Genomic DNA, 230,686 nt, shown 5'->3' with positions numbered 1-230,686 from the left:
TGTGAAGGCGCTTGCCCCTACGTTTGGTGCGATCAACTTAGAAGATATTTCTGCTCCACGTTGCTTTGAAATCGAAGATCGCCTGCGCCAAGAATGTGATATTCCTGTATTCCATGATGACCAGCACGGCACGGCAATCGTGGTAGGTGCGGGGATGATTAATGCAAATCGTATCGTGAAAAAAGATATTGAAACGATGAAAATTGTTATTAACGGTGCGGGTGCTGCTGGTATTGCGATTTTACGAATTCTTGTGCAAATGGGTTATAAAAACATTTATATGTGCGATACAAAAGGCATCATTTATGAAGGCCGTGCAGAAGGCATGAACCCGATTAAAGAAGCAGTCGCGCATTTAACGAATCCAGAAAAACAACACGGTACACTTGAAGATGCTTTAGTAGGAGCTGATGTCTTTATCGGTGTTTCTGTCGCAAATTTATTGACACAAGCACATATTGAGTCCATGAATGAAGACCCTATTGTTTTTGCTCTAGCAAATCCAAACCCTGAAATTACGTATGAAAATGCGAAGGCATGGGGCGTACGTATTATGGGTACAGGACGTTCTGATTATCCAAACCAAATTAATAATGTGCTTGCTTTCCCAGGTATTTTCCGCGGAGCACTTGATGTACGTGCTACTGATATTAATGAAGCGATGAAATTGGCTGCTGTTGAGGCAATTGCATCACTAGTAAGCGATGAGGAATTATCAGAAGAATTCATCGTGCCAAAATCATTTGATGAACGCGTTGTAGAAATTGTTTCACGTGCAGTTAGTGGTGCGGCGGTTGAGTCTGGCGTATCAGAGCTATTCCAACAAACAACATCTGTTTCGGTTTAATATCTTTCATCGACAAGAAAGCGAGTAGCCAATAACATGCTTGATGTGGAGCATAAAATTTAGAGTCAAATAAAAAACTCCCCTTATTGTGAACTGCACCCCAATTGTTAGACACAATCTAACAATTGGAGGTGCAGTTCATATTGAGAGGGGAGTTTTTTTATAACATACCAATACTAATTAATGTAATAATCATGAATAAAACAACAATAATAGTAATGAAAACAACTAGTAAAATAGAAGGGATAAATACTGTGAAGAATGCTTTCCAATTTGAAATTTGATGAGCTTCAGCTACTGCAGCTACTGTAATTACAAAGGACCAAATACTGATTATAATCGTCGCTAGTGTAGTTAGCCAGAAAATCCACGGTGTTGGCCCTATATAGTCGGCAATTAGTAAGGATTCTGGAGAAACATACAGCCAAATTAAATAAAAAGGAATCAGTGCAATATATGGAATAGCAGTTAAACTCAACGCCTTAAATAATTCAGAGAATGTAGCGGTTCCTTTGAAAAGCTTACCGAACAGCCATGTAGCACATGTGAAAATAGCAGAACCGAATAAACCAGCAATCGGTGCAAGAAAAATACATAATAGAATGATTAACCAAACAGGTAAACCGATTTCCATGACATTAGATAATAATACCCCAATGTTGCTGATTGATAAGATAAGAATTACATAACCTATTGATTTTACATCAATCATGTAACGAGCAGTTTTCTTTGGGTGTAACCAAACCGATGTAAACGGATTTAGTTTAACTGTCTGCTGTTCATCTTTTTGATGCAGATCACTAAAATTGTCCAATAAAAAACCTCCATAAAATAAAATAAGACCATGATGCGTATAATCATTATAACGTATGAAATTTATAAAGTTTCAAAAATAAAAAAGAGCCATATTAATTGGCTCTTTTCAGCTTATTTTAGTCAGCAAGCATGATTTTTTCAAGTTCTAAAGGCTCTATGTACTCGTCACCTTTGTAAGCGCGCATGTTACCACCAGAAATTTCATCGATTAATAAAATTTCGTTTGTTTTTGCATCGCGGCCAAATTCTAACTTAATATCGTATAGTGTTAAACCTTTTTTCGCTAGTTCAGCGCCTACGAATTTAGAAATTTCGATCGTACGTTGTTTTAAGATTGCATATTCTTCATGAGTAAGTAAGTTTAACATGGCTAAAGCATCTTCAGAAATAGGGGGGTCTAGGCGTTCGTCATCTTTAATTGTAACTTCAACGAAAGAATCCAATGCTTGACCTTCTTGTACGTAAGCACCGTAGCGACGTAGGAAAGAACCTACTGCTTTGAAACGGCAAATTACTTCTAAACCTTTACCGAATACAGTAGCGGGTTTGACAGTCATTGTAGCGTCGTCGAAGTTTGCATCTACGTAGTGAGTTGGAACCCCTTGTTCATTTAGTTTTGAGTAGAAATAAGAAGTTAAACGAAGACCTGCAAGTCCAGCGCCGTCGATTGTTAAGCCAACAGTATTAGCACCTGGGTCAAAAACGCCGTTTTCACCAGTAACATCATCTTTGAATTTTAATAAGTAATGTCCATCTTCTAATTTAAATACATCTTTCGTTTTACCTGTATACAATAATTCCACAATTAACCCTCCAATATTTCGAAATACATCAGTATTATAACACGAATGTTTAAAATAATTAATAACTAAAATGTTCGTTTTTAACGAATATATAACGTTTTTTTCTATAAAAAATAGCAAAATTGAAGATGATGACGAATGTTCGCCATCATCTAAGTGGAATTAAGAAATCTATTCTATAAAGGGGATTTTAATATACGCCTTCAGATAGCATACCATTTGCAACTTTTACAAAGCCAGCGATGTTAGCACCAACCACAAGGTTACCCGGGTAGCCATATTTGTCAGCAGCAGCTTTGCTTTCAGAATAAATGTTTTTCATAATTTGGTTTAATTTAGCGTCTACTTCTTCGAATGTCCAATATACACGGCTTGAATTTTGCGCCATTTCAAGAGCAGATACTGCTACACCACCAGCATTAGCAGCTTTACCAGGACCAAATAATATGCCAGCATCTAAGAATTCGTTGATTGCTTCAAGGTCAGATGGCATGTTTGCACCTTCACCGATTGCTTTAACGCCGTTAGCGAGTAAAGTACGAGCAGAATCGCCATCGATTTCATTTTGTGTAGCACATGGAAGTGCGATATCACATGGAATTGTCCAGATTCCTGTGCAACCTTCAGTGAAAGAAGCATTTGGACGATAGTTTAAGTAAGTAGAAATGCGATCGCCTTTAACTTCTTTGATTTCTTTAATCGCATCAAGGTCTAAACCTTCAGCGTCGTAGATATAGCCTGAAGAATCCGAACATGCTACAACTTTTGCACCGTATTGTTGTGCCTTTTCGATAGCGTAAGTTGATACGTTACCAGAGCCAGATACAACCACTGTTTTGCCTTCGAATGAGTCATTTGCGTCTTTTAACATTTCATTTACGAAGTATACAGTACCGTAGCCTGTCGCTTCTTTACGAGCTAATGAACCACCATAAACAGGTTTTTTACCTGTTAATACACCAGCTTCATGTGCTTTTGTTAAACGTTTATATTGTCCCCAAAGATAGCCAATTTCACGTGCCCCAACACCGATGTCGCCAGCAGGAACATCGACATCTGGACCTAGATAGCTGTATAATTCAGTCATGAACGCTTGACAGAAACGCATGATTTCTGCATCTGATTTGCCTTTCGGATCGAAGTTAGAACCACCTTTACCACCACCAATTGGTTGGCCAGTTAAAGCGTTTTTGAAAATTTGTTCGAAACCTAGGAATTTAATGATTGATTCGTTTACTGTAGGATGGAAACGTAGACCACCTTTGTAAGGACCCATTACATTGCTATACTGTACGCGGTATCCACGATTTACTTGTACTTGATTTTGATCATCTTGCCATGCTACACGGAAAGAAATAATGCGGTCTGGCTCAACGATACGTGAAAGGATATTTGCTTTAATATATTCAGGATGTTGTACGAACACAGGCACTAGTGAAAGGAAGATTTCTTCAGCAGCTTGTAAAAATTCTGCTTGGTGACTATTTTGTTTTTTCAGTTGTTCAAATACGCCATCTACGTATTCTTTTGCTAATTGCTCGTTGCTTACAGTTGTTGTTGTCATAATGAAAACCTCCAAATGTTTGATAGGTGTATCGTATATCTATTTTTCTTACTATTCAATAAAATACTTTTTCCAAAGACCGAAAGTTTGTGAAAAATTGAGCAAGAGGAGCATGGAAATTATTATAATGATATAATATGTGGATGTGTGATTGATCTAATTATGAGAAAGGAATGATGCTTTATTGTGAAGGTATTAATAGACGCTGATGCCTGTCCAGTCGTGGATTTGTCGCTATCTGTATCATCTGAGTTTGAGATTGAAACGATCTTGTTTTGCGATACATCACACCGTATTGAACGTGATAATGTAATAACAATTATGGTTCCGAAGGGTCCAGATTCGGTTGATTTCACGCTAGTGAACGCGCTTTCAAAACACGATATTGTCATTACACAGGATTATGGTTTAGCTGCCATGGTTTTGGCGCGTGGAGGGTATCCAATCGATCAAAATGGGCGGGAAATGACACATGAAAACATCGAACGTTTGCTCGATATGAGACATGTTGGACAGAAAATACGGCGTGCAGGTGGACGTACGAAAGGTCCGAAAAAACGAACACAAGAAAACAATATTGCGTTCGAATTGAATTTTCGACAAATTTGTGAACGAGCTATTTTAGCGCAAAAAATGGAGGAATCAACAGATGGAAAATGAACTAAAACACGAACTATTTAAGCTACATCCGATGCTGAAAAAAATAACAAATAAAGATACTATCTTTTGGGAAAATACAAAATGGATGAAAAAGGCGAAAACTGATCTCTTTTCGATGGAAGAAGTAGATGATGCGGAAGAAACGCTTAAACGCTTTTCTTCCTATTTAAAAGTAGCATTTCCAGAACTTGAAGAAAGTGACGGTTTTATAGAATCATCTATTCAAGCGATACCAAATATGAAAGTGGCACTTGAAAAAGAGTTTGGGACATCGATTGCTGGCCAATTCATCTTGAAATGCGATTACGCATTACCAATCTCAGGCTCTATTAAAGCACGAGGCGGCATTTATGAAGTGCTCAAGCATGCGGAACGTCTTGCCATTGCAAATAGTTTGCTCAAAAAAGAGGATGATTATGCTGTTTTAGCAACGGAAAAGTTACGTGCGTTCTTCCAACAGTATACGATTGCCGTAGGTTCTACAGGGAATTTAGGCTTAAGTATCGGCATTATGGGCAAGAAACTCGGCTTTAATGTCGTTGTACATATGTCGAGTGACGCGAAGGAATGGAAAAAAGCACTGCTTCGTGAAAAAGGTGCAACGGTTATTGAATATGAAGCTGATTATAGTGTAGCTGTTGAAAATGGTCGTAAGGAAGCTGAACAAGATCCGATGTGCCATTTTATTGATGATGAGAACTCTAAAGACTTATTTTCGGGTTATGCAGTGGCAGCAAAGCGTTTAAAAGTTCAATTTGAAAAGGCGAACATTCTAGTCGATGAAGCGCATCCATTGTTCGTTTATTTACCATGTGGCGTTGGTGGGGGACCTGGTGGGGTAGCGTATGGTTTACGTGAAATTTTCGGCGAACACGTCCATATTTTCTTTGCCGAACCAGTGGCATCTCCTTGTATGACGATTGGGCTGATGACAGATTTGCATGATGAAATTAGCGTAGAAGATATCGGCTTAGATAATAAAACGGAAGCAGATGGTCTAGCAGTAGGTCGCGCTTCTAAATTCGTTGGGAAAGTTATGGAAACGTACATTAGCGGATGTTATACAGTGAAAGATGAGGAATTATTCACTTCACTAGGATTAGCTATGGAGTCAGAGGGACTATTTTTAGAGCCATCTGCACATGCGGGTATGTTCGGGCCTATTCAATTGATGAAAAATGGTCAAAGTTATTTGGAAAAGCATAACTTAGCGGACAAAATGGAACATGCGACACATCTTATTTGGGCAACAGGTGGGAGTATGGTGCCACAAGAGATGCGAGAGGAGTATTTGAAAAAGGCATGAAGATTGCATTAAATGCTTCCATATAGATAAATTTTGATGATAAAAACCCTTCACTTACCACTAGTGAAAATGAGCGTGCTGCTCTATGACGACTGGTGGAATAGTGGAGGGTATTTTCATGCAGGATTTTTAAATTGAACATCAGTCATTAGTGAAAATAATGACAAAAATACAAGCTGTTTTCTCAAAGGTTATTGTTACATAGGATTTAACTAAAGCGACCAAATTTAAAAGAGTCTTTCGATTAATCTCACTAAATATTGTTGTTACTTATCATCTTCAATTATTGTTGATAATATGAGTTCGCTAAGTGATTCATCTGTTTCAAAACAAATTTTGTGTTGTAGATAGCATTCCTAGAACAAGAATACTTAACTCAAACTTCACACAGTGAAATTAGCAAATAAGCCTTGAAATAATTGGGCAGGTGGCAATCCATTGCTTCGATTCGGTGTTTATAGCCAGAAAAATGATTGTTAGAACACTCACTTTTTGAATGGTATGTGCACTCAAGAACGTAACATTCGGCGCCACGCAAACCTTGAGTGATTGATAATTTTCATAAAAACGCCCTAACTTATTTAGAAACGCCAAACAACCCGTCCATACTTAAGTAACGCTCACCGCTATCAGGAGCAATGCAAAGAACCCGTTTGCCAGGACCTAACTCGCGAGCTTTTTGAATCGCTGTCCATACGGCTGCCCCTGAAGAAGGCCCCACTAAAATCCCTTCTAATCTCGCTAAATCACGTGTTGTTTGCAATGCATTTTCATCTGATACTTGTACAATTTCATCATAAACATCCGTATTTAAAATAGAGGGAATGAATCCTGGACTTGTGCCTACGAGTTTATGTTGGCCCGGTTGTCCGCCTGAGAGGACCGGGGAACCCTTTGGCTCAACAACAATCACTTCTAGATTAGGTAATGCTTCTTTCAATACCTCACCAGTTCCAGTAATTGTACCGCCTGTTCCAGCAGTAGCAACAAAGACATCTAATCGTCCCTCTGTTTGTTTAAGAATTTCTGGCGCAGTTGTTATTCGATGAATTGCTGGATTGGCTGGATTTTCGAATTGTTGCGGAACAAAACTGTTTTCTATTTGATTATGTAATTCAAGCGCTTTTTTTACAGCTCCCGACATTTTTTCGACAGCGGGTGTTAAAATAACTTGAGCACCATAAGCCTTTAATAAGGATATTCGTTCTTGCGTCATATTATCAGGCATAACAAATATCGCTTTATATCCTTTAGCGGCCGCATTCATTGCTAGCCCTATACCTGTATTACCACTAGTGGGCTCAATAATCGTAGCACCTTTTCCGATGAATCCTTGACGCTCAGCTTCTTGTATTAAAGAGTAGGCTGCACGATCTTTTACGCTACCACTTGGATTAAAATACTCCAATTTAACGAGTACTTCTGAATACGTTTCATCTATAAGACGATTTAAGCGAACAACTGGTGTATTTCCAACCAATTCTAGTATTGAATTATACAATTTGTTTTTCATCTAATCACTTCCAATGTATTATTTTACTCAACTAAATGACAACTCTTTCAAGTAAGAATAAAACTATTCTTACTTGTTTACAAAGAATTTGAACTTGTTTGTTAGAATGTTGCATCTATTTCGTTTGTAAATTCGTGAAATAATAAATATCATTTTTTTGTAATATGGTATTATTAGAAAAAAAAACAGATATGAAGGAGATTTTTAAATGGAAAATTTACAATCGATTGAGCAATTTGAAGAACTAAAAAAAGGTGAGCATACGATATTTGTTTTTTCAGCAGATTGGTGTGTAGATTGTCGTGTCATTGATCCTATATTACCGGCAATAGAAGAAAAGTATGCCGATTATCATTTTGTTAAAATTGATCGCGATCAATTCATCGATCTGTGTATCGAGTTAGATGTATATGGTATTCCAAGCTTTCTTGCATATGCAAAAGGTAAAGAAGTTGGCCGATTTGTGAGTAAGGATCGCAAAACTCAGCAAGAAATCGAAGCGTTTATTGATGGATTAAAAGCATGATGTACTGAGGAATTTATTCACAGTGAATATGCTAAAGAGCACTGAAATATTTAACTTCATAAAAAAGGCAATCTCAATATGTTATGACAGGGTGGTTTTATAGATTTTTGCTGAAGTGAAAATATTTAAGGAAGAGCATGCGACTTATAACAAAGATCTATAACAATAACTCATAACACAGTTATAGCCCGGAGTTATAAGTTATTGTTATAAGTTAGAAATTGTTAAAACTCATTTACAGTAATGCTACTGCTTACTTTAATAGCTTTATAGAGTTTCAAGCCGGAATTCATTGGTAGTCGTTTAATATGAACTGGGGGCGCGTATTTTTTAAGTTATGAATCTTATGTAAATAGGGATGATGTATATGAATTTAAATCATGTGCATCAACTCTTATTGGTTTAGTCACGCAACATCAGTATGAAAAGGCGTAAGGTAAATTTTGAATTTACCTTACGCCTTTTGCGCCAGTTTCCCTTAGCCAAAATACCATCTGTTCTTCCCTTAGCGTGACATTTTCTCTCAATAACGATTTCTAGCTAACATTCCTGTTCACTGAGCTCGTCATTTAAACATGTAACACACTCTTTACACGTGCCTTCAATTTTAGCAAAACACTTCAGCTTATGAAGGATATGCTCCTTTTGACTTTCAAAATCATAATTACGAACGGTTGACATACGCATAGCCTCTGGTGAACCACCGCCATGAAGACTTATGACAGAATAGAAGCCACCTTCTTTAGAGGCTGTTAAATCTTCAATAAAGCGTGCCATTTGGATACGTTCATTTGCTGTGACACCGTGCTTACCGCCTAAGTAATGGTTAATTAATTCACCCGACTCTGGTAGCGCCATATCTTCTGCTGTTGGTGCCGTTACGACGATGCCACCACTAATCTCATGTGCGATTCTAAAAATATCATAAATTTGCTCTGCTAGCATCCATTTCCCGATATTAGATTGAACTGCGTTCGGTACATAGTTGCCCGCCACGGTTTGATGACCATAAACCGCTGCGGCTACCCCTGTTGCAAAAAAGCCTTCTGTAATGCGAATGAGTTCGGCCATGCTTCTACGGATGTGACTGACTTCGTTATGAGGAGCACCGTTATACTCGGACATCAAGGCAGAGGCACCAATAATCATATCGCCAAGTCCAGCACGCGCGCCAATACAGGATTGACGATGATGGTTGGCAAAGGCTTCTGCTAATTTACCTGTGTATTCCCATTCACCACATAAGAACACTTTATCCCATGGAATGAAGACATCATTAAAAATCACAAGGGCGGTTGATTGGCCGTAATTGGAGCTAAAAGGAGCTTCTGCGTCATCCGGTCTACCTGCTGGCTTCGCAATCATTCGAAGGCCTGGTGCATCCACACGTACTGCAAAAGATACGGCATAATCCACATCTTCTTGTTGCATGGCACGGGTTGGCAGCACGATCAATTCATGCATATAGGGTGCGCCTGTGATGTTCGCTTTGGCCCCGCGCACGACAATACCTTTCTGATTTTTTTCCACAACACGTACATATAAATCTGGATTCTCTTGTTGGTGAGGTCGTTTGCTGCGATCACCTTTTGGGTCTGTCACAGCCGCACCACAGGTTAAATCATGTTTTTGAACATGGTCGAGATACCCCTTTAATACGGAAAAATGATCGGTGTTCTTTTCAGCATCCATCATCGCTGTAATTTCAGCTAAAGCACCCAGGGCATCATGCATAAGATAACGCTGTCCGCACCCCGTCCATTTACAGATTAAGCGTGTTGCCTCAAGCTTTTTTAACAAATCGTCTTTGCTAAAATCAAGTGCATTCATACGATTGATTTTCGTGCCATCTGGCAAAGTTGCGAGCATGATATCTTTGTGTTTCTCCATATGCGCTAGTTCATACGTGACGGCAACTGCGTTAATTCCTGGTTTAAATAATGGCTCATCCGCAACACTGGTTACCTTTTTCCCCTTCACCTGTATATCAGGGTGATACGCTCTTAAACTCTCAACATACTCCATCCCATTCATGAGTTTCATCTTTAAATTGCTCCTCTCAATTATATTGAAGAATTAAAAACTGACTAGTCAGTCGGTTTTTGGTTGTAAAAGAACCCTTTAGGTAAAAAGAGTTTCTAATAGGTCAATTCTTGTCGCTATATATTGTTCTAGGGTGAATTTTTTGGATAAGGACCATCTTCTGAAGGCCCACATTTGCGATTGGACGAGAATATCTTCTGCTATTAGAGGTACTGATTCCTGTGAAACCTTAAAAACGCCTGAATTGATTCCCCTTTGAATTTGTTTCTCGAGATGATTGCAAAGCCTTTGTTCTCTTTGAAGGAACGACCTTCTTGCCTCTTTATCTAAGGATGCTGTTTCTTGATACATTAAGACAACATTATCTGAAACTTGATCCACAATCTCGAAAAGAGCAGTAATATCTTTCTCGATCGCTTTCATAGGAGTAGAGTTCTCTGATGTAACGGCATATAAAGCTTCTTCAATTAATGAATGAATATGGCAGCACACCAGATACAAAATATCTTGTTTAGTTTTTACATATTGAAACATGGTCCCAACATTCATTCCTGATGCTTCCGCTATTTCCTTTGTTGTTGTTGCATGATAGCCTTTCTCTGAAAAAATCATAACGGCTGCATTGATGATTTCAGCTCTTCTCTCCTCAACCCGTTTCGGATTTTTTACTGAAGTCGCTACGATGTATTCTTCTGTGTGTGTTCCGCTCATTTTAATCCCTCTTTACTGTGAACTGAAGCTTTTTAGAAAAAACTAACTGAATAGTCAGTTTTTAAAATTATATATATAATTTCTGTTTTTGTAAATCTATTAGTGAAATTCATATTATTAACATAGGGTGTGTTCTCAAAGATTGTTGCTCCATAAGATCGTAAATAAAAACAGAGTTTTCTCCTTTTACGAGGTTGGATGCAAATATTATGAAAAAAATGTTTAGTATGAATCGTGATTTCTTCATTCGTACAATCTGTTTAGTAACGACTTTTACATTATTCACTTCCTTAAGCTCAAAGTTAGGCGTATCGGTTTTAGCAGCAAACACAATTCTATTTCAAATGCATCTGATTTTTGCCTATATTTTTGATGGATTAGCGAATGCATCTAGTATTTTAATTGGCAACGCTAAAGGGAAAAAAGATTTGGCGTTATATCAACAAACGATGAAGCTCTCTTTTCATTGGAATTTAGGTATCTCCATCGGACTCGGATTGTTCTTCGTATTGTTTGATGAAAAACTCTTACAATATTTCACGAATATTGATGAGGTATTGGCGCTGGCAATCGATTATAGTATTTGGATTGCCATTTATCCGTTAGTGGGCTTTTGGGGTTTAATTTTAAATGGTGTGTTTACAGGGGCAACGGATTTTGCACCGATTCGCAATTCTTTAGTGTACGCACTGCTCATATTTTTAATCGCAACATGGTTGTTTATTATGGTTAGCATTTACTTTATTTTCTCTAGGCCGTTCTGTTTTCTTAGGGATGTATACAGGAAAACTAAAACGTACTTTTATAGAGTGATAGTCTTAGATTGAAGATGCTTTGTCTCATTTACATCGGATAAAGAAACAAGATCATATAATTTAAAACCTATTCATTTTATTTTGTTTTAATAATATAGACAATCTCTCAAAACATGCTGAGGCTTGGCTTTTACCATTGCGCTACTACATGTGAAAGAGCCTTTATGTACAATATGTTATTATTATTGCTTCTTATCTAGTTAACTTAAAGAACCATATATATTAAGGTGTTAATCAGTTAAATTTATTCTATACTTTTTTTCAATCCTACTTATAAATTGAATTTTTTATAGAAAAAGACCTTTAAGAGGGAGACGGTTTTGTTTAGGAAAAATAATGTATTTTATATTAGTATTGACAAATTAATTTATACATACTATCATTTAGATGTATTGATAATGATTATCAATATCAATACATCGAACACGCAGAATAAAAAGGGATATATACTAATATCCCTTTTTATTTATAAAGTGTTGAGAATGTTTATCAATTAAAAGGGGGTTCTACTATCAAAAAGTTATTTTTAGTTTCAATGTTAGTAGCATTATTATCAATTTTAGTTACACCAAATTTAAACGCTTCTGCTGCACTTGCAGATGGAAAGTACACAATCAATTATCAAGTGAATAAACCAGATTCTTCATCTGCTTCAATGGCAAATGATTATTTTTTGAAACCTGGGACAATTATTGTTAAAAATGGCTCTTCGGTAATACAGCTGAAGCTGAAAAATAGTTCGTGGATGACGAAATTTGAATCTAGCACAGGTGGTAATAAAGTTATTAGTGAAAATAAGGCAGAGGATACACGTATCGTCCAATTTGCACTTCCTACATATACATCACCGACTGCTGTTACTATGAAGGTGGATATTGATGACTTAAATTATCATCATGAATACACAGTAGATTTTGTATGGGATGCGGCGTCATTGAAAAATGAAGATGGTAGTGCAGTTGTAGCTCCAACAGTAAAGAATGATAGTAACACGGATATAGAAACAGATAATACTGGTGAAACAAATACTTCGTCAGTTAAAGAAAAGGTATCAAATCCTCAAACAAATGATACTTTTCCACTTGTTATACTTTTATTATTCTGTGTTAGTGGATTTATATTATTTAATTTTAAAAAACGCATGAAGGAAGAAGAAATCATTTAAAATATTTCGGAAGCACCCACATCTACTTAACTTAGGTAGGAGCAGGGTGTTTTTTAAAAGGAGTGAGCAGACATTAAGAAGATAAAAGATACGAAAATATTTAATAGATTGTTACAGATAGTAGGGCTATGTAGTCTTATTATCATTCTTTCAGCATGCAGTAATTCAATTAGGGAAAATGAAAATAAGGCAGAAGAAAAAAATAATGAAAGCAATACAGCAGTTCAAGATGAAAATCGAATAATTCCAACGACAGTTGCAGTTACTCAAATTTTAGATGCACTGAATTTAGATGCTATTGCTATTCCTACAACTGGATATGATTTACCAGAACGATACAAAAAATTACCTGAAATCGGTAATCCAATGTCTCCGGATATGGAGATTGTAAAATCTCTGAATCCAACAGAGGTTTTATCAGTGACAACATTGGAGGCAGATTTGAAAAAGACATTCGAGGAAGTTGGTATCAATGCTTCATTTGTGAATTTACAAAGTATTGATAATATGAAAGCTGCCATTTTAGAGATAGGTGATAAATACGATCGTACTACGGAGGCAACTAAGCTAGTGTCGGAGCTTGAAGGAAAGATTTCAGCCATCCGATTGAAAGCAGAATCGCATGAATCACCAAAAGTTTTAATTTTACTAGGTATTCCAGGTAGCTATTTGGTGGCAACAGAAAATTCATATATTGGAGACTTAGTGAGAATGGCTGGAGGTCAAAATGTGATGATCGGTCAAGAGCCTGAGTATTTACCGTCTAATACGGAATTTTTACAACAAAGCAATCCAGATATTATTATTCGTTTGTCACATGGTATGCCCGAACAAGTTGTGGAAATGTTTGATGAGGAATTTGTTACAAATGATATTTGGAAGCATTTTGACGCAGTGAAAAATAAACGTGTGTATGATGTGGAGGAACCACTATTTGGAACAACAGCAACGCTTGCTGTTCCTCAAGCACTAGAAGAACTTATTAACATTATGTATCCATAATGAGAAATGTAGAGGACTCAGATGAATAAAAAAGTAAGTAGTTTTTTAGTTGTAAGCATATTACTTTTAGTGGTTATTATATATTCTGCAATTACAGGATCCGTCAAAATGGGGATGATGGAATTTATTAGAGCTTTTTTTGGTGAAGATAATCAAAATTACTCAGTTATTAAAGATTTACGGTTCCCACGGATTATTGTCGCTTTGTTTGCTGGGGCAGCATTATCAGTTGCCGGCGTATTATTACAGGCAGTTATGCGTAATCCATTAGCTGATGCGGGTGTAATTGGTATTTCAGCAGGGGCATCGTTTGTACAATTATTTGTCATTACATTATTTCCAATGATGTTTTTCTTTACACCATTATTAGCTTTTTTTGGAGGAGCAATTGCTTGTTTTTTAGTATTTATGTTGTCATGGAAGTCAGGCTTAAATCCTTTGAAAATTATTTTAGTAGGTATTGCTATTAATGCAATGTTTACGGGTCTAACGGAAGCATTTGTTACGTTATGTAGTTATATGAATGTAATGGTTGGTGGTGTAGGGGGTTCTAATTTGTCGATGCGTACTTGGAGTGATGTACGTTTAATATCATTTTACGGTGTGATTGGTTTACTAGCTTCTCTAATAGTAGCTTCCTGGTGTAATTTATTGACTTTGCAAGACAAAACGGCAAAGAGTTTAGGCTTTAACGTAACACGTGCACGACTGATTATTGCTGCAATAGCGGTATTACTTGCTGCTATTTCAACTGCTACAGCAGGGGTTATTGCATTTGTCGGGTTATTAATTCCGCATATTTCAAGAAGGTTAGTAGGTTCTGATCATAAATGGTTGATTCCATTTACAGCATTAGCAGGCGCCTTGCTGATTTTGACTGCAGATACGTTAGGCAGAATATTAGTTTCACCGTTAGAAATTCCAGCGTCGACAATAATGGCTATAATTGGTGGGCCGTTCTTAATCTTCTTAATTCGAAAAGATAAATAAAGAGAGGTGAGTGCATTGAAGGTTTCTCAAATTGAACTGTCTTATGATCAAAAGAAAAATCATTTAGATGGGGTTACGACAAGTCTTGAAAAGGGGAAAATCACGACGATTATTGGCCCGAATGGTTGTGGTAAATCTACATTACTAAGTGTTATTTCACGTAATAATGCGCCACAACAAGGGTCAGTAACGTTAGAACAGAAGGATATCATGGCATACAAGGCGAAGGAATTTGCGAAAAAACTGGCCATTGTATATCAACAAAATACGGTGCCTCAAGATATCACGATTGAAAAACTAGTTGCTTATGGACGAGTACCACATCAACAATTGATGAAAAAAAATGCTGAAGAAGATGAGGAGGCAGTAAATTGGGCACTTACAGCTACGAATTTAATGCAAAAACGCACATGTAAATTGGAGGCATTATCGGGTGGTGAACGTCAGCGTGTTTGGATTGCCATGGCACTTGCACAAAAATCGTCCATCCTTTGTCTAGATGAGCCTACAACATATTTAGACATTTTTTATCAAATTGAACTGTTGGAGCTAGTGAAGAAATTAAACGAAGAAAACTCTTTGACTATTGTCATGGTGTTGCACGATATTAATCAAGCAATCAAATATAGTGATCATATCATTTTGATGAAAGACGGTAAAATATTATGTGAAGGCTCACCGATAGAAACAGTAACAGTGGACCGTGTGAAAGAAGTGTATGGTGTAGAGGTCATCATTGAAACGCATGAAAGTGCTGGTACGTATATGGTTCCAGTAAGTATTTAGAGATATGACGTATGGAAATAGTAGGGGGGATACCTTGAATTTATTTGAGCTAAACTACTAATAGTATATATACACATTTAGTGACTTTTCGATGTCCATACTTTTGTTTGAGATTATTGACATTAAAAAGAAAATAAAATTAAAAGAACTTTAGAAGGGAATATTCTTTACTAAAGCTCTTTTTTCACATTATAAAATTTTGTCTTTATTGACAATTAAAGTGCGTAGGTTATAATAAATGAGAATGAGAATCATAATCAATTAAAGAGGGAGCTATACTTTGGAACATCCATGTAAGTAATAGATGTTTTATCTTTTATTTTTTAATTGATAATGAGAATCATAATCATTCTAGTTTGGTGCAGTACTAGTATGATTGTTTAATACATAAAGGAAGGAGGTACGTACAGGTTAGGTCAAGATAAGAAAAAACTCAGGAGGTAAGGCAGTGAAGAAATTTTTACAATATGTAGTAATGGTTATGCTAATTTTAGGCACGATTTTACCAAGCCTTGGAATGGAAGTAAAGGCAGCGGAGAATACCGATGCAAGCTGTACAATTGACTATTCAGCAAATATCAAAATTCTAGACGAGTCACAAACAAAAGATTCAATGATGAATACCTATGTAAAAAAGGAAGCTACTGTTAAACAAGAAAATGGTCAATATACAGTAGATATTACAGTACCAAAAGCTAATGCAACTTGGTACCAGGGTTTTCAGGTTGAATCAGATGGCAACTTACAAAATGCTATTAAAATAGTACAAAACGCTGCTGGTGATGATGTTTACACATTTGTAGTCGATCAATATGAGGAAACAATAAAAGCATGGGTTGATGTTTATATTGATTTTATAAATTACGACCATGATTATATTGTTTACCTAGATATTACAGATGTTGTGGAAAATAACCGCGTGTGTGAAGAAGTACCAGAAGTAGAAGTACCAGACGTAGAAGTACCGGAAGTAGAAGTACCAGACGTAGAAGTACCGGAAGTAGAAGTACCAGAAGTAGAAGTGCCAGAACAACCAGCAGAAACAAGCTGTACAATTGACTATTCAGCAAATATCAAAATTCTAGACGAGTCACAAACAAAAGATTCAATGATGAATACCTATGTTCAAAAGGAAGCTACTGTTAAACAAGAAAATGGTCAATATACAGTAGATATTACAGTCCCACAAGCTTATACAACGTGGTACCAAGACTTTAAGGTTGAATCAGGTGGCGAATTAAAAGAAGCTACTAAAAAAACGACAAACGATGCTGGTGATGATATTTACACATTTGTAGTCGATCAATATGAGGAGACAATACAAGCATGGGTTGATGTTTACATTCCATTTATATCATACGACCATGACTATATTGTTTATCTAGATATTACAGATGTTACGGAAACTAATCGTGTGTGTGAAGAAGCATCAGAAGTTCCAGAACAACCAGAAGAAAATACAGATGAAGTTATCACAGAAAATGTTCCTTTCACATTTTTAACAGATAATAAGTCATATGATACGTATTTTAAAAGCTATATTAACTATGCTAATTTAGCCACTGTTGGTGAAGAAAAATATGCATATATTAAACTAACAGGTCACACATATGCATTTACTACACTAAAAGTAGGCAATGAAAACGGAGAAGACGTAAAAATCGTAAGCTCTGAAGGAGAAGGAAATTCATTAGTACGCGTCATAAAAATAAAATTAGACGCTGATTTAAAGGCTACAGTAATTATGTCAGGTGAAAAATATGCAGCAACACCGTTTACATTTGATTTTGCACCGGTAGAGGAAACAGTTGTAAATTCACCTGAGCATTTCAACACAAACAATCAAGTAATTGAGTTCGGACTGACTCCTGTCAATGTTGGTGCACCTGCTCATACAGTAATCGCATCACGTTTAGGACAAGCATATGCAACAAAAACTGCAGACAATAAAATTGCTGTAACAATGAATTTAGTTGTAAATGATTCGATGAAGGGCTTTGCTGTACAACAAGGAAATGTAACAGTTGCAGAATGGACAGCAGGAAGCGCTAGAAGTGTAATTACAGCTAAAAATGTAATTACATTTACAGTAGATTCATTTGAAAATTTAGCTTTCAAATTAACAACTGAACGAAATGGAATTGCTTCAACAATGAGTACGACAGTAGCAAAAGTGCTATTAACAGGCGAAATTGCGAAGCAAGAAGAGAATGGATCAGAAGGAAATACCAACGGCAGTGAATCAGGTTCTGGGGAGAACAATAATAATTCAAATACCGATGGCAATAACAATTCTAACACTGAAAACACAGAACAATCAACTAATGGGCTGCATTCAGTGAACATTTCGTTCTTAAATGAATCTGGTACTGGAATTTCTATGATGAACACGTATGTAAATAGTCAGGCATATGTTGTGAAAAATGGTTCTTCATATCAAGTTCAATTAACACTTAAAAATAGTTCATGGATTACTGGATTTACAGTAAATGGCGCAACACCTAGAACGATAAGTGACAAAAATGATGTGAGAGTAGTTCAATTTACAGTACCGAGTTTAGCTGCGCTTCAAAATGCGTGGGTAAAAGTAGATATTGCGGATATTAATTATCATCATGATTATAATATTCTTTTAAAATTTGATGAAGCTTCACTTTCAAAGATAAGTGATAGTACAACTTTCCCGAGTGCAGATGGTTCAACTAATGGTGGTTCAACGCCATCAACTAATGGATTACATTCAGTGAACATTTCGTTCTTAAATGAATCGGGTACTGGAATTTCTATGATGAACACGTATGTAAATAGTCAGGCATATGTTGTGAAAAATGGCTCATCATATCAAGTTCAATTAACATTAAAAAATAGTTCATGGATTACTGGATTTACAGTGAATGTCGCAACACCAAGTGTAATTAGCGATAAAAATGATGTACGAGTAGTTCAATTTACAGTATCGAGTTTAGCTGCGCTTCAAAACGCGTGGGTAAAAGTAGATATTGCGGATCTTAACTATCATCATGACTATAATATTCTTTTAAAATTTGATGAAGCTTCACTTTCAAAGATAAGTGATAGCACAACGTTCCCGAGTAATGACGGTTCAAATAATAACGGAACAAATATAGAAGGGGTTACAGGAAACTTTAATCAAGAAGGAATAGTTAGATTTGCATTTGCTCAGAATGCAAAAGAAATAGCGGTATTCCTACAAAAGGCAAAAACAGTATTTGAAGGTAACAAATATAAAGTTACTCTTTCATTAAATATTGTAAATAAATTACAAGGATTTATTGTGAAACAGAATGGTAAAGAAATTGCAAAATGGTCTAATAATGTAGCTTCATTAGTACCTGTTGCGAATGGAAAAACAGCAACACTTTCATTTGAAGTTGATACATTAGATAACCTTGTTTTTGAAGCAGTAACGACTGATAAGACAATTTCCACAAATGTAACAGCAACTACGACAAATGTAACAACAACTACGACAAATGAAAAGAATTCACGTCAGTCAATTACGTATAAAATGCAGGCTGATCCAAATGGTCAAATGGCTGAATTTATTACGAACTACTTAGCACCATACTTCACGAAAGCAGAATTAGTTACGATTGACGGTAAACGTTATATCGAAATGACGCTAATTGGTAAAGCTTATGGCTTTGCGACTCTTGCTTACATTGATGGAAATGGTAAGCAACAAAATATTGAAATTATTAGTTCTAAAGGTGAAAAAATGGATCAAGTACGTGTTGTTCGTCTGCCTTTAGTTCAAGATAGCAATGGCGTAACTAAAATCTTCGTAGATTCAGGGGATTTAGGTTATGGGGCGTACACATTATTCTTTACGTTTGATGTGCCTGTTCTAGAGGAAGAAACAAATAAACCTACTAGTCCTACTAAACCTAGTATTATCGATAACCCTTTTACAGATATCGATAATATATTCAGTAAGGATGAAATTTTAGTTTTATACGCTGCTGGGATTACAACAGGTACGACAGCAACAACATTTAGCCCGAATAAAAATATAACTCGTGCACAATTTGCAGTGATGATTGCTCGAGCTCTAAATATTAAAGCAAATAAAGAAACTGCGTTTACGGATGTTAAAGGTAAGTGGTATGAAAATGAAGTACAAGCACTTGCAGAGGTCGGTATTGTAACGGGTGTAAATGCAAAAACATTTAACCCAACGGCAAATATTACACGTCAGCAAGCGGCTGCAATGATAGTACGTATGCTTGAATACAAAGGCTATAAAGTAACAGTTGATGAAAATGCTTTATCATACAAAGATGCAAGCAAAGTATTTGACTATGCAAAGCAAGCAGTATCAGAGTTACAAGCACTAGACATTATGACAGGGTCTAATGGCTATTTAAACCCACAAAATAATTTAACACGTGCACAAATGGCGAAAATTTTAAAACGATCATTAGAATTAGTAGATTTAATCGATTAATAATTAAAGAATAGTAAAAATCGGATGAGGTGACTAAGCTTTCTTGTGTTCCTGTAAGGTATTCAGTTCAAGCTATTCCCACAGGATTCTCGTCGCCTCATCCAATAGAGAAAAATGCAATTCAAGTTTAAATTGAATTGCATTTTTATACTTTTTGAATAGCCCAGTTTTTTTGTGCATTTGGAAAAAAGCCTAGAAAAGTACACTTCTATTTAAGTGTGTACTTTTCTAGGCTAAGTTTATGGAAAGAGCATGTCAGAAATTAATTTATTTTACCTCTGTGAAGAGGAAGCGCTCTGAATTAAAAAAGAAAATTTTAAAAGCGTTCTTAGATGAATCGAGTTAGGTTTTTCGCTTGTAAACTCGATGAAAAATAACGTCTGAGAACGCATAGTTATTATTCTAGTATTATTACTTTTTGTGTAATGAATCCCAAAGATTGATTTAGGGATTGGAACATCTTCCACCTTTTAAGAGATCCATGCTCTTAAATTACTTTACTAAAGTAGCAACAAGTTCAGAAATAACAACTCGGTTACTGATAATTGGAGAAGATCCGCTGTTTTCTTTGTTACCAGCCTCTTCACGGCTGTGTAATTTTTTAAAGTCATCAGATACGCGCCAAGCGTTGAAGTGTTCGATTGTATCCCAGAACATCATAACGTTCATTTCATCGTGATCTTCTGGTTCTGAGCAAACGTTTACTTCAACTTTATTAAATCCTTCCCAGTTCAATAAAGCTTCATCAGAGATGAATAATGGTGCCATTTTTTGACCGAATCCTTTTTTTATTAAAAAACGGTTTGTAACTGTAATCATTTATATTTTCCCCTTTATAATTCAATTTAATTGATATTGATTTTCATTATCAATTAAAACATACATTATTTGGTTATGCAATACAAAATTAATAAGAACGGAAATAAAAACGTTTGTTGACAATCAATCTTATTTAAAATAGAATCATAAACAGCTTCGTGAGAATGATTATCATTTTCAATTTAAATAAAAAAGAAGGTTGGTAGTAAAATGAAAAAGTTTAAGTTTTTATTAGTAGGTGCGTTAGCATTATCATTAGCAGCATGTGGGGAGGAAAGTAAAACTGATGATGCAAATGCTTCAACAGAACAGGTGGAAATAGAACAAAAAGAACAAGCAAAAGTTGAAACAGTGGGTGCGTTAACATTAGTAGATGACCTAGGAAATAAGATTGAGTTTGAGGCAACACCAGGTTCAGTCGCAACGTTAAACCCAGGAATGATGGATATTTTACTTGAGTTAGGCGCAAACGTTACTGGTCGACCTACGATTACATCAGATATGGATGCAGAAGTAGAAGCTATTCAAGAGATCGGTAACCCGCATGAACCATCTTTTGAGCAAATTGCTGCATTAAATGCGGAAATGCTTATTGTACCACCAAGCTTCCAGCGGTTTGCTGCTACCGTAGAAGCAACAGGTACGAAAATAATCTATTCAAACATGAATTCGGTAGATGATATTAAAACAACGATTGAAAAGTATGGAGTGTTATTTAATAACACAGCGACAGCAGAGAAACTAGTTGCGCAAATTGATTCGAAAATTGCAGAAAGTGCAACAGAATCAACGTTAGACGCTTTAATCGTATATGGTGCACCAGGGACATATTTAGCAGCACTTGAAAATTCGTTATACGGAGATATTTTAAATAAAGCAGGTGGTAAAAATATCGCAGCCGATTTGCCAGCGACAGATAAATACCCAACTTATGCGAATTTAAGTGTTGAGAAAATTGTTGAGCGTAACCCAAAAGTAATTATGCTGATTACGCACGCTAACCCTGCTTCGGTAAAAGAAGGGTTTGAAAAACAAATGAAAGAAAATGCTGCTTGGAAAAATTTAGATGCGGTAAAAAATAATCAAATTATTATTTTACCAGCGGATTTGTTTGACAATCCTGGTACGCAAGTAGTAGAAGCAATCGACTATATGCGTGGAGTATTAAAGACAGCTGAAGAAGCAGTTAAATAATTTTTTATAGTGAGGAAGTAGCGATGACAGAAGAAGAGAAAAAATATGCGCACCCTCTTGCTAAAAAACGAAGAATGATCCTAATTGTGTTACCGATACTCTTATTAATTGTAAGTGTCGGTAGCCTTATGATGGGGCAAGTTTCGTTTACAGTAAGTGAAGTGTTTAGTGGGATTTTTAGTACGGAAGATACAATGGCACGACGAATAGTATGGGAAATCCGTATGCCTCGTATAATAACGGGCATCATTGTTGGGGTTTGTTTGGCTATTGCAGGTTCGATTTTACAAGGGGTTATGCAAAATCCATTAGCTGATCCAGGAGTTATTGGGATTACTTCTGGCGCTGGAGTTATGGCCGTAGCAGTTATGGTTGTATTTCCTGGCTATATTTTATATCTACCTATTGCTGCTTTTTTAGGCGCTTTTGTAGCTGCAATGATTGTGTATTCATTATCGGTGAAAAAAGGTGGTACATCCCCAATGCGAATTATTTTAGTAGGGGTAGCCGTCAACGCGATTTGTGGAGCGGGAACAAATGCACTAATGATTCTCTATAGTGATCGTGTACAATCTGTACTGCCATGGTTGTCTGGAGGTTTAACAGGTGTTGGTTGGGTGCAATTTGATATGATTATTTATTATGTCATTATAGCAATTATATTATCGATTTATGCCATCAAACATATTCGTATAATGCGTCTTGGAGATGAAATGGCGAGACTTTTAGGACACAATGTTGAACGCAGCCGATTCTTTTTAATCGTATTAAGCACGTTACTAGCAGGGATTGCAGTAAGTGTTGCTGGTTTAATAGGTTTTGTTGGTTTAGTTGTACCGCATATTTTAAGACTGATTATTGGTGGAGATTATAAGTATTTAATACCAGCTTCGGCCTTGGGTGGGGGCTTGCTTGTTGTGTTTGCTGATGCAATTGCGAGAACTGTATTCGATCCTATTGAGGTTCCTGTCGGGATTTTACTAGCATTTTTTGGAGGACCGTATTTCCTATATTTAATACATAGAAAGGGGAATTCCATTGCTGCGAATTGAGCACATTAATTATCAACATGATTTCACCAATTTCCAGTTAGATGATATTAACTTGGAAATCAATGAGGGAGAAGTTGTTAGTTTAATAGGACCGAATGGCTCAGGTAAATCAACATTATTACGAGTGATTTCACGTCTTGTTAAACCGAATCGTGGGACAGTATATTTAGACGGGCAAAACATTCGTGAGATGAAGTCTAAAGAAGTGGCTAAAACACTAACGATGCTCCCACAAATGAATAATTATCAACTAGATTTAACTGTGCGTGAGCTAGTAGAGTTTGGGCGTCATCCGCATAGCGGTGGAAAAATGGTCCTATCAAAAGAGGATATAGAGATTGTCGATTGGGCAATTGAAGTAACTGGATTAACACACTTGCAAAATCGGGTATTACCTTCGATGTCTGGAGGAGAACGCCAACGTGCCTGGATTGCAATGACTGTAGCACAGCATCCAAAAGTGTTGCTACTAGATGAACCAACAACGTATTTAGATATTGCACACCAATTAGAAGTGATGGAACTCGTAAAAGAGTTAAATCATAAATACAATATGACAGTTATTATGGTGCTACATGATATTAACCAAGCTGCACAAAATAGCGAGCGTCTGATTGTACTAAAGAAAGGAAAAATACATTATGATGGTTTACCACATTGTGTATTATGTAAAGAAATGTTCCAATCAATTTTTGAAATTGATGCTGAAATTTATATGCAAGGCGGATATCCGGTCTTTACTCCGATAAAACTGTGCTCAACGCCATGTAAATGATGATAGTCTCCTCTTGAGAAGGAAGCCTTTGTAATTCATAATAAGAGGTCATTCACTCCACCAATCGGTCTTGACGGTGGTGAAGTTCTTGCTCTAGCTGTTCAGTGAATTGTTCTTCTATTACTTGATAAAATGGTGGAAACTAAGCATCTTGTGTCGGCAACTGGGAGAAGTCCCAACATAAATGCCAACGAGCATAAAAAAACACAAGCAAGCTGAATGAAATCAGCTTGCTTGTGTTTTGACTTTCTAGAAATTCTTATATATTACGGTAAATGTGCACATATTGCCAAGAGTGGCCAAAGTATCGCTGATAACCTCTATCTTAGGAGCAAATTCATTGGTTCAACTTACATCGAATGACCATCATCAATTATTTGCGTTGTGCAGCCAAAAATACTTCATGTGCTGCGCGTACACCTGCACCTGGTTCAAAATTATAAGAGAAGTCTTGCAGACCAGCTTCCATTAATGAAACAGCTTGTAATACGTCGCTTGGGAAGCAATAGCCCATATGGCCAAATCTGAATACTTTCCCTTGTAAATGCCCGAGTGCACCAGCAAAATCTAAATGATACTGCTGTTTTAGATGCGTCAAGAAATCGCCTAGTACAATTCCTTCTGGCGCCATGATGGCTGTAATAGTAGGTGAAGCGTGCTCATCATCTGTCAAAAGTCCGATATTGAGTGCTTTCATCGCACTGCGCACCATGTTTTTCATCAGTTCATGACGTGAAACAGTTTTGGCAAAGCCTCCTTCTTCCTCAATCAGCTTACACACCTCGTTCAGTCCATAAATAAGCGTGATAGCAGGGGTATTTGGAGTCATGCCTTTTTCTGCCCAGCTACGATAGCTTTGTAAGTTTAAGTAATAAGATGGCGCTTTATTTTCTTCAATTACTTTCCACGCTCTGTCACTCACGCTAACAAGAGAAAGGCCAGGAGGAAGCATCATAGCTTTTTGAGAACCAGTAACGAGAATGTCAATTCCCCATGCATCCATTTCAGCAGGTGCACCGCCAATGCAACTTACCCCGTCAACGATCAATAATGCATCTGTTTCGTTACGAACAACTTGTGCTAACTCAGCAATCGGGTTTAAAATCCCTGTTGAAGTTTCACAGTAAGTGACAAAAACAGCTTTAATATTTGTTAATGGCTTTAAAAATTGTTGTAATTCCTCAGCCGTACATGCCTGTCCCCATTCTTTTTCAAGCTTATGTACGTTAAAGCCATATTTTTCACAAATAGAAACAAAGTAATCACCAAACGCCCCAACTGTAATGACTACAACATCTTCACCAGCAGAAACGGTATTAACCGCTGCAGCTTCTAAAGCAGCTGTACCACCAGAAGGGAGCAGTAAAATATCCTGTTTTGTCCCGAAAATAGGTTTCACAAGTTCAGTCGTTTCACGGTATAGCTCAACAAATTCATTGCTTCGATGGCTATAGATATCCTGATTCATAGCAAGCTGAACTTTTTTTGGAATAGGCGTCGGCCCCGGATGTCTTAGAACATTTTCATACATAAATAATCGATCCCCTCTACTTTGAAAGTTATAAATTCTAAATTTTCTAACTATAATATAGCATATTTAGTCATATTTCTTACTTTTTTTTTGAACTATTGTGACTGAGAATACAATTTTTTTCGAAATTTTGATCCGCTTTGGTGAGGAGTAGGCATGCCATCTAACGTTGAGGTAGACATATTTTTAAACTTCTCCATTCCATCTCTCATTTTTCTCTATTAAATTCATAAAATGAAACTTAGATAATTAATTTTTTACTTTGATGGTAGGGAGGATTTACTATTGGATGACAATAAAATAAAAACAACCTCTGATTCACTAGATATTCAAATTGCTAAACTTGCATATATTGGAGCCTCCATCTCTGCACTTGGAGGGGGCATCCAACTGATTGCTGCTGGCCTTGCCATAGATGTGCTAGAGAATTCAAATAAGCAAAGTTCTCAAAGTCAGCATGAGCAATCCAAACAATCAGAAAACATGCAAAAGCAAATAGATAATATCATAAAAGAATTAAAACAAGTGAAAAGGATGATGAGATAAATTTTAGTGGTAATAGGTTTGAAAAGCTAAATATTCCTTAAGTGAATAGCACAATAGGTATTATCCAATTCAAAAGCTGTAGCGTATAAAAACGCTGTGGCTTTTTTATTTGGTCCTAATCACAAACTAAATAATTTAAATTGTTTAATCCTCTCACTTTTCTCTAAAAAAACACATATGATGCAGGTAAGTCAATTTACTTATTACTTTGACAGGAGGATGTAATAATGAATGACAATAAAAGAAATTCAAAACAAACCTCAGATTCACAAGATATTCAAATCGCCAGACTAGCATTTATCGGAGCTACTATTTCTACATTAGGTGATGGTATACAAGCTGTTGCTGCAGGTCTTGCACTAGAAGCTTTAGAAAAATCAAGTAATCAAAGTTCTCAAAGTTCGAATGAACAATCAAAACAGTCAGAAAGCATGCAAAAGCAGATAGACTATATCATAAATGAATTAAAACAAATCAAAAGGATGATGAAATAAAACGCGTTTCTCTAAGCTTGAAAAATCCCTAATCGAAAAATACAAGATATATTATTCGATTGGGAAGCTTCATCTTCTTTTATTTTTTATTTGCTTTTTGCACTTCAAGGAGCTCGGAAATAGTGACAAATTTATATCCCTTCTTTTCGAGCTGTGGTAGGATTTTTTCCAGGGCCTTAATGGTTTGTTCGCGATTTCCACCGCCATCATGAAAAAGAACTATATTTCCTTCCTTTGCACCTTTTAACACAGTATCTACAATTTTATTAGCACCTGGATTTTTCCAATCCATTGTATCTTGATGCCACGACCACATAACGACTTTATATCCTTCTTTTACAATTGCCTCGATCATCCCATCCGTGTATTGCCCTTCTACAGGTCTGAATAAAACGGGAGAATACCCACTAATACCATAAATTGTTTCATGGGTTTGTTTTATTTCCTTCAGTAAATTTGGAACATTAGTTCTTAATGGATGTGTATATGTGTGAATGGCTAATTCGTGACCCTCTTCATACATTCGTAAAACAACTTCGGGATTCTTTTCTGCATTTTCGCCCACGACAAAGAAAGTTGCTTTGGCATTATATTTGGCAAATAAATCTAAAATCTCAGGCGTGTATTTTTTATGAGGGCCATCATCAAACGTCAAAGCAATAATTTTTTCGTTTGTGTCAATCTCCCAAACAATCTGTCCTGCTTCTTCGTAATACTTTCTTCCTTTATCTGCAGAAGTAGTCAATGTAACATAAAATATTGAGATAAAAATAACACATACTGACAACATCAGAAGATGAATACGTTTCAAATTTTCACTCCCCACACACAATTTATTTATATCTTATTGTTTGTGGTTCTAACTAAAAAATGCATTGAATTTGTCATAAATAAAAATTGGCTTTTTTTCTAGTCTCTCAAAATATACAGTATGTCTCAGTCGTTAAATAAAACGATTATTTAATCCAATTGTTTTTTGCGCTGCTAGTTCAGTTGTCTAAGTTTTGTTATGAAGTAATGCAAAATAGATTGGTTGTGTTTTTTCATATTGCTGATTGGCTCATAATAAAAGAGAGCGTTTTTACTGTCTCTTATTAAACTACAGTATCTCGTTACTTTAAGTACATTCCTTAACAAGCTAATATATAAAATTGCTTAATCTGAGCAGAATAATAAAATCGTTTATTTTTTAAAGGCGATAATCTCCCTTTACATTTTGTGACAGAAGCTAATAGTATGATTTATAATTAAGCTATTACAAAAAGGGGAGTGAGTTTATGTATCGCAAAGTAGAAGATTTTTTAACAGATTGGCAAGTGTCTGCAAAGGGGACTACAAAGGCTATTCAAGCAATTTCAAATGATTCGATGGATGTAGCAATTGTAGAAGGACACAATACACTGGGATGGCTTGCTTCGCACTTGGTTGAGGTCGCGATTGATTTCGGTCAATCAGCAGGATTAACTATGCCAGCCTACATACAACAGTATACAAATATTGAAGAAACAGTTGAAGCTTATCAAAAAGTAGCAGTAGCCTATAGTGAACAGGTAGCAACATATACAGATGAGCAACTTTTAGAAGATGTTCCTGCATTTGGTGGCCAAATGCCACGTGGTAAATTATTACGAATTTTAATTAATCATCAAACCCATCATCTTGGGCAAATGACTGTATTATTACGACAATCAGGTTTAAAAGTCCCGCCGGTTATGGGGCCGACAAAAGAGATGCAAACGAAGTAAAAGAAAGCCCTAAGCGAATACTAGCTTAGGGCTTTTCAAATTCGTAGATAGGTAAAATAAAAGGAACTAGTTGGATCTGAAAACTCATTAATCTAAGGTGTTATATGGTTATAGTGTTAAATAAATGGTCAGAGGGAAGTGATAAAGGTGAGGAAAAGGATGGAAAAAAGGCTCGTATACTTATATTCAGGCGAATTAACTTCGGTAATCATGTTTATATTTATGAGTTATGCACTTAATCGTGGATACCCGAATCTCCAGTTATATTCACTTACTTCTTTTTGGGCATCATTTCTTCTATTAGAGATACTTTTATTACAAGGGTCTGTCTACTGGTATTCGAAATTGAAGAGATTAAGAATTGAACATACGTCGGTAACGCCCACTAGGGTTGTTCAACAATTTAAGAGCTTGAGGAAATTGAATCTAGGATTAATTATTGCTCCAATTATGATGTTTATTATTGACTTCATTAAATGGTATCCTGCATTGCCTTTAGCTGGATTAATATTTGTTGGATGTATTTATATATTTGCAATTTTGGAGTATATCAACTATTTCCATGTCCAACTTTCATATGATAATAGCTCTGATTTAAAATATTTACTGAAAACAAAAAAGCTAAAGCAAGCCTGTATCAGTAGAGATTTTGAACGGATTTCAAAAGTGGAAAAACTGAATAATGTGAAACTAACTGAGTAATCTTACTTATGCAAAAAGGAACTTCCAAAGTATACTACCGTTATATTGGAAAAAGGAGGGGGTTTTTATGCAGTTTTCAGAAATCATTGTTATTGGCGTAATCTGGGGAGGGTTAATGTTCTACTTCTTAACGCCATTCAAAAGCAAGTCTATTCAAAGAAACAAGGGTAATTCGTTTAGAGATGACTTTTTGGCAAGTTTACTTGGTGGGATGAAGCACAAAAAGTTCATTCTTGCCCTTGTTATGCTGATCGTTACATTGGTTTGTGTTTGGCTAGGATATTCACAACTTAAATGGCATAACGATAATCATGGTGGCGGCGAAATGACCTTTAATCCAACAATAAAAGCAATTTATTACATGGTAGGCATCACGATATATACGGGGATATTGTATTTGTTATCGGCGTTCAAAATAGCTAAAGCAAGCTCATTACATTCAGTACTCGGGAAGAGATATCAGCGTTCAGAGTGATAATTCAGCACTCGCTATAAAAATATTGAAAATACGGAGTTGATTATTATGAAATTTAAAGCAAATTTTCCATTCATTTATTTTTCGATGGAGCCAAGTATAGTTTTGGTTTATGAAATTGAAGTGCAAAATTATTTAAGTGTATCGAATTTGAGTGAAAGTGATAAATGGGAGACGTTTGAATTGAATCCAGGTGAAGATTTTGAAACGTTTCATCATAAAGAAAGTAAACCACGTGAAGGAAGAAGTTACTGGTTTAGACAAGAGGATATGAACAAAATGGTAGAAGTTATCAATCATCACATTCAACAATATCGTCATTCTCAAACTGCCTCTCAACACCAAGGAGCAACAAGTGCGGTTCATATCGTTTCTTCCGAGTCGGCAGCGGGTTCAGTAAGAGCAGCACTTGCCCCGCCTAAACAGGTGATTGGATTTCCAGACACTTTTTCAATTGGACCATTATGGAAACTGGATGAAAAAATAGGTCAAGCATCCCGCAATGAATGGTTAGTTGAAAATATCAACGACGAGCAGGATGATTATGAATATCAAAATAAATTTGCAAACACATTGCGTGAGATAGAGGATATCTCAGGTGAAGTGCCGATTTACATTTGGTATGGGGATAATGTCGATGAACAAGTAGGCCTTCGTTTTTTCCTATACGTATTGCGTAATAAAGAAAATGACATCTTTTTGGTAAACACTACTGAACTTAGCACTTCGAAAAATGAAGAGCAGCCTATTTTCCATACAAGTCAGATGGAGTCGAAGGATTTAAGATTAGTATTTAACAATGGTTCTAAACCATTAACAGATCAAGAGCGTCTAATTTTTCAGAAGGAATGGGAAACATTGTCGAAAACGGAAGAAGTTCTACGTCTATGGGTGAATGAGGAAATAATAGGAGTTCCAGAAAATCACTATGATACACACATTATCCGTACCGTAGAAAAGTTACATAATGAGCAAATAACCAAAGATTTTATAAAGACTGGAACAGTACTTGGGGAACTAGTAACACAAATGGATGAGATCATTAATATTTGGTTTTTAGAATATAGGGTGAGGCATTTAGTATATAGTGGGGTACTTGAGTTGAAAGGAATACCAAAATCAATGAGGCATTATAGTATCAAACTATTTGAGTGAAGAATGACAAGACACATTCTGCATTTTGGTTAAAATGAAAGTTCTCACACAACCTCAGCGCCAAGTCGCTCAACCTTGGTGCCAAGTCGCTCAACCTTGGTGCCAAGTCGCTCAACCTCGGTGCCAAGTCGCTCAACCTCGGTGCCAAGTCGCTCAACCTCGGCGCCAAGTCGCTCAACCTCAGCGCCAAGTCGCTCAACCTCGGTGCCAAGTCGCTCAACCTCGGCCCCAAGTCGCTCAACCTCATCGTCAAGTCGCTCAACCTCGACCTCAAGTCGCTCAACCACGATGTCAAGTCGCTCAACCTCGGCGCCAAGTCGCTCAACCTCATCGTAAAGTAGCTAATCTGTACACGGAAATGGCCGATAGTTTTCCTCTTGGTAGGTATTTGAAGTGAATTTATGCATTATTATGACATTAGTTATTTTTCCGAGTGACTGAATTTACATATACATATATCCATTCCGATAGAAATAGCAAAAAAGGACAACCATCAGTTCGCGCAAACTGAGAGTTGTCCTTTTTTATTGGAAATAATGTGGTTTAATCTTCTTGCTCTCTGAGGTAGAGTAACAAATTTTCCATCCAGTGAATGTCCTTTTCTAGATAATCCAATATATGATTTGAAATCAATTCAATCGATTTCTTTTTATTTTCTGGGATTAAATGGGCATTACTGATGACCGAATCGTTAGATCTTTTCTTTAACTTCTGAATACATTCTTCAACTAAATAACTAAGCTTTTGTTTGTCTACTACATCTGAAAATAATAAAGATGTGTAGAGAGCAGGTACGCTCGTAAAGTTTTGAAATTCGGCATAAATATCTTCTATCAGTTTATCTCGACCTGCAGCTGTAATACCATAGAGGGTTTTATTCGGGCGATTGTCGCTGTGTACGACCTCTTTTTTTTCAATATATCCTTTTTTACATAGCACATCAAATTGGTAATAAAGCGAACCTTCACTCGCTTTTTCAATTTTGTTATTGAGGACCTCTACAATTTTCTTCTTAACATCGTACGGGCTATGTTCCCCTTCAGTTAAGGCACCGAGAATAAATATTTGGATAGACATTTAGATTTTACCCCTCTCATCAAACAACTTTCATAAAATGACTATATCGTCTATTTTACATGATTTGAGCTGGCTTTGTTACTGGTTTGTAGTGTCTATACTGGTGGATCATCGCATTAATAGCGAGTGCCCCAAGAGCAACGAGCACGAGACCCACTGCATATGAACCTGTAGTCCCACCACCAAAGAATAAATTATAGTCTAGGTGAACCGAATAGAACATAGGTGAAATATGGCTAACGAACTTAAAGACACCAGGCATCATTTCGTATGGGATTGTTGCACCGTTGGCAATCGTTTGTGTAAGAAGCAAAGGAATATTTAGCAACATACCACTTGGGCCAAGTAATAAGCAGGCAATCGTTGTAAATTGAATGGATGCGAATATTTGCAGTGCGTGTACCATCCAAACGCCCAAGAATGTTTCGATTCCATAACCTTGTACAATAAAGTAAATCGACACACCAACAAGTGGTGCAACTATTGCAATGACGATATTCGTTAGCTGTAATGAGAAGAATGCTCTCCATTTACCTACAGATTGGCGTACTTCATTTAATGCTGTTACGCTCATCATTGAATAAATCATTGCCCCAACATACATAGCCATCGTTAGGAACATTGGTGCCATTTGATTATGCATCCCGAGTGGCTGCTTGTTTGTTTTTTCTACATCGACTGAAATTTTCTCCATGATTCCTGTTACCATTTGAGTAGCTTGTTCAGCTGGTACATTCATCGCAGTAAACGCCCCGACAAAGCTTTGCGTCTGTACCTGAGTTGTAATTTGTGCGCCGACTTCAGCTGCAATTGACTGCATCGAGCTTGCCACAAGTGTTGGATTGGATTCGTTTATAAAGAATTCAAGATTTCCTTGTTTCCCATCTTCTTTTATATTTTCCGAAAAATCTGCTGGGATATGAACGACTAAATGAATGTCACGGTTTTCTAAATCAGTTTGTGCTTCACTAAGCGTTAGATTTTTTTTGACGTTAAATGGAAGACCTTGTTCTAATTGTTGAACGAACGAGTCACCCATGACTGTATCTTCATTGACGATCGCAACTGTTAATTCTGTTACATTTTTAGGCACTGCACTATAACCGTACATAAAAATGCCTATCATGACAATCTGGTAAAACACAAGCATGAAAATTCCGCCTGTTATCGTTTTATTTTTTAAAAACATTTTCAAAACAAATTCCACCTTAATTAAATTTAACTACTTTAATTAAAGTACTTTATTTGAAATAATAAGTCAAAGAAACGTACTTTTAAGTGAAGAATTAGTTTTTAACAATCTTTGTATATGGATTTACTGGTAAAATAAGTATGTTTTTAGCAAGTTAAATGCACTTTTCTACTATTTCACCATTACTATTAAAAGTGATTTCCGCTACTGGATGCTCGCTTTCCGTCTAGGGTCTCGGCTGCTTGCATACCAACAGGGAGTTTTGCTCTACAACGAAAGCGAAGCGGCAGGAGTACTCGAGCACCCTCCGCTACAATCAACAAAAAAATGTAGGTACTTATGTTAGTAGTGAATATAAAAATAACCATTTTTTCAGTAAGTAACAATCTACTATTTTCATAATCAACACACCTGTTATTTTATATTAATTCAAGGCTGTTTTCTTAAAGTTTGTTGCTAAATAAAACATTGAAAGACAACAAATTATATGAACAGAGCTAAAAGGGAGTTGTTCTCCTTTATATTCGGTACGACAAGGATTGTTACCGCCTGATTCCGTTGTTATGTGACCTATAGTGTATGAGAGTGAATAAAACTTTTGTTGTTTACACAATGGAGCATATATGATAATTTGGTGTAAATTGTTAATATGGGCGGTGGGAAAAATGAAGTGGACTTATGTTATAGGTGTAGTTGTTTTAACGGCGTTGTTGAGTATAGGTGGTACGTTTTTGATTATGGAAAAGAAATACGGAAAAGAAGTTTCTAAAGTTGCGGAGAATGAAAAAGAAAAGCTTGTATCAGAGGGTACAGACTTATCTTGGGTAGATGCTATTCAGGCCAAGATGATTGACGAATGGAAAAGTGGAGATAGAACGTTTGATGAGAATCTAGTACAAGAAGTGATGCAAAAGATGATACACCAAAAGATCGTTCCTGATATAAAAGAAGGTTCAATTTGGGCAACACCAGAAAGAATCGACATTTTGATACAAATAGTAGAAGAAAATAATGATTATGAATTCGAGCACGATGAAACATATTTAGAGATACTAAAACGTTGGGAAAAAGGTGATTTTTCAACAGTTGATGATGACTATAATACTTTGAAGCGTATTCAAGGGGAAAAAATTTATTTTGTAACGGCAGGCATTGCTTCGGATGAAAAAGAAGAAACTAAAGTCAACAACCCGAAGTTGTGGAAGGACATTTCAACTCCTGAAGGTTTCAACAATTATGGAATCGAACCAACCTTGGAAGCTTGGATTGCCTATCACGCCGAAGATATAGTCAAAACAACCGACGTGAACGAATATTATACAAAGGCAAGCCAATTCGCTTCGGAAATGAAATATTTTCGGATTCAAGGCGGCGACCTTCAAAAGGACATTGATAACTTGCACGGGGTTCGAGCTTGGATGGGACATCTTGAGTATGTTTTATCGAGACAGGACACGCTAGAATCTGATAGAACAAGGTTTAACGACGACTTAAAACAGACTTTCAAGTATTTCACTGAATTACTTCACGATCTCGACATTGTAATAAATTACGATGGGAAGGGCGAAACATTCGGAATCACACGACAATTAGATGGGAACAAGGTTAAAGAATTGGAATCGTACATCTATGGGAATGGTAATCCCTATCAAAATAACGAGTATTGAGGTCACTTCTAAGGGAATGTCATTCATCTCTCTCAGGTATGACTAAGATACTCGCCCTTTATCGCAGTAATCCCACAACTTAATCCAACGATACGCGCCTTCTGGCAAACGGAATGTACATATCTCTAATGGCCGAATAACCTCTTTATCAGATTTGCAGCCGTTCTCGTATGTAGCCGGATGAATCGAAAATGCCCCTAACGCCTCCTGAAAATGCATTATATTCAACCAGAATCAGTATTTTTAAGAGAGCAACAATCTATACGAAAACAGCCTAATTCAATGAGTCAAAAGGGAGAGAGATTTCGGTTATTTTACAATCCTCTGAGAACATCGTACATACACGATTAAAGCGCGCGAAGGAGCAAATAGGTAAGGAATTCGTTGGAGGAGAGGGGGGATTTGTATGAAGAAGCAATTGGAGAAAGAACTTGAGCAACGAGAACCGTATAACCGTGAGCTTAAGGAGCAGATATTAAAAAGTAAGAGAAAGCCGAATCCTTGGAAATGTCGAGCCGTTTTACTCAGCTTTGTGTTAATTCTTACTTGCATCGGTGTATTTGCCCTTACAGAGGACTCGCCCCAAAACGTTGCCTTGGACTCGACGACTGAAGTTGAGTCATTTATGACACAAACAGATGATGGGTATTTGTACGGTAACTCGCTAATGAAAATTACGAAAAATGGGGAGCAAATTGTAACGGAACTACAAATGATTGCCGATTATTATTTAACTGATGGCACGTACGTTCAAACAAAATTGACATCAGGTTATTATAATGTGGTGGGTAATGAGGTAATCGATGATGTACAGAAAATCGTTGTACGAAATGAGCCCTTAACCGTTGTCACTGCAGATGAAATGGCCGGTCAGATTGTGAAAAATAGCGAAGTAAAGGTGAAGAAGCAAATTGCTAAGGTATTTGACAAGTCAGATAAAAAGAAGGATTTGCGTTTTTTAGACGGTGCAATAATCCGAGATGAGGAACGAAGTTTTAAAGCAGCGGATAAATTAGCATTTCAAAGGATATTTGGGCAAGTAGAGTGGCAAGTTGGCGTAAAGAAGGAACAACTAACAGAACCAGATGCTCAGATGACATTATTAATCGACTATGATGAAAATCAACCAGAATATTTATTGAATTATTATTTTTGGCTAGAAAATGGCAAGGTTGAGGTTATAGGAGATGATGGTTATGGAGAGCTTACGGGGGAGAATGAGGAAGTCCTGAAGGCGTACTTACTAACTGATAAAAAAGAAACAACTGATTTATCAAAAGGGAAGCCAAGCCCATTCCTGACAATCACGAACCCTGATGAACTGGCACTGTTGAAAGAACTATTTAAGGATGCTGTGAAGCTCATTGGAATCGCGAACATAGTAGATCCACAATACCGCATCCAATTGGAAAACGACCTCTATTTCTTATGGTTCAATGAAGATGATACAGCAGCGATTATGAATGCTAATGAAACGCATACAATTTACACAATTTCATCTGCAGAAAAAATCAAAGAAATTATTGACCAGGTCAATTAAAAGAAGGTTCTAATGGTACAAATGTTTTACTAGCTTAGTACTATCATGAAAGATTGAAAACACGATGGGTGTTTTCTAAAAGATTGTTCCTATTCAACTAATCAGCTAATAGAATGTTATACTAAAATGCACAACACAAGAAACCTTCCTCATTCAGTGCGGAAGGTTTTTTGTGTTGTTTGAAAATGCTGTTGCTAAATAGTTTCTTGGAACGTTTTTTTTGTTTTTAATAGTGCATAAATTCAGTGTGAAAGCTTATTAACACAAGTTATAATGGCTACTTTATACGACTATCTCGAATCGAACAGCGAACGGCTGTGTAAAGCATGTGACGAATCCTAGTTGAGCCACGTTTGGAAATGTGATTTGTTGTGCTTTTAAAGTGTTCAGATTCAAATTCACTTTATAAGATCTATTGTTACCAAATGGGTTTGAACATCGATGGTAATTTTCCTTCATTTGTTTCATAAACTAATTTTTTTAAATCTTCTTTGAGCATGTGCAGTCGTTCAGCACCTATGTTTTCAATCAAGCGTTGTTCCATCTCAGTTAGGATCTCCTCCTTTGCTTTCACTACTAACCAACCTCGTTCAGTCAAAACAATAATTTTTCCTCTTTTATCAGTGGGGTGAGCTTGTTTCATCACATAACCACTTTTCTCAAGATAATCCACCATTTTACTTACAGCTTGCTTTGTAATTCCTAAGTATTCAGCTATTTCTATACCTGTTGCTCCATTTGGAGTCATGCATTTAAACATAAAACCATGGACAGGTCTAATATCTCCAAATCCCAATTCACTCAATCTGACATGTAGTTCATTAATTGATGCACTAAAGGATAATGATAAAAGTGATGTAAGATCTAATTCATTAAATACACTATGATTCATACATAAAGCCTCCTTAAATAAGGTCAACTTGGTTGACTTTATTCGAATGTTATTCTACTATACGAAATATAGTCAATCAAGTTGACTATATTTTGAGTTTGAAAGAAATCGGCTTCACCGTAACAAATTTAATAAATTTTGGAGGTTTCACATGGTTAACATCGTCAAAATTAGAGGTAGCGTATTTGCACCGTATGCTTGGTTGGAACCTATTAAAGATCCTACAACAGGAAAGCTTTTTGAATATACAGGTGATGCACGAGAATTTACACCATATGCTGTAAACACAATGCGCTCAAGATTAGAGCAAGAAGTGATTATTGATTTTTATAAAAAGGAAATTTTCACATTTGAAAGTGCTTGTATCGTAACTGTAAAAGTTACAAATCCAGATGGTTCTATTGATTATAAAAAAGGGAAAACAAGTACGGAAAATATAGTATGTACCAATGTTGTGTGGGGCACAGATGAAGTTACTTTTGAAATGAGTGCAAGTGCAAACAATCCTTTAAATGCAGCAGCACCTGCGGCTGATTATTTGTTAACTATACATGTTAACAAGAGTGGTGTTGCACAAATCAAAGGTACACATGATGGGTTCCCATGCTATGAATTTTATAAACAAACAGATTTTGGTCCATTTGAATTAATATATACACATGATTTCAGAAAAACTAATGACACTCCAGCAGCACTAGCTGGGGAAATGGAATACAGTTTTAAAACGACAATCTAGATATATATACTAAGTAGCAGTTTACAAGCAGAAAATATTAAAAGTAAAGCTTTATTTATACAAAAGAAATTGCAATCTGTTTTGCTAAATGGATCAATATGATTATCCAAGAAAATATTGAAAATTATAGAGGTGTATCTCATGAATACTATCGTTAAATTTAGAGCAAGTGCATTTATTCCAATGGCATGGACTGAACCGAAGAAAGATACTCAAACAGGAAACATAATCGAATTCGAAGGTGACTCACGTGAATTTACACCATTTGCTGTCAACACTATGCGTTCTAGAATTGAACAAGAAGTCGTTGTAGATTTTTATAAAAAAGAAATTTTCACATATGCGAATACCGGCATAACAACAGAAAGAATCACAACTCCAGATGGGTCTGTTACTAAAAGAACAGGACAAGCTAGTACGGAACGGATTTTGTGTACAGATATTGTATGGGGAGAGGATGACGTCACGTTCCAAATGAGTGCTAGTGCGAGCAACCCACTAAACGTATATGCACCTCCCGCTGATTATCTATTAACTGTACATGTCAAAAAAGATGGTACTGGCGATATTCACGGTACACATGACGGATTCCCTTGTTATGAAATTTATAAGCAAGTAAATTTTGGTCCGTTTGAAGAAATTCATACACATGATTTTAGAAAAACCGGTGATACACCTGCAGCCATGGATGGTGATATGGAGTATAGTTTTAAAAAGAAATTGTAAACATAATAAGAAATCAAAATAACACAACATAAGAGTTAACAACAGGAGGAAAAAAGAATGACAACAGTTTTATTTGTAAAAGCAAACAATCGTCCAGCAGAACAATCAGTGAGTGTGAAACTATATGATGCTTTTTTAGCGAGCTATAAAGAATCACATCCAACTGATAAAATAGTAGAGTTGGATTTGTATAATGAAGAATTGCCTTATGTAGGCGTAGATATGATTAACGGTACATTTAAAGCTAGTAGAGAACTTGATTTAACAGAAGAGGAAGCAAAAGCAGTAGCTGTTGCTGATAAATATCTAGATCAATTCCTTGCAGCTGATAAAGTTGTTTTTGGTTTCCCATTATGGAATTTAACAATCCCAGCTGTCCTACACACATATATTGATTACTTAAATCGTGCGGGCAAAACATTTAAATATACGCCAGAGGGTCCAGTAGGTCTTCTAGGAAATAAGAAAATTGCATTACTAAATGCAAGTGGCGGTGTATATTCTACGGGACCAGCATCTGAAATGGAAATGGCCGTTAAATATGTAGCAAATATGATGGGCTTTTTCGGTATAAAAGATATTGAGAAAGTAGTGATTGAAGGTCACAACCAATTCCCAGATAAAGCAGAAGAAATTATTGCTGCAGGGCTTGAAAAAGCTATTAAGTTAGCAAGTACGTTCTAATTAGCAAAACACTTGTCACTCAATAGAGCAGTACCATCAAAGTTATAGTGGTGGTACTGCTCAGAGTGTCGACAAAAAGGCATCGAGAAGATTATTCTTGATGCCTTTTTATTAATTTTCCCCTCAGAAACTGCTTGCTCTAGTACATAATTTATTTCATTTCGATAGTTAACTTTTGCATAAGTTTTCAAATCATTAAGAACATTGCTTGTATGCTTTATTTCATTAAAGAAAATCCCTCTTTAATAGCAATGGTTAAAATTGTTTAATTAACACATATGAAATCACTCAGAGGAATTTAGATGATGAATTGCTTTTTCAGGAAAAATCTAAATATTTCTACATAGTGTTTACTATTCTCTATTTTATGTGTTAATTTTAATTTGTTGGTATTTTTTACTAGGAGGGGTACGGATGTTAAAAGATAACACTGTTAGTATAACAAGTCGCTCGAATTTGGTTACGGATATTTTGAAAAATCATGCAGTGCAGACACCACAAGCAACGGCACTTGTTTTTGAAGGTATTGAAACAAGCTATGATTCCTTGTATACAAATGTCCAAAAAATTGCAGGGTACTTTCAGCAAAAAGGCTATAAAAAAGGTGATGTCATCGGTTTAATGTTATTAAATTCCGATCTTTTTATGACCGTATATTATGGTGTGCAATTAGCTGGCCTTACTATTCTACCGATTAATACAAAACTAGCACCTCCTGAGTTAGATTATATTTTTAATCATTCAGAAATTAAAGGTTTGATCTATGATGAAAGATTAAGTGAAACGATTGAGCAAATTGATTATGATTTTGAATTGAAATTGAATCGTCAACAGGTTCGAGAAATCATCGATGGACCAAATACGTTTACGCCTATAGAAATTGATTCACAAGATACAGCTTCTATCTTATATACATCAGGAACGACAGGACGGCCTAAGGGAGTTATGTTATCACATGCCAATATTGTAAATGCAGTAGAAATTTGGAGTGAAGCCCTTCAATATCGACCTACAGATCGCGTGTATATCTCCATTCCTTTATTCCATTGTGCAGGTTTACATGTCATTGGTGTCGGGACAATGTGTGGTGGTGCAGCGCTTGTAATTGACGAAGCGTTCTCTCCAGATCGAACATTACAGAACATCACTAAAGAAAGAGTTACAATCTTTACAGGTGTGCCAACAATGTACTCTATCCTTTTAGGGAAAAAGGATATGGCTAATTACCAATTCGAGCATGTGAGAAAGTTTGCGTATGGCTCAGCGCCGATGCCACATGAAGTTATTAAACAATTAAAAGAATCATTTCCAAACATTGAAATTCAAAACCTTTATGGTCAGACAGAAAGTACCCCAGGAGGCACTTCATTAACGGATGATGCAGCTTTAGAACGGGTAGGTTCAGTCGGTAAAGCGTTAGCACGGACACAGATAAAAATAGTAGATATTGAGGGTCAAGAATTACCTTCAAATCAAGTTGGGGAAATTTGTATTAAAGGGCCTCAAATTATGAAGGGTTATTTGAAGAATGAAGAAGAAACGAAAAAAGTAATCATAGATGGCTGGCTATATACGGGGGATTTAGGGCGTTTAGATGACGATGGTTATTTATATATCGTCGATCGAAAAAAGGATATGATTATTCGTGGTGGCGAAAATATTTATCCAATAGAGGTGGAAAATGTACTATATCAAATCCCTCAAGTGTTAGATGCAGCAGTTATTGGTATACCGCATGAAGTATATGGAGAAGTCCCGAAAGCTATTATTGCACTTGTAGATGAGGGGTCAATCACAGAACAAGAAGTGATCGATTTTGCGAAAACTAAATTAGCCAAATATAAGGTGCCTCATATTGTAGAAATCGTAAAAGACTTACCCCGAAATCCGTCTGGGAAAGTATTAAAGCACGTACTACGAGAACAACAAGTGTAATTATTATAGTTTTATAAAAAAGATTGATCATTTATAATAAAGTTTGATTAAAAATCCTATATTGATATTATCTTAGGGTCATAATGCTTTAGTATATGAAAATAAAAGGATTGGAGATATTATACACATCAAATATGTACAGTCCTTTTTGGCTTTGAAAGAAAGTTCTATCATTAATAAAAAAGTATGATTTTTTATAATAAGGTCGGATCAAAAATCTAGTATTGCAAATTTTTTTGTACCACAAAACCAGCTAATAGTTGTCAAGATTTTTCAATAAAAAAATTAAAACCTACATGATATACTAAAAAAGGGTATACCAAATAAGCCTTCCTATAAAATTGGAAGGTTTTATTTAATGTAATTAGTTATTTCTTTTTAATCTGTATTTTGGAAGGTCATCTTCCTTTTAAGTAGGGCATAAATCCAATGTAAAAGCTTATTAGCACAAGCAATTATTGCTACTCTAAAAGGTTTTCCTTCTTCGCGTTTTTTATCGTAGAACTCTCTTAATTTCTTATTTCTAGGGATTATTTCATCACTTGTTTTTTGCTTACGTGCATCTCTTATACCGCATTGTACAGCCATAAACAACGCTTGTCTTAACCTGCTAGAACCTCTTTTGGTTATGCGATTTATTGAAGCAGTAAACCTACCAGAAGAGTAAACGCTAGGATCTATCCCAGCGAATGCTACTAGCTTTTTAGGATGATTAAACCGCTCTATCTCTCCTATTTCGGAGATGATTGTTGCCGCAATCTTTTCTCCAACTCCAGGGATAGACTGGATTATTTCATATTCTTCAATTTCTTTAGCGAGGGCATCTATTTCTGCTGCTAACTTTGATAGATGCTCTTGATATTGAAGAACAATGTTAATAAACATTCTTAGGTTAAAGATATGGCTTTGGTATAAGTTGTTTTGAAATGGATTACGTAATGCAGCTTCTCTCAATTTAATTGCTTTTTCTTTTGCCCATTTTTCTGAACGGGTTGTACATAATTCCGCAATTTTATTAGTAAGATCTAATTCGTTAACACTTAAAACCTCTTTGGAGGTTGGGAAGATTGATAGAATCTGTAACGAGATTTTTGAGTAGAGATTCCCAAAGACACCTCTATATTCAGGAAATACCTGATCTAATATTGATTGTAGCTGTAACTTTGTTTGTGCAGCCGTACTTGATACGGTTTCTTGTTGTCTAGTGAGATTACGAAGATTTAAGAGTTGTATGCCTCTTTTTTTATATGGTTCTAACTCTTCCTTGTAATATAGTTCACATAGATGATAGGCATCAATGGCATCGGTCTTTACTTTGCGTAAATTTGTACTTCTAGCACGATGAGAGATAAGTGGGTTTACAATAATATAGACGTATTGTTGCTCCTCCAAAAATTGAATGATAGGCATATGATATTGACCTGTAGATTCTAAAATAACCGAAGGTTGCTTACCATCAGCCACTTTCTCTATATCCCTTAGAAATCCTAATAAACCATCCAAACCATCAAGAGTATGTTTAATACTAAAGCTCTTACGATATGGTTTGCCTTTATCTAAAAAGGCTTGAACCTGACTTTCTCCTTTTGAAACATCCAGACCTACGACTGGATTCATAATCAAATCTCCTCCTTAAGAAAACTAAATTCGTCGGTAACCCCTAAAGCTGCTTGTAATGTCATAGGTTCGCTTGTTAAACGGGATCCTTGTCCCAACCAGCTCGAAACATGTTTATACAAGTAGGGGGTGAACAGTTTTGCGGACGGGATCAAGTCCCACGGGCCAGACGTTCTACCCCGACTACCGTTATAATAAGACCTAAAAGAAAAAGGTCAACCAGAAAAATCTGGCTAACCTCATATTACGATCGGGCCATTTAACAGAACAAATAGGTAACTTAATTAACCTTTATCCGTCTAACAATCCAAGGAGGGATAACGTGAAAGTGTCAAGATTATTTTTTGGTTTGGTTATTTTCGTTTTATTAACTGCTGTTGGATGTTCTAATTCATCGGATAAAGGTAAAGTAGAGATTTATACACCTGAAAATCCTAATGCGGAAGAGATTTTAAAATTAGATCCTGAAGCCGATATATTTCAGTTCAATGGAGTGATTTATCAGACTGGAATTGATTGGGTTGAAGAAACAACATTAACAAAAGACGAGCAGGTAGGAGAAATAAAAACAAAAAACGATACTGATACAAACTTTGAAGACGAAATGTCGAACAAATTGCCTGTTGGTGCAAAAGTCTTTTCGGTTAAAGAAAAAGAAGAAATTGGAGGACCAATTTTACTCGTAGAATCAGAAGATAAACTTTATAAATACTATGGGCTTGTTGAGGGTTAATCAATTTTCATATATCCGCAAAACGGGCGCGATTCTGTAACAAGAATCAGCGCTCGTTTTCATTATAGGGTCATATTATTGAATAACATTCTTTTATGAAAGGTTACCTTTCAATAATTAAATACCTCCTAAAACCACGCTTAATAGGAGCCAGATCTGTATAATTAACTAACCGTGTTCATACACTCCAAACATTGTGAAGCTGTCGCTTGGTTGAAGTTAGTTTAAAAAGTAAAATAGTTGATTGTCTGAATTGTGTTTGTATCCGGTACAGGTCATTTTCAATATTATTGAAAACATTCCCACACTTCAACACGATTCATTTCCCTCTTTAACTTTAACTTTAACTTTAACTTCAATTTGTACTTTTGCAGATTTGTTTTGCTTCCAGATGAGATTTTGCAGGAATATACCAGCCATACCAATAATGGATAGTGCCAGACCGATTGTTTTAAAGGCGGTTAGTACCCCTAATTGTGTTATTAATAGTCCGCCGAGAAGCGGTCCGGCAATAAAAAGGATACTCATTAAGGAATCTATTATACCGGTAACCCTTCCTATAGCTTCCTTGGGTGGTTCAGTTTGAATAATGTAATTTACGGCAGTAAAAGTTAACCCATTTCCAATCCCGCCAATAATAGAAAGAAAGATTGCAAGTACTATGAAATTGTAGTCCGATAGGAATCCAAAACCTACAGTCATGACACCGATTAGAAGGCTCCCGGTACCGAAAAACCAACCAAATTTTGAGATTTTTTTAAGTTTGTTTAGAAGTATGACCACAAAGAGCGATCCGATGCCAATAGCTGAAATAGCCCAACCGGTAAACCCAGGTTTGTTAGGGAACACTTCACTGAACAAAGTTACAATCTGTGCGTCGATCATTTGTATTGTGAGGACACTGAATATCCCAAATATGATACTTGCCAAAAGAGTTTTGCTATTTAAAACAATCTGCCAACCTTCCTTCCAAGAACTTAGAAACCCTGATTGTGTAGCTTCTATTTCTACACTTGTTTCGATTTCTTGTACCTTGATTCGTGTAAGGAGTATTCCAGAAATCATGAAAGCTATAGCATTTAATGAAATGGAAACATTTGGAGAAAATATTCCTGCCACTGAACCTCCCATTAGCGGGCCAATCACTTTAACCAATTGAAACAGACTTCCATTAATAGTAATTGCTTGCATGATGTTTTTTTCATCAACAATATTTCTCATCAATCCCTGCTGTGCAGGAAGGCTTATCACTCCCGCAGTGTTTCGTAAAAACAGGATTGGCAAAGCAAGCAGGGTGTAGGTGTAAAGACAAGCAATAAAGTTGACACTGCACGAAACCAGTTAGAATAGATAAGGATTTTTCGCTTATTTCTTCGGTCTGCAAATACGCCTGCAAATTGTCCTAAAAGTATACTAGGAATGGCATACATGATAGGGATTAGAGCAATCAGCATCGGGTCAGCCTTCCATGTATACCTGAATAAGATAAGTACCCCAACAAAATCAAACCAGTTTCCTAAGTTGGCTAAAGTATTAGCAGAAAAGAATTTAATAAAATTGCCATTGCGCCATATTGATATTTCTTTATTCATAAATAATCCTCCCACGTTAGTGTCTCTAATAATGAGCATAACGAGTAATTATCAGAGGACTATCAGAGGAAACGGAAATAAAAAAATTTGGAGCAATTATTTTAAGTGATATTTTAACTGAAGTTCGATTTTGCTATGTAATTCATTTAATTTGTACTCTTGTAGATGCTTTTTCTTTAATTCTAGATAGTAAGTTTGTAGTCTTCCATGCAATCCAAACTCGTCTAAGTAAAACAGAATCATATTTATATTCATTAACACCCCAGGTATGAATTTAGCCTTCTGGAGTAGCTGAAATCCTTCATCAAAATGATCTTCAGCTTTAGATTCATTATTTTTAAGAAGGCAATAAATACCTTTAACAATTGAAAAATTCGCATTTTCTCTTAGATAAGGATAATTTACGAGGTATTTTTTCGTTTCTTCCATCCTTACCTCTATCTCTTGAAGGTCCTTTTGAAGTAAGGCAAGATATAGTTCTGAAAGGAAGATCAACGGTATGAATCCTTCGATGTTTTTTTCATCAATCTCTTTTTTAGATTGATGAAGAAGGGTAGCTGCTTCATCGAGCTGTTTTGTGTAAATTAATAATGATAGGCGACTTAACAATTTCATTTCTAATCGTTGATATTCAGGTATTTCTTCGGCAGATAAAGCACACGTAAAGTAATCAAGGCATTTCATCTTATCTAATTCAATAAATGAATAGATGTGTAATAAATAAAAGCATTTTTCCCAAAATGTGATTTCCTGTGCCTCAAGGAACCAGCTGAAATCTCCTTTCATGAAGTGGAGATAAAGGAGGTTAGGCAAATCGATGTGGAAGCCGAATACATTCTGATTTTCTTCTAAAAGCTTTAGGGCATCGCCCTGTCCGTAGAGATGATATTTGTGAAAAAGGCTTTTAACTTGTGTGGATACCTCGTTGTCCTTTAATAATGGACTTTCATGTACCTCTTTCATTGACAGAAGGTATCCTTGACCTCTGATTGTTTCAATTTCAACCACGGATGAAAGGTATTCAATTTTTTTTCTAACTCTATAAATATGGTCATCTACAGTTCTATCGACTGGATCTTCCATTGACCAAACAGCGTCCAAGAGTTCTTCCCTTGAAAAAATTCGGGAGGGATTTTGATATAAAAATTTAAATAATCGATATTCCCTCGGTAAAAAAATTATTTCTTCGGAACGGTATGTTACTTTAAAACCCGTGTTGGAAAACTTGATCTTCTCCATTCTTTCACCTCAACAAAATGGGATAATTTTTTATAGTTCATTTTAACAGATAGTTAATTGGTGCCTCTTTCTCATTAAATATACCTTAAAAGAACGGTGTCGTTAAACGTAAGGGTAGACGACCTTTTTACTTTAAAAATATACGAGTCTGGTACAGCTGGATTAAACTATCAAGATGGAGATTCCTTTGGATTGTATTTAATCCCTCATGATACAGAGGTAACTATAGATATTTTAGAAAATCCTATTATAGGAGTTATACACTCTAATCTTATTATGCATAAATGGGGGAGAAAATAAGGTACTGATTAAGTAACTGTACTAAATTGTCAGGTATTCAACAAATACGAACGCCCCTGTTAACTTAACAAAATTACTTTTTTGTTTTTCTCCAAATCAAGGTTTCAATAAGAAGTACAATACCAACCGATGCCCCTATTTGTTCAATTTTTTCTACACCCTCAATAATTAATTTTAAATCTAAGGACTTTACTAATTTTGATATTAAAATAACTACATCTTTATTAATTGGGTCGGATACAAACAAACGATCTAATTTTCGCTGATATTCATTTTTATCATTTGACTATTTGGCTTATTGATACATAAAAGCAGTTGAAGAGAAATATCAATGTACAAAGTGTAGCTCTCTATAAGCAGAAACAGGCTTTCATTGGGTATATAGATATTGGAGGTGGTTAGATGGATTCGATAATTTTCGGTTTATTTGCGATAGCTTACGTAATTTTACTTTTTTGGGGCTTACGGACACATAGAAGATGGACTTTATCGAGTGTAATCTTTTTTGTAGTAGCAGCACTTATTTACGATAATGCTATTTATGCACTTGGCACTTTTATTGGAGAAGGAACTTTTCTTGAAACCTTAAACTTACTACGTTTTTGGTTCCACGCCCTCTTTACACCGACCCTCATATTATTCTCTATAACGTCTATGGGGGAGGCAAAAATTAAATGGGCCCAACAATCATGGGTTCTATTGATTGGCGTCCTATATACAATTTCCGCTATGATTATTGAATATACGACAGAATTGAACGGACTGGTTTTACAGGCTTCGGAAGAATACGGAGCATTAAGTTATTCCTCGGCCGAAGAAGCAAGCGGTCCTCCGATTATGATTCTTATGGTATTAATGGCCCTATTAATTGTTGGCATTATGCTATGGTGGAAGACAAAATGGCCATGGATGTTCATTGGTACAGTAATCATGACAATTGGCAGTGCTGTTTCATTTGATATTGGAAGTAATGCAATTACAAATGCTTTTGAGTTAATCTTATTATTTACGCTTGTATGGACGAAAAGGCAGCTTGACCTGAATAAATTATATGCGAATTAAATAGAATGCTGGTGTCCAAAGGCAAGAGTTTGAAGAAATAAGAAAAAGTATTGGTATCAAGTGCGGGCTTCCTCAGTCAGGATCCCATTGTAGCCTATTCTGCATACAAATAATGTATTGCCGGTCTGACAAAAAGTATAGCAGCTGAATAAACGTCCACAGAAACGCCTATGGTAAAAGTCTTTTTGAAAGAGATGAATCACCGTTAGTGTGTCATTTGAGCGTTTATATGGTGCGACGGTCTGTTGCTTATGGAAGGGGTATATCTTAGTCGAATAGCACTTGGGTTGATAAGAAAATGTTATAAGTTCGGCGAAAATGCGTAAGATTTTACCGTAACAGTTCGGCTGACGAAAGCCTAGCCTCGTAGGTGATGTAAATCATTATGCTTGAGTTGAAGGAATATGGTGAAGATGTGGAAAGATCCACAAAAAAACTGATACTGGCGAAAAAATTCAAAGGTCTACCTCTCTGTATGACAAGAGATAATTTGTATATTTCAAAAGATACTATCCAAAACTCAATACTTTACTAATCATTCTATATAGTGTAGTGTGCTTTGTAGAACGTTCGGTCTAAAAAGACTGTTAAAGATTTTTTATTCTTTAGGGAGAAGGAATTGAGATGGCTAGAAATAAAGAATTTGATGAAAAAGTAGTTCTAAAAAAAGCGATGGAACTTTTTTGGAAGCAAGGATATGAAAAAACATCGATGCAAGATTTGGTTAACCACATGGGGATCCATCGTAGAAGTATCTATGATACATTTGGTGACAAGCACTCGTTATTCCTAGCTTCTTTAAAATCTTATGAAGTGTTTGTTGCAGAAGAATTAACTAAAATTATAAGCAATTCTTCAACAGTGAAGATAGCTATTAGAAAGATTTTTGAGTATGTAGTCAATTTAGCTGAATTAGAAATCTATCCAGCAGGTTGTTTTGCAGTTAATACGGCTGTAGAGTTGTCTTTGTTAGATAAAGACATACAGCTTTTAACTACTAAAATGTTTAACGATACAGAAGAGATATTCAATAAACTTTTAAAAGAGGGGCAAAATAAAGGCGAATTTAAAAATGATTTTAATACTCAAGTTACTGCTCAATTTCTGCATAATAACCTTATTGGTTTAAGAGTATTAGTTAAAACCAATTATACAAAAAAGGAATTAGAAAGCATTATTGATTTAATTTTGAAAGTGTTAGAATAGCTTTCTTTTTTCTTTCTCCATTCTAGAATGTTCGTTCTAAAAAAGACTTTTTTATAAAAAATAAAAAATTTAAGGAGAATTTATATGACAACATTTACAATTCCAACAGAATCAACATTTATTGAGGCGAATGGAACACGTTTTGCATATAGAAAATTTGGTGCAGAATCAGGTACACCTGTCGTATTCCTTGTTCATTTTAGAGGGACGATGGAAAATTGGGATCCTAGCATGCTTGCTCCAATTGCAAAAGAAAGACCAGTGATCCTTTTTGATAATAAAGGAGTTGGAGAGACAAATGGTAGAACACCAGAAACGATAACAGAAATGGCACAAGACGCTGCTACTTTTATTAAAGCACTTGGTCTAAATCAAGTGGATCTTCTAGGTTTCTCAATTGGTGGGATGGTGGCTCAAGAATTAGCCTTACAAGAAGGACACCTCATTCGCCGTATTATTATAGCTGGTTCGTCTCCAGAAGCTGGAGTAAATCCAGATCCAGTAATATTTGAGAGAATGAATCGTCACGGAGGTAATGCAAACGATGCTTTAGATGATTTCATGTTCTTCTTCTACCGTTCAACTGAAACAAGTAAAGCTGCTGGAATGGAGTCTCTACAACGAATCATGAATCAGAAACAGGTTGAAAGCTCAGATCAAGTACAAGCAGCTCAACTAAAAGCCATTGCAAAATGGGCCCAACCGAAGACTGATCATAATTACGAGTGGTTGCAAAATATTCCTCATCCTGTACTTGTGACCAACGGGATTGAAGATATAATGGTACCAACAAAAAATAGTTATATTCTAGCTGAACATTTACCAAATGCTCAGTTGATTATTTATCCTGATTCTGGTCATGGTCACCTGTTTCAGTTCTCAGAATTATTTGCTGAAAATGTTAATTCATTTTTAGATACTACATCGCTATAAGTGTCATAACAAACAGAAGGGTGGATTAATGATGAGTAAGCTATTTGATGAAGTGCGTATTGGAAATATTAATTTAAAGAACCGTATAGGCATGGCACCTATGACAAGAAGTCGTGCCTTAAAAGATGGTACACCTAGTAATTTAGCAGTTGAGTATTACGGTCAACGTGCGTCTGTTGGCTTAATTATAAGTGAAGGTACTCAACCTTCTGATGATGGGCAAGGGTATACAAATACACCAGGCATTTATACGAAAGCTCACATTGAAGGGTGGAAAAAAGTAACATCTAAAGTTCATAGCGAAGGTGGTAAAATATTTATTCAACTGATGCATGTAGGGCGTGTATCACACCCAGATAACACACCACATCACCGTCAAGCCATTGCTCCTTCAGCCATTGCTCCTAATGTGGAAATTTTCACTGCACAAGGCATGAAGCAAATTCCTACTCCTAGAGAGTTAACAGAAGGAGAAATTAAAGATGTAATCAATGAATTTCGTTTGGCAGCACGAGCAGCCATTGAAGCAGGTGCCGATGGTGTCGAAATTCATGGGGCTAACGGTTACCTAATTCAGCAGTTCCTAAGCGAAAACTCTAATCATCGTCAAGATGCGTACGGTGGTTCAATAGCAAACCGATCTCGATTTGCTATTGAAGTAGCTAAAGCGGTTGTTGAAGAAATTGGGGCCGAACGTACGGGTATTCGTTTTTCACCTCAAGGTACACTAAACGGTATAGAAGAGGGAGAAACAAGTATTGATATGTACCATTATCTAATTGCGGAGTTAAATAAGCTCAAGCTCGCCTATCTTCACGTCATGCACTTTGGAAACGAACCATTACTACAAGAAATACGTAAGCTTTGGTCACAAGCACTTCTCGTTAACCGAGCAGAACGCCCTTTAGATAAATTAACAGTAGACTTGGATAATGAACTGGCTGACGTTGTAACTGTAGGAACTTGGTTGATCGCAAACCCGGATTTTGTGAAGCGCTTGAAAGTCAATGCGCAATTAAACGAACCTGACCGAAATACAATGTATACAGGTGGGGCGGAAGGATATACGGATTACCCGTTCTTGAATGAAGAACATGATTAAAAATCAGCCGTAATAATCAATTAAGTTTCCCCTAAACTAAAAAATGTTTAGGGGAAATTGTTCCTCCTTGAAGGATGAAAAAAGAAATCCGGAATCGTTAAAACTTAAGGAAATAAGAATTATGTAAACAGTAATTTCATTCAAGTAAAAAGGAGTTTTGTGATGAGAGCATTTGCAATAGAAGCATACAAGAAAGAGCCTACTTTTATTGAGCGACCAGTACCCAAAGTAGGTAATAATGAAGTATTAGTTAAAATACATGCAGCGAGTATTAACCCACTTGATACAAAAATACGAAAGGGCGAATTGAAACTACTGCTGCATTACGATATGCCATTGACATTAGGAAACGATTTTGCGGGAACGATTATTGAAGTGGGAAAAGATGTAACAAAATTCAGTGTAGGCGATGAAGTTTATGGTCGTCCCCGCTCTAACAAGATTGGCACATTTGCAGAGTACCTATCAGTTCATGAAGATGATATTGCGATAAAACCTAAAAATCTTAGCTTTGAAGAAGCTGCATCTATCCCTTTGGTTGGTTTAACTTCTTACCAGGCTCTTTACGACATCTTGAAGGTTAAAAATAATCAAAAAATCTTAATTCATGCTGGTTCTGGTGGTGTAGGAACTTTCGCTATACAACTTGCAAAAGAAATGGGAGCCTATGTTGCAACTACAGCTAGTGAGGGAAGCAATTTAGCAAAATCACTTGGTGCAGATGAAGTTATTAATTATAAAACAGAAAACTTTGAAGACATTATAAAGAATTATGATGCAGTAATTGATACTATTGGGGGATCAACATTAGAGAAGTCATTTCTGACAATAAAAAAAGGTGGGAAGATTGTTTCAATCTCTGGTACCCCAAATGGTCGTTTTGCAAAGGAAATGGGACTGGGACATTTTAAAAAAATGTTACTCTCATTAGCAAGTGCTAAGTTAACTAGTTTAGAAAAAAAGCACGATGTGGAATACACTTTTCTTTTCATGAAGCATAGCGGACAACAGTTACAAGTATTAACAGAACTTCTGGAATCAAGGAAGATTAAACCAACGATTGATAAAATCTTTACGTTTGAAGAAGCTACAAAAGCAATGAATTATGTAGAAACTGGAAAATCTAAAGGGAAAGTAATCTTAACTATCGTAGGTCAGCAGAATAATAGTAAGGAACTGATTACTCTGGCTTAAAGAAAGGCAATCTAATTATGTTTCTACTGTTCAAGAAAACTTGATGATGAGAAAAAAGACAATTAGTTATTTTTAATCAACTAATTGGAGCTTTAGTGCAACAAGATTTTATAGCGTATACATAAGGACCGACTTTTAACAAAAGTCGGTCCTTTTTGTGTGTGATTATGCTGCTTATAATCAGTATGTCCCCAAACCTCGCTTTGCGTGCATTTTCATTATTCAACAATCGGACCATTACCTTGAATAACGCTCGAAAACCAAATTGGATATTTATGTTAAAATATAAGAAGAGTTAGTGGTAATTTACTTAAACAAAAGAACAGAATACTCAGCAAGAAATCAAAGAAAGTAGGTGTTTTAGTTGAAAATTACGGCTCTCCTTGAAAATACTAAACAAAACAATAATTTAACTGCAAAACATGGATTATCTGTTTATATTGAAACTGAACAAATGAATATCATTTTTGATACGGGTCCTGATAAATCTTATATAAAAAATGCACAAACTATGGGGATAGATTTAAGTAAAGCACATACTATAATTATTTCTCATGGGCATTCTGATCATATTGGCGGTTTAAGCTATCTAAACCATATAAACAAACATGCAAAAATATATTTATCACAATATGCATTAGACCCTCATTGGCTTAAATTAGGAATGTACTATCATAATGTAGGAGCAAAAGATAGTATAAAAAAAGTTTATGGAAATCGATTATGTTTTGTACAAAAGGATATTGAAATAGCGAAGGGTATTCATATTATTGCTTTAAACCCGACAAATGAATATACAAAAAACCTTTATAAAGGCAGTAACAAAGAATTGGATAATTTTAATCATGAAATTATGTTAGTCATAGAAAGTGAAGAGGGTATTGTCTTATTCACTGGTTGTAGTCATCATGGAATTGTAAATATGGCTAAAATCGCTTTGGAGAAATTTCCGAATAAAAATATTGAAGCAATAGTAGGAGGATTTCATTTAATCGGAATACCTATTGTTAATACACTTGGTAAAACAAAAGAGGAAATTGATATTATTGGTAATGAGTTAAATGAAATGCCTATTCATTCAATGTACTCTTGTCATTGCACTGGTTCTAAAGGATACAAAATCCTAAAAAATATTTTAAAAGAGAAGTTGCAACCTTTTCCAACAGGAAAAAAAATAATATTAAATAAATAGAAAAAAATTAACGCTAATTATTGTGTGGATCATGTTTTTTTGATAATAGCTTATACACCTTACAGTTAAATAACGTTCCCAAATGAAAGTTTGGTGACACACTTAAAAGCCAAAAATGTTGTTAAATGATATGCTCCCCATTAGGTAGACAGATTAAAAAATAAAATCTGTTTATTAAATGGGGAGTTTTTTCATGCCTAAAAAATCATTTTCACCAGATGTAAAAATTTTAGCACTTCAATATTTAGAGGAAGGTCGTCATACTCTCGAAGAAATCTGCACAATGTTTTCAGTAAACATGACAACTCTACAAGTATGGCGTGCTCTGTATAAATATGGCGGGGTAGAAGCCTTAATTCGACCTAAGAAAAATAAGGTGTACTCAGAGGAATTAAAGCGGAGTGCTGTAGAAGATTATTTAACTAAGAACTACTCCATGTTCGAGATCCTCGCCAAATACGGGATAAGTAGTTTATCAGTTTTCAAAAAGTGGTTGAAAATCTATACTTGTCATAGTGAATTAAACGATTCGGGTAAAGGAATGAGCCAAACTATGACTAAAGGAAGAAAAACAACTGTAGATGAGCGTATTGAAATCGTAAAAGCTTGCCTAGCGAGTGACAAAAATTATCAGGAAACAGCAGCACAATATGAGGTATCTTACCAACAAGTTTACCTATGGGTACGTAAATTTGAACAAAATGGTGAAGAAGCACTTCAAGATCAACGTGGTCGAACAAAACCAGCTGAAGAACGAACACCAGAGGATGAATTACGTTTAAGAATTCAACAGATGGAACGTGAAAATGAACGATTACGTGCAGAAAATTTACTTTTAAAAAAGTTAGAGGAAATCGAAAGGAGGCGTCGTTAAGTAGAATTCGTATTCAAAACCGGTATATGGCGATTCAAGAACTAGCGAAGAATGAAAACTTATCAATCGTTTTATTATGTAAAATCGCCAAGGTATCCCGAGCAGCTTACTACAAATGGTTAAATCGTAAACCAGCTGCGCAGGAACTGGAAAACCAACAGCTAGTGGAGTCTATCCAACATTTATATCCACAAGTAGATGGCATATACGGCTATCGTCGCATTACGATGACCATTAATCGCAAACGCGAAACCAAAGGTTTAAAGAAAGTGAATAAGAAACGAATTTATCGCCTGATGCAAATTTGCGGCTTGGAGGCGGTTATTCGACGACGCCGGAAAAAGTACCCTAAAGTAAAGCCGGATTATGTGGCTGAAAATGTATTAGCGCGTGAATTTACTGCAGAAAAACCGAATCAAAAGTGGTGTACAGACGTCACAGAGTTTAAGTATGGCAAAGGGAAAAAGGCTTATTTAAGTGCGATTATTGATCTCTATGATAAGTCCATTGTGAGTTACGTATTGGGGCATTCGAATAATAATGACCTAGTTTTTAAGACGGTAAGACCCGCTATACGAACATTAAACGAGAATGAATTCCCTCTTTTACATAGCGATCGTGGTTACCAATATACATCGAAAGAATTCAAGCAAATCATGGATAAAGCAGAAATGATTCACAGTATGTCTAGAGTAGGACGTTGCATCGATAACGGTCCTATTGAAGCATTTTGGGGAACCTTAAAAGTAGAGAAGTATTATTTATATAAGTTCGAGTCGTTTGAAGCATTAAAGCACGCCATCGATACGTACATCAAGTTCTATAACAACGAACGTTACCAAGAAAAATTAAACGGCTTAAGCCCTCTAGAATACAGGGTTCAAGCCGCTTAAAGTATTTTTATTATTTCCGCTGTCTACTTGACAGGGAGCAGTTCAAAATCAACATTTTGTGGCTTTTTGTATGAACATTAATTATACGGTGTTTTATACACCTTTTTTTTAAGTTAGTCATATCAGAGGTTTGCGGGCATTTAGAATAAGGTTGCACTATCAACTTTAATGTATAAAATTGTGCATATTATTAACATTTTAAATCTACTTTTTTCTGACGAGACCCAAGATGGAAAGGAGAAACGATGAAAAAAACTTTTAATAAGTTAGATAAGATACAAATTGTTATTGCTAGCGTCGCATTACTACTAGCCATACTTGGGTTTGCTTATGATAATTTAACAGAAGTCGCATTCATTTTAATATTTATAAGTTTACTAGTAAATGAAGTACGAGATTTAAGAAAAGACAAGAAATCCATTTTTTTATATTTGAAAATAGTGATGAGGATACTAATAATTTTCCTTTTAATCTATATGTTATTGTACTAACGGTTACAGCAGTTTAGTTGAAGCGTGGGAAAATCACTGCTACAATAAATAAGAACGTACATTCCGTTGTTGTCTATAAGGAGGATATTATGAGTAAAAAACGAAATTTGGTATTGTATATTGCCGCGAGTTTAGATGGGTATATAGCTGCGGAAGATGAGTCTTTAGAATGGCTATTTAATGTTGAAGGTGAAGGTGATAACGGATATTCAGAGTTTTATGAAACAGTAGATACAGTAATAATGGGTAAAAAAACGTATGATTGGATAATAAGACACGAAACAGGGGAATTCCCATATAAAAATAAAGAATGTTATGTTTTTACAAGATCTTCAATTGAAAATACGGAAGATGTCCAATTTATTAATGATGATGTAGTTAGTGTTACTAATAAATTGAAGAATCAAGAAGGAAGAAATATTTGGATTGTTGGTGGAGGAGAATTGTTACATCATTTTGTAAAAGAAAAATTAGTTGATGAAATTATTTTAACAGTTGCCCCAACTATAATTGGAAAAGGAATTCCGTTATTTAAAAAAGGAGATCATCAACTAGACCTTACATTGAAAGGAACTAGGACCTTCAACCAATTTGTGGAACTACATTATAGTGTTAAAAATTAAAAATATATTATTCAACGAACGGGGCGATTGTTCAATTAGAGCAGTCGCTTCTTGTGCGAATGACGCAAGTTAGTTCAATAATAATATTCGGTTAGATGTTTAAATAAGTCCAAAGATAATGGTTGTGACTAGAAAGCGTGAGGAAACGTGTTCTTGGAAAAAAAGATTGGTGAGATGGATTTGTACTGGCAAGAGCTTGAAGAAGATTACTATGATTGTGGTGAAATTAACGAAGAAGCAATCATTGCATTAGAAAACGAACTACAATTGGAATTACCTGCTTTGTACAGTGAGCTGCTGCTTCAAAAAAACGGATTTTCATTAAAATATACATATTGTCCGACAGATGTACCAAATAGTTGGGCAAATAATTTTGTGTCTATTAATGGGCTGTATGGTGTTGGAGAAGGCCCAGGCTTACGCGATAATTTTTATTTACGTAAAGAGTGGGGCATTCGAAGTAAAAAATTAGTCATCATTGCGGGAGAGGCACCGATTTTCATATGTCTTGATTACCGAAAAAGAAAGCAACCAATTGTCACATTTATTGATGCAGAGATGGATCAGCAATTTACATTGACAAAAAGCTTTGATTTATTTTTGAATAGCTTGGAGCCTTTTATTGAAGAAGTTGAGTTAGAGGAGCAACCTTTCGGACTAGCGCAACAGGAAGAGTTGATAAAAGAAATCGATGTGACGATTGAGAAAGGTTCACCTGCACAAATCAATCGCTTGTTGGACAAGGTGCTAGGTACGACGAACGAATGTATTCGTCATCTACTAGAGAAAATGCGCCGTCATGAGAAACCGAAAGTGCATTTCTATTTAATGATGGTGCTAACGTGCTGTTCAAGTGGTGAAAATGAAGGAATGCTTGAGGATGACTATTTACTAGAAGTATTGCACGAGCTAATGGATAGTAAAAATCGAGATGTACGAGATCTAGTAGCATATTGCTTCGAGGAAATGAAAAAACGGGGCATAGAATAAAAGCGAAAAGAGGTAGCCCTAGTGAAAAAGCAAAAATATATAGAAGAAATTATTAGTTTGATGGATGAATATGATAGTTTAACGAGACTCTTTGATCTAAGGAAGTAATTTTTCCATTCTATTATCTTTTTTGATATAGGTCTAGTTTCATTGCCTTAAAAAAGGCTAGTTGATCTGCTTTCTTTAATTCTCCGGCTGTTTCGTACACATATCGCTACATTATTGAACCCATCCTGAAACTGCTTTTTATTCAACCATAATCAGTGTTTTCAAGAGAGCCATAATCTATATGAAAACAGCCTTTTTTATTGTTTACTTAATTAGTTTCAAAAGAAAAGAAAGCATTTAACAGCTACAAATCATTAAGACAATGAAAAGTTGATTTGAATAGCTGTGTTTCGTCTAATCTTGTTATGCACGGATACAGCTACCAACTATAAAAATTTGCAGCAACAAATATCTTAAACACGAAACAATTAATCTTGATCAAAATCAAAGAGTAAAAATGGGATATTCCACATACAACACGTTAATAACTTTCATCGCGGTTTGAAAGGATGGATGGAACGATTTCAAGGCGTTGGTACGTATTATTTGGATGGCTACCTCTACTGTTACTTCAAGCGTACCGACAACAACTTTCTACGTTGGAGCGTGAGATTGATCAATTGATGGCACAACTCGAAGAATATGAATTAATCCAGTCACTTCCCGGTGTAGGTCGTATCGCAAGATAGAAGGCATAGCACTGTGGTAGAATTGTTGCCGTCGTTGTTTTACAACCTATTTTGTAATAGTATTAACGAGAATTTAAATAATCATTATTATGAGTATTATGGTTCGTATAACTGAATATTTATCAAGTAAGAGGAATTTATATTATGAGGAGGTAATCAGAATAAGAAAGTTTTTTACAATATTTTTAGTTATTGTTTCGACAATAGTGTTTTCTGCTTGTTCAAACAACACAGATATACCGAAATCGCTCAGTAAGGAAGGCGTTGCACCCTATGAGTTATCAGAAAGTGATACATATCTTTTGGAGTCGTTAGGACTTGAAAAGGATACAAATATCGTATCTTTCAAAGCTCCTAAAACTGCAAGAAGTCTTAAAGTTAATGTTTATACTTTGAAGGATGACGACACTTGGAGTGTTATGGGAGGCGGACAGGTATTATTAGGGCCGGATGCCAATCCAGATGATAGCTTAGAAGGTACGTTTGCAATGATACTTAAAGACAACTATGCAGTAGATTTCAACATCAACACAACGGCGCTGGCTTCATATAAAACCGATACACTGGATGTCGATTATGAAATCTTAGCATCTTCAATAGGTTTTCTGACAGATTTTCAAAAGATTGAAATCAATAAAGAAATACCTGTTGCTATTATGATTTACGACAGCGGTTCCAGTATGGAAAGCTATGCTATGGAAGATTTCTTTTCTCCTTCAAGATTTGAAGAAATGGATTTAGTCCAGGCAGTCACACTGACTTTTACCGATGAAAACCATTAGAATGTACTGACAAACAGCTTCGCCAAATGAGCATAATCTGCATTTTTAGTTAAGGCACAATATTTATAAAATACGTTAGAGGCGCTTTATTTAATAGCCCCTCTAACTGTTAGACTGTATATAAACATTATTTAACAGCGCCATTTAATAAAAACAATTTCTTAAATACTAAAATAAATACAGGGTTGATTCTATTGCAATTTGTAGATCAAACTCTGTTTTTGTTTTAGACATAAGTTAGCAACAAACTGTGAGGAAATTGACTTTCTCTTTTCATCACTTCAATATTAATGGCGGAGAGATTTTCGTTCCATATTTAGTGGTGCAAATATTATGAGAGCCAAGAGCTATCATAAATGGTTTTAAAACACGAAAAATCCTCTTTGGCCTTAATCGACTAAAGAGGATTTTTTGTGCATTTGATTAAGCTTTGAAAGGTCGGTTCATACGCATTAAGCCGTAAATCGCAAAGAATAATCCACCTGTGATTATTGTTAAAATAACGTAAAGAACAGCTTTGCCTGTTTCACCTGACCAACGATACTGTAATCGGTACGCGTAATAAAGAACGAAACCAGTCCCACCAAGTGTACCGATAATCCCGATTATTGGAATAAACGAAACAATTATTAACCCAAAATAGATAAGCGTATTCTTTTTCGCAGCGGCACGAACCGTTGTGTCATCATCACCACTTGCAGTCAATAGGAACAGACTATAAACATTCAATAGCGGAATCCAAGCGATATAAGCAGCATCGCTAAAACCATTTGTTTTAGACGTCTTATAATAAATCAGTGCAGAAATAACATAACCGATAATAGCTAATACAAGGACTACTAAAATGGCGATAATTAATAAAATACTTAAACCTGCATCATATTCACTATAACTAGTATCATAATTCATGAAAACCCTCCTTTTCTAGTAAATATTTGATAATCATAACAATATTAAGATAATAAATCTATACCTATTTATAAGTAATATATAGTTATAATGGGTTATTATGGACTTGTAAACATGCTCGGGGTTAATATCCATTCCTACTAGGCGTTTTCCGGGGACGTCCAATGAAAGCTGCAGGAAGATAAAGCTATTAGCGGTCATAATCAATAGTACTACTGAGGGAACAGAGAATTACAGGAGGAAATGGAGATGGATATTGAAATAGGAAGCTTTCTAGGATGTGCTCGCTCCAAGATCAAACAAGCAGATTGTGAAGCATTAAGGCTAGTAACGTTATTCAGCTAATGGTCCTAAAAACAAAAAAAATCCTCTTTCGGTCTATATAGACGAAAAGAGGATTTTTTGTATGCAGCTTATTCGAATAAACGACTAAGCTTTGAAAGGTTGGTTCATACGCATTAAGCCGTAAATTGCAAAGAATAATCCACCTGTAATAATCGATAAAATAACGTAAAGAACAGCTTTGCCTGTTTCACCTGACCAACGATACATTAATCGATACGAGTAATAAAGAATAAAACCAGCCATTATGAGTGAAGCGATAAAACCGATTAATGGGAAAAGAGATACAATAAATAACCCCAAATAAATCAGTGTATTTCTTTTCGCAAGGGCACGACTCGTTGCGTTATCATCACTATTTGCAGACAACAAGAACAGACTATAAACATTAAGTAGTGGAATCCACGCGATGTAGGCAACATCACTAAAGCCATTTGTTTTAGATGTCTTGAAATAAATAAGTGCCGTAATAAGGTAAGCGATAATCGCGAATATAAGGCCCGCGAAAATAATCATCAGAAAGAGACCAGCAATAATTGGATCATTCATTATTTCATCAAACTCACTATAATAAGTATCGTAGCTCATGAAAATACCTCCTTTTTAGAAAATCTCTCATACATCATAACAACAGGTAAATACAAAATCTATACCATTTTTTAACTTTTATTTAGAGGATATTTCAAAATGAACATTATCTTGGTCGATACGGTAAAGCTAAATTTCATAATAAATACCGTTGGGAAAATTGAAGCTAGCTATATTTTTTTCTTTGACAGTATTATTTACTGAAGTTTCCAATAGGGTGGGGACTGAAGATAAGAACTAGGTGAGCGTTGGATAGAAGAAGTGAGTACTGAAAACCCTCCATCGAATGCTGAATAAAAGAAATGAGTGCTGAAAACCCACCAGCGAATGCTGAATAAAAGAAATGAGTGCTGAAAACCCACCAGCGAATGCTGAATAAAAGAAATGAATGCTGAAAACCCACCAGTGAACGCTGAATAAAAGAAATAAGTGCTGAAAACTCACCAGTGAATGTTGAAAAACTCAGTTGAAACTAGAGATTTTGAAATGGTATATCGTAGTATATGGTTCAGTCGATATTGAAATACCTGAATAAGACGAACCTGTTATTGCCGAGTCGAACAAAGATGATTTGGATATAGTGTTGTAGATCAACAAAAAATAGAGGGAAATTGAAATGATAAAGAATTTTAATCTGAATAAGTGGCCTTCTCTAGCTGAAGCGATTTATGGGGTTCTGTGTTGGCATTGAGAATAAGACACTGTTCATTTACCATTGGCTACCGAAAGATAAGTAATAATAATCGATAATGATACTGAGGGTATAAGATGTTACAATATATTGGAAAAGAGGTGGGTACATGTTTTTAGTGCTATGTCTAATCATAATAGTCGTTATATTTTATGTGAAACAGCAGAATTTTAAAAGTAGTGCATACCACAAGTTAACGAATAACAAAATGCTTGCGGTCATTTTCAATAAAGGGAGGTACGGTGAGTATTTAACATCGCGTATTATTGAAAAGTATGCACTGACAAGTCATAAGCAATTAGTCAATGTCTATGTACCCAAAAGAAATTCCGCGGAAATGACGGAACTCGATTTACTATACATCGATCGAACAGGTGTATATGTTATTGAATCGAAAAACTATAGCGGCTGGATTTTTGGCAATGAAGCTCAACAAAACTGGACACAAACGATGCCTAATAAGAAAAAATTTAAATTCTATAATCCAATTCGCCAAAACGCCACACATATCCGTGCAATCCAAAATTTCCTTGGGCTACCGAACGAATCGATTCATTCGGTCATCGTCTTTAGCGAACGTTGCCAGCTAAAAGCAATTGAAGTGACATCCCAAAATGTGCACGTACTAAAGCGCGACAATTTAAAGCGTTTTATCAAAACACAAAAACAATCAGCAAAGCAAATTTTCACTCAAGGCGATATAGAAAATATGTATAAAAAATTACTGCCTCAAATGCAAGTATCAGAGGAAATAAAAAAACAACATATCCAAACCATTCAACAGAAATATGGGAAGTGAAAGAATCACAAAGGTTTTTCAAACGTCAAAAAGCCTATTTGTCAAAATTGATATACGACTTAATTATAAATATGTGCCAAATAGGGACTAAAGGTCTGGAATGACGCTTATTTAAAAATATGTTGTATATCGAAATCGAGGGTTTGAATAAATTCGAGTTTGTTGAAGTCACTATTAGAATTTCACTGTGAGAAAACGAAAATGAACTTGATACATTATGAAGAAAAAATGTGGCTTGAAGAAAGATCAATAAAAAATGTTTATTCATTTAAATGAAGAGAGAGTATTTTTTAGCTGCTCTAATTCTTGAAGAAATAGTGAGCGACTCTTTGTGTAGATATATTCAAGCCCTGCTATATAAGCGTTTTAAAGTGTTTCCAAAAAAAAACATTTTCCCTAGAGTATTTTTGCATGTGTTATATAAACATACAGCTGGGTGTTCCCGATTGTTTAAAAATATAAGGAAGGCTTGGTGGCGTTTTTCAGAACGAATTTAGTAGATTTAAAGGCTGTTTTAGCAGAAAAGGTATGAGTCAATTATCCTATCTATTATTTTTTGCAGCGCAATCAGAGAAGCGGATATGGTTCTAGATTGAGTTGTTTTTGTACTTTTTTAGGTGTTTTTCTGTTGTTTTTGTCCGTGAAGAGGACAATATTATTTGATTCTTCGCTTTTAATAAAGACAAAAAAACGGGTATACCAATTATATAATCAAGATCAAGTCGGCTTAGCAGGTGGATAAGTTACAGTTAGAAGCGTTAATCTTTGTTGATTTAACTGAACATATAGAAAATTCCGATTATAGAGATGAAAAATAATGTATAGTATTAATTAATAGATTTGAACAACCACATACATAACATCAGTCATCTTTTGTAATCCAATACGAATGAGTAAAGGGTGATTTAATATGCTAATTGCTGATGCAAGGCTTGTTAAAAATGCAGAGGAAAAGCTAGTTAATATTGAGGAAGTTTCTAAGCAGCTATATGATCATAATTTCCGTGGTTTTTTATATTGTCCAACACCTGGTTGTCCGGCAAAACTAGTGTATATAAATAGTGATAGGGCACATTTCCGGACGTGGAAATATCACGCACATCATGAAGGGTGCGTGTATCATTTTGAAAGAAGATGGGTGGGGCGGGATTATCAAATTGCAGATGTAACGGTTGGATTTGAATTCCAACGTCGTCAAGAGGCATTAAGTAAGGCTTACCGAGCGATGAGATTTCCAGAAGAGTTACCCAACTTAAAAACTGTAACTAGAACAACGGTGACACTCCAAAAACCGATGCTCTCAAGGCGCAAAAGAATAACAGGTATACAAACAACATTGTTTGATGATGAAACATGGCAAGGCTTAAAGAGAAAAAGACCGCCTTTACGAAGAAAATACGTCTCGAAAATCAATGAGAATGATATAGATCAACATAAGCTTGTCATGGGTTATGTTCAAAAAGTAGAGCTCATTGAAGATGTTGCAAAGATCACGCTACTAGAGAGTGACAAAGAGATTGATATTGTATTTGAACTATCATTTATCGCGGAATCCAAAAATAACAGCTACTTAAATAAATTTGGCGTCATTCAACACTTTGCCGATCAAAACCCTGAACCTGCCTTTGCAGGAATCGGTGAAGTAAGATTCAATCGCACAACCAATCGATTCGAACATCAAATCTTTTTCGGTACGGATTTTAGGATTGAGGACATGGACTTGTTGGCGTTGTCGGCTAAAATGGCATTGAGTGAACTGGAGTAGGGTAAGTATAAAAATTGGAGGTTTTCTGTTTAGAAGATAATATGAAGAACTTCATATAGAAAAGCCATCACATCGGTCGACAAAACTTAATACAAGAGAATTTGCGACCCATTTTATAGAGGCTTTGCGTTTAATGCGATTGAATAAGGAGATACAGATTAACATGCCAGTATACAATAAATTAGTACGAGATAGGATACCGCATATTGTTGAAGAAAGCGGTAAAACATGCACAACACGAATTTTAGCTCCTAGCGAACATTTAGGAGAGATTAAGAACAAGATGCAGGAAGAGATGCTTGAATTCCAACAAGCGGCTAATGAAATGGATGCAATAGAGGAACTTGCAGATATTTTGGAACTGATGCATGCGGCACTTGAAGTGTACGGCTTTTCTTACGAGGAACTGGAAGCGGTACGTCATCATAAGAAGGACAAGCGTGGGGGATTTGCTGAAGGGGTTTATTTAATTGAAGTGGAGGACTGAGCATGTCACATGATTTGAAAATTGGTGAAATTCGAGAGCAATATGTGACAGAGGAGGTCATTTGGCAACACTTGAATAATTTTTATTATCGCTCGGCGGTCTCTACTTCTTATAAGTACGTGTTTTTCAAGTCGTTGTTGGAGAATTTGTATAATGTGGATGATGATTTGTCACTCAGCTATGATCAGATTTTCTATTCTTTCACGACGATATATTGGAATTTGGTCATCCATCATGACTTGGAACAATCGCCGAACAAAAATAAACCAGCTCGCGCACAAACGATTTTGAAGAAATACGCAAAGGAACAGGGTATCCCTTCAGATTGGCAATTTGACCAACTAGCTGACTCGTTACAGCTAAAGATAACAAATGAAGTAAAGCGCGACTGCAAGCAAAATGTTATTGGTGCATTTTACGGAGATACTGCAGGCATATTTTATGAATTTGACATCAAACGAGCGCATTTTCGTTTCAACCCAGCAGTCTACCAATTCATGAAAAAATACCAACGAATTCTTATCAATCTAACGAACTATCACTTAGTAAAGTATCTCGAAAAAGTAAATGAAGCCACAAACACCATAAGTCTACTTTCTAAAATCGAGATTATTTCCAAGCGCAGTTCCCTAGAGTCTTTTTATAAGGTTCTTACGCAATTCGAACAAAATCGCTGCTTCTACTGCAACCAGGATTTATCCACAAGCCGTCGCAAAACACATGTAGACCATTTTATTCCGTGGAGCTTTGTACAAACCGACAACCTATGGAACCTCGTTCTAGCATGCAGCGACTGTAACACAAAGAAAAGCGACAAAATCACAACCCGCACATTTTTAGAATCCATGTTGGAGCGGAATGAAAGCCTTATTTCGGTGGTAGGGGAGACAAATGATTTTTATACATATGAAGAGAAGAAACTTGTGGATTTGTATGACTATTCGATTATGAATGGGTATACGGTGTTGTGGGAGCCGAGGATGGTTTATGAATAAGTGAAAGTGTTTACCTTAGATTCGTACATCTTAAAATTTTGTTCCTTTTGGAGTAGCGGTATGATCCCGGCCACCGGTATCGTTAGTACATATTTGAACGCGTTAGGATATTGTTGAAATATCCACAAACTCGGATTTAATAAGGTTTTTGGGTGTTCAATATATAATTGGGGATTCTATTAAAACGATACGTTTTGAAATGTTATTACAGAAAAAATAGAGATGTATTTCAATGTAACCCGTATTTATACATTTTTATTATAATGAAAATTGTTAGAAAAAGGAGGATTAATTATGCTATTCAAACTAAATTTAAATAAATTAGATTATGAAAAAGTAAAACGAGTAAGTTTGCAATCAATTGGTTGGACTGAAAAGAACTTAGAATCCCTAGTGTCCAAACACATCCAAGATTTTATTTCCAGTAAAGATTTAATGACTATATTTAATGAAAGAAGTCGTCAAGAAGAACCCGATATACTAGCTCTTGATAAAAATGGAGATTTATATATTTTTGAATTAAAAAGATGGGCGTCGAATCAGGAAAATTTACTTCAAGTTTTAAGATACGGTCAATTGTTTGGAAATAGTAGTTATGATGAATTAAATGAAAAATATTCAAAGTATAGTAAAAGCAACTTAAGCCTATTAGACGCGCATAAAGAATATTTTAATAAAGAAAATGCTAATCAGTTATCTCCTGAACAATTTAATAATAAGCAGCATTTTATTGTAATGACAAATGGGTTAGATCAACAAACTGTTGAAGCAATAATCTATTGGAAAAAGAACGGCTTAAATATTGACGCTATAGTTTACTGGGTATTTGAAATTGAAGGTGAACATTATTTAGAGTTTAATATGTACTCACCACTAGAAAGCTATTTAGAATATGAAAGCAATGCGTATGTCTTAAACACCAACCATTCAAATAATTCATACACAACAGGGGAAATGTTAGGTGAGAAAAAGGCTGCCGCATATCATGCAGGTTGGCAAGAAAAGATTGAAAAAATACAAAAAGATGATATTGTCTTTCTTTATAAAAGTGGGTATGGCATTGTTGGTTTTGGTAAAGGGACAGGGGTATATTATAAAAAGGATTATGATAATACTGTCAATGCGGAAACTTATACACCATTGAAAGATTTTTATCAGCTTAAAAAACCACTATCAGCTTCTAAGATGAAAGAAATATGCAAACAAGGATTTAACTTCAGGCAAACAATGTTTTCAATTAGTGAGGAAAATGCAAATAAATTAATTGATACAATACAAAAAGAATATCTGTAAAATTAAAACCAATTTGATTGCTTAAATGCCGCATGACATCATTATAAAGTTAGTTGTTGTTTTTAATATTCTGTATGAAAGTATCTAAAAAACTAACTTAAATATGTACATTTGCACACTAAGACCATGTAGACTAATGGGATTTTTATGTAATAGATATTATAGTATTGATAGAACGTATGTGCTATAATTAAGGGATAATAGATAGGTGACTCAAGGGTGGTTGGCTCACTCCCGCTTTGAAAGGGGGTGGTGCCAGTGACAGTATTTGAAGGATTAATGTTTGCAGTATCATTCGCAGCATTGATTGTTTCAATTCTTTCATTTAACCATAAAAAATAACCCATCCTTGAGTTAAAGGCTCAGATGGGTTATATACCTGAAAACAGCCAGTCCCTTTGTGGGAACCTGCTATTACGAGACTACATGATGTACCACCATCATGTAGTCTTTTTTAATTTATTCATTTCTTACGCTCATTATACGTTTTCGAGGTCTTTTTTACAAGATGAACGATCGCTTCAATTATATCATTAGATCTTATTGCAGGTGATGGAGCTGATCAAGGCGTCGAAGTTTAGCCTGTTCTTCATTGAAGAAAACCAAAAGGTGACGCTGAGTGATATTGGTAGCATTGATTTGATCAAACAGTATGCCAAGGAATTTCAGGCAGAGGTCATTTCAGGGCAATTGACTTCTCAGTTTAGATGTGACGGCTCTGATGCTTATATTGCCTGGCTTGACGATGTGCTTGGCATTCGTGAAACGGCGAATACACATGATTATGGACTAGCCTATGATGTGCGCGTATTTGATGATCCAAATGAGATGCTTCATGAAATCGAGCAGCTCAATAGCCGGAACAATAAATCACGCATCATGGCAGGGTATTGTTGGGAATGGCCGAAAGCGGGGCGCACTGATACAAATCATCACGACATTATCATCCCTGAACACAATTTTGGTATTAGTTGGAACATCCATAATACATGGGCGATTGAAAACAATTCAGTTCGTGAGGCCGGCTGCATTCATACAGCACAAGGACTTGAGTTCGATTATGTCGGCGTTATTATCGGTGACGATCTACGCTATGAAAATGGCCAAGTCATCACAGACCACACAAAACGTGCGAAAACCGATCAATCACTTAAAGGCATCAAGAAGATGATGAAGGAAGATCCAGAAGCGGCCAAACGCCTGGCCGATCCCATCATTCGCAACACTTACCGCACACTGATGACACGTGGGCAAAAAGGCTGCTTCATCTTCTGTACGGACCCTGAACTGCAAGCTTACTTCAATATGAGATTGCAAAAGGCACAGAAGTACGGGGAAGTGCAGCCATGGCTTACACAAGTGGCGGAGGAGAGGGAGGGGTACTAATAACCAAAAGAAGGACTTCAAAGTTCGGTCCGGGAAAAACTTTTGAATGAGCGTAAATCTCGCGTTATGCTTGTCCAAAGAGAGATTCTCCGTTTCGTAAAATGTTATAGTGGTGACTACTATTTCACATGAGAATCTCTCTTTTTTTGCATTTTTATTTGGATAAAATGAGATAATCAACAGGCGTGTAAAGAGAACAATTTACCGGTGAAAATTGACCTAAAGCTGTCGGAATATGTAAAATATTGCTGCTTCGGAAGAAGGGAGAGCTATGTTTGAAGAAGATGCAGATAACCTACTCTGTACGCTTTGTTTTTGAATAAATCAACAATAAAGTTTAAATGGATATAAGTAGTAGACTACCCTAGATAAATACTGTTCTTAGGCCTCAAAGTGTCTTCAACATCGTTGTATCTAACTATCAATTCTAATGGCCCTTCATTCATAAAAAGCAGTATAAAAATTTGAAGTATAATTAAGCAAAAATCTCGAAAATACCAATAATAATAATTAACCATCCAGAAATTGCTGTCGAATACTTGCCAATAAATGTTTTGCTCATTAAAGCTCCGAAATGGCTACCGATACCAACACATACAATTGAAAAGAATCCAATTGAGATAACGGTCCAAATGGCGGAAATTCCATTCGCACCAATCGCTATTCCACTTGCTAGGCAGTTTATACATAAGATACATCCAAGAGGAATTGATTCGCGGAAAGAAATTATATGATTTTTATCTTCATCAAACTGTTCAGGATTTTTTAAGAACTCCGTCTTAGAAAATCTCTTAGACAATAATGTCCATACCCCAATCGCACATAATAAAAGACTTCCCAAAAGACTAGCTAAATGTGCAGAAATGTACTCAAGGATAATTCCTCCAGCTTTTACCGCAATATAAGTGACGATCATTGACATAACGGCAATAGTCAAATTTGATGAAATAGGAATTTTAGTTCGTTTAATTCCATAGGCTAAGCCGATTCCTAAATTATCCAAATTAGCGGCTATACCTATAAAAATTATGGTTATCCAATGCATCATTAACCCCCCTTTAAACCGTTTAATTGTCTCAACTATTATGATATGGGGGAAAAAAATTTTTGTTCAGTAAAATGGACTTACTCCAAACAACACTTCTATTTAAAGTCAAGTACTGATTACGGTGAAGACCCAATAAATTTAATTTTCTATCTGCAAAAAATCTTCCGTTTAATCCTCAATTTGTGGTTCATCATACTCAACGCCATAACTACCGGATACAATAGAGCCTTCATACGTACTTCGACCCATTATCACACTAACGGTAGTTTTTCTACTGATTATTAATTTCCATTCATTTACATCACCTTTCTGCTTGGATGGAATATCCCTAATGTTTCCGATGTATGGGTTGCTACTTGCGTAAATTTTTGTGAGTGATTTGTCCTTAAAAAGTTTGAAAATCTATTAAAAAACTTCTCGATGTTTCACATCAATAAATTTCTACTCATGATTATATGTATTCTATTAAAGTGATCATTAATAGAAGTAGGTTTGTTGATTGGAGCAAGCTTTCCTAGCGAAACGGTTCATCAGTCGCCTCCCGGAAAACGCCCAGTCGGAACGGAAATCAACCTATATTCATGATGATGAATCCCTTTTAAAATGGATGGGGTATTTTTAGGATGTAATTTTGTTCATATCGAATTTCTATATTGTTTATTATCATACTGGAATAGAACAAGGAATAGTATGGTTATAGTTCTAGTAATATGGGGGTGGAGTGAATAGAGAATAAAATTAAATTGCTTATGATCGATTGGTATTTTCATAGAAAAATTCAACTGGATTCACTACCTGCATAAAAAAGGACAAACTAAAAGGGGTTTACAGCTATTATGAACTAAAGCATTCAAATTGTTCTTGAAGATTATATATTCATTAGCTATTGGCAAATAGATACGGATGTAGTTATGTTCAATATCTTTCATTCTGATCGTCGATATGAATTGGTGTAACCAAGTATTGTGGAACTAATGAAAAGTGCTGCGAGTTTTTAAATTAGCATGATAGTCCAAAATTTTACACTGGAAGGGGAATCGAATGTCGGAATATCATAAACAATCATCAACTGAAATCATGAAGCTGTTAAACGTGACAGATCAAGGGTTGAGTGATTATGACGTCAAAAAGAGGCGAGAAGTATACGGTAATAATGAATTGGTGGAAGGAAAAAAGATAAGTACATTCGCTGTTTTTTGGGGGCAGTTTAAAGATTTATTAGTCATTATTTTATTGATTGCTGCTTTCATTTCATTTTTATTAGGTGAGGTAGAAAGTACCATTGTGATCGTAATTGTCGTTATTTTAAACGCCATCTTAGGCACTGTACAACATGTGAAAGCAGAACAGTCTTTGGATAATTTGAAAACTTTGACCTCACCAATCGCTAAAGTGATGCGAAATAATCAGTTAGTTGAAATTTCATCAAAAGATATTGTGGTTGGAGACCTTCTTTATTTAGATGCTGGTGATTATATCAGTGTGGATGGAAGATTATTAGAAAGCTATAATCTGCATATAAATGAAAGCTCTCTGACGGGCGAATCATTGGCTGTAGCAAAAATGACCACATCTATCAAAGAGGATCATATAACCATTGGTGATAAAAAGAATATGGTTTTCACAGGAAGCTTTGTCACAAGTGGACGAGGAGTTGTAATAGTTACAGCTATTGGTATGAAGACGGAAATCGGAAAAATTGCAAATTTACTAGATACTGCAAAAGAGAAGAAAACACCGTTACAAGTTAGTCTTGATGATTTTGGAGAAAAATTAGCCTTAGGGATTACAATGATTTGTTTGGCCATTTTCATTATTGACCTTTTTCGAGGACGCGAGTTAGTAGAATCTTTTATGTTTGCAGTTGCGCTTGCAGTTGCCGCAATTCCAGAAGCATTAAGTTCAATTGTTACCATTGTACTGGCTTTCGGGACACAGAAAATGGCGAAGGAAAATGCCATTATACGAAAGCTTTATGCTGTTGAAAGTCTGGGAAGTATATCTGTTATTTGTTCAGATAAAACAGGGACACTAACGGAAAATAAAATGGTTGTTCAAGAAGTATTTATAGATCAAAAAGTCATTCCACATGATCAACTTCATGTAGGGAATCCAATTGAGAAAAGCCTTATCATAAAGGCACTTTTATGTAGTGACGCTGTAGAAAGAGATCATAAAGAAATTGGTGACCCTACTGAAATTGCACTTGTTAAATTAGGGAAGCAGTACTACTTTGACGAATTAGTCGTAAGAGATCACTATCCAAGAGTTGCTGAAATACCTTTTGATTCAGACAGAAAGCTAATGAGTACAGTAAATCATATCAATCAACAATATATCATGATTACTAAAGGAGCATTAGATGTTCTTCTATCTAAAATTGTGAAAATAGAAACTTCAAATGGTATTCATTATATTACAGCAGAACATCGGAAGAAAATCGAAGAAGCCAATCGCAACTTTTCTATGAATGGATTGCGAGTACTAGCAATTGCTTACAAAGAAGTAAAGGAAAATCAAACGATCCATGCAGGGGTCGAAAGAGATTTAATCTTTGTCGGCTTAGTGGCAATGATGGATCCTCCAAGAAAAGAGTCGAAAGAAGCAGTTGAAAGTTGTATTAAAGCTGGCATTAAACCAGTTATGATTACAGGTGACCATAAGATAACAGCTACTGCTATCGCCAAACAAATAGGAATTTTAAATGATCCACTAGAAGCGATGGAAGGCTATGAAATTGAAGGATTAACTGATCAGCAGCTTCAAGAAAAAGTCCAAGATATCTCTGTTTATGCCCGTGTAACACCAGAGCATAAAATTCGCATTGTTAAAGCTTGGCAAGAAAAAGGACATGTTGTTGCGATGACCGGAGATGGTGTCAATGATGGTCCAGCCTTAAAACAAGCCGACATAGGTGTGGCAATGGGAATAACCGGTACCGAGGTAGCGAAAGATGCATCTTCTATGATTTTAACAGATGATAATTTTTCAACGATTGTCAAAGCAATTTCGAATGGAAGAAGTATGTATACGAATATTAAAAACGCCATTCTATTCCTATTATCAGGGAATGCAGGCGCCATTTTTGTTGTTTTATATGCTACAGTATTTGGTTTATCAGTACCTTTTGCACCAGTGCATCTATTGTTTATTAACCTACTAACTGATAGTTTGCCAGCGATTGCAATAGGTTTAGAGCCACATAATAAGAAAACAATGAAGGACAAGCCTAGAGATATTCACACGCCTTTACTAAATAAAAGCTTTACAACTCAAGTGATACTCGAAGGTGTATTAATTGCCATCTCAACAATTATTGCTTTTCGAATTGGTTTGTCAACAGGAGATACGCTAACAGCAAGCACAATGGCATTTACAACATTATGTTTGTCAAGATTAGTACATGGCTTCAACTCCAGATCTAAAGAATCAATCTTCACAATTGGCGTATTTTCGAATAAATATACTTGGTTGGCATTTTTAATAGGAGTCATACTTTTGCATTTAGTGTTATTTATTCCATCGTTTATGGATGTATTTGAAGTTGCTAGATTAAGTGTTACACAATTAGGTTTTATTTATAGTTTGTCCATTTTGCCATTTCTTGTTAACCAGTGGTATAAACTGTTGTTCGTGAGAAGCAAATAATGTCATTTTAAAATTGAACTTTAGATATAGAATCCTCTTTTGATCTATAAAAACAAAAGAGGGTTTTTTGAATGCATTGTTACTAAGCTTTGAAAGGCCATCTCATTTTTGGATTTTCAGCAATCAGGTTTTAGTAACGTGAAGTATCTTACATCAAAAATTAAATAAGCATAACCCCATCCTAAATTTAGAAAGGGGTTATGCTTGTTTGAGATTATAAAATTAAATAACGTTATTGTCTTTTTACAATTTTCTCGGTATTCTAAGCGAGAAAGTAGGATTTTCCTTCAAAATGCCAGACAGTGGTCGTTGTATTCTATAATGAATTATAGCCTAACTTTAACCTCGGTACCGTCATTAGCTTTGACGTCTACTAGCACGATCCCCTTATAATTTTTCAGTTCCTTGACGATCGGCTTTAGCATTTCTTTGTCTATTAGCGGCAAGGGAAAGTCCATTTTTTTTCTTTCGAAGTGCGCTTTTGTCCATTTGTTAGCATGTTGCTGAACAAATTTTGAAGACAAAATTGAAATAACAATGTTTAACATAATATATGGAACTGGGATGGTAAACCGAACGTCTTTTGTTTTCACTTTTACATACATCATAAGTCAATCACTACTCAATGAAGACCGAAACGGTATCTCCGTTTGCCGATTTAATATCAACTATTTGGCCATCTAATTCATTTTCGATTGCTTCAATAAGTAGGCTTATGTCTATATCTTTCACATATTTTTCTGCTTGAGGAATACTCGCTGCGATGCCATGCCCCGCCATTAATACTGCCTTAACAAGTTTTATCGGCAAATTGACCGTAACGTTATCATTTTCGGCTGATACAACACGCACTTTTAATGTTTTATCTAAATATTTAGTTGATTTTTCACCAAACTGATTACCTGTTTCTTCTTTTCCTTTTAAAACTTGAATCAGTTCAGATCCCGTATCTGCATCAATCTTGCCTTCTTGAATCATTGTTAACACTCTTGTAATTTCCTCTTTCATGAACAATTCCTCCTTATTCCTCTTTTAAGAGCTTAATGGCTTCTTCTGGTGTGATTTCGCCATTTTCCAACATCGTGACAACCTTTTTCTCGTCTACTTCATGTTTCTTCTTCTGCACATAGCCAAGGGATGAAATGATGTCTGTTAGCTTGCCTCGAACCGTTGGATACGAGATCCCCAGTTCCTTTTCAACTTCTTTAATATTTCCTCTGCATGTTAAAAATACTTCCACAAAATGAAGCTGATCCTTTGATAAGGATGCCAGCTTAGATAATTCAAACTCATTTTCAATCGTCGTGTGACAATGAGAGCAATGTAACTTTGTAATTTTCAACGTTTTACTACAGACAGGACAGTCTGTGATTACTTGATAAGCCATAATGAAACCCTTCCTTTTTGTTGATTCGATTATATTATACAACAAAGAATTAAAAACACAAATAATAAAATTTATTTTTTAAATGAAAAAAACCAATAATATTAATTCGTTTATTAATATTATTGATTATCCGTTTCGTTATTCATTCGTGTATTATATTTGCCATAATGGTTGAAATTGTAGACATTCCTCTTAATAACGGTAAGATTCATAATGTTATGTTAGAGTGGATAGGTGATTTTCGTGCTTCATGCGAAGTTGGCGTAACGGATGGCATAGAACTAACACGAAGCAGCAAAAATAACTTTTTAAGGACGTGAAGAATATGGCAGAAATCAAGTACGAAATTATTGAAACACTAGCAGTCCTATCTGAAAGTAGTAAAGGGTGGAAGAAAGAGCTGAATTTAATCAGCTGGAATGAGCGAGAGCCGAAATATGATTTACGCGAATGGTCGGAGGATCATACGAAAATGGGGAAGGGTGTTACGCTGACACTTTCTGAATTGCAGATACTAAAGGAATCATTGAGTAAAATACCAGACGTAGATTAATGATCAAAGGAGTCGTCCAATACGACTCCTTTGTTTTTTTTTTTGCGAGTGTTAGCGATATTGCTGAATCACTCCTAATGAGGTCATTTCTGCAAATAATGTTTATTTTTCTAAAAGACTATATATGCTTACATAATTTGTTACAATAATAGGTAAATATTAAGGGGTGTGCGACAAGCGGAAAATCATACTATGTCTTTTGTGAGTACCGGAAGATGTTAGGTTTTGTAGCAGCTGGTTGCAAATAATTCATCATAATTTCATAGAGTGAATGGAAGCGATTAAAACCGGAGTAAAAATAACAATAATGAAGGAGGGAATGCCAATGAAGTGTTCAAAATGCTCACATCAAAATGAAGGTAACAGTAAATTTTGCTCAGATTGTGGAGAAGCCCTACAACCGGTGATAAAAAATGGTGTACCAGTATGGTTTTGGGCGTCAACACTTATCTGCTGCTTAATGCTTGGCGGTTTAGGCTACGCTTTCTATGATTATTTTAATGAAAGTAAACAAAAAAACGTGGCGTCATTTACAGAAACAGCAAGTGATGCGAAAAATGTGCAGCAAGTGTCTATAGACACAGTCGATCAAAAGCGTTCAGAAGTAGATCAAGAAACAGATCGAGTGGCACTCATTAAAGAAGTGCAACAAAAAGTGTTTACAGTACTTACTTCAAACAGTTTTGGATCAGGCTTTCTTTATAAAAAAGGAGGCTATGTCATTACAAATGCGCACGTTGTACAAGGTGAAGTAGATATCAAAGTTCGTAATTCGAATGGGCAAGAGTCTGCTGCAAAAGTTATTGGCATATCTGATAAATATGATATTGCACTACTTTATGTTAAAGATTATGCAAATGCTGAGCCACTTGCACTTGAGTCGAAGGAATCCTCAGTTGGGTTAGAGGTCATTGCTTTAGGGACCCCACAAGGTTATGAAAATAGTGCGTCGATTGGCTATATTACAGGCATTGGACGAGATAAGGAATATAAAAACTTTATTTATAAAAAAATATACCAAGTAGATGCACAAGTCGATCAAGGTAGCAGTGGTGGTCCGTTAGTAGATGCGAAAACGGGAAGGGTTGTCGGTATTAATTCTCTTCTTCATACAAGTGAAACGGCAACGAATTTTGCATTTAGTATTCCGTTATATAGCATGCTCGAGCAATTTGATGCATGGGCAGCTAATCCCCTCACGTCTGCTCAAGTATTGCAATTAGCGGGTGTTTACGATAATTACATGCCTGAAACAACAGCATCAGTTGGTTCAGACAAAGAAGCAGCTGGTCAATATGTTCAATCATTCCGTATGTATTATGAATATGCATTAAACCAAGGGGATTTTTATTGGATTGCAGATATGTTGCAAGTAGGTAGTACAGCTTATAACGAACTTGAAGACTATGTAAACGATATTGCGGGGCAGGGTCATACGTTTGATTTTATCGATAATATCGTACAAGACGTGACCTTTGAGAATGGGCAATACGTTGTTCAGATGAATGAACAATTTGATTTTTATAGTGCCAATGGCGATTACGAGTATTTCGATCGCTATAAAACGTATACGATCACATTAGATGAATACGGGGCCTATAAAATTTCATCGATTGATATTCATTAAAATTCAATTTTCTTTCATAAAACTTAAACACTAGAAGTCTTTTGTGTAATAGACTTCTAGTGTCTTTGTTTCTTAAAGGTTATGACTAAGAGTAGCAGTAGAAGGTTGTAACAAGGTCTCTTGTATATGATTAGCAGAAATATAGCCGAAAACGCTCGTTGGACCCAATGTTGAGCCGGGGCCAGGGTATACTCGCCCCATGACAGATGCGGAGCAATTACCTGTTGCATAAAGGCCTTCAATGGGCAGCCCATTTTTTAATGCTTGCCCATGTTCATTTGCAACAATTCCGCCCTTTGTTCCTAAATCACCCGGATAAATCTTAACTGCATAAAACGGTGCTTTTTCGATTGCTCCTAAATTTGGGTTTTTATAAGAAGGGTCACCGTAGTAATTATCGTAAGCCGAATTGCCTCGACCAAAATCCTCATCAGTGCCTGTTTCAGCAAATTGATTGAATTTAGTGACCGTCGCTTTTAATCCATCGTAGTCAATCTCACATTTGCGAGCAAGTTCTTCAATTGTATCCGCTTTAATAAGGAAACCGCTTTCAATTGCTTTCTTAGGCGTCATGCGAGGCAGCATATCTCCAAATAAGTATTTATTTCGATTTCGACTTTCAAGTATGAGCCAAGAATGAATTGCTTTGCCGTTCATTTCTTGTCGTTCTAATATCGCGTGACCCGCATCGACATACGATTCGGATTCATTGAAATATCTTTCGCCGGTTTGATCGACAATCATACAGTGCGGCATCGAGCGTTCATACACCAAGAACTTTCTTGCCCCATTAGCATCAAGTGCTGCTGGTCCCCACCATGCATCATCTAAAAGAGCTGTATCGATATGATATTTCTGTGCAATGAGTAGCATATCGCCTGTATTACTTTCACTTGCAGAAGTCCAGTCAGTACCGACATTGTGATATTTTTTACGTAATTCTGGATTTCGTTCAAAGCCCCCGCCGGCTAAAATAACAGCTTTACATTTTATAAAATAGGGTTGACCATCTTTTTCTACCTCAATGCCAACGATTTTGTCATTTTCAATAATTAAGTCCTTTAAAGGTGTAGAAAGCCGAAGGGGAACTTTGTAATCGAGCGCTATTTTGAGTAAACGTCCTACTAACCCAGCCCCGATTGAAATGGCTTTTTCACCTTTAATTTTATGCTTAAAACCACTTAAAAACATGCCGACAACTATATTAAAATCTTTTGCGTTCGTAAATGCTTTTGGCAATGAAGCTACTTTTCCTGAGTATAGGGGAATGGGAGGTTCTAATTCACCCACGCGCATCGTCTTTGCATAGTCACCCAAAAGGCGAGAATCAAAAATTTCTCCCTCAATGGAGCGTCCAATTTTACCGCCTGGCCGCTCAGGATAATAATCGGGATAGAGTATTCCAGCAACCCATTTCATACCAGCCTCTTCAAGAAACTTCACCATCTTATGTCCATTTTTTACGTACGCTTCTTTTCGTTCGTAAGTCGATGCAGGCCCAGTATCTGCAATGACATCTTGCATATAGGTAAGAGCTTCTTCCTCGCTATCTTGTAAACCAGCTTTCTTGGATACATGATTATTTGGAATCCACAACCCACCACCTGAAAGTGCAGAAGATCCACCCCAAGAAGCGCTTTTTTCAATAAGTAATGTGTTTAATCCATTGTGCGCAGATGTAATAGCTGAAACGATTCCTCCAGCTCCACTACCAACAACAACGACATCAAATTCCTCCTGCCAATTCATAAACAATCCCTCCAATATTGGAATTTTCTATAATTTTTAAAGATAGGAATGCCACGATTTGAGATACATGGATAGAAAAACACTAACACTTTTATTAAAGTAAAAATCTATTATTTATACATGTAATATATAGTTGTGTAATAGAATTGTAGCATCATTTGACCATCCACACAAAATAACACTCTGAATTTTCTGAAAATCATTTGCAGGTTGGAGGCGACAAAAATTACTAGGACAGATTAACATGTCATTAAAACGAAACGTCAATTGTAGCAAATTTTTCTTTGCACCCAGTCCTGCAAATGTCAGTGGGGAAAGAAAATGCTCATTGTTCTAATATGCTATGTTCATTATAAGATCCATAATAGTAACCGTGAAGAATTAGAAAAAGGGGTGAAACTTGATGCTTGTTACAGCAAAATGTGAAATTCAACTTAATGATTGTAAATAAAGAAAGCACGCAGCAATTGTTTGTGTGCCTGGCACTTTAAATAGTCCTCATGCTTTATTTATTAAAATTCTCTTTTCCATTTCTCATTATCATACAAAATGCTTACATTCGCATGTTTAACTCTCAATTCATCTTGTAAATAATCAATAAAAGACTGAAGCATTTCTTCATTAATATCTTCTTTTTTGTTATTTAAATGAAAAAAAATAGTCGATTGACCGTCTACTTCATAAGGAGGTCTAACGATTATACTTTGTGGTTCTCCGAATGTTTTATTTACATAACTAATAACTTTTGGTTTTACTTGTTCATTTATGAATTTTTCTTCTTCCTGAGTATCTTCTATTTGTTTCTTATCCATATTTTCATAAACTACGAATGTTTCTTTTGTTTCTGTATTTCTAACCATTGCTGCATACTCAAAGTTATCGTAAAACTCATCATTATCATTAATAAAATCAAAGATTTCATATTTCATGGTTGGGTATGTTTCATATAAGTATTGCTCTGTTTGTGAAATGATCTTCTTCTTTTCACTTTTTGTCAAATCTCCCCTAAAATCAGCGTTGAAAGCAGAAAATAAAATGGGTATAGCTATAATTAAAGCTAGAACTGTAATCGTCACTATAAAAATGAATATACTACAACCTTTCACTACTTTATCATACATAATTTACCACTCCCTTCTTCAAGTATAACTATTTATTGTGCAAATTGCCGATTGTTGGTAGTTATGGCTGTTTCGATAGTTGATTAGTTAAACAATGGAATTTTTCGAATCTTATATTAATATATTCCGTATATAGTAGAGGGGATTTTTCAGGGAAGGGGATTTGTATGTTTAATTTTATTATTATGACGTACTGTATAGTCGTAGCAATCAATCTTATTTACAAAAATAAAAAATCGATAAAGCAATTAACAGCCAAACAGTGTATTCTCGCTGCTATTACCTATATCTTTACAATACTATTTATATTTATTTGTATTTACTTTGGAGGCAATTGGATTGCCGGACAATTTACAAATCGTTTTCTACAATTAGTAGTTTTCACTATGTTTATATTCATCATACTATCTTTATGCCAGTGGCCATTAAGAAAAACATTACATAGATTTACATCAGGAATTTTTCCTAAGAATTGAAAAGTAATAAATACAAGTGGCGATTGTTTCAAAAGAACAGTCGCTTCTTTCGTAATATACAGTGGGTTCATGAAAGAGTACATTCAAGTTCGAAACCTTTGTCAATTATTTCCGTCAAACGTAATGAATGAAAAATCATAAGGCTGGAAAAACAAACGTACATTTTTCGCATTTTTATATTATCTAAAGGGGGACTTGGAATGGAGAGTTCGAAAAAAAGAAGACTTCTTATTTCCTTTATAGTGGCTACAGCTTTTTTGTTAGTTAGCACCATAACATATGCTTTATTGCGGGATGACGACCCTTATAAGTATTACACTGGTATAGGAGAAGAATTTGAAATTTCCCCTGATGATCAACATTTCCTTTTTCCCTATTACGTAGATGGGAAAGAAGGAATTTATAGAGCGAATAGGGACGGTACAGACGTTAGGCAATTAACTAGTTCTGAAACAGAACGACATCATGCTCCGAAATATTCCCATGATGGAACCAAAATATTATATTTATCTAAAAATTCAGATAGGGTAAATTCCCTTTATGTAGCCAATCAGGATGGCAGTCAACAGAAGCAAATAACATCAAACAACGTTCATGTTTCCGAAGCGGTTTTTTCATCTACAGGTGAAACCATCTATTACATAGGTGAGTCGTCGGGAAATTTAAAAAAATCAGAAGGGGAAATGACAGAGGGTTCATATTTGTATAGTATTAATATAAATGGCGAAAATAGAAAACAATTGACCGCTAAAGATTATTTTTACATGAATTCACTTTCTATTTCAGCTGATGGAAAAGCATTATATTATAGCTTGTTCGACGGTCATAAAGATAAAATCAATTCATTTTCACTTGAAAACGGTGATGAAAAAGAAGCGGCATTTTCAGAAGTGCTGCCAAATGATAGCTACAATTATCGATTGTCACCAAATGAGGAAAAACTGGCTTACACTGCTGTTTCAGAAGAATCACAAGATAGCTCTCTTTTTGAGTATGAGCTCTTTTTAATAGATATCGACGAGCGGCAACCGAAAAGGCTGACAGATCTTAATTCATCTGTGGTTTCTCCAAGATTTCTACATCATGAAAATCAAATAGCATTTTTACAATATACGAATTGGCCAGACGACCCTGCAAAAAATGATCTTTACGTACTAGACCTTGAAACTAGTGATTTACAACCTATTGAATTGTCTATATCTCCTCGAGTTTCTAGTAATTGGTTAATAAAAGGAGTAAACCAGCTCGTAAACGGAATTACAATTGCGGTTTTATATATAATCATGATTGGTTTATTAATTACCTATCTACAGCAATATCATTCTAAAAGAAAAAGTTATGTGCCCGCTATAGCTAGTCTATTACTTACAGTTCTCGTATTTATCAGTACTATTATGGTAGTCGTTATGGTTGATCCTTGGATCGGGATTGGACTTGGAATGGTAGCTCTAGCTTTATTGGGATGTACTGTTATAGTTTTTGGTTATGCTCTTGTTTTAAACCTTGTCGTCAAAAAGAACTAAAAGGTGCTCTACTAACGGAGCAGGGTGTTTAACAAAAATGAAGCAACACAAAATACAAAGGGGGTTTAGATATGGTGGATTGGCTTAATATTGGAAGCTTGGTACTTGGATTAATTGCTTGGATCCTTCCTATTGTTAATCTAATGCAATATAAAAAACATGACCATAAGAATTGGGGCACTCTAGCCATTTTGAGCATCAGTGCTTGTGCTGTTTCGCTATGTTTCCAAATTTTCTATAACAATCATCTAGTAAAGATTGAAGATTGGTCTGCACTTATGGACACAACGGATGCTGTGGCGTCTGTAGCTTCAGTTCTTCTCATCGTTACTGTCCTTTTAAATGCAATTACTATGATTGTATATTGTGACAGAACAGCAAAGTAGGATGGCTGATTCATGTATGTACAAAGATTTAAAGGGAGACAGGTCGCCTCCCCTTAAATCCATATTTTTTGTCTTGTACTAAGACTTCTACCACCGTCATTTTCCCAACGATCTATGTCCAAGCCGTCAGTTAACTCCCCACCATGAGGGAGGGTACCAGGTCTTGCAACAGAAATATTCACACCATCATCCTTTTATTAAATAATTCATTTCTATATTATGTAATGTTGTATGTTTTTGTTCATAGCCAACAAAGAAATTTTTGTTTGGACAAAAAACTTAATTATGGTAACACTGGTGTTGCTGGCATTTGCCGTGATTACCTTTCGATAATGATGAGTGAGATTTAAGAAGAATCATTGCAATTGACATTAATACTATATAATTAATCAATTAGGAGGAAGATACGATGGAACATGAATTAAAAGAGTTAATTAAAAAATGTGATCTTGCGATAAAGCAAGAAGATTTTGATACATTGATGAATTATTATACGGACGATGCAATTTTAGTTGTAAAACCTGGAATGATTGCACGGGGCAAAGATGAAATCAAAAGTGCATTTATAAAAATTGCACAATACTTTAATAACAGTATCGTGCCAACGCAAGGGGAAATGCATATTTTAGAAGCGGGCGATACGGCGTTAGTTATATCGCAAACATTACTTGATGCAGATAAAGAAGAAGTGGAATTCTCGATGGATAGAAGAGCAACATATGTGTTTAAGAAAAATGCACAAGGCGAATGGCTTTGTGCAATTGATAATTCATATGGAACAGAACTAATCAATAAGTAGGCATGAAAGCATCTACATTCAGTATGCGTTGATCCAACGGGGTTAACGCTTTACTTGTTGAACGATTTTTATTATTTCAAAGTTACATGATGCAAAGTAAATGTGGCTCTACACCAAAATCTGTACTTGACAGCACATTCCACTCCAGGCGGACGCTTTCCGCGGGCGTGGCTTGAGCCTCCTCCTTCGCTGCGCTTCGTGCGGGGTCTCAAGATTCACGCTTATCCCGCAGGAGTCGCCGCCTTCCGTTCCATGTGCTTATACATATAGTAGGCTTTTTTTTAAGTCAAGGACATGTTTTGGCAAAGATCCGTAAGTGTCTATGTTTTTATTGTTTGCGAACTAGATCCTTTCAGTTTCTCAAGAATTTTCAAACGTTCTGTCTCAAAGTTGACGTTGAGCGGAGCCTCTACGGATGTTAGTTTTGCTTGGCGTTTGTGAAACCAGTCTGGGACGATTTCTGTACGTCCTTGGGTGCGCGGAGCTTGCTTTTTAGCTTTAAAAGATTGTTTATAGGCTTTGGCATCTGCGACTGATTTTAGTTGACGGTGCTGCCAATCACGTAACACAGATTCAACATAGTTCCATTTTGGTACATTGTTTTCAATCGCTGTTTTCATGGCGAATAGTATTAATTCCTCGTTTAAGTCATCAATCCAAGCCCCTATTTTTCAGCTACATACGGATTAAGTAAGCCAAATCCATTTTCCTCATAAAATTGAAAGGCTGTAGCACGTGAGCATTTTTCTTCTCCAGGATGAAAATCTAATGATGTATTCTCTGTTGTATTTTCTGTGTAATTTATGGGTATTGGTGTCGTCAAATTGCCGACAACGATTTCGTCATTTTGCTGAGATGGAGGTGTGCAAGTTGCATTCTTAGAATCCGTCATTTCTACGTTTTGCATATCCTCATTTTGAGAACAGTGCCCAGTACATAGCAAATCGATGGCTTCGTGATTTAACCGATACCATTTTGTGCGATCCATTTTCAGGCGATTGTAATTACCTACCACGATTAATTGCTCTTCCTCCAATTTACGAATTATGCGTTCTAGTGTACTTTTTGACCAGAATGGAAACTCCTTATGCCAATCCTCCAGCGTTTTATAGACCCACTTATGTCCATCTCGAATGTTTTTAGAAATCCTGAGCCAATAGTACATTTGCTGCAAAACGAGCGCTTGATTTAAGCCGACTTTTATCGCGAGTGATGGCAATACCTGTAGTGGTGATTCGTTAATAAGTAAGTTCATAAGATTCATATCCCCTTTGTGTTGGTTTATGAAACGAGAAATGCAATCCGACGCATTTTTCATTTCATTAGTTATATAAGGATTTAGGGCAGGAAAGGGGACATAAAGTTGAAAATAATTTTTTAAAATTCATCTAATGGAAATTAAAGGCTGTTTTCTAAAAGCTTGTTGTTCTTCAACGAACGAGGTTAGTTGAAGAACGATATGCTACAATAAAAAAGAAAATGTAGTTTTTGAAAAATAGAGCTATATTATTAATTATTACACTGCTTTTACTGATACTTATTACAGGATGTGTATCTGAGGAAGTATCCAATGTTAAAGAAAAGTAAATTCAAGTGAATACGTTAAATGGTGGTAGTGACCATTGGAATTTACAAGGAAATAATATGGAAATTGAAGGAAATATACTTCTGTTATGGTGCTAACGGAGGCAAATGGCTTCTTGTTCGAACTAGACAGTATAGACCTTAAACCATTATGAGTAAAAACAACAAGGAGGAAACTAATATGACAAAGAGTAATAAGGAGTTGTCACTAGAACAACGTGAGGAGCTACTCAGAACATTGAAAGCCCGTTTTGAGAAAAATATGGACCGCCATAAAGATCTTGAATGGGCTAAAGTACAAGCTATGCTCGAAGCTAATCCAGAAAAACTGTGGTCGCTCAATGAAATGGAAGGGACTGGCGGTGAACCAGATGTTGTTGGCCATGATAAAAAGACGGACGAATACATTTTTTATGATTGTTCAGCGGAAAGTCCTAAAGGTCGCAGAAGTGTTTGCTACGACCGTGAAGCACTGGAGTCAAGGAAACAACACAAACCAGAAAATAACGCTATTGATATGGCGACTGCCATGGGCATTGAACTTTTAACGGAAGAGCAATACCGGGAGCTGCAGAAACTTGGGAATTTCGATTTGAAAACGTCGAGCTGGGTGCAAACACCTGCTAATATTAGAAAACTCGGCGGGGCTATCTTTTGTGACCGTCGTTACGACATGGTCTTTGTGTACCATAATGGGGCAGAATCCTACTATGCTGCAAGGGGCTTCCGTGGCTCGCTAAGGGTCTAGACAGCAAAATTTGAATTTGAGAACGGATCACTTGGGGAAAGGCTTAAATTTATCTTTATAAACAATTACATCAATGTAGGCTTTCTTTCATACTATATGTTTGAGGTGAATAAATGCCAAGAGTTAAATACCGAGATGCAGATGTTGATTTGATGGCAAGAATGATGAGAGCGGAAGCCGAGGGTGAAGGACAACAAGGGATGTTATATGTAGGCAATGTAATTGTTAATCGTGCTGTAGCAGATTGTGTAGACTTTGAAGATGTAAGAACAATTGAAGATGTCATTTATCAGGTACAAGGTGGAAATTATTCTTTTGAAGCTGTTCAAAAGGGGAATTTATTTTATCAAAGAGCGAGATCTTCTGAAAAAAGATTAGCCAAAATGAATTTGGATTATTGGAGACAACATCCAGCGAAATATGCCCTTTGGTATTTTAATCCATATGCTCCTTGTCCTCCAACATGGTACAATCAACCTTTTACCGGTCAATTTAAAAATCATTGTTTTTATGAACCAGCAGCTGGAACATGTGAAAGTGTTTATAACGGTTAGGTTGTTTAGGAGCTATTATTAATTCTGGTAATGGAATAGTTATCAGTTGAAAAATAGCTTCCAATCCTATCCATAGCCTATTTTTCTCAAATGTTGTTGTGGTGTACTTTTTTCTCACGAAATAATTAAAGGGAACTTCCTGGGTAGAAGGTGTTCCCTTTTTTTATTTTTCAAAAGAAGCAAGATTGTTAAATATTGTACTTAAACTAAAGGAGGCAATTATTCAATTAGAGCAATAGCTTCTTTTGCTAACAGCGCATTTTAGTTCGAATCTTTCGCATGTTGAAAAGTCCTATATAATATAACTATTCTTTGTTACAGTTGCAGAAGTCAGAGAACTTGTTGGAGGGTTAAAATAGAATGGCAATTGTTAGTTTTATTATTATTGCTTGGGTTCTAAGTTGGTTTAATTTTGATCGGCTTTTTATCCAGGCATTTAAAGAACTTTTTAATAAAGAGGTTTCAAAGGCTAGTTACTACTTCATATTCGCTTGCATAGGAGCAATCGGTGATGTAGTTTCACTATTTAATGGTAGTTTTTACGATAAAATCTAATCAAGATTATTTTAAGAGTATGTAGATATTTAGCTATCACTAACTGAGGCTATAGCTAAAGACCATTGAGTTGCTAAGGAACGGGTTCGGTTGTTGAGTACAAAATGTAAAAAAGTAACATTAAAGGTAGTTCGAATTCTAAACGAATTGGACTCCTTTTAATTATTGATATATCAACATTTCATATCTTATAGCGAGTTAAATAGCATTGTAAATAACACACCTATTAGCGAACAACTGCTGATCAACGACAATGTTCAAAATGCTTGTTAAAATTGATGCTAAATAGGCATACTAAATATACACGATTTTATGCACACTATACGGTAAGCCATAAAAGTGTAAATATTAATGTATCAAGTGTTTGCGTTTCCTGCATGAAAAGCTGTATAAATAATGTTCATAGGAAAAGCCGAGAAACGTTGATTTAACAACATTTACGGCTTTTTAGTGTGTTACAAAACTTTGATTTGGGAACGTTATTAGGTTTATTTATGTATACGTTATAAATCCTTATTGCACTGAAGCGCACGTTAGTTCAATAAGTAATGCCACTCATTTGAAAATTATGTTTAATCTAAAAAATAAGGAATAATTCCTACTTCTCTTAAGATGTTATTTAAGTTGCTTGGCAATATGCTAGCATCAATACCCGATTCAATTAACACTTGTCTAAGTTCAATAAATAATTGCTTATCAACGGATCTAAAAATATACTCAAAACGCTTTTGATTATCTAACCTAAGTAAATACCATACCAACCTATTATATAAAAGTGGGAACTCTTGTTTAATGTCTTCTCTATTGTCGAGAAATGATTGAACATAATCCTCAAAAAGATACACTTTCTTTTCATCGAAATCTTCGTATTTTTTAAGTTCTTTGATTGATCTAAAGATATAAGCTGACCCCAATTGCCAATTACCAAGACCCACTAAAAAAACAAGTAGCGAATATTTTCGTATTTCAGGATCTGGATGTGAAAAGTAAAGATAATAATTGTCATAATTATCTTTACTCCAATCTTTAGCTAATTCGATATCAAAATCGATTCCTTCTACAATCTTCTTCGCTTTATCAAGTACCGCTTTTGACATCGGTTATTCCTCATTTCCTGGCATCGTTACCTGAACAATGCTATATAATTACTACTTCAACAACTAGCAGCTAAATTTGCTAATTCAACTATCCTGCGCCATTAGTTGAATAAAAAAGCACTCAAAGCCTGGTTTGGAAAGCTTTACTTGTAGAATCAGCAAAGTCTGATTTGGGAACGTTATTAGGTTTAGTTATGTATACGTTATAAAACCTTGTTTCACTAAAGCGCCCGTTAGTTTGAATAAGAAGTTTAGTTTCTAAATAAAGCGAAATTTACGTGAAAATTGAGTGATAACCAAAATACTCGTTAACCCAACAATGAAATACCATATTGTATTAAAAGGAACTACGTACATTAATACACCAAATAAAATAGCTGTTAAAAAGCTAACTGTAATTGATTGTACATTCGTAATTTTATCTTGAATTAAATAATATAAAGTGAATGGTAGTGCTAAAGTAAATAACGGAATATAAATTGTTACAATAGATGTTTCAATGAGGGATATTGAAAGCACGGCTATTATGAAACCTATTGACGTAGTAAGCGTTCTTCCCACAAATACTTTACCAGTGAAATAGCCGTATAGCAGAATGAACATAAGCGTTAAACTGGAACAAATCCCCGTTATTAAAACAAATGGATGACCTATGACGAAAGCTGCTATTGAGAAAAAAACTAAAGAAACGAATGGTAACAGCAATATTGAAGGATTTTGCACTTTTTCTATATTCATTACATTTGTAAAACTTACAAGAAGTAATAAAGTAAATGGAACCGTCAAATATCCTAATTCAAAGTTATTACCTAGCCTAATATGATTAACCTCGAGGTTTCCGACCATTATGATTACAAGTGACGCACTGATTTGACCAAGCACCCCCCAAATGCTTGATAATTTAAAAGCTTGAGTAAGCTTATCCGTAATTACAATTGAAACGACACCAATAAATAAAGCTAAATATAACAAATTTCCCCCTCCTAAAATAATTCTTTAGAAATACTCAAAGTTAAATATTCTAATTCTAAATTATACAGTATGTGTAAAAAATGTACAAAAAGCGTGGTCCTCGTAGAGTCACCAAAGTCTTATTTGGGAACGTTTATTAGGTTTAGTTTGTATACTTTATAAATCCCTTTTGCACTGAATCCTCCATTATTTGAAGAAGAAAGTTAAGCTTATTCCGTCATAGGATACAAAGGATATTCCCATTGGTGTGTACATTCTTCCAACACATAAAAACCTTGTTCCTTATTCGGCATAATACGGGAGCATTGTTGTCTAGGAATTGCTCCTTTATCATTTTTATTGGTTACTTCGATCCAATTTTGATTAGACAGCCTGTCATAGCGTATTGTAAGTAGGTTTCCATTTACTTTAATTGTTTGTCCATCTTCCTTATTCTTGTCCATCTTTATAAACTCTTCAATAACTTTTTTGGTATTATCCTGATCAAATGATGATTGTGATGAATTTAAATATACATCCTTCATCCCTTGCCAAGTAAAAAAGCGAACGGCATTTGCAGTAATCCAATTTTCATTCCCCAATCCCAAAGCACCTTCGGCATCGATACCGAATGGATGATCCCTCGCTGGAATCATCATTGTAATTGATTGGTCATCAAGGCGTTTGCCAACAAAACCGAACATTGTTTTGTAAAAATTATAAAAATAAGTTGTTTCACCTAACGTAGCGTGTCGATACTCAATAACCAGCGATTGCCGGTTATAGGGGGAGTCTATTTTGGTATAATTATTATCCAACAACAAAATCATAAAAACATAAAACAATATTATAGGCATACTAACGAAAACGCTAATAATTATCAGTATTTTTGGAAATCCCGAACGTAACCCGATTACGGATAAAACAACAATATTAATTCCCAAAGGAATCAAATAACCCGATGGTTTCAAGAAAAGAATGAAATAATCTGCAAAATGCATAACAATAAGTATCAGATCCATTGCCCCTAATAAGGTCAATCCCCATTTAGTTTTTGTCACCGTAGATTCCCTCTTTCGAAAATAAATTACATATTCTACAACAATTTCCACTCCTGAGAGTAACGAAATTAATTGGTAGAAGTTCCGAAAGTTGAAGTATAACCTTCCCAAAGCGTCGTTTTGGGACATTTCTTTGCTTATCGTTGTAAATCCGAATAAATCTGACGGGACTACTATTCGGCTTAATAAATTTTTCATCTACCAGAAAGAAAATGTTCAAAAAGGCAGCGGTTATTGACCGATGCCTTTTATTGTGCTTTTTATAATGTTAAATATGGTTCGATTTTGATGCTAATTTCATTGCTATTTATGATGTTAATTTAAGTTTTGTACTTCTGAACCGCCCCCGTTAGTTGCTAAGGCAGCTCTTTATTTATTGAACTAACAAGGCGTATCTATCATAACTCGAGAGGCTTTTTTACGAATAATGCAGGTTATTTAATAAGAAATAGTATTATAATTAGTAATATGTAATTTAGAGGTGTTAGATGATGAATGAAAATGAAACTTGGCGTGACCTTATTGAAGAATATTATCACCCGATTGCACCACTCTAACCGTTTTTACACCACCAAAAACCATAAATTACACCATATTGATATGTGAACCTGACGGAATCATGATTTTCGTCAGGTTCTTTCTGCATTCTGGCTTTTGTTAAATCAAATTAATATTATTAAAAATAAAAGTATTTTATTATTTTGTATAAGTTAACTTTACTTTTTGTATGAAGTGAGTTTATAATTTGATTCAAGAGGTGATGGTCATGAAGAAAGATTTTGGTGATTCGATATCAAATAAGGTTTATGAATATCGTGTACTTGCCAGAATGTCTCAGCAAGAATTAGCTGAGAAAGTCGGGGTTTCCAAACAAACCATCTTTGTAATGGAAAAAGGAAATTATGTTCCGACTCTGCTGTTGGCTTTTCGAATTGCTGACTTTTTTAATGTTGATGTAAACGATATTTTTACTTATGAGAAAGGAAATGATCAAAATGGAAATTAAGTCGATCTCAGATATTCCTAACGCAATTTTTTACCCTTTAAAGTCCTGGGCTGAACAATCTACGGGAAATTGGAATATTCTCGTTGGAGTTGGTTTTTTACTGCTTATTGGTAGTGCGATTTTTGCCTATGTATTTTATAAGAAAATTGGGCAAGACGACGAGCGGACAAATAAAATCTTTTTGAAAAGTAGTTACTATATGCTGTTGGCCATTATTCTATGTGACATGATTTTTCCTAATGACTATATGTGGAACATTTTTTTCTTGTTCAAATATGCGCTAGCAATTTTAGCTGGTGGAATTTACATGGCCGTCCAATATAAAAAGGATTTTTCATAAGGAAAGATCGGGGAGAGAATTAACCAAGGAGAAATCATTGGTCTGATTGGAATAAACGGCACTGGAAAAAGTACCCTGTTGAAGATTGTAACGCAAAATTGAGGATGAAATTTTATTTAACGGAGTATTTAGATGCATTCATATTATGTGATTGAGAAAATATTTTACGAGAAATAAGTACTATAAAGTGTTCCTAAAAGAAAATGAGCTATGGTTTGGTGAGCAATTTTTAGTAAAAGAGGTTCCTTTATAGTTGCTTTGGGACAATTATCTGAAGTAGTAAATGAAATTGGAAATGGCTCATTGAAGTTGAAATTTTCAAATGGAGAAGTTAAGAATTTGAGTTTGAAGAAGAAACAGATTTTGAACAAATAGCATTAATTTTTTATCCAATACAAGCGAATTGCATAAATTATTTAAAGTAGTAGTATTTCAACTGGTAAAGGACTTCAGTTAAATACCCAGTTTGCGAAATATAAAAGAACAGAGTTAATTTCTACGCTTGTAGATTTAACTCTGTTTTTGTGTTTTCAATATGATTTTGTTTAGCAACAGTCTTTGCGAAAATAGCTACATAGAAAGATGCGATTCAATAAATATTTATTGATATTCGATAAATATAACGCTATGATTTAGATATAAATCAAAAAGTGAGGTGCTTTTATGAGGCAAGGTACAACAACTTTTTTAAAGGTCGCCATTGTGATTATGGGGATGATTGTTCTCGCATTGTGTACATTGTGGTTACCGTGGTTAGCGAATGACACAGCGGAGATGAATCCAGAGTTCGCATATTTGAGATTGCCTGTACTTGTAGGTCTGAATATTACGGCAATTCCATTTTTCCTTGCGCTGTTTCAAGCGTGGAAGTTATTAAAGTACATCGATAGTGAAAATGCTTTTTCGACACGGTCGGTCATGTCGTTGGGACAAATAAAGAACTATGCAATTGCAATAAATGTCTTATATGCAATCGGGATGATTGTACTTGTACTTCAAAATGCATTGCATCCTGGCATTGCAATAATTGGTTTAGTCATTATATTTGCAACACTTGTTATTGCGTTTTTTGCAGCGGTTCTTCAGGAATTGTTAAAAAGTGCACTCGAAATAAAAGCAGAGAATGATTTGACAATCTGAGGTGATAAAGTGGCAATTATTGTGAATGTAGATGTGATGCTAGCGAAAAGAAAAATGAGTGTAACCGAACTGTCGGAGAGAGTGGGCATCACGATGGCGAACCTTTCAATATTAAAAAATGGAAAGGCAAAAGCCATACGATTTTCAACGCTAGAGGCAATCTGTAAGGCTTTGGACTGCCAGCCAGGTGATATTCTAGAATACAGAAACGATGTTGATGAATAGGACTAATTACAAGAGGGAGGAGGGAAGAAATGTCTTTGAGTTTGTTTTTAATAATTGCGCTTTTTGGCGTGCTCTTAATGGTTTTTAGTAAAAGGCCAATCATAGACATGCTTGGCGAAAATAACAAATTGGTGCATAAGTTGAAAAATGCTGTGTGGTTTAAAAATCATTGGTACGCTGGAATGTTTTTATTCGTTATGAATGCAACGCTGTTTTTATCGACTGGTTTTCTACTTTATATGTTGATGAATTTCTCAATCCCATTTATTCTTTTGCTAGTCATCGTTTTTGCTATCATAGGGAGCTTCGTTGTGTGGAGTATCATCCATAAAGCATGGCAAAGTACAAATAGAAATCGTTTGAAGATGGGGGCTATCGGAAGTAGTTTTTATGTGCTTTTGTCTTTGGTGTTTATGTATTGGTCTTGGACACTTGAACCTTCCTATCCAGGTGAAGATACTTTTATGAAAGGGCTTGGATTAATGGTAGGTGTATTTATCGCAACGGTTGCGGGTGTTTCCTGTTTTATTTTCACAGGGTTTTCTAAAAAGAAAGCAGTGTGATGGAATAGCTGCAGCATGTTCAATGCGAATTGGTTATAAAAAAACTAGATGAATCAATTTCGTGATTGGTATTCTATGCACAAACATGAATATTTCATCTTGAAACGAATCTAAAAATCTTAAACATTTGTCTTTTAATTAGGGGTGTGAAATTGACTATTTTAGTCTTATTTGTCTGTGTCATTAAGGTGGTTATTGCGATATTTATATTTAAAGAAAATAAAAAAGTTTCCCTTTTACTTTTATCTATACCTTTCTTGTTAATTTTAGGAATAGGAGCCTGGTTGTTATTTGAGAGGAATTACCACTTCGTGAAAGACACAGATTTAAGTATAGAAATTATCAGGAATATTGAACTGGAAAAATCACTTAAAGAATATATTAAGGAAAATCCTAATACCCATTTTACAAAGGGAGAAAATGTGAAGTACCCCAATTATGTTAACGGAAATGATGTTTCTATTGGTGCAGACAAAAGCAACAAAATTAAATTTTTCCGCACTATATCCCTTCTTGATGAAACAAGCAAACACATAAAAGTTTCAGACAGTAAAGATACCGTAATTAATAAATATGGTGAATCATATTATGAAGGTCGTGATATGGGAATGGGAGAATTTATTGCCTATGTTGATAGAGATTCTAAAAGGTATATTCGTTTTTGGCTTAATGAAGGGAAAGTAAGAGAAATTGAATTTATGTTAATTTAGGGGTCTCACTATAATAGAGATAGTGCCAATCATTTATCACATTCTCCACTACGACAACCTCCGGCTATACCTTGGCTAAATAATGATTAAGAACTATTAAAGAAAACGTCAAGTAGCCCCAAAATATATTGCATGAGTGGGTACTTATCTTGAATAACAATTATATTAGTATTTTAAATAATAAAGGATCAAGTATATTAGGCCGGGCTAATATACTTGATCCTTTATTTGTTGTTCATACAAAACAACAAATAACTGACACACATCATGCAGGTGGAAATGAAATCCAACTATTGAATGAGTTGTTTTTCTACATTGTTAAAAAAAGGTAATAAAAAATAACAAAAGTTTGATTGCGACTTTCGATTCTCTATGTCGTTTTTTCGCTATAAATAATCGTAATCTTGTTATTGACCTTTGTGTAACAAAAACCTTTATAGTCAATATTATCACAAAAGTGAATCTTCTGAAGATTCGAATTATCAAAGTGGATGGGGGATCTATTATGGAACGACAAACGTTAATGCGTACACTGACTTTGTCTCAGGTTGTATTCTTAGGGATTGCATGGAATAACCCGATGGTATTCTTCAATACCTATGGAATCGCTACTGTCACTTCGCAAGGTGTCATCATGGGGGCATATCTCATCGCCTTTCTTGCAATCCTGTTCACCGCATTTAGTTATGGGAAGATGGCAAAAGCATTTCCTATCGCTGGTTCAGCTTATACATTCACACAAAAATCAATTAATCCACAAATGGGGTTTCTGATCGGTTGGACAATCATGTTGGATTATATGTTGACTCCTATGGTCACTTGCTTAATGTCTTCTGTTTTTTTACATGCAGTGTTCCCTGGAATCCCTCACGCCATGTGGATTGTTCTATTAACTACAACAATCGTAATACCTAGCATCTTGGGTGTTAAGTTCAGTGCATCCACTGGAAAGATTTTCGTTATTGCTCAAGTCATTTTTGTTTGTATTTTCTGGATTTTGACAATCAAAAGTTTATTGGCTGGTGTAGGAGCAGGAACGATTTTCTCAATTGAGCCTTTGTTCAATGCAGATGTCGAATTGCCTGTGATTTTGGCAGGAGCGTCCATTCTTTGTTTCAGTTTTCTTGGCTTTGACTCTCTTACTACGTTGTCTGAAGAAACAATCAATCCTGAAAAAACTATTCCAAGAGCAATTATCATCATGTTGGTGACAATTGGTGTTCTCTATATCGGATCAGCCTATTTGGCACAATTGGTTCACCCAGGCTTTTCATTTAAAAATACAGATTCTGCAGCTATGGAAGTCGTATATCTGGTCGGCGGGAATTTGTTCAAATCCTTATTTGTAACTGCGGTAATTTTAGGGAATTTCTCTTCTGGGGTGGCTTCGATGACAAGCGGATCGCGTGTCCTGTATGCCATGGGGCGAGATTCTGTATTGCCTAAAAAAATATTTGGGCATATCCATTCACGTTTTAAAACACCGTCAACAGGAATTATTGTAATCGGAATCATTTCATTGCTCGGTATCGTACTGACTCTTGATCAAGTCATTAAGTTTATTAATTTTGGAGCGCTTATTGCGTTCGCGTCTGTTAATTTGTCTGTTATCGCCCATTATTTTATTCGAAATGGCAAGCGTACTTCTTTCATCGAATACATGCGGTATCTAATTATGCCTCTTATTGGCGCAGGATTTACGCTTTGGCTATGGTCTCACTTAGAGTTTGATGCCTTGATTCTTGGGGGTACCTGGATGGCAATTGGCTTGGTGTATCTAATTTATATGACAAAGTTTTTCAGACAGGGGTTGCCTGAGTTCAGTTTTGATCAGGAGATACTTCCTGATCAAGTTCTTGCGGAAGACGTGTAATGAAAAGGTAAAGGCCTTCAGGGAATGGCCCTATTGAAGGTTGGATAGGCAATTGAAAGGGGTGAGGCTATTCTAAAAGGCTGAATTTGGAAAATGAAGACAGCTTTTTCGGGAAAAAGAAAAATAGGAAGCGTTGAAAATGAAATGACGAACGATTATCTGGTGAATGTAGTTCTTTGCCAGTTAATCGATATAGAGACGTCATTATTGAAAAGGTTTTGCAACTCCTACACTAATAGTAATCTCTTGTTTTGTAGGATAGGTTAAATATGTATTTAGATAAAATAGGATAATTTATTAGGAGGTTATTATAATGCTAAACTTAAAAATGTATATTAATGGTAAATGGTCTGATTCTGTAACCGGGGAAAAACGCAATATCATCAATCCAGCTAATAACGAAGCAATTGCAGAAGCACCAAGAGCAAGTGTAGAAGAAACGCGTAATGCCATTGATGCAGCACGTAATGCATTTGATTCAGGTGTTTGGTCAGACTTGCCGGCTTCTGAAAGAGCATCTTATTTATTCAAAATTGCAGATAAACTTGAAGAAAAAACAGCAGAGCTGAGTGAACTTGAAATGTTGAATACAGGAAAGCCACTTAAAGAAGCAGAGTTCGATATTGGGGATGCTGTGAATTGCTTCCGTTATTATGGCGGTATTGTCACAAAACCCAATGGTCAAACATATTCAGTTTCCGATCCAGTACAGGCACTTGTTGTCCGTGAACCTGTAGGTGTATGTGGTCTGATTGCGCCTTGGAATTTCCCATTATTGACCGGGGCATGGAAAATTGCACCTGCACTTGCAGCAGGAAATACGATTGTGTTCAAGCCATCGGAGTTAACGCCAATCACTACTATCAAGCTCTTCGAAATTATGGAAGAAGTAGGTATTCCAGCGGGCGTTGCGAATTTAGTGACAGGAGGAGGTTCGACTGTCGGAAATGAATTGGCTGAAAGCGATAAAGTCGATATGGTTTCCTTCACTGGTAGTACAACTGTCGGCAGATCCATCATGAAAGCAGCATCAGGAAATATTAAGAAAGTCGCACTTGAATTAGGTGGTAAATCGCCGAATATCGTCTTCGCTGACGCAGATTTTGAAACAGCAGTAGACTATGCGCTTTATGGAATATTTGTAAATGCGGGTCAAGTATGTAATTCAGGATCACGATTACTTCTTGAAGAAAGTATTCATGATAAGTTCGTTGAAAGTCTGGTTAGTAAAGCGAAAAATATACGTGTAGGTCGCGGTGATGATCCGTCAACTCAAATGGGTGCACTTGTCGGTGAAGATCATATGAATTCAGTGCTAAATTATATTCAAATCGGCATCGATGAAGGGGCGAAATTAGCGTGTGGCGGTAAACGAATTACAAGTGGTGGGCTTGAGAATGGTTGTTTTGTTGAGCCGACAATATTTGTAGATACAACGCCTGATATGAGAATCGTCCAAGAAGAAATATTCGGCCCAGTGCTAGTTGTCCAAAAGTTCAAAGATGAAGCGGAAGCTATTAAGCTCGCAAATGATACGCCGTACGGTCTTGCAGCTGGGGTGTTCTCTCAAGATGGTGCTAAAGCTTTACGTGTTATTAAAAAAATTAGAGCCGGTATTACAACAATTAATTCATACGGTAATGCTTACAACGAAGCGCCATGGGGTGGATATAAGCAAAGCGGACTCGGTCGTGGTTTAGGAACTTTCGGTCTGGATGAATTTTCGGAAGTGAAGCAAATAAACATCAATTTAGAAGTCAGCCCGACAAATTGGTTTGAAAATTGATTAACGATACAAAGAGAATCTCGTGAAAGAAATTTACTAACGTAAGGTCATTTGAAAAATAGAGAGGGGAAATGATTTATGATAGGGGAATTTAATTTTAACTTACCGACTTCTATTGAGTTTGGTAACGGGACAGTAAATAATGTAGGGAAAAGAGCAAAAGAGCTTGGTGGTACAAAAGCGCTGATTATTACGGATAAAGGGCTTGCACAAACGGGGATTTTAAAAAGAGTAACCGATGCATTGGATGAAGAAGGGGTTTCCTATCTTGTTTACGATGAAATTACACCGAATCCGAAAGACGTAGATTGCGTAAAAGCCTATGAACTATTCAAAGACGAAAATATCGATTTGTTGCTGGGGCTTGGTGGTGGAAGTTCAATGGATACTGCGAAAGCGATTGGGGTACTTTTCACACATGAAGGGGAGCTTAAAGATCGCTATGGTTTCAATCTGCTAGAGCGTGATATTACACCTCTTATTTGTATCCCTACTACTTCTGGTACAGGTAGTGAGGTGACGACAGGGTCTGTCATCACAGATACGGTCACTAAACAGAAAGAAGCTATCCTTGATTTAAAATTAGCTCCGAAACTAGCGATTGTAGATCCTGAATTGACGCTGACATTGCCTAAATCGATTACGGCTGCTACTGGAATGGATGCACTGACACATGCAATCGAAGCATATACGAGCAATATTGCTGAACCGATTTCGGATGCACTTAGTCTTTATGCTATTGAAATAATTGCTAAGTATCTTCCAATTGCCGTAGAAAACGGCAACGATTTAGAAGCAAGACAAAACATGCTAGTAGGAAGTTTGATTGCAGGTATGGCATTTACGCACGCTGACTTGGGCGCGGTGCATGCAATGGCTGAACCACTTGGAGGACTGTATGACACACCACATGGAGTGGCGAATTCCATCTTCCTTCCACATGTATTTGAATATAATGTTCCTTCTAATCCGGAAAAACATGCGACGGTTGCTCTGAAACTTGGAGTGAAAGCTGAAGGTAAGACTGTAGAGGAAATTGCTCAAGAGGGTGTTGTATTGCTACATGAACTCGCAAGTAAAATTGGCATTCCGAAATTCCGGGATTTAGATAAGGTTAACCCTGAAGATTTCGAATTTCTTGCTGAAAGTGCATTCAAACATTTATGTACACTAACAAATTCTCGTAAATTATCGAAAGATGACTACTTGAAATTGTTCCAAATTACTTATGATATGAAAATGCAACATTCATCTTAATAGCCTCACGATACACTGGAGGACTTCCATGTACATAACGTGAGAATCAATGATGATAGGGGGAAATAATATGGTTAAACATGATGAGAAACAATTTTTGAATTTGCCATTTACAGGGATATGTACGTTTGGGAAGTATCCGATTTGCGCAGATTTGGACCAGCTGGATGCCGATGTAGCGGTCATCGGAGTGCCGAATGATATGGGTACCCAATGGAAATCGGGTGCTAGAATGGGACCGCGGGGAATCAGGGAAGGATCGACGCTTTACAGTTTTGGATTAGAAGGTGCGTATGACATCGAAAATGATATCACGTATCTTGGGCCAGATTGGAAAGTAGTTGATTGCGGCGATGTTGATATGGTACATGGAGATCTTATGCAATGTCACGAAAATACAGAAGCAGCAATCCGTAAAATTGTTTCGAAAGGAGCAATGCCCGTCGTGCTAGGTGGAGACCATTCTATCACGGCTGCAGTAGGAGAAGGACTGGAAGAATTGGGTCCATTCCATGTCATTCAAATTGATGCGCATCTGGATTGGGCAGATCACCGTTCAGGAATGCGGTATGGACATGGGAGCTGTATCCGCCGTTTATCGGAGCTAGATTATGTACAGAAAATATTCCAATTAGGTATTCGCGGTATTAGCAGCAGTAAAAAAGAGGATGTTGATGCTGCAAGAGAATATGGTAGCGTGATTCTATCTCCACGCCAAATGAGAAAAATGGGGATTGAAGAAGTGCTAGAACAAATACCAGCAGGCGAAAAATATTATGTAACCATAGATATCGACGGATTGGATCCATCAATCGCTCCGGGGACGGGTACACCTTCTCCAGGTGGACTTCTATACGATGAAGTAAACGAATTGTTGGAAGGGATTGCAAAAAGGGGAGAAGTGATTGGATTCGACTTAGTCGAAGTGGCGCCTCCATATGATCCTACTGGCATAACGCAACAAGTAGGAGCACGCCTCTTGCTTGATTTGCTCAGCTATGTGTTAAAAGAGAAAGAGAGTAGAAAGCTAGTATAAAAAGTGGGCACTGAAAAAGTCCATATCATTTCAAATTGTGGGGTATTTGACGATTGAATCGTCGAATATCTCACTTTTTTCATTTGGCACAATTACTCTCCTTTTGATTGGAGAAGCCTTTCCTCAGGAGTCGAGCAATGCTTCTACAAACAACGCAACCTATCATACTATTCTCTATAAAGCGGGGTGGTTGTTGAACTGAGGTAAAGTAAATCTGTTTTATCCTCTTTGGCACGCTTATCCGAAAGTGAGAAAACTTCGATTAAAAAAGAAATACTCGGATTTTGTATGACGGCAGAAATGGGGATCGTAAGTGCACTTGACAAACAGTTAGAAAAGATTGCATAGTTTTAATAAATGATATCATCTGAAAATTTGGTCAACATGTACCAGAACAGTTCAATCCATTTTGTTAATATTAGCATGTAAGCAATTTAAGGGTGTACTATACTATGGGATTAGGTCATGAATTTGGAGACGCAATTCTAATGTCCCTGAAAAGATATTTTTTCAGGTGTTTTGGTGACAAGCCTATTCCATCATTCGGTAAGGTTTTTCTATCAGGTCTTTAGATTGTTTAAGCAAAGCTGCTATTTGACTATTGGAAATGGTCAGGAAACCATAATTGAGGATATAATGTATCATTTCTTTTTTATAGTTTGTTGAGTGCATGGAAACTCTTAGATTTTGTAATTTTTTCGAGATTCCTACTATAAAAATCTTAGTAGTTTTTTAGGAGGTATGCTGATTGAAAGAAAAACTGACCATCGGTGAAATGGCAAAGCTGCGAGGAGTGACTTCGGAGACCTTACGCCACTATGACCGGATCGGTTTGTTCAAGCCACAACTTGTCGATCCTCATTCAGGCTATCGATACTATTCCATTTTTCAGTATGAAATTCTGGGTACCATTAAAGAACTAAGGCAACTTAGGATGACTACGGATGAGATAAGGGAATATCTTAATGAGCGTAATTTCAGCAAATCGTTGGATATTATGAAGACAAAACACGAAGAACTTGTTTCAAATCTCAAAGAATTGAACGAGTTGGAAGAAAATATAAGGGAAAAAATCGCCTATTTAGAACAGGTGGAAAGAGAAAGTGAACTTCAGAAAGTCATATTCCGTAAAATGAAAAGTAGGCAATTACTTACCTTGCATGAGAAAATCAATGATAACTTTGAACTTTGCTATGGTGTTTTGAATTTAGAGAATATGCTTACAGAGAAAACACCGATTCTTGCTACCAACAGACTGGGCATTATTATCGAAGAAACGAATCTTAAATCGGAACGTTTTGAAGAACCGTCCACTATTTTTATTGTGGCAAAAAATACGGAAGATATTCCAAATACATATCAAATCACAATTCCGGGGGGATTATTTGCGTGTATTCGTTACAATGGAGAATTGTTGTCGAGTCGTAGTGAAAGTTTAAGAAAAATACTTCGTTATCTTAAAACAAACAGCTATCAGATCACTGGTGATGCATTGCAAATCATGCATCTGGATATCACGATTACGGATAAACCGAATGAGATCACCTTCGAAATCCAAGTTCCTGTCCGAAAAGTATGATTCATTTAGGCAGAATGAAAAATTTAAGGGTTTTATAAAAGAGGGACATCATTATGGTCGACGTATCAATAGGAAGAAACTTAAGTGTTTAACGATTCAGCAACAGTTTGATAAACCAGGTATTCAGTTTGCAGTTAGCTAAAGGAACTCCATTTTGATTAATGTTTACAGGTTTGTTGATTAGGTAAATATTAGGTTTTTATTCACCTAGGAATTGCTTATTATATATTTAATACTAGGATTTGCACCTGCATTTTTTGTTGATTGTAGCGGAGGGTGCTCGACTCCTGCGGGAAATGCAAGCGAATCGAGACCCTGGACTGAGCATCGCGAAGGAAGCGGCTCGGTGCTTGCCCGCGGAAAGCGAGCTCCTGTAGCGGAAATCAACCGCCCACTTTAATAGTAAAGGTGAAAATCAGTTAATCAACATGCCTGTAGTGTTTACTCGAAATGGATTTTTTTTAGTTGATATCAAATAAGAGTTCATTATGTCTTTAGTACTGGGTGATTGCGGAAACTTGTATGTATGTGAAACTAAATGTGTAGTGAACGTATGTTTGGAATGTGTGTTCTCTTTTTGAGCAAAGTGTGTTAAATTTGGAGAGTAGAATTTAACAACACGCAAGGAGAATACTGGACTATGCTAGGAAACACACACATTGTAGGAGGCATCACAGCAAGTCTTGCTTTTGCACAAATTTCTAATGAGAACCCACTTGTATTATTAGGAGCAGGTGTTGTCGGTGCATTGCTGCCCGATATATGCCACGGTGGTAGTAAAATTGGACGGACGTTTCCCATCAGTTCAAAAATAGTCAACAAGCTATTTGGGCATCGGTCCTTCACACATAGTTTGCTATTTTTATTTTTGATAGCGATACTCATGGATGCCTTTGTACCGTTCAAGTCTATGACGATAGGGATTTTACTCGGAATGGCTAGCCACTTAATCCTCGATATGGGGACCAAAAAGGGTGTTAAGTTATTTTTCCCTATAAAAATAGCGGTTCGTTTCCCACTAACCATTAAAACAGGTGGAAAAGTAGAAAGAGTCATCTTTACGTTGCTATGTTTGCTGTCGCTATACTTTGGCTATGAGATACTACTGGATATAGTAAGCGTTGCGTAAAAAAGTAGCCCCTGCAAGAGAGAATAACTCCTGCAGGGGCTTTTTGTCGTTGTGAAAAGAATAAGCAGGGAAGATACGAAATTCCTTATTTACACGTTGATTAAGTACTAAAAGATGAAATATTTGGAAGTCTTATGATATAGTAACAATAATGAGAATAAGTAGTTATTACCATTCTATTTTTGCGCATACTATAGATATATTTACACATATTTGATTTTAATATGAAGAATATAGTAATGCCATCAAGGTGATGATTAAATAGGTCGATAACTTTATAGATTATTTGCTGAAAAAATGATGAGAAGGAGAGAATGGAAATGAGTTTACGAAATGCTACAATAGGCATGAAATTAATTATTTTAATAGCTTCTTCAATCCTAATGTTTTTCATAATTGGAGGAACAGGCTATTACTTCATGAATGATATGAAGAAGAACTCTGAAGCAATGTATCAAGATGCACTACTACCTATAGAATGGCAGTCGCGAATTCAGACGAATAATCGGGCGATTGACGGTTATACGTTGGAAATGATTTTGTCAACGGATGTAAAAGAGAGACAATCATTAAAAGCGCTCATTAATGAACGATTAAATGATAATGAGAAACTAATTTATAGTTTAGAGGAAAGTCTTCTATTTGATACTGAAATAGAGAAAATTGCCCAGTTTAAAGAGACATATGCAAAATATAAAGAAGATTTATATAAAAGCATGGATTTAGTTGTAGCTGGTAACGGCAAATTTGATTATTTAACATACCAACAAGTTCTTAAAGAACCCGTGTATAAAAGTAATGCCATTTTGGATGAAATCGGAGTCTTCTTGGACAAATACGCAGATAATTTAAATACTAGTACCACGAAAAGTTTGAATACAAGTAATACCATCGTAATTACAATTATCTTCCTATCTCTTGTATTTCAAATCTTGATGGGGTATGTGATTTCTCGGATGATTATTAATCCTATTAAAGCGATTGAGACGCTAATGGCTAAAGCGGAGAGTGGGGATTTAACGGTTGCAGGGAAGTACCGTTCAGCAGATGAAATCGGTGTCTTAACTAGTTCTTTTAATAGCATGGTGTCTAGGTTTAGGGACTTGATGAGACAGGTAAATAGTACATCTGAACAAGTAGCTGCTTCTTCAGAAGAATTGACAGCAAGTGCTGAAGAGTCAAAGAAGGCGAGTGGAGAGATTGCACAAACCATTCAAGATGTGGCAGTGGGCGCAGATCGTCAAGTAGAAGAAACGAAGGAAAGTAAGGAAATCGTCGAGGAAATGGCTTCAAGTATTCAATTAATTGCATCCAGTACACTAGACATTTCCACAAATGCAGTTGGAACTTCACAAAAAGCATTAGAAGGTAACGAAGCGATTCAATCGACTATTAAACAAATGAGCTCTATAAATACGACAGTATCTCAATTGTCGCAAGTCATAGAAGGCCTGGGCATACGGTCTCAGGATATTGGGAAAATCATCGAAGAGATTACAAACATCGCAACGCAGACAAATTTATTAGCGTTAAATGCGGCGATTGAATCTGCAAGAGCGGGGGAACACGGAAAAGGATTCGCGGTTGTGGCAGATGAAGTTCGTAAATTAGCTGAACAATCGGCAGTATCTGCTCAAAGAATTGCACAAATGATTGCGTTAATACAAAAGGAAACTCTAATTGCAGTAGAGTCAATGGAACAAACAACTAGTGAAGTGACAAATGGAATAGAGGTAGTAAACAAAGCAGGTGAAACATTTGCACAAATTCGTACGTCAGTAGACGATGTTGCGGATCAGTTACAAAACGTCTCTGCAGCTGCCGGGCAAATTACGGAAGGTGTTAAGCTTGTACTTCAATCAGAGGACAAGCTAGCCGAAATTGCGGAAGAAACAGCAACTAGCACACAAAATGTCGCTGCTGCCACCGAAGAACAGTTGGCTTCTATGGAGGAAATTGCAACCTCAGCGGATTCATTGGCTAATCTAGCTGAAGATTTACAAAAACAGATTGAATTCTTTAAAGTATAATTTGGAATTTTAAAGAGATCGTTGATGACTGCTTCAGAAGTGAATCAATTTCATAATTCGTATTTCCATCAAGAAATACTAACATTGCAAAGATAAAAATTATGATCGTTCGCATCGTTACGCTACAGGCGGACACTTTCCGCAGGCAAGCACCGAGCCGCTTCCCTGGTTGCTGACGCTTCGCTTTCGCAACAAAACACAGTTTCGCTACGCTCAGTCCAGGGTCTTTAGTTCGCTTGCTTTTCCCGCTGGAGTCGCCGCCTTCCGCTCTACTGAAATGTTCGTGATTTTCCCTAGTGAAACTTTTTATGAAATTAACTAAAGTATGCAACATTTTATAAGTCAATGCACATTACTAAGTAATTTTAGTAGTGTGCATTTCAATAGGAAGGGAACAGAAAATTTAGTGCCCCATATCTAAAAATAATTTGATCTCTTTTATTTGTTCTGTGTGTCGATGTTCATGCAAATAGATCTGTTCAAGCCATTGATCAAGAGGTAATTCACCTAAAGCAGGATGATGTACAGATTTTTTCGCCAATATGGATTTATCTTCTATGGTACTAAGAAAAGCCAACAATTTTTTTCTTGAATCGTTTAACAAATCGATTATTTGGTTAACTTCAAATGGTTCAACAGCTGGCTCAACGATTCTGGGGGCCTTAAGCTTTTTCGTCCTATCCAATAATAGTAGGGGTATTTCTTTACGTTCTTGTTGAGCGAGATCACTCTTTAGTATTCCCCAGGCAATAGCCTTTAAAGATGCCTCTTCCACTAAAACTAAGTGATGGCAAACTTGCGCTATACTCCACATATTCAGATCAGGCTTACTATTAAATTGAGCATCACTTAATAAAGTAATCTCCTTCATTAGGTTATTTCTCGCGTTGTACAGTTGGTCATATATGAATGGATTCATGAGATTTCTCCCTTCAACAGAAAGTGTGTACATAGATTCCTTTTCTAAATATATTCACTATGGAGAAAAGTATTCTCCTGGGCATTCCTCACGATTATGCTGTCATTCATTGAAGAAATTTAGTTACTTATTCAGTTGAGTCACCATGTGGATATTTATGGTAGAGTTATTGTAGGGAGGAGCATTACAATGAAGCATATAGTTATGTTCTTAATTTTATCTTTTTCCACTTTAATCTTAATTAGTTGTCAATCACAAACTAAAGAAATGACGTTATTAGATAATGTATCCGGTATTTCAATTTCAAAATCGAATGGTTATGGAGGTCTAAATGAAAATTATTTTGCTTCCTATAGCCAAGAAGAAAGTATTTCTGATTTTGAAGAAATACTAAAAAATGCCAAAGGTAATACCCAAGATGTAACAAACGAAACGCCTACCTATGATATCTTAGTACGTTATGAAAATGGCGACACTCACGGATTACACCTTATACTTGGAAATGAAGGGGAAGAGAGTGTTTTTATGTACATAGGTTATGAAGAAAGCTATACGGTTTCTCCAGAAGATACATATAAGTTGGAAAATATAATAGTTGAAGAAGAAGCCTATTAATCCAAAAAAGAGATTCAAGGAGGAAATGATGAACTACATACAAACAATTCGTAAGTTAATTGGAAATGAAATGCTAATGACTGTAGGTTGTGGAGTAATTATTGAACAAGATAATAAAATCTTACTACAGCATCGAAAAGATCGAGATGTTTGGGGTATTCCAGGGGGCGTTATGGAGCCTGGAGAAACGTTTCTTGAAACTGCTATGCGAGAAACATTTGAGGAGACCGGATTAATAGTTGAACAATTAACGTTGTTTGGACTTTATTCAGGTGAAGAAGGATTTTCAGAATATCCGAATGGAGATCAGGTTTTCAGTGTCCAGATTATTTTCCATTCAAATTGTTTTTCAGGAGAATTAATCCATAACACAGTAGAAAGTCACGAACATCGATTCTTTCCCCGGAATAACCTGCCTCATTTGAACTCGCATCAAGAGCGATTCATTCAGGATTGGGTAAATCAGGTGACTTTGCCCATAATAAAGTAATTTGCCGGAGTTCGACTACCAAAAAGGTCAGAGACAACGACTTTTTCCTGTTCAACGAATGGTGCAGGTATGTTAAAAAAAGATACATTTTGAAGATGACAGATTACTAGTAGGAGGTATTAAAAGAAAAATGAAAGAAAAAAGTTATATATTTTAAAGTTCTTTCAAATAATTTTCGCAATCCCTATTTGTTAATTGGCATTTACAGTTTGGTTACGAAAAACTTCAACTCACAACCAGTAATGTTTATACTCAAAAAACAGACATAAATCTACATGTGTGAAGATTAATGTCTGTTTTTTTATGTTAAACTCTATGATTTGTTTAGCAACAATCTTTGAGATAATAGCCTTGCCCAAAAAAATAAACAAGGTAAAAATAACCACAGATTTAAGAAGATACACAGAGCCAGCCAGAGGATTAAAGTTTGGTGGAAACTGGGTAATCAATGGGTGTGTATTCGTAGCAAAGAATAGTTACTTTACTGCAATAGTTCAGCTATATCTTTAATTATTCGAACGAGCATTTATTGATTGTTGAATTAGATTTGTTAAGGCTTCTACTCCTTTTGGTTCCAAATGTACACCGTCTGGAGCAAAATATTCCGGATGGTCAAGGGCTGTCGAATACCAATCAATCAACGTAATATTGTCATGCTCTTGAGCTTTGTTAGATAAAGTATTATTCACTTTTCCTTCCCATGGACGTGGAACGCGAGTATTCACTAAATAAATATCAGCATTAGAGAAAGCACCTAGCAGTGTGTCAATCTGATCATTCGTAAAATAACCATTTGTACCTAGTTGAATAATGACCGCTTTATCTGGATGATTGAAATGAGCAAAACCAGGTACCAACTTGACAGCTTGTGAAACTTGTCGCCCAATTTCTGCATCAATCGTAATGTTTGGATAAATTTTATTTAAGCTATTAGAAATATCTATCATTAAAGAATCTCCAATGGCTAATATTCCAGTATAATATTCGTTCGAAGGATTAACACTTGAATCGTTTTTCTCTATTTGAGGTGTTTCTATGTTTTGGTCAACACTAGTCTCAACTTCTTCTTCATCTAGATTAGTAGCATTATTCTCCGGTGTTTCCTGATCGTTAGTAGAAGTTTGCTCCCCAACATTTATTTCAACTTTTGTTGGATATAACTCCTTTGAATCTTGTTGCTCTTCCCCTACAACACCAGTGATTCCCGTCAAAAATAGTAGAAGGAATAGAGGGATAAGGGCAGTTGATATTTTCCTAAAAAACGAAAAGTTTCCCCACTTATTACTATTTACAAATAGATACTCCCTAAAATATGAACGGAATCCTTGTTTACGAATCGGCATTTCAATAAAACGATATGATAATTCAGCAATTATCAATACAAGGACTAGCTGCAAAACGACACGCCAGTATACGGGATTCCCTATTTCGTGAACAGGGGTACCCAACACCATAATAGGATAATGCCAAAGATAGATTCCATAAGATCTTGAACCAATCCAGCAAAGGGGCTTCAAAGAAAGTAATTTCCCTAAAAAGCTACTTGGATGACAAACACAAGCTATTAGTACCGCTGCGTTTATACAAAGAAGGAACATGCCTCCTCTGTATAGAAATACTTGATATTCATCCACCCAAAAAATGCTAAGAATGAAGATGCTAAAGGAAATCAATCCTATACTATTTAGTTTATTAATATGCTCAGTAGAAAGATTTTTGGTCGAAAGTCTGTTCATCGGCCAAACTAAAGCTAACCAGCAGCCTATCAGTAATTCAAATGAACGGGTATCCGTCCCATAATAGACACGACTAGGGTCTGTTCCAGGCTGATACAGTATACTCATTAACAATGCTGAACAAAATGCTCCGATAAAGACGATTATCGAAAGTTTGCTGCGCTTTTTAAATAAATATAGTCCAATGATCAACAGAATTGGCCAAATGATATAAAATTGTTCTTCAATTGCTAACGACCATAAATTCTTCAGAGGTGAAGGGGATCCAAAACTATCAAAATAGGAGAGTTCGTGAAAAATGAACCACCAATTACTTGAATAAAATATAGAAGATATTGCATCTCCTCGCAAAGTATTTAGAAGTTCCTTATTAAATAACGTCACCCATACGAAAGTGGTCAAAATCATTACATATGCGGCTGGGATTAGTCGTCGAAACCGTTTAATCCAAAATTGACGCAAACTAACCGTTAACGTATTCCCTTCAATTGGTAAAATGGAAGAGGTTATTAAGTAACCTGATAAAACAAAAAAGATATCAACTCCTAGGAACCCTCCGCGGGCCCAACTGAAGTTAAAATGGTAAGCAATTACAGCTAGTACTGCTAAAGCTCTTATCCCATCTAATCCAGGGATATAACGATGATTGGATGTCTTACCTAACATAAATATTCCTCCGATAATCTATAAGTACTCTTCTATGTTATTTATTTGTTAAATTATTAGTATGTAGGGTAATATAGCCTCCTTTAATGCAGTATTTTTATTTACTTACCTATTAAAGACGTATTATATACCTATAAAGTTTAGAGTATAATTAATTTCATAAGTCAGATTTTTCAAAAGTGTTGGCTGACCCAATATCATTTGGGTTCGATTGGTGCGCCTTGAAGAAACATATCAACCGATGTATATAATAGATGCTTTATTTCTTATTCAAAGATCGTTTGATTTGCTTCTTTTTTGGCCTTTTTGGCGAGCTGGGCTTCGCATTCTTATTTTGATTTACGACCAGGCTTTTTTTCAGAGGGCTTCGCTGAGTCATATGATTATCACTAAAGGTCAGAAAGATATTAGAAAAGAGAGTGAATGATGAACACATTAATTCAAGAAATCATTCGTTGGATTCATAATTCGGATAAGAAGCTGATTATTGGGATATCAGGTCATGGAGCTGCAGGAAAGACGACTTTTGCACATAGGTTAATGGAGGAGTTAAAGTACGATGTAAACTATCTTAATACGGATCCATACATAGTGAGTTCAGCAATTCGAAAATACGCAGTGATTGACTACACACATAAAGAAACATTCCATCGTTTTAAAATGACAGCATGCCATCCCGCAGCACATCATATACCTTCCTTAGAAAGAGATGTACTGATGCTAAAGGAGAATATGAATTTACGAACGATTGATACACATTATTTACAGAGTGAAAAACTCTCTTCACAAAACAAATTAACCATTGTAGAAGGTATGAGTGTTGCTTTTGCTAATCCTGAATTATTTGATCTTCTAATTTATTTTTATACAGATGGTGATACGGAACTTGAGAGACGATTCGGTCGAGATATAGAGGAAAGAGGAGCGGAAATCGATTATTTAAAACAATCCCATAATGAGCGACGTATTCAGTACGAAGTGTTTATGCATCCATACAGCAAGAATTTCGATATTATTATAAGAAGTGCCAAGGAAACAATTTATATTGAGGAAAATACGTTTAATTTTAAATTAACTTAGTTATTTAAGAATGTGGGTGGGCTATGTATTTGTTGTTATCAATAGTAGTGGGTGTATTATTGGCTATGATCTTAATTAAGATGGGACCACTGGTAGGAGGGATTTTAGCTTTTGGCATTTTTGCTGGTTGTATATTTAGGGGATTGTATTTACTAAGCGAGATACAGAAAAGTGTTGTACCTGCTAAACAAAAAGTGAAGCCCAAAGATGTATTACAAAAATATTTAGAGGAACGTGATAATTGATTTTGTTGATTAGTCAGTTGCCACCATTAGCATAAAAGTTGTAGGTTGATTTCCGCGGGCAAGCACCGAATGGCTTTGCTTTCGTTGAAAAAAAAACAGTTTCGCTAGGTTCCGTGCAAGGTCTTTTGTTTGCTTGCATTTCCCGCAGAAACATTTCAACTTTTAGTGATGAACGAAATAGATGAAACTAATTATTAATAAGTAAAAATGGTAACAAATATTTCTGTAACGGAGGCAAGAGTTTAAAACCCAGTTGCCCAAGTCAAGAGCAGCTTTTCTTATTAGGCTAATAAAACAATTTAGTATAACGACTTGTTTTCTCTTAATTATTGAGAATTATTCCCATAAAATAGATTGACATTAAATGTGTATTAAACCTATAATACACTTAGAAGGGTGTATTAACTGTTTAATACATTTTTTTGAGGTGGATGTATCAAGTGGTTAATACACAGAACGTATTAGCGGGTGCGATGGCAAAATGATTTATCGGGTTGTTCTTTATTAAAGGCTGTTTTCTCAAAGAAGAAATAGATTGTTGCGTAGGTTTATGTTGAAAGTATGTGTAGATGACACAAGAAAGGCGGTATGTATTAAGTGAAAGAATTAAGAGACTTGATTCCAACAAGAAAACCTGGTGTTACAGATTTTGATATAAAATCGGCTGAAGAAAAATTAGGTGCAGTTTTTCCAGAACAATACAAGGAACTGTTTAGATTAGTTAATAATGCCGAAATCGGTGAATGGACTCTTTTTCCTATCAAAGACCAAAAGAATCCTAAAAAAACTTGGGACGATGTTGTGAGGCAAAACCAGGATGCAAAAGTTGAAGAAATGTCGGGAGACCTAGTAGCTATTGGTGATGATGGTACAGGTGATAAATTGTGTCTTCAAGTACTAAACGGAAAAATGCAAGATAAAATTTATATTTGGAACCACGAGACCACAGAAATTGAGGAATATACCTCAAATTTAAAGGGATTTATTAAATTGGATTCTGAAATCGATGATGGGTCGATGAAGATGAATAATACCCAATAATAAGATTAAGCCTTATTAAAAGAACAAAGCCCATCATTATGCGCAATCTGTATTAAGTGGTTAATACACGAAAATATGATTTTCTAGGAGTTGAGTGTATTGAATGTAAAGTTTAATAATCGGGATCCACTTTATGTTCAGGTTATCCGGCATTTTAAAGAGCAAATCGCCAAGGGATATTTTGAACCAGGTCAGGAGATTCCATCAAGAAGAGAACTGGCCAATCAGCTGAAGATTAACCCCAATACCGCACAACGAGCTTATAAGGAAATGGAGGAACAAGGATTGATATTTACTGAAGGAAATATGCCAAGCTGTATTACGAAAGATGATGCGGTACTTAAAAGTGTCCGTGAAGAATTGATTATCGAAGCGGTTGACTTATTTTTAGGTTCTATAAAATCCATCAATGTGCCGCTATCCGAAGTGTTGGAATTAGTTGAGAAAAAGTATGATGCCGAAAGCGGGGAAGCGGAGGAATCGAAATGATCGAAGTGAAAAATGTTAAGAAAAAATACGGTAGGAAACAGGTTTTAAATGGTCTCTCTTTCACTGCTAAAAAAGGTGAAATTACTTGTTTAATCGGGATAAACGGAGTAGGGAAGACGACAATTATGAAAGCGATTATGGCCCTCACTCCGATTAATAGCGGTGAAATTTTGATAGATGGGGAAAAAATCAGGAAAGAAAGCTATGACAAAATCACATTTATTCCCGATACAATCACGATGTTGCCACAAATGAAAATTGCTGAAGCCTTTGCGTTCATGGCGGATTTTTATAAAAGCTGGAATCCGCAAAGGGCTGAGGAGTTGTTGAAATTTTTCAAACTAGACCCTACAGAACGGATTGCCAACTTATCGAAGGGGAATACAGCTAAAGTCAACATGCTATTAGGTTTGGCACTGGATGTGGATTACTTACTGATGGATGAACCATTCTCCGGTATTGATATTTTTTCCCGTGAACAGATAGCAGAAGTGTTTACAAGCCATTTAATTGAAGATCGTGGTGTGATTATCACAACGCATGAAATTAATGATATCGAACACTTGATTGATAGAGCAGTGCTTATTGACGAAGGAGAAGTATTAAAGGACTTTAGCGTAGAGGAAGTACGTGAGAATGAAGGAAAATCAGTCGTTGATGTTATGCGGGAGGTGTATCGTAGATGAAAAGTTATTTAAAACTTGTACATTTCGAGATAAGCCGATTTTTCAAACTGTACCTAATCCTAATTGGATTGACAGTTGTCTCTCAGCTCATCGGTGCGGTTATTGTCTCAAAAGGATATATGAGTAGTGCGGAAAAGGTGATGTATGCAAATCAATTATCAGTGAGCAAATATATTGAGCAAAGCGCTTTTTCTTTTTCCCGTTTTATTAATTCTGAATGGTTTGTAATGCCAATCGTTTTTTGTATCGCCATGTTGATGATTTATGTTTTCTTTATTTGGTATCGGGATTGGTTTGGAAAAAATACGTTCATCTACAGATTATTAATGTTGCCGACGGAAAGAATAAATATTTATTTCGCTAAATTGACAACAATAATGCTATTGGTGCTTGGCTTAATTACATTACAAATATTATTAGTACCAATTGAAATGCAGATTGTGAATGGTATTGTACCAGCAGATTTCCGAACTAACTTTCCTTTTTATGGGATTTACGATCAAGAAATATGGGGCTTTCTGTACCCAAACACACCTGTTGGATTTATCCTGCTTTATGGAATCGGTTTGATCTTTGTAGCAATACTTTTCACTTCCATCTTGTTTGAGCGGAGTTTCGGTTTAAAAGGTATTTTCTGTGGAATCGTTTATGGAATGTTTTCATTCGGTGTCCTTGTTGCACCGTTAATATTGGCTGTCTCCTATACAGGATATTTTTACCCACTTGAAATCTATCTAATGGAACTGGTAACAAGCATTATTGTTTTAGGAAGTGCTATTTGGATCGCAAATCATTTGCTAAAACATAAAATCAGGGTCTAACGGGGGGAATTACCATGAAAAAATATTGGAAAACGATATTGATCAGTTTAGTAATCGTGACGACAATCGGTTCTTACTATATCAAAGCAGCAGTGGCTTCTAAAAATGATGTACCCTTTAAAATTGAAACGACTAGCGGAAATAAGGAAGAAATCGGAAATCTTATCCTTCAAGCGAGTTACCAGAGTGGTGATATACATCGTTGGTTGTACATATCAAAGGATGGTTCGACTAATCAGATGAAGCAGTCTTTTATTGAGGGTTTGATAGCACGTCAGGTACCTTTGGTGTCTCAAAAGTATTTTCAAAAAAACATTCAAAAATACCGTAATTTTATGCGTGGAAAAGAATTTGACCCGAGTTTGTACTTTGAAGACGAAGCGCGTTTGATTTACACAACTTTTCAAGACATTGATGATAGAGTAGTCAAAGGGGATTTTTTAACGCTTCAAATCGATATACTCGATAAAAATACAAATGACAGTGTATCATTTGAAGTTAATGCGCCGGCCCAAGAAAGCTATTACTGGATGTATGTGAATGATGTCTATGTAGAAAATGGGGAAATCAAGATACTTGCAACAGGCTATCTCTATAATGGTGGGGAGGAGTTGCATATATATACAATTGATGAAAACAACAAGGAATTTGAACATGACTCAATAATCGCTAAAACATATTCTGAAGTGGGAGTTAATTCCAGTATGCGCATATTTAATGATTATAGTAATCTTCAAAATGAAAACTATTTCTTATATATGATAAAAAAATATAAGGATCAAATGGGAAGTGCTACTCCTGAAATTATTTCTAGCCAAATGTATATTTATAACAATACTAACAATGAAGTGGAGGAAATATCGATTCCCGCCGAATTAAAACCAAATATGGATTCGATGCATCTTCATCGAACAGAAATATACATTCCTGTTCATTCAACTAATGGTTTAGAGCTGAACCGTTATAATATTGAAAAGAAACAGTGGGAAGAGCCATTACACTTTAATTATCCAAGCACTGCTAATGATGAAGAAGTACCTTATTTACAGATTACAGATAGTAAAATATATTTTGTGAATCGTGTTGATGACGGTCATTTGTTCTTTATCGGTGATTTACGTACAGGAGAAACATTATATGAAGGCAAAATCATTGGTGAAAACAGAGAAAATCTAGATACAGATTACTCACTCAATATCCAACAAATATATAGCACCAATTAAAGAACAGGCTTGTTATTCAAATAGGGCTACCAAAAGTTATGAATAGTAGCTTATGGGCAGGTATGAATCCAATATGGGATTCATACTTGCCAATTTTTAGTTCTTGGGTTGATGATATTGTAAGTGATAGTATGACTGCCGCGATTCATTGGTTAAATGTGCATGTTTTGGGAGAAATGTTGACTGTTCAATAGGGTCTAATCAAAGATATAATCTCTTTAACTTTGTTTAAGGAGATACATACAAATGAATGAATATACGATTTTACCAAAAGACTTGATTCATAAAAATGAAAATAGATATTTTTGGCTTGTGCTTGTAATTAGTATTTTAACTTATATTGTCTTGGTCGTGTCGATTTTCGGGATTCTCATTTTGCTCGTTTTAGCTCTAATTTCGCTATTCCTCAATGCCTTGATGATTGGGAACATTCGGACAAATGCTGTTAGATTGAGTCCAGCGCAGTTCCCAAAGGTTTATAAAACAGCAGAGGAATTATGTGAGAAAATGGGGATTACTAATGTTCCAGACATTTATGTTATGGAGTCTGGAGGAATGCTAAATGCATTTGCAACCCGTTTTTTTGGACGAAATATGGTAGTCATCTACGCAGATATCTTTGAGCTTATTAATACGGATGGTGATGATGAGCTAAACTTTATCCTTGCCCATGAACTTGCCCATATAAAGAGGAATCATCTGACTAAACAAATGTTTATTTTACCTGCGATGTGGATACCGGGAATCGCGGAACTTTATCTACGCGCTTGTGAGTATACTTGTGATCGATATGCAGCCTTTTATACAGGAAATAATGAGGCAGCAAAAAACAGCTTGACCATGCTTGCAGTCGGAAAAAACCTTTATTTACATGTCAATAAGGCAGAATATATTGAGCAATTAAACAATGAAAAAGGGTTCTTTGTCTGGCTGAGTGAGGTTTTATCTACCCATCCGCCATTACCAAAACGAATAAACGAGATCAGCAAGCTGTATGGAGAAACAGACCAGGGAGTGATTCTGCTTAAAAAATCAAAAGCAACATGGGTTTTTGGCATTGGATCATTGGTTTCATTGTTGGTGTTGTCAGCCGGATTTTACTATCTTGTAAGAGAGGCCCTCTTGTATGATCCGATGGAAGAGTTTGAAGATTACGCAGAAGTTGAAGAGGAAATTCCATCTTTTATCGTCGCAGTGGCAAATGATGATTTTGATAAGGTAAATCAGTTGATTGAAAAAGGCGAAGACGTATATCAGGAAGATTATTATGGAAATACAGCTTTAGATTGGGCTATTAAGGGCGGTAATCCCCAAATGGTTGAATTGTTGCTAGACTCAGGTGCAGATTTGAATTATGAAAATAGTTATGGAAATACGGCATTAATGACCGCAGCAGAAATAGGGGATCCGAATATGGTAAGACTCCTTGTTGAAAGTGGAGGGAATCCCAATTACCAAGACTCCGCTGGAATGACAGCTTTATTTTCTGCGGTTTACGGTTCTGATTTGGAAACTGTCAAGGTACTCCTAAATCTAGGGGCTGATCCTAGCATAAAAGATATTGAAAGTATGACCGCATCTATGGTAGCCATCCAGTCGGACGAACGAGAAATCGCAGAACTTTTGAAAAAATATAACAAATAGTTCTTATGGAGATAAGCAACATGGTAAGGCTTGCTGATGCATACTCTTTTTATATGTAATTCGTGGCATAGGAATGATTGTGAGTGCATTCATAGTTGGATTTCGAAGTGACAAAAGATACCTTCTCGATTTGATAATTATTTAAAGAAAGTTATGCTGGAAAAAGGAACTGGGAACAGTTCCTTTTTCTTTTCCAATGCTGTTTGCAAAAGTAATTATAGGGCCATTTACTGTAAGAACGATGTAGTTTCGTTGAGAAGTATTCTTTTATTTCGCTCTAATTAATGGGGTTATATGGTAAAATTTATTTTAACAGGGGAAATCCTATTTAAAAATTTAATCATAGGTGGTGTGATTCTCATTGAAAACGATCCAAAAGATGTATGAGCATTTAAATTGGGCAAATCAACGTATTCTTGAAACATTACAAAGTATTGAAGATGAAAATCAAGACGTGTTCCGTTTATTTTCTCATATCCTATTTGCAGAAAAAGTATGGATAGCTAGATTACAAGGATTGGACAGTTCACAATTACCCATCTGGTCAGATGTCGATAAAGAAGTCTGTGCAGAACTTGTTAAGCAAAATGAAGAGAGCTTAACAACGTTTCTAACTAAATTAACAGATACTGACCTAGAAAAATTAATATCCTACACAAATAGTAAAGGAAAAGAGTTTAAGAATTCAGTACGGGATGTTTTGACCCACGTAGCATTGCATGGCCAGTACCATCGAGGACAGATTAACTCACGACTTCGAACAGAGGGTATTGAACCAGTTAATATTGACTTTATTACATTTGTGAGATAAATGTATTCGATGTATGATTTCAAAATAAGAAAACAGAGTTAACCTACAAAATTGTAGAATCAACTCTGTTTTTTATTTTGAACCTAACTTTTATGTTTAGTCAGCTTGCACTTCTTCAACTGTTTGTTCTACCTCGGCACGTGTTATTTTTTCACGGCCTTCTTGCATCGCTTTTAATGTTTTATGCGCTAAAGCGAGTGGTAGGCGGCAGAACATTTTTATTGACCGTTTATCAATGCCCTTAATATAAAGGTCTGCTTGGGCCAAGTTTTCCTCTGCATAGGCAAATAAATCATCACGTGTCCAGCCATCTGGTACAAAACTTACGCCACGCTCATCCATGTCTTCATGCTGATTACGTAAAATATTGACTGCTTGTAACCCGCGGCCATAACCAATGGCTAATTCGCGATCGGTTTTTATACCCGCACCCCATTCCCAAATCTCAGACAACATCGTACCAACAAGGCCCGCCACGTAATATGTATACTCATCTAAATCATCACGTGTATGAACTTGCCAGTTTGCTTTTGCCCATTTCGCCATCCCGAACGCCATTTCACTCGTAGATGCTTGAATAATCGAACGAGATCCTTCAGGGCAGAATGTCAGCCAATCTGCTAAACGTAGTGTGACTTCCGGTAGTTTGTTGGCGTAGGGGGACAGTAGAGTCTCATACGCTGCTGCGTTGAATTCGCCTTTTAAAAGCTCGCTTGTCGCAGTTAATAAGTTGAATTTTATATCATTTGTAAGTTCTTCGTGATCTTCGATTTCATCAATGGCACGCATAGCTAAATAAGCTGCTGCGACAGTTGTTTTTAGGTCGTTTTTTAAAAAAGTAATTGGTATATAAAAGGTACGACTTGTGTCCTTTAAAACTTGCATCGCTTCTTTATATAGTATTTTTTGATCTTTCATGTGGTATCCTCCGTTCAAATTGTCCTGCCTCTATAGTATATGTTATCGCAAAAAAGAGGGAAGATAAAATGAAATGTTCATTTTTCGGACAAATACTTTGAAATTATTTCAAAAGGGTGATATAGTTTAGTTGTAAACTAGTTTACAGTAAATAGCTAGAATCTAAAATCTAGCGCAACTGAAGGGAAGTCTTTTTAATGGGTCGTTTAGAAAATAAAGTTACAATCATTACAGGTGGAGCATCAGGTATGGGCGCTTCAATGGCAAAATTATTCGCAAATGAAGGCGCAATCGTAATTGCTGCTGATATCAATGAAGCTAACTTAGCTACTATTTCTGAATTAGAAAACGTTGAAGGCATGAAATTAGACGTATCATCTGATGAAAACTGGGCAGAATTCACAAAAGCAGTTGTAGAAAAATACGGTCGTATCGATATTTTAATCAACAACGCTGGGATTTCATCTCAAAAATCACCGGCAGATCTTACAGATCAAGACTGGGCTTTAATGCACAAAATCAACTCATTCGGTCCTTTCTTAGGAATCAAACATGTTTCTAAATATATGAAAGAAGCTGGTAAAGGTGCTATCGTAAATACTTCTTCTTACACAGCACTTATCGGTTCTGGTATGAACGCTTATTCAGCATCTAAAGGTTCTTTACGCGCAATCGCACGTGCTGCAGCAGCTGAATTAGGGAAATTCAATATTCGTGTAAATACAGTGTTCCCAGGTGTAATTGAAACACCAATGACTGCAAACATTGGTCAATACAAAGAAGCTATGGACATGCTTATTAGAGCTACTCCAATGGGTCGTCTTGGACAACCAGAAGAAGTTGCAAACGCAATTTTATTCTTAGCATCAGACGAAGCATCATACATTACAGGTGGCGAACTTGTAATTGACGGCGGATACTCTGCACAATAATTTCCGAATGCTATAATAGTTATAAACTAAGAGTCGATTGCATTAGCATCGACTCTTTTTTTTACATAAAAAGGGATGAAGTACGGTATCTTTAAAATAAATCTGATTTTTTAAAAGTTTTTCTCATGAATAACAATCAAGTTATTGCACAATCATTTCAACAGCGGTAAAGTTTAGAAAGGGCGATTAATCAATTACGCCTCGGCGTAATTGTGTCCGGATTTGAATTGTACATGCATAATTCACTCCTTTTCAAAATCCGTGACATCCGCTGGAGGCATTAACTTTATTCAGTCGGCGTTTAATGACCTACTGAATAAAAGCTAAAATCAGTATTCATCTCACCCTCTATAGAGGTAGGAAACTTCTACTGAATAAAGTTAAAGGAGAAATAGTATGCCAAAGGCTATAGGTATTGATACAGGCGGCACATTGACGAAAGTTGCATATTTGGATGAGCATAATGAGCTGATTTTAACGACTTTTCCGTCTAATGATTTGCAGACTGTAAAAGACTGGATCTTAAACAATCCAGATATCGAGGATATTGGAGTTACGGGGGGACGTACTGAGCAATTACTTAACGTCATAAAAAAGATGAAATCAATTCATTATATAGTAGAATTTGAAGCAACGATAAAAGGTGTACGCTTTTTACTAAAAAAAGAAGGACATCACTTTGATCGCAGCATGATTACGAATATTGGTACGGGTACATCGATTCACTATATGGAAGGCAATAGCGATATTCGAGTAGGTGGGACTGGTGTTGGTGGTGGTACATTAATAGGTTTGTCAGCGCTTACAACGGGGATAACGGATTACAATGCCATTCGTGAAATGGCTGCCGAAGGAAACCGTGAAGACATCGATTTACGTGTCAGGGATATTTATCAGGGCATGGATACACCAATAGACGGACATTTAACCGCAAGTAATTTCGGGAAGGTCGGGATTACTGAAGATATTAGGCATCAACCGGAAGACATTATAGCGACCGTCCAAGGTTTAGTCGGTGAAGTGATTACGACACTCAGCATTCAATATGCGGAAGAAAAAAATGCCCAACATATCGTCTATATTGGATCAACACTTAGCAATAACGAACATTTAATGAATGTCATTGCAAATTACACACGCACAAAAAAACATACGCCGGTCTTTATCAATGACCACGGCTTCTCCGGTGCAGTCGGTGCACTACTCAACATAACTGAATATACGATTGTCTAATCGACAGGTAGGAATGGAGTTGTCTCAAATAGCTTTTTGAGATAGCTCCATTTTTTAGTGAATGATACGAGCCAAATTACTCGCATTTGCAATGTAAAGTAGCTTATATCCAATTATATAAGTTGAATAAAAGAATCCTCATTTTCCAGAAACATTCGAGGTTGATTTCCGTTCCAACTGTGCGCTTTCCTGGGGGCGTCCGATGAGCCGCTTCACTCGTTATGCTCGCTCCAGGGTCTCATCTGTGACGCTAAAGAGGCCACTGAAAAAGTGTTTTTTTAATAAATTCTCTAATAAAAATATGACCTAAAGGATTTAGCGCTCTGGCGTTCGCTTTCCACAGGCACAGCGTAAGCCGCAACCCTCGCTTCGCGCGGTTTGTTGCGTCTTACGTCTCGTGCTGTTCCTGGTGGAGTCTCACACCGCCGCGCTAAATCCTTGCATAGTAAAATAATTCTATGCAAAAAAATTGCTATAAACAAATCCTGGTTTAGAGTTTTTCAGTGCCCTTGTACTGTTCCTACTGGAGTCTCACGCTGCCGCGAAAAATCTTTGCATAGTAAAATAATGCCCATGCAAAAAATCACTATAAAACAATTTTAGTTTAGAGTTTTTTAGTGGCTTCACGCTAATCCCAAGGAGTCGCACAGCCTCCACTCCAATCAACAAGCAATCTTTAGTTCAATTCATATAGTAAAACAAATTCTTAATTACTTCTAAAAAATCAAGTGCGTAATTAGGTTTTTGAAGATATTTGTAGACGGGCGATTCGAGTAAGAGAATGAAAAAGACAGACGCGTGAAACAAGAGGGACATTATTTTGATAGCAGATAATTTCTTGGATATACTATTTATAATTAATAATTGAAAAACGGTTATTATTTAAGGTATTGGAGCAGTCGAAATAGAAGGGGATTTCATGATGTACAAAATTGGCATTGTTGGACCTGTAAAATCGCTGGAAAGAATTTTTGAGTTAGCACATATTTATTCGATTGCTACAGGTAGCAAAAATTATGGCATGTACGGCAATTGAGCTAACGTCTTGATGGAGAGACGTATGTTTCCTTAATTCCAGAAGGTGTTTACCCTGCGAAGCTTTAACAATGAAAAATTTAGTTAGCGCTTATTATCGAATCGAGTCTTCATAGCATAAATCTATGAAGGCTCTGTTTTTACTTGTAAGGAGAGATCGAAAATGGAACTATCAAATAAAAAAAATGTCGAACATCAAAATAGTCAGTTCTTAGAAGCATGGGTTGAGCAGTTTCGTCCTTATGCAAAAGAGGGAAACTGTGCTAATTATATACCTGCACTAGAACTGAAAAATCCGAACGAGTTAGCCATTTCAATAATTGGCTCAGACGGAATTGAAATGAAAGCTGGAGATACGACTAACACGTTTACACTACAAAGTGTTTCTAAAGTTGTTGCTTTTATTTCAGCTTGTATGGATAGGGGAATGTCTTATGTATTAGAGCGTGTAGATGTAGAGCCTACAGGTGATACCTACAATTCTATTGTTCGTTTAGAAAGTCATGAGCCAGGAAAACCCTTTAACCCTATGATCAATGCAGGGGCTATTACCGTATCTTCCATGATTTCTGGTAATTCATCGCAGGAGAAATTAGATACTATAATAAAATTATTAGAAAAAATGGTAGGAAAAAAATTAATTGTAAATGAAGAAGTCTATAAATCCGAATGGGAAACGGCAAATCGAAATCGAGCAATCGCCTACTTTTTGATGGATTCTGGCTATTTAGATTGCGAAGTAGAGGAAGCGCTAGAAGTTTATTTGAAGCAATGTGCCATTGAAGTAGATGTTTCCGATTTAGCAATGATAGGATTAGTGATCGGCAATGACGGTTATCATCCGATTTTGAAAAAACAGTTATTTTCAAAGGAAGTAGCAAAATTAACGAAAGCGTTAATGGTTACTTGTGGCATGTATAATTTCTCTGGTAAATTTGCAGCTTTTATAGGACTACCTGCTAAAAGTGGTGTCTCAGGAGCGATTCTGGCTGCTGTGCCAAGCCACGCAAGTGTACATTCACCATTTCCTACTGGCTGTGGAATTGGCATATATGGGCCGGCGATAGATGAAATTGGAAATAGTGTTGCGGGCGTACCTTTATTAAAGCATATTGCTACTGAGTGGAACATGAATATTTTTTGACACTGGTAGCAATAAATACATGTGCTTTTTAAAGTTTTTTACTGTAGACAAGCTAACGGGCCTGTCTACATTTTTTATTTTCCGCTTTTAAAGAACCCATTATTATACGTATATTTTTCTCCTTCTTTTGTTAATTAGAATAAGCAATAATCCGAAAGAATAAAACCTTCTATCTTGCGCACATTAGATTTTAGGAGGTGAACATCCATGGCAAATAGAAACACCAATAAAAACAATCGAAACAGCAATAAGACCATGAATACAAGGACGCATAATCCATTTGGTACCTACAAAAGTAAAGACCTTGATGACAGTAATAGCAATAACAATAACCCGAATGACAACCTAAACGAAGAATTCTCTGCCGAATTTGATGCGAAAGCAAAAAATGCAAACAATAAAACCAACCATGATAAAAATCAACAATCCAATAAAAATAAATAATCGAACTAAACGATTGGTGTTTACATTTTGGAGGTGGACAGCTGATGGCAAAGAAAGGTAAAACAAGTTTTAAGAAGAAAAAGAAAAAAGATGTACACAAAAAGAATGATCGTGAAGAATATTCTGCTGAATTTAATGCAGTGATTCATAATAATGTACAACAACCAAAAAAAAGTTATAAATAAAAGGAATATGAAAATAAATGCTTACAGTAGGTTCCAATACTACTGGAGCATTTATTTTTTGCTTTTAGAGTAGATCTTATGCAGAATGTTCTGCCCTAAATTGCGCATTCTATAGAAAAAAGGAGGTGTTCATTTGTGCGAAAAACATTTATTGCGCTTGGAATTTGTATTACACTTCAAGCAGTATCAGCACCTATCCCTGCGGCTGCTCATGCACAACAAGAAATTCCAACCTATGCTAAATGGGGAAAGCTTGCAATAAAAGAGGCACAATCAAAATATCCCAATGCGAAGATAATTGACTACTTGCATGTAGGACGTGAATCGAAGGCAGACCTAACGATTGAAAAGTTTAAGCTATGGTTAAAAGAGGGCGACAAAGAATTCGGTGTCCATGTCAGCATTACCTTTGCTACGAAGACGGAAAATGTAGTGACAGTTGAAATGCAAAAAACGGATAGATAAACCATCGCGTTTGAAGTTAACTATACTCAACCTTCATAAACCAACCCTGTCAATTGAAAAAGAAGAGGGTGCTGTGAAAACTACTTCTGGCATCCTCTTCTTTTTGTTAAACCATCAAGTTTTTGAATAAATTCATGTCTCAGTCCTAGTAAACTGTCTGAGTATGGCGGTGTACAAGATGATCGTTTGCAATTTCAACAGACGCCAACCGGAACGCAAATCAACCTACTTTACAACATAAAAAAGTGGGCGTATAATTTATTTAGCTAGGTAAATAAATTAGGCGGTGGGACATGAATCCATTATTCCATGCATTACTCCAAAAAAGCAGGTACATAACGAATTGTTTAAATGAAACGTTGAAACAACATAATCTGTATAGCTCGCAGTGGACGATTTTATTTTGCTTGCATGTACACGGACCGATGACATTAACGCAAATTTGGAAATATTTAAATGTCGAAGCACCAAGCATCACAAGAGCAGTCGCAAGGCTTGAAACGTTAGGGTGGGTGCAAAGAGTGGACGGGCCAGATAAACGTGAAAAAATCGTGACGTTATCAGCGATGGCAAAGGAAAAATTACCAGCCATCGAAAAAACAATTTTGGCTTTTGAGGAAGAAATGATTGGCTCTATGACAATTGAAGAGCAACAACAATTTATGAATCTGTTACAAAAAATGAAAGGTTGATTGAAATGCAGCAAGAAGGAAACACCAAGATATGGACAAAGAGATTTATTAGTTTATTTTTAACAAATATTTCAGTGTTTTTTGTTTTTTATGGTTTAGTTACAACATTACCACTTTATGCAATTGGCGAACTTCATCTAACAGATAAGGAAGCTGGATTATTATTAACTAGTTTCTTAGTGTCGGCCATTATTGTACGTCCGTTTTCAGGGAAACTACTAGATATTTTTGGGAAGAAAAAACTTCTAGTCATTTCGATAGCGGGCTATTTTATTTGTACAGTGTTGTATTTAATTATTAATCCATTTGGTCTTTTACTAGGATTACGTTTTATACAAGGGATTTTCTTTAGTGTTATTACAACGGCATCGGGTTCTTTAGCGGCGGACATTGTACCAGTTAGTCGTAAAGGGGCCGGACTTGGTTATTTTACGATGTCTACAAACTTGGCGGTAGTCATTGGTCCGTTCATCGGTTTATTATTGATTCAATATAGTTCCTTTAATGTGTTATTTACTGTAATGAGTATTTGTGTATTAGCTGGTGGGTTGTTGGCTTTAACGATTAATACTGACGATTTACCAAAGCCTTCACATCAAGGGAAATTAACATTTAAGTTTAACGATTTGTTTGAACGTAAAGCATTACCAGTTGCGGCAATTGCTAGTTTAGTTGCATTTTCGTATGCAAGTGTTTTATCGTTTTTATCGGTTTACGCGCAGCAAAAAGATTTAATGGCTGTTGCGAGTCTGTTCTATGCGGTGTTTGCGGCAGCAATGCTAATCACGCGTCCGTATACAGGAAAGCTCTATGATACGAAGGGGGCGCAGTATGTTATTATTCCTGGGATTATCTCTTTTGCGATTGGATTAGTGATGCTTGCCTTTGTATCAGGCCCAGCCTTATTCCTATTCTCAGCTATTTTTATTGGTTTTGGTTATGGTGCTGTGACAACAAGTTTACAGGCATTAGCAGTACAATCGACACCGCATACTCGTAGCGGCTATGCAACGGCAACATACTTTACGATGTTTGACCTTGGAATTGCGCTAGGCTCTTACATATTAGGTATGGTTGCTGTTAATGCAGGCTATTCTACAGTCTATTTAACAGGTGCAGGTGTCTTAGCAATTGTTTTCGTGATTTATTTATTACGACTAGTGAAAATTAAAGCGAAAAACGTAGCACACGTTTAGGTAAGTTCATAATAGTATGAGAAAAATCCCTTCTTACAGCAATAGGATGTAAGAAGGGATTTTTGTTTGCTGAGAATAACCGTTCTATTTAAGTGAATGAATCATAAAAATGTACTAACATCCCAAATGATTGGAGGCACTGAATGAACAAAAAATCACTTATGTTAGTTGGGATTTTTGCCGCGATTTTAATTCTTTTTTCATTCGTATTGGCCAATTGGAATAACAGTAAAATAGAATTGGCGGATAATAATGATGAGAATTTGCAAATAAAAGGCGGAAAATTAAATGAACTAAGTGGCGTTGTTTTTAATACTACATCTGAAATTTTAAAAACGGAGGGTTATCAAACGAATAGAATGCTCGTTGATTCAAGAAAACCTAATCCATATATAGAAGTAATAGTAAACGATGAAAATGAAATATCAAGTATAGAGCAACAAGCAGTCCAAGAACTTGTATCAGACAGCGTATATTCAAAAACAAATATTTTGTTTGATGTTACGGTGCGAACAAAAAGTGTGGCTGAACGACTAGATGAAGAATGGCAACCAATTTTCAATGTAATAAGAATAAAAACGGATGAACAATTTGAGGAATATAGAGATTTTGCGTATTCGTTCTCTCCAGCTCCATTGCAAATTATTATCAAAACGCATTTGAAGAATTCTAAAGGGGACTCAAATTTAGAAAGGGTAGAGCGGATTGAAGAATATGTAGAGGGAATCATCGAGAAAAAAAGGGAAGAGTTATCAATTGAAGACTTGTCATACAAAATTATTGTTCTAAGTAAGGAAAATGAAAAATTAAATTAATGTACGATTATTATGGCTCTTTTTCAAAATATGTACTTTACTATAAAAGATATCTACTCTTTTATAAGCACATATTTTGGTGAAGAGCCATATTTTTATATAATTTCTTATTTTTTGAACAATATTCGCAATCTTTTACGTCTAATAATTAAAAGACCAGTTAGGATGATAATATGAGGCTGCTAATAGAGGAATACGGAGAATACCTATTCCATATGAGCTATTTATATGTGAAGGACAAGCAATTGGCAGAAGAAATTACACAGGACGTGTTTTTTACATATGCAACAAGTGTAGACGTTTTTCGGGGAGAGGCTGCACTAAAAACCTATTTGACAAGAATATTAATTAACCGCTGTCATGATGAATTACGTAAAATGAAGCGGAAAAACGTATTGCATTTTTTAACGCCGTTTTGGACAAACGAAAAATCTGCAGAGCAGGAAGTAATGAAGCAACAACAATTTCAAACATTAAAGCATGAGGTGATGGGTCTACCAATCCATTACCGAGAAGTCATTATTTTGTTTTATTATGAGGAATTTGAGGCTTGGGAAATTGCGGACTTACTTGATGTTTCTCAAAATACCGTACGCACTCGATTACGTAGAGGCAGGGACTTACTAAAATCCAAATTATCGTCACAATCGGAGGTATTTATCCATGAATAATTTAAAAGACCAGCTAAAACAGGAGCTTCGTACAGAGGCGCCATTCACTGAGGATATGAAGCAGCGCATTTTAAAGAATGGCCGACCAGGCAAGGCTCCTTCTAAAAAAATAAATTGGAAAGTGTCTGTAATTTCTCTGGCGTTTGTTTTAATTTTAGGTTTTGCCGTGATGTTACAATTCACACCGGACGGGGCGACGGCGTCAAAAACGGTGGCGGCATTGCCAACAGATCCGAATGAGCTTATGGCATTACTGCAGGAAAATGAAACTGTGCTACCAATTATCGAGTCGAATGGACAATTAGTTATCCGACCGGATACTTCATATTTAATGGGTAAGCAGTGGATGCTGTCGAACCTGCCGATGCTAATTGAACCAGAGGCAGAGATACAAGTAGGGGATTATGTTGCCTACTATGGTGTGGACGGGGTTAATGTTGCTAATGTGTACGGCGTTGCGGGTGATAATGTTCAAACATCGCAAAGACAAGTGACGTTAAATGGCGATTTTTTAGCTTTACCAGGCACGGTTGCACCAATTGAATTCGAAAATACTGAACAACAGGAAATTTTTAAGTATTATTTTGGGTATCGGTATCATTTAAATAGAAAGCAAAGGGATTATATCGATGTAGAATTGGAGGCATTGAGTACGGGTGAGTATGCCGTTTATACGAATGACAGTGGGCATACAGCAGGGGTTATAAAAGAATCTCAGCTTATTGGAAAAGTCGTAGGAATTGAAAAGCTTGAGCCGACGTTTACTTTAACAGCCGAGGAACAATCACTTTATGATGAGTTTAAAGAAAATTATGATTTGTCCTTACTCGTAGGCGTAGAACCGTTAACGATTACAAAAATATTTTTGCAAGCAGAAATGGAATTGGATTACGAAACATATTATGCGTTATTTACGAATCGTGAAGGTCCTGCGCGAGCGAGAATTGAGCATTATATTCAAGATACACGAAAAATAAAGGATTATTATTTTACAGAAGACATCCAAAGACTGTTAAGTGCATACACATTTAACGGCATTGAGAGAGGGAAATTTGAACAGAGAAGTGAAAATGGGGGTGTGATTAACATCCCCCCGACGGAATCGAATAATATATCGTCAGTAGGAATGATCAAAAATGAACAAGGAATTTGGCAACCAGCATTTACTGTACCTATTCAGTAATAATTTCCGATTAGTGGAAGAATTAGTGGGGGTACTCTATGAATATCTCCAGAACTGACCGAAAAAAAGGTGAGTATACGATAGTAGGATTGAAATAGAATTTGATGTCTTAGAACAAAGTCTAATCAATTATAATGAGCCATTCTATACAACAAATATAGAATGGCTCTGTTTTTTTAGTTTTACACTACTTTATGTTTTTCTGTAAAAATGCTTTTGTACGTTCATTTTGCGGGTTCGTGAAGAATGCTTCAGGATTATTTGCTTCGATAATTTCTCCGCCATCCATAAATACCACTTTATTGGCTACCTCGCGTGCAAAGCCCATTTCGTGCGTTACGACAATCATCGTCATGTGCTCCTCGGCTAAATCCTTCATGACTTTTAAGACTTCACCTGTCAGCTCTGGATCGAGTGCAGAGGTAGGTTCATCAAATAACAAAATTTGTGGATTCATCATTAGTGCACGTGCAATCGCCACACGTTGTTTTTGCCCACCAGACAAATTGGCAGGATAGGAATTCGCTTTATCAGACAAACCAACTTTTTGCAGTATGTCTTGACAACGACGTGAGATAGCATCAGGAGACTCTGTTTTCAGTAAGCTTGGAGCTATTTCGAGATTTCGCAGCACAGTTAAATGGGGGAATAAGTTAAAGTGTTGGAACACCATGCCCATTTTCGCTGTAATTTTTTTAATGTCCTGTGGTTTTGCATATGTATTGTCTTGGACTAAAAAGTCACCGTCCACACGAATGCTACCACCGTTAACTTCCTCTAAATGAATTAAACTACGAAGCATTGTACTTTTACCAGAACCAGATGGGCCGATCACGGCAACAACATCATTTTTCTCAATGTCAAATGTGATTTGTTTGAGTACTTCTAGCTCACCGAAGGATTTTTTTAAATTCGATACTTCCATAAGTGCCATACGATTCACCTCTATTCAAATTTAAAACGTCTTTCAAGCCACTTAAATAATACCGTTAATAAAAGCGTCATCACTAAATAAATAGCAGCAGCAATAAAGTACGGTACAATCGTGAAATCACGGTTTACAGCCGTTTGTGCGAAGTGGAGTAGTTCTGGTACAGCTACTGCATAAAGAAGAGCTGTGTCTTTAATAAGTGTCACAGATTCATTCGATAGGGCAGGTAGAGCCACGCGGAACATTTGCGGCATAATAATACGAGTTGTTGTTTGCCATTTTGATAAACCGAGCACTTGAGCTGCCTCATATTGACCTTTATCGATAGCAAGTAAGCCACCACGGAAAATTTCTGCAAAGTAGGCTGCATAGTTTAATATAAACCCAAGGCAAGCAGCGGTGAAGCGGTCTAGCACTAAATACTCACCGATTACTGGCATCATTGGTAAACCAAAGCAAATTACTAATAGCTGTAGTAATAACGGCGTGCCTCGCATTACGTAAATATATGTATGAGCAAACCATGATAGCGGTTTAACGCGGCTTTTCGCCGCTAAAGTTAGCAAGAAGCCAAGTGGAATCGATATAAGAATAGCAATAATGAACAGTAGCACCGTCATTTTTGCGCCTTCAAGCATTGGCAGAATCATTGTATTCCAGTAGTCCACCATAAAAATTTTCCCTCCCAAAAAGGGACTGTCCAATAAGCATAAAAGTACTTATTGGACAGCCTTTTATATCTAAGTAAAGTGCCAATAATGAGTTGCTTTCGTCACAGAAGAGGCTGTCTCAAATTCTTTTCAGACAGCCTCTTTGATAACATTCACTTATTTTAAAACCTTGTTTTCACCAAACCATTTTTCAGAAATTTCAGCTGCAGTCCCATCTTCGTTCATTTGATCTAAAGCAGCTTGAAGTTTTTCTAATAATGCTTCATTTCCAGGTTTTACACCGACACCATATTGTTCAGGCGAAAGTGATTCTTCTAATAGCTTGAATGTATCTTTTTCTTGTGCCATGTAATATTCTGCTACAACTAAATCGATTACGACAGCCTTCACACGACCTGTTTTTAAGTCTGTTAACGCTAAAACGTTATCAGCGAATTCTGTAATAGCTTTAACTTCTTTATGAATCGGGTTAGCATTTAATGCATCTAATGCAGAAGATTTCGCTTGAAGACCAACTTCTACTCCTGCTAAATCACTAAGTGCTTTAATAGATGAATCTTTTAAAGTTAACACAACTTGTGCGTTTTCTAAGTATGGCTTTGTGAATAATACTTTTTCTTTACGCTCATCTGTAATTGTGTAGCCATTCCAGATTAAGTCGATACGACCACTAATTAATTCAACTTCTTTTGTATTCCAGTTAATTGGCTGGAATTCAGCCTCAACGCCCATGTGCTCAGCGGCAGCACGTGCATAGTCAATATCAAAGCCGACGATTTCATTTTTTTCATCTCGGAAGCCCATTGGCGCGAACTTATCATCAATACCGATAATGACTTTTTCTGTTTTTGCAGATGTTGGTACTTTGTCTTTGTCAGATGTACTGTCTGCGGAACCTGACTTTTCTTCGGATGCTCCACAAGCTGCTAGAAATAGAACAGCTGTAAACATGAATAGAAGTGTGAAAATACGCTTCATTATAAATTTCCCCCTCAAAAAAATAATAATTCTCTTACTAGAAAACAATAATATTTTGCTTTCTCTTACTAAACTACTAATGTGTCAAAGCATATCATCGCGTTATTTAGTTGTCAATATCTTTTCTGAATAATTAGAAAGTCACGCATATTTAGAATTGTGCGTTAAAAACAACTCTATTTGAAGTAGTTGGGAACTGAATATATTTATAAGAGGGTAGATTATTATTTTAATGAATAGCTTTCTGTAACTTTTTTTGGGAAATCCAGTCTACTTGTGTAAAGAGGTGAAGCCTATGAAAAAATGGATAATGCTGAGTTCACTCGTTGTTTTATTAGCAGGCTGTCGATCAAACATATTAGGTGGTCAAACGATAATTGGTTGGGTTGATTTTATAAAATGGGATGGTAAGGAATATATCGCTATTAATACTGGTGCGTTAGCTGATGAACAATATGTAGGGAAGCAACTCGGGACGGTCCAATTTAAAGTAGCTGACAATGTCACGAATCCATCGTACAAAACAAAAGATGGGGATGCTGCCTTCCATGAAAAGGGTACAGAAATTTACGCAGTTGAAGGGGAGGGCGATATGATTGCCGTAAAGGATGAGCAGGCTATTAATGGCTATCGAATTTATTATGAGAGCGAAAGCACCGACTATACATGGCATTTTAAAGATCTACCTGTAGACGAAGTGAAGAAAGTAGAAATTTATGAAGCTTACACATTAGAAGGAAGTAATCGAATCGCTGACATAATAAATACTGAGGACGTAGCCCGCTTCCTTGATATTTTGAAGAACAGTAAGGAAGATGAATCATTCCAACCGAATACTGACAACGGAGATCCTTTATATTACGAAATCGTGTTGTTCACAGATGAGTCGGTTGCTTATAAATACAACGTGCAATTTGACGGAACTACGTATTTTTGGTCCCCGTGGGATACGGCAATTTTATCGAATGAAATAAAACAATTTATCCCTTATAATTAGGAACTCAACTTCTGTAAAATTAAATCGTAGCTATTGATCAATTGCATAGTAGGCACTTTTATTATTTGCTATTTACCAAATGCATTTGGAATATTGTGGTTCATCACTAAGAGTCGTGGATAATATTTGAATAAAGTGTGTATTGAATTTAGATTGCTGTTGAATGGAGTGGAGGCTAGGCGAGTGTAGCTGACGGCATTCGCCTTTCGCTACAGAGCAAAGCTTCCTGGGGGAAATACTTAAAGGAACAAAGGTTTAAACGCCACATCGTGTGACAACGCCTTCGTGACCAACATCCTGTTGGTCCGAGACCCTGGAGCGAGCTTGCGAGTGAAGCGGCTCATCAGACGCCCCCCGAAAAGCGCCCAGCTGGAACGGAAATTAACCCCAAGCTATGGTGATTTGCCAATATTATTGATATTATTATAAGTTTTATGACAAGTTTTAAAAAAGGAGTGAATCTACTATGGAAAACGTACATTTTGTTGCATCTTGGAGTGGTGGAAAAGATTCGGCACTGGCCTATTATCGGGCATTAAAATTAGGGATGGTTCCGAAAAAAATAGTAACGATGTTTGAGGAGGATGATGAGATTTCTAAGTCTCATGCAATTCCTTTAGACGTTGTAAAAGCACAAGTGGATCGATTGGGCGTCCCGCTTTTAACTAAATCTGCAAGTTGGGGCTCATATGAGGGGCAATTTATCGATGCGATGGATGCATGTCGAGCTGAAGGCATTACGCACGGCGTGTTCGGTGATATTGATTTGCAAGATCATTTGGAATGGGTCCAAAAAACATGTGCGAAATCGGATATTATAGCCGTTCATCCGTTATGGAATATGTCCCGCCTGTCAGTGGTAGAGGAACTGTTAGAGGCTGGTTTCGAGTCATGGATTATTGTAGTGAATACAACGATGATGCCTGCTTCCTATGTTGGTAAAAGATTAACAAAAGAAATAGTGGAGGAATTAGAAGCAGCAGGCATCGATGCGTGTGGCGAGAACGGTGAGTTTCATACAATTGTAGTGGATGGCCCAATTTTCTCCGAGCGTGTTCCTATCACCATTTCTTCTCCTATAGAAAGAGGACAGTATGTTTTCTCTCCAGTGTCGTTAGAAGAAAAATGAAAACAGGACCGTACTAGATTCCTTCTAGATAAAGAAGGGCATCAATAAAAATTAATAACCATCAAATCAAAATGGATGTCGAGTCGCTCAAGCTGGGCGCCAAGTCGCTCAACTCTGGTTCAAAGTCGCTCAACCTTGGTTTAAAGTCGCTCAACCTCGGCGCAAAGTCGCTCAACCTTGGTTTAAAGTCGCTCAACCTCGGCGCCAAGTCGCTCATCCTGGGTTCAAAGTCGCTCAACCCCGGCGCAATGTCGCTCAATCAGAGGGTCGATTCTTACTTTAGACAGCTCTTTGTTTGTCGACAATCGAAACTGCTTTAATTTTTCCCTTTTTGAATGGCCGCACGTGCTAATGCATCTGCGGCTTTGTTTTGTTCATCTGGCACCCATTTTATGAAAAATAAATCGAAGCTTGCTGCAAGTTGTAAGGCCTGCTCAAGAAGAGGTTTAAATTCTTCGTTTTTTACATATTCTTTTTCAATAGAGGCTACAACGATTTTTGAATCAGAACGAACGGAAACAAGCGATGTGCCAAGTTTTTTCGCTTCTTCTAAACCACGTACTAACGCGGTGAATTCGGCAATATGATTATTGGATATACCGATATATTCACTAATTTGCTTGTGATGGCCTTCACCCTTGATGAAGATGCCAATACCACTTGGGCCAGGATTACCAGCACTTGCTGCATCTATATATACTTCTAACATAGGATCCCTACTTTACAAAAAAATAATGTATGTTCATATTGTACAATAAGAAAAGATTTTCACAATCATCAATTGCGCATGAATTCCACAATTCAGCAGGCATATAGACACCTATTCCATGGAATACTAAATCTGTATTCATCGACTTATGAAATTGGAGGAACAAAAACTGAATCATATTGAACAAAATAGTTGTCTAGAAAAAATCTTCCCTGCATAATAGGAAGAAGTGAAAATGAGCGTGAAAGGAGCGAGAGTTTTCAATTGGATAAAGTGACAGTCATGAAGGATATTGACGAGCTACACGATACGTATTGTGGTGATTGCTTAGTGATCAAACAGTTGCGTAAAGATCGTGGAAAAACAAGGGCTCATCGCTTTTGTATCACATCTTGTACAGTAGGCGAGCAGTTGCAATTTTTAGGTGAAGAACTAATGAAAGTATATAAAGCAGAGGAAATATAGAAATTATAAGCGAGGTATTCGACAAAACAAAAGTCGAGTATCTCGCTTTTCTTATTTATAACTGAATCGAATACATCAATGTTACTTATAGTTATTATATCACACTAGATAATAGGTGGTAAAATATTGTTGGTATATTTTAGTCGTATTGGTATTAAAAATCTGATAAAATAAGGGTAATTTTTAATAAATGTTGTATACTTTTTATTAATTATATATTATACTAACGTAGTATTATTATTCTCCTCTAGTTCATAAACAACTACAATATGTATGAATTAAAGCATCTTGGGCGATAATAATACATGGTTGGTTACCATAGTTAAATTTATAAAAAGGCTGATAAGTCGTCTCCATAGACAACTTATCAGCCTTTTTATGTTTATCTTCATTCAATGAATGTTACAGATTTTGAACTCTATGTAAAAGCAGTGTGTCAGCAACAGACGTTTCTTGTACCGGAAGCGTTAGCGACAGGTACAAGTACACAGAGGTATAATAGATTAAAAACACCCTTTATCGAGGAGTATATAAATTCCATCGGCAAAGGGCGTTAGTTACATTATCTATTCTTTTTCAGCTTTATAGCTACATAAATCTTGATAGTATTTTGTTAAAGATGAAGCAGAGATATCGAAGGTTGCAGCGATTTCTTTCACATTCATCGATAATGATTCAAATAGGCCGTTTTCTTGCCCATAACGAATCGCTCCAGCTGCGATCGCAGCTTCTTTACGAGCTGTAGGTTGACCTTCAATTAAATAATCTTCTAATAGCTCTAGCATAGGTGTTGTTTCACGTTCATTTTCCTCAAGGAAATCTTTTACTTGCGTTAACACACCACTTTCAAAGCTAGAGAATTCTTCACCTTTATAGCCGTTTGACACAAGTAGTTCCCAGAATGATAAATGATCTTCTTGTAAAAATGCCTCAACTGATTTCTTTGATACTTCAAAGTTTTTCTTCAATTGATCGAATACCTTTACGTGGTCTAGCGGGAAGAAAATAAGCGTTGATACTGCTAAGTAATTTGATTCGTTCGCTGTACCATCTGGTAGGATAAAGGCAAATACATGCATACCTTCAGGAATCGGCTTGTCGTTTTCACGACGGATGTTAATAACCTCATTCGAAAGATCATGTGTTGCTTGGAAGTAGTCTTCTTCCACGGCATTTACAGTTCCAATGAATAAAGTAGGTCGTGACCAGCCTTCTAAAACTTTTAGAGTAGAAGGGCGTACAATTTTTTTCATTGTCTTCTTTAGATAGCCTGTCCAAATTTTTGGTTCTTGATGAAAGAAGAAATCATCCAATGCGATTGCTTCAATAAGCTCACGCTGAAGTACGCTTTCTAATTTTGGCTGCCAAACACCGACATGGTCAATATATGCACGAACATCTTTGCGTTCTGGATATTCTAAATAAAATGTTTGTAGTACGCGTTCTAGTTCTTCAATTGCCACAGTCTCAACGGTTACTTGTTGTTTACCTTCACAACATTTTTTATATTTTTTGCCACTACCACATGGGCATGGATCATTACGTTTTACCATAATTAATACACTTCCTTTGAAAATTCTTATTAGATATTTGCTATTTATATTGCGCTCTTATAATAATAACGGTACTTTCGTATGAAGAAAAATGATTATCTATTTTGAAATATCAGAAATAATGGAGGGACGCCCTGATTCTATTTTATGTACAACTTTACTAGTTTAGAACAAAAAAAATAATAAAGCCATCCATGCGCAAAAAATGTGCACGGACGGCTTTTTTCTTATGCTTCTATTTTTGAAGTTAGTTGTTCAAGTTGGTTGATTAAATCGCCAATATAAGCAATCGTGTTACGAAGCGGCTGGTCTGTTGTCACATCGACACCTGCCATTTTCGCTAGTTCTACTGGTGATTTCGTGCCGCCAGCTTGTAGGACAGTTAACCATTCATCTACAGCCGTATTGCCTTCTTTTAAAATACGTTGTGATACTTGAGTTGAAATTGTAAGACCTGCGCTATATGTGTATGGATATAAGCCCATATAGTAGTGAGGCTGACGCATCCATGTAAGTTCGGCACCCTCTGTGATTTCGACAGCATCACCCCAGAAGTCTTCAAGCACAGCACGTTTTAATTGATTTAAGACAGTTGCGTTTACTGATTCGCCGTTATCAATAAGCTCATACACTTTACGCTGATATGCAGCTTCTAGTAAATGTGTGACGAAGTTATGATAATACGTTTTCGATACAATATTTGAAATTACCCAACGTTTAAAGCGCACGTCTTCATTATGCGTTAATAAATAGTTTGCTAGGAGCATTTCGTTCATCGTAGATGGTGCTTCGATAAAGTATAGAGAAGGGCGACTATTGAAATACGATTGATGTGCATGTGCATTGGCAAAATGGCCTGCATGTCCAAGCTCATGCGTTAGCGTAAATACTTCGCTCATACGCTTATTCCACGATATTAAGATGTATGGATGACTACCATATGGGCTTGAACAAAATGCGCCTGTTGATTTACCTTTGTTGGGAGCATAGTCAATCCAGCGTTCATTAAAGGCTTGTTCAATCATTTGATTGTAGTCATCACCCATGATAGCTAGGGATTTTTCAACATAATCCTTCGCTTCATCCATTGTCACTTTCGGATCATAGCTTGGATCTAATGCAATTTTTAAATCTGCAAACGTCATCTTTTCTAAGCCATGTGCCTTTTGGATGAGCTTTGCATATCGACGCATATGCGGTGCGAGTTCTTTCGTAATCAAATCAATTTGACGATTGTAAAGCTCACGATCTACGTCTTGGTCAAATAATAAATAATCAATCACAGAGTCAAAGCCCCGTAGATTTGCCATTGTTTTTTCTTGTTGCACATGTGTGTTATACACTTTTGCAGTTGTGTGCTGATAGTCACGTAATTTTGAAGAAAATGCTTCAAAGGCAGCGCGACGAACATCAGTGTCTGCTTCTTGTTCCCAGTCATTTTCAAATAATACGTAGCTGAGAGGATGGCTAGTGCCGTTCACTTCAAATTCACCAAAGTGCATATCCACAAGTTTTGTTGTGTTATACGTTTCATAAGGAGCATCAAAAGTGGCGCTAAGAGAAGCTAATGCTTTTTCCACTTCAGGATGAAGTTGATGTGGTTTTTGTTTTAATAGCTCATCTAAAAAGTGCTTATAAAGTGGGCTTAAAGTAGCCGCTTCTTCAAGCACAGTTGTTGGTAAATTAAGAAGTTCACTGCGAACAAAGGATAAAGAGCTGCTAATTTTTGCAATGGCTGAGCCAAATTTTGCTGCACGCATTTGCGCAGAATCATCTGTACGGTCCACCTCTAAATTCAAGCTAGCATAAGCACCCACTGGTACAATGCTTTCCTGTAGTGCTTCATAGGCAATTAACACATCGATGACTTTTTGTGCATCGGTAATAGAGTCTTTGTACGTACGTTCGAAGTTTACTGCATCCTCCACAACTTGTGCTAATGCAGGATCGAAATCTTTGTCTTGCTCTAATAAACCGCCTAAATTCCATGTTTGTTCTACAGGAACATCTTTTCGTAATGGCAATGCTTCCATGAAAGTCCACCCCTTTTTTGTAAGTTACTTCATTATAGCTAAAATATTCCGACATGTTAAATAATTGTTTAGAAGTGTGTGATTAATAGTGGGAATTTGATGTTCGATGTTTCAAATTATGCTAGTGGGGAATAAATGTTAGTGTAGCATCATTCTAGTGAAGAAAGATGCAAAATAACTAATATTTTGGAGGAGATTAATAATGGCACAAGAACTGAACAAGGAATTAAACAATTTGGTATCTACATGGTCAGTGCTTTACACGAAACTACACAACTACCATTGGTATGTGACAGGTAGTGCGTTCTTTACGCTCCATGCAAAGTATGAGGAATTATATAACGAAGCGACGTTGAATTTAGATGAGGTTGCAGAGCGAATTTTATCAAAAGGTGGTAAGCCGGTTGCGACGTTAAAAGAGCATCTAGAGCTTTCCTATATAGAAGAAGCAACAGGGAAAGAAACGACTGTGGAAATGGTCGAAACAACGATTTCAGATTTTGAAAAGATTATGAAGGCTTTAAATTCTACAATGGAACTAGCTGCTGAAGTAGGCGATGATCGTACAGAGGATTTACTCAATGCGATGTACCAATCCATTGAAAAGCATGCATGGATGCTAAAAGCATTCCTAGGCAATAAATAATTGAATCGCATTCATAATTCATGACAAATATTACAGAAATATTAATTGAGCTTACTATGCGTTTCATCTCAAGTGATTGGGGGAAAAACATAGTAAGCCAAACAAATTAGGAGGAATTGGACATGGTAGTATATGAAAACAATGAACAAAATCAACGAATTGAAGTGGCTCATACAAAACAGGAAATGCTTCGTATTTTAGAGGGTATGCGTTTGGATGGTTTTAATTACCAGGATATTAATATTATTACGAAGGATTCATCACAACTTGAAGCTGTAAAAGGGGACGCTGATGTAAAAACACATGAAGCAGGTAACTGGGTAGACCAATTTAAATCATGGTTTACTGGTGATACAGCGGAAACAGAAGGGTTAAAGCGTTTTGAGTTAACAGATGGACAATTAGCGTATTATGGGCAGTTACTTGAGCAAGGGGCTATCATTTTATATGCAGAACATGAAGATATTTCAGTTGATCCAGACTTAACTACAACCGATTCATTCGTCGATACTATTGATAATACTGCTGCTACTACACTTCAACCCGACACTCGCTCAAATACTCGAGCGCGACGACTTGACGAGGACAATATAAAAAGAAGATCTATTTAACAGGATACAGTAGAAGCCCAACTTCTATAAGTATCGGAAAGAATGCAATTTTAGCAACCAATTCAGATGTATCCAAATGTCCACCGAATAGTGGAACTCAGGCTAAGGTCGCGCCGTCCTGCGGCAACGCCTGAGTAACCAATATTCGGTAGGACAAAGTATTTGGTGGATGCCAAAGATTTTGAATTGTTTGTTATGTGAAACCGAAGCATCAGCCATAATAACGGCTAAAATAATTGATCGATAAAGCAGAGTAAGCATAGTCATGCGCTCTGCTTTTTTTGTATCCTGTTTTCTAAACTGTTTGACGGAGAAGTTAGCCAATTGAAGCCATATCCACAAGAGAATAATAGGTTTCAACATATTGATTTCATAGAGAGTATTGAATTATGCTAAGATTGTATTTTCAAAAAAGGAGGCAGACAAATGGAACTAAACTTTCCTCATCTGAAATTAAAAGCTTTACCTAATTTAGATGCACCAATAAATGAAATAACAAAATTAAATCTTTTTGATAATGAGTTTACAACGATCCCTTCAGAAATCTTTAAAATGAACAGATTGAAAATTTTGAATATATCAGCGAATAAGATCAGTAAAATACCTGTTGAGATTGAGAATCTAACAGAACTTAGAATGCTGGATGCAGGGCATAATGAAATTGACGTTATTCCTCCTGAAATTGGCTCCCTTCATAATATGGAGGATTATTTGTATTTTCATAATAATAAAATACAATCTATTCCACCTGAAATCTCTAAGTTGGTCAAAGTGAAATACTTAAACCTCAGTGACAATAAATTAATGAAATTACCGGCTGAAATTGGAGATTTGACCAATCTTATAGAACTACGTGTAATGAATAATCTATTAAAAGAATTACCGGACAGTATTAGTAGAATAAGAAACTTGAAGGAATTACATTTAAAAAATAATCAAATCACGACTCTTCCGGAAAATTTAGGGGACTTGTCATTATTACGTGTTTTAGATATGGAAGATAATCAATTAAAAGAGATACCTCAATCGTTACATAAATGTTTAAGGTTGAGACGATTAAATTTGAGACATAATCAATTGACCACATTGCCTGAAGAGATTGGACAATTGAAGAATTTATTAGAAATTGATCTAAGAAGTAATCTTCTAACTGAATTACCAAAATCATTACTGAAAATTGAGGGGTTAGAACGTCTGGATCTTAGATGGAATCACCAATTAAACATACCAAAATGGTTAGGTGAATTGGAGCAAAAAGATTGCATTGTTTATTTGTAGGATGGGGAAAAGGCCGAACTAACCACGCAAGAATTGGGATAATGGTAAGTTAAGATGAGAGAGGTGTGATGGAATGGGGCAAATTAAAGTTTATGGGTTGAAAGAAAATTTAAATCCAATGAAAGAGACCTTATCGAATGTGATTCATGCATGTATGGTGGAAGCACTGAAATATCCCACGGATAAGAAATTTCATCGTTTTTTTCCGATGGACAAAGAAGATTTTTATTTTGCAAATGGAAGAACAGATGCTTACACGATTATAGAGATTAGTATGTTTGAAGGTCGAACGATTGAAGCAAAAAAGAAATTAATCAATCTACTTTTCGAACGCATAGGCAGTAAATTGCACATCACTCCAGAAGATATTGAAATCACCATTTTTGAAACGCCAAAACATAACTGGGGGATCAGAGGATTACCTGGAGATGAGTTAGAACTGTATTATAAAGTAACAGTTTAAAAGTAAGGGTAGTGGATTGCCCAAACAGCAAAACAGCACGCCTCATTCGAATGAAGCGTGCTGTTTTATATTCACTTAAATAGCTTTTTCGTGTGCATTTTTTTTGAAAAATCGCATGATATGTAACTGTTCGAACTGTGCGATTAAGTTACCAAATAAAATAAAGCCACCGCCGATTAGTAGTTTCGTTGTGATTCCTTCGCCTAAAAACATGACCGCAAACATGGCTGCGAAGATTGGTTCTAATGAGAAAATCAAGCCAGTATGGGTAGGTGTTGTAAACTGTTGTGCAACAGTTTGTCCAACGAAACAAAAGGCACCACAGACAATCCCTAAACCTAAAATGGCAATCCAAGAAATGGTCGTATTCGGTAGTGTTGGCGTCTCAAATAGAAATGTTAAAACGAGCGCGTATATCCCTGCAAAACCTAGTTGGTAAATGCCGTAGGAAATCGATTCAACCTTACGTGTGAAAGAGCTATTTAACAGTAAATAGATGGCATAGCAAAGCGCTGCAAGGGCCATTAAAATATCACCTTTATGAAATGTGAAAGAGCCCTGTGCTGTTAAAATAACAATACCAATCATAGTTGAAACAATCGCAAAACTAACGGCTTTTGACGGTAATTTTTTTTCGATAAAGCTACTCATAATAGGTACTAACACGACAGTTAAGCTTAAAATAAAGCCTGCGTTTGAAGCCGAAGTAGTTTCTAATCCAAATAAGCTAAGTGCAAACAAAAGGAGCAAGAAGAAGCCTTGAATTGCTGCATATTTTAATGTTTTGAAATTGACTTTGATCATGCGTTTATAAAAAATTAGACCTGCTGCAAAAAAAGCGATTAAACAGCGTAATGCGACCACGTTATAAGCGGCCAATGTTTCAAGCCCCATCACCATAAATGTATAGGACATACCCCAAAACATTGTCACGATTATCATCAATATATTTGCTTTTCCTTGAATACTCATTATGCTCACCTATAGTCTCTGTACTAAAACAGTTAATTGATAAAATTTACTATATATCTTACATTGAGATTAGTAAAACGAATGTTTATAATGAGTAGTATTAAAATAATTAATGGATGGTACAATACGGTGAGTTTAGTAAAATATGAAATACTGAGTAAAGTAGCAGAACAAATGAGTTTCACGAAGGCTGCGGAAACACTCGGGTTAACACAATCGGCTGTCAGTCATGCGATTTCGAGCTTAGAAAAAGAACTAGGCTTTGCCCTAATCCACCGCAGTCGGACTGGTATGACGTTAACTAGTGAGGGGCAAACAATGCTTGTGCACATGCGACATGTATTGGATGCAGATGAATTATTACAACAAGAAGCGGCCCAGATCCTTGGGCTGACACGGGGAAAAGTGAGGATAGGTGTGATTTCTAGTATTTCGTCAAACTGGATGCCGGAAATTATTCAAATTATGGATAATAACTATCCTGGAATTCAAGTTGAACTGCGTGAAGGGGACTATTTTGAAATTGAGCAATGGCTACAGAGTGGCGAAGTCGATGCTGGATTTTTAAATGGTGAAAAGTCCGATCAATTTCAATTTATCGAGCTACGCCATGATCCACTTCTCTGCATCGTATCCGACAAGAGTCCTTTATATGATAAAGAAGAGATTGATATCGTCGAGTTAGAGAATATGCCGTTTATTATGACGTCTTATAGGGGTAAAAATGATGTGAAGCTTCTTCTCGAACAGTACCATGTAAAGCCAAACATTCGCTTTGAGTTATCAGAAGAAGTGGGCATAATTTCGATGATTACACATAATTTAGGCATGAGTATTTTACCGAAATTAGTAATTGACCGATTTCCAGCTTCACTGAGAACGATACCCTTAAAACAAGGAGGATACCGTACAATTGGATTGGCCTTGAAACACCAAGCCTCACCAGTCACGAAAAAATTCGCAGAAATATTAAAAACTTGGGTGGAAGAGCAAAATTAGAAATAGGTAATTATGCTATTTTACGCTAAAATAGAGCTTGTATATTTATGAAGAAAAAGGTGAGTTTGTGGGGACATTAAAAGGAAAAACTGTGCTCATTACAAGTGGGGGAACGCTTGAAAAATGGGATCGTGTGCGCGGACATACGAATTTATCGAAGGGGAATATGGGCTGCTATTTGGCTGAGGCAGCAATTGCCGCCGGAGCAAACGTACTATATATGCACGGCTATTTTGCAAAGTTACCGGCAAATAAAGATAAAATGCGCTTAGTAGGCTTTGAAGGTATTGAAGATCTAGGAGATAAAATTCGCACTGCGGTGCAAGAAGAAAACATCGATATTGTGATAATGGCTGCAGCTGGTTCTGATTGGGTGATTGACAAGGTGTATGACCAATCAGGAAACTTAATGGAGGAAGCGGGTAAAATGCCTTCGGACGAGCCACCGATTATTCACTTTAAAAAAGCACCAAAAGTGTTAGGGAATATTAAAGGTTGGCAACCAAATGTAACATTAGTCGGTTTTAAACTAGAAGCAACAGATGATGCAGATTTTTTGCTTTCGCGTGCACGTCTGCGTATGGAATCCTCGGATGCACAGTTTATGGTAGCGAACAGTTCGCAGTCTTTATACGGTGAACAAGAGCCACATTGGATTGTACCAGCGACAGGGGAGCCCATTAAGGTAAGTGGCAAGGAAGAAACAGCAAAAGCACTAATAGAGTGTTTACAACAAATTTAAAGCTAAAAAAACTGTGCAGAGAGCAATGTATGCTGCGCAGTTTTTTGTTTTTTTACAGCATATAATAATGACAATATGAAACAATTAATATTAATTACGTAGTATTCGACTAGGTTTTGTAATATTTATGTTGACTTTAAGTTTTTGGAATTGTAGAATATTTCCAAGATGCTAAATTCCCTTATCAAGAGAGGTGGAGGGACCTGGCCTAAGGAAGCCTCGGCAACTGAACATTTCGGTGCCAAATCCAGCAGAGGGATCTGAGAGATAAGGGGCTCATCGAATCGAAATGATGCTTTGACCTCTATTTGTACACAATCGTACATGAAAAAATGATGAAGGGGTGTTTCGCATGTCTCAACAGCTGAAAGCAGATGATGAGAAGTTAGAAGCAATTGCTAAAGCAATTCAAGATTTACAGTTTGGAGAAGTGCATATTACGATTCAAGACGGCATAATTGTACAAATTAACCGACTAGAAAAACAGAGATTTCCACAAAAAAGTAAATAAAAATGGAAAGCCACAAATCGCATGAATGAATGTTTCATGCAATTTGTGGCATTTTTTAGAGTAGAGCTTAATTCATTTAAGTATTAACGAAAAGGAATGGATACAACTTGGCATGTACTAGGCTCTTAAAGGACCTCCTGTTTTAGCAGGTGGTCCTTTAAGGCTCTTTTTAACTTGATCGCCCTTTAGTTTAACTTGATTTAATCATGGGGCTCGTAGTGCTTTAACTCATCTGATGTGGGTGTACTGCCGTCTAGCGAATAATATTCAAACTGTAACGGTTGCTCTCTATCATGTACGAAATACACATACTCAATATTTTCTTCATCTGTAAAGATTACACTCACCCAGTAATTCGGAAGTCCGAAAAAATGCCATTTACATTCAAGTGACTTAATATCCGCTTCAGCATATTCCATTTCTTTCGTCAAATACTGTTGGGTTCGGTTTTCGTATATCCTTTTTTTCTGTTCCACATAGGCAAATGGCACAATTAGTAAAATGAGCAACAATAAAGCAAGCGACTTTCTCATCCCAGCACTCCTCAATACCTTTTTACTGTACTTTTCTTAACGAAGGAAACTTGCTTGTTCTTTCATTATAGATTATTTTACAAATATTTAAAAAATGGACTATCAATTATATTTCTCTATTAACTAGTTTAGTTTCGGTGATAGCTTCAAATAGCATACTCGAATCCTCTTTGTTTAAATGAACATATTGATAGCCACCTTCTATTATTTCAATAGTATCTTTGTCAGGACCTATCCAAACGGAATACGGAATTGCTTTTGCTTGGGTATCCGGATTTACAAATTGAAATATAAACTGGTAATCAGCCTCTCTTGCCATATCTACTTTAATTTTCTCCCACTCTGCGTTATGGAGTATGTCTTTTACTGCCGAAACCTTTTTCAATTTGGTAATTTCTTTAAAATCCTCAAAGATACCCATATCACTCCGTTTACCTACTTCAATTTTTTGTCTTTCCATCCCTGCACAACCGGTAGCTATGAAAAGTACTAATACAAGGGGAAGTATCTTTTTAAAATGGCACATGGTACTATTTCATTCCTTTCACTGTGTAGCATAAAATGAATAATCAGTTGTTTATTATAGTGGAACGTATGGGTTGTGAAAGTGTGGCTTAAATTAAATGAACTAATGGAATTGATGAGGAATACTATGTAAGAATTATGTTAGGGACAACGCTACTGTTTTCCCTTCCATTTATAGGGGATATTTGCCCAATCATAAAACATTGAGAAAAGGAACATTAAAATCGAGACTGCTACCGTTTCTCCCCATCTAATGCCATCTTGAAAAAAGAATTGCCATCCAATCGAAAGAATAAAAAAAGCCAATATAAATTTAATGTTTTTCTTTAACATACGTAACCCTCTTTTCGTTTCTTACCTGCTCTTTACTTCACTAATATCAAATTTTTTCTTTTCTATAGAGTAACACATTTACAAATATTGGACTTAGTGATGTGTGAATACTATTTATGTTTAGTGGCAGATCTACGAAGAAAAATCGTATTCAATGTCCAAATTAAAGTAGAAATCCCGCCACTTTGATAAGTGACGGGAGGTGTCTAAACATGTAATGAGGAATCTTTGCTATACCATTTTCTATGATAATAATAAATTGTCAGAAGTACGATTAATTCTGATGTGGGGATTGCGAGCCAGATGCCTGTTAATCCAAATAATCGAGGCAAGATCATTAGCAAGATGAGTAAAACGACTATTTCCCTTGCAGCAGTAATCCATGTGGCCATTCGGATGTGTCCGATGGATTGATAATACGTCATCATGACAAAGTTCGTTCCCATAAAGAGATACGCGATAAAGAATAGTTTAATGCCCGAAACTGCCAGCGTCATCACTTCTTCAGGGAAGTCACCGAACAAGCTAACAATCTGTGTGGCAGCAAATTGACCGATTAACACAAAGAAGATACCGGCGGCGAAAGATGTCCCAATTGCAAGTCGTACTGTTTGTTTCATTTTCTTTTCATCTTTTGCACCGCGATAATAACTAATCAATGGTTGGATTGCGGCCCCCAGTCCTAAAAATAATAACAACATCACACTATGAACATAATTCAAAATCGTAAATGCTGATACGCCGACAGTTCCAGCGAGCTCTTTAAATGCGATGTTATGTGAAATCGTGAAAACCGAAATGCCGACTTCAGCAAGAAAGCTCGGGAAACCAATGATTAATATAAGAAGGGCAAGCTTTTTGTCGAACTTGAAGCGTACAAAACGCAAATTGCTCTTTTTTCTGAAAAAATGCGTACTTAGAATAACTAGTCCAACGAATGCCCCGATTACTGTTGCAGTAGCAGCACCCTCTACGCCAAAATCAAGCACGAATAAAAACACATAGTTCAAAATGATATTGACTACTGACGTGGCAATAAGCGCAATCATTGCTGTATTTGGACCGCCATCATTTCTCACTAAAATACTAAAAGCATTTTCTACAGTGAAGACGAATCCAAACAATAACATGACGTTCAGATAACCTGATGTATATTCAAACGTATCGGCATTCGCGCCAAGTAAATACGCAAGTTCCGTCCTAAAGTAAAAGGCAGTAAGCCCGATAATCATCGTCAAAATAAAGATAGAAGAAATCGCATGTGAAAAGATGATGCGTGCTTGATCGGGTCGTTTTGCCCCCATCATAGCTGAATAACGAGTCGCAGCACCGATCCCAATCCATAACGACATGGCGACAAAAATTGTATAGACTGGGCCAGCGATACCCACACCGGCTAGAGCAACCGGACCTAATTTGTTACCGACCATAATTCCATCAACCACGATATTGACAGCCATCAATAACATTCCAACGATCGAGGGAATTAAATATCTCAAGAAAGATCTTCCGACAGATTCTGTATCTAAACGGTTTACTATTTGTTCTTTTGGCATTGCTATTTCAAATCCTTATCTATTTGTTGTTTTGTAGAACAGAAAAACTATTTGGGTTTTTATAGTTTTTTTGAGGTCGAAAAGAAACTGGCATTTTACGTGCCAGTACATTCATCATTTTTTTCTGTCATAAATCCATTCAATAATACATCCACAATCATTTCAAACGATTCCGTTATAGAGATACTATGCCCTAAAAAGAATTGTCTATCCAAGGTTATATTAGAAGCTTCTATAATCAGTTTCATCAATAAATCGATGTTCATATCCTTAATGATACCCGTTCGGATCCCTTCTTCAAGAAGTCCTTTAAGATCATCCCACTGATGCATTTCACGATTCAGCCGCTCCCACTGTGCGGGATAAGACCGTTTCAGTTGCTCCAAAATTCGCAAATCGTAAAACTCATTATATTTCGGTAAGACAACAATCGCTTTTTTAATCTTTTCAGGTAGTGTCAATTCAGGATTATCAATGATTAATCGAGTCTGTTCATCGAACTCAGTAAGCGTCAAATCGATAATGGAATCAAGTATCTCTACCTTCGATGAGAAATTTTCGTATAATGTACGCTTGCTTATTCCAAGCCGTCTTGCTAAGTCATCCATTGTGAACTTAATGCCATTATTTCGAGTTTCTTCAATGAACGCATGTATGATTCGTGTCTTCAATCCATAACCCCCAAAAAACTATAGATACCTTTTTAGTTTTGATGGTTTTATGATACTACACTGGTAGGGGAGATGTCCACTATGTGATTAGATTATATTTCTAGATATTATGTATTGTTAACATGCTGCCATTGAGGTGGCAGTTCATAAATTTTTATATATTTTAACTCCTTAAGCGCAACATAAACTGGGAATACATCCTATGTGAAGAGGTCTTTGCTGAAGTATGAGGGCCGACAATGGGCGTAACCTCAAGAGTACCTACGAGATGAGGTACATAATAAATAGGGAACAATAACGCATTTGTCATTTCTGCTGTAATGGCATCAAATCATCCAGGTAGAAGAAGTTATAGTAGTGATGGACGAGGTCGTTTTTATTAAAATGTCTGTGGGTAATTTTAAATGAAGCCGATAGCAAAAAAGGAACTACCGAATAAAGTTAGTAGTTCTTTTAATAAGGAGAAATAGCTAAACAACCATGTAAATGACACATCAATTAACAAACACGATAACAATAGTATTAGAACACAAAAACGCTTAGGGTATTTCAAAGAACCCCAAGCGTTTTAACTTTATAATGTTGGTCTTGTTAGTTGAAGATTGCCATCAAACCTGACTGTCTTCGTCACTTTTGTATTCTAAAATATCTCCAGGCTGACATTCTAAAGCCTTACAAATCGCCTCTAATGTTGAGAATCGAATTGCTTTAGCCTTTTCATTTTTCAATATCGAAAGGTTAGCCATAGTTATTCCAACCCTTCCGGACAGTTCTGTTACGCTCATTTTCCTTTTAGCCAACATCACATCAATATTAATAATAATCGCCATGTAATTCACCTCAGACCGTTAAATCATTTTCTGATTTTATATCAATCGCCTCTTTTAATAGCTTTTGTAGAACAGCGGCAAAGATTGCAATCACAAATGAAGCAAAAATCATGACCATTCCGATTACTATGATACCTGGGGCGTCGTCCATCTCCGCAATGAGATAAAAGAGTGGCATACCAAGCACATACAAGATACTGATACTGAAAGCACTGTATTTTATATTCTTTAAAGATTTTACAGATAATTCCGAGAAAGCTTTATTCTTGTCAATATAGCTTAAAAGTTTAAAAGCTTGATACAGAGCAAAATAAAAAGGTATCGCTGTCGCATACAAATCGATAAAAATGAGATATTTCAAATAAGCGCTATCAGGATACAATTCTGCTGCAAAATTTGCTATCTCAGGCACCAAAAAGATGCACAAAGCAAGAACTGGGATTCCAATAAGAATAACAGCGATCTTTAAAAAAATTGTTGTTCCTCGGTTCATATAAATTACCTCACTTATTTATTGTTCATTTCATTATAACTCTTGTTTTATCGTTTTGCGATAATTTATTATTGATTTTTATTATATTATTATTGTTATAGAAAGAACCTTTTTATTTTTGGCTCTATACCGAAATATGTGCGTGCAGACAAATCCTACACTCTTTTTGTATGAAAACGCGCTGTGAAGGTCTTGCCTGACTTGCTTTCCAGCAGGATTCATATGTAGGTTCGAATTTTTCCCCACAAAAAAAGAACTCCTGATTAATGGAGTTCCTTATTATGCACAACTTTTAATAACGCATGTCGGGCTTACTTATTTATATCATGAAGTGCATATTATTTTTCGTAAAAACTTGAAGGGATTGGTCCGAGTTGACGACGATGATAGAGCAGTGGTTCTTTGTCATTGTTGTCAATTTCAACGACATGTCCGATGAAAATCGTATGGTCACCAGCATCCACTTGCTTGAATGCTTCACATTGTAAAACGGATAAGGTATCCGATAAAATAGGTAGATTTAATGTTGAAGTAGACCAGTTTGCTTGTGTAAAACGGTCTTCTTTACTTGCAAATAACCCACATAGCTGAGCTTGATCACTTGCTAGAATATTGACCGCAAAGTTTTTTGCAGCCAAAAAGTCTTCATGTAGTTTTGATTTTTTATCGAGCGACCATAAAATTAGCAGTGGTTCGATTGAAACAGATGCAAACGAATTAACCGTTAAGCCTATCGGTTCATTTGCGCTATTTAAGGCTGTCACAACAGTCACGCCCGTTGGATAATTACCTAATGCTTGCTTAAATGCAAAAACTTTTTCAGTCATACTAATCACCTCATCTTATTTTATGATAATCATACGGCATTTGCGCTAAGAGTTCCCTACGTAATTGGTCTGATAGTTTTGATCAGGAGCACTTTTGCAGCTTTCAAACTTATTTTCATTTTAAACCAATTAAACAAATAGGTAAAGTGTATGTTATAGTGAGGAAAAGGGGGAAGTGGGATGAGTTTACAATTCGACCATCTGGTGCAGCAAGTACAATCACCAGAGGACACTAAAATGTTTTTAAACAAGCATACTATCCAGACCGTTAACGGTGGGCAACATACAATGTGGGGAACCTATAACACGTTGAGCTATTTTGGCTTAACGTATATTGAACAAATTGCGGTATATGACCGCGCCTTATTTGAGGAAGCAGCGAAATTACCGTATTCATTGCACCATACGTTTAAGCGGAATCATGAACGATTTGGCTTTTCTCGTATTGCACTGCGCACGACAAATATCGAAGGGGAGGCAGAGCGTTTACGTGCTCTAGGTTTTGAAGTTTATGGGCCTGATGCATGTAGTCGAACACGTCCTGATGGCTCACTAGTGGAATGGAAGTTACTACATTTTGGCAAACCTGACCAAGCACTTGATTTTCCGTTTTTCATTGAGTGGGCTGATGGGGATGAGGAACGTATCGCACAGCTTGAAAAAAGTGGTGCACTGGATACGAAGCAATCCATCGAGATGACGTCCGTACTATTTGTTGCTAGAAATGTGGCGGAAACAGTCGCGCTTTGGCAAGAAGTACTACAGATTCCACAGGCTATCGTGCAAGAAGAATATACTTCTTTGCAATTACCCAATATGCGCCTAGATTTCTATGGCAATAGTGTGGTTATAGCGGATAACGAAGAGGGGCCATTTGCAGTGACGCTCAAGGATCCAACTAGAGAGAAACAAACAATCATGTTCCCACACGCATTGTACTACATCAATCCATAAAAAGAAGGCATCTCATACCGTGTGTATGCAGATGCCTTTATGCTTATAATTTCACCACATTAGATGCTTGAGGACCACGAATACCCTCAATTACATCAAATGATACTTTTTGTCCATCTTCAAGTGTTCGGAAGCCTTCTTCTTGAATGCCCGTAAAATGTACGAATACATCTTCTCCATCATCACATTCAATAAATCCATAACCCTTTTCGTTGTTGAACCACTTTACGATTCCTTGTTGCATAAGCGTTCGCCTCCAATGCGCTTGAAAATAAGTATTGTATTTTGAAAAATGTGATAATTGCATTTTCTCTTAGAAGATACAGGAATTGAGGGGAGTTGTCAAATGATTGTCGAAATTTTGCATAATTGACTTTGATTAATTTCAAAATAGCTTATAATTGAGTGTGAACAATAGAGAAAGTAGGTATCATAATGACAACAACAAATAAACCATTATCAGATTTAGAAATTGCTAGTCAAGCAGTTATGAGGCCTATTACAGAAATTGCGAAAGCAGCGGGTATTCCCGAGGATGCGCTAGAGCAATATGGTCGTTATAAAGCAAAAATCGACCCATTAAAAATTGTAGCACAGGCTGCAGACGCAAAAGTTGTCTTAGTGACAGCGATTAGCCCAACACCAGCGGGCGAAGGGAAATCAACGGTTACTGTTGGTCTGGCAGATGCCATACACCAATTAAATAAAAATGTAATGGTGGCTTTACGTGAACCTTCATTAGGTCCAGTCATGGGCGTTAAAGGTGGCGCAACTGGTGGCGGCTACGCACAGGTTGTCCCAATGGAGGACATTAACTTGCACTTTACTGGAGACCTTCATGCAATCACAACAGCCAATAATGCATTATCAGCCTTTATCGACAATCATATTCACCAAGGCAATGTATTAAACATTGATCCTCGTCGTATCATTTGGAAACGAGTAATGGATTTAAATGACCGCGCACTTCGTAAAGTCGTAGTTGGTCTAGGTGGTCCTGTTCAAGGAATGCCACGTGAGGACGGCTTTGACATTACGGTTGCATCGGAAATTATGGCTGTGTTCTGCTTAGCAACAAGTATTGATGATTTACGTGAACGTTTATCAAATATCGTTATTGGTTACACATTCAATCGTGAGCCTGTATTTGTTCGTGATTTACAAGTAGAAGGCGCATTAACGCTACTGTTAAAAGACGCATTCAAGCCAAACTTAGTACAAACGTTAGAAGGCACGCCTGCGATTATTCACGGTGGCCCATTTGCGAATATCGCACATGGCTGTAACTCAATTATGGCGACTCAAACCGCTCGTAAATTAGCAGATATCGTTGTAACAGAAGCAGGTTTTGCTGCTGACTTAGGTGCTGAAAAGTTCATGAACATTAAAGCGCGCGAAGCTGGCTTTAAACCGAGTGCAGTCGTAATTGTAGCTACAATCCGTGCGCTTAAAATGCATGGTGGCGTTGCGAAAACAGAACTAGTTGGAGAAAACGTAGATGCACTATTAAAAGGTATCGCAAACTTAGCGAAACATGTGGAAACAGTTCGTGCATTTGGCGTTGAACCGATCATTGCATTAAATCGTTTCATCACAGATACAGAAGCTGAGCTTGAAGCGGTTCTGAACTGGTGCAAAGAGCAAAATGTACGTATTGCTCGCACTAACGTCTGGGAAGAGGGCGGAAAAGGTGGTATTGCACTAGCTGAGCAAGTGCTAGCTGTAATTGAGGAAGAAAATAACTTCGCACCATTATATGAAGTAACAGATTCGATTGAAGAAAAAGTACGTACAATCGTGCAAAAAGTATACGGTGGAAAAGACGTTAACTTTACAGATCAAGCGAAAAAACAAATTGCTCAAATCGAAAAATTCGGTTGGGACGTTCTGCCGATATGTATGGCAAAAACACAATATTCTTTATCTGACCAACCAAGTTTACTTGGTCGACCAGAAGGCTTTACAATTACAATTCGTGAAGTCATTCCAAAACTTGGCGCAGGCTTCTTAGTGTGCCTAACTGGTGACATCATGACAATGCCAGGATTACCAAAAGCACCAGCTGCACTACGTATGGATGTTGATAACGACGGGAATGCGGTAGGATTGTTCTAAATAAGAAATTACAAGAGTCATCTCAAATTATTGAGGTGGCTTTTTATTATAGAAAAATCGCAACGAATTTCGCTACGATTTTCTTTGTTCTTAAATTAATTCAACAAGTTCAAGGATTTTTATTGCTACATTTCTTTCTGTCCCTTGGTAGGGGTAAGAATGAATATGGATTGCAGGATTAAAATTCAATTCGATAATTGCATAAGAAGAGTGTTCATCTTCAAAATCTTCTATCATCATATCCACTCCACAAATCTTTGCGCCTACTGCTTGTGATGCTTCAACAGCAATTTGTTTAAATACTTCTGGTACTTGATCTGTAACATCAATACTGTCTCCACCAGTTGAGATATTAGAGTTCTCACGTAAATATTGACATTCACCTTTAGGAAGAACTGTATAAATTGTAAGTCCTTTTTGTTGCAAGAAGAGCTTCATGTTTTCATCTATTTCAATCTTCTCCAAAGGGGTTTTGTACCCTTTACCTCTTAATGGATCTTCGTTTTTTTGGCTGATTAGTTGTTGAATCGTTGATGTGCCATCTCCCGTAACATTGGCAGGGACTCTATGCAAGACAGCAACTGTTTCATCGCCAATCACGAGGAAACGATATTCTTTTCCTTTAATAAAAGGTTCAATAAGAATAGTGGAATCTTCACTAAAAGCTATTTCTAAACCTTTGATTAAATCTTCTTCATGCGCCCCATTCGGAAAAATCGATATGCCTAAACCAAAATTTGTTGATTTCGGTTTTATGACAAGTGGGACACCAATCCAACTACCAAGTGATTCCTTAGCAGAAGTAATATCGAAAAACTCATCGCCTTCAGGAACAACGATGTTATTTCTCTTAAGAATTTGCTTAGTCACACTTTTATTTTCCATGATTAATACAGCGACATACTGATCTTTACTTGTTTTGGTTGCTTGTTTAATGTATTGTTTATTTTCCCCTTTGGTTAATTCTATAAAATTCTCTTTTCGATCTAAAATGTGGAAATGAATACCCCTTTTAATACTTTCTTTCAAAAGTATTTGAGTGGAAAGCTCCATATCTGTATAAGGCTTTAACTTGAATCGTTCTAAGAAAGCTTCTTTTTTATGTTTTTTTGCTAGTTCCAAATGAGTTTTTATAAAACCTTTTTCTTTGCATAGTCTAGCAAGGCGATAAGAATATGTCTTTTGATAGTCAGTTAGTAATTCCTCTTTTTCTTTGAGCAGATTAGTAAAGGGGAGTCCGTACTGTTGATTCATCTCAAGAAGTTCATGAATAATGTCAATACCCCAACTTTGTAATGAAGTGGTTGAACCATTTTGAAGGAGAGCTAGTTGAAGATTTTGTCCTTCAATAGCTACCTTTTTGCTGTTTTGTTCACTCTCAAGTTGCCAATCATCATATATAGGTTCGTCTTTTTCTAAACAATATAATAAAAATAGATGTATGAAATTTAGGTCCTCAACAGATAATCCACTCTTTACAAAAGGATTAATATCGATCGTGCGAATCTCTAAATATTCAATACCATTGTTAAGTAAATTTTCACCCGAGTAGGGGGTTCCTTTACTTTTTAAGCGTATTTGTGAATATAACTCCCTTATATCTTCAAGCACACCTTTATGAATATAAGAATTTATTGAATGAACATAATGATCAATGGAAGAATAATCGAGTCGAATGAATTCTTTATTTTGATAACCACAGATACTGTTTCTATAGGAGATTGCTTTTTCATTAGAGTACGTTTCCCCAGAAATTTCTTGAAGTTTTTCTACACACTGTTGTTCATATGTTTTATGAATAATATTTGTGGCACCGAGAAAATATACTAAAAGCCAATGATAACGTAAATAGTTACGCGTAAGTTTTAAATATAGTTTTTGTTTAAAATCATGTAGTGAAATTTGCTTTTTAGATTTGCTATATAAAGCTTCTATCAATTTTTCACCTAAAGAGAAATTGATATGGATACCTGAAATTAGTTGTTTTTTTCCTCCATATTTTTGTTCTAAATACGCCCGATAGCGCTCATCTTTTCCATGATTAGAGAAAGTAGCGATTGGAATATCTTGATCTTCTGGCGTTACAGCAGGCATCGATTGTGGCCAAATAAACTCATTATCCAGTTCCAATGCAGCTATGTTATACAAAGAATCCAAAAAATCAATGGCATCACTTGTATTATGAAATACTGGTGTGACAAACTCTAATTGACTTTCAGAAAAATCGGTCGTGATATAAGGGTTTTCTTTTTTATCACCAAAAACTTCAGGGTGAGGGGTTAAAGAAAGTATACCTCTGCTAGTAACACGCAATCCTTCTCTTTCAATCCCGAAGTTAGCATCTAATATTTGTTTATTTGAAAGATTGGAAAATAGACTACATCTCATTTTTGTATTTCCTCCTAAATAGTACGTTTAAAATTACGATTGATAATATGCCTTTTACAAAAGAAGATATTGCGATGCTCAACCAAATACCGTTTAATCCGAAGATAGGAATAAGGAATAATGCTAAAGGTATTCGCATAAGAGTAAACACAATTGATATAGTTGAAGGTATTTTAGGAAGTCCTATACCTGTATATACACCATTGCAAATCATCTCCATAGCCATGAATATTTGAGATAAGCCTATAATGATTAAATAGGATGATGTGATAGCAATCGTCTCTGTATCGTTAGTAAATAGTTGAGCTAATTCCTCAGAGAAGAAGATAAAGACTACGCTCGTGAGAAGGGCATATGAAACGCCTAACAGTAAACTTATACGGTAACCATTTAGGATTCTAAGATACTTTTTTGCTCCGAAGTTTTGACCGATAAAGCTGCTTACAGCGCCATTTAAGCTCCCCATTACAATAAAAGTAACAGATTCAATTTGTAGACCAATTTTTTGTGCAGCAACTGCATCTGTTCCATAAGAAGCGATAAATTTAGCTAAAATAATGTTTATTACGGTAAAAAGTACACGTTGTGTTGACATTGGAATGCCTAGTTTTATTATTTCTAATGCTTTATGGTAATTTATTTTAATAATATCTTTTTGAAATAAAATTTTTCTGGCTAGATATATAAACAAAATAAACATAAGTAATTGTGCTATTAACGTGGCAATTGCGGCCCCAATTACTCCCCATTCCAATGTATAGATGAAAATTGGATCTAGAATGATATTAAGTAAAAGTCCAAAAGCACTAATATAGAAGCTCTGTTTATTATTCCCGAAACTACTAAACATTCTAATGAAAAATGTGTTGAAATAAGAAAAAAACAGTGCAAATCCAGATATGGCTAAGTATTGGTAGGCATTGAATTGAACGGCATGATTTTGTAAGTCCAAAAAGCCTAAAAGTTGATTTCCAAAGAATAAGAATCCGAGTATCGTTAAAATTCCTATGAGTAAGTTTAAAAACAGGGAAATCCCGATATAGGAGGTACTCTCTAAATCATTTTTACTTCCAATTGAATGAGCAATTTTTATACTTCCACCAACAACAATCATTGCTTGGATTGAATACCCTAAGTTAATAAAAAAACTTGCAGATCCCACAGATGCAATAGCATCAGGCCCGAGTCCACCAACAAAGAGCATATCAATAAAGTTATATAAAAATTGTAATAAGGAACTTCCTATTAACGGTATAGACAAAAGGGGGATAACTGAAAGTTCTTTCCCAGTAGTTAAATCAATTTTTTTCATGTGCATTCCTCGAAAACATGTAGTGTGAAAAGTTAATAATAGTAGCTGTACCTTATATTATCAGCAATTACTTGCAATTTGCAAATAATTGTTTTATATTCAAAATAATATTCGTAACTTACAAGGGTTATACAACGTACAAAAAAAGAGGTGATTTGTAGTGGAACAAAATTTACGAGAGCTTTTCCAAGTCTTTAGTCGACGCTTTGGCTTTTTAAATAAAGATTGTTGTCAAGCTTGTGGTCACAATATTTCTCTTGTACAGAGTCACATTCTATATGAGGTTGAACATCAGTATCAACCTTCTATCCAACAAGTGGCAGAAAGTTTAGGTACAGACATTACAACCTTTAGTAGACAGGTACAATCGTTAATCAAACTAAATCTAATTTCTAAAAAACCTGATCCGAAAGACCGGAGAATTTCCATTTTATCACTCACCGAGGAAGGAAAAGAAGTTGCAGAAAACATCAATCAACAAATGAATCAGTATTTAGATGATGTTTTCTCTAACATGAGTCAAGAAGAGAAAGAGATGGTTATACGTTCTATTCAATTACTGAATAAGAGTATGCAAAAAACCACTAAGTGTTGTACTACACCATTAGGGTAATACAATTGAACCTACTAATAAATGATTACTCACAATCTTCAAATTTACAAACATTTATCCCCATCTAATAAAGTGGTAGCTGCTTTCCGCTCCAGCACTCGCTTTCCACGGGCGAGCGTCAAGCCTCCTCGTCGTTCATTCTTCACTCCTGCGGGGTCTCAACTGTCTCGGTTTCCCGTAGGAGTCTCGCACTTCCGCGCCAAGCAACTACTAGCTATTAAAGAAATTTATATTACTCTTAATAAATATCAATAATACTTTTAAAGGCTCTAGAACAAAATCTGCACTTGACAGCACATTCCACTACAGGCGGACGCTTTGCCGCCGACGCTTCGTTTTCGCGCAGAGCAAGAGCTTCCTGGGGGCGAGCCTTGAGCCTCCTCGTCACTTATACTCCTGACGCTTTGCTTTCGTCGCAAAAAACACCGCTCCTGCGGGGTCTCAAGCTGTTCGCTAATCCCCAAGGAGTCGCCGCCTTTCGTTCCATGTGCTTACATAGTTTTTAAGTCAAGCACATATTTTGGTAAAGAGCCATATTAAAGTTTAGAAAAAATAAAAGCTGCCAACATCTAATTTCTAGATGGGCAGCTTTTATTGTTCCTTCAACGGGAGGGTATTACGTAACATCAACTTATTTCCTACTTCCTTCTAACGCGATACGTTCTAAAGCATGCGCTTACAAAATATTTTCTTATTTTCGGTAAAAATCGTTGCCTAAACGACATTTCTTTTTTGCAATCATGACTCGGATAATACGGATGGCTGGCAAAATCATAGAAGTTAGTTGGTGACCAATTTAAGCATTAAATCGAGAAGCTACGTTCACACATATTCAAATTGAAGAACATAAGAAGGTAACGTCAATTAAGCGTTAAATCAACCACACTATTACTACGATTTAGTCAAATCCTACTTGGTCATGATAACAAATCTTACTCGTTGTTCACTTATTTTAGTGTTGTACGTAGACTATGCAGTACTACAATTTCTAATTGCTAAGGGAAAGTGTTCACTTTAATTTGTTCATGATTTGAAAGCGTAAAACAATAAACATTTGGAATCCCCGTTGAAGGTTTAAAACCTTGCATTAACAATCTTACTCGTGCATAGAACTTTTACACCACTCAAAAAGTGAGAGTACAGAACGTGTGGAACTGTTCTGTAATTTCATATTACAATATTCAGAATAATAAGTCAATTGATATCTTCAACGTTATCAATTAAAGTTTGAATTTTCTTTTGTTGTACAATCAGGGTGGATGTTTATCAATAGATGCTGGCAATACAGTATAATATAAAAAGGGAAAGGAATGAGTGTAATTTATGAAAGAATTAGTTGAAAACGTACGAGGGATTTACGAGAGATTCGATGCTAGTCATGACTTTCAACATATAGAGCGCGTTTATCAAAATGCGTTAGCGATTTTACATACAGAGCCTGGTGCTGACGCTGAGGTCGTGAAAATAGCTGTACTTTTACATGATGTAAGTGATAAAAAATATACCGATAGTAAAGAGCAAGAAGAGAAACTGATTTCCGAGCTACAGATTAGCGAGGAGAAAAAGCAGCATATTCGAGATTGTATTGCACAGGTATCGTTTAACGGAGGCCATGAACTGGAGGCAACTTCTGTTGAAGCCAAGATTGTGCGAGATGCGGATCGTTTAGATGCTATCGGAGCTGTTGGCATTGCACGTACTTTTGCTTACGGTGGTGCGAAGGGTCGCAAACTATACGATGAAGCTGAAGAAGTACGTACTGAAATGTCAGAGGAAGAGTACCGTAGCAAAAATACTTCATCTGTGACGCATTTTTACGAAAAGCTATTGTTGTTGAAAGATTTAATGACAACAGACAAAGGGAAGCAAATGGCTGAAGAACGCCATCAATTTATGGTAAGCTTTTTAGAGCAATTACAAAAAGAAAGAGAAGGCAAAGCATAATGAGTCATTTAATCGTACAAAATTTAACGAAAACAGTGGGCGACAAAACGCTCTTTAACAATATTGAGTTTACAATTTATGAAGGAGAACGTGCTGGATTAATCGGCATTAATGGTACAGGTAAATCCACGTTACTCTCTATACTAGCTGGTCAACTAGAGGCAGATTCCATAGAGGTAGATCGCCCAAACAAATATCGAATCGCTTATTTACCACAGGAGCCGACGTTTAATGGCGGGGAAACAGTACTTCAAGCAGTATTTGCTGGCGATTCACCAATCTTAAAGCTAAATCGTGAATATGAAGATACAGTTGCTGCACTCGCTGCCAATCCAACGTCTGAAAGTCTGCAAAAAACATTATTTAGTTTACAGAATCGCATGGATGAGGAGCAGGCATGGGATGTCAATGCATTAGCGAAAACCGCGTTAACAAAGCTAGGTATTGAAATGTTTGATAAGGATGTATTGACGCTTTCAGGTGGACAACAAAAGCGTGTCGCATTAGCGAAAGTGTTAATTGAGCCAGCTGACCTTTATTTATTAGACGAGCCGACCAACCATTTAGATGTGCAATCTACAGAGTGGCTACAGGAAATGGTGATGCGCTTAAAAGGAGCAGTTATTTTCATTACCCATGACCGTTATTTCTTAGATGAGTTATCGACACATATTTATGAAATTGCTGACCAAACAATGTATCGTCATACGGGCAACTACGGAGACTTTTTAGAGGCACGTGCAATTCGTGAGGAAATGGCCGCTGCTTCTGCACAAAAAGACCGTAACCGTTATCGTTCTGAATTAAAATGGATTCGTCGTGGTGCCAAGGCGCGTTCGACGAAACAAAAAGCACGTATTCAACGTTTCGAGCATCTTGAAGATAACTTAGAGCGCAAGTCAGATGATGTTTCGCTTGAAATGGGACTAGCAACTACTCGTCTTGGTCGTAAAGTGTTAGAGGCTGAAAAAATAACAAAGGCATTCGGTACGCAAAAAATCGTCGAGGATTTTGGATTTATACTCCAGCAGGGCGATCGTATTGGGATTATTGGTGCCAATGGTGTTGGTAAATCGACGTTATTGAAAATGTTAGCGGGGGAATTACAGCCAGATACAGGTGAAATCCATGTCGGTTCAACCGTGAAAATCGCACATTTTAAACAGACATTACCGAAAATGAATGAAAAAGAACGCATGATTGAATATATTCGTGATGCATCGAATGATATCACGGATGCAACTGGTGTACGTTTTTCTGCTGCACAAATGCTTGAACGCTTTTTATTCCCACTAAATGCACATGGTACACCAATTGGTAAGTTATCCGGTGGTGAACGTAAGCGTCTGCACCTATTAAAATTATTAATGGAACAGCCAAATGTTTTATTACTAGATGAACCGACGAATGATTTAGATATCGAAACGTTAGGCGTGCTGGAAGATTTCATCGAGCATTTCCCTGGTGTCGTAATTACGATTTCCCATGACCGATTCTTCCTAGATCGAATCGCGAAAAAGCTGTGGGTGTTAGACGGACAAGGGCATGTTGAGGAATCATTGGATGTTTACAGTGATTATTTACTAAAACGTGAGCAGGTATCAGCTGTAAAGGCAGAAGCACCAAAAGTAGAAAAATCTAAAATAGAAAAGCCGAAAACTGAGAAGAAAAAATTATCATTCAAAGAACAAAAAGAATGGGAAACCATGGCGGATGATATTGAAAAAACAGAAGCGGCGATTATGGAAGCCGAGGAAGGCATTGCAAACGCTGGCGCTGATTTTACAAAGTTACAGGAGTTAACGGCAAAGCTTGAAGAACTAAATGCAAAATATGAGCAGCTTATTGAAAGATGGTCGTATTTAGACGAAATAGTAAACGGATAAGGAGCGAAAAATATGAAGATCATTACAATTGAACCAACACCGAGTCCTAATTCTATGAAGATTGTAGTTGATTCGGAGTTACCATTTGGTAAAAGTTTCAACTATACAAAAGACAATAAAGACGAGGCCACAGGAGAAGCGGCAGCAATTTTAGCCATTGAAGGGGTTAAGGGCGTTTACCATGTATCCGACTTCTTTGCGGTAGAGCGCAATGCAAAATATGCATGGGAAGGTATTTTATCGAGTATCCGCCAAACATTGGGTGAAGATGTTGTTTCAGCTGAAGAACAACAAGTGGCGGATGAGTTTTACGGTGAAGTTTACGTCCATGTACAGTTTTACAAGCAAGTACCTTTGCAAGTAAAGGTTTTTGACAATCAACGAGAGCATCGTGTTAGCGTTGGCGAGCGTTTCGTTAATGCCTTCAATCAAATTATGGAAACAGCGGTCGACGAAAACTTTATTTTCCAACGTAAATGGATTGACTATGGCGTACGCTACGGCGAGCTTGAGGACATCGCAGAAACGGTAAAACAAGAGATTGATGTGACATATTCAGAAGAACGATTAGTTGAGATTGTTGATGCTATTAATAATACAGAGAAGCTTGAGAAACCACAGAAATTAAAAGTGACGGTAGAACAATTTGAACAGTCTGAATGGGAAAAACGTTTCCAGTTGCTCGACCAAATGACAGATCCGGAAGTAGATGATTTACCGCTTTTGGGATTAGCATTAGAGGATGAGCAAATGTCGATTCGTCGATTAGCAACGGTTTACCTTGGCATGGTTGAGGATGTTGCAGTTGTGCCATATTTAGAAAAAGCATTGAAAGATAAAAGTGCTGCGGTACGCCGAACTGCAGGAGACTGTATGAGTGACCTTGGCTTCGTAGAATTCGAAGATGCCATGCAACAAGCATTACAAGATAAAAACAAGCTTGTACGTTGGCGTGCGGCGATGTATCTATATGAAGTCGGCACAGAAAAATCGTTAGAAGTACTAAAAGCTGCCGAAGATGATAAAGAATTTGAAGTGAAGCTACAAGTGAAAATGGCAATTGCCCGTATTGAACAAGGTGAGGACGCGAAAGGTTCTGTTTGGAAGCAAATGACAGAATCCCGTCAGAAATAGTCTATAAACTGAAGCTAAACAAAACCAACATTCGAAGTAAAGAATGTTGGTTTTTTTATTGTTCTAATTTTTTTGGCAGCGGATAGCCTAGGGCATTGTTGCTAATTAGAAAATCAAGATGGATGTCGATAAATTCAGGAATGTGTCCGATAAAATTGGAAAGTAGGGCGATAAATATAAAAAGTAGGGTGATAAATTTGAAAACATGTCCGATAACTTAAAAAAATGCCCTAAACTTGGGAGCCTAACTGATATTTTGTCTAGATTACATAACTACAATTTAATTTGCTAATGTTTAGTTGGTAATAGTGATAAAGGCATCTTCATTTTTTAGTAGTAACTTTATTGTATAGGGATCATTCTCCATTTGTTCTTGGACTTCAGGAAGCTGAAGGTAGGTATTAATTGCATTCGTTATTTCTTCTGTAATCTCATTTGTGGGAGGTTGCTCCCAGTCAGTCTTTAAGTAAACATTTGAGTGACCTTTTTTAACTTTATAGCTTAGGCCAGTAACTTGATAGCGTGATTTCCCGATAAGGGCATCATATATATCGCTCGCAATATAACCCCATCGATTTGATTGCATACGGTGTTTGAAATTAAAAGTGGTAACCTCAATTTCTTGAATGTCTAAGTCATGTGCCTCAATTTCCTTTTCAATTGTATCGATAATGTCTTCCTGTTCTTTAATGTGGTCAGGCATATCTATTTTTAACGTATATGAATACAAATTATCTTTTAAACCCGCCAACTCATAATTTGCTTCTTCCTCAAATCCAAACTTGGTAAATACGTCTTTTACAATTTGTCTTGCCGATTCATATACGGCATTCGTTTTAGACAATCTTTTTGGCCTTTCCTCTAATTGCTCTGCTTCTCTAATAACTAGCTTGTAGTCATCGATCCCATTTTCGTATAAAAATGTCTCCACGATAGGTTGGAGATGTTTTTTTACATCTTTTAAAGGTGTGTTGGTTAATGTGACACCAATCTTAATTGTGAAGGGTGAAGGCGTGGCCCCTACAAAACTAACTTCATATCCCTCTTGTTGGATAAGTTCGACAATTTGACCAGTTATATCAGAATTAATAGCACGATCTTCGGAATAACTAGGTTGAATGTCTAAATGTAGTATTTTTGCTGCTAAATTAGCCATTGTCGATGAATAGAAAGGTGATAACAGGAAAAGTAGGCACATGGCAACTACAGCGAGCCAATACTTTTTATACGAACGTTTAGGAGCAGTCTGCTGCAGTAAAATACGCTGCTTTAATGCTTGTTGATGCTTAACCTCGATATTAAGCACTTCACTAAGCTCTTTCAATTGATCATTCAACGGATCCTTCATATTCATAGCCTCCTTTGATGAGTTCACTTTTCAGGTCAGACAATGCTCGTTTTAGTGTCATTTTTACTTTGCTTTCTGACCAATTTAAAATTTCAGCTGTTTCTTGTGTTGAAAATTCTTTGATTTTTCGTAATAGGATGACTTGGCGATACGTGTGTTTTAACTTCTGGACAGCTTGATATAGCTCTTCATTCTGAATGCTTAACGCAACAACCTGCTCTGGCAAAGCTTGATGATCGATTTCTTTCGTCGTTAATCCTAAAAAGTGCTGTAACGGATGTTTTTTGCGTAAATAATCAATCGTTGTGTTATGGGCAATCGAAAATAACCAAGTCTTTATCGAAGATTGACGGGAAAAGGATTGTTTGTTTCGATAAGCTTTCATGAATGTTTCTTGTGTTAAATCTTCAGCCTGTTGATAATCGCGCACCATTAAGAGTATGTATGTTAAGATCGTTTCTCCATAATTATCAAACCAACTAGCTAAATCCTCTTTTTCCATCTTTCATCACCTCGTTTCTATAAACTTAGACGGAATGTTAAGTGGATTGGTCACACTTTGAAAAATGTAATTAGGGTGAAAATTTTGTTGGATTCTCAACAAATCTAGTTTTATACTAGAAACTATGGCTTAACAAAAAAACACAGCTAGAGGAGAATGTATATGAACGCAATAAAAATTACGACAGAAGAAGATTTACAAACAGCCTTCGCCATTCGCAAAAAAGTTTTTGTAGAGGAACAGGGCGTTTCGATTGAAGAGGAAATGGATGAATTTGACTTACTAGACGCTGCATGTGAGCATATTTTAGTGTACTATAACGATCAACCTGTAGGAACAGGCCGCGTACGTGTAGTCGATGGCTACGGAAAACTAGAGCGAATCTGTATCTTACAAGAATTCCGTAAATTCGGTCTTGGCAAGGTCATCACGCTGAAGTTAGAAGAATTGGTGCAGGAAAAGGGTATCACGAAATCTAAGCTGAATGCGCAAACATATGCCGAACCGTTTTATGGAAAGTTGGGCTATGTGCGATCAGGTGAAGAATTTATGGATGCAGGTATTCCACATATTTTAATGAAAAAGCAATTTAGCTAGACAATAGTTAAGCAACTGAAATTTTTACAGAAAGTTAACGGAGTGATTACACTCCGTTTTTTTATGTATATTTGTAGAAAAAGTTTAATCATATTGAGAGGGGGAATCTTCCACCAACACTTCTTTTTTTATGATTTAACAATCAAAGTTAACCATTTCTGAGCACCTAAAAAGATGCCCCAACAGACTACTCCTATTGGAATTGCTAGTCCTATATGAAGATTGTTTTTCAATGCGATGTATACGCCAATTAACATGACAATTGTAGCCGGTAATCCAAGTATAACTCCCCATGTAAATTGTTGGATTTGTTCATGAGTTTGTCCTTGTACGGTTAGCCAAATAATACTCAATAAACTTATAAGAGGCAATGCAGCTATGATACCTCCATAAGTAGGTAATCGTCTAGCAAGTTCTGTCACAAGGCCAATGATGGCAGCTGAACTGAAAATTTTAATAATCGTGTACATTAGAAGCAACCTCACTTAATAATTTAAATGCACGCTCAATTTCTCGTTGCTGATTTTCAGTCAGAGTAGCCCATACCTTCGACAGCTTTTCAACATCTAACTCGGTATTTATCTTTACTACACGTAAACCTTCCTCTGTAAGTCTAATATATACAACCCGCTGATCGTGAACAGAACGATCTTTGACTACCCAACCATTACGTTCTAATTTTTTTACATGCTCTGACGCTGTATTGTGAGAAATATTAATAGATATAGCAATATCACCAATTGTCACACGCTGTTCTTTTTGAACATGTTGCAAAATCCGTATACTTTGATGGGAAATCGAAGCGTTTTGTTGTTCTGGGTGTAGGTAATAGTAAATAGTTGTAAAATACTCGTTAAATTGTTTCATTGCTTAATTCCTTTCTGATTGAATATCGTATAAAACGATTATATCGTATTGTACGATATAAATAAATAACATCAGGAAAATTATTAATATCATTTATTGGCTCTGTTAAATGAAAATGTTTATGCAGTATAAGGGAATTTACGGAAGTGAATTGGGATATTTATGTATAATAATGGGGAATGATAGTGCAAAGAGATATGTAAAATGAGGAGGGAATAAATTGGAGCAAATTGAGATGGTAGAGATAGTCGAGGGGAATCTAGATAGTAAAGGGTGTTATTGTCTTCGTAGCAAGTCAAATTCATCCGGCTACATAAATAAAAAACAATGGCTTAAGGGAAGGTTCAACGAAGGATTAAAGTATATAAAAATAATGGAGAATAGCAAACCTGCAGGGTTTATTGAATATACACCTATTGAATATTCTTCACGAGTTGTATATGGTGAAAATTATTTAGTTATTCATTGCTTATGGATAAATATTACGGGAAAAGGGTATGCCTCACAATTGATTAAAAAGTGCATTCAAGATGCAAAGGAACAACATAAAGATGGAGTTATTGTGATTACAAATCAAGACACTTCCTGGACCCCTAGTAAGGATGTTTTTCTAAAAAATCATTTTATAGAAATAGATAGATCACCATATGGTTTTGAATTACTTGTACATAAATTTGGAAATTCCCCTGACCCATATTTTCCTAGTGATTGGGATGATCGACTTAAACGTTATAAAGAATTAACAATCCTTCGCACACAACAGTGTCCTTTTATTGATATAGCAACCGATAATGTTGTTACGGCGGCAAACAATTTGAATATAAAAACAGAAATTATTGATTTTAAAAATAGAGAAGAAATATTAATGCTTTCACCTACTGCTTATGGTATTTACGGAGTTATTTACAAAAATAAACTAATTTCATTTCATCGACTTACGTATCATACTGCAATGAAACGTTTAAAAGAGTAAGTCTAATTTATGGTGGTTATTATCATTTTTAAACTACGTGCTAACAGTATCGCGATAAGCCATTCGTTTAAGAATCTACAAGATGTTAGTGCTAATTCTTCCTCATTGTTTTGTTACTGATTAGCTAATTTAGTAAGAGAATTATAGATTTAATGTTAGCGGAGTCAGTAGGCTCCGTTTTTTATTTGGCTGAAGAAAGTATTAGAGATTAATTATTTTTTCTGAAAACACTTGAAACTTACGTAACGTCATTTTGTATAATGTTGATAAACGAATAAGGAGATACAATCGAATGATTACAATTAAGGAAATATCAAAATTAACAGGAATTTCTGTTCGTACTTTACGTTACTACGAAGAAATTAGATTACTAATACCGTTAAATAAAACAGAAGGGGGACACAGATTATATGGAGAAGAAGAATTGAAACGACTGCAACAAATTCTATTTCTCAAAAATTTAGGGTTTAAATTGAAAGAAATCCAAAGACTTTTGAACGATACGTGGGATTGGTCAACTAGTTTAGAACATCAACTTGCATTTGTGCTAGAAGAGCAAGAAAAGTTGAAGCAAATGGAGAATACGTTAACTGGCTTGAAGAATGCCTTAGCGATTGAGGGAGAATTGAATGAAACACTAATTCAAAAAATGATTAAACTTTCTAATAGAGAAAGCGAGAAAAAACAAGCATTTCGAAAGCAAATGTTTTCTAATGATGAATGGCAGTTGGTAAAAAGCCTTCCAAACTTAAATCGCAATGATCCCAATTCATTAGAGTGGATGGGGTTGTTGGGCCAGTTGAAGCAATTAATGTCAAATGGTGCAGAGTCGGATTCAGTCCAACGTATCATAAAGAGGATGATAGAGAAGAGCACTGAAGAATATCCCGATAACGAGGTTTTTCTAGAGAAAATGTGGGACATACGAAAATCGTCCTCACTTTCGGATAAAGTCGGATTATATCCACTGGATGAAGAATTTTTAAACTATGTTGAACAAGCTTTTAACATTTATGAAACTAGGGAGTTGAGGGGAACTAGTGAATAATGAAATACTATTGTTTATTGGTGCATTGGCTATTCTAGATATGTTTAGCCCAGCTATAATCGGAGTTACAGTGTACGTGTTACTTGTAGGGAAGAGAAAACAAACCCAGCTAATTATCGCTTATTTAACGACCGTTATCGTGTTTTATTTTTGTACAGGTGTGTTTTTAATGCTTGGCTTAGATATCATATTTAAGCCAATTGCAGATGCTTTAAGTAGCAATATTGCAAAATTGCTTATGACCATCATTGGTGCCATATTGTTTATTGGAAGTTGGTTTGTACCAAAGAAAAAATATGCGGAATCACCTAAACCAAAACAGTTTAAAGTGAATGCAATGATTGGATTGGGAATAACCACTTCACTTTTAGAAGTAGCCACTGCAATACCCTATTTCGCTTCAATCGGTCTTATGATTAGCAACGAGTTTACGATTTATGAATGGTTACCTGTTTTAGCAGCGTACAATGTAATGATGGTTGTTCCTGCCCTGGTATTACTTCTTCTTCATATGTTATTCCGTCGATTTATGCAGAAACCATTAAGAAATTTGCAGGCTTTATTTCAAAAAAATACAAGCTCAGCGCTATCTTGGGTTATGTTCTTCGTGGGACTTATACTGCTAGCCAATGGTGGGGATTTTGGTTAATGTAGCTGCATTTTGTGAATGTATACAATCAAACTAAACGCGGACTTTAGTCAAATTAAAGACATTAAAAACAGCAATAGAATCCTTGGAAATGAAGGATTCTATTGCTGTTTTTTGATGACGTTTATCCATTTTTCAAAGGTTTTGGTCTTTCGTAAATTGAATATTTAACTAAAGTTCTCGTTAGTGCAATAAAGTTTACTGTATTATATTTTCATATTTTTCGCAAATATAGAGGGCGAAAAGGAAACTTTATATTTTCCTGCGAGTTCTTTTTGTACCTTTTCTGTTAATTTCAAGCCCTCTTCATTATGTATTTCTTCTAGGTCAACTCCATTAGGAAGTATCCCATTATTATCCCAATCAATCCATTTACCGTATTGCAGTATCCACTGACTTAATTCATCCTTCAAGTCGTTAGAAATTGAAAAATCTCCAATATTGAAGTTACAATAACATTTATTACACCAGAGAGCGTCTGCACCTATATCGGCTTCAACTTTCAAATCATACGTTTTATTACACCCACATGAATCCACCATTTTATATTTTCGTCTCCCATTCTTAAAGTAAACTACTGTGTTAATTGAATAACAACAAGCCTTATGAAAACAGCTTTTTATTTTTATGAAACGTATGGAATCCCCCGAGTGATAAAAGTCGGGGGATTAGTCCTTTTACAGTTCCTTTACTACCGTACTTGAAAAGCGGTCATGAGGAAGTATTTCTCCATCTTGTTTTTCAAATTCTTTAGGGTTTTTTAGGTAATCGAATGTGCTTACAGTATCCCGATAAGCCATGCGTTTAAGGATCTGACCAGATGTTAGTTCTGAACCTTCCTCATTTTCAAGGGCAAGTCCCGTTGCTTTGTAACCAATTGTTTGTCCATTTTGGCGCAATTGTGCATACTCTAGCGCCCACATTACGACTGTTGGAGTGATTAAAGCATGAACAGCTTCGTTTTTCACTTTTTTTCGTAGGAAATATTCAACTCCAGCAGTAACTACGCTTGAGACTGCCACGTCTATCAAAAATGCTTTCGTTCGTTTTTTTGTAACGGGTTCCACTATAGTTCCTCCTCACATTCTTTTCTCTCTTAAAGATATACGCAAAACAATGGAAAAGGTTTCAATTAAAGAGATGAAAAGTTAATAAAAAATCTCTAGAAGTCCACAAAAGATACATTACCCCAAAAAGAGAGTGATAGAAAAAATCATTAGTATTTTGAATATCATCACTTTCATAACGCTTCTTATTTCTTCTATGAAAAACCTCTTCACCTTTTTAAAATTCATCGAACCTAAAACAACCTGGAGTGTTTAAATATCATTTTCTAATCAAAAAGTATATAGCAATCTGTGATTTATTAGTATCTTATCTCATATTAATAGTTATAAGTTTAAATTTCAGAATATTTTTGATATGGAGGAGATATAGATGACATTAGCGAGCTTGAAAACAACTGAATCGTACGTACGTGATCGTATGGTAGTAATTGAGCTGACACAAAAGCTTGTACGTATTGAAAGTGTATTTCGTGAAAATGATCCAAACGGTAATGAAGAAGAAGTAGCCAATTTTGTCGCGCAGTATCTACGGGATATTGGCATTAAAACTCATGTTGAGGAAGTTGTGCCTGGCAGACCAAATGTTATTGGCATTATTGATTCTGGAAAACCGGGGAAGACACTTCTTTTTGAAGGGCATACAGATGTGGTGACTGAAGGGAATCGTGAGGCATGGACGCACGATCCATTCGGGGCCGAAATTGTCGACGGTCGTATGTATGGACGAGGGACGAATGATACAAAAGGAAACCTTGCTTGTATGATTACAGCTTGTCAGTCGTTGTTATTAGATCAGGAAGACTTTACAGGCAAGATAATTTTATGTATTCCGTGCGATGAAGAGGGACTAATGTTAGGTATTAAGCATTTCATCAAAAACGGCTGGGCTGACGGAGTGGACGGTGCAATTATTTGTGAGCCGCAAGAAAATAATGTGTGTATAGCACAGCGTGGCGCTATTCGCTTACAGGTAGATATTTTCGGGAAAATGGCTCATGGCGCTATTTCTTGGAGTGGCATTAATCCAAACTGGCGTATGGCGCGCTTGATTGTGGAACTTGAAAAATTCGAAAAAGAAGAGCAGGTGCGTTTAGGGAGAGATCCCATGTTAAACTGGCCATCGATTACGCCAACAATTTTACGTGCACCCGTAAAAGGAGATGCGCAAATAAATGTAATTCCGGATCACTGTATGGCGACGCTCGATATTCGGACTGTGCCAGCGCAAGATCATGACGAGTTACTTGGCAAAATTGAAGCAATTATTCATCGCTTACAAGCGGACGATCCAGACTTCAAGGTGGAATTGACAGTGTTAGATAATCGACCGGCGACTGCAACAGCGAAGGAAAATCCAGTCGTACAGGCGATTTATGAGGCGGTTGCAGAAGTGACAGACCAAGAACCGATTTATAACGGCGTACCAGGTGCAACAGATGGCACATTCCTCCATGTACATGGCATACCAATCGTGACAGTAGGTGCTGGTGACCGTGAAATTCCCCACCAAATAAATGAGTATGTTGATATTGAAGAACTGGCGGAGACGACAGCGATTTATCGTTTGGCAGCTCTGAAGTTTTTAGCAGGGGACAAAGAATGAGTAAAGCAACTCGAATAGCAATTATCCCAGGGGATGGTATTGGTAAAGAAGTAATGGAGGAAGCCATCAAGGTGCTTGGGTATATCGAGGAGTATGATTCAACCCTACAAATAGAGGTGAAAATATTTCCGTGGAGTTCGGATTATTATCTAAAACATGGGCAAATGATGCCAGATGATGCGCTTGAAACATTGGCGCAATATAATGCCATTTTATTTGGTGCGATAGGAGATGCACGTGTACCAGATGATGTTACGGTTTGGGAGTTAATCATGCCGATTCGTAAACAATTTCAGCAATATGTAAATTTCAGGCCAATAAAATCACTACCTGGTATTTCCTCACCTTTAGCGAATGGTGGGGACATTGACTTTGTCATATTCCGCGAAAACGCTGAAGGGGAATATTCAAATAGTGGTGGGCGTATTTACAATAATCAACCACAGGAAATGACAATTCAAAATACGGTTATGACGCGTATTGGTATTGAAAAGATTGTGCGCGCAGCTTGTGATTATGCGCATAAAAATCACAAAACGAAAATTACGAGCTCAACAAAATCAAATGCCATTATTCATTCAATGAAGTTTTGGGACGAGCATACGAAAAAAACACTCGCGAAAACGTCGCCAAAACTTCAACTGGAATCTATTTATATTGATGCTCTAGTGGCATATTTCGTGGAGCGTCCACAAGATTTTGAGGTTGTAGTCGCCTCGAACTTATTTGGTGATATTTTATCAGATTTAGGGTCTGCAATAGTAGGGGGCCTTGGTCTTTCACCTTCTGCAAATATAAATCCTGAAAGAGAGTATCCGTCTATGTTTGAGCCGGTTCATGGTTCGGCACCTGATATTGCAGGAAAAGGCATCGCGAATCCAATCGCTCAAATTTGGTCACTTGCCTTATTGTTTGGGCATATTGGACGCCCAGACGTGGAAGAGCTCATTGTGACAGCAATTGAGAAAGTGTTAAGAGAAGGTATTGTAAAAACAGCGGATATTGGCGGACGAGCAACGACAAAAGAAATGGGTAACGCAATTTGCGAAGCGATTGTAGCGATGAAAACATCATCAGCAGGGAGTGTTTAATATGGCGATAGAGCAACAAGTGGTGATTGTGACAGGTGCTGGGGGAGGTATGGGCCAAGCCATTTTAAAGTATCTGCTTGAGCAGGGGAATATCGTTGTTGGGCTTGATTTATCAGTAACATCACTGGCTAGCTTATATAGTGATGCACTGCAAATCTATAATGTAAACGTACTAGATGAGGACAAAGTAAACGACGTTTTTCGAAATGTGTATGACAAATATGGACGGATTGATGGACTTGTAAATGCACTTGGCATTGCGCAGGCGGCGACACCGATTGAGGATGTTTCGATAGATGAGTGGAACCGTTTAATGGATGTAAATGTGAAGAGTTTGTTTATTACGACAAAAGCAGTTGTACCGTATATGAAGGTACGTAAAAAAGGTGCGATTGTCACGATTGCATCGATTTCAGCCGTGCGCCCGCGCCCAGGGTTGCAAGCCTATATCGCATCTAAAGGAGCCGCGGAAAGTTTCTCACGTGGCTTGGCCATTGAACTGGCACCACACCAAATCCGAGTGAATACAATTCATCCAGGGCCATCGGATACACAAATGTTGTCTCAATTTACGGCTGCAGGTGCAAATGTTGAACAAACGAAACAAGATGTGTTTGTTCAATCTGTGCCACTTGGTCGTTTAGTCGATCCAACAGACATTGCTGGAGCAGTTGGTTATTTACTTTCAGATGCAGCGAGTATGGTAACTGGCACGACATTACACGTTGACGGAGGCCGAGGATTGTAGGAGGGGTAAGATGAAAAAGATTCCAATGTTCATAAACGGTGAATGGGTTCATGCAGATGAAGAACGGCTAATTGATGTGACAAATCCATCTACTGGTGAGGTACTCGCACAAATAAGTAACGCAAATGAGACCCATGTAAATGAAGCGATACATGCGGCACGTGTGGCATTTGAAAGTGAAGAATGGCGTAGAGTGAAGGCACATGAACGTGGTCAGTTACTCATCGAGTTAGCACAGTATATTCGCAACCATGCAGATGAATGGAGTTTGCTTGAGTGCCTTGATGTTGGAAAGCCTCTATCACAAGCGCGTGCAGATATTGAATCGGCGGCTCGCTATTTTGAGTTTTACGGTGGGGCAGCGGATAAAGTGATGGGCGATACTATACCGATTGAAGATGGTATTTTAAATGCGGTAGTACTAGAGCCTGTTGGAATTACCGTACATATTGTCCCGTGGAATTATCCAATTCAAATTACTGCTAGAAGTGTCGCAGCTGCCATTGCAACGGGCAATGCAGTGATTGTGAAAAGTGCGGAGGATACACCATTAACAACACATGCGATATCAAAGTGGTTTGCGGATAAGGTACCGGCTGGTATATTCCAACATATTACAGGCTTAGGGAATAAAGTTGGATCATTGTTAACGTCACATCCAGACATTAATCACATTACATTTACTGGCTCTGTATCAACAGGCAAAGCAGTCATGAAAGCAGCAGCAGAAAATGTTGTGCCAGTCACGTTAGAGCTTGGCGGGAAGTCACCCAATATTGTGTTTGCAGACGCGCCAATGGAACAGGCATTGGAAGGTGTACTGCGTGCTATCATTCAAAATGCAGGACAAACATGCTCGGCAGGTGCACGTTTACTTATTGAAGAAAGTGCAAAAGAGACATTCTTAGCCCAGTTAGAAGAACGTTTTAAAGCGTTAAAAGTTGGTCCAGGTGAAGCGGACCTTGATATGGGGCCATTGTTAAATGAGCGTCAATTCCTGAAAATTTCATCGCGATTACAGCAAGCAAAGGATGAAGGCATTGTTGTAGTGGGGGGCGAGACGGTGATAATTGAAGGCTATGAGAATGGCTATTATATACAACCAACTATTCTTGCTGGCATAGACGAACATCACGTTTTAGCGCAAGAGGAAATATTCGGACCAGTGCTTACTGTTTTTACATTTGAGACAGTAGAACAGGCAATTGCATTAGCTAATAGTACACAATACGGATTAGTGGCAGGCATTTGGTCAAAGGATTTAGATACGGCTCATTATGTTGCTAGCCGTGTGCAAGCTGGACAAGTATTTATCAATAATTACGGAGCAGCGGGCGGTATTCAAATGCCATTTGGAGGTTATAAGAAAAGCGGTATTGGCCGTGAAAAAGGCTTTGTTGCATTAAGAAATTATACGCAAATGAAAAATATTGCAATTCGTTATGCTTTACCCAATCGAACATGAGAAGGAGGGAAGCATATGGAACCAGTAGAAACAAAACAGATACTTTTAGAAGTACGTAATTTAAAAATTCAATTTCAGCTGAAAAATGGCAAAAAAGCCAAAGTAGTTGATGATGTTAGTTTTTCCATTCATAAAGGAGAAACAGTCGCACTCGTTGGTGAATCAGGCAGTGGTAAAAGTATTACATCACTTTCCATAATGCGCCTACTTCCAATACCACCGGGGGAAATCGCATCTGGAACCATTCTATTAAACGGTAAAAACTTATTAGACTACAAAAATAAAGAGATGAGCCATATACGAGGTAATGAAATTAGTATGATTTTTCAAGAACCGATGACATCACTCGATCCAGTTTTTACGATTGGCAATCAAATAATGGAATCTATAAAAAGGCATCAAAAAGTGTCCAAAAATGAAGCGCGTGAAAAATCCATACTTCTTTTAAAAGAGGTAGGCATTGCTAATGCGGAAAAGGTAATTGGTGAATATCCACATCAATTATCAGGGGGGATGCGGCAACGTGTCATGATAGCGATCGCCATGTCAAATAATCCACAACTTCTTATTGCGGACGAGCCAACAACCGCACTTGATGTAACAGTGCAGGCGCAAATTTTAAATTTGATGATGAAAATGAAGAAAGACCATCACTCGGCTATTTTATTTATCACACATGATATGAGTGTGGTCGCAGAGACGGCTGACCGCGTGATGGTCATGTATGCAGGTCAAATTGTTGAAGAAGCACTGGTGAAGGAGCTATTTTTAAATCCGCAACATCCTTATACTAGGGCTCTGTTAAAAACGATGCCGAGCCTTGATACGGATGTGGAAAGATTGCCGTCTATCCCGGGGATTGTACCGCCTGCCTATGCATTACCAGATGGGTGTCGCTTTGCACCGCGATGTCAATTCGCAATGGATCAGTGTCACACGACTCTACCAGAGGTGCTAGTGATTGATGAAGCGCATAAAGTACGTTGCCACTTATTTTCGTTCAGCAGTAAACTCCCACCTCTTTAGGTAGTGAGATGAATGAGATTGTAGCTTTTTTTGTGGACGTCTAAACGTCGGCTGAATGAAAATAAAGCCTCCGGCGGATGTCACAGATTTTGAAGGGAGTTAATTGTGCATGCACAATTCAAAATCTGGACGCAATTACGCTTAGGCGTAATTGATTTTCAGAGAAAGGGGCGCGTGCTTATGACGAAAAAGGAAGTCTTACTTGAAATCAACCATTTAAAAACCTATTTTCCTGTGAAGAGAAAGTCGATGAAGGAAGAAAAGAAGGTCGTGAAGGCTGTTGATGATGTTTCAATTGAAATATATCGCGGTGAGACACTTGGTATTGTGGGAGAGTCAGGGTCAGGTAAATCGACGTTTGGTAGAGCAATTTTGAAGCTTGTTGAACCGACAGAAGGAGAAATATTATATAAAGGTCAACAGATTCAGCATTTGAAGGGTAACAAATTACAAAAGTATCGCAACCAAATGCAAATGATATTTCAAGATCCTTTCTCCTCCCTTAATCCACGTATGAAGGTTGGTGCCATTATTGAAGAACCAATGGCATTACAATTGACTCTTACAAAAGAGCAACGCAAAAAACGTGTGAAGGAGCTATTGCAAAAAGTTGGTCTATCAGAAGATACGATGCATAAATTCCCACATGAATTTTCTGGTGGTCAGCGTCAGCGTATTGGCATAGCACGTGCACTTGCCGTCAATCCAGAATTCATTATTGCAGATGAACCAGTTTCAGCACTCGATGTATCAGTACAATCGCAAGTTCTAAATTTACTTATGGATTTACAAGATGAATTTCATTTGACGTATTTATTCATTTCGCACGATTTAAGTGTAGTTAAGCATATTAGTGATCGTGTAGCTGTGCTCTATCTTGGTCGTATTGTAGAAATAGGTACGAAAAATGAATTGTATGCTAATCCACTACATCCATATACAAAAGCGTTGTTATCTGCGATTCCGATTGTCAATTTTGATGAACCAAAGCAGGCCATTCCTTTGCAGGGGGAGCTACCTAGTCCAATGAATCCACCTGTAGGTTGTGTGTTTCATACGCGATGTCCCTTTGTAATGGAGAAGTGTCATCAAGTGCGACCAACCATGGAAGAAATGAACGAACATCAACGTGTGGCCTGCTTTTTATACGATAAATAGTGTGAAAATTCAATCAAAAAGGAGCGGGGTAGATGTTTGGGAATATTACCGATGTCCCTGGTGTGAAAGTAGGGCATGTAGAGAATAAGGATGCAATCACTGGATGCACGGTACTGCTTGTCGAGAACGGTGCAGTGTGTGGTGTCGATGTGCGAGGCTCTGCACCCGGTACACGAGAAACAGATGCACTTGATCCAATTAATGCAATCGATTGTGTGCATGGCATTTGTTTGGCTGGTGGTAGTGCGTTTGGTTTAGATGCCGCGACTGGAGTGATGCACTATTTAGAGGAAAAAGGGATTGGTGTAGACGCAGGAGTTACAAAAATTCCAATTGTGCCAAGTGCCGTGCTGTTCGATTTATTTATCGGCGATGCACATGTAAGACCTTCAGCGAAAATGGGCTATGAAGCTGCGGAAAATGCGGGAGTTGGTGCTTTCGCTAACGGAAATATTGGTGCGGGATATGGCGCGACAGTTGGCAAAATGGCAGGCCCGCAATTTTGCATGAAAGGAGGATTAGGAAGTGCATCTACCACTGGAAAAGAGGACCTTGTTGTCGGAGCGATTGTTGTAGTTAATGCAGTGGGAGATGTGAAAGACCCTGACACAAGAGAGATACTTGCAGGTGCGCGCAACCCAAAAACGGCCAGCTGGATTGATAGCTGTGCATATTTAGAAGAATATGCACAATCACAAGCACTTCAAGGAACGAATACCACAATTGGGGTCATTGCAGTGAATGCACAATTAACGAAGGCTGAGGCAAAAAAAATTGCTCAGCTAACGCAAAACGCACTTGCACGTACGATTTATCCCGTCCATACGATGCTAGACGGCGATACGATTTTTGTATTAGGTACGGGAGATAAATCCTACCCTGTTGACTATATTGGTCATTTAGCTACACAGGTCATGGAACAAGCGATACTTACAGGTGTCAAATCAGCGGCCAAATTGGCGGAAGTAGAAAGCTATGCAAGTATTCAAAGCACATAAAAAGGGGGATGGATTTTATGAAGCTGAAAAAGAGTTGGTTACTAATATTGTTGACACTGATCATTAGTTTAATGATAAGTGCATGTTCTTCAAGTGATGGAGGAAAAGACACAGCGACATCAGTTGACAAAGAAGGGGAAGCTAAGCCCGCAAGTGAAGTACCACAAGAAATTGTTGTGCGTGTCAATGATGACCCTGACTTTTTAGATCCACATAAAGCGACAGCATCGATTTCTTACCAAATGATTCTAAATATTTTTGAAGGACTGATGGCGCCGGAAACAGACGGTTCATTAAAAGAAGGAATTGCAGAGAGCTATGAAATCTCGGAGGACGGTTTAACGTACACATTTAATATCCGCCAGGGTGTCAAATTCCACAATGGTGATGAGTTAACAGTTGAAGATATTCAATATTCTTTTGACCGTTTAATGGGTAAAAGTGGTGGCGAGAAAATGTCGAATAACTTCGATAATGTTGCATCTACAGCAGCCCCAGACGCTAATACATTTGTCATTACACTAAAAGAACCAAACTCTAATTTCTTATATTCATTAACAGGACGCCAATCAGCGATTATACCGAAAAGTAATGACGGTAAACATAATGAAAATCCAATTGGAACAGGTCCATTTGCGTATGAAAAATATTCTCCAGGTACAAACCTTGTACTGAAAAAGAACGAAAACTACTGGAGAGAGGGATTACCTTATTTAGATAAAGTCACGTTTGCATTCCAATCAGATGACCAAGCTGCGATTATGAGCTTAATGGCAAATGAAGTTGATTTAACAAGTGTGCCTTGGCAACGGGTAAGTGAAGTAGAAGGTAGTCATAATTTATCGCATCAAAACAACAACTCTTCGCTAATCGTGACATTTAACGAAACAAAAGCACCGTTTGATAATGTGAAAGTTCGACAAGCCATAAACTATGCAATTAGTAAAACAGACATTATGGACTCAGTCTTTGCGGGCTATGCGGTAGAGCTTGGCTCGAATATGAGTCCAGCAATGGGTGACTACCAAAAAAAAGGATTAGAAAAAATGTATGCGCATGATGTAAAAAAAGCAAAAGCATTATTAGCAGAGGCGGGCTATCCTGATGGTTTTAAAACAAAAATTACAGTATCATCGCACAATGATATGTATTCAAATATCGCACAAATCGTTGTTGCTAACTTAAAGGAAATTGGTGTAGATGTGGAAATTGAAGTCGTGGAGTGGAGTATTTGGTTAGACCGCGTTTACTTCGGTCGTGATTATCAAATGACAACAATTGATTTAACGGGTCGAGCTTCTGCTTTCGAAATTTTAAATGATTACATCTCAACAAATGATGGTGAAAATTTCTTCTTATTCAAAGATGCTGAATACGACCAAATCATGTCAGATGTACTGAAAGAAACAGATCAGGCGAAACAAATTGCATACTATCAACGCGCGCAAGAAATTTTAGCAGAGCAAGCCGCAGCTGTGTATATTGCTGATTATCAAATTGTTTGGGGTTCAGATAAACAAATATCTGGACTGAAGAGCTATCCGTTTTGGTTCCACGATATGTCTGAGGTGAAATTCGCTAACTAGGAAAGGATGACGCTATGATGTATATAATACGTCGATTCATCCTGTTAATAACAACCATCATTCTTGTGTCGATGATTACATTCGGTGTTTTTCAAATTTTACCTGGTGATCCCATTCGTACAATGTTAGGTACGGAAGCAGATGCCACACAAATTGAAAATTTGCGGTCTGAACTTGGTTTGGACCGCCCCCTTTATGAACAATATTCTGATTGGATGAAGGGATTATTGACAGGAGAATTAGGTAATTCCATTCGCTTTTCAATGCCAGTAAAGGACTTATTATTTGATAGGCTTCCAGTAACAATGTCGCTCGCCGGGCTCACCCTGTGTATCGTATTAATCGTTTCTATACCACTAGGCATGTTCGCTGCGCGTAGACAAAATAAGTTGAGCGATGTGACATTATCAACGGTGACACAAATAGGTATGGCCGTTCCGTCATTTTGGTTAGGGATGATGCTTATTTTATACGTTGGAATGAAGTTTGATTTCTTTAAAATCAGTGGTTACATTCCGTGGACGCAAAGTGTGACAGGCGCACTTAGTACATTAGTGTTACCGGCGCTAACAATCGCGATTCCGCAAATCGCTGTCAATTTCCGTTATGTACGGACTGCCGTTTTAGAGCAAATGCAGCTTGATTATGTACGCACGATTCGCAGTAAGGGTATTTCCGAGCGAAATGTGATGTATAAGCATGTGTTAAAAAACTCGATGATTCCAATTCTAACTGTTTTTGGAATCATCATGGCTGAGGTAGTGGCAGGGACAATTATTGTGGAGCAAGTATTCTCGCTACCAGGTATTGGCCAGTTACTCATTACAGCTATTAGTAACCGTGACTTTCCTTTAGTGCAAGGGATCGTTATGTATATTACCGTTGCAGTAGTCGCTATAAATTTTATCGTGGATATTTTATATTCTGTATTAGATCCGAGAATCCGATTACGATGAAAGAAGGTGGATACGATGAAAAATATACAAAGATATTCTAAAAATATAAACTTAGTCATTGGTCTACTAATCGTCGTCGGATTTTTTATTGTCATGATTATTAGTTTTTTTTACACGCCGTTCGATGTGAATTCTATGAATATTCCTGAAAAACTAAGAGGGCCAAGTAGCACGTATTTTTTTGGGACCGATGAGTTTGGCCGTGATATTTTCAGCCGTATTATGAAAGGTACACAAACAGCCTTTTCGGTAGGTGTATTAACGGTAGTAATAGGGGCCACATTTGGCATTTTAATTGGTGCCATTGCGGGCTATGTTGGTGGCTGGATTGACGAGATTTCCATGCGTCTCATGGATGCACTAATGGCATTTCCAGGCATCATTTTAGCGTTAATGTTAGTCGCTATATTTGGGCCAGGGATTGTCAATACAGCAATAGCGCTAGGCATTATTGCCATACCAGGCATCGCACGAATTGCACGTAGTGGATTTGTTCAGCACCGCGATGCAGAATATGTACTCGCTGCTAAACTAATTGGTGTGAAGCCTTATAAAATAATGTTCCGCCATATTTTACCTAATATCTCATCGCAAATTATTGTAGCAGCTACGGTGACATTTGCGGCGGCAATGTTAGCGGAGGCGGCGCTTAGTTATTTAGGGCTTGGTGTTCAACCGCCAAATCCTAGTTGGGGGCGTATGTTAAAAGATTCACAGGCGTATTTAATGAGTGCACCTTGGTACATATACGCACCGGGGGGAGCTATTACAATACTTGTTCTAGGGCTTTACATGCTCAGTAATGCATTTCGCGATTTTATGGACCCACGTTCGAAATCATAGTAATTTACAGCTGAATCGCCAAAGGGGAGCGGCATAATTGTTAACAAGTTTTTTGATATTGTGAATAGAGACTATAGAAAATCGTTGTCCCCCGTCCGAGTATTTAGAGCTTAGATTCTCAAATACAAAGATTTTTGGTAATATTTGTAGAATAGTATCTATAATAGTGAAAAGGGGCTTGTAAATTGAAAAGGCTAATGGGTGTTTTATTAACTGTGATAGCAATATTGACAGCTTGTAACTCAGAATTAGCGATTACTGAAGTGAAATCCGTACCAAATGATGTACAAAAAGTAATAGATCAGCTTGGGATGGATAGTTATGTACAAAAGATTTATGTTGTTGGTAAAGATATTTCATATATCGTTATCAATACAAAAGGCACAGTTACGGTCAGTGTCGAAAGTAATGATGATAAAGTTTCTGTAAACATTGAAGAAGATGAAGGACAAAATGATGCGATAGAGCAGCATATTTATAAATTAACAACAGATAGAGATTATGAATATTTTCTTTTGCATAAAAACGGCGAGGAAATTCCAATTGATGTAGTTACAGCTATATAAATCAAATTGTTGTTTAAGTACTTTTCTCTTTATGATTAATAAAAAAAGAGTTGACCTATTAAATTAGGTTCAACTCTATTTTTAGTTAGAACGTAAATGGTAGTTCATCCTTTACAAGATAAGAAGCAATCGCCCCATGTTTTTGAGTGGATGCTCCCGCATACTGATTGGCGAAGGAAAGCAGGGATTTTGTCTGGCTTTCGCAAAATTGTTCGAGTGTTTTAGGTATGATGTTGTTCTCTAGTAAAATACTTAAAATCGCACCTATAAAGGCATCTCCAGCGCCTGTTGTATCAATGGCTTGCACAATATCTGCGCTCACTTTCACACATTGTTGCTTTGTATATAGGGTAGCGCCGTCTGCTCCGTGTGTAACGAAAAGTACTTGTACCTTTTCTTGCAATAATGTATGTACTGCTTGTCGTTCATCTTCGATATGTGTTAAGAAAGTAAGCTCTTCATCAGAAAGTTTTACGATGTGTGCTTTCGGTAAAAAGTCTAAAATGGTTTGGCGACATGCCTCTTCATCATGCCATAGTGGAAGGCGTACATTCGGATCAAAGGACACAAGGCACCCCGCATTATGTGCTTGTTCAATAAGGGCCTCATGTGCATGTTTCATCGGACTTTCGACTAAGTTCACTGAACAAAAGTGTAAAATATCGAATGCTGTTAACAAGTCCCTTGGTAGCTGTTCTTTTCGATAAAGTAAATCTGCTGCATGCCGGCGATAAAATAAAAAGTCACGGTTACCATCATCCGTCAAAGAAACAAAGGCAAGGCTCGTTTCACCCTCAGTTGTTTGTGCAATGTGTTTGGTCTCAACACCAGCAACCTTCATCGTTTCGATTAAAAAATCACCAAATGCATCTTGTCCTACTTGAGATAAAAAAGCCGCATTTTGTCCAAGCTTTGCGGCAACGGCTGCGACATTGGCAGGTGCACCTCCAGCATTTTTGGTAAAACTACCTACTTCTGAAATGGGACCTCCTTGTTCGCTAGGCGTAAAGTCGATTAAACATTCACCAATGGTTACAAGCTTATTCATGATATTATTCCTCCGTCAAATGCTGTTTTGTTTTTTGTATCGGTGTATACAGAGTATATGAAATCCCACCAAAAATCAGAAGAATACCAACTGTTTGTAGTAGGGTAGGCATGAAATCAAGTAACACCATATCTAGTAATATGGCGACAACCGGATCAACGAAAACTAATACAGAGACAATAATCGTCGATAGATTACGAATGCTATCAAAAAAAAGATAGTAAACAAAACCAGTATGAATGAAGCCAGTTCCTAAAATATATAACCAGTTTGTCGTTGTTAAACCATTAAATAACGTAAAATCGACAAAAGGGAATAGCATTACAATGCCGACTGTCGTTTGCGTGAAGGTTAATGCATAGGCACTGAAATTTTTGATGGTTTTACTTGTTAACATCGTAAGCGCATAAAAAATAGCAGATAAAAGTGCCCACACAAACCCTGACTGCATGAAATCAGTAAATGACAAAAAATTATTCAAACCAATAATGAAAATACTGCCGATAAAGCATGTGATAGTAACAAGTAATGCTTGTACTGTCATTTTTTCTTTCAAGAAAATGGACCCTAAAATGAGTACGAAAATGGGTGCTAAATTATAGATGGAAATAGCAATCGAAATCGACATTTCTTCAAAAGCTTTAAATAGAAACACCCAGTTTAAGACGATGAATACACCACATATTAGGGTGCGAATAACTTCATGCTTTTCCCACATTTCTGTTTTGTGTCCGCCTGTAGCGAGCCATATTCCGCCTAGGAAGAGTGTTGCACAAATACAGCGCACAAATACAAGTTCAATAGCAGGCACACCTGTATGAATCGTGAAAAAGCCAATGGAACCAAAAATGGCCATGGATACCGATAGTTTAATCATAGCCGTAACGTTCATATTCAACCTTCTTTCATAGAACAGTATAGAAAAAGCCGGCAGAGTACAGGACATCTGCCGGCTTCACATTTAGGTGTGTTATGTTATTTGCGAATTTGACCGTTACCGTAAATATAGTATTTTGTTGATGTAAGAGCAGGTAAGCCCATTGGTCCACGCGCATGCAATTTTTGCGTACTAATGCCAATTTCTGCACCATAGCCGAATTCAAAGCCGTCAGTAAAGCGCGTTGACGCGTTATGGTAAACAGCTGCTGCATCGACATTGTTTAAGAAGCAATCTGCTACAAGTTGATCCTCAGTAATTACTGCTTCTGAATGTTTTGTACCGTATCGATTAATATGCTCGACAGCTTCATAGACATTTTCCACGACTTTCACACTAATTTTTAAGTCCAAAAACTCCGTAGCATAATCTTCATCTGTTGCAAGCTCTGCAAAATGGACTGTTTGGCAAACTGTTGCATCTCCGATCACTGACACACCTGCATTGTGAATAGCATGTAAGAGCTTTTCGCCATGTTCGGTAAACCAATCACGTTGGATAAGCAAGCTTTCCGCAGCATTACATACAGAAGGGCGATGTGTTTTAGCATTGATGACAATCGGTTCCGCTTTAGTATAGTCTGCTGCCGCATCGATATAAATATGACAGTTACCCGCACCAGTTTCAAGAACAGGTACAGAAGCCTCACGCACAACTAAATCAATAAGGGCTTTCCCACCACGTGGAATTAACACATCTAAATACTCATTCAAATGGAATAATTCTTTTGCTGTTTCACGATTTGTATCTTCTATTAATTGTACAGCATCCACAGGTAGGGCTGTTTTTTCGAGAGCACGGTGAATACTTGCAACTAGCGCAATATTCGAGAATTTGGCTGATGAGCTCCCTCGTAAAATTACGGCGTTACCCGTTTTAAGCGATAATGTTGCTGCATCAATTGTTACATTTGGACGTGCTTCGTAAATCATACCGATTACACCAATTGGTACTAATTTCTTTTCAATGATTAGGCCATTTTCTTTTTCAATGCGCTCGATTAATTCACCAACAGGGTCTGTTAATTTGACAAGTAAGTTAATCGCATCAGCCATCGCCTCAATACGCTCTTTATTTAACATGATGCGGTCAAGTGTAGATGCCGGCATGCCTTTTTCTTGTCCATTTGCTAAATCTTTCGCATTTTCTTCGATTATATAGTCTTGGTCAAGCACTAATTGATGTGCAATTTTCGTCAGTGCATCATTTTTTTCAGCAGTTGTTTTAATATTTAATAGATAGCTTGCTGTTTTAGCTAGCCTTCCTTTACGTTGTACTTCGCTTTGTGTTGTTAGTTGAGTCATCTATATTCCCCCTTAATTTGTTTGCATTTTCAGCCATTTATCACGATGAATGACTTCGATTGGGTATTTTGTTAACTCGTCTGTCCGTTTACCCATGGAAGTTTCAAGTTCTTGTGACGAATAAAGCACCTCACCGCGTCCAATTAATCCATTAGTGCCGTATACTTCGACAACATCTCCGTGTTCAAATTCACCTTCGAACTTATAAATACCTGCTGGCAATAAACTTTTTCCATTTAATAAAAGGGCCGTTTCTGCGCCTTTATCTATAAAAATTTTACCAGATACCTCAGTAAGTGCAATCCACTGTTTGTTGTTTGTTAAAAATGCTAATGCATCATGCTCGACGTAAGTACCATCACCACGACCTTCGACAATGTCTACAAGTTTATTGGCACCATTGCCATTACCGATAAATACTTTCACGCCAGCATTTAACGCTGCTCTAGCTGCTAAAAGTTTAGACTCCATGCCACCTGTGCCAACTTTAGAGCCAACCCCATCAGCAAAGCCAAGCATTTCTTCCGTTACTTCTGTTAAACGATCAATGCGTTTTGCCTCTGGGTTTTTACTAGGATTGGCATCATATAAGCCGTTAATATCTGTTAAAATAATCAGCTGATCTGCATGAACTAAGCCACTTACTAAAGCCGACAGCATGTCATTATCGCCAAATGTTAATTCACTGACGGACACTGTATCGTTTTCGTTAATAATTGGTAGCATTGAGCGGTCTAATAGTTCTTCAAATGTTGCATAGGCGTTTTTGTAGCGTTCTTTTTTTGAAAAGTCAGTACGTGTCAGTAAAATTTGTGCCGGAATTATATCGTAAATGCTAAATAGTGCATGGTATGTTTGAATAAGCAAGCTTTGTCCAATTGCTGCGGCTGCCTGTTTGCCCTTAACAGTGATGGGGCGGGAAGGGTAGCCAAGCTGTTTGAAGCCAGCAGCAACTGCACCTGATGATACAAGAAGTACTTCATGTCCGTATTTTTTAAGCTCAGCAATGGCTTGCACATGATCCATTAAACGCACTTTGTCGATTTCACCTTTAGCATTTGTTAAAGAACTACTGCCGATTTTTACGACGATTCTTTTTCTGTCCATAACGTATTTCCTCCAGTTCGCCAATGTCGTGTTATTTTCTACAATAAAAAAACCTTTTCATCCTAATAAATTAGGACGAAAAGGTTTGCTTTCCGTGGTACCACCTAGCTTGAATGTCCGTAAACATTCCACTTTCCTCATAACGCTTGAGACTGCGCCTAGTTTTGCTAGGACGTTTAGCGAAGTAGGTTCGTTAGTCTTCCTTGTACAATGTCTTTCAGCCGGTGAACATTGCTCTCTTTTCAATCAGTGTCTAAGTACTATTCTTCGTTCGCTTTTTTTGTATAGATTGTCTACAGAATGCACCACTTCAGCTTATCTGTCAAGTGAAATTGTGAAGTTAGTAGAAAGTTGTGAATAATTACAACGTACTTTGGGATTATTTAATCCACCAAATGGCAACAAGTAGTGGGAGGATTGCTAAAATCATGACAAAAAAGCTCCATAGAATTTGCTTAGAAGTCGTCATGTTTTTTGGTTTAATGCTGTGAAGCTCAAAAAGTTGATTGAGTGCACGTTGTTCTTTTGTGTAAAGCATTGCTTGGAAGTCATCGTAATCCTGGATATAAGAAGACGGTGGACGTGGACTAAACCGCAGTTTACGAATATCATCGGTAATTTCTTTTTCATTCATCCAATAACTGATAACTGGTGCTAATCCTGATGCATGGCTTGCCTTAACTTCAATATCATGAGTGTGCATCGTGTAATAAACATCGCCTTTTTCGTCGATATGCTCTTTTACAATATCACTAACTGCCATATTTTTTCTCCTCCCTATCAATTATGTCTCAGTATAATTGTTCGTGTCGCTGATGTTTCACTGTTACGCAGGTAAAAATAAATGATCATTATTATGAGTATCTCCAATAGATATCTTCATTACTCATATTATGTAAATATGGATGCATCTACCTCTGCATCTGGTAATTTAACTGCATTTGATGACAAAATGGGTGATTGCCGGACGGAATCTTTGGCAATATCTTGGATAGTGCTAGCAATGGAAGAAAGTCGCTCAACCTCAGGTTAAAATCGCTCAACCTCAGTGAATTTTAAAATTGAATTTACTCTTTATATAAACCCATTATAATGTATTTATAAAGGAAAGTATTGTTAAACAAGTATTTTACTGAGTATATATTTTTTGCATAAAGTTTCGAATAAAGTCACAAAGTTATGACAAAAAGTGGATGGAACGTATAGTATAATTAAAATATAGTCATTGTAAAAATAATAATATCTCATAATATGGAAAGAAGGGACAATGTTGGAGGTTTCAACGTTAATCGCCTTTATAGGGTCAGCCATCGTGATAACATTAATGCCAGGGCCAGATAATTTATTTGTGCTGGCGCAAAGTATTGCACAGGATAAAAGGGCAGGTATTGTAACATCACTGGGCTTATGTACGGGATTACTTGTACACATATCCGCGGCTGTTCTAGGTATTTCAGCAATTATTTATCAATCCACGGTTATTTTTACGCTCGTTAAATTTGCTGGGGCAGCTTATTTGTTGTATTTAGCATGGCAATCGTTCCTGGCAAAGGGAGATCCGTTTACACTCAATAAACAAAATACACAAGCTTATGTTGCTCTTTATAAAAAGGGAATCTTAATGAATGTCTTAAATCCAAAGGTATCATTATTTTTCTTAGCACTATTACCACAGTTTATAAATCCGGTACAGGGACATGTGGCTTTACAAATGTTCATTTTAGGAATTATTTTTTTAGTACAGGCACTTGTTCTATTTTCATTGTTTAGTATATTTGCGGGGAAGGTTCGTAAAGCTATCATTGGCAAACCTGCTATTGCCAAACGTTTAAATATGATTCAAGGCATATTATTCATGATTATAGGGATTCAAATTGCACTTAGCAAACAATAAAAGGGGGAATTTTTCATGGCAATTTTACATATTACCTTTAGCTTATCAACACGAGGCTCACTTAAACAAGCGATTCGACAAAAACAGTTACAACGAGATGAGTCGGTGATTTGTGTTCATGATATTTTCTCGATAGGGCCACTAACAAACCTAGAAGAACGAAAGAAATGGTTGAATTCGTATATTCTAAAAGATGAAGACGAACGTGAACTATATGAGGATATGCAAAACGATTGGAAAAAGAAAATTCAAGGCATTCCTTGTGATGTGGATGTTTGGATTTGGTATGGGCAAAACGCACACGAGGAAATCGGTCTTCGTTTCGTGATGAGTGAGTTTGCGAATAAATGTAGTATGGTTTTTGGTATTGATACAACAGAGGGCTTAAAGCGTACACAGCCCAACATGGAGATTCGTCACACAGGAGAGCTACCGGCAGATTCTTTAATGAAGCTACGTGCTGATGCTAAGCGTTTTTCTGTAGAGGAAGGAAATAAGTTGGCGAAAGAGTGGCATGCGTTACAACAAAATCCGAGCACACTACGTATTTGGCAAAATGGTATAGAGCATGTCGAAGAAAATACATTTGATGAAGTTATTTTAGCTAGAGCCAAACACGTACAGGAATCTGAAGGAAGCGAATGGCTATTACCAATGCGTGTGATTGGTGAAGCGGTTGGCCATTTGTCTGAATATGTGGAGGATGCGTTTATTGAAAAACGTATTTTTGCACTAGCTAAAAAAGGATTTTTTGAAATTGACGGTGATCCAACTGATATTTACACTTATAAACTAAAATATACTGGACAATAATAAAACCGGGCTATCTTCAAAATGGAGATAGCCCGGTTTTTGTAAATGTATCTTTTTAACGCTTTTGTTCTTCGTAAAAATCGAATATGAATTGCTGGAATTGTCGAGCAGAAGGTGGGAGGTATCGGTTTTCAATCCAGGCCATACCGATGATCCGCTCACACACCATATCTTCTACATGAATTTTCACGATTTTTTTTGGATTTAAATCTTCATCGTCTGGGAGGAGGGAAACCCCTAGTCCAGCCCCAACGAAGCCTACTACAGTTGCTACCTCATCACCTTCAAACGTAATTTTAGGCTTAATGCCAGCAGCAGCTAATAATTTGTCAGCTGTTCGACGTAGCGTATACCCCTTTTTCATGAGTACGAAATTTTCATTTTCAAGCTCTTTCATTTTAATGCTTGTGCGATCTGCTAAATGGTGATCAATCGGAACCATAATGTAAAGTTCGTCACGCCAAAGCTCTTTCCAGCAAACAGGCGGCTCCGTATTAATAGCAGATAGTAAGCATAAATCCAGCTCTCCAGCTAATAATTGCTTAAGCTGAGAGTGGGAGTAGTTTTGCGTAAAGTGAAAGCGAATCTGAGGGTGATGCTGACGAAATGCACGGATTAAATCGGGCACTATACTTGTGCCAAGGGTATGTAAAAAACCGAGTGACACGTCACCTAGCTCAGGGTTATTTAATTCTTGCAATTCTACTACTGCTTTTTCATATTCCTTACGCATACGTTGGACGCGATGCAAAAATAGCTCACCATAACGATTTAACATAATCGAACGTCCCTGGCGATCAAATAGTGGTACACCTAATTCATCTTCTAATTTTGAAATAGAACGGCTGAGTGCGGGTTGTGAAATTGCTAATACTTCCGCGGCGCGTGTCATATGTTCTAGTTTTGCCACTGCCACAAAATATTCTAATTGTTGCCATTCCATTTTTGGTCACCTCCGGAAGTTTTGTTAGTTAACTGCATTATAACGTTAAAAACTAATGAAGTATAGGTAACAAAAGAGGCAGTTCTAAAAGCCGAAAGAATCGAGAAAACACTTAGCTTTTCGCAACTTTTGTGATTAAAAAAATGATTCTTTTTTTGTCTAAACAACCTTACATCATTCATGCATGTAGTGCATCATAATGATGAAAACTATGAATTATACATTATGAATAAATGATGTTAAGATAGACACATAAAATACACAAATGAAAATTTCCGTGAAGGGGATACTATAAAATGAAGTTATTAAAGCCGCAACCTCTAACAATTGAGGGAGGCAAAAAAGCCGTACTATTATTGCATGGATTCACTGGTAGCACAAAAGATGTGAAAAAGCTAGGAGAATTTTTATCCAAACGAGGATATACTGTTCATGCACCAATTTATAGTGGGCACGGTGTGGAACCGGAAGCATTACTTGAAACAAGACCAGAAGACTGGTGGAATGATGTTGTGGAAGGCTATTATTTCTTAAAAAATAAGGGCCATGAAGAAATTGCGGTAGTGGGTATTTCACTCGGTGGCGTTTTCTCATTAAAAGTAGCAGAGCAATTCCCTGTGAAGGCAGTTGTTTCAATGTGTGCACCGATTTCACGTGATAACTCAAAAGGTTTATTTACTCGACTTTATAATTACGCGCGTCTTTACAAGCATTTTGAAAATAAATCAAAAGATCAAATCATTTCTGAATTACATGAATTACGCATTTCGCCAAAGGATTCGCTTGATGGAGTAACACGTTTAACAACTGAAACACGTGAAGAATTACAATCGATTAAAGCACCAACACTGATTATGCAAGGTTTACTTGATGATGAACTATACCAAAAAAGTGCGCCGTTCATTTTAGACACAGTGGATGCGGATGATAAAGAACTTATTTGGTATGAAAACTCTGGACATATCATTACATTAGACAAAGAACGTGACAAAGTTTACCAAGATGTTTACAACTTCTTAGATCATGTGGAATGGTCAGTAGCTAATTAAGTGCCTTACGCGTGAATAATTCTGAAAATTGAATACAAATTGAACGAGGCTCTTCATGAAAGGATTTTCATGTGGGGCCTTTTAATTTGGGTCATTTTAATTGTTTTTACTTGTTACCTACAGTGTACGGGAACACTAAGAACTAATATTGGTGATTTTTGAAGAAAATTCAATCATTCTAGATTATAATAATAAATATTGTTTTTGTAAGGAGTGGGGAAATGCAGGAGATTTGGATGTTTACAGCGGTGGCATTAATGATTGTGATGGTGCCAGGGGTAGATTCACTTCTTGTCTTAAAAAATACAATGGTCCATGGGAAAAAAGCCGGGTTCTTTACAATGTTGGGCATTGTTGTCGCGTTGTTTGTTTGGACAACCCTTGCTGTACTTGGACTCGCTACCATTATTGCAAAATCAATGGTGGTCTTCTTGGCTATTAAATATGCTGGTGCAGCATATTTAGTGTACTTAGGGGTTCAATCTTGGCGAGCAAAAGCGCAAAATATGATGTTACATGAAGAGGCAGCATCAAAGGGGAACAATATAAAAAATGTTTCACTAAGCTGTATGACGCAGGGAATTACAACGGACTTATTAAATCCTAAAACTCTTTTATTGTATGTGACACTCATGCCGCAATTTATCGAGGGCACTGAAAAACTTACGTTTTTAAATTTGTAGGTTCATTTAAGATAAAAATAGGCGACTTCTTGTTCATCTTGGAACAGGAAGTCGCCTATTTCTTTCGGTTATTTTACTCTTTTTCTTTCAATAACGTGAGTATCCGTTTCAAATTGACGGCGAATATAGTTGTGGCTCCTTGCATTTCCATCCCAAATAGACCCGCAGATGATGCTACATCATACCCGTGTCCGTTCTTTAACTCACTGTTTTTGGCTTCAATTTTATAACGTGAACGCGCCAGTTCTTTAAAATCATCTGTGTTCTGAAAGACTTCCTGTTCTGCGTGTTCCATCGATTTTATGGTCACCGAATAGGTCTTATTTTTAGCACCTTCTTTATAACAACCTTCGCGCAAAGGACATACTTTACATTTTTCTATGTCAAAATAATAGGTTTGACGTTGGTTCTTTCCGACGTTCTTTTTATTCGTACGTGCTGTGCGAATTGCCATATGTCCTGCTTTACACACATACATACCAGCATCTTTATTAAACTCAAATTCTTCTTCTTTCGTACGTCCACCTTGTGTAATCTGCGGATTTAGTTTTGATACAAGTTGAAATTCCTCTGTTTTAGCTAATTGGAGATTGTCTTTCTCTGAATAAGCTGCATCACCGATCACTGTGTCAATTTCTATGCCTGTTGTTTTACTTTTTTCTATTAATTCTTTTAAGTATTTCCCATCACTTTTCTCACCCGTTGTCACGACAGCGGCAGTAATGATGCGTTCATCGCTCATAGCAATATGCGTTTTAAATCCAAAGAAAGAAGAGTCCATTGATTTATGACCAATACGTGCGTCTGGGTCTGCGGAATAGCTAAGTTGTACTTCAAAATCTTCGACCACTTCTTTTAAAACATTTAATTTTTCTTTGACAGCAGGGACACACGCTATTTTTGGTTGTGCTTCCACGATTTCTACGACTTGACGGCAATAATCGAGTTCATCATTTACTTCGTTAGAAGTGGTTTTGGGCGGGAATTTTTCTTTCATTGTTTCATCAAATTGATAGACAGCTTTACGGACGTTTTTTGATTTCTCCTGTAAAAATTCCTTTGGTGATTTTTGATTGTAACGTGCTTTTGTATGTGTGGCATCAACAATAATCGTTTTACTCGAAATGATGTTTTTCTCTAACGCAATCTCAACCGTTTTTCCAATCAACAAATCTAATAAACCCACATCTTGAAGACGGAGTCGGCGAAATTTCGTTAATGAACTTGAATGAATGACATCTTCTTCAGGCGCCATATCTAAAAAGTATTTGAAGGACATATCGTATTTCGAGCGTTCAACCAGATCTTCATCGGATACATCATAAATCGCTTTTAATAATAAATATTTGAACATACGAATAGGAGGCACAGCATTACGACCATTATCGAGACAATATTTAGTTTTCAACTCATCTAAAATAAATGAGAAATCGACAAGTTCATTGATTTGGCGAAGCATATTATTTTTGGGTACGACGATATCATAGATCGCCATAAAAGGGCTAAGTTTCAGCGTTTCTTGGTTTGAAATCATTTTAAATACCACCTACATACATTGATAACCTTAGTATAAAACAAAAAGCAGTGGAAAGTTCGATGCAAACGAGCTTTCCACTGCTTAAATTAAATTTTGGACTTTTTCAGTGCCCTCCAATTTATCCAGGCGGATTTTAATGTCAATTCACAATTAGTTTTACTAGCGGGTATTTTAATTTTATTATCGATTGCATGGCTCGGTATTGTCATTTTGATTATTAACGGGATTCGTCAGTGGTTTATGAAGCCGACAGTACAGGGCGTGTTTAATAAAATGACTAGTATTCTATTAGTCGGCATCGGTGTACGAATTGCTACGGAGAAAATGTAGTGCTAGGAACGCACACAATTAAAAAATGCACGCACTGGATTTGTTCCATGTGCGTGCTTCTTTACATGTTAAAAAGCTGTCCAGCCACCATCAGCTGTTACTACTTGTCCATTTACAAAGCTAGATTCGTCAGAGCCTAAGAAAATAGCAAGTTGTGCAATTTCTTCTGGTTGTCCAACACGAGGATTAATAGCCATACCTAAACTTTGACGAGCAGCTCCTGTTTGACTGATATTTGACATCGTAGAGCTGATGTTTGTCATAACAGCACCTGGTGCAATGCCGTTACAACGAATGTTTTTATCTGCATACATAAATGCTGTGTTTTTTGTTAAGCCAACTACAGCGTGCTTAGAAGCCGTGTACGCAGCACCTGCGCGAGCACCATATAATCCACCAGCAGAAATATTATTAACGAATACACCGTGACCTTGTGCTAAGAAAATGTCTGTTGCCATACGCATTGAGCGCATTACAGCAGTTGTATTTACGGCAAATACTTTGTCCCAACGCTCGTCAGAAATTTCTCCGACAGGCTCCATACCGTCCATAATTCCTGCATTGTTCACTAGAATATCTAATTTGCCAAACGCATTTTTTGTTTCATCAAATAAACGTTGTAAGTCTTCTGTAGATGCGACATTTGTTTGTATAGCGATTGCCTCGCCGCCAGCTGTTTGAATAGCATCTACAACAGCCTGCGCTCCTTCTAGATTTAAATCAGAAACTACTACTCTAGCGCCTTCTTTTGCATAACCTTCAGCGATAGCTTTCCCCATACCAGAAGCTGCGCCTGTCACGATTGCTACTTTACCCTCTAATCTCATTCAAAAGACCTCCCTAAATTCGATATTAATTGAACATGTGTTCATTAAAAATTATAATACTTGTGGAAGCGATTACAATATACAGAAAACAAAGAACTGTTCAATAATCAACATATCTAGAAAATCTGTTCAATAGGGGATGAAAAAAATGGTCGTCCATGATTTAAGAGTAGTAAAAACAAAACAGGCTTTGCACACAGCACTACTAACATTGTTAAGTGAAAAGCCTTTAGAAAACGTTACAATTGCAGAAATCTGTCGTGTGGCAAAGGTTAATAGAGGAACATTTTACTTTCATTATGAACAAAAAGAAAAGCTATTTGAGGAGTACTTTAAAGAAATCATGACGGATTTACAGAATTCCTATGAAGAGCCTTACCGCGGAGTCACGACCTTAAATACAAAAGAGCTTGATCCGAATACGGTCCGTATTTTCCATCATATAGAGCGTTTTAAAAAATTTTACCGAATTGTTTTTTCGAAAAATGTGCCACTAACCTACTATTACATGTTATTTGATGAAATCCAATCTCTGTTAAAAAGAGATCTGGCTCAACGTGTTAACCGTGAAATCTCAATCGATTTTTATAGTGCATATCAGGCGAATGCAATTATTGGCATGATACTTGAGTGGTATCGCAGTGATTTTGAAGAAAGTGCCAGCTACTTAAATGAACAGCTCGTCGCTGTATTAAATTTGAAATTCATTTGAAATTTCACCATATAAAATGTCCCTTTGTTATTTATAAACCTGTATATAGTTGGTAAATGACGGGGAGATGATGCAAATGATTACTATAAGCCCAGGACATTGGCGTATTGGTTCAGGCGCCAAGGATATTATTGATGAAGTTGGACAAGCAAGAAGAGTTGTAGATCGTGTCGCCCAGCTACTAACAATGCATAATGTACCGACGACAAAAATTGAAGACAATGTGTCACAAAGTCAGTCAGAAAATCTACGTTATCTTATTCGTCAACATAACGCTACAAAAAGAAAGGTTGACGTCAGTATTCATTTTAATGCAAGCAACGGTCGGATGCAGAAAGGAATTGGGACAGAGGTGCTCTATTATGATGCGTTGTCCCTGGCTACTACAATGAGTAAGGGGATTTCGGATGCTTCAGGACTTAAAAATCGCGGAGCAAAACAGCGGAAAGAGTTGACCTTTTTACGTGATACAAAAATGCCTGCCATCCTTATTGAGGTTTGCTTTGTTAATTCGATGGAGGACGTAAAATGCTATGAACAGCATTTTGAAGCAATTTGTACGGAGATTGCCTCGGTTCTTGCGAAATTTGTTGGCTTTGCTTGGAACGATGATGGTAGGAAGTTGGCATTTTCAACAATTGCTTTAACTGAAAAAGTAGATGATTTATTGAAGGATAACGAGTGGAAGCGGCAAGTCATTGACAAAGGTATTGAAATGGATGCATTTTCACCAGTGTGGAGGACACGGCAAGTGAACGATCTCGATTTTTTAGGACTCTGCGCCATGCTTGCAAAGAAAATAATATAAGAACGAAGCTGTCCAATTTGTAACATACATTTTGGATATTTTTTATAGGAAAAGGTGTTTCAGAAACATTTTGAGAAACCTCTATATAACGATTATTTCAGTTATTGCATAGTAACACGTACTACTTGATTCATCTTGCTAGTAACTTTTGTTCTTTTTAGCGTAAATGCCACGATTGAAATACTCAGTGTTACGGCAATGATGATGCCCAATGATCCACTATTATTACGTAGGCTTTCAGCGCTTCAACCACAAATTAGTATAGTTTCCCCTTCCTTTCTCCTAAAATCCGTTCCTTAATTTCGGAATAAACAGTAAATAAAGGAGGCTTATTTACTATTTTTATATAAAACTGTTAGAAAGAAATAGTAAATAATGTAAACTTATGGTGTGTCTATTTATGTGTCAATATAATTGTAATGATGGGGGTGTTTATTTTGAAAAGAAGTATAAAAATATTGTTTTTCATAATAGTATGCCTAAGCTTACTAAGTGCATGTAGTGAAAAGACAGAAGAATCAAATAGTGGTGAAGTGAATAACACAGGAAAAAAGGGAAAAGTAGAGGAAATAGTTGATGAAAAAATACCAGAGGCTGCAAGAAGTATAGAATTGATCATCGAACAAAAAGCAGGAAAGCTCGTTGAAAAGCATATCGAACCTGAACTAGAGGTCATCGGCGTCATCGACTTTTTCCAGTATAGGAATTTTGTTCAGGATACTTTTTATCCAATTGCTCATAAAGAATTGGAAATCTATTTTGATAAGAATCGAAATTTAACAAGTGAGCAAATCTATGATTACCTCGTTTATCAGCTTGGGTCTGGCCAATATAAATCCTACTATGAGCAGCTCATTTCCTATGAACATGGCTATGTGATGCCAAAATTGCCAGACGGAGAAGATGAAATTGAAGTGGTAAAGAAGCAGAAAAAGACAAATGTCGTCCTATTAATGGACGCGAGTGGAAGTATGAAAGCGAGCGTAAATGGCGGTGTAAAAATGGAACTTGCGAAGGAGAGCATTAAGAAGTTTACTGAACAACTTCAAACAGACACAAATGTTGCCTTGCTTGCCTACGGGCATAAAGGGTCTGGGAAAGAGGCTGATAAGGACTTGTCATGCAAAGAAATTGAAACGCTATATCCATTAAGTTCTTATGAAAGCAACTCTTTTACGAATGCCATCAATTCCTTTTGGGCAAACGGATGGACACCTTTAGCTGGCGCTATTGAAAAAGCAAATGAACTATTAGCCGATTATAAAAAGGAAGAATATAAAAATATTGTTTATATTGTTAGCGATGGGATTGAGACTTGTGGTGGTGACCCTGTTGCAGCTGCCAAGAAGTTGAATGAAAGTGATATAGAAGCAATGGTGAACATTATTGGATTTGATGTCGATGATAAAGGACAAAATCAATTAAAGCAAGTTGCAGAGGCTGGGGGAGGTAGTTATTCAACAGTTCGTAATCAATCGGAATTCGAGGATGTCATTATAAAGAAATGGAAGCCGGATATTTTTCAAGTATTTTCTATGCAGGGAGTCACGTTGCGTGAAATTGTTGATCACAAGGAACGTCTCATTCATATTCACGGTAAACTTTATCATGCTTCTGAACGTGAAGCTCAACGAATGACGAATGCAGTGTATTTTTTACAGGACGGGGAGTTCTTTAGTAGAGAAGTAGAGAGTGAAGTAGTAGAGCGTATTAAAAAAATGCAGATTATGCGTAATGACCACTTCACCCAAATAAAAGACGAAAAGGATGCAGAGGCAAGGCAGGCAGAGGAAGAAATAGATAGCGCGGTTCAAGCTTGGAAAGAAAAGTGGTCTAAGGAATTGGAAAAAGAGTAACCTGGAGGGTCTATGTTCAATGGGGAACTGTAGCATTGATCAATAGAACTCCACAAAAACATATGAAACAATACAAAATTCACTACGACAAATGGAATATGTGGACTTTGCTGATTGTTTTAGAAAAGAGTATCATTTCTTATCCTAAATAACACTATTCGTTACACCTAACAGGTTGATTATGGTCAGATACCGCCATGATTGTCCTGTTTTTGTTGTCTTCATTTTCTATAGGTTATTACAATTTTGTTACATCTATAAGTATACACACCTCAATTGGGATACGTAAATTAAATGTGGTGGACCAAGGAATAAGCGCAACAGGCATCTTGTTTTATGGCACTGACATTGCGATTGGCAAAGGCATAAAAGCAGACGCAGAAAACTAACAATAAAAATACTGATTCAATTGTGCCAACAAAGAATAAAGACTAGGAGACTCTAGGTACGAAATTGGCAGCAAACTTCACTAGGATGTGATTAATATCTACATAAAGTAACCAAGTGAAATAATAATTGACAACTATATCGACTGCTGATATATTTTAGTTATATCGTCAGTCGATATATTGTTTGGCGATATAGAGGAGGTTTTTTCATGACACAGGAGCATCCGCCATTAACAGAGGGCGTTTATTATATTTTATTGGCATTATACGAGGCACGTCATGGCTACGGCATTATGCAATTGGTTGAGGAACTGAGTAACGGGCGTGTACGTCTAGGAGCAGGCACGATTTACGGGGCCATTAAAACACTGCAAGAACGAGAGTGGATTGAGGCGTTAGAAGGTGATGGTCGTAAGAAGGAATACATCATAACAGACAGTGGAAAAAAAGTCGTCGAATACGAAATTTTAAGATTAAGGGAACTTTTTGACAATGGTATCCGTATAACGAAAGGTGAGAAGGCATAAATATCGCAAGAAGAATTAGAATGGTGTAAGCCGCTTGAAGAGATTAATTAATAATTTTGTAATCTTCAGTTATTAAGTGTGTAGATTACTTTGGAAATATTGTCTTTTTCAGAAAACTTGCAACGGACAAGAAAAAGAACTTAATAACATCCCTTACATGATTGATTTTACCGAATTTAAAAATTGTCTCACAGGGACAACGAGAGGATTATCGAAGTTAGCGACAGAATATGACGCATTTACGGTGATTACATTCGATCTGTTATTAGTCATCCTCTTTGTAGTACCATCCATTCGTCTTGCTAAGCTACTTAAAAAATGAAAAAGGAACTTGATGCGTATACAAAATAAGGAGGCTCTTAACATATGAAAAAGATAAAATTTCGCTTTTTTATAGATCATGAAAATGAAGAAGAATGGGTAAATGATATGGCCGAGCAAGGCTGGCATTTAAAGAAATTTTGGCCATTTGTTCATATTTTTGAAAAGGGGAACCCTGGTGAATACATTTACCGTAATGAGATGGTGATAGCACGGAAAAATGATTATTTTGAGTTTTTGGAGATGATGGATGTAGAGCATGTACATCGATTTGGTATATGGTCTTATTATCGTAAAAAACGAACGGATGGACCTTTCGATATTTATTCAGATTCGAAAGATAAAATCCGATACTTATCTCAAATAAATCGCGTACTCTTGGGGGCCTGCATTTTAAATGTTTTGATAGTCATTTTGAACATGCGTTACCTATTTCAACTTAATGAAATAACAAAAAGCCATTTGACTGGTATTTCGTTAAATTTATTCGTCACGATTTTGTGTTACATAGCAATTCATAAAAATAGTAAACGAAAAAAAACATTGAAGGAAACTCAAATTTTATTTGAAGGATAAAATGGAGACTTACTGTGTTGTGGGCAATTTTATGGGGGGGAGCGCAATGAACATAACGAGTATGCGATTCTTTAGTGATGATCAAAAGGAAGAAGCATGGATAAATGAAATGTCTGCACAGGGTTGGCATTTGAAAAAGTTTTTCACTATATTTTTTACCTTCGATAAAGGGGAACCAGGCAAATATATATACCGCAATGAATATGTGGGGGGCAAGAGCCTAATGCTAGTTGCGATATATAAAGTACTAAAAAGACGTAAAGTCACGAAAAATAATTTGATGTTATTTGAAGAATAGGAGGATGGACGATGACATTACAATTACAACATGTCACGAAAAAGTATAAGGATTTTATAGCAGTTGATGATTTGAATTTCACGATTGAAAAAGGTGAGATTTTCGGACTGATTGGGCAAAACGGTGCAGGGAAAACAACGACGTTCCGTTTGATTTTGGATTTACAGGAAACAACTGCGGGCACGATTATGTGGAATGGCAAGCCGGTCAACAGCATAAATCGTGACGTACTTGGGTATTTACCTGAGGAACGTGGTATTTTTCCGACGATGAAAGTCGAGGAGCAACTGTACTTTTTCGGTGAGCTACGTGGCATGAAGAAGGCCGAGCTAAAAAAGGAAATCGATTTTTGGATTGCACGATTTGATTTGGAGGAAAAGCGCAAAGATAAGGCAGAGACTCTGTCGAAGGGGAACCAGCAAAAGGTACAACTGATTGCGAGTTTTATCCATAAGCCACAGTTTTTAATTTTAGATGAACCTTTTAGTGGGCTCGATCCGCTTAACAAAGATTTACTGAAAGATGCCATTTTACTGTTAAAAGATCAGGGCACAACGATTTTGTTCTCGAGTCACCAAATGGATAATGTCGAGGAGTTATGTGATCATCTTTGCTTGTTAAAACGTGGTGTATCGTTATTTTCAGGTAGTTTACTAGACTTGAAGAAACAGTATGGAAAAACTAAATTGGCTGTGCGATCCGATTGGTCTACTACCGAACTACTGAAATTAGAAGGTGTCAAAGATGTACATGTGGAAAAAGAGCAAACGGTGTTAATGCTTGAGGATGAGCGTTTTGCACAAAGTATTTTCAATCAGCTTTCAAACGGCAAATATATTGAAAAATTCAGCTTAGATTATTTAACGCTCGATGAAATATTTAAAGATAAGGTAGGTGGCAGCGTTGTCGAAGTTTAATTTATTAATGAAGCAATTGTACATGTCGAAAATTAAATCCAAATCTTTTGTGTTAATGACACTACTGTATCTCGCTATAATGTCTGTTGCTATTTTTTGGTCAGATATTAAGGAACTCTTTACAGGTGATGACGAGGCGCAAAAAATTGCTATCATCAATGATACGACGGCTGATTTAAGCGGCATTTTTGTATCAAATGGTGATATGGAATTTGTGCAGAATGAAACGAATAAAGACGTTTTAGTAAAACAGGTAGAAGATGGAGAAATAGCAGCAATTGTTGAAGTAAATGATAAAGATGGTCAATTACATGCTGAAATCGCAACATTTACACCGTTAAAGTTAAATGATCAATCGACGATTTCTTCGCTCTTACAATATGCAGGACAGCATTATGCGGTACAGCAATTGTCCTTGTCTCCAGAACAAGCTGCTCAAATTATGGCGGCAGAAACGATTATTACGAATAAAAATTTAGATGAGTCCACTGCTGATGGGAAGAGTGAAGAAGAAAAGCAAGCAGGACAGTTTGTTTCCTATGCGGTTGGTATTTTAATCTACTTCTTTATTTCAACTTTCTTATCGATGATTACAACTGAAATTGCATCTGAGAAAGGCTCACGAGCGATGGAAATGCTGTTAGTTAGTGTTAAACCGTCTACACATTTTAAAGCGAAAATTGCAGGGGTACTACTACTGGCAATCACACAAATGGTCATTATTTTCGGGGTATTCTCACTTTACGCGAAGTTTGCAAAAGACGGTGTTATTTGGGATATGGCGGCAAGTATCATTCAAGATTTATCGATTGGATATTTGATTTATGTAGTAGTCTTTTTACTATCAACGATTGTACTTTATTTAATTGTCGGCGCATTATTTGGTTCACTCGTATCGAAAGTGGAAGAAGCGGGGCAAGTATTAATGCCAGCAATGATGGTTACACTAGTTGGCTTTTATGTTATGTTGTCGGGGATGGGGAACCCAGATACGATTGTTATAAAAGTATTTTCTTATATTCCATTCACATCGGGTATGATTATGCCAATGCGTATCGGTGCGACTGATATTGGCGTGATAGAGCCGATGTTATCACTTGGACTATTAATAGCTACAATTGTCGTAGTATACGTATTCAGTTTATCGTTCTATAAACGCAGTGTCCTAACGTATAGCACAGGCGGCGTAATTCAAAAAATTAAAACTGTGTTGAAAGTGACAACATGATGATAAAAAGCAGCTACTTTATGTGGCTGTTTTTTCGTTCAAGTGACATTTACATGAAACAATGCGTAGTTTTTCGACAATACAGTCGTAATTCATTTTCAAACAGGCTATAATTTATGGTAAGGGATAAGGAAATGTTATTGAGTAGATCAATTGGCGCTTCGTCGATACACAAAACAGCAATCATGATTCCTATTAACTTGAAGTCATCTAAACACACATATACAAAAAGTGACAATGATTTTGTAATGCTAGTACAAATGAAACCTTTTTCAACTTCCAATCGTATTAAAAAGTAGATATTAATTGCAGGGGGTATTACCATGTCAGAATTCAACAATGATTTATTCAAATCAAAAGATCCATTCGCTACAGAAAATCCATTATTACAACAACAGCCAAATCCATTATTACAGTCCGCACCAGCGCCGACACCAACGCTTGTTTCTGAACAAGAGCTATCGCAAATCGCGAAAAATCAGCTCGCTTTAAAGCAAGATCCAGAAGTGCACGCACTCGCGCAAAAAATTGACGTAAAAGATCAAATTGCATTGCTAGAGCTTGGGAAAGAAACAGCAAGTGGTATTTCTACGTTTTCAGATAGAATGCTTGCTACGATGAAAGCAAGTAAGCTTGAGGAATCGAGTGTGCTGTTAAATAATTTAAATAAAATTATGGATAAGTTCGACCCGAAAGATTTTACAGAGGAGAAAAAAGGTGGCTTCCTCACAAGACTTTTCAGTAAAGGGAAGGAACAGCTAGAAAGAATCCTCTCTAAATATGACAGCATGAACAAGGAAATCGATGTGATTTTCAATGAAATACAAAAATATGAGGTTGAAATGAAACGCAATACCGTAGACCTTGAACATTTATATGACCAAAACTTAAACTACTTCCAGACATTAAGTAAATATGTAGCGGCAATTGAAGTGAAGGCAGATCAAGTGCGTGCGACACTACCTGCACTTGAGCAAAAAGCGCAGTCAGGTGATCAAGTAGCGGCTATGGAATATGAGACTCTGCAACGCGCGATTGATTTACTTGAGCAGCGTCGTTATGACTTAGAAATGGCGCAGCAAGTGTCGTTCCAATCAGCACCACAAATTCGATTAATGCAGCAAGGGAATAATCACTTAATCGGCAAAATTAACTCGGCATTTGTAACGACGATTCCGATTTTCAAGCAAGGCCTTATTCATGCGGTTACATTACAACGTCAAAAGCTTATTGCGGATTCAATGACTGAGCTAGATCGCCGTACGAACGAAATGCTAGTGCGCAATGCTGAAAATATAAGTAAAAATAGTGTCAATATTGCACGTACAGCTGGTAGCCCAAGCATTAAAATTGAAACAATTGAAACAACATGGCAAACAATTATGAGCGGTATTCAAGAAACGAAGCAAATCCAAGCGGAAACAGCGAGAAACCGTGAAGAAGGCCGTAAGCGTATCGAACAATTGCAGTTGGAATATGAAAAACTAAAAAAAATGTAAGTGTGAAGCTCTTTGTGCCAACAGCGTACAAAGAGCTTTTTACTTTGACAAAATGAATAAAAGAAATTATGATGATACATAAATGAGAATGATTATCAAAATCGAAGGAAGTTAAAGAATGTTAAAGAAAGTAATACCATTACACAAACATCTTTGTGATGGAGTGAATGACCGATGATTAATAAAATGGACCAATTAGCATTATTCTATGAAACGCTGCAAGATGGAACGCTTGCTGTAAAGGCAACCGACACTTTAATGCTGGTACCACAAGATCGCTACAAAGAGCTATTGCGAATAGAAGCATTATACAACGCTATTCAAGAGGGTTTCGGTGAAAAGCAATACGTATTAGAGCAAGAACGAAAAAACTTGAAAAAACAAAACGATGAACTCGCTAATGATATAAAGAAATTGAAGCAGCGAAACGCAGTTTTACAAAAAAAGTTAACGGAGAATAACTGCATTGTTGATGAGATGAAAGAGCTTCGCAGCCAAAATACAGAATTACTGATTGAGCTAAGTAAATTCACTGTTTTTTCAAAGGAAACACTTTCAGGACCTTTAAAGTCAATGATTCGTGATTTACGCGAGCAGGGCGTAGGCATTAAAGAAATTCATATTCGCATTAAACGTCAGATTAACCCTGATATCAGCTACAGTATGGTGAGAAAATACATTTCTGAACTTGAATCCAAGAACAAAGAATAAATGCAGTCTAATCGTTTTTATTTCCTGTTGCAGGCGTTACATGCCAGTGCCCGTAAAAATTAGATGAGAGTCTAACTTTTACGGGGCAGTTCAGTATACAGGATGCTTTTAAAATCGTAGAATCAAGCGTACATATTGAAAAACTGTAAATAAACTCTTTTCAGTTTATTTAAATTACTCGTTTAGACGTAGAAAGCCAACAATCTCTAATTGAGCATTTACAGCTTTCTGGTTAAGTCCTATAATTAGTCTAATCTGCAGGGATACAACTAGAGTAGGAGAAAAAGAGCAATGTCAAACGAGAAAAAAGGGGTATGGGCTGCGTTTTTAGCATATGCCATCTGGGGAGCCTTCCCACTTTATTGGAAAATGCTTGAGCATGTAGAAAGCATGGAAATATTATTAGGACGCGTGATTTGGTCCTTCATTTTTACGGTAATTGTAGTGATACTAATTGGTAAGCGGAAAGAGTTACTAGCCGATCTAAAATACTTATGGACGAATAAAAAGATATTTTGGATGCTAGCAGGAGCTTCTTTTTTCATTTCGATGAACTGGTATTTATATATTTGGGCTGTAACGCATGATCATATTATTGAGACAAGCCTTGGGTATTATATTAATCCGTTACTATCGGTTATTTTCGGTGTTATCTTTTTTAAAGAAACGCTTAACCGCGCACAGTGGGTAGCGACTGGTATTGCCTTTATCGCCGTTATTATTTTAACGGTCAATTATGGCTCTATCCCTTGGGTAGCCTTACTTATCGCGCTATCATTTGCTGTTTATGGCGTATTGAAAAAGAAAATGACGTTCGAAGCAACACGAGGTTTAGCAATAGAAACCTTGTTCATCTTGCCATTTGCCCTTGGCTATTATGTCTATTTATTTATGACTGAGCAGGCATCATTTTTACATGTCGATGTAAAAACGGATCTCTTGATGATTGTGAGTGGGGTTGTAACAGCCGTGCCGTTAATTTTATTCGCGAAAGGGGCACAAAATATACCGTTATACTTATTAGGGTTTATACAATATGTGTCACCAACGACCATGTTAATTTTAGGGGTAGTGTTGTATAAAGAACCATTTAGTGATGTAGAATTACTAGCATTTAGTATTATTTGGGCAGCCTTATTATTGTTTTCAGGCTCGAAAATTCTTGAAACAAGAAGGGCTCATCATAAATCTGCTTAAACAAGGACATGTAGAAGGATTTTCTACATGTTCTTTTTCATAATTTCAAGGTTCGCTAGCGATGCGTAGTAAATTAGATGGGGAAGAAGTGCATTAGCATTACTGTTAAAAATAGAAATAATCCCTTTGCAACCAAATAAATACAATGTGTATTGACAGATAATAAGGGCGGGCGCATACTACAGAAGTACCACTTAGGTAACGTTTCAATAGATTGTTTTTACCACACGATTTCGACATGAAACGTTCACAGGCAAGAAGTGCGCTTTTTCACTACTTTTTTGGTACGATGTAGGCAGTAACTGTAAGGAGAGAGAAAAATATGGGAACTGATATTAATGTATTTCTAGCCTTTGGTGCTGGATTTTTAAGCTTTATCTCACCGTGTACCCTCCCGCTGTACCCTGCTTTTTTATCATACATAACGGGTATGTCGTTAGATGAGCTGAAATCTGAGCGAGGCATGATGCAAAAGCGAGCGATTTTGCACACACTATTCTTTTTACTAGGATTCTCAATTATTTTCATTATGATTGGTCTAGGTGCATCCTTAGCAAAGGAGTTTTTCCTTAATTATCAAACATTATTACGTCAGACAGGCGCTATATTAATCGTCTTTTTTGGTTTAATGATTGTCGGCTTATTGCAAATTGATTTCTTTATGAAGGACCGTAAATTCCAATTTAAAAGTCGGCCATCTGGTTATTTCGGATCGGTACTAATTGGTATAGCATTTGCGGCTGGTTGGACACCTTGTACGGGTCCAATTTTAATGTCGATTATTACATTAGCTGGGGCAAATCCTAGTTCTGGCTTCAGTTATATGTTTGCCTACTTTTTAGGCTTTGCGATTCCGTTCTTTATTTTATCATTCTTCATCTCACGTATGACTTGGATTCGTACGCACAGTCAAAAAATTGTTAAAGTTGGCGGTTTTGTCATGATTGTGGTTGGGGTGTTATTATTCTTTGATGGTTTAACGTATATCACACGCTTATTACAGCCGATTTTTGGTGGATTTATAGGCTTCTAATCTGCTAGACTTAAAGTAATAAATTATTTTAGTACAAGGGAGTTTAGTACATGCCAACAGTTTTAGTTGTAGATGATACGTTGTTTATGCGTGTCGCAATTAGTAATATGTTTAGTGAATGGGGCTATGAGGTAGTTGGGAATGCAGTCAATGGCAAGGAAGCTGTGGCTATGTATCGAGAGTTACAACCAGATCTAGTGACGATGGATGTCACGATGCCTGTCATGACGGGCATTGCTGCTGTAAAAACGATTATTCCAGAATTTCCAAACGCAAAAATTATTATGATTACTGCGTTGGGCCAACAAAAATTAATCCTAGATGCCATTGAGAGTGGTGCAAAAGATTTTATTACGAAGCCTTTTGAGCCGGAAAAGCTAAAGGCTGCTGCTGATCAATTAGTGGGTCTACATAGTTGTTAATTACTAAGCTTGAAAAAAATCTGAACGCATTTTTTTGTACCGAAAGCGTAATAGCAGGTATAATTACGGAGATGCAAAATTGATAAATAGAGGAGGATTTTTATGTTTAGTAGTATACCTTCTCAATATTATGTAATAGGTTCTACTGTAATGGCCATTGTAATGGGTAGCTTTGTGATGTTTGTACGAATGAGAGCATCCAAAATGCCTACAAATGAGAAGAAAATTATCATTCCACCGATTGCGATGTCTTCGGGAGCGATAATGTTTTTATTTCCAGAATTCCATGTACATCCAATGCAGATTTTAGAAGCTGCAGCTGTCGGTATATTGTGCTCGACAATTTTAATTGCCACATCTAAATTTGAAGTAAAAGGCCAAGATATTTATTTAAAACGATCGAAAGCATTTGCCTTCATTTTAGTTGGACTTTTAATATTCCGTGTCGTAGCGAAAATACTGTTAAGTAACTCCATTGATATTGGCGAATTAGCAGGTATGTTCTGGATTTTAGCATTTGCGATGCTTGTACCATGGCGTATTGCCATGCTTGTTCAATTTAAAAAAGTGAAGAAAACAATACTTTCTAAGACAGTGTAATGTAGGAGAAACTACATTAGAATTCGTTGGTGTATTCAGATAGTAGATAAAAGGCAATTGGAATGATTTCATTCCAGTTGCCTTTTTTTATAGAATTTCGTGTGTATTAGCTCCAATGTGATAGAAAAGGGTTAAAGAGAAACAAGAGGGTTCTCTTTGAGAAGATTAATTGTTTTTTTAAGCTCTTTCCAACCCTGATATGTACTAAAGAATTCATCGTGTAAGAACTCCGTTACTTCTTCATCATCTTCGATTAACTTTAATCCAAGCCATACTTTTTTGAATTCATTAATAATTCATTAGGGTCGCTAATTCTATAAAGTATACAAAAAGCTACAAATAATGCCGTCATTAGATTAATAACAGCATTTGTGCTGCTTTTATTAATTCTGGAAATTTGTTAGAAAACGATAAATTTGTGTTTGCACTTTTTTTATCTCGTATATGAAATTCTTTCATAATGTGTGCCTAATACTTCAATATGATGTCGTTTAGTGTAGATAAATCTAAGTCCTTATCCATTAGCTTTTTTGTTCAAAAAGGGAGTACCTCTATACGTGTCGAATTAAGTTAAATACAAACAAACTGTTAGACACGTAGGGGGAACTTGACATGGGTGAGATAAAAGAAGAAAAAATTATAAATAGACTTGAACAACATTTGCGAATGACATCAAGGCAATTAATAAAAATAGGTACGGAAGAAGAAGCGATTCATTATTTAATAGATTCATTTAAATCAGAGCTATATTGCGATTTTGTTGGTGTAATTTTGGCGGAGACTGGGGAATTTGTACCGAAAGCATGGGGTGGAAATGCTAATGAGTTTGGTAATGTTTTTCCTATGGAAATAGATAAATGCTCACCAGTAATATTAGAGCAAAGTTTACATAGTAAGGAAACTAACAAACGGGAAGACTGTATATTAATGACAAAGTTAAAAGAAACGGGTGTAAAAACATGGTTTACAGTACCTCTTACAGATGATGTACACCGATATGGATTTTGCATTATCGGATTTTTTACCTACGTACCTTTGCTAGAAATGGATGAAATATTTGATGAGTTCGGTAAAGATGTTGCGATTGCGATTTCTTTAGCAAGACGTAAGGATCAGCAATTAAGAAAAATTGAGGGAATTGAATGGATTAATCGAAACTTATCAATTAATCAATCGCTCAAGGAAAATATAAGTGAGTTTACTACTCGAGCTGGACTAGGGACGAATGCACAATCTGCCTGTATTTATTTATTTAATGAAAAAGAAAATTGCTTTGATTTACAAGTACCTATATATGGTGTTAAAGATTTCAATGAAAAGGTTATCGTGGGTCATAAAAATACATTTAAAGAGTACTTTTCATTCATCGAAAAATCAGGTGGTCATCAAATAACAATCCCGATTGTCGTTGATTTGAAAACAATCGGTGTTCTGCAAGTAGGAAATAAGAATGGTAATCTCCTATTTTCAGAAGACGATGTAAATACATTGAAATTATTAAGTGATCACATAGCAATTTTGCTTGAAAATGCGCTGCTTTACAATTTAGAGAAAGATCATCGTGAACGTTTACAAATCCTTCTCGACTATCAGCAAGCACTTGTGAAAGAAACGGTTGTCAATGATGATTTTCACGGTGTAACTCAAATGCTAGCTGAATTATATTGTGGTTCAGTGATTTTATTGGATCGTTTTTACCATCCTTTATCATACAAAATAGAAGAAAGTGAATTAGGGGATATTGGTAAGTTGAGAGAGGTATTGGAAAATGAGCGTATTAGGACAGGGACGTTTAAAGTATTGGAACCAGGCGGGCCTCCTTTTTTGATTTCGCCAATCAATGGTGTGAATGCGCTATTGGGCTATTTGGCAATTTGTATAAACAATGGAGATCTAGATGAATTTGATCAATTGACGGTGGAGCTTTCAAGAAATATTTGTTCCATTCAATTCATCAAGCAGAAACTTGTGTTGGATGCGGATAAACAGGCCAAAGATACATTGATGGGAAAATTACTTGTGAAAAACATTGAAGATGAACAAAGTATTTTGCAATATGCAAATCTTTTTCAATGGGATATTTTTAAGCCTCATCGTGTCGCAAATTTGTCAATCGAGTTGGCTGAATCTGAAGTAGCCGGACTGAATTTATTTGAGCAAACAGCAAAAAAATCGATTGTGTGGGATTACATTAATGAAATTATTACGCTGAAATCGCAGAAAATTTTAATGGCTACATTTAGTGAACACTATTTATTCATAGTGCCGGTAGAGGATGAAAAAAATCGCAAACAGTTCTGGGCGGATTTTTATAAAAGGGTTAGGAAAGCAGTATCCAAAAGTTTGATAAAGTGTGAAGTTCACTTAGGTATTGGGAGTAAGGTAGAAAATATGAATGAGTACTCCAGTAGTTATGAACAATCATTACAAGTACTAAATGTCGTTAAAAGTAGATTTAAATCCAAGGGCTATTCACTGTTTGAAGAAATAGGATCATACACAATATTACATGATCTAAACTTTTCAGTTGTTACCACATTTATTCATAGTCAGTTGGGCGTATTGCTTGATTTTACGGATAAAAAGAACATTGATTTGTTTCAAACGCTTAGTGTGTATTTGCGGAATAATGGCAATGCCAAAGGTACCTCCGAGGAGTTATTCATTCATCGAAGTTCATTACTTTACCGTTTGGAAAAGATTGAGAGTGTACTCGAGATAGATTTAAATGATTCGGAAACGCGTTTTAATTTAATGATGGCGATGAAGCTATATGATTTGAACCGACAAGCATTTTACTGATTTAACAATATTGATGAAAAAAAGAGAATGATTCCTACACAGTGTACGTATCAAATAAAATGATTGGAAAATATAATTACAATAACAACAAAAATTTCAAACATAATTGTTGTTGAATAGTTACGAAAAAGTGAACTATTACAAATGTTTTGTGAGAAACGAAAAGACTGTTGGATCAAGGTGTAAATTCGAAGCAAGTTCGTAGACACGATATATGCAAAATCAGGGGGTTGTATAATGGCTGTAGATTACTCGTTTAAGGTAAGGTTTGGCGATACGGATGCTGTGGCAATTGTTTTTTTTCCGAATTTTTATAGGTGGATGGACGAAGCGACGCATGAATTTTTTACTGAGTTGGGACATCCAACTTCTGAGTTATTATCCATAGAAAAAATTTCGACGCCACTTTTAGATTCTAAATGCGAATTTAAGACGCCACTTTTTTTCGAAGATGAGGTTATTGTGAAAACGGAAGTTGCCGAAATTCACAATAAAGTCTTTAAATTATCTCATACATTTTATCGTGGAGAGACATTGGTTGCTGAAGGGTACACATTACGTGCTTGGACTTCGTTTAAAGGGCAACCAAAAGCATTTGAAATTCCAGATTATATACGTAAAAAACTTATAGCTCATCAAAAAGAATGATCAGATGAGAATTGAGATAGTCTTTAAAATGCAAGAAACAATCTAAATATACAAAAGGTTGAGTGTAAGTTTTTCAGAGTCTTCTTTACTAGGAAATATAAAAGAGTCTAATAAGTTCATTTCGACTTTATGAAAGCGTTATCTTTTTGTGAGGGTCTTGTCAGAACCACAGTATCAATAACTTAATAGTGAAAGAGAAATGAACGGATGTTAGGAACGTGATCATTGTCAAAATCGACAAAAATATGAGGGGTTTATTGAGTAAACAAAAGACCTAAGGCGATTATCTTAGCCATAGAGCTATTTCGAAGGGGGTTATATCAGATGGATTTATTTTTACAGTACTTAATTACTGGACTGACTGTAGGGAGTATTTATGCGTTATTGGCTGTTGGGTTTGTAACAATTTATAACGTTACAGGAGTATTGAATCTGGCGCAAGGAGAATTTGCGATGATTGGAGCATTATCTTGTGTCACACTGGTCAATTTAGGTATCCCAATCTTTGGTGCAATTCCACTTGCGATTTTGATTACGGCCATTATCGGCTTAGCGGTTGAAAGATTGGCTATTAATCCTGCTAGGAAAGCAACACCGATAGTGTTGGTTGTAATTACATTAGGTGTTTCAATTTTTTTAAAAGGAATGGGTTTGATCATATGGGGAACATCTCCAAAATCTCTACCACCGTTAGTTGAAAGTAAGTCAATTGAGTTTATGGGGGCTGTCGTTAATTCACAAAGCTTGTGGATTCTTGTCGTATTGATTGCACATTTAGTAGTACTTTATTGGTTTTTTGAGAAAACATTTCTCGGTTCTGCATTACGCGCAAGTGAAAAAAATCCACGTGCTGCAAGCTTAATGGGGATTAACACAAGCACGATGTCTATGATTGCTTTTACAATTGCTGCTGGATTAGGCGCTATAGCAGGTGTCATGATTGCTCCGCTGACAGATGCAACATATGAAATGGGCTTTTTTATCGGTATAAAAGGGTTTGTAGCAATGATTTTCGGTGGAATGCACAGTATACCTGGAGCTGTTGCAGGGGGGTTATTATTGGGCGTCATTGAAGCATTTTCAGGCGGATACATCTCCACTTATTATTCGGACGCATTGGCATTTGGTTTCTTATTGTTAGTCTTATTTTTCAGACCACAAGGCTTGTTTACAAAGGCAACTGGAGAACGTGTTTAGTTAGGAGGGGGATATACAGTGGAGAAAGTAGAATCGATTTTATATGGAAGCCGCTGGAAAGGATTTTTGGGATTTATTGCATTGATTTTGTTATTGCCACTGGTTGTGAGTTCGCAATACGTATTTACGCTTTTGATTTTAATAGGGATTTATTGCATCATCACCATTGGTCTAAGTTTGCTAATTGGTTACGCCGGTCAAATTTCGATAGGACACGCTGCATTTGTCGGAATTGGTGCATATGTTTCCGGTGTCTTAACAGTTAAATACAACGTATCTCCATGGATCGCGATGGGAATTGGAATGGTTGTCACGTTTATCATTGCATATTTGATTGGGATGCAAGTATTAAAACTAAAAGGTCATATTTTGGCATTGGCAACTATTGCGATTAACGTCATTGTATACATTTTATTGGTTGGGTTAAGTGATTACACAGGGGGAGCTGGTGGATTAGTCGGTATTCCAAATTTATCATTAATGGGACTGGACTTAGGAAACCAATTGTACTTCTACTTCTTTGTTTGGAGTATCGTCTTTATTGTTATCTTGTTTTCTACTAATATTATTCGTTCGAGTATTGGGCGAATATTACGAAGTATTCATGATAGTGAAATCGGCACGGAGACACTAGGTGTTAATGTAACAAAATATAAAGTAGCTATTTTTGCATTAAGTGCTGTATTTGCTTCTTTGGCTGGTAGTCTATACGCGCATTACATTAATTTTATCGCACCGCCTACATTTTATATTTCATTTTCAATTTTACTTCTTGTAATGGTAATGGTCGGTGGTGTTCATTCCATTTGGGGAGCAATAATTGGAACGGCTGCGATCATGTTTTTAAATGAAGCAATTCGTTTTGTAGGACATACGTATTTCAATATTAATGGTGAAGTCGAAATCGTAGTTTATGGTTTAATCATAATACTTGTTATGATCTTCATACCTAAAGGCTTGATTGGAATATTAGACTTTAGGAAAATATTACCTATTGAAAGTTCTATGAAAAAAGATGTAACCGTTAAGGAAAATGTTGCTTCTGAGAAAGGGGTATAGATATGGGCGATTTACTCCAAGTGAATGGTTTAACGAAAAAGTTCGGTGGAGTGACAGCGGTAAATGATGTTAGCTTTCAAATCGGAGAAGGAGAAATTGTTGCTGTTATCGGTCCAAATGGAGCGGGTAAAACGACATTGTTTAATATGATTTCTTCCTATGTTCAACCGACTGAAGGAGAAGTTCTTTTTAAAGGGAAGAAATTAACGGGAAGAAAAATTTTTGACTTAGCTCACCTTGGGATCTCCAGGACGTTTCAAAACTTGCAAATTTTCAGTAATATGACAGTCTTGGAAAACGTGATGATGGGGACTTCGGTGAATTTAAAAACGAATGTTTTTAGTGCTGGATTCCGTCTTCCATCAGTAAAAAGAGATGAAGAATATGCCTATAAAGCAGCTTATGATGTACTGACGATGATGGGGATGAATGATCTATTACATGAACAAGCTGGACAACTATCTTATGGGTTGCAAAAGAAGTTGGAGTTCGCACGGGCCATTGTTTACAAACCAGAGCTCATCATGTTGGACGAACCAATGGCTGGTCTGAATGATGCCGAGACAAATACAATGGCAGGATATATAAGTGATTTAAAAGAAAAAGGACATTCGTTTTTATTTGTAGAGCATAAAATGGCAACAATTATGCAACTTGCTGATCGGATTGTGGTTCTTGATTTCGGGACTAAGATTGCGGAAGGTACTCCAGATGAAATACAGAAAAATGAAAAGGTAATTAGTGCTTATTTAGGAGAGGAGGTAATTTAATGTTCAAAGTTGAAAGTCTTAGTTCACGTATCGGGAAGATTCAAATTTTACATTCGCTCGACTTTCATGTGGACAAAGGTGAAATTGTATCCATTATTGGTGCTAATGGCGCTGGGAAAAGTACGTTATTAAATACATTAGCGGGCATTTACACACCAGTCGAAGGAAAAGTAACACTTCAAGATGATTTAATTAGTGGTCTTCCGGCCCACAAAATAGTTGGGAAAGGTTTATGTCTTGTTCCGGAGGGACGTCAAATTTTTCCTGGACACACTGTAAAGGAAAACCTGACATTAGGGATTTACTCGAAATACTATAAAGACCGGAAACATGTGGAGGAAAATTTGGAACGAATGCTGGAGTTATTTCCAGGATTGAAAAAACATTATCATAGGATTGGCGGGAATTTGAGTGGTGGGGAGCAGCAGATGCTTGCGATTGGACGTGCGCTCATGTCTGATCCTAAAATAATTCTTCTAGATGAGCCGTCAATGGGGTTAGCGCCAAAAATAGTGAATGAAATTTTGGAGATTTTAGTGCGAATTAAAGAAGAAATGGGAACAATGGTCATTTTAGTTGAACAAAATGTTAAAGCAGCGTTAAAGGTGGCTGATCGGGCATATGTAATGGATCAAGGGAAATTCATAATGAACGGCACCAATGAAGAAATCAGTTCGAATCCTGAAGTGAAATCAGCATATCTAGGAATAAAGGTAGGGTAAGCGAACCAAATGTTTTAACCAAAAAGTTGAGGGAGTTGAAGGGTTATATGAAAAAAATTCTTAAGGGTAAGCTAGTGGCTATTTTATCTTTAGTTTTTCTAGTAGTTATTGCGGGATGTGGAATTGAGAAAGAAGAGGAGACTAGCGGTGAGAAAAAAGAGGGAGGTGTTATAAAAATTGGTGTGATTGTAGCTGAAACGGGTCCAGCATCAACACTTGGTAGTGCACAGGCAAAGACTGTGGAGTTATTACAAAAACAATTAGATGAAGCGGGTCCCATTGATGGTAATAAAATTCAACTTATCAAACAAGACTATGAAACGAATGATACAAAAGCGGTAGTCGCGATGGATAAATTAATTTCAGAAGGTGTTGTAGCGGTTACTGGAGCGACTCAATCGAGTACTACGATGGCCATTATACCAAAAGCAATTGAGAAGAAACTACCATTATTTACAATTGCACCGATTCAATCGGATAGTGAGTATGTATACAGCATGGCACAAAGTACAACTGTCATTGCAATTCCGATTGTCGAATATTTAAAGAAGAATAATATTAAAAAAGTAGCATGGGTGAATGCTTCTGACGGTTTCGGAGTAACTGGTAAGCCAGCATTTGAAGCGTTAGCTAAGGAAAATGGCATAGAGATTATTGCTCATGAAGAGTTCGATGCTACTGCTACAGATATGACAATACAATTGACAAAAGTTCGTAAAAGTAATCCCGAAGCGATCATCGTTTGGTCGAGAACACCTGGAGCTGGAATTATCGCTCGTAATTTTAAAGCGTTGAATTTCGATATTCCGATGATTCAAAGTACTGCTGCCGCAAACCAAGGATTCTTGGAACAAGTAAAAGATGACAATGAAAACATTTTGGTCGTTGGTAGTAAACTAAGTGTTATAGATCAACTGCCAGATTCGGATCAAAAAGAAATGCTTAAGGCATTCAATGATTCATATGTAAAAGAATTTAATAGTAAACCAGATTTATTTGCTGCTCATCTTTTGGACGGTGTAAACGTAGTCGTAAATGCGATTAAAGCTGGTAATGTAACATCAGAAGATATTCATAATTATTTACAAAACGATTTAGGAACATATTTAGGTGCTACGGGAACATTTGATTTTGGTGTATCACAAGCAAGCCCTGAACCTGATGGAATTTCTGTTTTAAGTATCGAAAATAATGATTGGAAGTTTACTGAGTAAATGGAAAGACCTATAACAATACATATTGATATAGGTTTCTTTTTTTAAAAAATAATATTGGTATTTTGAGGTATTTATAGAATTATTTCCGTGAGATTAACCACTAAAATCAGATTGAAAACTATTTCAATTGCTTAGAAAAGGGGATGTTAATAGATGATAAATGTAAAAAAACGAAATGTAATCGTTGTAGGAGCTGGACCAGTTGGACTTATTTCGGCATTGGCCCTTCAAAATAAAGGTATATCATGTGTAGTTATCGAATCGGAAGAAAAGGATTATCCGCGAGCAGGTAGCCGGGCGATCTATATTCATGGGGCATCGTTAAAGTTGTTGGAAGAAACTTCAAAAGGTCTTGGTTTTGAATTGGCTAAAGATGGAGTTATATGGCCAATCAAAAGAACTTTATTCCGTGGAAAAGAAGTGTATGTGCGTAATTATGGGGTAACCAATACTCAAGATTCGACTAAATTACCGCATTTTGCATCGCTTCATCAACATAAGATTGAAAAGCATATTTACAATGCTTGTTCTGAGGCAGGTGTTGAATTTGTCTGGGGAGAACCTGCAAAAGATATAGATATAACAGATGAAGGCGTTAAGTTAACAACGGCTTCGGGTGAGATTTGGGAAGCAGATTATATAATCGGCTGCGACGGCGCTCGTTCTGTCGTGCGTGAACAGTCTGGAATTCAATTTGAAGGTCCACGTACGAATGATACATTCATAGTCGTGGATATTGAAGAAGATGAAAATGATCCAATGCCGATTGAACGGATCTTCCACTATCAGCACCCAGCAATGGGAAGCCGTAACGTAATGTTTGTTCCATTTAAAGGGGGCATGCGCGTCGATCTTCAACTGCTAGCTGAAGATAAGGTCGAAGATTACGGCACAGAAGAAAGTGTGAAAGAGTGGCTTCCAAAAGTGATGAATCCAAAATATGCAGAACGAGTTACTTGGGTATCCTCATACCGTTTCCATCAAGTAGTTGTCGATTCATTTACGGATGAGAAGCGTCGTATTTTACTAGCTGGTGAAGCAGCTCATTTGTTCGCTCCTTTCGGTGCACGTGGATTGAATTCTGGAATACCTGATGCAGTTATTGCAGTTCGTGGTATCGAACAGGCAATAAATGCAACAAGTGAAGAAGAACGTTGTCAAGCTATTGACGCAGCGGCCAATGAACGGAGAATTGCAGCACTGTGGAACCGAGATGGATCGACAACTGCGCTTCATCACTTACAGGGCGATTCGTTGGAAATGAATATGAAGCGCGAACTTGCAGCTTCACTCGTTTCAATCGTCCCGACGCTCGGACGCTGGCTCGATGAAGGTCCATATGGCCCGAAATTCGGTCCACCTGAACTGACAACAAAATATTAATGGTAATTAACACTTGAAGTTAAAAAGGAGGATTATCACATGGTGTTGATTAGTGAGATTAAGTTCGGTTCGAAAGCGCAGTCAATCAATGAGATAGCTGAACGATTGTCTGCTATTGATTGGTACAAAAAAGCAGGGGTTAAAGAAAAGACTGCCGAAGAAGCATTACAACGCTTTATGCAAAAATTGCAAGTGGTTGATTACGAAATTCAGTGGATAACAAAAGAGCAGACATCAGAAACAATTAGCAAGTTAACATTTGATAATAGCGAACTATGGAAAGTCTTGAGTAGTCTTCCAGATCTATTGAAAAAGAAAATTGATGAAGCTGGTCTAACAGATTTACTTAAAATAGCAGTTGAAACAGTACCGCAAGCAGTTTTTCATGCAGCATTTCAGAAAGCATTCCAAGAATTCGGTGAAGAAAAGCAAGTCAATTTCTTTGTAGGACACGCGATGTACATTGCAGTTCTTGTTTGTACAGCAGAACTTGCAGGCGAGGCGGACTCGTTTACTCCTTTGCTTGAATTGCTTGAAGCTGGGCATGTACCTGTGGGTCTGGATGGAAATACGATTTATCTATTGTAATATGGAAAAACATATTTAAACATCGTAACTTACAACAGAAAAGCTGTACCGGAGCTACTTCCAGTACAGTTTTTTTTAGTATTTATTATTGTAAAGGAAGCAAATATTGTGTCCTATTTGATCAGGGGAAAGGCAGTATAAAAGATCTTGAATTTATGTAAAGTAAGTTATTCATATTATTTGATGAAAGAAGACGTCGTTTTCCTACATTGTGTAGATACAACACAAAATGTTGTCAGTATATAATGAAAATAAAGAAAATAGTTAGGGGAGATAAATGATGATTAAGACAATTGGTGTAGTTGGCGCGGGTTCTATGGGGGCAGGTATTGCAAATCTTGCAGCATTGAATGGCTTTAATGTAGTTTTGCGAGATATTGAAGATAGATTTTTAGAAGGGGCCTTGGCTCGACTTGATAAATTTATGTCAAAAAGTGTTGAGCGAGGCAAAATGACAGAAGAGGAAAAGCAGGAAGCACTTGGGCGCATCCAGACAACTACAAAGCTAGAAGATTTGAAAGATGTCGATGTTGTTATTGAAGCAGTTCTTGAAGATCTGGATTTAAAGAAAGATGTATTCTCACAACTTGATGAGATTGTTAGAGAAGATGTCATATTAGCTACGAATACATCATCTATGTCCATAACAGAAATTGCGGCTGCAACAAAACGTCCGGATCGTGTCGCAGGTATGCATTTTTTCAACCCTGCACAACTGATGAAACTGGTAGAAGTCGTACGCGGTTACGAAACGAGTGATGATACAGTGTCTTCCTTAAGAGTGTTATCAGCTCAACTAAAGAAAGAAGTTGTGGAAGTCAAAAAAGATACGCCTGGTTTCATTGTCAATCGCATTATGATTCCTCAGTTTATCGAGGCAATTCGACTTTTAGAAGAGGGTGTAGCATCTGCTGAAGATATTGATAAAGCAGTGAAATTCGGCTTGAACTACCCTATGGGACCGTTTGAATTACAAGACTATGCTGGTGTCGATATCGGTTACCATGTAATGGAGTATTTCAACAATGAGTTTAACGATCCACGTTTTGCACCACCTTTACTAATGAAACAAATGATGAGAGCTGGTCGTTTTGGTAAGAAATCAGGAGCAGGATTTTACGACTATGAAGAAAAAAAGGAGCTAGTGAAAAAATGACATATAAATCTTTGTTAGTAGAAGTTGAAAATAATATAGCTACAATAACGATTAACCGTCCACCTGTAAATCCTCTAAATACTCAAGTTTTCAATGAGTTATCTGAAGTATTCAGCAAATTGGATGAAGAGGATGATGTTCGGGCAATTATTTTAACTGGCAGTGGTGAAAAAGCATTTGTTGCTGGTGCAGATATTTCTGAAATGGCGGGATTGGATCTTGTCGGAATCAATAAGATGAATAAAGTATCTAGAGTGGTATTCACGCAAATAGAAAATTCAACTAAGCCAGTCATTGCAGCGTTGAATGGAATGGCACTTGGTGGTGGTCTAGAACTTGCTCTAGTGTGTGACTTACGTATTAGTACTGAAAAAGCAAAGTTCGCATTCCCAGAAGTAGGTCTCGGAATTATTCCAGGCGGGGGAGGCACTCAGCGTTTACCTAAAATTGTTGGGCAGGGGATAGCGAAAGAACTCCTCTATTTTGGAGAAATGTTCGATGCTGTTCGTGCACTTGATCTGGGTATTGTAAATAAAGTTGTGCCAGCTGAAGAAGTAATGCCTGTTGCAAAAGAATGGGCAAGCAAACTTGCTCAAAAGCCACCAGTTGCCCTACAAATGGTAAAACAGGCTGTCAATGCCGGAAGTAATACAGATATTGAGTCTGGGTTAATCATTGAAGCAGCATGTTTCGGTAATGCATTTTCCACAGAAGATCGAAAAGAAGGATTGACTGCATTCGTTGAAAAGAGAAAGCCAATTTATACTGGTCGTTAACAAAACAAAAGAATAAAGAAGCGTCCATATGCAAAATCATCAGGTTCTTCATTTTCTACAAAGCCTAGTTAAGACAGACATTGAATAATCAGATTTCTAGATAGAGGGAGTGAAAGAAAGTGTTGATAGAAGAAAAGGAGATAAATAGCTTCTTATCCGGAAGTGTTGTTCCGGAAAATATTTTCACACCGGAAGATTTTAGTGAAGAGCATAAAATGATTGCCGACATGACTGAGAAGTTTGTGTTGAATGAAGTTATGCCTGCACTGGAAAAAATTGAAAATCAAGAATTCGATGAAACGGTCCGTCTTATTAAAGAAGCGGGAGAACTGGGATTAATAGGGGCCGACATTCCGGAATTAGATGGCGGATTGGACCTTGGGAAAGTGTGTGGTGCAATCATTTCTGAGAAGATGGCCATTAGCCGTTCTTTTTCCATTACATTTGGTGGGCAAACTGGAATTGGCGCCCTTCCGATTGCTTACTTTGGAAGTGAAAATCAAAAAGATAAATACTTACCTTTTTTATTAACAGGAGAAAAGATTGCAGCATATGCACTGACGGAGCCATCTGCTGGAACTGATGCAATGGGACTGAAAACAACTGCAAAGTTATCAGATGATGGAAAATATTATGTGATCAACGGGGAAAAACAATGGATTACAAATTCGGCGTTTGCAGATATCTTTATTGTTTATGCAAAAATAGACAACGATAAAATAACGACATTTATTGTTGAAAAAGAGTATGAGGGTTTATCGACTGGTCCTGAAGAGAAAAAAATGGGGCTGAAAGGATCGTCAACTCGTTCACTCATCTTGGAAAATGTAAAAGTACCGGTAGAAAATGTGATTGGCGAAATTGGTCGCGGTCATATTATCGCTTTTAATGTGTTGAATATCGGTCGTTTTAAAATATCTTCAACGGCACTTGGCACTTCCAAGCGATCGATTGAACTTGCGACAAAGTATGCCAATGATCGTAAACAGTTTCACAAGTCGATTTCTAGTTTTAATTTGATCAAACAAAAAATTGCTGATATGACGATTCAAACATTTGCCAATGAAAGTAGCGTCTATCGCACGGCTGGTGCAATGCAAAAAGGTTTTGAGGAAATGAAAGCCAACGGTACAGGCTATAGTGAAACGATTGCAGGCTATGCTGTCGAATGTTCGATGAATAAAGTTATGTCTTCCGAAACGCTAGATTTTGTCATCGATGAAGCCGTTCAAATTCATGGTGGATATGGCTATATGGGTGAATATGAAGTAGAAACTCTTTATCGTGATTCACGTATCAATCGAATTTTTGAAGGTACAAATGAAATCAACAGAATCATAATAGCTTCTACGTTGTTGAAAAATTATGTTAAGCAAAACCATTCTATTTATCCTGAAAATGGTCCACTTCAACATGAAAAACAGACTCTCCGTCTTTTGAAAGATTATTACCATGTAGCTATCCAAGCGATTCACCAGGCTAGTATCGATAATATGAATGAAGAGCAAGAATGTGCAGCATTCCTTGCAAATCTTGCTATTAGTATTTACACAAGTGAAAGCGCTATCTTACGCGCGGAAAAAGCAATTAACCAGTCCGGGGAAGAACAGAATGGACAAAAATTAGATTGTGCAAAAGTCTTTATTCATGAAACGGCGCAACGGAGTGCAATTGTAGGGTTAAATTTACTTAATCATCTTAACGATCATGAGGAGTTCTCACATGCCGCGGGACGTCTGATCGCAAGCAGTAAAGAAAATCTAGTTGAAACTAAGAGACGTATTGCTGATAGAGTAATTGCGGCAGAACGCTATATTGTTTAATCAATCTGAAGAATAAGAGGGCGCTGAAAAACAATAAAGTAGAATTTTTTATAATCATTTATTACGTGAATTTTACTTTATATTTCTGGGAATTTCACTTTTTCAGTGGTCTCAAAAATAGTGGAAGGGGTGTTTAGAATGACAGATATAGTTTTATTAGAAGGTGCACGTACGCCATTTGCAAAAATTTCAGGTTCATTCCGTGACATTACGGCGACAGAACTTGGCGTAATCGCAGCGAAAGAAGCAATTCGGAAATCAAAAATCAACCCCGAAGACATCGATCAAGTTGTATTCGGTAACGTTCAGCAGTCGAGTAAAGATGCGCATTTATTAGCAAGACATGTTGGCTTGAAAGCAGGTACATCTCTTGAGGTACCGGCAGTTACAATCAACCGAGTATGTGGTACTGGTATTGAAGCAATTTTAACTGGAGCACGCTATATTCTTACAGGAGAAGCGAATGTTGTTTTGGCTGGTGGTACTGAAAATATGAGCCAAGTACCTCACGTTATTCGCGGTGCGAGATGGGGAAGCCCACTTGGAGGACCAGTGGTTGAAGACTGGGTTTGGGATGGCTTACTTGATACGAACGTTGGATGTACAATGTCGCAAACCGCAGAAAATCTTGCGGAAAAGTATAAAATAACACGCGAAGAAGTGGATGCCCATGCACTTTCCAGTCATGAGCGTGCTATCAATGCGAGAGATAAAGGCTATTTTAAAGAAGAAATTGTCTCTGTAACTGTCAAAGGAAGAAAAGGCGATAACCTCGTTGAGCATGACGAACATATCCGCGAGACAACTATGGAAAAACTAGGGAAACTGGAAGCTCGCTTTGTTGAGGGTGGGGTTGTTACACCGGGAAATGCAAGTGGAATGGTTGATGGTGCAGCGGCAGTTATTATTGCATCTAGCCATTATGCAGAGAAAAATGGATTGAAACCGATTGCGCGTCTTGTTTCGTGGGATGTTGTTGGTGTTGATCCTAAATATATGGGGATTGGGCCGGTACCAGCGATTAGAGGCGCTTTGAAAAAAGCCGATTTACAGTTGGAAGATTTGGATTTGATCGAAATTAACGAAGCTTTCTCGGCGCAGTATCTAGCTTGTCAGAAGGAACTTGGATTTGACTTGGAAATAGGGAATGTTAATGGTGGTGCTGTTGCTCTCGGACATCCACTTGCAGCAAGCGGAACAAGAATCGCGCATTCACTTGTTTACGAATTAAAAAGACGTAATAAAAGGTATGGTGCAACGGCAGTTTGCATTGGCGGCGGCCAAGGAATCGCGGCAATTTGGGAATCGTTATAAAAAATTATAAGTAATCCTAATGGTTGTCCAAGGAAGTCGATTTGAGCATTCGTTACCTTTTAATAGCTCGCTAGTTGTTGGGGCTATCTAGATAAAGTCGTGGGAATTATTTATCAAACATTCAAAATAACATTTTTTCATGGTTTTTATTTAGAGGTGAAAGTATAGAGGTAGAGGTGGATAATTTGGATAACATTTTAATGCATTCTAATGTCAGTGATTTATTGAAAATTAAAGCTAATAAATTGCCAAATCGGGAAGCAATCTATGATGAAAAAAGAAGAATGACATACGGACAATTAGATCATGAAGTGACAAAACTTGCTCAAGGACTAAAAAATAGTGGTGTTAAAAGCGGTGATCGCGTGGCGGTCGCACTCATAAATTCAATTGAATTCGTCACATCATTTTTTGCTATTGCACGTGTTGGAGCTGTTTTAATTCCTCTTAATCCATTTTTCAGCAAAGGGGAATGTTCCTATCTAGTGCAACAAACGGGTGCCAAAGCGTTACTTTGTGGAGAAGTAAGTTTTTATTCAGAACTTCGCGAAGAAATAGAATCGTTGGAGATGCTAATTTCCGTTGGTTTTCAGGCGGAGGAATATCTTTATTATGATGATTTATTAGTTGGTAATGAATTTGAAGATATACGAGTTGAGCCGAAGGATAATTTATTTACAATTATGTTTACATCGGGCACAACAGGGCATCCAAAAGGTGCGATGCTAACGCATGAAAACGTATTGTTTAGTTCCGCTTCAGCTTCAAAAGTTATGGAATGTACAGAAGATGATGTGTTTTTAATTCCAAATCCAATGTTTCATATTATGGGTATCACCTTTCTTCTTCGGGCAATATTTTGTGGTGGGAAATTAGTGGTTATGCGGAAGTATTCAGTGACAGGGGCATTGGCACTCATCGAATCAGAAAAAGTGACTGTACATCCAGGTGTTCCAACGATGTTTATATTGGAACTGAACTCTTCTGATTTTGAGAAATATGACTTAAGTTCCCTTCGAACAGGTGAAATGGCTGCTGCACCATGCCCGGTGGAAGTTGTAAAACAAATACGGACGGATATGAACTGCAATGTTCTAATCGCTTATGGCTCAACTGAAACGTCTGCAACACTTACACTGACTGGATTTGATGCTGATGATAAGGCGCGTTCTGAAACAGTGGGTCGACCGATACCTGGCGTGAAATTAAAAGTGGTCGATGAAAATCGGCAGGAGTGTGGGGTCGGCGAGGTTGGGGAACTTGCTTGTAAGGGTCCTGGAGTGACTAAAGGTTATTACAATATGCCGCTAGAAACTGCTCAAGCAATTGATCAGGAAGGTTGGTTTTATACAGGAGATATGGCAACAATCGATGAAAATGGTTACGTTCGTATAGTCGGTCGGAAAAAAGAAATGATCATTAAAGGTGGATTTAATATTTATCCACGGGAATTAGAAGAGGCACTTCATCAACATCCAGCTATTTTGGAAGCTGCAGTCATCGGTCTTCCAGATGCGATATTTGGCGAATTGACATATGCCTGTGTTGTCCTTCGAGAAGGGGAAACATCTAACGAAGAGGAATTGCTTGCTTTTATGAAAGAACGGTTTGTCAAATACAAAATTCCAGACAAGTTCCTCATTCTAGATGAGTTACCCGTCACGTCGTCAGGGAAGATAAGCAAATTAAAGTTGAAAGAAGAGCTAAATAAGCATAATCAAGCTTTTACAACTTAGTATGAGGTAGCCAGATGACCACTTGTAATGCGCATTCTAATAATTGGAACTATTGTTTTAGTATTTTAGCGTGATTGCTATTACTGCCGTTGTGTATTAGTGGATGGAACATCGTTGCTAAGAGAATTGGAGTGTTTAAATAAAACATTTAAAAGGGAGATAATTATGAAACTGATTACATTTACAACTGCAGGTTTTTCTCGTATTGGTGCAATTGTTGAAGGGGAAAAGGTAGTCGACCTCAATTATGCGTACCAAGCACAGCTTCAGAGTGAGGGCAAGTATCGATATGAAGCCATTGCTGAAGCATATGTGCCAGCCAAAATGGAAGGCTTCCTTGAAGGTGGAAATGACAGCATGGAAATTGCTAAGTCTGTGATTAACTATGCACTTTCCAATACTAGCAACTTCAAGCACCAGCTGATTTATGATAAAAGTGAAGTAAAAGTAAATGCACCAGTGACAGACCCAGGGAAGATTTTCTGTGTAGGGCATAACTACCGTGAACATATTTTAGAAATGGGGCGCGACCTTCCAACTAATCCAGTTTTATTCGCTAAGTTTGCGAATACAGTTATTGGACCGGAAGACGATATACCGTTCCATCCGATTTCTGAACAACTGGATTACGAAGCTGAATTCACAGTTATAATCGGTAAGCAAGCGCGCAATGTATCTGAAGAAGATGCACTTGATTACGTGGCAGGTTACACAATTGCCAACGACGTAACTTATCGTGATATACAAAGGCGAACACTGCAATGGCTTCAAGGAAAAACAGTTGACGGCAGTGCACCAATGGGACCTTGGATGGTTACTACTGATGAATTAACAAATCCATCTGGACTCGGTGTCGTACTGTCAGTTAATGGCGAGGTGAGACAGAAAACGAATACAGAGAATCTGGTTTTCTCTGTTCAACATCTGGTTTCATTCATTTCGAAGTTAGTTACGCTTGAACCGGGTGACATCATTTTAACTGGAACACCAGGCGGCGTAGGCGTTGCAATGGATCCTCCAACATTCTTAAAAGATGGCGATGTAGTGAAAATAGAAATTGACCAAGTAGGGGTACTGGAAAATAAAGTAGTTCTACAAGCAGGGAGGAACTAACATGACTACCACAACAAATAAAGACTCGATTCGAGTAATTAATGACTCAATCTGTGACATTCTTAAAAGTGTAGAAGGATTAGATGAAACGGTTATTCGTTGGAATCCAACTGAAGAAGAATGGTCAATCATGCAAATTGTATCGCACTTAAATGAAGCGATTCCATACTGGCTTGGCGAAGTGGAGCGTGTAGTGGCAGAGCCGGGTTCGAAGTGGGGACGTGGTTTAGCGGATGAAAGTAGACTTGCGGCAGTATCTAATCCAGATGAGCTGAGTATTGAAGAAGAAATTGCGAAGTTGGAAAATATAAGACAACAAGTTTCAGACCGTCTAATCGGTTTAAGTGAAGCACAACTTAATGCAGAGAATCCGCATCGTAATTTTGAAAAGTTTGGCAACAAACCAGTGTCGTTCATCATCAATCATTTCCTGATGGAACATACGAACACACATTACGTTCAAATTCAACGCAATTTAAGTAAACGAAACTGATTAGGATAATATAAGAAAAGGATGTGTTTTGAATGGCAGAAATGAAAGAAGAAGTCAAACAATTTATGAGCAGTAACACAGTTAAAGACTTTACGAAGGATATTCAACAATACAATCTCGGTCCTCTTTGGGAAGCTATCCCTGAAATTATGAATAAAACACCAAAACCGCAAGCCGAGGCATATCTTTGGAGCGGGGAACTATTGACTAAGAAATTGATGGAAGCAGCAGAAATATTCACACCAGAACGCGGCGGCGAACGTCGTGCGATTTATTTTCAAAACCCTGGTTTAACGTATCGTCAGCCTTGGGGTTGGGCGTCGACAACACAAACATTGTATGCTGCAGTTCAACTTTTACTTCCTGGAGAAGAAGCACCATCGCATCGACATACACAAAGTGCAATTCGTTTTATTACAGATGGTGAAGGTGCGTATACAATTGTTCAAGGCGAACGGATTTATATGCAAGAAGGTGACTTCTTGACGACACCGAAGAACCTGTGGCACGGTCATGGTCATGTCGGTGATAAACCGATGATATGGATGGATGCGCTCGATATTCCAACATTATATTCGATTGGCGGGACATTCTTTGAACCACATAAAGATGGACTCCAACAGCCTGATGTACCGGATAACTTTTCGGAACTTCGTTATAGGGGCGGTATGGTTCGACCTGTTGGTGATGCCAATTATACGATTGCACCTTTAGCAAATTTCAAGTGGAATCGTACAGAGGAAGCGATTAAAGGTTTGATGAATTTTGACCCTGATCCGTATGAAGGTTTTGCGATTGAGTACATCAATCCATCTACTGGAAAAACGGCAAACCCAACGATCGGTTCAAGGATGCAGTATCTTCCAAAAGGATTCCATACGAAAGCACATCGTCATACGCATTCGACAATCCATCATGCATATAAAGGATCTGGTTACACGATTATTAACGGCGTACGTTTTGATTGGAAAAAAGGTGATTATTTTGTCATTCCAAACTGGGCATGGCATGAACATGTAGTTTCAGAAGATTCTTACCTGTTCTCGGTGAACGATCTGCCGATTATGGATCGCTTCGAACTTGAACAAGTACAAGTGTATGATGTGGATAATGGGCATCAGAAAATCACTGGTGAATTCAAGGCGGATTTCCGTTAATAGCATAACAATTGGATAAACGGGGAACCTCTTCTTCAAATAACTTAAATGTTGTTTAGAAGATGCTAGGTTCCTTTTTTTAGTATGCCCCGATTCAAACAACGCATATAAATACGATACGTGGCTTGAGACCTGATTTTAAAGGGCTCAGGCTTTTTAATTTTACTTAAGGGAAAATACTCAGCAAGGGATTTAACAACAGTAGTACATTAAGAGTGGCAACGATTTTGATTTTTGCTATAGTTTTTGGAGTCTTGTAAAGCGGGATTTTAGATTAAATAATGAGATTCAAAAAGAAGAGGTTGGTGCTGAAATGAAAAATGGACTAACAACCATGGTGTTTATTCTTATTTGCTTTGTATTCATTTTAGGTAGTGGGTTATACATAAAAAAGACGAATGAAAAAGAACAATTAGTGATAAGCGAAGTACGAGCTTAACTTTCACTTATTGCTCATTAAACCTAAAGTCTTTTCAGGCTATGAGGGGTGGTATGTAGAAGTTGAGAATTCTAACCAAAAATCTCAAGACGTAAACGGAGAAGTAAAAGTATTAGAAAATAAATAATTGATAGCATTAGTTCATAATGAGGAAATCAATGAGGAGAAAAGTTGATGTTGGAAGAAATATTATCAGCATTTATCCCAATGGGTGATAAGGCATTGGATACAAAGAAAATCGATAAGAATATAAAAATATTGCAAAGTGAAAAGTGGTTTCAAGAGTTATATAGCCAAGAACAATATAGAAGATTATTCATTATGAACCGAAAAATTCGAACCTATCTAGAAAGTAATAAAAGGACTCAAACGCTTATTCGTGAAGTTGAGAAGCAGAAGAAATTTATAATTTTGTTACACGAGCAAATAAAATGAACGGTATATCGATAATCAGACGATTTTTTGTTTATCATAATTTAGTGAAATAAGAAAATACATTGGCAATCCCAAATTGAGGAGTTTAGATCTAATGGAAAATTTAGTATTACTTTTGTATGGTGACTCCATAACACCACATAAACATATTCATAAGATTGCTGAAAAGTATAGTAAATACTTTTTAAGTGACTGGGGAAAAGAAGATTTTTCTGAAGAAGAATATGTTGAAATAACGATAGAAGAAAGATACTTAGGATTACAAACAAGAAAGTCTGAAATTCTACCTACAATCCCCATAAAGTATGAATATCTATCGGAATTTATCAATATTTTTAAGTCGTTTAATTGTGATATATGTTTATGTGAGGATAGCCATGAACACCCAATAGCATCAATTGATGATTTAGAATACGAGGGTTATTGTTACTATCTGAAGGATGAAAATAAAAAGATATTATTTTTAGACGAGTATAGTATTGAAAATCTTGAAATGAACTCAAGTGACTATTATGGAGAACTGTTTAAAGAATCATCATATATTCTTGATTTTTTAATTAGGGAGGACATGAACAACAGGAGAGAACGACATGTAATTGATGATCTAGAGTGGTATAGAAATGTACCTGTAGCAAAGAGGTTTAAAATTGTAGAAGCAAATACAGATACGGAAATAGCATTTGAGCAATGGTTAAAAGAAATGATTTATCTTGGATAAAGAGAGATTATTGAAAAGTATGGACAACTCGCTTAATGAGATCTCTTAGTAGTGAAGAAATTCTAGCTACTCATACGAGTCTTTCGGAAATAATCGTGATATACTAGTAGAAACGTTATAAATTAAGGGAGATTACCAACTTGAAATATTTTAAACCACAGATGCAGCAATTAGTGAAAGAAAATCGTGTATTACATGATCGACTAAAAGAGCTGATGGCTGATATGGATTTACAAAAAAACTACGCATTAAAGGCGTTGTATCACGCAGAAGTAGCAGACGGTGGTCGCTACCAGCAAGATTATCAAGAACTTGATCATTTATATAAATAATCTGGTATAGGAAGACCAATACCATCAAAAGAGTTGTCTCAGTAATTTTTGAGACAACTTTTTCTGTATGGAGTAATTGACTGGGAAACTTGGAGAGGGGAGTTAAAATGAGTAAATATGAAGATCAATTAATAGATATTATAAAAAACGACAGCTATATAATGTCAATATTAGAAGCAGTAGAAAAATTAAACTTAAATGATGCTTGGGTGAGTGCTGGACTAATTCGCAATAAAGTTTGGGATGTTTTACATAATAGTAATACACCGATTAATGATATTGATGTTATTTATTTCGACAGTACGGATACCTCGTGGGAGACAGAAAAAAAACTAGAACAGAAACTTGAATCTTTGCTACCAAACCAACCTTGGTCAGTAAAAAATCAAGCACGTATGCATTTGAAAAATGGTTTAGCTCCTTACACTTCTTCTTATGATGGTGTTGCTCATTTTACAGAAATACCGACTGCAATTGCCGTAAGACTTCGAAAAAATGAACTTGAAGTGATGGCTCCATACGGGTTAGAGGATTTGTTCAATAAGATTGTTCAACCAACTCCTTATTTTCAAAAAGATAGCAAATTACATGTAATTTATATTAAACGTATGCAGGAAAAAGAATGGCATAAAACTTGGGGGGATTTATCGATAGAACTATAGTTTAAGAGGTAATACATCAATTTCTTTCATCAGATGCTGCATATCAGCAATTGTTGAAAGATTTTGAAAGTCGTACATTGTCTACGCTATAATAGCTGTAAAGATGTCCTGACTATAGATTTTGGAAGCCAAATTTTCAATATTAGGCAAGGGTCATTAAAAAGGGGGAGCTTCTTTGAGTTCAGCTACAATTAGATTGGCAAAAATAAATGATGCAGCTAGAATGCTAGAAATCCAAAAAGATGTTATTACTGAAGATCAGTATTTAATGACGACTTTTGATGAATTTAACCAAACGCTAGAGGGGAAGAAAGTGTGGATTGAGGAGAAGCTAATAAATGAGTATGAAACGATTTTAGTTGCTGAAATTGACAATAGTGTTGTTGGTTGGTTAGTTTTTCGATCACCTAATCGGAAAAGAATTGCGCATACAGGAACTTTCGGTATGATGATAGATAAACAATATCGTGGTCAAGGTCTTGGCAAGCAGTTATTGCAGGGATTATTAAAGTGGGCCAAGGAAAATCCATTAATTGAAAAAGTTTGTTTAGGCGTATTTTCAACAAATGAAAACGCCATCGCTTTATACAAAAAAATGGGCTTTATCGAAGAAGGAAGAAAAATTAATGAAATAAAATTGAGTGATAATGAGTACGTAGATGACGTATTAATGTATCAGTTTGTAAAGTGAAGATACATACGTTGAGTATATTGTTGCCAAAATATATTTTAGAATAAGGCTGTTTTCTCAAAGGTTGTTGCTCTTCAACGAACGTCGCAGGATAACTGAAGCAGTATTGTCTAAAAACTGCATAATCTTTATGGTAATATAATGATATACTGAGACTTAAGCTTATATAATCTTAATGGAGAGGGATTGTTTGTGATAGTGCGCTCGAAGAAATTAGATGGGAGCTTTAAGTCCTGTTCTTTTGTGATTGGCTTAGGTTTATTGGTCGGTTTAATAACAAGGTTGACGGATTTTTTTCCATATGATGACCTATGGAGTTTCAGCTCAATAGCGACTTTATTTGGCTTTTGGATGTTAACGGTAACATTAGTGATATACGTTAGTTCTACTAATAAAAATGCAGCTATTAATGTTTTCTTGTACTTATTCGGTATGAATTTCAGCTTTTACTTTTTGAAATATATACTTGGCTTTTTTGTTCCGAGATTTTATAATGACGGATTTCAATGGGATTTATTTATACTGTATAATATTTTAGCCTTAGTATGTAGTGCCATTGCTTACGTGCTATACTTTTGGAATAAAGATAATAAGCTGAGCAGCTTTTTGTATGCATTACCAGTAAGCGGATTAGTTGCGGAAACAATTGGTATAAGTATCTATTTGTATAATAATCATACTTTTTTATTTCAATTAATTTTTGATTTCCTGAGTCTGATAGTGTTAGGCTGTTGGTTTTATAAAAAAGTAAATAATAAATTGATTTATATAATGACAATTGTTGCTGTATCTTCCATAGTCTATTTTGTGATTTACCGTCCTTTTCTCTAAGTGTTTTCGATATTGCATAGATGTTATTTTAATATTTATAGAATAGGTGAAACAAGATTACTTTTTCTAACTATTGCTTTATTGATATTAATTCACACTTAAACTAACCCCTTTAGTCGAAGAAGGATTTATGAAAGATCAAAACATAAAGACCAAGTTGATTCTACACTTTTTGTAGATTAACTTGGTCTTTATGTTTAACAGCAACAATCTATACGAAAACATGGGCTGACCCAAAAATTAATGACAATGGACTTTTAGATAGCTTTTTAAATCTATGTGACAAAACTGACCTTTCTGTCACAGTATCCATCTATATCATTGTATTTCACATGTAATACATAGAACAAGATAGGCAAGGAATTATTGACGAGGTGCCAATAACATCACAGCAACGCCAACTAAACATATAATGGCACCTAACCAATCATAAAAATCCGGTGTTTTTTTATCGACACCCCACCCCCACAATACGGAAAGTATGATAAATATACCTCCGTATGCAGCATAAACTCTACCGAATGACGGGAAGGATTGAAAGGTTGCAATAACTCCATATAAAGCTAATGATATACCTCCAAAAATGCCCCAAGTATAGGGTTTGCCTTCTCTTAACCATAACCAGATGAGATAACCTCCACCGATTTCAGCAAGCCCAGCAAAGATAAATAATACAATTGAATAAATCATTTCTAAAGTCGCTCCTTGTACATTTAAATTACTATAATGCTGGGTAATAGATCGTCATACTTAATCGAGCCAATGTGTCTCCAGAATTAGCATAAGTGTGAGGTCTATCCGCCTTGAATCTGATCGAATCCCCACTTTTTAGCGTATATTGACCGTCGCTGACATCAATCGTTACTTCTCCGTCAAACACAGTGATGAATTCCTCGGTACCTTCTCTATGAGAATCCGCATTTAACTTTCCTTCTTTTTCAATTTCAACAGTATATACCTCAAAGCGTTTATCGTCTTGGAAGGGAAATGCAGGATAAACTCTATATCTACCGTTGTCTTCAGACAAAACTTGAATATCTTTTCTTAAAACAATGGTCGTATCTGGAAGCGGGTTGTTGATGAGGGACGTAAAGGAAATCTTTAAACCATTCGCTATTTTCCATATGGTTGTTATGCTTGGACTGGATTCGCCTCTTTCAATTTGCCCAATCATCGTTTTGCTGACACCACTTAATTGAGCGACCTTTTCCAAGCTTAGTTTTTCTTTTTCTCTAATCGCTTTTAGATTTCTTGCAAGAATAAGATGAATTTCTTCCATTTTACTCACTCCTATACTGTGTACAATATAACGACTATTTTGTATACTAAAAAGACTGACGTTATATTGTTTATTTCGGACATTATAACATACAACAAACATGCAAGGGGGAGTTGAATATGCCTTTATTTTCATTTCTGTTATTTGTGATTATCACCAGTTTTACGCCAGGTCCGAACAATATCATGGCAATGGCATT

At 36.6% G+C, this 230,686-nt stretch carries 232 protein-coding genes, 4 pseudogenes and 1 riboswitch (2 of these 237 cut by a window edge); of the genes and pseudogenes, 166 read left to right on the top strand and 70 right to left on the bottom strand.

All coding sequences use genetic code 11. From position 1 onward, the window contains the following. Window positions 1–847, top strand: the 3' portion of a protein-coding gene (locus AEA09_RS10925; RefSeq protein WP_053583866.1) for an NAD(P)-dependent malic enzyme. Its footprint begins 356 nt before the window's first position; only the last 847 of its 1,203 coding nucleotides appear in the window; the start codon falls outside the window, past its left edge; the stop codon is at window positions 845–847. 160 nt (window positions 848–1,007) lie between these two features. Here the strand turns inward: AEA09_RS10925 and AEA09_RS10920 are convergent, their stop codons facing one another. The 3 genes from AEA09_RS10920 to gdhA all read right to left on the bottom strand — a co-directional run bounded on the left by AEA09_RS10920 (window position 1,008) and on the right by gdhA (window position 4,030). Further along, window positions 1,008–1,661 carry a YIP1 family protein gene (locus AEA09_RS10920; protein WP_053583865.1) on the bottom strand — a complete coding sequence of 218 codons (654 nt, stop codon included), beginning with the start codon at window positions 1,659–1,661 and terminating at the stop codon, window positions 1,008–1,010. A gap of 118 nt (window positions 1,662–1,779) precedes the next feature. Further along, window positions 1,780–2,466 carry a phosphoribosylaminoimidazolesuccinocarboxamide synthase gene (locus tag AEA09_RS10915; protein ID WP_053583864.1) on the bottom strand — a complete coding sequence of 229 codons (687 nt, stop codon included), beginning with the start codon at window positions 2,464–2,466 and terminating at the stop codon, window positions 1,780–1,782. A gap of 190 nt (window positions 2,467–2,656) precedes the next feature. Further along, complete coding sequence (gene gdhA / locus AEA09_RS10910; protein ID WP_053583863.1) at window positions 2,657–4,030, bottom strand: NADP-specific glutamate dehydrogenase; 1,374 nt, start codon at window positions 4,028–4,030, stop codon at window positions 2,657–2,659. A 186-nt stretch (window positions 4,031–4,216) separates the two neighbouring features. Between gdhA and AEA09_RS10905 the strand changes: the two genes are divergently transcribed. Further along, complete coding sequence (locus AEA09_RS10905) at window positions 4,217–4,690, top strand: YaiI/YqxD family protein (RefSeq protein ID WP_053583862.1); 474 nt, start codon at window positions 4,217–4,219, stop codon at window positions 4,688–4,690. After that, on the top strand, window positions 4,680–5,996 hold the full coding sequence (locus AEA09_RS10900; protein WP_053583861.1) for a D-serine ammonia-lyase: 1,317 nt from the start codon (window positions 4,680–4,682) through the stop codon (window positions 5,994–5,996). The genes AEA09_RS10905 and AEA09_RS10900 overlap by 11 nt, the downstream gene beginning before the upstream one ends. Before the next feature lie 577 nt (window positions 5,997–6,573). On the opposite strand, the gene cysK is transcribed toward AEA09_RS10900, so the two are convergent. After that, window positions 6,574–7,509 carry a cysteine synthase A gene (gene cysK / locus AEA09_RS10895; protein WP_053583860.1) on the bottom strand — a complete coding sequence of 312 codons (936 nt, stop codon included), beginning with the start codon at window positions 7,507–7,509 and terminating at the stop codon, window positions 6,574–6,576. Between the two features lie 208 nt (window positions 7,510–7,717). On the opposite strand from cysK, the gene AEA09_RS10890 reads away from it, so the two are divergent. Then, entirely contained in the window at window positions 7,718–8,035 is a 318-nt protein-coding gene (locus AEA09_RS10890) for a thioredoxin family protein (RefSeq protein ID WP_053583859.1), read from the top strand. A gap of 540 nt (window positions 8,036–8,575) precedes the next feature. Here the strand turns inward: AEA09_RS10890 and AEA09_RS10885 are convergent. After that, window positions 8,576–10,078 carry a 4-hydroxyphenylacetate 3-hydroxylase family protein gene (locus AEA09_RS10885; protein ID WP_053583858.1) on the bottom strand — a complete coding sequence of 501 codons (1,503 nt, stop codon included), beginning with the start codon at window positions 10,076–10,078 and terminating at the stop codon, window positions 8,576–8,578. A 78-nt stretch (window positions 10,079–10,156) separates the two neighbouring features. Then, window positions 10,157–10,789 (bottom strand): TetR/AcrR family transcriptional regulator, encoded by a 633-nt coding sequence (locus AEA09_RS10880; RefSeq protein WP_053583857.1) that lies wholly within the window; start codon window positions 10,787–10,789, stop codon window positions 10,157–10,159. Between the two features lie 209 nt (window positions 10,790–10,998). Between AEA09_RS10880 and AEA09_RS10875 the strand changes: the two genes are divergently transcribed. From AEA09_RS10875 to AEA09_RS10850, 6 genes are all read left to right on the top strand, one after another. Next, entirely contained in the window at window positions 10,999–11,616 is a 618-nt protein-coding gene (locus tag AEA09_RS10875; RefSeq protein WP_053583856.1) for an MATE family efflux transporter, read from the top strand. Between the two features lie 499 nt (window positions 11,617–12,115). Next, a complete protein-coding gene (gene isdC / locus AEA09_RS10870; RefSeq protein ID WP_281176745.1) occupies window positions 12,116–12,769 on the top strand; it encodes a heme uptake protein IsdC in 654 nt (217 codons plus the stop codon). Window positions 12,770–12,877: 108 nt separating this feature from the next. Further along, window positions 12,878–13,771: a heme ABC transporter substrate-binding protein IsdE gene (isdE, locus tag AEA09_RS10865; protein WP_425411984.1), complete on the top strand. Its 894-nt coding sequence runs from the start codon at window positions 12,878–12,880 to the stop codon at window positions 13,769–13,771. 21 nt (window positions 13,772–13,792) lie between these two features. Further along, a complete protein-coding gene (locus tag AEA09_RS10860) occupies window positions 13,793–14,761 on the top strand; it encodes a FecCD family ABC transporter permease (protein ID WP_053583853.1) in 969 nt (322 codons plus the stop codon). Between the two features lie 15 nt (window positions 14,762–14,776). Next, window positions 14,777–15,547: an ABC transporter ATP-binding protein gene (locus tag AEA09_RS10855; RefSeq protein WP_053583852.1), complete on the top strand. Its 771-nt coding sequence runs from the start codon at window positions 14,777–14,779 to the stop codon at window positions 15,545–15,547. A gap of 448 nt (window positions 15,548–15,995) precedes the next feature. Next, window positions 15,996–20,015 (top strand): NEAT domain-containing protein, encoded by a 4,020-nt coding sequence (locus AEA09_RS10850; RefSeq protein ID WP_053583851.1) that lies wholly within the window; start codon window positions 15,996–15,998, stop codon window positions 20,013–20,015. Window positions 20,016–20,507: 492 nt separating this feature from the next. Here the strand turns inward: AEA09_RS10850 and AEA09_RS10845 are convergent, their stop codons facing one another. Continuing rightward, window positions 20,508–20,834, bottom strand: a complete 327-nt coding sequence (locus tag AEA09_RS10845) for an antibiotic biosynthesis monooxygenase (protein WP_053583850.1) — start codon at window positions 20,832–20,834, stop codon at window positions 20,508–20,510. Window positions 20,835–21,044: 210 nt separating this feature from the next. On the opposite strand from AEA09_RS10845, the gene AEA09_RS10840 reads away from it, so the two are divergent. Genes AEA09_RS10840 through AEA09_RS10830 form a run of 3 tightly spaced genes read left to right on the top strand, consistent with a single transcriptional unit; the run spans window position 21,045 to window position 23,855 of the window. Then, window positions 21,045–22,028 (top strand): ABC transporter substrate-binding protein, encoded by a 984-nt coding sequence (locus AEA09_RS10840; protein ID WP_053583849.1) that lies wholly within the window; start codon window positions 21,045–21,047, stop codon window positions 22,026–22,028. Window positions 22,029–22,051: 23 nt separating this feature from the next. Then, window positions 22,052–23,080 (top strand): FecCD family ABC transporter permease, encoded by a 1,029-nt coding sequence (locus tag AEA09_RS10835; protein WP_053583848.1) that lies wholly within the window; start codon window positions 22,052–22,054, stop codon window positions 23,078–23,080. Further along, the gene (locus tag AEA09_RS10830) at window positions 23,067–23,855 is read left to right on the top strand and encodes an ABC transporter ATP-binding protein (RefSeq protein ID WP_053583847.1); all 789 of its coding nucleotides are present in this window, start codon (window positions 23,067–23,069) and stop codon (window positions 23,853–23,855) included. The genes AEA09_RS10835 and AEA09_RS10830 overlap by 14 nt, the downstream gene beginning before the upstream one ends. Before the next feature lie 373 nt (window positions 23,856–24,228). On the opposite strand, the gene AEA09_RS10825 is transcribed toward AEA09_RS10830, so the two are convergent. Further along, window positions 24,229–25,386 carry a pyridoxal-phosphate-dependent aminotransferase family protein gene (locus tag AEA09_RS10825; protein ID WP_053583846.1) on the bottom strand — a complete coding sequence of 386 codons (1,158 nt, stop codon included), beginning with the start codon at window positions 25,384–25,386 and terminating at the stop codon, window positions 24,229–24,231. 285 nt (window positions 25,387–25,671) lie between these two features. Here AEA09_RS10825 and AEA09_RS10820 point away from each other — a divergent pair, with 285 nt between their 5' ends. After that, the gene (locus tag AEA09_RS10820) at window positions 25,672–25,932 is read left to right on the top strand and encodes a hypothetical protein (protein ID WP_053583845.1); all 261 of its coding nucleotides are present in this window, start codon (window positions 25,672–25,674) and stop codon (window positions 25,930–25,932) included. A gap of 227 nt (window positions 25,933–26,159) precedes the next feature. Next, window positions 26,160–26,426, top strand: coding sequence for a hypothetical protein (locus AEA09_RS10815; protein WP_053583844.1), 267 nt, complete (start codon window positions 26,160–26,162; stop codon window positions 26,424–26,426). Between the two features lie 79 nt (window positions 26,427–26,505). On the opposite strand, the gene AEA09_RS10810 is transcribed toward AEA09_RS10815, so the two are convergent. Beyond that, window positions 26,506–27,237 carry a polysaccharide deacetylase family protein gene (locus AEA09_RS10810; protein ID WP_082332631.1) on the bottom strand — a complete coding sequence of 244 codons (732 nt, stop codon included), beginning with the start codon at window positions 27,235–27,237 and terminating at the stop codon, window positions 26,506–26,508. A 466-nt stretch (window positions 27,238–27,703) separates the two neighbouring features. Here AEA09_RS10810 and AEA09_RS10805 point away from each other — a divergent pair, with 466 nt between their 5' ends. The 4 genes from AEA09_RS10805 (at window position 27,704) to AEA09_RS10790 (ending at window position 30,503) form a co-directional block, all read left to right on the top strand. Next, window positions 27,704–28,171, top strand: coding sequence for a DinB family protein (locus AEA09_RS10805; RefSeq protein ID WP_053583843.1), 468 nt, complete (start codon window positions 27,704–27,706; stop codon window positions 28,169–28,171). A gap of 147 nt (window positions 28,172–28,318) precedes the next feature. Beyond that, on the top strand, window positions 28,319–28,873 hold the full coding sequence (locus tag AEA09_RS10800) for a hypothetical protein (RefSeq protein ID WP_053583842.1): 555 nt from the start codon (window positions 28,319–28,321) through the stop codon (window positions 28,871–28,873). Window positions 28,874–28,940: 67 nt separating this feature from the next. Next, complete coding sequence (locus AEA09_RS10795; protein WP_053583841.1) at window positions 28,941–29,348, top strand: hypothetical protein; 408 nt, start codon at window positions 28,941–28,943, stop codon at window positions 29,346–29,348. A gap of 48 nt (window positions 29,349–29,396) precedes the next feature. Next, window positions 29,397–30,503 (top strand): DUF1835 domain-containing protein, encoded by a 1,107-nt coding sequence (locus AEA09_RS10790; protein WP_053583840.1) that lies wholly within the window; start codon window positions 29,397–29,399, stop codon window positions 30,501–30,503. 44 nt (window positions 30,504–30,547) lie between these two features. On the opposite strand, the gene AEA09_RS20640 is transcribed toward AEA09_RS10790, so the two are convergent. The 3 genes from AEA09_RS20640 to AEA09_RS10775 form a co-directional block, all read right to left on the bottom strand. Then, a complete protein-coding gene (locus tag AEA09_RS20640) occupies window positions 30,548–30,790 on the bottom strand; it encodes a hypothetical protein (RefSeq protein WP_053583839.1) in 243 nt (80 codons plus the stop codon). Window positions 30,791–31,046: 256 nt separating this feature from the next. Continuing rightward, window positions 31,047–31,580: a PadR family transcriptional regulator gene (locus AEA09_RS10780; RefSeq protein ID WP_053583838.1), complete on the bottom strand. Its 534-nt coding sequence runs from the start codon at window positions 31,578–31,580 to the stop codon at window positions 31,047–31,049. A gap of 55 nt (window positions 31,581–31,635) precedes the next feature. Beyond that, window positions 31,636–32,769 carry a YhgE/Pip domain-containing protein gene (locus AEA09_RS10775; RefSeq protein WP_245622867.1) on the bottom strand — a complete coding sequence of 378 codons (1,134 nt, stop codon included), beginning with the start codon at window positions 32,767–32,769 and terminating at the stop codon, window positions 31,636–31,638. 668 nt (window positions 32,770–33,437) lie between these two features. Here AEA09_RS10775 and AEA09_RS19965 point away from each other — a divergent pair. Both AEA09_RS19965 and AEA09_RS10765 read left to right on the top strand, forming a co-directional pair. After that, window positions 33,438–34,439: a DUF6241 domain-containing protein gene (locus tag AEA09_RS19965; protein ID WP_156312147.1), complete on the top strand. Its 1,002-nt coding sequence runs from the start codon at window positions 33,438–33,440 to the stop codon at window positions 34,437–34,439. Between the two features lie 406 nt (window positions 34,440–34,845). Continuing rightward, window positions 34,846–35,979 carry a YhfM domain-containing protein gene (locus AEA09_RS10765; protein ID WP_053583835.1) on the top strand — a complete coding sequence of 378 codons (1,134 nt, stop codon included), beginning with the start codon at window positions 34,846–34,848 and terminating at the stop codon, window positions 35,977–35,979. A gap of 242 nt (window positions 35,980–36,221) precedes the next feature. Here AEA09_RS10765 and AEA09_RS20325 read toward each other — a convergent pair. Beyond that, window positions 36,222–36,373: pseudogene (locus AEA09_RS20325) on the bottom strand (IS110 family transposase); the annotation flags it as partial. A gap of 24 nt (window positions 36,374–36,397) precedes the next feature. After that, entirely contained in the window at window positions 36,398–36,871 is a 474-nt protein-coding gene (locus tag AEA09_RS10760) for a MarR family winged helix-turn-helix transcriptional regulator (protein WP_053583834.1), read from the bottom strand. A gap of 151 nt (window positions 36,872–37,022) precedes the next feature. Between AEA09_RS10760 and AEA09_RS10755 the strand changes: the two genes are divergently transcribed. The 4 genes from AEA09_RS10755 (at window position 37,023) to AEA09_RS10740 (ending at window position 40,952) form a co-directional block, all read left to right on the top strand. Continuing rightward, a complete protein-coding gene (locus AEA09_RS10755) occupies window positions 37,023–37,607 on the top strand; it encodes a DUF3238 domain-containing protein (RefSeq protein WP_053583833.1) in 585 nt (194 codons plus the stop codon). A gap of 141 nt (window positions 37,608–37,748) precedes the next feature. Then, window positions 37,749–38,333, top strand: coding sequence for a DUF3238 domain-containing protein (locus tag AEA09_RS10750; RefSeq protein ID WP_053583832.1), 585 nt, complete (start codon window positions 37,749–37,751; stop codon window positions 38,331–38,333). Window positions 38,334–38,390: 57 nt separating this feature from the next. Further along, window positions 38,391–39,017, top strand: a complete 627-nt coding sequence (locus tag AEA09_RS10745; RefSeq protein ID WP_053583831.1) for an FMN-dependent NADH-azoreductase — start codon at window positions 38,391–38,393, stop codon at window positions 39,015–39,017. 414 nt (window positions 39,018–39,431) lie between these two features. Continuing rightward, window positions 39,432–40,952 carry a class I adenylate-forming enzyme family protein gene (locus AEA09_RS10740; protein WP_053583830.1) on the top strand — a complete coding sequence of 507 codons (1,521 nt, stop codon included), beginning with the start codon at window positions 39,432–39,434 and terminating at the stop codon, window positions 40,950–40,952. Window positions 40,953–41,330: 378 nt separating this feature from the next. Here AEA09_RS10740 and AEA09_RS10735 read toward each other — a convergent pair whose 3' ends face one another. Next, window positions 41,331–42,569: an IS110 family RNA-guided transposase gene (locus tag AEA09_RS10735; protein ID WP_053582568.1), complete on the bottom strand. Its 1,239-nt coding sequence runs from the start codon at window positions 42,567–42,569 to the stop codon at window positions 41,331–41,333. Between the two features lie 322 nt (window positions 42,570–42,891). Between AEA09_RS10735 and AEA09_RS10730 the strand changes: the two genes are divergently transcribed. After that, complete coding sequence (locus tag AEA09_RS10730; RefSeq protein ID WP_053583829.1) at window positions 42,892–43,302, top strand: hypothetical protein; 411 nt, start codon at window positions 42,892–42,894, stop codon at window positions 43,300–43,302. 309 nt (window positions 43,303–43,611) lie between these two features. On the opposite strand, the gene AEA09_RS10725 is transcribed toward AEA09_RS10730, so the two are convergent. From AEA09_RS10725 to AEA09_RS10715, 3 genes are all read right to left on the bottom strand, one after another. Next, entirely contained in the window at window positions 43,612–44,553 is a 942-nt protein-coding gene (locus AEA09_RS10725) for an MFS transporter (protein WP_281176720.1), read from the bottom strand. Beyond that, on the bottom strand, window positions 44,550–44,894 hold the full coding sequence (locus AEA09_RS20490; protein ID WP_053583827.1) for an MFS transporter: 345 nt from the start codon (window positions 44,892–44,894) through the stop codon (window positions 44,550–44,552). Before AEA09_RS20490 ends, AEA09_RS10725 begins: the two co-directional genes overlap by 4 nt. Window positions 44,895–44,990: 96 nt before the next feature. Next, window positions 44,991–46,133, bottom strand: a complete 1,143-nt coding sequence (locus AEA09_RS10715) for a winged helix-turn-helix domain-containing protein (protein WP_053583826.1) — start codon at window positions 46,131–46,133, stop codon at window positions 44,991–44,993. Window positions 46,134–46,835: 702 nt separating this feature from the next. Here AEA09_RS10715 and AEA09_RS10710 point away from each other — a divergent pair. The 12 genes and pseudogenes from AEA09_RS10710 to AEA09_RS10655 all read left to right on the top strand — a co-directional run bounded on the left by AEA09_RS10710 (window position 46,836) and on the right by AEA09_RS10655 (window position 58,512). Next, a complete protein-coding gene (locus tag AEA09_RS10710) occupies window positions 46,836–47,495 on the top strand; it encodes a hypothetical protein (RefSeq protein WP_053583825.1) in 660 nt (219 codons plus the stop codon). Window positions 47,496–48,119: 624 nt separating this feature from the next. After that, window positions 48,120–48,701, top strand: a complete 582-nt coding sequence (locus tag AEA09_RS10705; RefSeq protein WP_053583824.1) for a TetR/AcrR family transcriptional regulator — start codon at window positions 48,120–48,122, stop codon at window positions 48,699–48,701. Between the two features lie 84 nt (window positions 48,702–48,785). Continuing rightward, window positions 48,786–49,634, top strand: a complete 849-nt coding sequence (locus tag AEA09_RS10700; RefSeq protein ID WP_053583823.1) for an alpha/beta fold hydrolase — start codon at window positions 48,786–48,788, stop codon at window positions 49,632–49,634. Window positions 49,635–49,665: 31 nt separating this feature from the next. Further along, a complete protein-coding gene (locus AEA09_RS10695; RefSeq protein ID WP_053584688.1) occupies window positions 49,666–50,736 on the top strand; it encodes an alkene reductase in 1,071 nt (356 codons plus the stop codon). A 162-nt stretch (window positions 50,737–50,898) separates the two neighbouring features. Further along, complete coding sequence (locus AEA09_RS10690; RefSeq protein ID WP_053583822.1) at window positions 50,899–51,930, top strand: NADP-dependent oxidoreductase; 1,032 nt, start codon at window positions 50,899–50,901, stop codon at window positions 51,928–51,930. Window positions 51,931–52,294: 364 nt separating this feature from the next. Beyond that, entirely contained in the window at window positions 52,295–53,122 is an 828-nt protein-coding gene (locus AEA09_RS10685; protein WP_053583821.1) for an MBL fold metallo-hydrolase, read from the top strand. 193 nt (window positions 53,123–53,315) lie between these two features. Next, window positions 53,316–54,889, top strand: a protein-coding gene (locus tag AEA09_RS19620; protein WP_156312143.1) for an IS3 family transposase whose coding sequence is annotated in 2 segments (ribosomal slippage) — window positions 53,316–53,955 and window positions 53,955–54,889 — 1,575 coding nt in all. Because the reading frame shifts where the segments join, the coding sequence is not laid out codon by codon here. A 580-nt stretch (window positions 54,890–55,469) separates the two neighbouring features. Continuing rightward, a complete protein-coding gene (locus tag AEA09_RS10665) occupies window positions 55,470–56,003 on the top strand; it encodes a dihydrofolate reductase family protein (protein ID WP_053583818.1) in 534 nt (177 codons plus the stop codon). A 153-nt stretch (window positions 56,004–56,156) separates the two neighbouring features. After that, window positions 56,157–56,993 (top strand): SMI1/KNR4 family protein, encoded by an 837-nt coding sequence (locus AEA09_RS10660; protein ID WP_053583817.1) that lies wholly within the window; start codon window positions 56,157–56,159, stop codon window positions 56,991–56,993. Between the two features lie 408 nt (window positions 56,994–57,401). Further along, window positions 57,402–57,611: pseudogene (locus AEA09_RS20320) on the top strand (IS1595 family transposase); the annotation flags it as partial. Then, on the top strand, window positions 57,551–57,730 hold the full coding sequence (locus AEA09_RS19960; protein WP_156312141.1) for a hypothetical protein: 180 nt from the start codon (window positions 57,551–57,553) through the stop codon (window positions 57,728–57,730). The pseudogene AEA09_RS20320 and the gene AEA09_RS19960, both read left to right, overlap by 61 nt. A gap of 98 nt (window positions 57,731–57,828) precedes the next feature. Beyond that, a complete protein-coding gene (locus AEA09_RS10655; protein WP_211263245.1) occupies window positions 57,829–58,512 on the top strand; it encodes a hypothetical protein in 684 nt (227 codons plus the stop codon). A gap of 423 nt (window positions 58,513–58,935) precedes the next feature. On the opposite strand, the gene AEA09_RS10650 is transcribed toward AEA09_RS10655, so the two are convergent. Both AEA09_RS10650 and AEA09_RS10645 read right to left on the bottom strand, forming a co-directional pair. After that, entirely contained in the window at window positions 58,936–59,421 is a 486-nt protein-coding gene (locus AEA09_RS10650; protein WP_053583816.1) for a hypothetical protein, read from the bottom strand. A gap of 429 nt (window positions 59,422–59,850) precedes the next feature. Further along, complete coding sequence (locus tag AEA09_RS10645) at window positions 59,851–60,351, bottom strand: NfeD family protein (protein ID WP_053583815.1); 501 nt, start codon at window positions 60,349–60,351, stop codon at window positions 59,851–59,853. 800 nt (window positions 60,352–61,151) lie between these two features. Here AEA09_RS10645 and AEA09_RS10640 point away from each other — a divergent pair. The 6 genes and pseudogenes from AEA09_RS10640 to AEA09_RS10615 all read left to right on the top strand — a co-directional run. Continuing rightward, window positions 61,152–61,841, top strand: coding sequence for a nuclease-related domain-containing protein (locus AEA09_RS10640; RefSeq protein ID WP_053583814.1), 690 nt, complete (start codon window positions 61,152–61,154; stop codon window positions 61,839–61,841). A gap of 910 nt (window positions 61,842–62,751) precedes the next feature. Then, window positions 62,752–63,606 carry a hypothetical protein gene (locus AEA09_RS10635; RefSeq protein WP_053583813.1) on the top strand — a complete coding sequence of 285 codons (855 nt, stop codon included), beginning with the start codon at window positions 62,752–62,754 and terminating at the stop codon, window positions 63,604–63,606. Between the two features lie 163 nt (window positions 63,607–63,769). Further along, window positions 63,770–64,093, top strand: coding sequence for a nucleoside triphosphate pyrophosphohydrolase (locus AEA09_RS10630; RefSeq protein ID WP_053583812.1), 324 nt, complete (start codon window positions 63,770–63,772; stop codon window positions 64,091–64,093). A 2-nt stretch (window positions 64,094–64,095) separates the two neighbouring features. Next, a complete protein-coding gene (locus AEA09_RS10625; protein ID WP_053583811.1) occupies window positions 64,096–65,088 on the top strand; it encodes an HNH endonuclease in 993 nt (330 codons plus the stop codon). A 294-nt stretch (window positions 65,089–65,382) separates the two neighbouring features. Beyond that, the gene (locus tag AEA09_RS10620) at window positions 65,383–66,381 is read left to right on the top strand and encodes a PDDEXK family nuclease (protein ID WP_053583810.1); all 999 of its coding nucleotides are present in this window, start codon (window positions 65,383–65,385) and stop codon (window positions 66,379–66,381) included. Between the two features lie 546 nt (window positions 66,382–66,927). Then, a pseudogene (locus AEA09_RS10615) lies at window positions 66,928–67,767 on the top strand (DNA/RNA helicase domain-containing protein); the annotation flags it as partial. Window positions 67,768–68,242: 475 nt separating this feature from the next. On the opposite strand, the gene AEA09_RS10610 reads toward AEA09_RS10615, so the two are convergent. Continuing rightward, window positions 68,243–68,815: a manganese efflux pump MntP gene (locus tag AEA09_RS10610; protein ID WP_245622828.1), complete on the bottom strand. Its 573-nt coding sequence runs from the start codon at window positions 68,813–68,815 to the stop codon at window positions 68,243–68,245. A 1,041-nt stretch (window positions 68,816–69,856) separates the two neighbouring features. Here AEA09_RS10610 and AEA09_RS10605 point away from each other — a divergent pair. Continuing rightward, window positions 69,857–72,463: a cation-translocating P-type ATPase gene (locus AEA09_RS10605; protein WP_053583807.1), complete on the top strand. Its 2,607-nt coding sequence runs from the start codon at window positions 69,857–69,859 to the stop codon at window positions 72,461–72,463. A 326-nt stretch (window positions 72,464–72,789) separates the two neighbouring features. Here the strand turns inward: AEA09_RS10605 and AEA09_RS10600 are convergent, their stop codons facing one another. The 3 genes from AEA09_RS10600 to AEA09_RS10590 are packed head-to-tail and all read right to left on the bottom strand — an operon-like array spanning window position 72,790 to window position 73,850. Further along, complete coding sequence (locus AEA09_RS10600) at window positions 72,790–73,071, bottom strand: hypothetical protein (RefSeq protein WP_053583806.1); 282 nt, start codon at window positions 73,069–73,071, stop codon at window positions 72,790–72,792. 10 nt (window positions 73,072–73,081) lie between these two features. Beyond that, window positions 73,082–73,471 (bottom strand): SHOCT-like domain-containing protein, encoded by a 390-nt coding sequence (locus AEA09_RS10595; protein ID WP_053583805.1) that lies wholly within the window; start codon window positions 73,469–73,471, stop codon window positions 73,082–73,084. Between the two features lie 13 nt (window positions 73,472–73,484). Beyond that, entirely contained in the window at window positions 73,485–73,850 is a 366-nt protein-coding gene (locus tag AEA09_RS10590; protein ID WP_053583804.1) for a DUF2089 domain-containing protein, read from the bottom strand. A gap of 325 nt (window positions 73,851–74,175) precedes the next feature. On the opposite strand from AEA09_RS10590, the gene AEA09_RS10585 reads away from it, so the two are divergent. Both AEA09_RS10585 and AEA09_RS10580 read left to right on the top strand, forming a co-directional pair. After that, window positions 74,176–74,403 (top strand): YdbC family protein, encoded by a 228-nt coding sequence (locus AEA09_RS10585; RefSeq protein WP_053583803.1) that lies wholly within the window; start codon window positions 74,176–74,178, stop codon window positions 74,401–74,403. A gap of 325 nt (window positions 74,404–74,728) precedes the next feature. Continuing rightward, entirely contained in the window at window positions 74,729–76,030 is a 1,302-nt protein-coding gene (locus AEA09_RS10580; protein WP_053583802.1) for a trypsin-like peptidase domain-containing protein, read from the top strand. A gap of 72 nt (window positions 76,031–76,102) precedes the next feature. Here AEA09_RS10580 and AEA09_RS10575 read toward each other — a convergent pair whose 3' ends face one another. Together AEA09_RS10575 and AEA09_RS10570 are read right to left on the bottom strand one after the other, a co-directional pair. Then, on the bottom strand, window positions 76,103–77,779 hold the full coding sequence (locus AEA09_RS10575) for an FAD-binding protein (RefSeq protein WP_053583801.1): 1,677 nt from the start codon (window positions 77,777–77,779) through the stop codon (window positions 76,103–76,105). A 512-nt stretch (window positions 77,780–78,291) separates the two neighbouring features. After that, a complete protein-coding gene (locus AEA09_RS10570; RefSeq protein ID WP_053583800.1) occupies window positions 78,292–78,900 on the bottom strand; it encodes a hypothetical protein in 609 nt (202 codons plus the stop codon). 676 nt (window positions 78,901–79,576) lie between these two features. Between AEA09_RS10570 and AEA09_RS10560 the strand changes: the two genes are divergently transcribed. Together AEA09_RS10560 and AEA09_RS10555 are read left to right on the top strand one after the other, a co-directional pair. After that, on the top strand, window positions 79,577–80,899 hold the full coding sequence (locus AEA09_RS10560; protein WP_053583798.1) for a TolB family protein: 1,323 nt from the start codon (window positions 79,577–79,579) through the stop codon (window positions 80,897–80,899). A 71-nt stretch (window positions 80,900–80,970) separates the two neighbouring features. Beyond that, on the top strand, window positions 80,971–81,285 hold the full coding sequence (locus tag AEA09_RS10555) for a hypothetical protein (protein ID WP_053583797.1): 315 nt from the start codon (window positions 80,971–80,973) through the stop codon (window positions 81,283–81,285). Window positions 81,286–81,338: 53 nt separating this feature from the next. On the opposite strand, the gene AEA09_RS20485 is transcribed toward AEA09_RS10555, so the two are convergent. Then, window positions 81,339–81,467, bottom strand: coding sequence for a hypothetical protein (locus AEA09_RS20485; protein ID WP_281176719.1), 129 nt, complete (start codon window positions 81,465–81,467; stop codon window positions 81,339–81,341). Between the two features lie 227 nt (window positions 81,468–81,694). On the opposite strand from AEA09_RS20485, the gene AEA09_RS10550 reads away from it, so the two are divergent. Then, the gene (locus AEA09_RS10550; RefSeq protein ID WP_053583796.1) at window positions 81,695–82,084 is read left to right on the top strand and encodes a YybH family protein; all 390 of its coding nucleotides are present in this window, start codon (window positions 81,695–81,697) and stop codon (window positions 82,082–82,084) included. A gap of 320 nt (window positions 82,085–82,404) precedes the next feature. On the opposite strand, the gene AEA09_RS10545 is transcribed toward AEA09_RS10550, so the two are convergent. After that, the gene (locus AEA09_RS10545; RefSeq protein ID WP_053583795.1) at window positions 82,405–82,704 is read right to left on the bottom strand and encodes a DnaD domain-containing protein; all 300 of its coding nucleotides are present in this window, start codon (window positions 82,702–82,704) and stop codon (window positions 82,405–82,407) included. Window positions 82,705–82,748: 44 nt separating this feature from the next. Then, window positions 82,749–83,339, bottom strand: coding sequence for a hypothetical protein (locus tag AEA09_RS10540; protein WP_053583794.1), 591 nt, complete (start codon window positions 83,337–83,339; stop codon window positions 82,749–82,751). 510 nt (window positions 83,340–83,849) lie between these two features. Between AEA09_RS10540 and AEA09_RS10535 the strand changes: the two genes are divergently transcribed. From AEA09_RS10535 to AEA09_RS10525, 3 genes are all read left to right on the top strand, one after another. Continuing rightward, the gene (locus AEA09_RS10535; RefSeq protein ID WP_053583793.1) at window positions 83,850–84,416 is read left to right on the top strand and encodes a DUF4256 domain-containing protein; all 567 of its coding nucleotides are present in this window, start codon (window positions 83,850–83,852) and stop codon (window positions 84,414–84,416) included. A 113-nt stretch (window positions 84,417–84,529) separates the two neighbouring features. Beyond that, window positions 84,530–84,970, top strand: coding sequence for a cell wall hydrolase (locus AEA09_RS10530; protein WP_053583792.1), 441 nt, complete (start codon window positions 84,530–84,532; stop codon window positions 84,968–84,970). A gap of 360 nt (window positions 84,971–85,330) precedes the next feature. Further along, window positions 85,331–85,525: a hypothetical protein gene (locus AEA09_RS10525; RefSeq protein WP_053583791.1), complete on the top strand. Its 195-nt coding sequence runs from the start codon at window positions 85,331–85,333 to the stop codon at window positions 85,523–85,525. Between the two features lie 572 nt (window positions 85,526–86,097). Here AEA09_RS10525 and AEA09_RS10520 read toward each other — a convergent pair. The 3 genes from AEA09_RS10520 to AEA09_RS10510 all read right to left on the bottom strand — a co-directional run bounded on the left by AEA09_RS10520 (window position 86,098) and on the right by AEA09_RS10510 (window position 88,634). Then, entirely contained in the window at window positions 86,098–86,622 is a 525-nt protein-coding gene (locus tag AEA09_RS10520) for a hypothetical protein (RefSeq protein WP_053583790.1), read from the bottom strand. A 258-nt stretch (window positions 86,623–86,880) separates the two neighbouring features. Next, on the bottom strand, window positions 86,881–87,594 hold the full coding sequence (locus AEA09_RS10515; RefSeq protein ID WP_053583789.1) for an MraY family glycosyltransferase: 714 nt from the start codon (window positions 87,592–87,594) through the stop codon (window positions 86,881–86,883). A gap of 209 nt (window positions 87,595–87,803) precedes the next feature. Continuing rightward, on the bottom strand, window positions 87,804–88,634 hold the full coding sequence (locus AEA09_RS10510) for a hypothetical protein (protein WP_211263244.1): 831 nt from the start codon (window positions 88,632–88,634) through the stop codon (window positions 87,804–87,806). Between the two features lie 766 nt (window positions 88,635–89,400). Between AEA09_RS10510 and AEA09_RS10505 the strand changes: the two genes are divergently transcribed. From AEA09_RS10505 to AEA09_RS10445, 14 genes are all read left to right on the top strand, one after another. After that, window positions 89,401–89,640, top strand: coding sequence for a helix-turn-helix transcriptional regulator (locus tag AEA09_RS10505; RefSeq protein ID WP_053583788.1), 240 nt, complete (start codon window positions 89,401–89,403; stop codon window positions 89,638–89,640). Continuing rightward, the gene (locus tag AEA09_RS10500) at window positions 89,630–89,980 is read left to right on the top strand and encodes a hypothetical protein (RefSeq protein ID WP_053583787.1); all 351 of its coding nucleotides are present in this window, start codon (window positions 89,630–89,632) and stop codon (window positions 89,978–89,980) included. The genes AEA09_RS10505 and AEA09_RS10500 overlap by 11 nt, the downstream gene beginning before the upstream one ends. 6 nt (window positions 89,981–89,986) lie before the next feature. Next, window positions 89,987–90,082 (top strand): ATP-binding cassette domain-containing protein, encoded by a 96-nt coding sequence (locus AEA09_RS20635; RefSeq protein WP_082332686.1) that lies wholly within the window; start codon window positions 89,987–89,989, stop codon window positions 90,080–90,082. Between the two features lie 561 nt (window positions 90,083–90,643). After that, a complete protein-coding gene (locus AEA09_RS10495; RefSeq protein ID WP_053583786.1) occupies window positions 90,644–91,120 on the top strand; it encodes a DUF2975 domain-containing protein in 477 nt (158 codons plus the stop codon). A gap of 9 nt (window positions 91,121–91,129) precedes the next feature. Next, entirely contained in the window at window positions 91,130–91,345 is a 216-nt protein-coding gene (locus tag AEA09_RS10490) for a helix-turn-helix domain-containing protein (protein WP_053583785.1), read from the top strand. A 29-nt stretch (window positions 91,346–91,374) separates the two neighbouring features. Next, a complete protein-coding gene (locus tag AEA09_RS10485) occupies window positions 91,375–91,908 on the top strand; it encodes a hypothetical protein (RefSeq protein ID WP_053583784.1) in 534 nt (177 codons plus the stop codon). 152 nt (window positions 91,909–92,060) lie between these two features. Continuing rightward, on the top strand, window positions 92,061–92,618 hold the full coding sequence (locus tag AEA09_RS10480) for a hypothetical protein (protein WP_053583783.1): 558 nt from the start codon (window positions 92,061–92,063) through the stop codon (window positions 92,616–92,618). Window positions 92,619–93,123: 505 nt separating this feature from the next. After that, the gene (locus AEA09_RS10475) at window positions 93,124–94,491 is read left to right on the top strand and encodes an APC family permease (RefSeq protein WP_053583782.1); all 1,368 of its coding nucleotides are present in this window, start codon (window positions 93,124–93,126) and stop codon (window positions 94,489–94,491) included. Window positions 94,492–94,804: 313 nt separating this feature from the next. Further along, window positions 94,805–96,277, top strand: coding sequence for an aldehyde dehydrogenase family protein (locus AEA09_RS10470; protein WP_053583781.1), 1,473 nt, complete (start codon window positions 94,805–94,807; stop codon window positions 96,275–96,277). A 78-nt stretch (window positions 96,278–96,355) separates the two neighbouring features. Then, window positions 96,356–97,534: an iron-containing alcohol dehydrogenase gene (locus tag AEA09_RS10465; RefSeq protein WP_053583780.1), complete on the top strand. Its 1,179-nt coding sequence runs from the start codon at window positions 96,356–96,358 to the stop codon at window positions 97,532–97,534. Window positions 97,535–97,604: 70 nt separating this feature from the next. Next, complete coding sequence (speB, locus tag AEA09_RS10460; protein ID WP_053583779.1) at window positions 97,605–98,570, top strand: agmatinase; 966 nt, start codon at window positions 97,605–97,607, stop codon at window positions 98,568–98,570. 748 nt (window positions 98,571–99,318) lie between these two features. Further along, window positions 99,319–100,149 (top strand): MerR family transcriptional regulator, encoded by an 831-nt coding sequence (locus AEA09_RS10455; RefSeq protein ID WP_053583778.1) that lies wholly within the window; start codon window positions 99,319–99,321, stop codon window positions 100,147–100,149. A gap of 640 nt (window positions 100,150–100,789) precedes the next feature. Beyond that, a complete protein-coding gene (locus AEA09_RS10450; RefSeq protein ID WP_053583777.1) occupies window positions 100,790–101,278 on the top strand; it encodes a metal-dependent hydrolase in 489 nt (162 codons plus the stop codon). Window positions 101,279–101,598: 320 nt separating this feature from the next. Then, the gene (locus AEA09_RS10445) at window positions 101,599–103,308 is read left to right on the top strand and encodes a methyl-accepting chemotaxis protein (RefSeq protein ID WP_053583776.1); all 1,710 of its coding nucleotides are present in this window, start codon (window positions 101,599–101,601) and stop codon (window positions 103,306–103,308) included. Between the two features lie 403 nt (window positions 103,309–103,711). On the opposite strand, the gene AEA09_RS10435 is transcribed toward AEA09_RS10445, so the two are convergent. Continuing rightward, window positions 103,712–104,227 (bottom strand): DinB family protein, encoded by a 516-nt coding sequence (locus tag AEA09_RS10435; RefSeq protein ID WP_053583774.1) that lies wholly within the window; start codon window positions 104,225–104,227, stop codon window positions 103,712–103,714. 189 nt (window positions 104,228–104,416) lie between these two features. On the opposite strand from AEA09_RS10435, the gene AEA09_RS10430 reads away from it, so the two are divergent. Together AEA09_RS10430 and AEA09_RS10425 are read left to right on the top strand one after the other, a co-directional pair. Beyond that, on the top strand, window positions 104,417–104,842 hold the full coding sequence (locus AEA09_RS10430; protein ID WP_156312139.1) for a YhfM domain-containing protein: 426 nt from the start codon (window positions 104,417–104,419) through the stop codon (window positions 104,840–104,842). A 25-nt stretch (window positions 104,843–104,867) separates the two neighbouring features. After that, complete coding sequence (locus AEA09_RS10425; protein WP_156312138.1) at window positions 104,868–105,332, top strand: NUDIX hydrolase; 465 nt, start codon at window positions 104,868–104,870, stop codon at window positions 105,330–105,332. A gap of 506 nt (window positions 105,333–105,838) precedes the next feature. Here the strand turns inward: AEA09_RS10425 and AEA09_RS10420 are convergent. Further along, window positions 105,839–107,734 carry an acyltransferase family protein gene (locus AEA09_RS10420; protein WP_053583772.1) on the bottom strand — a complete coding sequence of 632 codons (1,896 nt, stop codon included), beginning with the start codon at window positions 107,732–107,734 and terminating at the stop codon, window positions 105,839–105,841. Window positions 107,735–108,160: 426 nt separating this feature from the next. Here AEA09_RS10420 and AEA09_RS10410 point away from each other — a divergent pair, with 426 nt between their 5' ends. From AEA09_RS10410 to AEA09_RS10370, 10 genes are all read left to right on the top strand, one after another. Continuing rightward, window positions 108,161–108,814: a uridine kinase family protein gene (locus tag AEA09_RS10410; RefSeq protein WP_053583770.1), complete on the top strand. Its 654-nt coding sequence runs from the start codon at window positions 108,161–108,163 to the stop codon at window positions 108,812–108,814. Window positions 108,815–108,837: 23 nt separating this feature from the next. Further along, window positions 108,838–109,059 (top strand): hypothetical protein, encoded by a 222-nt coding sequence (locus AEA09_RS10405; protein WP_053583769.1) that lies wholly within the window; start codon window positions 108,838–108,840, stop codon window positions 109,057–109,059. Window positions 109,060–109,656: 597 nt separating this feature from the next. After that, a complete protein-coding gene (locus AEA09_RS10400; protein WP_053583768.1) occupies window positions 109,657–110,100 on the top strand; it encodes an SMI1/KNR4 family protein in 444 nt (147 codons plus the stop codon). A gap of 99 nt (window positions 110,101–110,199) precedes the next feature. Further along, on the top strand, window positions 110,200–110,589 hold the full coding sequence (locus AEA09_RS10395) for a GntR family transcriptional regulator (protein ID WP_053583767.1): 390 nt from the start codon (window positions 110,200–110,202) through the stop codon (window positions 110,587–110,589). Continuing rightward, window positions 110,586–111,275 carry an ABC transporter ATP-binding protein gene (locus AEA09_RS10390; protein WP_053583766.1) on the top strand — a complete coding sequence of 230 codons (690 nt, stop codon included), beginning with the start codon at window positions 110,586–110,588 and terminating at the stop codon, window positions 111,273–111,275. Before AEA09_RS10395 ends, AEA09_RS10390 begins: the two co-directional genes overlap by 4 nt. After that, on the top strand, window positions 111,272–112,096 hold the full coding sequence (locus tag AEA09_RS10385) for a hypothetical protein (protein ID WP_053583765.1): 825 nt from the start codon (window positions 111,272–111,274) through the stop codon (window positions 112,094–112,096). Before AEA09_RS10390 ends, AEA09_RS10385 begins: the two co-directional genes overlap by 4 nt. Before the next feature lie 14 nt (window positions 112,097–112,110). Further along, window positions 112,111–113,319 carry a hypothetical protein gene (locus AEA09_RS10380; protein WP_053583764.1) on the top strand — a complete coding sequence of 403 codons (1,209 nt, stop codon included), beginning with the start codon at window positions 112,111–112,113 and terminating at the stop codon, window positions 113,317–113,319. Between the two features lie 38 nt (window positions 113,320–113,357). After that, on the top strand, window positions 113,358–113,513 hold the full coding sequence (locus tag AEA09_RS19955; RefSeq protein WP_156312136.1) for a hypothetical protein: 156 nt from the start codon (window positions 113,358–113,360) through the stop codon (window positions 113,511–113,513). A gap of 52 nt (window positions 113,514–113,565) precedes the next feature. Beyond that, the gene (locus AEA09_RS10375; protein WP_053583763.1) at window positions 113,566–114,963 is read left to right on the top strand and encodes a M48 family metallopeptidase; all 1,398 of its coding nucleotides are present in this window, start codon (window positions 113,566–113,568) and stop codon (window positions 114,961–114,963) included. Window positions 114,964–115,324: 361 nt separating this feature from the next. Continuing rightward, entirely contained in the window at window positions 115,325–115,774 is a 450-nt protein-coding gene (locus AEA09_RS10370) for a DinB family protein (protein ID WP_053583762.1), read from the top strand. Window positions 115,775–115,870: 96 nt separating this feature from the next. Here AEA09_RS10370 and AEA09_RS10365 read toward each other — a convergent pair whose 3' ends face one another. Then, the gene (locus AEA09_RS10365) at window positions 115,871–116,692 is read right to left on the bottom strand and encodes a squalene/phytoene synthase family protein (protein ID WP_053583761.1); all 822 of its coding nucleotides are present in this window, start codon (window positions 116,690–116,692) and stop codon (window positions 115,871–115,873) included. A gap of 197 nt (window positions 116,693–116,889) precedes the next feature. Here AEA09_RS10365 and AEA09_RS10360 point away from each other — a divergent pair, with 197 nt between their 5' ends. From AEA09_RS10360 to AEA09_RS10315, 11 genes are all read left to right on the top strand, one after another. Then, on the top strand, window positions 116,890–117,624 hold the full coding sequence (locus AEA09_RS10360; protein ID WP_053583760.1) for an SDR family NAD(P)-dependent oxidoreductase: 735 nt from the start codon (window positions 116,890–116,892) through the stop codon (window positions 117,622–117,624). Window positions 117,625–118,020: 396 nt separating this feature from the next. Next, a complete protein-coding gene (coaW, locus tag AEA09_RS10355) occupies window positions 118,021–118,857 on the top strand; it encodes a type II pantothenate kinase (protein WP_053583759.1) in 837 nt (278 codons plus the stop codon). A gap of 1,198 nt (window positions 118,858–120,055) precedes the next feature. After that, on the top strand, window positions 120,056–121,036 hold the full coding sequence (locus AEA09_RS10350; protein WP_053583758.1) for a glutaminase: 981 nt from the start codon (window positions 120,056–120,058) through the stop codon (window positions 121,034–121,036). 207 nt (window positions 121,037–121,243) lie between these two features. Then, window positions 121,244–121,480, top strand: coding sequence for a hypothetical protein (locus tag AEA09_RS10345; protein WP_053583757.1), 237 nt, complete (start codon window positions 121,244–121,246; stop codon window positions 121,478–121,480). Between the two features lie 44 nt (window positions 121,481–121,524). Next, a complete protein-coding gene (locus AEA09_RS20105) occupies window positions 121,525–121,665 on the top strand; it encodes a hypothetical protein (protein ID WP_169778069.1) in 141 nt (46 codons plus the stop codon). A gap of 135 nt (window positions 121,666–121,800) precedes the next feature. Continuing rightward, the gene (locus AEA09_RS10340; protein ID WP_053583756.1) at window positions 121,801–122,130 is read left to right on the top strand and encodes a DUF3889 domain-containing protein; all 330 of its coding nucleotides are present in this window, start codon (window positions 121,801–121,803) and stop codon (window positions 122,128–122,130) included. Between the two features lie 293 nt (window positions 122,131–122,423). Then, on the top strand, window positions 122,424–122,822 hold the full coding sequence (locus AEA09_RS10335; RefSeq protein WP_053583755.1) for a MarR family winged helix-turn-helix transcriptional regulator: 399 nt from the start codon (window positions 122,424–122,426) through the stop codon (window positions 122,820–122,822). A 5-nt stretch (window positions 122,823–122,827) separates the two neighbouring features. Further along, entirely contained in the window at window positions 122,828–124,018 is a 1,191-nt protein-coding gene (locus tag AEA09_RS10330) for an MFS transporter (RefSeq protein WP_053583754.1), read from the top strand. Window positions 124,019–124,161: 143 nt separating this feature from the next. After that, window positions 124,162–124,833 (top strand): hypothetical protein, encoded by a 672-nt coding sequence (locus tag AEA09_RS20315; protein ID WP_245622827.1) that lies wholly within the window; start codon window positions 124,162–124,164, stop codon window positions 124,831–124,833. 173 nt (window positions 124,834–125,006) lie between these two features. Beyond that, window positions 125,007–125,504, top strand: coding sequence for a sigma-70 family RNA polymerase sigma factor (locus tag AEA09_RS10320; protein WP_053583753.1), 498 nt, complete (start codon window positions 125,007–125,009; stop codon window positions 125,502–125,504). Then, a complete protein-coding gene (locus AEA09_RS10315) occupies window positions 125,497–126,687 on the top strand; it encodes a hypothetical protein (protein ID WP_053583752.1) in 1,191 nt (396 codons plus the stop codon). Before AEA09_RS10320 ends, AEA09_RS10315 begins: the two co-directional genes overlap by 8 nt. A 187-nt stretch (window positions 126,688–126,874) precedes the next feature. Here AEA09_RS10315 and AEA09_RS10310 read toward each other — a convergent pair whose 3' ends face one another. The 3 genes from AEA09_RS10310 to AEA09_RS10300 form a co-directional block, all read right to left on the bottom strand. Continuing rightward, complete coding sequence (locus AEA09_RS10310) at window positions 126,875–127,621, bottom strand: amino acid ABC transporter ATP-binding protein (protein WP_053583751.1); 747 nt, start codon at window positions 127,619–127,621, stop codon at window positions 126,875–126,877. An 11-nt stretch (window positions 127,622–127,632) separates the two neighbouring features. Beyond that, complete coding sequence (locus AEA09_RS10305; protein WP_053583750.1) at window positions 127,633–128,289, bottom strand: amino acid ABC transporter permease; 657 nt, start codon at window positions 128,287–128,289, stop codon at window positions 127,633–127,635. A 156-nt stretch (window positions 128,290–128,445) separates the two neighbouring features. Further along, window positions 128,446–129,267 (bottom strand): amino acid ABC transporter substrate-binding protein, encoded by an 822-nt coding sequence (locus AEA09_RS10300; protein WP_053583749.1) that lies wholly within the window; start codon window positions 129,265–129,267, stop codon window positions 128,446–128,448. A gap of 295 nt (window positions 129,268–129,562) precedes the next feature. Between AEA09_RS10300 and AEA09_RS10295 the strand changes: the two genes are divergently transcribed. The 3 genes from AEA09_RS10295 (at window position 129,563) to AEA09_RS19950 (ending at window position 131,713) form a co-directional block, all read left to right on the top strand. After that, window positions 129,563–130,264, top strand: a complete 702-nt coding sequence (locus AEA09_RS10295) for a hypothetical protein (RefSeq protein WP_082332627.1) — start codon at window positions 129,563–129,565, stop codon at window positions 130,262–130,264. Window positions 130,265–130,730: 466 nt separating this feature from the next. Next, the gene (locus AEA09_RS10290) at window positions 130,731–131,393 is read left to right on the top strand and encodes a Dph6-related ATP pyrophosphatase (RefSeq protein WP_053583748.1); all 663 of its coding nucleotides are present in this window, start codon (window positions 130,731–130,733) and stop codon (window positions 131,391–131,393) included. A 71-nt stretch (window positions 131,394–131,464) separates the two neighbouring features. Further along, window positions 131,465–131,713 carry a hypothetical protein gene (locus AEA09_RS19950; protein ID WP_156312134.1) on the top strand — a complete coding sequence of 83 codons (249 nt, stop codon included), beginning with the start codon at window positions 131,465–131,467 and terminating at the stop codon, window positions 131,711–131,713. Here the strand turns inward: AEA09_RS19950 and AEA09_RS10285 are convergent. Continuing rightward, complete coding sequence (locus AEA09_RS10285) at window positions 131,710–132,102, bottom strand: ribonuclease HI family protein (RefSeq protein ID WP_053583747.1); 393 nt, start codon at window positions 132,100–132,102, stop codon at window positions 131,710–131,712. The two genes, AEA09_RS19950 and AEA09_RS10285, sit on opposite strands and share 4 nt — an antisense overlap. A gap of 264 nt (window positions 132,103–132,366) precedes the next feature. On the opposite strand from AEA09_RS10285, the gene AEA09_RS10280 reads away from it, so the two are divergent. After that, entirely contained in the window at window positions 132,367–132,567 is a 201-nt protein-coding gene (locus tag AEA09_RS10280) for a zinc-finger domain-containing protein (protein ID WP_053583746.1), read from the top strand. 566 nt (window positions 132,568–133,133) lie between these two features. Here the strand turns inward: AEA09_RS10280 and AEA09_RS10275 are convergent. Together AEA09_RS10275 and pepF are read right to left on the bottom strand one after the other, a co-directional pair. Then, window positions 133,134–134,120: an SEC-C domain-containing protein gene (locus AEA09_RS10275; protein WP_053583745.1), complete on the bottom strand. Its 987-nt coding sequence runs from the start codon at window positions 134,118–134,120 to the stop codon at window positions 133,134–133,136. A 227-nt stretch (window positions 134,121–134,347) separates the two neighbouring features. Next, the gene (pepF, locus tag AEA09_RS10270) at window positions 134,348–136,153 is read right to left on the bottom strand and encodes an oligoendopeptidase F (RefSeq protein WP_053583744.1); all 1,806 of its coding nucleotides are present in this window, start codon (window positions 136,151–136,153) and stop codon (window positions 134,348–134,350) included. A 202-nt stretch (window positions 136,154–136,355) separates the two neighbouring features. Here pepF and AEA09_RS10265 point away from each other — a divergent pair, with 202 nt between their 5' ends. The 4 genes from AEA09_RS10265 to AEA09_RS10250 all read left to right on the top strand — a co-directional run bounded on the left by AEA09_RS10265 (window position 136,356) and on the right by AEA09_RS10250 (window position 139,151). Continuing rightward, a complete protein-coding gene (locus AEA09_RS10265) occupies window positions 136,356–136,799 on the top strand; it encodes a Dps family protein (RefSeq protein WP_053583743.1) in 444 nt (147 codons plus the stop codon). Window positions 136,800–136,921: 122 nt separating this feature from the next. Then, the gene (locus tag AEA09_RS10260) at window positions 136,922–137,410 is read left to right on the top strand and encodes a general stress protein (RefSeq protein WP_082332626.1); all 489 of its coding nucleotides are present in this window, start codon (window positions 136,922–136,924) and stop codon (window positions 137,408–137,410) included. 426 nt (window positions 137,411–137,836) lie between these two features. Continuing rightward, on the top strand, window positions 137,837–138,688 hold the full coding sequence (locus AEA09_RS10255) for a leucine-rich repeat domain-containing protein (RefSeq protein WP_053583742.1): 852 nt from the start codon (window positions 137,837–137,839) through the stop codon (window positions 138,686–138,688). A 73-nt stretch (window positions 138,689–138,761) separates the two neighbouring features. Then, the gene (locus AEA09_RS10250) at window positions 138,762–139,151 is read left to right on the top strand and encodes a tautomerase family protein (RefSeq protein WP_053583741.1); all 390 of its coding nucleotides are present in this window, start codon (window positions 138,762–138,764) and stop codon (window positions 139,149–139,151) included. 75 nt (window positions 139,152–139,226) lie between these two features. On the opposite strand, the gene AEA09_RS10245 is transcribed toward AEA09_RS10250, so the two are convergent. Further along, window positions 139,227–140,123 carry a DMT family transporter gene (locus tag AEA09_RS10245; RefSeq protein ID WP_053583740.1) on the bottom strand — a complete coding sequence of 299 codons (897 nt, stop codon included), beginning with the start codon at window positions 140,121–140,123 and terminating at the stop codon, window positions 139,227–139,229. A gap of 129 nt (window positions 140,124–140,252) precedes the next feature. Between AEA09_RS10245 and AEA09_RS10240 the strand changes: the two genes are divergently transcribed. The 3 genes from AEA09_RS10240 to AEA09_RS19605 all read left to right on the top strand — a co-directional run bounded on the left by AEA09_RS10240 (window position 140,253) and on the right by AEA09_RS19605 (window position 142,375). Further along, window positions 140,253–141,122: a LysR family transcriptional regulator gene (locus tag AEA09_RS10240; RefSeq protein WP_053583739.1), complete on the top strand. Its 870-nt coding sequence runs from the start codon at window positions 140,253–140,255 to the stop codon at window positions 141,120–141,122. 67 nt (window positions 141,123–141,189) lie between these two features. After that, entirely contained in the window at window positions 141,190–141,864 is a 675-nt protein-coding gene (locus AEA09_RS10235) for a phosphopantothenoylcysteine decarboxylase domain-containing protein (RefSeq protein WP_053584682.1), read from the top strand. A 178-nt stretch (window positions 141,865–142,042) separates the two neighbouring features. Beyond that, window positions 142,043–142,138, top strand: a riboswitch (SAM riboswitch). A gap of 78 nt (window positions 142,139–142,216) precedes the next feature. Further along, a complete protein-coding gene (locus AEA09_RS19605) occupies window positions 142,217–142,375 on the top strand; it encodes a YezD family protein (RefSeq protein WP_082332625.1) in 159 nt (52 codons plus the stop codon). Window positions 142,376–142,575: 200 nt separating this feature from the next. On the opposite strand, the gene AEA09_RS10230 is transcribed toward AEA09_RS19605, so the two are convergent. The 8 genes from AEA09_RS10230 to AEA09_RS10195 form a co-directional block, all read right to left on the bottom strand. After that, window positions 142,576–142,908: a chitobiase/beta-hexosaminidase C-terminal domain-containing protein gene (locus AEA09_RS10230; RefSeq protein WP_053583738.1), complete on the bottom strand. Its 333-nt coding sequence runs from the start codon at window positions 142,906–142,908 to the stop codon at window positions 142,576–142,578. Window positions 142,909–143,014: 106 nt separating this feature from the next. After that, window positions 143,015–143,368 (bottom strand): YhfM domain-containing protein, encoded by a 354-nt coding sequence (locus tag AEA09_RS10225; protein ID WP_156312132.1) that lies wholly within the window; start codon window positions 143,366–143,368, stop codon window positions 143,015–143,017. A 218-nt stretch (window positions 143,369–143,586) separates the two neighbouring features. Next, window positions 143,587–143,766 carry a hypothetical protein gene (locus AEA09_RS10220; RefSeq protein ID WP_053583736.1) on the bottom strand — a complete coding sequence of 60 codons (180 nt, stop codon included), beginning with the start codon at window positions 143,764–143,766 and terminating at the stop codon, window positions 143,587–143,589. A 206-nt stretch (window positions 143,767–143,972) separates the two neighbouring features. After that, entirely contained in the window at window positions 143,973–145,322 is a 1,350-nt protein-coding gene (locus tag AEA09_RS10215) for an MATE family efflux transporter (protein WP_053583735.1), read from the bottom strand. A gap of 95 nt (window positions 145,323–145,417) precedes the next feature. Further along, entirely contained in the window at window positions 145,418–145,993 is a 576-nt protein-coding gene (locus AEA09_RS10210; protein WP_053583734.1) for a TetR/AcrR family transcriptional regulator, read from the bottom strand. A gap of 608 nt (window positions 145,994–146,601) precedes the next feature. Next, a complete protein-coding gene (locus tag AEA09_RS10205) occupies window positions 146,602–146,823 on the bottom strand; it encodes a helix-turn-helix domain-containing protein (RefSeq protein WP_053583733.1) in 222 nt (73 codons plus the stop codon). Between the two features lie 10 nt (window positions 146,824–146,833). Next, the gene (locus tag AEA09_RS10200) at window positions 146,834–147,316 is read right to left on the bottom strand and encodes a DUF2975 domain-containing protein (protein ID WP_053583732.1); all 483 of its coding nucleotides are present in this window, start codon (window positions 147,314–147,316) and stop codon (window positions 146,834–146,836) included. A gap of 338 nt (window positions 147,317–147,654) precedes the next feature. Then, window positions 147,655–148,143 (bottom strand): flavin reductase family protein, encoded by a 489-nt coding sequence (locus AEA09_RS10195; RefSeq protein WP_053583731.1) that lies wholly within the window; start codon window positions 148,141–148,143, stop codon window positions 147,655–147,657. 180 nt (window positions 148,144–148,323) lie between these two features. Here AEA09_RS10195 and AEA09_RS10190 point away from each other — a divergent pair, with 180 nt between their 5' ends. After that, on the top strand, window positions 148,324–149,097 hold the full coding sequence (locus AEA09_RS10190; RefSeq protein ID WP_053583730.1) for a VOC family protein: 774 nt from the start codon (window positions 148,324–148,326) through the stop codon (window positions 149,095–149,097). Window positions 149,098–149,140: 43 nt separating this feature from the next. On the opposite strand, the gene AEA09_RS10185 is transcribed toward AEA09_RS10190, so the two are convergent. Next, window positions 149,141–149,341, bottom strand: coding sequence for a cold-shock protein (locus tag AEA09_RS10185; protein ID WP_053583729.1), 201 nt, complete (start codon window positions 149,339–149,341; stop codon window positions 149,141–149,143). Window positions 149,342–149,532: 191 nt separating this feature from the next. Between AEA09_RS10185 and AEA09_RS10180 the strand changes: the two genes are divergently transcribed. After that, window positions 149,533–151,212 (top strand): formate--tetrahydrofolate ligase, encoded by a 1,680-nt coding sequence (locus AEA09_RS10180; protein ID WP_053583728.1) that lies wholly within the window; start codon window positions 149,533–149,535, stop codon window positions 151,210–151,212. Window positions 151,213–151,302: 90 nt separating this feature from the next. Here the strand turns inward: AEA09_RS10180 and gshAB are convergent, their stop codons facing one another. Next, window positions 151,303–153,600 (bottom strand): bifunctional glutamate--cysteine ligase GshA/glutathione synthetase GshB, encoded by a 2,298-nt coding sequence (gshAB, locus tag AEA09_RS10175; RefSeq protein ID WP_053583727.1) that lies wholly within the window; start codon window positions 153,598–153,600, stop codon window positions 151,303–151,305. Next, a pseudogene (locus tag AEA09_RS10170) lies at window positions 153,590–154,939 on the bottom strand (MATE family efflux transporter); the annotation flags it as partial. The pseudogene AEA09_RS10170 and the gene gshAB, both read right to left, overlap by 11 nt. Before the next feature lie 133 nt (window positions 154,940–155,072). Here AEA09_RS10170 and AEA09_RS10165 point away from each other — a divergent pair. From AEA09_RS10165 to AEA09_RS10150, 4 genes are all read left to right on the top strand, one after another. After that, window positions 155,073–155,525 carry a MarR family winged helix-turn-helix transcriptional regulator gene (locus AEA09_RS10165; protein WP_053583725.1) on the top strand — a complete coding sequence of 151 codons (453 nt, stop codon included), beginning with the start codon at window positions 155,073–155,075 and terminating at the stop codon, window positions 155,523–155,525. 1,323 nt (window positions 155,526–156,848) lie between these two features. Further along, entirely contained in the window at window positions 156,849–157,469 is a 621-nt protein-coding gene (locus AEA09_RS10160) for an HD domain-containing protein (RefSeq protein WP_053583724.1), read from the top strand. Beyond that, window positions 157,469–159,355, top strand: coding sequence for an ABC-F family ATP-binding cassette domain-containing protein (locus tag AEA09_RS10155; protein WP_053583723.1), 1,887 nt, complete (start codon window positions 157,469–157,471; stop codon window positions 159,353–159,355). Before AEA09_RS10160 ends, AEA09_RS10155 begins: the two co-directional genes overlap by 1 nt. A gap of 12 nt (window positions 159,356–159,367) precedes the next feature. Beyond that, on the top strand, window positions 159,368–160,489 hold the full coding sequence (locus AEA09_RS10150; RefSeq protein WP_053583722.1) for a conserved virulence factor C family protein: 1,122 nt from the start codon (window positions 159,368–159,370) through the stop codon (window positions 160,487–160,489). 295 nt (window positions 160,490–160,784) lie between these two features. On the opposite strand, the gene AEA09_RS10145 is transcribed toward AEA09_RS10150, so the two are convergent. Both AEA09_RS10145 and AEA09_RS10140 read right to left on the bottom strand, forming a co-directional pair. Then, window positions 160,785–161,837: a DUF4030 domain-containing protein gene (locus AEA09_RS10145; RefSeq protein ID WP_053583721.1), complete on the bottom strand. Its 1,053-nt coding sequence runs from the start codon at window positions 161,835–161,837 to the stop codon at window positions 160,785–160,787. Next, window positions 161,818–162,339 (bottom strand): RNA polymerase sigma factor, encoded by a 522-nt coding sequence (locus AEA09_RS10140; protein WP_053583720.1) that lies wholly within the window; start codon window positions 162,337–162,339, stop codon window positions 161,818–161,820. Before AEA09_RS10140 ends, AEA09_RS10145 begins: the two co-directional genes overlap by 20 nt. A 162-nt stretch (window positions 162,340–162,501) precedes the next feature. On the opposite strand from AEA09_RS10140, the gene AEA09_RS10135 reads away from it, so the two are divergent. Further along, entirely contained in the window at window positions 162,502–162,936 is a 435-nt protein-coding gene (locus AEA09_RS10135) for a GNAT family N-acetyltransferase (protein ID WP_053583719.1), read from the top strand. A 128-nt stretch (window positions 162,937–163,064) separates the two neighbouring features. On the opposite strand, the gene AEA09_RS10130 is transcribed toward AEA09_RS10135, so the two are convergent. Beyond that, window positions 163,065–163,406: a DUF3147 family protein gene (locus tag AEA09_RS10130; protein WP_053583718.1), complete on the bottom strand. Its 342-nt coding sequence runs from the start codon at window positions 163,404–163,406 to the stop codon at window positions 163,065–163,067. Further along, window positions 163,390–163,803, bottom strand: coding sequence for a MarR family winged helix-turn-helix transcriptional regulator (locus AEA09_RS10125; protein ID WP_053583717.1), 414 nt, complete (start codon window positions 163,801–163,803; stop codon window positions 163,390–163,392). Before AEA09_RS10125 ends, AEA09_RS10130 begins: the two co-directional genes overlap by 17 nt. 220 nt (window positions 163,804–164,023) lie before the next feature. Here AEA09_RS10125 and AEA09_RS10120 point away from each other — a divergent pair, with 220 nt between their 5' ends. From AEA09_RS10120 to AEA09_RS10110, 3 genes are all read left to right on the top strand, one after another. After that, the gene (locus AEA09_RS10120; protein WP_082332624.1) at window positions 164,024–164,776 is read left to right on the top strand and encodes a GNAT family N-acetyltransferase; all 753 of its coding nucleotides are present in this window, start codon (window positions 164,024–164,026) and stop codon (window positions 164,774–164,776) included. A gap of 292 nt (window positions 164,777–165,068) precedes the next feature. After that, complete coding sequence (locus tag AEA09_RS10115; protein WP_053583716.1) at window positions 165,069–165,824, top strand: MerR family transcriptional regulator; 756 nt, start codon at window positions 165,069–165,071, stop codon at window positions 165,822–165,824. Next, window positions 165,817–166,473, top strand: a complete 657-nt coding sequence (locus AEA09_RS10110; RefSeq protein WP_053583715.1) for a GAP family protein — start codon at window positions 165,817–165,819, stop codon at window positions 166,471–166,473. Before AEA09_RS10115 ends, AEA09_RS10110 begins: the two co-directional genes overlap by 8 nt. 206 nt (window positions 166,474–166,679) lie before the next feature. On the opposite strand, the gene AEA09_RS10105 is transcribed toward AEA09_RS10110, so the two are convergent. Further along, complete coding sequence (locus AEA09_RS10105) at window positions 166,680–167,015, bottom strand: hypothetical protein (protein ID WP_053583714.1); 336 nt, start codon at window positions 167,013–167,015, stop codon at window positions 166,680–166,682. Between the two features lie 135 nt (window positions 167,016–167,150). Continuing rightward, window positions 167,151–167,540, bottom strand: coding sequence for an RDD family protein (locus AEA09_RS10100; RefSeq protein WP_053583713.1), 390 nt, complete (start codon window positions 167,538–167,540; stop codon window positions 167,151–167,153). Between the two features lie 370 nt (window positions 167,541–167,910). Here AEA09_RS10100 and AEA09_RS10095 point away from each other — a divergent pair, with 370 nt between their 5' ends. The 11 genes from AEA09_RS10095 (at window position 167,911) to AEA09_RS10045 (ending at window position 179,580) form a co-directional block, all read left to right on the top strand. Beyond that, entirely contained in the window at window positions 167,911–169,143 is a 1,233-nt protein-coding gene (locus AEA09_RS10095) for a M20 family metallopeptidase (protein ID WP_053583712.1), read from the top strand. Next, the gene (locus AEA09_RS10090; RefSeq protein WP_053583711.1) at window positions 169,140–170,234 is read left to right on the top strand and encodes a tartrate dehydrogenase; all 1,095 of its coding nucleotides are present in this window, start codon (window positions 169,140–169,142) and stop codon (window positions 170,232–170,234) included. Before AEA09_RS10095 ends, AEA09_RS10090 begins: the two co-directional genes overlap by 4 nt. A 1-nt stretch (window position 170,235) precedes the next feature. Continuing rightward, window positions 170,236–170,982 carry an SDR family NAD(P)-dependent oxidoreductase gene (locus AEA09_RS10085; RefSeq protein WP_053583710.1) on the top strand — a complete coding sequence of 249 codons (747 nt, stop codon included), beginning with the start codon at window positions 170,236–170,238 and terminating at the stop codon, window positions 170,980–170,982. Window positions 170,983–170,992: 10 nt separating this feature from the next. Further along, window positions 170,993–172,447 (top strand): aldehyde dehydrogenase family protein, encoded by a 1,455-nt coding sequence (locus AEA09_RS10080; protein ID WP_053583709.1) that lies wholly within the window; start codon window positions 170,993–170,995, stop codon window positions 172,445–172,447. A gap of 15 nt (window positions 172,448–172,462) precedes the next feature. Beyond that, window positions 172,463–173,473, top strand: a complete 1,011-nt coding sequence (locus tag AEA09_RS10075) for an ABC transporter ATP-binding protein (RefSeq protein WP_053583708.1) — start codon at window positions 172,463–172,465, stop codon at window positions 173,471–173,473. 180 nt (window positions 173,474–173,653) lie between these two features. Then, window positions 173,654–174,631, top strand: a complete 978-nt coding sequence (locus tag AEA09_RS10070; RefSeq protein WP_053584680.1) for an ABC transporter ATP-binding protein — start codon at window positions 173,654–173,656, stop codon at window positions 174,629–174,631. Window positions 174,632–174,663: 32 nt separating this feature from the next. Continuing rightward, entirely contained in the window at window positions 174,664–175,629 is a 966-nt protein-coding gene (locus AEA09_RS10065) for a P1 family peptidase (protein ID WP_053583707.1), read from the top strand. Window positions 175,630–175,646: 17 nt separating this feature from the next. Beyond that, window positions 175,647–177,215, top strand: a complete 1,569-nt coding sequence (locus AEA09_RS10060; RefSeq protein WP_053583706.1) for an ABC transporter substrate-binding protein — start codon at window positions 175,647–175,649, stop codon at window positions 177,213–177,215. A 14-nt stretch (window positions 177,216–177,229) separates the two neighbouring features. Further along, the gene (locus AEA09_RS10055) at window positions 177,230–178,171 is read left to right on the top strand and encodes an ABC transporter permease (RefSeq protein ID WP_053583705.1); all 942 of its coding nucleotides are present in this window, start codon (window positions 177,230–177,232) and stop codon (window positions 178,169–178,171) included. Between the two features lie 15 nt (window positions 178,172–178,186). Continuing rightward, the gene (locus tag AEA09_RS10050; protein WP_053583704.1) at window positions 178,187–179,014 is read left to right on the top strand and encodes an ABC transporter permease; all 828 of its coding nucleotides are present in this window, start codon (window positions 178,187–178,189) and stop codon (window positions 179,012–179,014) included. A gap of 185 nt (window positions 179,015–179,199) precedes the next feature. Then, on the top strand, window positions 179,200–179,580 hold the full coding sequence (locus AEA09_RS10045; protein WP_053583703.1) for a hypothetical protein: 381 nt from the start codon (window positions 179,200–179,202) through the stop codon (window positions 179,578–179,580). 85 nt (window positions 179,581–179,665) lie between these two features. Here the strand turns inward: AEA09_RS10045 and AEA09_RS10040 are convergent, their stop codons facing one another. The 5 genes from AEA09_RS10040 to AEA09_RS10020 form a co-directional block, all read right to left on the bottom strand. Further along, entirely contained in the window at window positions 179,666–180,628 is a 963-nt protein-coding gene (locus tag AEA09_RS10040) for a carbohydrate kinase family protein (protein WP_053583702.1), read from the bottom strand. A 4-nt stretch (window positions 180,629–180,632) separates the two neighbouring features. Continuing rightward, entirely contained in the window at window positions 180,633–181,520 is an 888-nt protein-coding gene (locus AEA09_RS10035; protein ID WP_053583701.1) for a DMT family transporter, read from the bottom strand. Between the two features lie 83 nt (window positions 181,521–181,603). Beyond that, window positions 181,604–182,869 (bottom strand): glutamate-5-semialdehyde dehydrogenase, encoded by a 1,266-nt coding sequence (locus AEA09_RS10030; protein WP_053583700.1) that lies wholly within the window; start codon window positions 182,867–182,869, stop codon window positions 181,604–181,606. A gap of 12 nt (window positions 182,870–182,881) precedes the next feature. After that, window positions 182,882–183,976, bottom strand: coding sequence for a glutamate 5-kinase (gene proB / locus AEA09_RS10025; protein WP_053583699.1), 1,095 nt, complete (start codon window positions 183,974–183,976; stop codon window positions 182,882–182,884). 379 nt (window positions 183,977–184,355) lie between these two features. Next, a complete protein-coding gene (locus AEA09_RS10020) occupies window positions 184,356–184,739 on the bottom strand; it encodes a hypothetical protein (protein ID WP_053583698.1) in 384 nt (127 codons plus the stop codon). Window positions 184,740–185,246: 507 nt separating this feature from the next. Between AEA09_RS10020 and AEA09_RS10015 the strand changes: the two genes are divergently transcribed. Next, window positions 185,247–185,870: a LysE family translocator gene (locus AEA09_RS10015; protein ID WP_053583697.1), complete on the top strand. Its 624-nt coding sequence runs from the start codon at window positions 185,247–185,249 to the stop codon at window positions 185,868–185,870. Between the two features lie 15 nt (window positions 185,871–185,885). After that, on the top strand, window positions 185,886–186,683 hold the full coding sequence (locus AEA09_RS10010) for a DUF1835 domain-containing protein (RefSeq protein ID WP_053583696.1): 798 nt from the start codon (window positions 185,886–185,888) through the stop codon (window positions 186,681–186,683). Between the two features lie 55 nt (window positions 186,684–186,738). Here AEA09_RS10010 and AEA09_RS10005 read toward each other — a convergent pair whose 3' ends face one another. Then, on the bottom strand, window positions 186,739–187,626 hold the full coding sequence (locus AEA09_RS10005; protein WP_053583695.1) for a LysR family transcriptional regulator: 888 nt from the start codon (window positions 187,624–187,626) through the stop codon (window positions 186,739–186,741). A 296-nt stretch (window positions 187,627–187,922) separates the two neighbouring features. Between AEA09_RS10005 and AEA09_RS10000 the strand changes: the two genes are divergently transcribed. Together AEA09_RS10000 and AEA09_RS09995 are read left to right on the top strand one after the other, a co-directional pair. Beyond that, complete coding sequence (locus AEA09_RS10000) at window positions 187,923–188,675, top strand: alpha/beta hydrolase (protein WP_053583694.1); 753 nt, start codon at window positions 187,923–187,925, stop codon at window positions 188,673–188,675. A 221-nt stretch (window positions 188,676–188,896) separates the two neighbouring features. Next, window positions 188,897–189,358 carry a LysE family translocator gene (locus AEA09_RS09995; RefSeq protein ID WP_053583693.1) on the top strand — a complete coding sequence of 154 codons (462 nt, stop codon included), beginning with the start codon at window positions 188,897–188,899 and terminating at the stop codon, window positions 189,356–189,358. A gap of 73 nt (window positions 189,359–189,431) precedes the next feature. Here the strand turns inward: AEA09_RS09995 and AEA09_RS09990 are convergent, their stop codons facing one another. After that, the gene (locus AEA09_RS09990; protein WP_053581933.1) at window positions 189,432–190,892 is read right to left on the bottom strand and encodes an IS1182 family transposase; all 1,461 of its coding nucleotides are present in this window, start codon (window positions 190,890–190,892) and stop codon (window positions 189,432–189,434) included. 96 nt (window positions 190,893–190,988) lie between these two features. Here AEA09_RS09990 and AEA09_RS09985 point away from each other — a divergent pair, with 96 nt between their 5' ends. Beyond that, a complete protein-coding gene (locus tag AEA09_RS09985) occupies window positions 190,989–191,225 on the top strand; it encodes a hypothetical protein (RefSeq protein ID WP_053583692.1) in 237 nt (78 codons plus the stop codon). A 68-nt stretch (window positions 191,226–191,293) separates the two neighbouring features. Here the strand turns inward: AEA09_RS09985 and AEA09_RS09980 are convergent, their stop codons facing one another. Next, window positions 191,294–192,052, bottom strand: a complete 759-nt coding sequence (locus AEA09_RS09980) for an SDR family oxidoreductase (protein ID WP_053583691.1) — start codon at window positions 192,050–192,052, stop codon at window positions 191,294–191,296. Window positions 192,053–192,200: 148 nt separating this feature from the next. On the opposite strand from AEA09_RS09980, the gene AEA09_RS09975 reads away from it, so the two are divergent. From AEA09_RS09975 to AEA09_RS09910, 14 genes are all read left to right on the top strand, one after another. Then, complete coding sequence (locus AEA09_RS09975; protein WP_053583690.1) at window positions 192,201–192,764, top strand: TetR/AcrR family transcriptional regulator; 564 nt, start codon at window positions 192,201–192,203, stop codon at window positions 192,762–192,764. Between the two features lie 76 nt (window positions 192,765–192,840). Next, window positions 192,841–193,572 carry an N-acetylmuramoyl-L-alanine amidase gene (locus AEA09_RS09970; RefSeq protein ID WP_053583689.1) on the top strand — a complete coding sequence of 244 codons (732 nt, stop codon included), beginning with the start codon at window positions 192,841–192,843 and terminating at the stop codon, window positions 193,570–193,572. Between the two features lie 437 nt (window positions 193,573–194,009). After that, complete coding sequence (locus tag AEA09_RS09965) at window positions 194,010–195,428, top strand: vWA domain-containing protein (protein WP_245622826.1); 1,419 nt, start codon at window positions 194,010–194,012, stop codon at window positions 195,426–195,428. A 598-nt stretch (window positions 195,429–196,026) separates the two neighbouring features. Further along, a complete protein-coding gene (locus AEA09_RS09960) occupies window positions 196,027–196,344 on the top strand; it encodes a PadR family transcriptional regulator (protein ID WP_053583688.1) in 318 nt (105 codons plus the stop codon). A gap of 366 nt (window positions 196,345–196,710) precedes the next feature. Next, window positions 196,711–197,241 (top strand): DUF2812 domain-containing protein, encoded by a 531-nt coding sequence (locus AEA09_RS09955; RefSeq protein WP_053583687.1) that lies wholly within the window; start codon window positions 196,711–196,713, stop codon window positions 197,239–197,241. A 46-nt stretch (window positions 197,242–197,287) separates the two neighbouring features. After that, window positions 197,288–197,539 (top strand): DUF2812 domain-containing protein, encoded by a 252-nt coding sequence (locus tag AEA09_RS09950; RefSeq protein ID WP_053583686.1) that lies wholly within the window; start codon window positions 197,288–197,290, stop codon window positions 197,537–197,539. Between the two features lie 11 nt (window positions 197,540–197,550). Next, on the top strand, window positions 197,551–198,456 hold the full coding sequence (locus AEA09_RS09945) for an ABC transporter ATP-binding protein (protein ID WP_053583685.1): 906 nt from the start codon (window positions 197,551–197,553) through the stop codon (window positions 198,454–198,456). After that, the gene (locus AEA09_RS09940; protein WP_053583684.1) at window positions 198,443–199,684 is read left to right on the top strand and encodes an ABC transporter permease; all 1,242 of its coding nucleotides are present in this window, start codon (window positions 198,443–198,445) and stop codon (window positions 199,682–199,684) included. Before AEA09_RS09945 ends, AEA09_RS09940 begins: the two co-directional genes overlap by 14 nt. 323 nt (window positions 199,685–200,007) lie before the next feature. Beyond that, complete coding sequence (locus tag AEA09_RS09935; RefSeq protein ID WP_053583683.1) at window positions 200,008–201,183, top strand: toxic anion resistance protein; 1,176 nt, start codon at window positions 200,008–200,010, stop codon at window positions 201,181–201,183. Between the two features lie 174 nt (window positions 201,184–201,357). Continuing rightward, window positions 201,358–201,894: a hypothetical protein gene (locus AEA09_RS09930; RefSeq protein ID WP_053583682.1), complete on the top strand. Its 537-nt coding sequence runs from the start codon at window positions 201,358–201,360 to the stop codon at window positions 201,892–201,894. A 291-nt stretch (window positions 201,895–202,185) separates the two neighbouring features. Further along, entirely contained in the window at window positions 202,186–203,091 is a 906-nt protein-coding gene (gene rarD / locus AEA09_RS09925) for an EamA family transporter RarD (RefSeq protein ID WP_053583681.1), read from the top strand. Window positions 203,092–203,413: 322 nt separating this feature from the next. Then, window positions 203,414–204,124, top strand: a complete 711-nt coding sequence (locus AEA09_RS09920; protein WP_053583680.1) for a cytochrome c biogenesis CcdA family protein — start codon at window positions 203,414–203,416, stop codon at window positions 204,122–204,124. 50 nt (window positions 204,125–204,174) lie between these two features. Then, window positions 204,175–204,546, top strand: a complete 372-nt coding sequence (locus AEA09_RS09915; RefSeq protein ID WP_053583679.1) for a response regulator — start codon at window positions 204,175–204,177, stop codon at window positions 204,544–204,546. A 102-nt stretch (window positions 204,547–204,648) separates the two neighbouring features. Then, on the top strand, window positions 204,649–205,146 hold the full coding sequence (locus AEA09_RS09910) for a CcdC family protein (protein WP_053583678.1): 498 nt from the start codon (window positions 204,649–204,651) through the stop codon (window positions 205,144–205,146). A gap of 131 nt (window positions 205,147–205,277) precedes the next feature. Here AEA09_RS09910 and AEA09_RS20630 read toward each other — a convergent pair whose 3' ends face one another. Beyond that, on the bottom strand, window positions 205,278–205,439 hold the full coding sequence (locus AEA09_RS20630; RefSeq protein WP_425412003.1) for a TAT-variant-translocated molybdopterin oxidoreductase: 162 nt from the start codon (window positions 205,437–205,439) through the stop codon (window positions 205,278–205,280). A gap of 319 nt (window positions 205,440–205,758) precedes the next feature. Here AEA09_RS20630 and AEA09_RS09905 point away from each other — a divergent pair, with 319 nt between their 5' ends. The 24 genes from AEA09_RS09905 (at window position 205,759) to AEA09_RS09795 (ending at window position 229,208) form a co-directional block, all read left to right on the top strand. After that, window positions 205,759–207,948 carry a helix-turn-helix domain-containing protein gene (locus tag AEA09_RS09905; RefSeq protein ID WP_053583677.1) on the top strand — a complete coding sequence of 730 codons (2,190 nt, stop codon included), beginning with the start codon at window positions 205,759–205,761 and terminating at the stop codon, window positions 207,946–207,948. Between the two features lie 237 nt (window positions 207,949–208,185). After that, window positions 208,186–208,596, top strand: a complete 411-nt coding sequence (locus AEA09_RS09900) for an acyl-CoA thioesterase (protein ID WP_053583676.1) — start codon at window positions 208,186–208,188, stop codon at window positions 208,594–208,596. A gap of 324 nt (window positions 208,597–208,920) precedes the next feature. After that, on the top strand, window positions 208,921–209,793 hold the full coding sequence (locus AEA09_RS09895; protein WP_053583675.1) for a branched-chain amino acid ABC transporter permease: 873 nt from the start codon (window positions 208,921–208,923) through the stop codon (window positions 209,791–209,793). A gap of 18 nt (window positions 209,794–209,811) precedes the next feature. Beyond that, window positions 209,812–210,852: a branched-chain amino acid ABC transporter permease gene (locus AEA09_RS09890; RefSeq protein ID WP_053583674.1), complete on the top strand. Its 1,041-nt coding sequence runs from the start codon at window positions 209,812–209,814 to the stop codon at window positions 210,850–210,852. 2 nt (window positions 210,853–210,854) lie between these two features. Beyond that, window positions 210,855–211,622 (top strand): ABC transporter ATP-binding protein, encoded by a 768-nt coding sequence (locus AEA09_RS09885; protein ID WP_053583673.1) that lies wholly within the window; start codon window positions 210,855–210,857, stop codon window positions 211,620–211,622. Beyond that, the gene (locus tag AEA09_RS09880; protein ID WP_053583672.1) at window positions 211,622–212,344 is read left to right on the top strand and encodes an ABC transporter ATP-binding protein; all 723 of its coding nucleotides are present in this window, start codon (window positions 211,622–211,624) and stop codon (window positions 212,342–212,344) included. The genes AEA09_RS09885 and AEA09_RS09880 overlap by 1 nt, the downstream gene beginning before the upstream one ends. A gap of 47 nt (window positions 212,345–212,391) precedes the next feature. Continuing rightward, the gene (locus AEA09_RS09875) at window positions 212,392–213,558 is read left to right on the top strand and encodes an ABC transporter substrate-binding protein (RefSeq protein ID WP_053583671.1); all 1,167 of its coding nucleotides are present in this window, start codon (window positions 212,392–212,394) and stop codon (window positions 213,556–213,558) included. Window positions 213,559–213,714: 156 nt separating this feature from the next. Beyond that, window positions 213,715–214,944, top strand: a complete 1,230-nt coding sequence (locus AEA09_RS09870; RefSeq protein WP_053583670.1) for an FAD-dependent oxidoreductase — start codon at window positions 213,715–213,717, stop codon at window positions 214,942–214,944. 39 nt (window positions 214,945–214,983) lie between these two features. Beyond that, window positions 214,984–215,532 (top strand): hypothetical protein, encoded by a 549-nt coding sequence (locus AEA09_RS09865; protein ID WP_053583669.1) that lies wholly within the window; start codon window positions 214,984–214,986, stop codon window positions 215,530–215,532. Between the two features lie 277 nt (window positions 215,533–215,809). Next, entirely contained in the window at window positions 215,810–216,688 is an 879-nt protein-coding gene (locus AEA09_RS09860; RefSeq protein ID WP_053583668.1) for a 3-hydroxyacyl-CoA dehydrogenase family protein, read from the top strand. Continuing rightward, the gene (locus tag AEA09_RS09855) at window positions 216,685–217,464 is read left to right on the top strand and encodes an enoyl-CoA hydratase/isomerase family protein (protein WP_053583667.1); all 780 of its coding nucleotides are present in this window, start codon (window positions 216,685–216,687) and stop codon (window positions 217,462–217,464) included. The genes AEA09_RS09860 and AEA09_RS09855 overlap by 4 nt, the downstream gene beginning before the upstream one ends. Before the next feature lie 122 nt (window positions 217,465–217,586). Then, window positions 217,587–219,287, top strand: coding sequence for an acyl-CoA dehydrogenase family protein (locus AEA09_RS09850; protein ID WP_053584678.1), 1,701 nt, complete (start codon window positions 217,587–217,589; stop codon window positions 219,285–219,287). 138 nt (window positions 219,288–219,425) lie between these two features. Continuing rightward, window positions 219,426–220,601, top strand: coding sequence for an acetyl-CoA C-acetyltransferase (locus AEA09_RS09845; RefSeq protein ID WP_053583666.1), 1,176 nt, complete (start codon window positions 219,426–219,428; stop codon window positions 220,599–220,601). 185 nt (window positions 220,602–220,786) lie between these two features. After that, window positions 220,787–222,337: a class I adenylate-forming enzyme family protein gene (locus AEA09_RS09840; RefSeq protein ID WP_245622824.1), complete on the top strand. Its 1,551-nt coding sequence runs from the start codon at window positions 220,787–220,789 to the stop codon at window positions 222,335–222,337. A gap of 165 nt (window positions 222,338–222,502) precedes the next feature. Next, window positions 222,503–223,450 carry a fumarylacetoacetate hydrolase family protein gene (locus AEA09_RS09835; RefSeq protein WP_053583665.1) on the top strand — a complete coding sequence of 316 codons (948 nt, stop codon included), beginning with the start codon at window positions 222,503–222,505 and terminating at the stop codon, window positions 223,448–223,450. A gap of 1 nt (window position 223,451) precedes the next feature. Then, complete coding sequence (locus tag AEA09_RS09830; RefSeq protein ID WP_053583664.1) at window positions 223,452–223,943, top strand: DinB family protein; 492 nt, start codon at window positions 223,452–223,454, stop codon at window positions 223,941–223,943. 32 nt (window positions 223,944–223,975) lie between these two features. Next, the gene (locus AEA09_RS09825) at window positions 223,976–225,100 is read left to right on the top strand and encodes a cupin domain-containing protein (RefSeq protein WP_053583663.1); all 1,125 of its coding nucleotides are present in this window, start codon (window positions 223,976–223,978) and stop codon (window positions 225,098–225,100) included. Window positions 225,101–225,413: 313 nt separating this feature from the next. Next, window positions 225,414–225,539 (top strand): hypothetical protein, encoded by a 126-nt coding sequence (locus AEA09_RS20480; RefSeq protein ID WP_281176715.1) that lies wholly within the window; start codon window positions 225,414–225,416, stop codon window positions 225,537–225,539. 174 nt (window positions 225,540–225,713) lie between these two features. Beyond that, window positions 225,714–225,974: a hypothetical protein gene (locus tag AEA09_RS09820; protein WP_053583662.1), complete on the top strand. Its 261-nt coding sequence runs from the start codon at window positions 225,714–225,716 to the stop codon at window positions 225,972–225,974. Between the two features lie 94 nt (window positions 225,975–226,068). Beyond that, the gene (locus AEA09_RS09815; protein WP_053583661.1) at window positions 226,069–226,692 is read left to right on the top strand and encodes a hypothetical protein; all 624 of its coding nucleotides are present in this window, start codon (window positions 226,069–226,071) and stop codon (window positions 226,690–226,692) included. Window positions 226,693–226,832: 140 nt separating this feature from the next. Beyond that, window positions 226,833–227,024, top strand: a complete 192-nt coding sequence (locus tag AEA09_RS09810) for a hypothetical protein (protein ID WP_053583660.1) — start codon at window positions 226,833–226,835, stop codon at window positions 227,022–227,024. A 107-nt stretch (window positions 227,025–227,131) separates the two neighbouring features. Beyond that, entirely contained in the window at window positions 227,132–227,686 is a 555-nt protein-coding gene (locus AEA09_RS09805) for a nucleotidyltransferase family protein (protein WP_053583659.1), read from the top strand. A 175-nt stretch (window positions 227,687–227,861) separates the two neighbouring features. Beyond that, the gene (locus AEA09_RS09800; protein ID WP_053583658.1) at window positions 227,862–228,377 is read left to right on the top strand and encodes a GNAT family N-acetyltransferase; all 516 of its coding nucleotides are present in this window, start codon (window positions 227,862–227,864) and stop codon (window positions 228,375–228,377) included. Window positions 228,378–228,569: 192 nt separating this feature from the next. Further along, window positions 228,570–229,208, top strand: coding sequence for a hypothetical protein (locus AEA09_RS09795; RefSeq protein WP_245622823.1), 639 nt, complete (start codon window positions 228,570–228,572; stop codon window positions 229,206–229,208). A 363-nt stretch (window positions 229,209–229,571) separates the two neighbouring features. Here the strand turns inward: AEA09_RS09795 and AEA09_RS09790 are convergent, their stop codons facing one another. After that, on the bottom strand, window positions 229,572–229,898 hold the full coding sequence (locus AEA09_RS09790) for a YnfA family protein (protein ID WP_053583656.1): 327 nt from the start codon (window positions 229,896–229,898) through the stop codon (window positions 229,572–229,574). A gap of 31 nt (window positions 229,899–229,929) precedes the next feature. Next, entirely contained in the window at window positions 229,930–230,487 is a 558-nt protein-coding gene (locus AEA09_RS09785; protein ID WP_053583655.1) for a helix-turn-helix domain-containing protein, read from the bottom strand. 119 nt (window positions 230,488–230,606) lie between these two features. On the opposite strand from AEA09_RS09785, the gene AEA09_RS09780 reads away from it, so the two are divergent. Next, on the top strand, window positions 230,607–230,686 hold the 5' end (the start) of the coding sequence (locus AEA09_RS09780) for a LysE family transporter (RefSeq protein ID WP_053583654.1). Its footprint extends 505 nt past the window's final position; 80 of the gene's 585 nt are visible here — the first part of the coding sequence; it begins with the start codon at window positions 230,607–230,609; its stop codon lies off the right edge, out of view.

Source organism: Lysinibacillus contaminans, from assembly GCF_001278945.1.
Lineage (GTDB): Bacteria > Bacillota > Bacilli > Bacillales_A > Planococcaceae > Lysinibacillus > Lysinibacillus contaminans.
This window is presented reverse-complemented; position numbering and strand designations above follow the sequence as displayed.

Excerpts from the sequence above, each read along its gene's own strand:
- gdhA (WP_053583863.1), bottom strand. The coding sequence starts at position 4,030 with ATGACAACAACAACTGTAAGCAACGAGCAATTAGCAAAAGAATACGTA.
- AEA09_RS10900 (WP_053583861.1), top strand. The coding sequence starts at position 4,680 with ATGGAAAATGAACTAAAACACGAACTATTTAAGCTACATCCGATGCTG.
- cysK (WP_053583860.1), bottom strand. The coding sequence starts at position 7,509 with ATGAAAAACAAATTGTATAATTCAATACTAGAATTGGTTGGAAATACA.
- AEA09_RS10890 (WP_053583859.1), top strand. The coding sequence starts at position 7,718 with ATGGAAAATTTACAATCGATTGAGCAATTTGAAGAACTAAAAAAAGGT.
- AEA09_RS10885 (WP_053583858.1), bottom strand. The coding sequence starts at position 10,078 with ATGAAACTCATGAATGGGATGGAGTATGTTGAGAGTTTAAGAGCGTAT.
- AEA09_RS10880 (WP_053583857.1), bottom strand. The coding sequence starts at position 10,789 with ATGAGCGGAACACACACAGAAGAATACATCGTAGCGACTTCAGTAAAA.
- AEA09_RS10875 (WP_053583856.1), top strand. The coding sequence starts at position 10,999 with ATGAAAAAAATGTTTAGTATGAATCGTGATTTCTTCATTCGTACAATC.
- AEA09_RS10860 (WP_053583853.1), top strand. The coding sequence starts at position 13,793 with ATGAATAAAAAAGTAAGTAGTTTTTTAGTTGTAAGCATATTACTTTTA.
- AEA09_RS10845 (WP_053583850.1), bottom strand. The coding sequence starts at position 20,834 with ATGATTACAGTTACAAACCGTTTTTTAATAAAAAAAGGATTCGGTCAA.
- AEA09_RS10840 (WP_053583849.1), top strand. The coding sequence starts at position 21,045 with ATGAAAAAGTTTAAGTTTTTATTAGTAGGTGCGTTAGCATTATCATTA.
- AEA09_RS10835 (WP_053583848.1), top strand. The coding sequence starts at position 22,052 with ATGACAGAAGAAGAGAAAAAATATGCGCACCCTCTTGCTAAAAAACGA.
- AEA09_RS10825 (WP_053583846.1), bottom strand. The coding sequence starts at position 25,386 with ATGTATGAAAATGTTCTAAGACATCCGGGGCCGACGCCTATTCCAAAA.
- AEA09_RS10815 (WP_053583844.1), top strand. The coding sequence starts at position 26,160 with ATGAATGACAATAAAAGAAATTCAAAACAAACCTCAGATTCACAAGAT.
- AEA09_RS10805 (WP_053583843.1), top strand. The coding sequence starts at position 27,704 with ATGTATCGCAAAGTAGAAGATTTTTTAACAGATTGGCAAGTGTCTGCA.
- AEA09_RS10795 (WP_053583841.1), top strand. The coding sequence starts at position 28,941 with ATGCAGTTTTCAGAAATCATTGTTATTGGCGTAATCTGGGGAGGGTTA.
- AEA09_RS10790 (WP_053583840.1), top strand. The coding sequence starts at position 29,397 with ATGAAATTTAAAGCAAATTTTCCATTCATTTATTTTTCGATGGAGCCA.
- AEA09_RS10780 (WP_053583838.1), bottom strand. The coding sequence starts at position 31,580 with ATGTCTATCCAAATATTTATTCTCGGTGCCTTAACTGAAGGGGAACAT.
- AEA09_RS10775 (WP_245622867.1), bottom strand. The coding sequence starts at position 32,769 with ATGTTTTTAAAAAATAAAACGATAACAGGCGGAATTTTCATGCTTGTG.
- AEA09_RS19965 (WP_156312147.1), top strand. The coding sequence starts at position 33,438 with ATGAAGTGGACTTATGTTATAGGTGTAGTTGTTTTAACGGCGTTGTTG.
- AEA09_RS10765 (WP_053583835.1), top strand. The coding sequence starts at position 34,846 with ATGAAGAAGCAATTGGAGAAAGAACTTGAGCAACGAGAACCGTATAAC.
- AEA09_RS10760 (WP_053583834.1), bottom strand. The coding sequence starts at position 36,871 with ATGAATCATAGTGTATTTAATGAATTAGATCTTACATCACTTTTATCA.
- AEA09_RS10755 (WP_053583833.1), top strand. The coding sequence starts at position 37,023 with ATGGTTAACATCGTCAAAATTAGAGGTAGCGTATTTGCACCGTATGCT.
- AEA09_RS10750 (WP_053583832.1), top strand. The coding sequence starts at position 37,749 with ATGAATACTATCGTTAAATTTAGAGCAAGTGCATTTATTCCAATGGCA.
- AEA09_RS10745 (WP_053583831.1), top strand. The coding sequence starts at position 38,391 with ATGACAACAGTTTTATTTGTAAAAGCAAACAATCGTCCAGCAGAACAA.
- AEA09_RS10740 (WP_053583830.1), top strand. The coding sequence starts at position 39,432 with ATGTTAAAAGATAACACTGTTAGTATAACAAGTCGCTCGAATTTGGTT.
- AEA09_RS10735 (WP_053582568.1), bottom strand. The coding sequence starts at position 42,569 with ATGAATCCAGTCGTAGGTCTGGATGTTTCAAAAGGAGAAAGTCAGGTT.
- AEA09_RS20490 (WP_053583827.1), bottom strand. The coding sequence starts at position 44,894 with ATGAATAAAGAAATATCAATATGGCGCAATGGCAATTTTATTAAATTC.
- AEA09_RS10715 (WP_053583826.1), bottom strand. The coding sequence starts at position 46,133 with ATGGAGAAGATCAAGTTTTCCAACACGGGTTTTAAAGTAACATACCGT.
- AEA09_RS10710 (WP_053583825.1), top strand. The coding sequence starts at position 46,836 with ATGGATTCGATAATTTTCGGTTTATTTGCGATAGCTTACGTAATTTTA.
- AEA09_RS10705 (WP_053583824.1), top strand. The coding sequence starts at position 48,120 with ATGGCTAGAAATAAAGAATTTGATGAAAAAGTAGTTCTAAAAAAAGCG.
- AEA09_RS10700 (WP_053583823.1), top strand. The coding sequence starts at position 48,786 with ATGACAACATTTACAATTCCAACAGAATCAACATTTATTGAGGCGAAT.
- AEA09_RS10695 (WP_053584688.1), top strand. The coding sequence starts at position 49,666 with ATGAGTAAGCTATTTGATGAAGTGCGTATTGGAAATATTAATTTAAAG.
- AEA09_RS10690 (WP_053583822.1), top strand. The coding sequence starts at position 50,899 with ATGAGAGCATTTGCAATAGAAGCATACAAGAAAGAGCCTACTTTTATT.
- AEA09_RS10665 (WP_053583818.1), top strand. The coding sequence starts at position 55,470 with ATGAGTAAAAAACGAAATTTGGTATTGTATATTGCCGCGAGTTTAGAT.
- AEA09_RS19960 (WP_156312141.1), top strand. The coding sequence starts at position 57,551 with ATGGATGGAACGATTTCAAGGCGTTGGTACGTATTATTTGGATGGCTA.
- AEA09_RS10655 (WP_211263245.1), top strand. The coding sequence starts at position 57,829 with ATGGTTCGTATAACTGAATATTTATCAAGTAAGAGGAATTTATATTAT.
- AEA09_RS10650 (WP_053583816.1), bottom strand. The coding sequence starts at position 59,421 with ATGAATTATGATACTAGTTATAGTGAATATGATGCAGGTTTAAGTATT.
- AEA09_RS10645 (WP_053583815.1), bottom strand. The coding sequence starts at position 60,351 with ATGAGCTACGATACTTATTATAGTGAGTTTGATGAAATAATGAATGAT.
- AEA09_RS10640 (WP_053583814.1), top strand. The coding sequence starts at position 61,152 with ATGTTTTTAGTGCTATGTCTAATCATAATAGTCGTTATATTTTATGTG.
- AEA09_RS10635 (WP_053583813.1), top strand. The coding sequence starts at position 62,752 with ATGCTAATTGCTGATGCAAGGCTTGTTAAAAATGCAGAGGAAAAGCTA.
- AEA09_RS10630 (WP_053583812.1), top strand. The coding sequence starts at position 63,770 with ATGCCAGTATACAATAAATTAGTACGAGATAGGATACCGCATATTGTT.
- AEA09_RS10625 (WP_053583811.1), top strand. The coding sequence starts at position 64,096 with ATGTCACATGATTTGAAAATTGGTGAAATTCGAGAGCAATATGTGACA.
- AEA09_RS10620 (WP_053583810.1), top strand. The coding sequence starts at position 65,383 with ATGCTATTCAAACTAAATTTAAATAAATTAGATTATGAAAAAGTAAAA.
- AEA09_RS10610 (WP_245622828.1), bottom strand. The coding sequence starts at position 68,815 with ATGATGCATTGGATAACCATAATTTTTATAGGTATAGCCGCTAATTTG.
- AEA09_RS10605 (WP_053583807.1), top strand. The coding sequence starts at position 69,857 with ATGTCGGAATATCATAAACAATCATCAACTGAAATCATGAAGCTGTTA.
- AEA09_RS10600 (WP_053583806.1), bottom strand. The coding sequence starts at position 73,071 with ATGATGTATGTAAAAGTGAAAACAAAAGACGTTCGGTTTACCATCCCA.
- AEA09_RS10595 (WP_053583805.1), bottom strand. The coding sequence starts at position 73,471 with ATGAAAGAGGAAATTACAAGAGTGTTAACAATGATTCAAGAAGGCAAG.
- AEA09_RS10590 (WP_053583804.1), bottom strand. The coding sequence starts at position 73,850 with ATGGCTTATCAAGTAATCACAGACTGTCCTGTCTGTAGTAAAACGTTG.
- AEA09_RS10585 (WP_053583803.1), top strand. The coding sequence starts at position 74,176 with ATGGCAGAAATCAAGTACGAAATTATTGAAACACTAGCAGTCCTATCT.
- AEA09_RS10580 (WP_053583802.1), top strand. The coding sequence starts at position 74,729 with ATGAAGTGTTCAAAATGCTCACATCAAAATGAAGGTAACAGTAAATTT.
- AEA09_RS10575 (WP_053583801.1), bottom strand. The coding sequence starts at position 77,779 with ATGAATTGGCAGGAGGAATTTGATGTCGTTGTTGTTGGTAGTGGAGCT.
- AEA09_RS10570 (WP_053583800.1), bottom strand. The coding sequence starts at position 78,900 with ATGTATGATAAAGTAGTGAAAGGTTGTAGTATATTCATTTTTATAGTG.
- AEA09_RS10560 (WP_053583798.1), top strand. The coding sequence starts at position 79,577 with ATGGAGAGTTCGAAAAAAAGAAGACTTCTTATTTCCTTTATAGTGGCT.
- AEA09_RS10555 (WP_053583797.1), top strand. The coding sequence starts at position 80,971 with ATGGTGGATTGGCTTAATATTGGAAGCTTGGTACTTGGATTAATTGCT.
- AEA09_RS10550 (WP_053583796.1), top strand. The coding sequence starts at position 81,695 with ATGGAACATGAATTAAAAGAGTTAATTAAAAAATGTGATCTTGCGATA.
- AEA09_RS10545 (WP_053583795.1), bottom strand. The coding sequence starts at position 82,704 with ATGAAAACAGCGATTGAAAACAATGTACCAAAATGGAACTATGTTGAA.
- AEA09_RS10540 (WP_053583794.1), bottom strand. The coding sequence starts at position 83,339 with ATGAACTTACTTATTAACGAATCACCACTACAGGTATTGCCATCACTC.
- AEA09_RS10535 (WP_053583793.1), top strand. The coding sequence starts at position 83,850 with ATGACAAAGAGTAATAAGGAGTTGTCACTAGAACAACGTGAGGAGCTA.
- AEA09_RS10530 (WP_053583792.1), top strand. The coding sequence starts at position 84,530 with ATGCCAAGAGTTAAATACCGAGATGCAGATGTTGATTTGATGGCAAGA.
- AEA09_RS10525 (WP_053583791.1), top strand. The coding sequence starts at position 85,331 with ATGGCAATTGTTAGTTTTATTATTATTGCTTGGGTTCTAAGTTGGTTT.
- AEA09_RS10520 (WP_053583790.1), bottom strand. The coding sequence starts at position 86,622 with ATGTCAAAAGCGGTACTTGATAAAGCGAAGAAGATTGTAGAAGGAATC.
- AEA09_RS10505 (WP_053583788.1), top strand. The coding sequence starts at position 89,401 with ATGAAGAAAGATTTTGGTGATTCGATATCAAATAAGGTTTATGAATAT.
- AEA09_RS10500 (WP_053583787.1), top strand. The coding sequence starts at position 89,630 with ATGGAAATTAAGTCGATCTCAGATATTCCTAACGCAATTTTTTACCCT.
- AEA09_RS10495 (WP_053583786.1), top strand. The coding sequence starts at position 90,644 with ATGAGGCAAGGTACAACAACTTTTTTAAAGGTCGCCATTGTGATTATG.
- AEA09_RS10485 (WP_053583784.1), top strand. The coding sequence starts at position 91,375 with ATGTCTTTGAGTTTGTTTTTAATAATTGCGCTTTTTGGCGTGCTCTTA.
- AEA09_RS10475 (WP_053583782.1), top strand. The coding sequence starts at position 93,124 with ATGGAACGACAAACGTTAATGCGTACACTGACTTTGTCTCAGGTTGTA.
- AEA09_RS10470 (WP_053583781.1), top strand. The coding sequence starts at position 94,805 with ATGCTAAACTTAAAAATGTATATTAATGGTAAATGGTCTGATTCTGTA.
- AEA09_RS10465 (WP_053583780.1), top strand. The coding sequence starts at position 96,356 with ATGATAGGGGAATTTAATTTTAACTTACCGACTTCTATTGAGTTTGGT.
- speB (WP_053583779.1), top strand. The coding sequence starts at position 97,605 with ATGGTTAAACATGATGAGAAACAATTTTTGAATTTGCCATTTACAGGG.
- AEA09_RS10450 (WP_053583777.1), top strand. The coding sequence starts at position 100,790 with ATGCTAGGAAACACACACATTGTAGGAGGCATCACAGCAAGTCTTGCT.
- AEA09_RS10445 (WP_053583776.1), top strand. The coding sequence starts at position 101,599 with ATGAGTTTACGAAATGCTACAATAGGCATGAAATTAATTATTTTAATA.
- AEA09_RS10435 (WP_053583774.1), bottom strand. The coding sequence starts at position 104,227 with ATGAATCCATTCATATATGACCAACTGTACAACGCGAGAAATAACCTA.
- AEA09_RS10430 (WP_156312139.1), top strand. The coding sequence starts at position 104,417 with ATGAAGCATATAGTTATGTTCTTAATTTTATCTTTTTCCACTTTAATC.
- AEA09_RS10425 (WP_156312138.1), top strand. The coding sequence starts at position 104,868 with ATGATGAACTACATACAAACAATTCGTAAGTTAATTGGAAATGAAATG.
- AEA09_RS10420 (WP_053583772.1), bottom strand. The coding sequence starts at position 107,734 with ATGTTAGGTAAGACATCCAATCATCGTTATATCCCTGGATTAGATGGG.
- AEA09_RS10410 (WP_053583770.1), top strand. The coding sequence starts at position 108,161 with ATGAACACATTAATTCAAGAAATCATTCGTTGGATTCATAATTCGGAT.
- AEA09_RS10405 (WP_053583769.1), top strand. The coding sequence starts at position 108,838 with ATGTATTTGTTGTTATCAATAGTAGTGGGTGTATTATTGGCTATGATC.
- AEA09_RS10390 (WP_053583766.1), top strand. The coding sequence starts at position 110,586 with ATGATCGAAGTGAAAAATGTTAAGAAAAAATACGGTAGGAAACAGGTT.
- AEA09_RS10385 (WP_053583765.1), top strand. The coding sequence starts at position 111,272 with ATGAAAAGTTATTTAAAACTTGTACATTTCGAGATAAGCCGATTTTTC.
- AEA09_RS10380 (WP_053583764.1), top strand. The coding sequence starts at position 112,111 with ATGAAAAAATATTGGAAAACGATATTGATCAGTTTAGTAATCGTGACG.
- AEA09_RS19955 (WP_156312136.1), top strand. The coding sequence starts at position 113,358 with ATGAATAGTAGCTTATGGGCAGGTATGAATCCAATATGGGATTCATAC.
- AEA09_RS10375 (WP_053583763.1), top strand. The coding sequence starts at position 113,566 with ATGAATGAATATACGATTTTACCAAAAGACTTGATTCATAAAAATGAA.
- AEA09_RS10365 (WP_053583761.1), bottom strand. The coding sequence starts at position 116,692 with ATGAAAGATCAAAAAATACTATATAAAGAAGCGATGCAAGTTTTAAAG.
- AEA09_RS10360 (WP_053583760.1), top strand. The coding sequence starts at position 116,890 with ATGGGTCGTTTAGAAAATAAAGTTACAATCATTACAGGTGGAGCATCA.
- coaW (WP_053583759.1), top strand. The coding sequence starts at position 118,021 with ATGCCAAAGGCTATAGGTATTGATACAGGCGGCACATTGACGAAAGTT.
- AEA09_RS10350 (WP_053583758.1), top strand. The coding sequence starts at position 120,056 with ATGGAACTATCAAATAAAAAAAATGTCGAACATCAAAATAGTCAGTTC.
- AEA09_RS10345 (WP_053583757.1), top strand. The coding sequence starts at position 121,244 with ATGGCAAATAGAAACACCAATAAAAACAATCGAAACAGCAATAAGACC.
- AEA09_RS20105 (WP_169778069.1), top strand. The coding sequence starts at position 121,525 with ATGGCAAAGAAAGGTAAAACAAGTTTTAAGAAGAAAAAGAAAAAAGAT.
- AEA09_RS10335 (WP_053583755.1), top strand. The coding sequence starts at position 122,424 with ATGAATCCATTATTCCATGCATTACTCCAAAAAAGCAGGTACATAACG.
- AEA09_RS10330 (WP_053583754.1), top strand. The coding sequence starts at position 122,828 with ATGCAGCAAGAAGGAAACACCAAGATATGGACAAAGAGATTTATTAGT.
- AEA09_RS20315 (WP_245622827.1), top strand. The coding sequence starts at position 124,162 with ATGAACAAAAAATCACTTATGTTAGTTGGGATTTTTGCCGCGATTTTA.
- AEA09_RS10320 (WP_053583753.1), top strand. The coding sequence starts at position 125,007 with ATGAGGCTGCTAATAGAGGAATACGGAGAATACCTATTCCATATGAGC.
- AEA09_RS10315 (WP_053583752.1), top strand. The coding sequence starts at position 125,497 with ATGAATAATTTAAAAGACCAGCTAAAACAGGAGCTTCGTACAGAGGCG.
- AEA09_RS10310 (WP_053583751.1), bottom strand. The coding sequence starts at position 127,621 with ATGGCACTTATGGAAGTATCGAATTTAAAAAAATCCTTCGGTGAGCTA.
- AEA09_RS10305 (WP_053583750.1), bottom strand. The coding sequence starts at position 128,289 with ATGGTGGACTACTGGAATACAATGATTCTGCCAATGCTTGAAGGCGCA.
- AEA09_RS10300 (WP_053583749.1), bottom strand. The coding sequence starts at position 129,267 with ATGAAGCGTATTTTCACACTTCTATTCATGTTTACAGCTGTTCTATTT.
- AEA09_RS10295 (WP_082332627.1), top strand. The coding sequence starts at position 129,563 with ATGAAAAAATGGATAATGCTGAGTTCACTCGTTGTTTTATTAGCAGGC.
- AEA09_RS10290 (WP_053583748.1), top strand. The coding sequence starts at position 130,731 with ATGGAAAACGTACATTTTGTTGCATCTTGGAGTGGTGGAAAAGATTCG.
- AEA09_RS19950 (WP_156312134.1), top strand. The coding sequence starts at position 131,465 with ATGGATGTCGAGTCGCTCAAGCTGGGCGCCAAGTCGCTCAACTCTGGT.
- AEA09_RS10285 (WP_053583747.1), bottom strand. The coding sequence starts at position 132,102 with ATGTTAGAAGTATATATAGATGCAGCAAGTGCTGGTAATCCTGGCCCA.
- AEA09_RS10275 (WP_053583745.1), bottom strand. The coding sequence starts at position 134,120 with ATGGTAAAACGTAATGATCCATGCCCATGTGGTAGTGGCAAAAAATAT.
- pepF (WP_053583744.1), bottom strand. The coding sequence starts at position 136,153 with ATGGAAGCATTGCCATTACGAAAAGATGTTCCTGTAGAACAAACATGG.
- AEA09_RS10265 (WP_053583743.1), top strand. The coding sequence starts at position 136,356 with ATGGCACAAGAACTGAACAAGGAATTAAACAATTTGGTATCTACATGG.
- AEA09_RS10260 (WP_082332626.1), top strand. The coding sequence starts at position 136,922 with ATGGTAGTATATGAAAACAATGAACAAAATCAACGAATTGAAGTGGCT.
- AEA09_RS10255 (WP_053583742.1), top strand. The coding sequence starts at position 137,837 with ATGGAACTAAACTTTCCTCATCTGAAATTAAAAGCTTTACCTAATTTA.
- AEA09_RS10250 (WP_053583741.1), top strand. The coding sequence starts at position 138,762 with ATGGGGCAAATTAAAGTTTATGGGTTGAAAGAAAATTTAAATCCAATG.
- AEA09_RS10245 (WP_053583740.1), bottom strand. The coding sequence starts at position 140,123 with ATGAGTATTCAAGGAAAAGCAAATATATTGATGATAATCGTGACAATG.
- AEA09_RS19605 (WP_082332625.1), top strand. The coding sequence starts at position 142,217 with ATGTCTCAACAGCTGAAAGCAGATGATGAGAAGTTAGAAGCAATTGCT.
- AEA09_RS10230 (WP_053583738.1), bottom strand. The coding sequence starts at position 142,908 with ATGAGAAAGTCGCTTGCTTTATTGTTGCTCATTTTACTAATTGTGCCA.
- AEA09_RS10225 (WP_156312132.1), bottom strand. The coding sequence starts at position 143,368 with ATGGAAAGACAAAAAATTGAAGTAGGTAAACGGAGTGATATGGGTATC.
- AEA09_RS10220 (WP_053583736.1), bottom strand. The coding sequence starts at position 143,766 with ATGTTAAAGAAAAACATTAAATTTATATTGGCTTTTTTTATTCTTTCG.
- AEA09_RS10215 (WP_053583735.1), bottom strand. The coding sequence starts at position 145,322 with ATGCCAAAAGAACAAATAGTAAACCGTTTAGATACAGAATCTGTCGGA.
- AEA09_RS10205 (WP_053583733.1), bottom strand. The coding sequence starts at position 146,823 with ATGGCGATTATTATTAATATTGATGTGATGTTGGCTAAAAGGAAAATG.
- AEA09_RS10200 (WP_053583732.1), bottom strand. The coding sequence starts at position 147,316 with ATGAACCGAGGAACAACAATTTTTTTAAAGATCGCTGTTATTCTTATT.
- AEA09_RS10195 (WP_053583731.1), bottom strand. The coding sequence starts at position 148,143 with ATGACTGAAAAAGTTTTTGCATTTAAGCAAGCATTAGGTAATTATCCA.
- AEA09_RS10190 (WP_053583730.1), top strand. The coding sequence starts at position 148,324 with ATGAGTTTACAATTCGACCATCTGGTGCAGCAAGTACAATCACCAGAG.
- AEA09_RS10185 (WP_053583729.1), bottom strand. The coding sequence starts at position 149,341 with ATGCAACAAGGAATCGTAAAGTGGTTCAACAACGAAAAGGGTTATGGA.
- AEA09_RS10180 (WP_053583728.1), top strand. The coding sequence starts at position 149,533 with ATGACAACAACAAATAAACCATTATCAGATTTAGAAATTGCTAGTCAA.
- gshAB (WP_053583727.1), bottom strand. The coding sequence starts at position 153,600 with ATGAGATGTAGTCTATTTTCCAATCTTTCAAATAAACAAATATTAGAT.
- AEA09_RS10160 (WP_053583724.1), top strand. The coding sequence starts at position 156,849 with ATGAAAGAATTAGTTGAAAACGTACGAGGGATTTACGAGAGATTCGAT.
- AEA09_RS10155 (WP_053583723.1), top strand. The coding sequence starts at position 157,469 with ATGAGTCATTTAATCGTACAAAATTTAACGAAAACAGTGGGCGACAAA.
- AEA09_RS10150 (WP_053583722.1), top strand. The coding sequence starts at position 159,368 with ATGAAGATCATTACAATTGAACCAACACCGAGTCCTAATTCTATGAAG.
- AEA09_RS10145 (WP_053583721.1), bottom strand. The coding sequence starts at position 161,837 with ATGAAGGATCCGTTGAATGATCAATTGAAAGAGCTTAGTGAAGTGCTT.
- AEA09_RS10140 (WP_053583720.1), bottom strand. The coding sequence starts at position 162,339 with ATGGAAAAAGAGGATTTAGCTAGTTGGTTTGATAATTATGGAGAAACG.
- AEA09_RS10135 (WP_053583719.1), top strand. The coding sequence starts at position 162,502 with ATGAACGCAATAAAAATTACGACAGAAGAAGATTTACAAACAGCCTTC.
- AEA09_RS10130 (WP_053583718.1), bottom strand. The coding sequence starts at position 163,406 with ATGTACACGATTATTAAAATTTTCAGTTCAGCTGCCATCATTGGCCTT.
- AEA09_RS10125 (WP_053583717.1), bottom strand. The coding sequence starts at position 163,803 with ATGAAACAATTTAACGAGTATTTTACAACTATTTACTATTACCTACAC.
- AEA09_RS10115 (WP_053583716.1), top strand. The coding sequence starts at position 165,069 with ATGATTACAATTAAGGAAATATCAAAATTAACAGGAATTTCTGTTCGT.
- AEA09_RS10105 (WP_053583714.1), bottom strand. The coding sequence starts at position 167,015 with ATGGTGGATTCATGTGGGTGTAATAAAACGTATGATTTGAAAGTTGAA.
- AEA09_RS10095 (WP_053583712.1), top strand. The coding sequence starts at position 167,911 with ATGACATTAGCGAGCTTGAAAACAACTGAATCGTACGTACGTGATCGT.
- AEA09_RS10090 (WP_053583711.1), top strand. The coding sequence starts at position 169,140 with ATGAGTAAAGCAACTCGAATAGCAATTATCCCAGGGGATGGTATTGGT.
- AEA09_RS10085 (WP_053583710.1), top strand. The coding sequence starts at position 170,236 with ATGGCGATAGAGCAACAAGTGGTGATTGTGACAGGTGCTGGGGGAGGT.
- AEA09_RS10080 (WP_053583709.1), top strand. The coding sequence starts at position 170,993 with ATGAAAAAGATTCCAATGTTCATAAACGGTGAATGGGTTCATGCAGAT.
- AEA09_RS10075 (WP_053583708.1), top strand. The coding sequence starts at position 172,463 with ATGGAACCAGTAGAAACAAAACAGATACTTTTAGAAGTACGTAATTTA.
- AEA09_RS10070 (WP_053584680.1), top strand. The coding sequence starts at position 173,654 with ATGACGAAAAAGGAAGTCTTACTTGAAATCAACCATTTAAAAACCTAT.
- AEA09_RS10065 (WP_053583707.1), top strand. The coding sequence starts at position 174,664 with ATGTTTGGGAATATTACCGATGTCCCTGGTGTGAAAGTAGGGCATGTA.
- AEA09_RS10060 (WP_053583706.1), top strand. The coding sequence starts at position 175,647 with ATGAAGCTGAAAAAGAGTTGGTTACTAATATTGTTGACACTGATCATT.
- AEA09_RS10055 (WP_053583705.1), top strand. The coding sequence starts at position 177,230 with ATGATGTATATAATACGTCGATTCATCCTGTTAATAACAACCATCATT.
- AEA09_RS10050 (WP_053583704.1), top strand. The coding sequence starts at position 178,187 with ATGAAAAATATACAAAGATATTCTAAAAATATAAACTTAGTCATTGGT.
- AEA09_RS10040 (WP_053583702.1), bottom strand. The coding sequence starts at position 180,628 with ATGAATAAGCTTGTAACCATTGGTGAATGTTTAATCGACTTTACGCCT.
- AEA09_RS10035 (WP_053583701.1), bottom strand. The coding sequence starts at position 181,520 with ATGAACGTTACGGCTATGATTAAACTATCGGTATCCATGGCCATTTTT.
- AEA09_RS10030 (WP_053583700.1), bottom strand. The coding sequence starts at position 182,869 with ATGACTCAACTAACAACACAAAGCGAAGTACAACGTAAAGGAAGGCTA.
- proB (WP_053583699.1), bottom strand. The coding sequence starts at position 183,976 with ATGGACAGAAAAAGAATCGTCGTAAAAATCGGCAGTAGTTCTTTAACA.
- AEA09_RS10020 (WP_053583698.1), bottom strand. The coding sequence starts at position 184,739 with ATGGCAGTTAGTGATATTGTAAAAGAGCATATCGACGAAAAAGGCGAT.
- AEA09_RS10010 (WP_053583696.1), top strand. The coding sequence starts at position 185,886 with ATGGCAATTTTACATATTACCTTTAGCTTATCAACACGAGGCTCACTT.
- AEA09_RS10005 (WP_053583695.1), bottom strand. The coding sequence starts at position 187,626 with ATGGAATGGCAACAATTAGAATATTTTGTGGCAGTGGCAAAACTAGAA.
- AEA09_RS10000 (WP_053583694.1), top strand. The coding sequence starts at position 187,923 with ATGAAGTTATTAAAGCCGCAACCTCTAACAATTGAGGGAGGCAAAAAA.
- AEA09_RS09995 (WP_053583693.1), top strand. The coding sequence starts at position 188,897 with ATGCAGGAGATTTGGATGTTTACAGCGGTGGCATTAATGATTGTGATG.
- AEA09_RS09990 (WP_053581933.1), bottom strand. The coding sequence starts at position 190,892 with ATGATTTCAAACCAAGAAACGCTGAAACTTAGCCCTTTTATGGCGATC.
- AEA09_RS09980 (WP_053583691.1), bottom strand. The coding sequence starts at position 192,052 with ATGAGATTAGAGGGTAAAGTAGCAATCGTGACAGGCGCAGCTTCTGGT.
- AEA09_RS09975 (WP_053583690.1), top strand. The coding sequence starts at position 192,201 with ATGGTCGTCCATGATTTAAGAGTAGTAAAAACAAAACAGGCTTTGCAC.
- AEA09_RS09970 (WP_053583689.1), top strand. The coding sequence starts at position 192,841 with ATGATTACTATAAGCCCAGGACATTGGCGTATTGGTTCAGGCGCCAAG.
- AEA09_RS09960 (WP_053583688.1), top strand. The coding sequence starts at position 196,027 with ATGACACAGGAGCATCCGCCATTAACAGAGGGCGTTTATTATATTTTA.
- AEA09_RS09955 (WP_053583687.1), top strand. The coding sequence starts at position 196,711 with ATGAAAAAGATAAAATTTCGCTTTTTTATAGATCATGAAAATGAAGAA.
- AEA09_RS09950 (WP_053583686.1), top strand. The coding sequence starts at position 197,288 with ATGAACATAACGAGTATGCGATTCTTTAGTGATGATCAAAAGGAAGAA.
- AEA09_RS09945 (WP_053583685.1), top strand. The coding sequence starts at position 197,551 with ATGACATTACAATTACAACATGTCACGAAAAAGTATAAGGATTTTATA.
- AEA09_RS09935 (WP_053583683.1), top strand. The coding sequence starts at position 200,008 with ATGTCAGAATTCAACAATGATTTATTCAAATCAAAAGATCCATTCGCT.
- AEA09_RS09930 (WP_053583682.1), top strand. The coding sequence starts at position 201,358 with ATGATTAATAAAATGGACCAATTAGCATTATTCTATGAAACGCTGCAA.
- rarD (WP_053583681.1), top strand. The coding sequence starts at position 202,186 with ATGTCAAACGAGAAAAAAGGGGTATGGGCTGCGTTTTTAGCATATGCC.
- AEA09_RS09920 (WP_053583680.1), top strand. The coding sequence starts at position 203,414 with ATGGGAACTGATATTAATGTATTTCTAGCCTTTGGTGCTGGATTTTTA.
- AEA09_RS09915 (WP_053583679.1), top strand. The coding sequence starts at position 204,175 with ATGCCAACAGTTTTAGTTGTAGATGATACGTTGTTTATGCGTGTCGCA.
- AEA09_RS09910 (WP_053583678.1), top strand. The coding sequence starts at position 204,649 with ATGTTTAGTAGTATACCTTCTCAATATTATGTAATAGGTTCTACTGTA.
- AEA09_RS09905 (WP_053583677.1), top strand. The coding sequence starts at position 205,759 with ATGGGTGAGATAAAAGAAGAAAAAATTATAAATAGACTTGAACAACAT.
- AEA09_RS09900 (WP_053583676.1), top strand. The coding sequence starts at position 208,186 with ATGGCTGTAGATTACTCGTTTAAGGTAAGGTTTGGCGATACGGATGCT.
- AEA09_RS09895 (WP_053583675.1), top strand. The coding sequence starts at position 208,921 with ATGGATTTATTTTTACAGTACTTAATTACTGGACTGACTGTAGGGAGT.
- AEA09_RS09885 (WP_053583673.1), top strand. The coding sequence starts at position 210,855 with ATGGGCGATTTACTCCAAGTGAATGGTTTAACGAAAAAGTTCGGTGGA.
- AEA09_RS09880 (WP_053583672.1), top strand. The coding sequence starts at position 211,622 with ATGTTCAAAGTTGAAAGTCTTAGTTCACGTATCGGGAAGATTCAAATT.
- AEA09_RS09875 (WP_053583671.1), top strand. The coding sequence starts at position 212,392 with ATGAAAAAAATTCTTAAGGGTAAGCTAGTGGCTATTTTATCTTTAGTT.
- AEA09_RS09870 (WP_053583670.1), top strand. The coding sequence starts at position 213,715 with ATGATAAATGTAAAAAAACGAAATGTAATCGTTGTAGGAGCTGGACCA.
- AEA09_RS09865 (WP_053583669.1), top strand. The coding sequence starts at position 214,984 with ATGGTGTTGATTAGTGAGATTAAGTTCGGTTCGAAAGCGCAGTCAATC.
- AEA09_RS09860 (WP_053583668.1), top strand. The coding sequence starts at position 215,810 with ATGATGATTAAGACAATTGGTGTAGTTGGCGCGGGTTCTATGGGGGCA.
- AEA09_RS09855 (WP_053583667.1), top strand. The coding sequence starts at position 216,685 with ATGACATATAAATCTTTGTTAGTAGAAGTTGAAAATAATATAGCTACA.
- AEA09_RS09845 (WP_053583666.1), top strand. The coding sequence starts at position 219,426 with ATGACAGATATAGTTTTATTAGAAGGTGCACGTACGCCATTTGCAAAA.
- AEA09_RS09835 (WP_053583665.1), top strand. The coding sequence starts at position 222,503 with ATGAAACTGATTACATTTACAACTGCAGGTTTTTCTCGTATTGGTGCA.
- AEA09_RS09830 (WP_053583664.1), top strand. The coding sequence starts at position 223,452 with ATGACTACCACAACAAATAAAGACTCGATTCGAGTAATTAATGACTCA.
- AEA09_RS09825 (WP_053583663.1), top strand. The coding sequence starts at position 223,976 with ATGGCAGAAATGAAAGAAGAAGTCAAACAATTTATGAGCAGTAACACA.
- AEA09_RS20480 (WP_281176715.1), top strand. The coding sequence starts at position 225,414 with ATGAAAAATGGACTAACAACCATGGTGTTTATTCTTATTTGCTTTGTA.
- AEA09_RS09820 (WP_053583662.1), top strand. The coding sequence starts at position 225,714 with ATGTTGGAAGAAATATTATCAGCATTTATCCCAATGGGTGATAAGGCA.
- AEA09_RS09815 (WP_053583661.1), top strand. The coding sequence starts at position 226,069 with ATGGAAAATTTAGTATTACTTTTGTATGGTGACTCCATAACACCACAT.
- AEA09_RS09805 (WP_053583659.1), top strand. The coding sequence starts at position 227,132 with ATGAGTAAATATGAAGATCAATTAATAGATATTATAAAAAACGACAGC.
- AEA09_RS09790 (WP_053583656.1), bottom strand. The coding sequence starts at position 229,898 with ATGATTTATTCAATTGTATTATTTATCTTTGCTGGGCTTGCTGAAATC.
- AEA09_RS09785 (WP_053583655.1), bottom strand. The coding sequence starts at position 230,487 with ATGGAAGAAATTCATCTTATTCTTGCAAGAAATCTAAAAGCGATTAGA.